The sequence below is a fragment of the Labrys sp. LIt4 genome, from assembly GCF_017813775.1.
Lineage (GTDB): Bacteria > Pseudomonadota > Alphaproteobacteria > Rhizobiales > Labraceae > Labrys > Labrys okinawensis_A.
In genome coordinates this window covers 227,933-454,395 of sequence record NZ_JAGIPY010000005.1, presented here as the reverse complement: position 1 = coordinate 454,395, position 226,463 = coordinate 227,933, and the positions used below count along the sequence as shown (strand labels likewise).

Annotated in this window: 216 protein-coding genes and 1 pseudogene (2 of these 217 running past the window's edge); 121 read left to right on the top strand and 96 right to left on the bottom strand. The window is 64.8% G+C overall.

Annotation, left to right across the window (positions count from 1 at the left end):
* Positions 1-387 carry the 3' portion of a VWA domain-containing protein gene (locus J8I29_RS12835; RefSeq protein ID WP_209431922.1) on the top strand. It extends 1,314 nt beyond the left edge of the window, so only the last 387 of its 1,701 coding nucleotides appear in the window; the start codon falls outside the window, past its left edge; the stop codon is at positions 385-387.
* Positions 388-425: 38 nt separating this feature from the next.
* On the opposite strand, the gene J8I29_RS12830 is transcribed toward J8I29_RS12835, so the two are convergent.
* Both J8I29_RS12830 and J8I29_RS12825 read right to left on the bottom strand, forming a co-directional pair.
* Positions 426-695, bottom strand: a complete 270-nt coding sequence (locus tag J8I29_RS12830) for a hypothetical protein (protein ID WP_209431921.1) — start codon at positions 693-695, stop codon at positions 426-428.
* Positions 696-882: 187 nt separating this feature from the next.
* The gene (locus J8I29_RS12825; RefSeq protein WP_105862300.1) at positions 883-1,218 is read right to left on the bottom strand and encodes a GIY-YIG nuclease family protein; all 336 of its coding nucleotides are present in this window, start codon (positions 1,216-1,218) and stop codon (positions 883-885) included.
* 181 nt (positions 1,219-1,399) lie between these two features.
* Here J8I29_RS12825 and J8I29_RS12820 point away from each other — a divergent pair, with 181 nt between their 5' ends.
* Positions 1,400-1,825, top strand: a complete 426-nt coding sequence (locus J8I29_RS12820) for a DUF1330 domain-containing protein (RefSeq protein WP_209431920.1) — start codon at positions 1,400-1,402, stop codon at positions 1,823-1,825.
* Here the strand turns inward: J8I29_RS12820 and J8I29_RS12815 are convergent.
* Together J8I29_RS12815 and J8I29_RS12810 are read right to left on the bottom strand one after the other, a co-directional pair.
* Complete coding sequence (locus J8I29_RS12815) at positions 1,800-2,735, bottom strand: alpha/beta hydrolase (RefSeq protein ID WP_209431919.1); 936 nt, start codon at positions 2,733-2,735, stop codon at positions 1,800-1,802. The two genes, J8I29_RS12820 and J8I29_RS12815, sit on opposite strands and share 26 nt — an antisense overlap.
* 31 nt (positions 2,736-2,766) lie before the next feature.
* Positions 2,767-3,024, bottom strand: a complete 258-nt coding sequence (locus J8I29_RS12810) for a hypothetical protein (protein ID WP_105862303.1) — start codon at positions 3,022-3,024, stop codon at positions 2,767-2,769.
* A gap of 217 nt (positions 3,025-3,241) precedes the next feature.
* Between J8I29_RS12810 and J8I29_RS12805 the strand changes: the two genes are divergently transcribed.
* Together J8I29_RS12805 and J8I29_RS12800 are read left to right on the top strand one after the other, a co-directional pair.
* The gene (locus J8I29_RS12805; protein ID WP_209431918.1) at positions 3,242-4,828 is read left to right on the top strand and encodes a gamma-glutamyltransferase; all 1,587 of its coding nucleotides are present in this window, start codon (positions 3,242-3,244) and stop codon (positions 4,826-4,828) included.
* 21 nt (positions 4,829-4,849) lie between these two features.
* A complete protein-coding gene (locus tag J8I29_RS12800; RefSeq protein WP_209431917.1) occupies positions 4,850-5,569 on the top strand; it encodes a DUF1045 domain-containing protein in 720 nt (239 codons plus the stop codon).
* Between the two features lie 112 nt (positions 5,570-5,681).
* On the opposite strand, the gene J8I29_RS12795 is transcribed toward J8I29_RS12800, so the two are convergent.
* A complete protein-coding gene (locus tag J8I29_RS12795) occupies positions 5,682-6,056 on the bottom strand; it encodes a helix-turn-helix domain-containing protein (RefSeq protein ID WP_105862305.1) in 375 nt (124 codons plus the stop codon).
* A 103-nt stretch (positions 6,057-6,159) separates the two neighbouring features.
* Between J8I29_RS12795 and J8I29_RS12790 the strand changes: the two genes are divergently transcribed.
* The 6 genes from J8I29_RS12790 to ribB all read left to right on the top strand — a co-directional run bounded on the left by J8I29_RS12790 (position 6,160) and on the right by ribB (position 11,392).
* The gene (locus J8I29_RS12790; RefSeq protein WP_209431916.1) at positions 6,160-7,173 is read left to right on the top strand and encodes a zinc-binding alcohol dehydrogenase family protein; all 1,014 of its coding nucleotides are present in this window, start codon (positions 6,160-6,162) and stop codon (positions 7,171-7,173) included.
* Between the two features lie 283 nt (positions 7,174-7,456).
* Positions 7,457-8,104, top strand: coding sequence for a DUF1007 family protein (locus J8I29_RS12785; RefSeq protein WP_209431915.1), 648 nt, complete (start codon positions 7,457-7,459; stop codon positions 8,102-8,104).
* Complete coding sequence (locus J8I29_RS12780; RefSeq protein ID WP_105862308.1) at positions 8,101-9,081, top strand: nickel/cobalt transporter; 981 nt, start codon at positions 8,101-8,103, stop codon at positions 9,079-9,081. Before J8I29_RS12785 ends, J8I29_RS12780 begins: the two co-directional genes overlap by 4 nt.
* Before the next feature lie 144 nt (positions 9,082-9,225).
* Complete coding sequence (locus J8I29_RS12775; protein ID WP_209431914.1) at positions 9,226-9,672, top strand: sigma factor-like helix-turn-helix DNA-binding protein; 447 nt, start codon at positions 9,226-9,228, stop codon at positions 9,670-9,672.
* A complete protein-coding gene (locus tag J8I29_RS12770) occupies positions 9,669-10,019 on the top strand; it encodes a hypothetical protein (protein ID WP_209431913.1) in 351 nt (116 codons plus the stop codon). The genes J8I29_RS12775 and J8I29_RS12770 overlap by 4 nt, the downstream gene beginning before the upstream one ends.
* Before the next feature lie 77 nt (positions 10,020-10,096).
* On the top strand, positions 10,097-11,392 hold the full coding sequence (gene ribB, locus J8I29_RS12765) for a 3,4-dihydroxy-2-butanone-4-phosphate synthase (RefSeq protein ID WP_105862311.1): 1,296 nt from the start codon (positions 10,097-10,099) through the stop codon (positions 11,390-11,392).
* On the opposite strand, the gene J8I29_RS12760 is transcribed toward ribB, so the two are convergent.
* Positions 11,338-12,315 carry a LysR family transcriptional regulator gene (locus J8I29_RS12760; protein ID WP_209431912.1) on the bottom strand — a complete coding sequence of 326 codons (978 nt, stop codon included), beginning with the start codon at positions 12,313-12,315 and terminating at the stop codon, positions 11,338-11,340. The two genes, ribB and J8I29_RS12760, sit on opposite strands and share 55 nt — an antisense overlap.
* A gap of 119 nt (positions 12,316-12,434) precedes the next feature.
* On the opposite strand from J8I29_RS12760, the gene J8I29_RS12755 reads away from it, so the two are divergent.
* The 3 genes from J8I29_RS12755 to J8I29_RS12745 are packed head-to-tail and all read left to right on the top strand — an operon-like array spanning position 12,435 to position 15,780.
* Positions 12,435-13,136, top strand: coding sequence for a hypothetical protein (locus J8I29_RS12755; protein ID WP_209431911.1), 702 nt, complete (start codon positions 12,435-12,437; stop codon positions 13,134-13,136).
* Entirely contained in the window at positions 13,133-13,588 is a 456-nt protein-coding gene (locus J8I29_RS12750; RefSeq protein WP_209431910.1) for a (2Fe-2S)-binding protein, read from the top strand. The genes J8I29_RS12755 and J8I29_RS12750 overlap by 4 nt, the downstream gene beginning before the upstream one ends.
* A gap of 11 nt (positions 13,589-13,599) precedes the next feature.
* Positions 13,600-15,780: a xanthine dehydrogenase family protein molybdopterin-binding subunit gene (locus J8I29_RS12745; RefSeq protein WP_209431909.1), complete on the top strand. Its 2,181-nt coding sequence runs from the start codon at positions 13,600-13,602 to the stop codon at positions 15,778-15,780.
* Between the two features lie 53 nt (positions 15,781-15,833).
* Here J8I29_RS12745 and J8I29_RS12740 read toward each other — a convergent pair whose 3' ends face one another.
* The gene (locus J8I29_RS12740) at positions 15,834-16,307 is read right to left on the bottom strand and encodes an Lrp/AsnC family transcriptional regulator (protein ID WP_105862314.1); all 474 of its coding nucleotides are present in this window, start codon (positions 16,305-16,307) and stop codon (positions 15,834-15,836) included.
* 160 nt (positions 16,308-16,467) lie between these two features.
* Between J8I29_RS12740 and ald the strand changes: the two genes are divergently transcribed.
* Complete coding sequence (ald, locus tag J8I29_RS12735; RefSeq protein ID WP_209431908.1) at positions 16,468-17,586, top strand: alanine dehydrogenase; 1,119 nt, start codon at positions 16,468-16,470, stop codon at positions 17,584-17,586.
* 157 nt (positions 17,587-17,743) lie between these two features.
* On the opposite strand, the gene J8I29_RS12730 is transcribed toward ald, so the two are convergent.
* Both J8I29_RS12730 and J8I29_RS12725 read right to left on the bottom strand, forming a co-directional pair.
* A complete protein-coding gene (locus tag J8I29_RS12730; RefSeq protein ID WP_209431907.1) occupies positions 17,744-18,796 on the bottom strand; it encodes a sulfotransferase domain-containing protein in 1,053 nt (350 codons plus the stop codon).
* 582 nt (positions 18,797-19,378) lie between these two features.
* Entirely contained in the window at positions 19,379-20,353 is a 975-nt protein-coding gene (locus tag J8I29_RS12725) for an L-threonylcarbamoyladenylate synthase (protein ID WP_209431906.1), read from the bottom strand.
* Positions 20,354-20,460: 107 nt separating this feature from the next.
* Between J8I29_RS12725 and J8I29_RS12720 the strand changes: the two genes are divergently transcribed.
* The 3 genes from J8I29_RS12720 (at position 20,461) to J8I29_RS12710 (ending at position 24,201) form a co-directional block, all read left to right on the top strand.
* Positions 20,461-22,227 carry an acyl-CoA dehydrogenase gene (locus tag J8I29_RS12720; RefSeq protein WP_209431905.1) on the top strand — a complete coding sequence of 589 codons (1,767 nt, stop codon included), beginning with the start codon at positions 20,461-20,463 and terminating at the stop codon, positions 22,225-22,227.
* A gap of 13 nt (positions 22,228-22,240) precedes the next feature.
* Positions 22,241-23,104: an NAD(P)-dependent oxidoreductase gene (locus tag J8I29_RS12715; protein ID WP_105862318.1), complete on the top strand. Its 864-nt coding sequence runs from the start codon at positions 22,241-22,243 to the stop codon at positions 23,102-23,104.
* Between the two features lie 161 nt (positions 23,105-23,265).
* The gene (locus J8I29_RS12710) at positions 23,266-24,201 is read left to right on the top strand and encodes a histone deacetylase family protein (RefSeq protein WP_105862319.1); all 936 of its coding nucleotides are present in this window, start codon (positions 23,266-23,268) and stop codon (positions 24,199-24,201) included.
* A 45-nt stretch (positions 24,202-24,246) separates the two neighbouring features.
* On the opposite strand, the gene J8I29_RS12705 is transcribed toward J8I29_RS12710, so the two are convergent.
* The 5 genes from J8I29_RS12705 to J8I29_RS12685 all read right to left on the bottom strand — a co-directional run bounded on the left by J8I29_RS12705 (position 24,247) and on the right by J8I29_RS12685 (position 28,150).
* Positions 24,247-25,776 carry an amino acid adenylation domain-containing protein gene (locus tag J8I29_RS12705; protein ID WP_209431904.1) on the bottom strand — a complete coding sequence of 510 codons (1,530 nt, stop codon included), beginning with the start codon at positions 25,774-25,776 and terminating at the stop codon, positions 24,247-24,249.
* 340 nt (positions 25,777-26,116) lie between these two features.
* Positions 26,117-26,755, bottom strand: coding sequence for a hypothetical protein (locus J8I29_RS12700; RefSeq protein ID WP_105862322.1), 639 nt, complete (start codon positions 26,753-26,755; stop codon positions 26,117-26,119).
* Positions 26,756-26,895: 140 nt separating this feature from the next.
* On the bottom strand, positions 26,896-27,156 hold the full coding sequence (locus J8I29_RS12695; protein ID WP_068284643.1) for a hypothetical protein: 261 nt from the start codon (positions 27,154-27,156) through the stop codon (positions 26,896-26,898).
* An 86-nt stretch (positions 27,157-27,242) separates the two neighbouring features.
* The gene (locus J8I29_RS12690) at positions 27,243-27,668 is read right to left on the bottom strand and encodes a TIGR02301 family protein (protein WP_209431903.1); all 426 of its coding nucleotides are present in this window, start codon (positions 27,666-27,668) and stop codon (positions 27,243-27,245) included.
* Positions 27,665-28,150, bottom strand: a complete 486-nt coding sequence (locus J8I29_RS12685; RefSeq protein WP_245196907.1) for an NUDIX hydrolase — start codon at positions 28,148-28,150, stop codon at positions 27,665-27,667. The genes J8I29_RS12690 and J8I29_RS12685 overlap by 4 nt, the downstream gene beginning before the upstream one ends.
* Here J8I29_RS12685 and J8I29_RS12680 point away from each other — a divergent pair.
* Together J8I29_RS12680 and J8I29_RS12675 are read left to right on the top strand one after the other, a co-directional pair.
* Positions 28,149-28,778, top strand: coding sequence for an SOS response-associated peptidase (locus J8I29_RS12680; RefSeq protein ID WP_209431902.1), 630 nt, complete (start codon positions 28,149-28,151; stop codon positions 28,776-28,778). The genes J8I29_RS12685 and J8I29_RS12680 overlap by 2 nt on opposite strands.
* 284 nt (positions 28,779-29,062) lie before the next feature.
* Positions 29,063-29,287: a hypothetical protein gene (locus tag J8I29_RS12675; protein ID WP_209431901.1), complete on the top strand. Its 225-nt coding sequence runs from the start codon at positions 29,063-29,065 to the stop codon at positions 29,285-29,287.
* Between the two features lie 11 nt (positions 29,288-29,298).
* On the opposite strand, the gene J8I29_RS12670 is transcribed toward J8I29_RS12675, so the two are convergent.
* The 8 genes from J8I29_RS12670 to J8I29_RS12635 form a co-directional block, all read right to left on the bottom strand.
* Complete coding sequence (locus J8I29_RS12670) at positions 29,299-30,330, bottom strand: D-alanyl-D-alanine carboxypeptidase family protein (RefSeq protein ID WP_209431900.1); 1,032 nt, start codon at positions 30,328-30,330, stop codon at positions 29,299-29,301.
* Between the two features lie 147 nt (positions 30,331-30,477).
* Positions 30,478-31,203 (bottom strand): 3-keto-5-aminohexanoate cleavage protein, encoded by a 726-nt coding sequence (locus J8I29_RS12665; RefSeq protein ID WP_209431899.1) that lies wholly within the window; start codon positions 31,201-31,203, stop codon positions 30,478-30,480.
* Between the two features lie 261 nt (positions 31,204-31,464).
* Positions 31,465-32,883: an FAD-binding oxidoreductase gene (locus tag J8I29_RS12660; RefSeq protein ID WP_209431898.1), complete on the bottom strand. Its 1,419-nt coding sequence runs from the start codon at positions 32,881-32,883 to the stop codon at positions 31,465-31,467.
* Between the two features lie 214 nt (positions 32,884-33,097).
* A complete protein-coding gene (locus J8I29_RS12655; RefSeq protein WP_245196904.1) occupies positions 33,098-33,616 on the bottom strand; it encodes a gluconokinase in 519 nt (172 codons plus the stop codon).
* Between the two features lie 108 nt (positions 33,617-33,724).
* Complete coding sequence (locus tag J8I29_RS12650; RefSeq protein WP_209431897.1) at positions 33,725-34,951, bottom strand: class I SAM-dependent RNA methyltransferase; 1,227 nt, start codon at positions 34,949-34,951, stop codon at positions 33,725-33,727.
* A gap of 73 nt (positions 34,952-35,024) precedes the next feature.
* Positions 35,025-35,774: a TlyA family RNA methyltransferase gene (locus tag J8I29_RS12645; RefSeq protein WP_209431896.1), complete on the bottom strand. Its 750-nt coding sequence runs from the start codon at positions 35,772-35,774 to the stop codon at positions 35,025-35,027.
* Positions 35,774-37,693: a 1-deoxy-D-xylulose-5-phosphate synthase gene (gene dxs / locus J8I29_RS12640; protein ID WP_209431895.1), complete on the bottom strand. Its 1,920-nt coding sequence runs from the start codon at positions 37,691-37,693 to the stop codon at positions 35,774-35,776. Before dxs ends, J8I29_RS12645 begins: the two co-directional genes overlap by 1 nt.
* A gap of 134 nt (positions 37,694-37,827) precedes the next feature.
* Positions 37,828-38,076: an exodeoxyribonuclease VII small subunit gene (locus J8I29_RS12635; protein ID WP_105862331.1), complete on the bottom strand. Its 249-nt coding sequence runs from the start codon at positions 38,074-38,076 to the stop codon at positions 37,828-37,830.
* Positions 38,077-38,313: 237 nt separating this feature from the next.
* Here J8I29_RS12635 and J8I29_RS12630 point away from each other — a divergent pair, with 237 nt between their 5' ends.
* Positions 38,314-39,852, top strand: a complete 1,539-nt coding sequence (locus J8I29_RS12630) for a rhomboid family intramembrane serine protease (RefSeq protein WP_209431894.1) — start codon at positions 38,314-38,316, stop codon at positions 39,850-39,852.
* 24 nt (positions 39,853-39,876) lie between these two features.
* On the opposite strand, the gene J8I29_RS12625 is transcribed toward J8I29_RS12630, so the two are convergent.
* Positions 39,877-41,202, bottom strand: a complete 1,326-nt coding sequence (locus tag J8I29_RS12625) for a dihydroorotase (RefSeq protein WP_209431893.1) — start codon at positions 41,200-41,202, stop codon at positions 39,877-39,879.
* A gap of 289 nt (positions 41,203-41,491) precedes the next feature.
* Between J8I29_RS12625 and J8I29_RS12620 the strand changes: the two genes are divergently transcribed.
* Entirely contained in the window at positions 41,492-42,337 is an 846-nt protein-coding gene (locus tag J8I29_RS12620) for a folate-binding protein YgfZ (RefSeq protein ID WP_209431892.1), read from the top strand.
* A 335-nt stretch (positions 42,338-42,672) separates the two neighbouring features.
* Positions 42,673-43,263 carry a hypothetical protein gene (locus J8I29_RS12615; RefSeq protein ID WP_105862335.1) on the top strand — a complete coding sequence of 197 codons (591 nt, stop codon included), beginning with the start codon at positions 42,673-42,675 and terminating at the stop codon, positions 43,261-43,263.
* Here the strand turns inward: J8I29_RS12615 and J8I29_RS12610 are convergent.
* The gene (locus J8I29_RS12610; RefSeq protein WP_105862591.1) at positions 43,245-44,255 is read right to left on the bottom strand and encodes an LLM class flavin-dependent oxidoreductase; all 1,011 of its coding nucleotides are present in this window, start codon (positions 44,253-44,255) and stop codon (positions 43,245-43,247) included. The two genes, J8I29_RS12615 and J8I29_RS12610, sit on opposite strands and share 19 nt — an antisense overlap.
* Positions 44,256-44,403: 148 nt before the next feature.
* On the opposite strand from J8I29_RS12610, the gene J8I29_RS12605 reads away from it, so the two are divergent.
* Genes J8I29_RS12605 through J8I29_RS12595 form a run of 3 tightly spaced genes read left to right on the top strand, consistent with a single transcriptional unit; the run spans position 44,404 to position 46,147 of the window.
* Positions 44,404-45,021 carry a DNA-3-methyladenine glycosylase I gene (locus J8I29_RS12605; protein ID WP_105862336.1) on the top strand — a complete coding sequence of 206 codons (618 nt, stop codon included), beginning with the start codon at positions 44,404-44,406 and terminating at the stop codon, positions 45,019-45,021.
* A 2-nt stretch (positions 45,022-45,023) separates the two neighbouring features.
* Positions 45,024-45,632 carry an HD family hydrolase gene (locus tag J8I29_RS12600; protein ID WP_209431891.1) on the top strand — a complete coding sequence of 203 codons (609 nt, stop codon included), beginning with the start codon at positions 45,024-45,026 and terminating at the stop codon, positions 45,630-45,632.
* A gap of 5 nt (positions 45,633-45,637) precedes the next feature.
* Complete coding sequence (locus tag J8I29_RS12595) at positions 45,638-46,147, top strand: protein tyrosine phosphatase (RefSeq protein ID WP_105862338.1); 510 nt, start codon at positions 45,638-45,640, stop codon at positions 46,145-46,147.
* Positions 46,148-46,333: 186 nt separating this feature from the next.
* Here the strand turns inward: J8I29_RS12595 and J8I29_RS12590 are convergent, their stop codons facing one another.
* The 3 genes from J8I29_RS12590 to J8I29_RS12580 form a co-directional block, all read right to left on the bottom strand.
* A complete protein-coding gene (locus J8I29_RS12590; RefSeq protein WP_209431890.1) occupies positions 46,334-46,870 on the bottom strand; it encodes a hypothetical protein in 537 nt (178 codons plus the stop codon).
* A gap of 6 nt (positions 46,871-46,876) precedes the next feature.
* Positions 46,877-49,663: a DUF2339 domain-containing protein gene (locus tag J8I29_RS12585; protein ID WP_209431889.1), complete on the bottom strand. Its 2,787-nt coding sequence runs from the start codon at positions 49,661-49,663 to the stop codon at positions 46,877-46,879.
* Between the two features lie 271 nt (positions 49,664-49,934).
* Positions 49,935-50,909, bottom strand: a complete 975-nt coding sequence (locus tag J8I29_RS12580; protein ID WP_348536011.1) for a LysR family transcriptional regulator — start codon at positions 50,907-50,909, stop codon at positions 49,935-49,937.
* Between the two features lie 55 nt (positions 50,910-50,964).
* Between J8I29_RS12580 and J8I29_RS12575 the strand changes: the two genes are divergently transcribed.
* The 3 genes from J8I29_RS12575 (at position 50,965) to J8I29_RS12565 (ending at position 53,928) form a co-directional block, all read left to right on the top strand.
* Complete coding sequence (locus J8I29_RS12575; RefSeq protein WP_209431888.1) at positions 50,965-51,762, top strand: glucose 1-dehydrogenase; 798 nt, start codon at positions 50,965-50,967, stop codon at positions 51,760-51,762.
* 167 nt (positions 51,763-51,929) lie between these two features.
* Positions 51,930-52,901 (top strand): aldo/keto reductase, encoded by a 972-nt coding sequence (locus J8I29_RS12570; protein ID WP_209431887.1) that lies wholly within the window; start codon positions 51,930-51,932, stop codon positions 52,899-52,901.
* Between the two features lie 163 nt (positions 52,902-53,064).
* A complete protein-coding gene (locus J8I29_RS12565) occupies positions 53,065-53,928 on the top strand; it encodes an alpha/beta hydrolase (RefSeq protein ID WP_209431886.1) in 864 nt (287 codons plus the stop codon).
* A 116-nt stretch (positions 53,929-54,044) separates the two neighbouring features.
* On the opposite strand, the gene J8I29_RS12560 is transcribed toward J8I29_RS12565, so the two are convergent.
* Positions 54,045-55,430, bottom strand: coding sequence for a cell wall hydrolase (locus J8I29_RS12560; RefSeq protein ID WP_209431885.1), 1,386 nt, complete (start codon positions 55,428-55,430; stop codon positions 54,045-54,047).
* Positions 55,431-55,463: 33 nt separating this feature from the next.
* On the opposite strand from J8I29_RS12560, the gene J8I29_RS12555 reads away from it, so the two are divergent.
* The 3 genes from J8I29_RS12555 to J8I29_RS12545 all read left to right on the top strand — a co-directional run bounded on the left by J8I29_RS12555 (position 55,464) and on the right by J8I29_RS12545 (position 57,643).
* Entirely contained in the window at positions 55,464-55,625 is a 162-nt protein-coding gene (locus J8I29_RS12555) for a hypothetical protein (RefSeq protein WP_209431884.1), read from the top strand.
* A gap of 67 nt (positions 55,626-55,692) precedes the next feature.
* Positions 55,693-56,529, top strand: a complete 837-nt coding sequence (locus J8I29_RS12550) for a uracil-DNA glycosylase (protein ID WP_105862592.1) — start codon at positions 55,693-55,695, stop codon at positions 56,527-56,529.
* A gap of 217 nt (positions 56,530-56,746) precedes the next feature.
* Positions 56,747-57,643, top strand: coding sequence for a neutral zinc metallopeptidase (locus J8I29_RS12545; RefSeq protein WP_105862346.1), 897 nt, complete (start codon positions 56,747-56,749; stop codon positions 57,641-57,643).
* Between the two features lie 246 nt (positions 57,644-57,889).
* On the opposite strand, the gene J8I29_RS12540 is transcribed toward J8I29_RS12545, so the two are convergent.
* Both J8I29_RS12540 and J8I29_RS12535 read right to left on the bottom strand, forming a co-directional pair.
* Complete coding sequence (locus J8I29_RS12540; RefSeq protein ID WP_209431883.1) at positions 57,890-59,146, bottom strand: Gfo/Idh/MocA family oxidoreductase; 1,257 nt, start codon at positions 59,144-59,146, stop codon at positions 57,890-57,892.
* 70 nt (positions 59,147-59,216) lie between these two features.
* Complete coding sequence (locus tag J8I29_RS12535; protein WP_105862347.1) at positions 59,217-59,957, bottom strand: GntR family transcriptional regulator; 741 nt, start codon at positions 59,955-59,957, stop codon at positions 59,217-59,219.
* Positions 59,958-60,075: 118 nt separating this feature from the next.
* On the opposite strand from J8I29_RS12535, the gene uxaC reads away from it, so the two are divergent.
* The 7 genes from uxaC to J8I29_RS12500 all read left to right on the top strand — a co-directional run bounded on the left by uxaC (position 60,076) and on the right by J8I29_RS12500 (position 68,077).
* Positions 60,076-61,476 (top strand): glucuronate isomerase, encoded by a 1,401-nt coding sequence (gene uxaC, locus J8I29_RS12530; RefSeq protein WP_209431882.1) that lies wholly within the window; start codon positions 60,076-60,078, stop codon positions 61,474-61,476.
* A 128-nt stretch (positions 61,477-61,604) separates the two neighbouring features.
* A complete protein-coding gene (locus J8I29_RS12525; protein WP_245196902.1) occupies positions 61,605-62,888 on the top strand; it encodes an ABC transporter substrate-binding protein in 1,284 nt (427 codons plus the stop codon).
* A 5-nt stretch (positions 62,889-62,893) separates the two neighbouring features.
* The gene (locus J8I29_RS12520) at positions 62,894-63,826 is read left to right on the top strand and encodes a sugar ABC transporter permease (RefSeq protein WP_245196900.1); all 933 of its coding nucleotides are present in this window, start codon (positions 62,894-62,896) and stop codon (positions 63,824-63,826) included.
* Positions 63,816-64,685: a carbohydrate ABC transporter permease gene (locus J8I29_RS12515; protein ID WP_105862350.1), complete on the top strand. Its 870-nt coding sequence runs from the start codon at positions 63,816-63,818 to the stop codon at positions 64,683-64,685. Before J8I29_RS12520 ends, J8I29_RS12515 begins: the two co-directional genes overlap by 11 nt.
* Before the next feature lie 117 nt (positions 64,686-64,802).
* Positions 64,803-65,813, top strand: coding sequence for a Gfo/Idh/MocA family oxidoreductase (locus J8I29_RS12510; protein ID WP_209431880.1), 1,011 nt, complete (start codon positions 64,803-64,805; stop codon positions 65,811-65,813).
* Positions 65,813-66,889, top strand: a complete 1,077-nt coding sequence (locus J8I29_RS12505) for a Gfo/Idh/MocA family oxidoreductase (RefSeq protein WP_209431879.1) — start codon at positions 65,813-65,815, stop codon at positions 66,887-66,889. The genes J8I29_RS12510 and J8I29_RS12505 overlap by 1 nt, the downstream gene beginning before the upstream one ends.
* Before the next feature lie 108 nt (positions 66,890-66,997).
* On the top strand, positions 66,998-68,077 hold the full coding sequence (locus J8I29_RS12500; RefSeq protein ID WP_209431878.1) for an ABC transporter ATP-binding protein: 1,080 nt from the start codon (positions 66,998-67,000) through the stop codon (positions 68,075-68,077).
* 99 nt (positions 68,078-68,176) lie between these two features.
* Here J8I29_RS12500 and J8I29_RS12495 read toward each other — a convergent pair whose 3' ends face one another.
* Positions 68,177-68,692: a glycosyltransferase gene (locus tag J8I29_RS12495; RefSeq protein ID WP_209431877.1), complete on the bottom strand. Its 516-nt coding sequence runs from the start codon at positions 68,690-68,692 to the stop codon at positions 68,177-68,179.
* Positions 68,693-68,874: 182 nt separating this feature from the next.
* On the opposite strand from J8I29_RS12495, the gene J8I29_RS12490 reads away from it, so the two are divergent.
* Positions 68,875-69,999 carry a PA0069 family radical SAM protein gene (locus J8I29_RS12490; RefSeq protein WP_105862355.1) on the top strand — a complete coding sequence of 375 codons (1,125 nt, stop codon included), beginning with the start codon at positions 68,875-68,877 and terminating at the stop codon, positions 69,997-69,999.
* 61 nt (positions 70,000-70,060) lie between these two features.
* Here J8I29_RS12490 and J8I29_RS12485 read toward each other — a convergent pair whose 3' ends face one another.
* On the bottom strand, positions 70,061-70,501 hold the full coding sequence (locus tag J8I29_RS12485; protein WP_146126900.1) for a hypothetical protein: 441 nt from the start codon (positions 70,499-70,501) through the stop codon (positions 70,061-70,063).
* A 197-nt stretch (positions 70,502-70,698) separates the two neighbouring features.
* On the opposite strand from J8I29_RS12485, the gene J8I29_RS12480 reads away from it, so the two are divergent.
* Positions 70,699-71,271 carry a ribonuclease HII gene (locus tag J8I29_RS12480; RefSeq protein WP_209431876.1) on the top strand — a complete coding sequence of 191 codons (573 nt, stop codon included), beginning with the start codon at positions 70,699-70,701 and terminating at the stop codon, positions 71,269-71,271.
* Between the two features lie 159 nt (positions 71,272-71,430).
* On the opposite strand, the gene J8I29_RS12475 is transcribed toward J8I29_RS12480, so the two are convergent.
* From J8I29_RS12475 to J8I29_RS12455, 5 genes are all read right to left on the bottom strand, one after another.
* A complete protein-coding gene (locus J8I29_RS12475) occupies positions 71,431-71,877 on the bottom strand; it encodes an RbsD/FucU family protein (RefSeq protein WP_209431875.1) in 447 nt (148 codons plus the stop codon).
* A gap of 9 nt (positions 71,878-71,886) precedes the next feature.
* Complete coding sequence (locus J8I29_RS12470; protein ID WP_105862359.1) at positions 71,887-72,924, bottom strand: ABC transporter permease; 1,038 nt, start codon at positions 72,922-72,924, stop codon at positions 71,887-71,889.
* The gene (locus J8I29_RS12465) at positions 72,924-73,880 is read right to left on the bottom strand and encodes an ABC transporter permease (protein ID WP_105862360.1); all 957 of its coding nucleotides are present in this window, start codon (positions 73,878-73,880) and stop codon (positions 72,924-72,926) included. The genes J8I29_RS12470 and J8I29_RS12465 overlap by 1 nt, the downstream gene beginning before the upstream one ends.
* Complete coding sequence (locus J8I29_RS12460; protein WP_245196899.1) at positions 73,873-75,444, bottom strand: sugar ABC transporter ATP-binding protein; 1,572 nt, start codon at positions 75,442-75,444, stop codon at positions 73,873-73,875. The genes J8I29_RS12465 and J8I29_RS12460 overlap by 8 nt, the downstream gene beginning before the upstream one ends.
* A 237-nt stretch (positions 75,445-75,681) precedes the next feature.
* Complete coding sequence (locus tag J8I29_RS12455; RefSeq protein ID WP_105862362.1) at positions 75,682-76,662, bottom strand: ABC transporter substrate-binding protein; 981 nt, start codon at positions 76,660-76,662, stop codon at positions 75,682-75,684.
* Between the two features lie 307 nt (positions 76,663-76,969).
* Here J8I29_RS12455 and J8I29_RS12450 point away from each other — a divergent pair, with 307 nt between their 5' ends.
* Positions 76,970-78,103 (top strand): site-specific DNA-methyltransferase, encoded by a 1,134-nt coding sequence (locus J8I29_RS12450; protein ID WP_245196945.1) that lies wholly within the window; start codon positions 76,970-76,972, stop codon positions 78,101-78,103.
* Positions 78,104-78,140: 37 nt separating this feature from the next.
* On the opposite strand, the gene J8I29_RS12445 is transcribed toward J8I29_RS12450, so the two are convergent.
* The 5 genes from J8I29_RS12445 to J8I29_RS12425 all read right to left on the bottom strand — a co-directional run bounded on the left by J8I29_RS12445 (position 78,141) and on the right by J8I29_RS12425 (position 83,835).
* Positions 78,141-79,571 (bottom strand): amidase, encoded by a 1,431-nt coding sequence (locus J8I29_RS12445; RefSeq protein WP_209431873.1) that lies wholly within the window; start codon positions 79,569-79,571, stop codon positions 78,141-78,143.
* Positions 79,572-79,739: 168 nt separating this feature from the next.
* Positions 79,740-80,825, bottom strand: coding sequence for a Gfo/Idh/MocA family oxidoreductase (locus J8I29_RS12440; RefSeq protein WP_209431872.1), 1,086 nt, complete (start codon positions 80,823-80,825; stop codon positions 79,740-79,742).
* Between the two features lie 56 nt (positions 80,826-80,881).
* A complete protein-coding gene (locus J8I29_RS12435; protein ID WP_209431952.1) occupies positions 80,882-82,024 on the bottom strand; it encodes an ABC transporter substrate-binding protein in 1,143 nt (380 codons plus the stop codon).
* Positions 82,025-82,145: 121 nt separating this feature from the next.
* Entirely contained in the window at positions 82,146-83,012 is an 867-nt protein-coding gene (locus J8I29_RS12430) for an ABC transporter permease (RefSeq protein ID WP_209431951.1), read from the bottom strand.
* Positions 83,013-83,016: 4 nt separating this feature from the next.
* Positions 83,017-83,835, bottom strand: a complete 819-nt coding sequence (locus tag J8I29_RS12425) for an ABC transporter ATP-binding protein (RefSeq protein WP_209431871.1) — start codon at positions 83,833-83,835, stop codon at positions 83,017-83,019.
* A gap of 241 nt (positions 83,836-84,076) precedes the next feature.
* Here J8I29_RS12425 and J8I29_RS12420 point away from each other — a divergent pair, with 241 nt between their 5' ends.
* The gene (locus tag J8I29_RS12420) at positions 84,077-85,027 is read left to right on the top strand and encodes a MurR/RpiR family transcriptional regulator (RefSeq protein WP_209431870.1); all 951 of its coding nucleotides are present in this window, start codon (positions 84,077-84,079) and stop codon (positions 85,025-85,027) included.
* A gap of 353 nt (positions 85,028-85,380) precedes the next feature.
* Here J8I29_RS12420 and J8I29_RS12415 read toward each other — a convergent pair whose 3' ends face one another.
* From J8I29_RS12415 to J8I29_RS12405, 3 genes are all read right to left on the bottom strand, one after another.
* Positions 85,381-86,763 (bottom strand): FAD-containing oxidoreductase, encoded by a 1,383-nt coding sequence (locus J8I29_RS12415; protein ID WP_209431869.1) that lies wholly within the window; start codon positions 86,761-86,763, stop codon positions 85,381-85,383.
* The gene (locus J8I29_RS12410) at positions 86,760-87,221 is read right to left on the bottom strand and encodes a DUF4126 family protein (RefSeq protein WP_209431868.1); all 462 of its coding nucleotides are present in this window, start codon (positions 87,219-87,221) and stop codon (positions 86,760-86,762) included. Before J8I29_RS12410 ends, J8I29_RS12415 begins: the two co-directional genes overlap by 4 nt.
* A 132-nt stretch (positions 87,222-87,353) precedes the next feature.
* Complete coding sequence (locus J8I29_RS12405; protein WP_209431867.1) at positions 87,354-88,196, bottom strand: MurR/RpiR family transcriptional regulator; 843 nt, start codon at positions 88,194-88,196, stop codon at positions 87,354-87,356.
* A 200-nt stretch (positions 88,197-88,396) separates the two neighbouring features.
* Between J8I29_RS12405 and J8I29_RS12400 the strand changes: the two genes are divergently transcribed.
* Entirely contained in the window at positions 88,397-89,851 is a 1,455-nt protein-coding gene (locus J8I29_RS12400; RefSeq protein WP_209431866.1) for an MFS transporter, read from the top strand.
* Positions 89,852-89,853: 2 nt separating this feature from the next.
* Positions 89,854-90,531, top strand: a complete 678-nt coding sequence (locus J8I29_RS12395; RefSeq protein ID WP_209431865.1) for an aspartate/glutamate racemase family protein — start codon at positions 89,854-89,856, stop codon at positions 90,529-90,531.
* A 52-nt stretch (positions 90,532-90,583) separates the two neighbouring features.
* On the opposite strand, the gene mutY is transcribed toward J8I29_RS12395, so the two are convergent.
* Positions 90,584-91,663 (bottom strand): A/G-specific adenine glycosylase, encoded by a 1,080-nt coding sequence (mutY, locus tag J8I29_RS12390; protein ID WP_209431864.1) that lies wholly within the window; start codon positions 91,661-91,663, stop codon positions 90,584-90,586.
* 24 nt (positions 91,664-91,687) lie between these two features.
* Between mutY and J8I29_RS12385 the strand changes: the two genes are divergently transcribed.
* From J8I29_RS12385 to J8I29_RS12335, 11 genes are all read left to right on the top strand, one after another.
* Positions 91,688-92,275 carry a DciA family protein gene (locus tag J8I29_RS12385; RefSeq protein ID WP_209431863.1) on the top strand — a complete coding sequence of 196 codons (588 nt, stop codon included), beginning with the start codon at positions 91,688-91,690 and terminating at the stop codon, positions 92,273-92,275.
* A gap of 98 nt (positions 92,276-92,373) precedes the next feature.
* Positions 92,374-93,036 carry a DsbA family protein gene (locus tag J8I29_RS12380; protein ID WP_105862374.1) on the top strand — a complete coding sequence of 221 codons (663 nt, stop codon included), beginning with the start codon at positions 92,374-92,376 and terminating at the stop codon, positions 93,034-93,036.
* Positions 93,037-93,072: 36 nt separating this feature from the next.
* Entirely contained in the window at positions 93,073-96,531 is a 3,459-nt protein-coding gene (gene smc / locus J8I29_RS12375) for a chromosome segregation protein SMC (protein WP_209431862.1), read from the top strand.
* A 401-nt stretch (positions 96,532-96,932) separates the two neighbouring features.
* The gene (locus J8I29_RS12370) at positions 96,933-97,247 is read left to right on the top strand and encodes a metalloregulator ArsR/SmtB family transcription factor (protein ID WP_209431861.1); all 315 of its coding nucleotides are present in this window, start codon (positions 96,933-96,935) and stop codon (positions 97,245-97,247) included.
* Positions 97,244-97,663, top strand: coding sequence for an SRPBCC domain-containing protein (locus tag J8I29_RS12365; protein ID WP_209431860.1), 420 nt, complete (start codon positions 97,244-97,246; stop codon positions 97,661-97,663). The genes J8I29_RS12370 and J8I29_RS12365 overlap by 4 nt, the downstream gene beginning before the upstream one ends.
* Before the next feature lie 10 nt (positions 97,664-97,673).
* Positions 97,674-98,270, top strand: coding sequence for an ATP-dependent Clp protease proteolytic subunit (locus J8I29_RS12360; RefSeq protein WP_209431859.1), 597 nt, complete (start codon positions 97,674-97,676; stop codon positions 98,268-98,270).
* A 390-nt stretch (positions 98,271-98,660) separates the two neighbouring features.
* Positions 98,661-99,029 carry an AtpZ/AtpI family protein gene (locus J8I29_RS30420; RefSeq protein ID WP_209431858.1) on the top strand — a complete coding sequence of 123 codons (369 nt, stop codon included), beginning with the start codon at positions 98,661-98,663 and terminating at the stop codon, positions 99,027-99,029.
* Positions 99,030-99,066: 37 nt separating this feature from the next.
* On the top strand, positions 99,067-99,807 hold the full coding sequence (locus tag J8I29_RS12350; protein ID WP_181161162.1) for a F0F1 ATP synthase subunit A: 741 nt from the start codon (positions 99,067-99,069) through the stop codon (positions 99,805-99,807).
* Positions 99,808-99,850: 43 nt separating this feature from the next.
* Entirely contained in the window at positions 99,851-100,078 is a 228-nt protein-coding gene (locus J8I29_RS12345; protein ID WP_068291855.1) for a F0F1 ATP synthase subunit C, read from the top strand.
* 264 nt (positions 100,079-100,342) lie between these two features.
* The gene (locus J8I29_RS12340; protein ID WP_105862380.1) at positions 100,343-100,888 is read left to right on the top strand and encodes a F0F1 ATP synthase subunit B; all 546 of its coding nucleotides are present in this window, start codon (positions 100,343-100,345) and stop codon (positions 100,886-100,888) included.
* Between the two features lie 31 nt (positions 100,889-100,919).
* Positions 100,920-101,420, top strand: a complete 501-nt coding sequence (locus J8I29_RS12335) for an ATP F0F1 synthase subunit B (protein WP_105862598.1) — start codon at positions 100,920-100,922, stop codon at positions 101,418-101,420.
* A gap of 234 nt (positions 101,421-101,654) precedes the next feature.
* Here the strand turns inward: J8I29_RS12335 and J8I29_RS12330 are convergent.
* From J8I29_RS12330 to J8I29_RS12315, 4 genes and pseudogenes are all read right to left on the bottom strand, one after another.
* Positions 101,655-101,840 (bottom strand): annotated as a pseudogene (locus J8I29_RS12330) (YfbK domain-containing protein); the annotation flags it as partial.
* Positions 101,841-101,935: 95 nt separating this feature from the next.
* Positions 101,936-103,234, bottom strand: coding sequence for an aminotransferase class III-fold pyridoxal phosphate-dependent enzyme (locus J8I29_RS12325; protein WP_209431856.1), 1,299 nt, complete (start codon positions 103,232-103,234; stop codon positions 101,936-101,938).
* The gene (locus tag J8I29_RS12320; RefSeq protein WP_209431855.1) at positions 103,231-104,298 is read right to left on the bottom strand and encodes a phosphotransferase; all 1,068 of its coding nucleotides are present in this window, start codon (positions 104,296-104,298) and stop codon (positions 103,231-103,233) included. Before J8I29_RS12320 ends, J8I29_RS12325 begins: the two co-directional genes overlap by 4 nt.
* A 97-nt stretch (positions 104,299-104,395) precedes the next feature.
* Positions 104,396-104,941, bottom strand: a complete 546-nt coding sequence (locus J8I29_RS12315; protein ID WP_209431854.1) for a cupin domain-containing protein — start codon at positions 104,939-104,941, stop codon at positions 104,396-104,398.
* Positions 104,942-105,130: 189 nt separating this feature from the next.
* Here J8I29_RS12315 and hisD point away from each other — a divergent pair, with 189 nt between their 5' ends.
* From hisD to J8I29_RS12285, 6 genes are all read left to right on the top strand, one after another.
* Positions 105,131-106,432, top strand: a complete 1,302-nt coding sequence (hisD, locus tag J8I29_RS12310; protein ID WP_209431853.1) for a histidinol dehydrogenase — start codon at positions 105,131-105,133, stop codon at positions 106,430-106,432.
* 167 nt (positions 106,433-106,599) lie between these two features.
* Entirely contained in the window at positions 106,600-107,649 is a 1,050-nt protein-coding gene (locus J8I29_RS12305) for an ABC transporter substrate-binding protein (RefSeq protein WP_105862386.1), read from the top strand.
* Positions 107,650-107,839: 190 nt separating this feature from the next.
* Positions 107,840-108,904: an ABC transporter ATP-binding protein gene (locus tag J8I29_RS12300; RefSeq protein ID WP_209431852.1), complete on the top strand. Its 1,065-nt coding sequence runs from the start codon at positions 107,840-107,842 to the stop codon at positions 108,902-108,904.
* Positions 108,901-110,076, top strand: a complete 1,176-nt coding sequence (locus J8I29_RS12295) for an ABC transporter permease (protein WP_209431851.1) — start codon at positions 108,901-108,903, stop codon at positions 110,074-110,076. The genes J8I29_RS12300 and J8I29_RS12295 overlap by 4 nt, the downstream gene beginning before the upstream one ends.
* Positions 110,073-110,900, top strand: a complete 828-nt coding sequence (locus J8I29_RS12290; protein ID WP_105862389.1) for an ABC transporter permease — start codon at positions 110,073-110,075, stop codon at positions 110,898-110,900. The genes J8I29_RS12295 and J8I29_RS12290 overlap by 4 nt, the downstream gene beginning before the upstream one ends.
* A gap of 128 nt (positions 110,901-111,028) precedes the next feature.
* On the top strand, positions 111,029-111,475 hold the full coding sequence (locus J8I29_RS12285; protein WP_209431850.1) for an NUDIX hydrolase: 447 nt from the start codon (positions 111,029-111,031) through the stop codon (positions 111,473-111,475).
* Positions 111,476-111,642: 167 nt separating this feature from the next.
* On the opposite strand, the gene J8I29_RS12280 is transcribed toward J8I29_RS12285, so the two are convergent.
* Positions 111,643-112,545, bottom strand: a complete 903-nt coding sequence (locus J8I29_RS12280; protein WP_209431849.1) for a LysR family transcriptional regulator — start codon at positions 112,543-112,545, stop codon at positions 111,643-111,645.
* A 175-nt stretch (positions 112,546-112,720) separates the two neighbouring features.
* Here J8I29_RS12280 and J8I29_RS12275 point away from each other — a divergent pair, with 175 nt between their 5' ends.
* Positions 112,721-114,139, top strand: coding sequence for an MFS transporter (locus J8I29_RS12275; RefSeq protein ID WP_245196897.1), 1,419 nt, complete (start codon positions 112,721-112,723; stop codon positions 114,137-114,139).
* Between the two features lie 95 nt (positions 114,140-114,234).
* Here J8I29_RS12275 and J8I29_RS12270 read toward each other — a convergent pair whose 3' ends face one another.
* Positions 114,235-114,648 (bottom strand): VOC family protein, encoded by a 414-nt coding sequence (locus tag J8I29_RS12270; protein WP_209431847.1) that lies wholly within the window; start codon positions 114,646-114,648, stop codon positions 114,235-114,237.
* A 106-nt stretch (positions 114,649-114,754) separates the two neighbouring features.
* On the opposite strand from J8I29_RS12270, the gene J8I29_RS12265 reads away from it, so the two are divergent.
* On the top strand, positions 114,755-115,237 hold the full coding sequence (locus J8I29_RS12265) for a MarR family transcriptional regulator (protein ID WP_105862394.1): 483 nt from the start codon (positions 114,755-114,757) through the stop codon (positions 115,235-115,237).
* 1 nt (position 115,238) lies between these two features.
* On the opposite strand, the gene J8I29_RS12260 is transcribed toward J8I29_RS12265, so the two are convergent.
* Together J8I29_RS12260 and J8I29_RS12255 are read right to left on the bottom strand one after the other, a co-directional pair.
* Positions 115,239-115,817, bottom strand: a complete 579-nt coding sequence (locus J8I29_RS12260; RefSeq protein ID WP_105862395.1) for a DUF1993 domain-containing protein — start codon at positions 115,815-115,817, stop codon at positions 115,239-115,241.
* Between the two features lie 87 nt (positions 115,818-115,904).
* Entirely contained in the window at positions 115,905-116,921 is a 1,017-nt protein-coding gene (locus J8I29_RS12255) for a polyprenyl synthetase family protein (RefSeq protein ID WP_181161147.1), read from the bottom strand.
* 114 nt (positions 116,922-117,035) lie between these two features.
* On the opposite strand from J8I29_RS12255, the gene J8I29_RS12250 reads away from it, so the two are divergent.
* Complete coding sequence (locus J8I29_RS12250; protein ID WP_209431846.1) at positions 117,036-117,260, top strand: DUF2007 domain-containing protein; 225 nt, start codon at positions 117,036-117,038, stop codon at positions 117,258-117,260.
* Entirely contained in the window at positions 117,257-118,039 is a 783-nt protein-coding gene (locus tag J8I29_RS12245; protein ID WP_209431845.1) for a methyltransferase, read from the top strand. Before J8I29_RS12250 ends, J8I29_RS12245 begins: the two co-directional genes overlap by 4 nt.
* Here the strand turns inward: J8I29_RS12245 and J8I29_RS12240 are convergent.
* On the bottom strand, positions 118,036-118,830 hold the full coding sequence (locus J8I29_RS12240; RefSeq protein WP_245196896.1) for a helix-turn-helix transcriptional regulator: 795 nt from the start codon (positions 118,828-118,830) through the stop codon (positions 118,036-118,038). The two genes, J8I29_RS12245 and J8I29_RS12240, sit on opposite strands and share 4 nt — an antisense overlap.
* 181 nt (positions 118,831-119,011) lie before the next feature.
* Between J8I29_RS12240 and J8I29_RS12235 the strand changes: the two genes are divergently transcribed.
* The 7 genes from J8I29_RS12235 to J8I29_RS12205 all read left to right on the top strand — a co-directional run bounded on the left by J8I29_RS12235 (position 119,012) and on the right by J8I29_RS12205 (position 126,665).
* Positions 119,012-120,100: an ABC transporter ATP-binding protein gene (locus tag J8I29_RS12235; RefSeq protein WP_209431843.1), complete on the top strand. Its 1,089-nt coding sequence runs from the start codon at positions 119,012-119,014 to the stop codon at positions 120,098-120,100.
* A gap of 48 nt (positions 120,101-120,148) precedes the next feature.
* Entirely contained in the window at positions 120,149-121,312 is a 1,164-nt protein-coding gene (locus tag J8I29_RS12230) for an extracellular solute-binding protein (RefSeq protein ID WP_209431842.1), read from the top strand.
* Positions 121,313-121,482: 170 nt separating this feature from the next.
* Positions 121,483-122,379, top strand: coding sequence for an ABC transporter permease (locus J8I29_RS12225; RefSeq protein ID WP_209431841.1), 897 nt, complete (start codon positions 121,483-121,485; stop codon positions 122,377-122,379).
* Complete coding sequence (locus J8I29_RS12220) at positions 122,379-123,182, top strand: ABC transporter permease (RefSeq protein ID WP_209431840.1); 804 nt, start codon at positions 122,379-122,381, stop codon at positions 123,180-123,182. Before J8I29_RS12225 ends, J8I29_RS12220 begins: the two co-directional genes overlap by 1 nt.
* Before the next feature lie 20 nt (positions 123,183-123,202).
* Positions 123,203-123,964, top strand: a complete 762-nt coding sequence (locus J8I29_RS12215) for an SDR family oxidoreductase (RefSeq protein WP_209431839.1) — start codon at positions 123,203-123,205, stop codon at positions 123,962-123,964.
* Between the two features lie 381 nt (positions 123,965-124,345).
* On the top strand, positions 124,346-125,617 hold the full coding sequence (locus J8I29_RS12210) for a dicarboxylate/amino acid:cation symporter (protein ID WP_348536010.1): 1,272 nt from the start codon (positions 124,346-124,348) through the stop codon (positions 125,615-125,617).
* A gap of 103 nt (positions 125,618-125,720) precedes the next feature.
* A complete protein-coding gene (locus J8I29_RS12205; RefSeq protein ID WP_245196895.1) occupies positions 125,721-126,665 on the top strand; it encodes an amino acid ABC transporter substrate-binding protein in 945 nt (314 codons plus the stop codon).
* Between the two features lie 78 nt (positions 126,666-126,743).
* Here the strand turns inward: J8I29_RS12205 and J8I29_RS12200 are convergent, their stop codons facing one another.
* Positions 126,744-127,058 (bottom strand): hypothetical protein, encoded by a 315-nt coding sequence (locus J8I29_RS12200; protein ID WP_209431836.1) that lies wholly within the window; start codon positions 127,056-127,058, stop codon positions 126,744-126,746.
* A gap of 334 nt (positions 127,059-127,392) precedes the next feature.
* On the opposite strand from J8I29_RS12200, the gene J8I29_RS12195 reads away from it, so the two are divergent.
* Positions 127,393-128,259 (top strand): S49 family peptidase, encoded by an 867-nt coding sequence (locus J8I29_RS12195; protein ID WP_348536009.1) that lies wholly within the window; start codon positions 127,393-127,395, stop codon positions 128,257-128,259.
* Between the two features lie 30 nt (positions 128,260-128,289).
* Entirely contained in the window at positions 128,290-128,463 is a 174-nt protein-coding gene (locus J8I29_RS12190) for a hypothetical protein (protein ID WP_156771628.1), read from the top strand.
* Between the two features lie 101 nt (positions 128,464-128,564).
* On the opposite strand, the gene J8I29_RS12185 is transcribed toward J8I29_RS12190, so the two are convergent.
* The gene (locus J8I29_RS12185; protein ID WP_209431834.1) at positions 128,565-128,996 is read right to left on the bottom strand and encodes a hypothetical protein; all 432 of its coding nucleotides are present in this window, start codon (positions 128,994-128,996) and stop codon (positions 128,565-128,567) included.
* 344 nt (positions 128,997-129,340) lie between these two features.
* Here J8I29_RS12185 and J8I29_RS12180 point away from each other — a divergent pair, with 344 nt between their 5' ends.
* From J8I29_RS12180 to J8I29_RS12165, 4 genes are all read left to right on the top strand, one after another.
* A complete protein-coding gene (locus tag J8I29_RS12180; RefSeq protein WP_209431950.1) occupies positions 129,341-130,240 on the top strand; it encodes a glycine--tRNA ligase subunit alpha in 900 nt (299 codons plus the stop codon).
* A 234-nt stretch (positions 130,241-130,474) separates the two neighbouring features.
* Complete coding sequence (locus J8I29_RS12175; RefSeq protein WP_209431833.1) at positions 130,475-130,948, top strand: DUF559 domain-containing protein; 474 nt, start codon at positions 130,475-130,477, stop codon at positions 130,946-130,948.
* Between the two features lie 5 nt (positions 130,949-130,953).
* Positions 130,954-133,059 (top strand): glycine--tRNA ligase subunit beta, encoded by a 2,106-nt coding sequence (gene glyS / locus J8I29_RS12170; RefSeq protein WP_209431832.1) that lies wholly within the window; start codon positions 130,954-130,956, stop codon positions 133,057-133,059.
* Positions 133,060-133,371: 312 nt separating this feature from the next.
* The gene (locus tag J8I29_RS12165; RefSeq protein WP_209431831.1) at positions 133,372-134,289 is read left to right on the top strand and encodes a LysR family transcriptional regulator; all 918 of its coding nucleotides are present in this window, start codon (positions 133,372-133,374) and stop codon (positions 134,287-134,289) included.
* 42 nt (positions 134,290-134,331) lie between these two features.
* Here J8I29_RS12165 and J8I29_RS12160 read toward each other — a convergent pair whose 3' ends face one another.
* Positions 134,332-135,489 carry an MFS transporter gene (locus tag J8I29_RS12160; RefSeq protein WP_209431830.1) on the bottom strand — a complete coding sequence of 386 codons (1,158 nt, stop codon included), beginning with the start codon at positions 135,487-135,489 and terminating at the stop codon, positions 134,332-134,334.
* A 380-nt stretch (positions 135,490-135,869) separates the two neighbouring features.
* Entirely contained in the window at positions 135,870-136,856 is a 987-nt protein-coding gene (locus J8I29_RS12155; protein ID WP_209431829.1) for an MDR family oxidoreductase, read from the bottom strand.
* Between the two features lie 370 nt (positions 136,857-137,226).
* Between J8I29_RS12155 and ppdK the strand changes: the two genes are divergently transcribed.
* Positions 137,227-139,893: a pyruvate, phosphate dikinase gene (ppdK, locus tag J8I29_RS12150; protein ID WP_209431828.1), complete on the top strand. Its 2,667-nt coding sequence runs from the start codon at positions 137,227-137,229 to the stop codon at positions 139,891-139,893.
* Positions 139,894-140,013: 120 nt separating this feature from the next.
* Here the strand turns inward: ppdK and J8I29_RS12145 are convergent, their stop codons facing one another.
* Positions 140,014-141,174 carry a S8 family serine peptidase gene (locus tag J8I29_RS12145; RefSeq protein ID WP_245196894.1) on the bottom strand — a complete coding sequence of 387 codons (1,161 nt, stop codon included), beginning with the start codon at positions 141,172-141,174 and terminating at the stop codon, positions 140,014-140,016.
* A 186-nt stretch (positions 141,175-141,360) separates the two neighbouring features.
* Here J8I29_RS12145 and J8I29_RS12140 point away from each other — a divergent pair, with 186 nt between their 5' ends.
* Genes J8I29_RS12140 through J8I29_RS12130 form a run of 3 tightly spaced genes read left to right on the top strand, consistent with a single transcriptional unit; the run spans position 141,361 to position 143,552 of the window.
* Positions 141,361-141,963, top strand: coding sequence for a LemA family protein (locus tag J8I29_RS12140; RefSeq protein ID WP_209431827.1), 603 nt, complete (start codon positions 141,361-141,363; stop codon positions 141,961-141,963).
* A 13-nt stretch (positions 141,964-141,976) separates the two neighbouring features.
* Complete coding sequence (locus J8I29_RS12135; protein WP_209431826.1) at positions 141,977-142,852, top strand: TPM domain-containing protein; 876 nt, start codon at positions 141,977-141,979, stop codon at positions 142,850-142,852.
* A 1-nt stretch (position 142,853) separates the two neighbouring features.
* Positions 142,854-143,552 carry a TPM domain-containing protein gene (locus J8I29_RS12130; RefSeq protein ID WP_209431825.1) on the top strand — a complete coding sequence of 233 codons (699 nt, stop codon included), beginning with the start codon at positions 142,854-142,856 and terminating at the stop codon, positions 143,550-143,552.
* Positions 143,553-143,704: 152 nt separating this feature from the next.
* On the opposite strand, the gene J8I29_RS12125 is transcribed toward J8I29_RS12130, so the two are convergent.
* From J8I29_RS12125 to J8I29_RS12110, 4 genes are all read right to left on the bottom strand, one after another.
* Positions 143,705-144,856, bottom strand: a complete 1,152-nt coding sequence (locus tag J8I29_RS12125) for a Gfo/Idh/MocA family oxidoreductase (RefSeq protein WP_209431824.1) — start codon at positions 144,854-144,856, stop codon at positions 143,705-143,707.
* Positions 144,857-144,959: 103 nt separating this feature from the next.
* On the bottom strand, positions 144,960-145,793 hold the full coding sequence (locus J8I29_RS12120) for a carbohydrate ABC transporter permease (RefSeq protein ID WP_105862420.1): 834 nt from the start codon (positions 145,791-145,793) through the stop codon (positions 144,960-144,962).
* The gene (locus J8I29_RS12115) at positions 145,793-146,671 is read right to left on the bottom strand and encodes a sugar ABC transporter permease (RefSeq protein ID WP_105862421.1); all 879 of its coding nucleotides are present in this window, start codon (positions 146,669-146,671) and stop codon (positions 145,793-145,795) included. Before J8I29_RS12115 ends, J8I29_RS12120 begins: the two co-directional genes overlap by 1 nt.
* 108 nt (positions 146,672-146,779) lie before the next feature.
* Complete coding sequence (locus J8I29_RS12110; RefSeq protein WP_245196893.1) at positions 146,780-148,102, bottom strand: extracellular solute-binding protein; 1,323 nt, start codon at positions 148,100-148,102, stop codon at positions 146,780-146,782.
* Between the two features lie 493 nt (positions 148,103-148,595).
* Between J8I29_RS12110 and J8I29_RS12105 the strand changes: the two genes are divergently transcribed.
* On the top strand, positions 148,596-149,195 hold the full coding sequence (locus tag J8I29_RS12105) for a GNAT family N-acetyltransferase (protein WP_105862423.1): 600 nt from the start codon (positions 148,596-148,598) through the stop codon (positions 149,193-149,195).
* A 244-nt stretch (positions 149,196-149,439) separates the two neighbouring features.
* The gene (gene zwf / locus J8I29_RS12100; RefSeq protein WP_209431823.1) at positions 149,440-150,816 is read left to right on the top strand and encodes a glucose-6-phosphate dehydrogenase; all 1,377 of its coding nucleotides are present in this window, start codon (positions 149,440-149,442) and stop codon (positions 150,814-150,816) included.
* Between the two features lie 165 nt (positions 150,817-150,981).
* Here the strand turns inward: zwf and J8I29_RS12095 are convergent, their stop codons facing one another.
* Together J8I29_RS12095 and putA are read right to left on the bottom strand one after the other, a co-directional pair.
* On the bottom strand, positions 150,982-151,794 hold the full coding sequence (locus tag J8I29_RS12095) for a PASTA domain-containing protein (RefSeq protein ID WP_105862425.1): 813 nt from the start codon (positions 151,792-151,794) through the stop codon (positions 150,982-150,984).
* 457 nt (positions 151,795-152,251) lie between these two features.
* Positions 152,252-155,962, bottom strand: coding sequence for a trifunctional transcriptional regulator/proline dehydrogenase/L-glutamate gamma-semialdehyde dehydrogenase (gene putA / locus J8I29_RS12090; RefSeq protein ID WP_209431822.1), 3,711 nt, complete (start codon positions 155,960-155,962; stop codon positions 152,252-152,254).
* A 163-nt stretch (positions 155,963-156,125) separates the two neighbouring features.
* Here putA and J8I29_RS12085 point away from each other — a divergent pair, with 163 nt between their 5' ends.
* Complete coding sequence (locus J8I29_RS12085) at positions 156,126-156,602, top strand: Lrp/AsnC family transcriptional regulator (RefSeq protein WP_105862426.1); 477 nt, start codon at positions 156,126-156,128, stop codon at positions 156,600-156,602.
* A gap of 118 nt (positions 156,603-156,720) precedes the next feature.
* Here J8I29_RS12085 and J8I29_RS12080 read toward each other — a convergent pair whose 3' ends face one another.
* Positions 156,721-157,332 carry a TetR/AcrR family transcriptional regulator gene (locus J8I29_RS12080; RefSeq protein ID WP_209431821.1) on the bottom strand — a complete coding sequence of 204 codons (612 nt, stop codon included), beginning with the start codon at positions 157,330-157,332 and terminating at the stop codon, positions 156,721-156,723.
* A 117-nt stretch (positions 157,333-157,449) separates the two neighbouring features.
* On the opposite strand from J8I29_RS12080, the gene J8I29_RS12075 reads away from it, so the two are divergent.
* Both J8I29_RS12075 and J8I29_RS12070 read left to right on the top strand, forming a co-directional pair.
* Positions 157,450-157,920 (top strand): Tautomerase enzyme, encoded by a 471-nt coding sequence (locus J8I29_RS12075; RefSeq protein WP_209431820.1) that lies wholly within the window; start codon positions 157,450-157,452, stop codon positions 157,918-157,920.
* A gap of 33 nt (positions 157,921-157,953) precedes the next feature.
* Positions 157,954-158,355, top strand: coding sequence for a VOC family protein (locus tag J8I29_RS12070; RefSeq protein ID WP_209431819.1), 402 nt, complete (start codon positions 157,954-157,956; stop codon positions 158,353-158,355).
* Between the two features lie 51 nt (positions 158,356-158,406).
* On the opposite strand, the gene J8I29_RS12065 is transcribed toward J8I29_RS12070, so the two are convergent.
* The gene (locus J8I29_RS12065) at positions 158,407-159,330 is read right to left on the bottom strand and encodes a LysR family transcriptional regulator (protein ID WP_209431818.1); all 924 of its coding nucleotides are present in this window, start codon (positions 159,328-159,330) and stop codon (positions 158,407-158,409) included.
* Positions 159,331-159,458: 128 nt separating this feature from the next.
* Between J8I29_RS12065 and J8I29_RS12060 the strand changes: the two genes are divergently transcribed.
* Positions 159,459-160,901, top strand: coding sequence for an MFS transporter (locus J8I29_RS12060; protein ID WP_209431817.1), 1,443 nt, complete (start codon positions 159,459-159,461; stop codon positions 160,899-160,901).
* Between the two features lie 40 nt (positions 160,902-160,941).
* Here J8I29_RS12060 and J8I29_RS12055 read toward each other — a convergent pair whose 3' ends face one another.
* A complete protein-coding gene (locus tag J8I29_RS12055) occupies positions 160,942-161,919 on the bottom strand; it encodes a GlxA family transcriptional regulator (RefSeq protein WP_348536008.1) in 978 nt (325 codons plus the stop codon).
* Positions 161,920-162,229: 310 nt separating this feature from the next.
* Between J8I29_RS12055 and J8I29_RS12050 the strand changes: the two genes are divergently transcribed.
* Positions 162,230-164,224 carry a M1 family metallopeptidase gene (locus tag J8I29_RS12050; protein WP_209431815.1) on the top strand — a complete coding sequence of 665 codons (1,995 nt, stop codon included), beginning with the start codon at positions 162,230-162,232 and terminating at the stop codon, positions 164,222-164,224.
* 119 nt (positions 164,225-164,343) lie between these two features.
* On the opposite strand, the gene J8I29_RS12045 is transcribed toward J8I29_RS12050, so the two are convergent.
* A complete protein-coding gene (locus J8I29_RS12045) occupies positions 164,344-165,507 on the bottom strand; it encodes a winged helix DNA-binding domain-containing protein (protein WP_209431814.1) in 1,164 nt (387 codons plus the stop codon).
* Positions 165,508-165,654: 147 nt separating this feature from the next.
* Positions 165,655-166,674, bottom strand: a complete 1,020-nt coding sequence (locus J8I29_RS12040) for a zinc-dependent alcohol dehydrogenase family protein (RefSeq protein ID WP_105862432.1) — start codon at positions 166,672-166,674, stop codon at positions 165,655-165,657.
* 394 nt (positions 166,675-167,068) lie between these two features.
* Between J8I29_RS12040 and J8I29_RS12035 the strand changes: the two genes are divergently transcribed.
* From J8I29_RS12035 to J8I29_RS12025, 3 genes are read left to right on the top strand one after another with little or no spacing between them, the layout of a single operon-like run.
* The gene (locus tag J8I29_RS12035) at positions 167,069-170,275 is read left to right on the top strand and encodes an AAA family ATPase (RefSeq protein WP_209431813.1); all 3,207 of its coding nucleotides are present in this window, start codon (positions 167,069-167,071) and stop codon (positions 170,273-170,275) included.
* Positions 170,276-170,305: 30 nt separating this feature from the next.
* A complete protein-coding gene (gene xseA, locus J8I29_RS12030; protein WP_209431812.1) occupies positions 170,306-171,883 on the top strand; it encodes an exodeoxyribonuclease VII large subunit in 1,578 nt (525 codons plus the stop codon).
* 55 nt (positions 171,884-171,938) lie between these two features.
* Positions 171,939-172,160, top strand: coding sequence for a DUF2093 domain-containing protein (locus J8I29_RS12025; RefSeq protein WP_105862435.1), 222 nt, complete (start codon positions 171,939-171,941; stop codon positions 172,158-172,160).
* Positions 172,161-172,311: 151 nt separating this feature from the next.
* Here J8I29_RS12025 and lpxK read toward each other — a convergent pair whose 3' ends face one another.
* From lpxK to J8I29_RS11995, 6 genes are all read right to left on the bottom strand, one after another.
* Positions 172,312-173,334, bottom strand: a complete 1,023-nt coding sequence (gene lpxK, locus J8I29_RS12020) for a tetraacyldisaccharide 4'-kinase (RefSeq protein WP_245196892.1) — start codon at positions 173,332-173,334, stop codon at positions 172,312-172,314.
* Positions 173,331-174,611, bottom strand: a complete 1,281-nt coding sequence (locus J8I29_RS12015) for a 3-deoxy-D-manno-octulosonic acid transferase (protein ID WP_209431811.1) — start codon at positions 174,609-174,611, stop codon at positions 173,331-173,333. Before J8I29_RS12015 ends, lpxK begins: the two co-directional genes overlap by 4 nt.
* Positions 174,608-175,312 (bottom strand): lysophospholipid acyltransferase family protein, encoded by a 705-nt coding sequence (locus tag J8I29_RS12010; RefSeq protein WP_105862437.1) that lies wholly within the window; start codon positions 175,310-175,312, stop codon positions 174,608-174,610. The genes J8I29_RS12015 and J8I29_RS12010 overlap by 4 nt, the downstream gene beginning before the upstream one ends.
* Before the next feature lie 6 nt (positions 175,313-175,318).
* A complete protein-coding gene (locus tag J8I29_RS12005; protein ID WP_209431810.1) occupies positions 175,319-175,564 on the bottom strand; it encodes a DUF4170 domain-containing protein in 246 nt (81 codons plus the stop codon).
* A gap of 118 nt (positions 175,565-175,682) precedes the next feature.
* A complete protein-coding gene (locus tag J8I29_RS12000) occupies positions 175,683-176,474 on the bottom strand; it encodes a 3'(2'),5'-bisphosphate nucleotidase CysQ (RefSeq protein ID WP_209431809.1) in 792 nt (263 codons plus the stop codon).
* A 104-nt stretch (positions 176,475-176,578) separates the two neighbouring features.
* The gene (locus J8I29_RS11995) at positions 176,579-177,097 is read right to left on the bottom strand and encodes a GNAT family N-acetyltransferase (protein WP_209431808.1); all 519 of its coding nucleotides are present in this window, start codon (positions 177,095-177,097) and stop codon (positions 176,579-176,581) included.
* Between the two features lie 246 nt (positions 177,098-177,343).
* Between J8I29_RS11995 and J8I29_RS11990 the strand changes: the two genes are divergently transcribed.
* Together J8I29_RS11990 and J8I29_RS11985 are read left to right on the top strand one after the other, a co-directional pair.
* Positions 177,344-177,709 carry a nuclear transport factor 2 family protein gene (locus tag J8I29_RS11990; RefSeq protein WP_209431807.1) on the top strand — a complete coding sequence of 122 codons (366 nt, stop codon included), beginning with the start codon at positions 177,344-177,346 and terminating at the stop codon, positions 177,707-177,709.
* On the top strand, positions 177,706-178,548 hold the full coding sequence (locus J8I29_RS11985) for a helix-turn-helix transcriptional regulator (protein ID WP_209431806.1): 843 nt from the start codon (positions 177,706-177,708) through the stop codon (positions 178,546-178,548). Before J8I29_RS11990 ends, J8I29_RS11985 begins: the two co-directional genes overlap by 4 nt.
* Positions 178,549-178,933: 385 nt before the next feature.
* On the opposite strand, the gene J8I29_RS11980 is transcribed toward J8I29_RS11985, so the two are convergent.
* The 9 genes from J8I29_RS11980 to J8I29_RS11940 are packed head-to-tail and all read right to left on the bottom strand — an operon-like array spanning position 178,934 to position 186,760.
* Positions 178,934-179,269, bottom strand: coding sequence for an antibiotic biosynthesis monooxygenase (locus J8I29_RS11980; protein ID WP_105862441.1), 336 nt, complete (start codon positions 179,267-179,269; stop codon positions 178,934-178,936).
* A gap of 21 nt (positions 179,270-179,290) precedes the next feature.
* Positions 179,291-180,271, bottom strand: a complete 981-nt coding sequence (locus J8I29_RS11975; RefSeq protein ID WP_209431805.1) for an energy transducer TonB — start codon at positions 180,269-180,271, stop codon at positions 179,291-179,293.
* The gene (locus tag J8I29_RS11970; RefSeq protein ID WP_209431804.1) at positions 180,268-180,729 is read right to left on the bottom strand and encodes an ExbD/TolR family protein; all 462 of its coding nucleotides are present in this window, start codon (positions 180,727-180,729) and stop codon (positions 180,268-180,270) included. Before J8I29_RS11970 ends, J8I29_RS11975 begins: the two co-directional genes overlap by 4 nt.
* The gene (locus J8I29_RS11965) at positions 180,726-181,394 is read right to left on the bottom strand and encodes a MotA/TolQ/ExbB proton channel family protein (protein WP_245196891.1); all 669 of its coding nucleotides are present in this window, start codon (positions 181,392-181,394) and stop codon (positions 180,726-180,728) included. Before J8I29_RS11965 ends, J8I29_RS11970 begins: the two co-directional genes overlap by 4 nt.
* Before the next feature lie 44 nt (positions 181,395-181,438).
* Positions 181,439-181,867, bottom strand: coding sequence for a hypothetical protein (locus J8I29_RS11960; protein ID WP_209431803.1), 429 nt, complete (start codon positions 181,865-181,867; stop codon positions 181,439-181,441).
* Complete coding sequence (locus J8I29_RS11955; protein WP_209431802.1) at positions 181,864-182,694, bottom strand: ATP-binding cassette domain-containing protein; 831 nt, start codon at positions 182,692-182,694, stop codon at positions 181,864-181,866. The genes J8I29_RS11960 and J8I29_RS11955 overlap by 4 nt, the downstream gene beginning before the upstream one ends.
* Positions 182,691-183,746, bottom strand: a complete 1,056-nt coding sequence (locus J8I29_RS11950) for an iron ABC transporter permease (protein WP_209431801.1) — start codon at positions 183,744-183,746, stop codon at positions 182,691-182,693. The genes J8I29_RS11955 and J8I29_RS11950 overlap by 4 nt, the downstream gene beginning before the upstream one ends.
* A gap of 4 nt (positions 183,747-183,750) precedes the next feature.
* Positions 183,751-184,623: an ABC transporter substrate-binding protein gene (locus tag J8I29_RS11945; RefSeq protein WP_209431800.1), complete on the bottom strand. Its 873-nt coding sequence runs from the start codon at positions 184,621-184,623 to the stop codon at positions 183,751-183,753.
* 10 nt (positions 184,624-184,633) lie between these two features.
* A complete protein-coding gene (locus J8I29_RS11940; RefSeq protein WP_245196890.1) occupies positions 184,634-186,760 on the bottom strand; it encodes a TonB-dependent hemoglobin/transferrin/lactoferrin family receptor in 2,127 nt (708 codons plus the stop codon).
* A gap of 297 nt (positions 186,761-187,057) precedes the next feature.
* On the opposite strand from J8I29_RS11940, the gene J8I29_RS11935 reads away from it, so the two are divergent.
* Both J8I29_RS11935 and J8I29_RS11930 read left to right on the top strand, forming a co-directional pair.
* Positions 187,058-187,885 (top strand): ChuX/HutX family heme-like substrate-binding protein, encoded by an 828-nt coding sequence (locus J8I29_RS11935; protein ID WP_209431799.1) that lies wholly within the window; start codon positions 187,058-187,060, stop codon positions 187,883-187,885.
* The gene (locus J8I29_RS11930; RefSeq protein WP_105862449.1) at positions 187,882-188,253 is read left to right on the top strand and encodes a VOC family protein; all 372 of its coding nucleotides are present in this window, start codon (positions 187,882-187,884) and stop codon (positions 188,251-188,253) included. The genes J8I29_RS11935 and J8I29_RS11930 overlap by 4 nt, the downstream gene beginning before the upstream one ends.
* Before the next feature lie 67 nt (positions 188,254-188,320).
* On the opposite strand, the gene J8I29_RS11925 is transcribed toward J8I29_RS11930, so the two are convergent.
* Complete coding sequence (locus J8I29_RS11925) at positions 188,321-189,310, bottom strand: zinc-dependent alcohol dehydrogenase family protein (protein ID WP_209431798.1); 990 nt, start codon at positions 189,308-189,310, stop codon at positions 188,321-188,323.
* Positions 189,311-189,413: 103 nt separating this feature from the next.
* Here J8I29_RS11925 and J8I29_RS11920 point away from each other — a divergent pair, with 103 nt between their 5' ends.
* Entirely contained in the window at positions 189,414-190,313 is a 900-nt protein-coding gene (locus J8I29_RS11920; RefSeq protein ID WP_209431797.1) for a LysR family transcriptional regulator, read from the top strand.
* A gap of 5 nt (positions 190,314-190,318) precedes the next feature.
* Here the strand turns inward: J8I29_RS11920 and ubiA are convergent, their stop codons facing one another.
* Positions 190,319-191,281 carry a 4-hydroxybenzoate octaprenyltransferase gene (gene ubiA, locus J8I29_RS11915; RefSeq protein ID WP_209431796.1) on the bottom strand — a complete coding sequence of 321 codons (963 nt, stop codon included), beginning with the start codon at positions 191,279-191,281 and terminating at the stop codon, positions 190,319-190,321.
* A 15-nt stretch (positions 191,282-191,296) separates the two neighbouring features.
* The gene (locus J8I29_RS11910; protein ID WP_105862453.1) at positions 191,297-191,761 is read right to left on the bottom strand and encodes a hypothetical protein; all 465 of its coding nucleotides are present in this window, start codon (positions 191,759-191,761) and stop codon (positions 191,297-191,299) included.
* 222 nt (positions 191,762-191,983) lie between these two features.
* On the opposite strand from J8I29_RS11910, the gene J8I29_RS11905 reads away from it, so the two are divergent.
* Together J8I29_RS11905 and J8I29_RS11900 are read left to right on the top strand one after the other, a co-directional pair.
* Positions 191,984-192,721, top strand: a complete 738-nt coding sequence (locus J8I29_RS11905) for a 16S rRNA (uracil(1498)-N(3))-methyltransferase (protein ID WP_209431795.1) — start codon at positions 191,984-191,986, stop codon at positions 192,719-192,721.
* Between the two features lie 237 nt (positions 192,722-192,958).
* Positions 192,959-194,329 (top strand): glutamate--cysteine ligase, encoded by a 1,371-nt coding sequence (locus J8I29_RS11900; protein ID WP_209431794.1) that lies wholly within the window; start codon positions 192,959-192,961, stop codon positions 194,327-194,329.
* A 223-nt stretch (positions 194,330-194,552) separates the two neighbouring features.
* On the opposite strand, the gene J8I29_RS11895 is transcribed toward J8I29_RS11900, so the two are convergent.
* Positions 194,553-196,229: an aromatic amino acid ammonia-lyase gene (locus J8I29_RS11895; protein WP_348536007.1), complete on the bottom strand. Its 1,677-nt coding sequence runs from the start codon at positions 196,227-196,229 to the stop codon at positions 194,553-194,555.
* 419 nt (positions 196,230-196,648) lie between these two features.
* Here J8I29_RS11895 and J8I29_RS11890 point away from each other — a divergent pair, with 419 nt between their 5' ends.
* The 7 genes from J8I29_RS11890 to J8I29_RS11860 all read left to right on the top strand — a co-directional run bounded on the left by J8I29_RS11890 (position 196,649) and on the right by J8I29_RS11860 (position 205,371).
* Complete coding sequence (locus tag J8I29_RS11890; RefSeq protein WP_209431792.1) at positions 196,649-197,572, top strand: DMT family transporter; 924 nt, start codon at positions 196,649-196,651, stop codon at positions 197,570-197,572.
* A gap of 127 nt (positions 197,573-197,699) precedes the next feature.
* Entirely contained in the window at positions 197,700-198,917 is a 1,218-nt protein-coding gene (locus J8I29_RS11885; RefSeq protein WP_209431791.1) for an ROK family transcriptional regulator, read from the top strand.
* A 254-nt stretch (positions 198,918-199,171) separates the two neighbouring features.
* A complete protein-coding gene (locus J8I29_RS11880; protein ID WP_209431790.1) occupies positions 199,172-201,004 on the top strand; it encodes a peroxidase family protein in 1,833 nt (610 codons plus the stop codon).
* A gap of 1 nt (position 201,005) precedes the next feature.
* Positions 201,006-201,905: a hypothetical protein gene (locus J8I29_RS11875; protein ID WP_209431789.1), complete on the top strand. Its 900-nt coding sequence runs from the start codon at positions 201,006-201,008 to the stop codon at positions 201,903-201,905.
* Positions 201,902-203,338: an NADH:flavin oxidoreductase gene (locus tag J8I29_RS11870; RefSeq protein ID WP_105862461.1), complete on the top strand. Its 1,437-nt coding sequence runs from the start codon at positions 201,902-201,904 to the stop codon at positions 203,336-203,338. Before J8I29_RS11875 ends, J8I29_RS11870 begins: the two co-directional genes overlap by 4 nt.
* 44 nt (positions 203,339-203,382) lie before the next feature.
* Entirely contained in the window at positions 203,383-204,930 is a 1,548-nt protein-coding gene (locus tag J8I29_RS11865; RefSeq protein WP_209431788.1) for a c-type cytochrome, read from the top strand.
* A gap of 15 nt (positions 204,931-204,945) precedes the next feature.
* Complete coding sequence (locus tag J8I29_RS11860; RefSeq protein ID WP_209431787.1) at positions 204,946-205,371, top strand: hypothetical protein; 426 nt, start codon at positions 204,946-204,948, stop codon at positions 205,369-205,371.
* A 46-nt stretch (positions 205,372-205,417) separates the two neighbouring features.
* Here the strand turns inward: J8I29_RS11860 and J8I29_RS11855 are convergent, their stop codons facing one another.
* Both J8I29_RS11855 and J8I29_RS11850 read right to left on the bottom strand, forming a co-directional pair.
* The gene (locus J8I29_RS11855) at positions 205,418-205,747 is read right to left on the bottom strand and encodes a cupin domain-containing protein (protein WP_209431786.1); all 330 of its coding nucleotides are present in this window, start codon (positions 205,745-205,747) and stop codon (positions 205,418-205,420) included.
* A gap of 1 nt (position 205,748) precedes the next feature.
* A complete protein-coding gene (locus J8I29_RS11850) occupies positions 205,749-206,627 on the bottom strand; it encodes a LysR substrate-binding domain-containing protein (RefSeq protein WP_105862465.1) in 879 nt (292 codons plus the stop codon).
* A gap of 247 nt (positions 206,628-206,874) precedes the next feature.
* Here J8I29_RS11850 and J8I29_RS11845 point away from each other — a divergent pair, with 247 nt between their 5' ends.
* Positions 206,875-207,183 (top strand): DUF1127 domain-containing protein, encoded by a 309-nt coding sequence (locus tag J8I29_RS11845; protein WP_181161153.1) that lies wholly within the window; start codon positions 206,875-206,877, stop codon positions 207,181-207,183.
* 112 nt (positions 207,184-207,295) lie between these two features.
* On the opposite strand, the gene J8I29_RS11840 is transcribed toward J8I29_RS11845, so the two are convergent.
* Positions 207,296-207,985: a DUF937 domain-containing protein gene (locus J8I29_RS11840; RefSeq protein WP_209431785.1), complete on the bottom strand. Its 690-nt coding sequence runs from the start codon at positions 207,983-207,985 to the stop codon at positions 207,296-207,298.
* Positions 207,986-208,016: 31 nt separating this feature from the next.
* The gene (locus tag J8I29_RS11835) at positions 208,017-209,420 is read right to left on the bottom strand and encodes an MATE family efflux transporter (protein WP_209431784.1); all 1,404 of its coding nucleotides are present in this window, start codon (positions 209,418-209,420) and stop codon (positions 208,017-208,019) included.
* A gap of 197 nt (positions 209,421-209,617) precedes the next feature.
* Between J8I29_RS11835 and J8I29_RS11830 the strand changes: the two genes are divergently transcribed.
* The gene (locus tag J8I29_RS11830) at positions 209,618-211,270 is read left to right on the top strand and encodes an acyl-CoA dehydrogenase family protein (RefSeq protein WP_209431783.1); all 1,653 of its coding nucleotides are present in this window, start codon (positions 209,618-209,620) and stop codon (positions 211,268-211,270) included.
* A gap of 196 nt (positions 211,271-211,466) precedes the next feature.
* On the opposite strand, the gene J8I29_RS11825 is transcribed toward J8I29_RS11830, so the two are convergent.
* Positions 211,467-212,009: an invasion associated locus B family protein gene (locus J8I29_RS11825; RefSeq protein WP_209431947.1), complete on the bottom strand. Its 543-nt coding sequence runs from the start codon at positions 212,007-212,009 to the stop codon at positions 211,467-211,469.
* Between the two features lie 366 nt (positions 212,010-212,375).
* Here J8I29_RS11825 and coxB point away from each other — a divergent pair, with 366 nt between their 5' ends.
* The 12 genes from coxB to J8I29_RS11765 all read left to right on the top strand — a co-directional run bounded on the left by coxB (position 212,376) and on the right by J8I29_RS11765 (position 222,925).
* Positions 212,376-213,242: a cytochrome c oxidase subunit II gene (gene coxB, locus J8I29_RS11820; protein WP_245196889.1), complete on the top strand. Its 867-nt coding sequence runs from the start codon at positions 212,376-212,378 to the stop codon at positions 213,240-213,242.
* A 33-nt stretch (positions 213,243-213,275) separates the two neighbouring features.
* Positions 213,276-214,907: a cytochrome c oxidase subunit I gene (gene ctaD, locus J8I29_RS11815; protein ID WP_105862471.1), complete on the top strand. Its 1,632-nt coding sequence runs from the start codon at positions 213,276-213,278 to the stop codon at positions 214,905-214,907.
* A 183-nt stretch (positions 214,908-215,090) separates the two neighbouring features.
* Positions 215,091-216,008 (top strand): heme o synthase, encoded by a 918-nt coding sequence (gene cyoE, locus J8I29_RS11810; RefSeq protein ID WP_209431946.1) that lies wholly within the window; start codon positions 215,091-215,093, stop codon positions 216,006-216,008.
* Positions 216,005-216,250: a hypothetical protein gene (locus J8I29_RS11805; RefSeq protein ID WP_245196888.1), complete on the top strand. Its 246-nt coding sequence runs from the start codon at positions 216,005-216,007 to the stop codon at positions 216,248-216,250. Before cyoE ends, J8I29_RS11805 begins: the two co-directional genes overlap by 4 nt.
* A gap of 1 nt (position 216,251) precedes the next feature.
* Positions 216,252-216,872, top strand: coding sequence for a cytochrome c oxidase assembly protein (locus tag J8I29_RS11800; RefSeq protein WP_209431782.1), 621 nt, complete (start codon positions 216,252-216,254; stop codon positions 216,870-216,872).
* A 31-nt stretch (positions 216,873-216,903) separates the two neighbouring features.
* A complete protein-coding gene (locus J8I29_RS11795; protein ID WP_105862473.1) occupies positions 216,904-217,740 on the top strand; it encodes a cytochrome c oxidase subunit 3 in 837 nt (278 codons plus the stop codon).
* Between the two features lie 64 nt (positions 217,741-217,804).
* Complete coding sequence (locus J8I29_RS11790) at positions 217,805-218,182, top strand: DUF983 domain-containing protein (protein WP_105862474.1); 378 nt, start codon at positions 217,805-217,807, stop codon at positions 218,180-218,182.
* Complete coding sequence (locus J8I29_RS11785; RefSeq protein ID WP_209431781.1) at positions 218,179-218,934, top strand: SURF1 family protein; 756 nt, start codon at positions 218,179-218,181, stop codon at positions 218,932-218,934. The genes J8I29_RS11790 and J8I29_RS11785 overlap by 4 nt, the downstream gene beginning before the upstream one ends.
* 280 nt (positions 218,935-219,214) lie before the next feature.
* The gene (gene thrC / locus J8I29_RS11780) at positions 219,215-220,627 is read left to right on the top strand and encodes a threonine synthase (RefSeq protein WP_209431780.1); all 1,413 of its coding nucleotides are present in this window, start codon (positions 219,215-219,217) and stop codon (positions 220,625-220,627) included.
* On the top strand, positions 220,624-221,883 hold the full coding sequence (locus J8I29_RS11775) for a pitrilysin family protein (protein WP_105862477.1): 1,260 nt from the start codon (positions 220,624-220,626) through the stop codon (positions 221,881-221,883). Before thrC ends, J8I29_RS11775 begins: the two co-directional genes overlap by 4 nt.
* 7 nt (positions 221,884-221,890) lie before the next feature.
* Positions 221,891-222,478: a GNAT family protein gene (locus J8I29_RS11770; protein ID WP_105862478.1), complete on the top strand. Its 588-nt coding sequence runs from the start codon at positions 221,891-221,893 to the stop codon at positions 222,476-222,478.
* Positions 222,479-222,532: 54 nt separating this feature from the next.
* Positions 222,533-222,925, top strand: coding sequence for a cupin domain-containing protein (locus tag J8I29_RS11765; RefSeq protein ID WP_105862479.1), 393 nt, complete (start codon positions 222,533-222,535; stop codon positions 222,923-222,925).
* Between the two features lie 75 nt (positions 222,926-223,000).
* Here J8I29_RS11765 and galU read toward each other — a convergent pair whose 3' ends face one another.
* Positions 223,001-223,876: a UTP--glucose-1-phosphate uridylyltransferase GalU gene (gene galU / locus J8I29_RS11760; RefSeq protein WP_209431779.1), complete on the bottom strand. Its 876-nt coding sequence runs from the start codon at positions 223,874-223,876 to the stop codon at positions 223,001-223,003.
* Between the two features lie 424 nt (positions 223,877-224,300).
* Between galU and J8I29_RS11755 the strand changes: the two genes are divergently transcribed.
* Positions 224,301-226,463, top strand: partial view of an EAL domain-containing protein gene (locus tag J8I29_RS11755; protein ID WP_105862608.1) — the 5' portion only. Its footprint extends 684 nt past the window's final position; 2,163 of the gene's 2,847 nt are visible here — the first part of the coding sequence; the start codon lies at positions 224,301-224,303; the stop codon falls past the right edge of the window.

The following is a 226,463-nucleotide window of genomic DNA, read 5'->3' as shown; positions in this document are numbered from 1 at the left end:
TCATTCCTGGCCGATGCCTATGACGGCGAGCCGGTCTTCGATATTGCAGCCGGCACGTACCGCGTTCATGTCCATATCGACGGTGTAGACCGGGTATTCCCGCTGGAGATCAAGGCCGGCGAAACGGTGACGGCTTCCTTCCCCCTCGATGCGGGCCTTGCCGCCCTCGACGCACCGGGCGCGGATTCGGTGCGCATCACCAGCCCCGAAACCGATATTTATGGAGAGGCGAAGGAAATCACCCGGCTCTACACCCTGCCGGCGCACTACGTCCTGCCTGCCGGCAAATACAAGATCAGTGCCTGGAAGGGCGATGTCAGCATCGTCCAGGACGTCGAGATCAGGGCAGGCATTCGCAATGAGGTGAAGCTGGCCCTGCCACAATGATCCCGGCTTCGTCGGCGCAGTCGGTGAACGCGCTTATGTCAGGGGAACACCAGATATCGTCTCCTCGCGCCGCTGCGGGTATCGGCCACCAGGAGTTCGATGGTGTCGACCTCGCCCTCGTGCCGTAGGCCGGCCACCACCGTGGTGACGGTCAAGTCCGGCCAGGCTCGCCGCACCGCCAGTCGAATCGCCTGCTCGACATCCAGCTCCATCCGTGTCGGATCGGGCATGCTCCAATCCTCGAAGACGAGCCCGAGCGTTCGCGCCAGCGTGATGCGAAGCTGATCGTCGCTTGGAAGATCGGACATGCGAAGAGCCCCCCGTAACCACGACGCACATCATGCGCTGGTCCGGCCGCAAATGAGAAGCATCACATCGCTCGAGATTGACCAGCCGGATTGAGGCGCCTTCAGCGTCGCAGAAACGCTTTGGCATTGCGACGCTATGTCAGGGTGAAGACGCTGGGAAAGCGCGTCTTTCTTTCGGAGGGCGATATCAAATCGGCTTTGCCGCCAGGGCCGCGACCCAGTGATCGAGCCGCTCCTTCAGGACCCGTTCGCGCACGAAGGCGACCTCCTCATCCTCAAGTTCCTCCACGATCTCGAGCCTGAAGGCGTGCTCTCCATGTTTCTTCCAGGCAGTCTGCAAGGCCTGATTCAGGCTGACGCCCTGGCCCAGGGTGAACCAGAGCCTGTTGCGGATCTTGGAGAGGTCCGGCGCCCGGCCGACCCAGCAGTCTCCTGTCTCGGCGCAGCGGACAGCGTAGATGCCGGCTGCGATCTTGCGCTTCTTGTAGGCGTCGACGACCGCCTTGCGCTCTTCACGTTTCATGGGCGGCCTCCTTCGTCCGAGCCGGAATGGCATTGAATTTCGGCGGACAGCCTTAAACCAGATCCGCACACTCTGCAATATTACCCGGGTATATTGACTTCAAAAATTTCTCCCGGATATAAACCCGGGAGTTTCACCCGGCCTGTCCAGGGCTGGACCTTCCCGAATACCGAGGAAAATCATGCAGCCTTTTCTCTCTCCCTCGCAGGAGGCTGGACGGGCCTTCGTAATGCGCGGCCTTTCCGGACCCGTCACCATGCTCAACCTGCTGCGTTTTCGTGAGGTCGCCGACTATTCGGCATCGCCGGATCTCGCCCCTGCCGCGGAAATCAGCGGCGAGGAAGCCTTTCGACGCTATATCGTCCACACGCTGCCCTTTCTGGCGCGAAGCGGCGGGGAACTGCTGTTCCTCGGCACTGGCGGGGCTTTCCTGATCGGGCCCGAAACGGAACGCTGGGACCAGGTCATGCTGGTCCGGCAGGCCACGGTACAGAGCTTCCTCGCCTTTGCCGACGACGGGGACTATCTCGCCGGGCTCGGGCACCGCACCGCCGCCCTGGCTGATTCCCGTTTGCTGCCGCTCACGCAGTTGCCGATTCCGGCCTGAAGCGCGCATTCAACAACTCGCCGATCTGCCTTCGCGCGCGTTCGGCCTCCGGCAGCGGCAACAGCATCCAGGCATGCACCATGCCGGCCTGCTCGAGGAGTTCGACGGGCTGCCCGGCCGCCTTCAAGCGCTGCTCCAGCCTGTGGGCCTCGGGATTGAGGAGATCGGCGGTGCTGGTCATGATGGCGATCGGCGCCAGCCCCCGCATCTCGCCATAGAGCGGACTGACCGCGGGATCGTTTAAGGGCAGGTCGCCGGCATAGAGGCGTGCGGCCGCGCGAGCCGCCTCGGGCGTTATCACGGGATCATGCGGCCTATGCGCCAGTGTCGCCGGGTCGTCCATGGTGAGGTCGAGCCAGGGCGAAAGCAGAACGAGCTGGCCAGGCTGAGGCTGGCCGGCCGCGACCAGGGCCTGGGCCAGCGCGAGCGCCAGCCCGCCTCCGGCCGAATCGCCCATCACCACCACACGCTCCGGCGCAACCCGGGCGCACAGATCGGTGTAATGCGCCAGCACGCTCGCCAGCACTTTCCGATGACCGTTTTCGGGAGCCAGCGGATAGAAAGGCACCGTGACGCTGCAGCCGGTGCGCCGAATCAGATTTTCGAGAAAGCGCCAATGCAGGAAGCTGATCGCAAACGAATAGGCGCCGCCATGCAGATAGAGCAGGTGAAAGGGCGCCTTCCCGCCATCGCGGGCTCCGAGATGAAACACGCGGTCACCATGCGCAATGTCCTGCCGGATCTCACACAGATTGCGCAAGCGGGCGGAGGGCAATGCAGGGCCGGTACGGCGGCTCAGGCGGATCAACGCCTGCAGAACCGGCGGCCTAGCCCAATCCTTCACCCTGAGCAGGCGAAACAGACCATGGAGCGAGCGTGAGGCGAAACTGGGCTCGGCGGCCGCGGGCATCCCACCGGACGGCGCCTCGAGAGTTTTCGCCTTAGGACCTGGCGCCTTCACGCTTGAAAATCGGCTCAACCCGGCTGGCCTGCCGCAGGAAGACGAAAATGGCATAAAAGGCCACGAGGCCGAACACGCATTGCAGGACGACTTCAACCGTGGGCCCGAGCTGGAAAAAGCCAGCCAGCGCCCAACCGGAAGCCCAGGCCGCACCGAGCAACTCGGTGCCGATCAGAATGGCGGCCGAGCAAACGGTGATCAGGCTGGGCCAATTGATGGACTTGTCAGAGCTGGGCAAAGGCGGCTCCCTGGCGGCTTCCGTGAACGTCGTCCCATGCCTCTATACCATCGCGTCGCGCTTTGCTACGCCCCTTCTGGAAAGAAGCGCGCTGGAGCGAATTGGCACTCTTGCGCTAACGCTTTGTTTCCGTGCGCCTTTGCGATTCCGGCAGATCGCAGGGTGTGTGAGATGACAAATCGTCCATGTAAGTCTTCGCCTGGAAAGCCCCTGCCCCATGGAAACCCCCGTTTTCGGTCATGCCGCCGTCGCCACGCCCCATCATCCGGCCAGCGAAGCCGGCCAGCGCATCCTGATCCAGGGCGGCAACGCCATCGAGGCGATGATCGCCATGGCAGCCACCATCGCCGTCACCTACCCGCATATGAACGGGATCGGCGGCGATGGCTTCTGGCTGGTGGCCGACAAAAGCCGCCGCGTCCGGGCGATCCAGGCCTGCGGCCCCGCCGGCAGCCGGGCCACCCTCTCGGCCTTGCGCGATCTCGGCCATGACGAAGTGCCGTCTCGCGGCGTCCTTTCCGGCCTTACCGTTCCCGGCGCGATCGCCGGCTGGCAGATCGCCGCCGACATGGCCAGAGCCTTCGGCGGCCGGCTGCCCCTGGCCCTGCTGCTGGAAGACGCCATCCGCCATGCCCGAGAAGGCATTCCCGTGTCGGCTTCGCAGGCTCGCGTCGAGCCGGCCGAAATCGACGAACTCAAGACCGTGCCGGGATTCGCCGCCCACTTCATGCCGTCCGGCGAGGCCCCCAAGGCTGGAGACCGCCTCGTCCAGCCGGCCCTTGCGGGACTGTTGGAACAACTCACCCATGCCGGGCTCGACGATTTCTATCGTGGCGACGCGGCCCGTGAAATCGCGGCCGATCTCGACCGCGCCGGTGCCCTCGTCACCCGGGAAGACCTCCGGCGCTATGAAGCAAGGCTGCGCGAACCGTTGAGCCTTGCCCTGCAGGGTGTCACGCTCCATAGCCTGCCGCCCCCGACGCAAGGTCTTTCCACGCTGATCATCCTTGGCCTCGCCGAGCGCCTCGGCCTCGAGCGGGCGGGTAGCTTCGACCACCTCCATGGCCTAGTCGAGGCTGCCAAACGGGCATCGGCCATCACTGATCGCGAGATCGCCGACCCGGCCGTGATGAGCGCCGATCCCGCCGGCTTTCTCTCCTCCGGCTTCCTCGGCCACGAAGCCGCGGCGATCTCGATGACGCGTGCCGCCGCCTTCCCGCTGCCAGGCGCCAAGGGGGACACCGTCTGGATGGGCGCGATCGACAGGGAAGGCCTCGCCGTCAGTTATATCCAGTCGCTCTATTGGGATTACGGCTCAGGCCTGGTCCTGCCGAAGACCGGCTTGCTGATGCAGAACCGCGGCGTGGCCTTTTCGCTGGACGTGCGCTCGCCCCGCGCTTTGGCGCCCGGGCGCCTGCCCTTCCACACCCTTGCGCCGGCCATGGCGCTGTTTTCCGATGGGCGGACAATGCCGTTCGGTACCATGGGCGGCGATGCCCAGCCGCAGATCCTGGCACAGATATTCTCGCGCTATCGCCTGGGCGAAAGCCTCGCGGCCGCCGTCGACGCCCCGCGTTTCACGCTCGCTCGCGACAGGGGAACCGGAAAATCCGCATTGCAATTGGAAGATCGTTTCGACGAGAGCCTTCTCAATGCGCTCGACCGCGCCGGTCATGCCATCGACATCGGCGCGGCCTATGCGGATAGCTTCGGCCATGCCGGAGCACTCGTCCGCCATAGCAGGGACGGGCGCATCGAGGCCGTGCACGACCCGCGCGCCGACGGCGGCGCCCTGGGGCTTTAGAATTGTCATGGACGCTTGAGAATGGCCACACGTTACGCGATCTATTATGTGCCCTCTGCCGATTCGGCGCTCTGGCGCTTCGGCAGCGAAGTCCTGGGTTACGACGCCTTCACCGGCCAGGACGTGCCGCAATGGCATCCGCCCGGCATTGCGGCGGCGGACTGGCACGCGATGACCGCCGACCCTCGGCTCTATGGCTTTCATGCCACCTTGAAGGCGCCCTTCCGCGCTGCCGAAGGGTGGGGCGAGGCGGCCCTCGCCTCGGACTTCCTCGCCTTCGCAAAGGGCCACAGGCCGGTCGATCTCGGCGCCTGGGTCATCCAGCCGATCCCCTCCTCGCGCAGCGGCCGTGCCTTTCTCGCCATCGTCCCGGCAGAACCGCCGGCTGAATTGGCCGCCCTGGAAGGCAGCATCGTCAGTCATTTCGACAGGCTGCGCGCGCCGCTCACGCCCGCCGAGATCGCCCGCCGCAATCCCGAGCGCCTGAGCGAACGCCAGCGCACCTATCTTCACGCCCACGGTTATCCCTATGTGCGCGAGGAATTCCGCTTCCACATGACACTGTCGGGCGCCATCGAGAACGCCGCAGCCATCGGCGAGCGCCTGGACCGGCGAGCGAAGGAGCTCGAGGTCGCCCCCCGCCTGCACATCGACCGTCTCGGCCTGTTCCGCCAGGACGATGGCGGGCGTTTCCGCGTCATCGACGTCGCCCTGCTCCAGGGCGTTTTCCAGAAAAGTTGATAGACTTTTCGATTAAGAAAACGCGTCAAAACAAGGAATTAGAGAGCAAAGTGCGATTCGGAGAAATCGCACTTTGCTCCAGGGCTGACGACGCCGGCTTTTTCCGCCATGGTCAGGCCGCGTCCGCCCTTTCGGCGGCATGCGGCTTGCCGTACAGCCCGATATGGGCATCGCCCCAGGCCTTCAGCGCCAGCAGGACCGGCTCCATGCTGCGGCCGAGCGGCGAGAGGCTGTATTCCACCTTGGGCGGCACCTGCGCATAGACCTTGCGCTCGATCAGCGCATCCTCCTCCAATTCCCTGAGTTGATTGGTCAGCATGCGCGGCGTGACATTGGCGATATGGCGGCGGATCTCGCTGAAGCGCAGCGTGCCCGAAAGCAGATGGAACAGGATGATCGACTTCCACTTGCCGTCGATCAGGCCGATGGCAGCCTCGACCGAACAGCCCGGCGCGCAATCGAACCGGGAATGGCGTGCTTTGGCCATGATAGTATCCTTTTTGACACTATAGGCTTTCTTTGTGCCTATTGACGATATCCGATCATAAGCACAGGTTCCGCCCACAGCAATCAGCGACGAGGAGCGAACCATGAAAGCGATCGGATACAGGACGGCCGGCGCCATCGATAGCGCGAAGGCGCTGGAGGATATCGAGCTGCCCCGTCCCAAGGCAACCGGCCGCGACATTCTGGTCGAGGTCGCGGCGATCTCCGTCAACCCGGTCGACACCAAGGTGCGCCGCAGGGCTTCGCCGGAGGCGGGCGAGTGGAAGATCCTGGGCTGGGACGCGGTCGGCCGGGTGGCCGAGATCGGCGAAGCGGTAACCACCTTCAAGCCCGGCGACGAGGTGTTCTATGCCGGCTCGATCACCCGGCCCGGCGCCAACAGCCAGTTCCATCTGGTCGATGAGCGCATCGTGGGCCATAAACCGAAAAGCCTGTCGAATGCCGAGGCCGCCGCCCTGCCGCTGACGGCCATCACGGCCTGGGAGATGCTGTTCGACCGGCTCGACATCCGTCGTGCCGTGCCCGGAGCGGCCAATGCCATCTTGATCGTCGGCGGCGCCGGCGGGGTTGGCTCGATCGCCATCCAGCTCGTCCGCGCGCTGACCGACGTGACGGTCATCGCCACTGCGTCGCGCCCGGAGACGCAGGACTGGGTGCGTGAGCTGGGCGCGCATCATGTCGTCGACCATGGCAAGCTGATCGCCGAACAGGTCGCCGCCCTTGGCATCGGTGCGCCTGCCTTCGTCTTTTCCACCACCGAGACCCAGCGCCACCTCGACGAGATCGTCGAGTTGATCGCGCCGCAGGGCCGGTTCGGGCTGATCGACGACCCCGAGGCACTGAGCATCATGGGCTTCAAGCGCAAGGCGGTCTCGATCCATTGGGAGTTGATGTTCACCCGAGCCATCTTCGAGACGCCCGACATGGGCGAGCAGGGCAAACTGCTCGACGAGGTCGGGGAACTGATCGATGCAGGCAAGATCCGCACGACGCTCAGCCAAGTGCTCCGCCCGATCAATGCCGAGAATTTGAAACAGGCCCATGCCTTGATCGAAAGCGGGCGCGCCAAAGGCAAGATCGTGCTGGAGGGCTTCTGAGATATGCAGCCGGCCTGCTGGGCGTCGCATTAAAGGTTCCGAAGCTGGAAGCTGTTATGAAACGCATGCGCTTCAGGGCCAAAGGCGATGGCGTTTTTTTGCGATTGGAGGGAATCACCCGCCAATCGCAAAGCCGCGTCGAACCAAAAAGCCGGAGTAAAGAGTGTCCACGCTTGAACGCGCTTTGCTCCGGAGAGCGCCATCCTTCCGCCCCACTCGGCGGGTTACAACCCTCCAGGTGGTGAATCGCTCTTGTTCCCGCCCGCTGCAATCCGGATCGTTCATGCGCTCGCTTCTTCTCGCCGCCGTGCTGCTCGGCTGCCTCATCGGACCCGCTGCGGCCCATCCGCATGTCTTCGTCAATTCGGCCAGCGAGATCGTTTACGACGACAAGGGGCGCGTAACCGGCGTCAAGCAGCATTGGACCTTCGACGAAGCCTTCTCGTCCTATGCCACGCAGGGACTTCAGCAGAGTGCGGATGGCAGCTACAGCCGCCAGGCCCTTGCCCCGCTGGCGCAGACCAATGTCGAGAACCTCAAGGATTTCGGCTATTTCACCTTCGCCAAGCTCGGCGGCAAGGAGCTTTTGTTCAAGGATCCGGTCGACCCCTATCTCGATTTCACCAACGGCGTCCTGACCCTGCATTTCTTCCTGCCGCTGTCCTCCCCGCAGACGCAGGGGCAGAAGGCCCTGGCGATCCAGATCTACGACCCGACCTATTACGTCGCTTTCACCCTTGATGACGAGACCCCCGCCAAGCTCGACGGCTCCCCGCAGGGTTGCGCACTCAACGTCATCAGGCCCAAGCCTCCGAGCGAGGAGCAAAAGGCCGCCGCCCTGCAGCTCGACGAGGCCTATTTCAGCGCGCTGGACCAGAACAAGGATTTCGGCGCCAAATTCGCCAACAACATCCAGGTGAACTGCCCGTGACAACGGGTACAGGCCGCATTTCCAGGCGGATCGCGCATGCGGCGCCGGCCGTGCTGGTTCTGCTGCTGCTCGCCGCCGGCGAGGCCCTCGCGCAGAAGAGCACGCCCTTCGGCATCAGCCGGCCGGAGCAATCGATCACCGGCCCCGCCAGTCCCTTCCTCGCCTGGATCCTCAGCGAAACCGCCCGCTATTATCAGCTGCTCGTCGACGCCCTGAAGGAATCCAAGCAGAACGGCACCGCCAGCCTCGGGCTGATCGCCCTCAGTTTCGGCTATGGCGTCTTCCATGCCGCCGGTCCCGGCCACGGCAAGGCGGTGATTTCCTCCTATCTGTTCGCCAATGACGAGGCGGTGAAACGCGGCATCGCGCTCTCCGGCGCCTTTGCACTGGTGCAGGCGCTGTCCGCCATCGCCATGGTGTCGGTGCTGGCCGCCATTCTCAACGTCACCGCCCAGACCATGGATGCCTCCACCCTGATGCTGGAGCGCCTCTCCAATTTCATGGTGATGGCCGTGGGCGCCTGGCTGTTCTGGCGCAAGGGCCGCGCCCTCTGGGGGCTGATCGCCGCCCGCTTCGGCCTGCCCGGCGCCAGCATCCATGTCCATGACGCCAATTGCGGCCATCTCGCCTTGCCGACCGACAGCGAGACTGCCAAGCGCAACAATATGCGGGCTATCCTTGCCGCCGGCCTCAGGCCCTGCACGGGCGCCATCATCGTGCTGGTGTTCGCCTGGCGGCAGGGAATCTACGGCTCCGGCATCATCGCGACCTTCGCCATGGGCCTCGGCACCGCCCTCACCATCGCCGTCATCGCCACCGTCGCGGTGCTGGCCAAGAGCCTCGCCGTCCGCCTTGCCGCCCCGCAAAGCTTTGCCGCCGCCATCACGGTGCGCACGCTCGAAATGGGCCTTGCCTTCATGGTCTTCGCGCTCGGCCTCATCCTGCTTGCCGGCGTGATAAATTTACCCTCCGCATAGGCCCTGCCATCGCCAAAATGCTTGGCCGTAAAAAAGCCGCGCAGTATGATAGTGCAAGGTGTGCCGAAAGGTGCGCCCAGCGCGACTTTCCGGCTCAATCCGCAGGAAGAAGCGGCCAGCCGGGGGCGGCCGGAGGATCGACCGATGGGCCAGCAGATAGAAGCCGTCGTCCAGCGCCTGAGGCGCTTCGCCCGGGCGCTCAGCCAGGATTCCGACGGAGCGGATGCGCTGGTCCTCGAGATCCTGTCGGCGCATGAAGGCAAGCGTCTCGATTATACCCGCCTGCTTACGGCCCTGATCGCCCGCCGCCGCGACCTCGATGACCGTGAAAATCAGCTCAAGACACAAAGGCCGCCGACCAAGGCCGGCTGTTCCGGCCATCCCGACATCCTGCGTGCCTTCGAGCGCCTGCCCCTGGGCGATCGCGAAGTCCTGGCCCTGATCATTATCGAAGGGCTGGACTACGAAACCGCCGCGGCCGTGCTCGCTGTACGCGAAGAAGCCTTCATCGCCCGTCTCACCCGGGCTCGCGAGGCCTTTTCGCGCCAGGTGGACGGACAGCGCCACGCCGTGCTGCGGATCGTGAAATGACCGAACCCACCCGTATTCCGGATCGGATCTTCAATGCCCTGGTCGATGGCCGGCTCTCCGCGCGGGTGGAGCGGGAAACGCGCGAGGCGCTGGAGACCGATCCCCAGGGCAGCGAGCGTGCCGCGACCTGGCAGCGCCAGAGCGAGGCTCTGCATGCGGCTCTCGCTCCCATCGCGCGCGAACCCCTGCCGCTTTCGATGATGCTGAAGCTCCGCCACGACAAGCCGGTCGCATGGCATCGTGACAGCACGCTTTGGACCTATATCGGCGTTTTCGCCGCCGGAATCGCTGTCGGCCTGGCTCTCGACCTCGCTATGCCGACCTTGCGTGCTCTGATCGGCATTTGATTTTGATATTTCAGTAATACTGAAAATCGTATAACATTTCAGTTGAAATTAAAAACCTTCATGCCTAAGTTGGCGGCATGAAACTCGACGCCTGGCTCAAGCAGACCGCCACCCCCCGCAGCGCCTTCGCCAAGACGGTTGGGCTGTCGCCTGCGAGCATCACCGCCCTGTGCAACGACGAGACGGCGTGGATTTCCCGCGAAACCGCCGGACGCATTGCCGAAGCAACCGGCGGCAGCGTCACTCCCAATGATTTTCTGGGCCTCGCCCCGGTTCGAGACCATCTCAAGGAGACTGTCGTGTCCCATCAGAAGATTCAGGCCGCCATCGAGGCCTTTGCCCGCGGCGAGATCGTGGTGGTGGTCGACGACGACGACCGCGAGAACGAAGGCGACCTGATCATCGCCGCGAGCCACCTCACCACCGAGAAGATGGCCTTCATCATCCGCCATTGCTGCGGCATCGTCTGTGCGCCCCTGACGCTGGAGGAGGCCAAGCGCCTGCGGCTCGATCCCATGGTGTCGCAGAACGACGCTCCGCTCGGCACGGCCTTCACCGTCACCGTCGACGTCAAGCATGGCCTGACCACCGGCATCTCGGCCGAGCAGCGCGCCAACACGGTGCGGGCGCTCGCCAATCCCAATATGGGCGCCACGGACTTCGTGCGCCCCGGCCACATCTTCCCGCTCATCTCCAAGGAAGGCGGCGTGCTGATGCGTTCCGGCCATACCGAGGCGGCGACGGACCTGTGCAAGCTCGCCGGCCTGCCCCAGGTCGCGGCGATCTGCGAACTCGCCAATGATGACGGCACCGTCAAGCGCGGCCCCGAAGTCATGGCCTTCGCTGAGACCCACGGCCTGCATGTGGTTTCGATCGCCGATCTCATCGCCTTCCGCCAGGCCCGCGAAAAGCTGGTCGAGCGCGTGGCGACCTTCACCGTGGAGAGCGAGATCGGGCCGCTCACCGCCTATGCCTACACCACGCCCTATGACGAGGTGCAGCAACTCGCCTTCGTCTATGGCAAGATCGGCGACGGCGAGAACGTGCCGACCCGTCTGCATCGCGCCGATGTGGTGACGGATGTGTTCGGCGGCGCCAAGACGCTCGGCACCTCCCTCGCCAAGTTCAAGGAAGCAGGCCGGGGCGTGATCGTCTATCTGCGCGACGGCACCGCGGGCGTCCCCATGGTGACGCACGGCTCGGACCACGGTTCGGAGGCCGTACGCAACGAACAGTGGCGCGAAGTCGGGCTCGGTGCCCAGATCCTGCGCGACCTCGACGTCTCTTCGATCAAACTGCTCTCGACCAAGCCGCGCACCTATATCGGCCTCAGCGGCTTCGGCATCGAGATCAAGGGCACGGAGACGGTGTGATCCGGCGGCGAGCCGCTTTGCATCGCGGCTCGATCGCGCGTCCGATATTGCTCCTCCAGCCATTCGATGAAAACCCGCAGGCGTGGTGACAGCGGACGCGCCTGCGGATAGAGCACGTGCACGGGAATCGGCAGCGGCGGAAATTCGCTGAGGATTTCCACCAGCGTCCCGTTCGCGAGTTCGGAACGCACGCGATAAAATGGGATCTGGACGATACCCAGGCCCGCGCACCCCATGGCGAAATTGGTCTCCGGGCCCGCCACCGTAATGTCGATCGGCAGGTTCACCTCCCGAACCTTGCCCGAGACGGTGAAGGTGAAGGCCGCACTGGCAGGCTGATCGGGCGCCAAGAGCCCAACCCGGCGGTGACCGTTTGCCAGATCCTCGGGTGTGCGAGGGGTGCCGAACCGCGCGAGATAGTCGGGACTGGCGAAGGTACCCCGCCTCAGCTCAGCGAGCTTGCGGCGGACGAGCGATGTGTCGGTCAAGGCCCCGGCCCTCACGATGCAGTCGATTCCCTCCCGCACCAGGTCGAGCGGCTGGTGGATCTCGCTCAGATGCAGGCGGATGCCGGGATAGCGCCGGATGAAGTCCGGCAGGCCAGGCACGAGAAAATAACGGGCCTGCGGACCATGCACGTCCGCCCGCAACTGCCCTGCCGGCTTTGCTCCCTTGAAGCCGGCCTCGCTGTCCTCCAAGTCGGCGATCAGGCTGATGCAGCGCTGGCAATAGATTTCTCCTTCCAGCGTAGGCCGTACCACCCGCGTGGTTCTTTCGAGCAGTTGCACGCCCAATCTTCGTTCCAGCTGCTTGACGGCATCCGTCACCGTCGAACGCGGCAATCCGAGACGCTCGGCCGCTGTGGTGAAACTGCGCCCTTCAGCAACACGGACGAAGATTCTCATCGCGTCGAAATGGTCCATCCTATTGTTCGCTCTTCTCGGACATTGTTGACGATAAATGCATGATTATCCGCCGAACTGAAGATGTCATTCTCCTCCTCGCAGTTCGACCGCAGTGCGGGCGTTCGGAGAGGAGCCTCATGGCAGAAAATCGGCCTTCGCGATCGACCACAATCCCTGGATTTAGGGCCAGGCTGGCAGCGGCCATCTCGAAGCCCCTCAGCAAGCCGATCGCGCGGGCCGGTGGCCTTTCCTCGCTGGCGGCCGTCGCCATCCTGGCGGCGGCACCTTTATTTCCCGCCGGACCGGTGCTTCGCGCCGAAACCACCGCCGACTTGGAAAGCAAGGCGGTGGTGGCCTGGGGGCAGATCGCGGCGGTGCTCGAACATCCGCGCTGCCTCAATTGCCATCAGGCCACCGTGCCGCTGCAGGGCGACAGCCGGCGCGTGCATGTGCCGCTGGTGGTGCGCGGCCCGGACAATCATGGGGTCGGGGCCATGCGCTGCGGCAATTGCCACAATGCCATGAGCAACAACGAGACTTCCGGCACGCCCGGCGCCGGTCACGCCGGCCTGTGGCAGCTCGCGCCGATCTCCATGCTGTGGCAGGGCCTATCCAGCCGCGAGCTTTGCGAAATGCTCAAGGACAAAACACGCAACGGCAATCGCGACGGTGCGGCCCTGATCGAGCACATGGAGCATGAACCGCTGGTGCAATGGGGCTGGCATCCCGGCGGCACGCGCCAGCCGGTCCCGATGGCGCATGACGATTTTGTCGCTGCCATGAAGATCTGGGTGCAGGGCGGCATGGCCTGCCCGAAACAAGGAGACATTCCCGGATGATCGCACTGAACGTCAACGGCAAAACCGTCGAGATCGATGCCAGCCCGGAAATGCCCCTGCTCTGGGCTCTGCGTGACTTGCTCAATCTCACGGGCACCAAGTTCGGCTGTGGTCGCGCCATGTGCGGCGCCTGCACGGTGCATATCGACGGCGAGGCGGCACGGTCCTGCTCTATCATGGTCGGAACCGTCGGAGACGGCCGGATCGTCACCATCGAAGCGGTGGATGGTCCGGTCGCCAAGGCGGTGATCGAGGCCTGGCAGAAGCTCGACGTGGTGCAGTGCGGCTATTGCCAGTCCGGCCAGATCATGTCGGCCATCACGCTGCTCTCGGCCAATGCGACGCCGAGCGACGAGGACATCGATCTCGGCATGGAAGGCAATATCTGCCGGTGCGGCACCTATATGCGCATCAAGGCAGCCATCCACGAAGCCGCCAAGACGTTGAAGTGAGGAGACGCGCCATGACCGTTACCGTCTCCGTCGCCTCCCTCTCCCGCCGTTCCCTGGTGAAGGGCGCCGCCGCCGGTGCCGGCCTGTTCGTCATCGGCGCCTTCCTGCCCTTCACCAGGGCGCGGGCCGCCGAAACTGACGGCCCGGCACCTGGCATTTTCGACCCCAATGTCTTTCTGAAGATCGCCCCCGACAATACGGTGACGGTGCTCTGCAAGCATTTCGAGATGGGACAGGGCGTGACCACCGGCCTTACCACGCTGGTTGCCGAGGAGCTCGATGCCGACTGGGCCCAGATGCGCTTCGCCTTCGCCCCGGCCAATGCGGCGCTCTACAACAATCTGCTGTTCGGTCCCGTCCAGGCGACGGGCGGCACCACCTCCATGATGGAAGCCTGGACTCAGATGCGCCAGGTCGGCGCTGCTGCACGCCAGATGTTTCTTGCCGCGGCAGCAAGTCGATGGAAGGTCGCTCCGGCGGAAATCAGGCTCGAAAAAGGCGTGCTGCGCCATGGCGAAGCAAGCGCCACCTTCGGCGAACTCGCTGCCCTCGCCATGACCATGCCGGTGCCGAAGGAGGTCGAACTCAAGGCCCCCGGGGACTGGAAACTGATCGGCTCGCGCCTGCCGCGGCTCGACACGCCGGCCAAGACGACCGGCCAGGCAAACTTCGCCCTCGACACCCGCCGGCCTGGCATGCTTACCGTCGCCGTCAGGCATGCCGATCGTTTCGGTGCCTCGGTAAGCTCCTTCGATGCTTCGAAGGCCCTGAAAGTGCCGGGTGTGATCGAGGTCAGACAACTGCCGAGCGGTGTCGCCGTCTATGCCACCAACAGTTGGGCAGCGATGGAAGGCCGCAAGGCGCTCGAAATAGGCTGGGACAACACCAAGGCTGACCTGCGCTCCACGGATGAACTCTTTGACGATTACCGCAAGAGCATGGCCAGGCCGGGCCTGACGGCTGTCGAACGCGGGTCCGCGGCGAACACCCTCAGGCAGGCGGCCAGGACGCTGGAAGCGGAATTCACCTTTCCCTATCTCGCACACGCCCCCATGGAACCCCTGAACTGCACCATGGAATTGCGCCCGGACGGGGCGGAGATCTGGTCCGGCTGTCAGCTCCAGACCATCGATCAGGTGGTCGCAGCGCAGATTCTCGGCTTCAAGCCTGAACAGGTGACGATCAACACCCTGCTGGGCGGCGGCAGCTTCGGACGGCGCGGCAACCCGGCGGCCGATTGGACGCGTGAGCTCGCCCATGCAGCCAAGGCCATCAATGGCCGGGCTCCCGTGCATCTGATCTGGACACGCGAAGACGATATCAAGGGCGGCTTCTATCGGCCGATGGTGCTGCACAGGATCCGTGTCGGCCTGACCGCAGGCGGTGCGATCTGGGGCTGGGAGCACCACCTTGCCAGCAAACCCATTTTCACCGGCACCCCCTTCGAGGCGACCAGCGTCAACAAGGAAGGGCTCGATATCACCAGCGTCGAGGGCGTGGCCGATACGCCCTACGCCATTCCGGACTTCCACGTCGTGCAGCACAACGTGGATTCGCCCGCACCCGTGCTTTGGTGGCGCTCCATCGGCCATACGCACACCGCCTTCGTCATGGAGACGGTGATCGACGAGTTGGCAACGATCGCCGGCATCGATCCCGTCGCGTTCCGTCTCGATCTGCTCAAGGACGACGCGCGCAATGTCGCCGTGGTGAAGCTGGCTGCCGAGCAGGCCGACTGGGGCAAGGCTATGCCGAAGGGCAAGGGGCGCGGCATCGCCTTTCACAAATCCTTCGGCACCCGCGTGGCGATGGTGGCCGAGGTCACAGTCGAGGACCAGGCGGTGAAGGTCGAGCGCATGGTGGCGGCCATTGATGTCGGTATCGCCGTCAATCCTGACGTACTCACCGCTCAGATCGAGGGCGCCATCGGCTTCGCGCTGTCCATGGTCTTGCGCAACCGCATCACCTTGAAGGACGGCATGGTCGAGCAAAGCAATTTCGACGATTACGAACCCACACGCATGCGCGAAATGCCGCGTGTGGAGGTGCATATCGTCAAGTCGACGCAAGCGCCCACCGGCATCGGCGAGCCAGGTCTGCCGCCGGTCGCTCCGGCGATCGGCAACGCCGTGGCCGCGGCGATCGGCCGGCATCTGCGCGGTCTGCCGCTCGATCTCTCGCAAACGACGTGAGAAGACAACCCCCGAGGGAGCGATCGGGATATGCGAGTGAGACCCGCTTCTTCTCACACCGGCAGCGCGGTCGTCTTCTTGACGCTTCGTAGCGCAAGCGTCGACTGCACGCGCACCACGCCGGGAAGCTGGGTCAGGATTTCGGTGTGGATGCGCTCGAAATCGGCAGCATCAGCATAGGCCACACGGACCATATAGTCGGCTGCGCCGGCCAGGAGGCAGCATTCCGTCACCTCGGGATGACGCTGGATCGCCGCCTCGAAGGCATCGAGCGCACCGCGTCCCTGCTGGTCCAGCGTGACGAGCACGAAGGCCACGCCCGGCAACCCGGCTTCCTTTTCATCCAGCAGCATGACGTAGCGCGAGATCAGTCCACGTTCTTCCAGAAGCTTGACCCTTCTCAAGCAGGCGGAGGGCGAGAGATTGACCTTTTCGGCGAGGTCGACATTGGTCAGGCGGCCGTCGGCCTGCAGCAGCCGGAGAATGGCGCGATCGCGACTGTCGAGCGATATCGAGGATTTTGGCATAAATAGCGATCAAGGCATCATTCCATCGCATACTATGCGACAGAACGCCCCAAACACCAGAGTTTTCCGCGAGAAATTGCGCGATTTCCGCGCCAACATGCCTTTCTAGCCTAAAGCCCGACGACAAGGGCCGGCCTCATCACCAGACAAGGCAAAAACAATGCTGATCGGCGTTCCCAAGGAAATCAAGGACAATGAATTTCGCGTCGGCCTGATCCCTTCTTCCGTTGCGGAATTGGTGCATCACGGCCACAAGGTCTGGGTCGAGACCAATGCTGGCGTCGGCGCCGGATTGTCGGATGCCGATTATGCCGGCGCCGGTGCCGAAATCGTCGACAACCCCGACATCCTGTTCGCCAAGGCGGACATGATCGTGAAAGTCAAGGAACCGCTGGCGGTCGAACGCAAGAAGCTACGCCACGGCCAGATCCTGTTCACCTATCTGCATCTGGCGCCCGATGCGGACCAGACGCATGACCTCGTCGCCTCCGGTGCCGTCTGCATCGCCTATGAGACCGTGACCTCCGCCACCGGCGCCCTGCCCCTGCTGACGCCGATGTCGGAAGTCGCCGGACGCCTGGCACCGCAGGTCGGCGCCCACAGCCTGGAAAAGGCCCAGGGCGGCCGCGGCATCCTGCTCGGCGGCGTTCCCGGCGTTCCCGCGGCAGAGGTCGTCATTCTCGGCGGCGGCGTTTCGGGCACGCATGCGGCGACCATCGCCGTGGGTATGGGTGCGAAGGTCACCGTGGTCGACCGCTCGGCCGAAGCTCTCAAGCGGCTGGCTGCCCAGTTCGGCACGTCGATCTCCACCGTGTTCTCGACCCGCTCGGCCATCGAGGAACTGGTGAAGCGCGCCGATCTCCTGATCGGCACCGTGCTGGTCCCCGGCGCCGCAGCTCCCAAGCTGGTCAGCAGCGACATGGTGCGCAGCATGAAGCCGGGCGCCGTGATCGTCGACGTGGCCATCGACCAGGGCGGCTGCATCGAGACCTCGAAGGCGACCACCCACTCAAACCCGACCTATGTAGTGGATGGCGTGGTGCATTACTGCGTCGCCAACATGCCGGGCGCGGTGGCGCGCACCTCGACGTTCGCGCTCAACAATGTCACCCTCCCCTTCGCGGTGGCGCTGGCCGACAAGGGCTGGAAGCAGGCCCTGCGCGACGATCCTCATCTGCGCAACGGCCTCAATGTGGTGGATGGCAAGATCACCTGCCGCCCGGTGGCGGAGGCGCATAATCTGGCTTATGTCAGTACGGAAAGTGTTCTCCAGGCCTGACCAGGCATCGACTGGAGGCATCGAGAGCGTTTTTCAGAAAAGTTGACAAACTTTCGACGAAGAACAAGCCGAAACAAACGGTTGGAGAGCAAGTGCGATTTTGAGAAATCGCGCTTGCTCTTGACGATGCCTCCGGCGAGGCCTTTGCCGGGCTGGGTCAGTGTGCCGAAGCCGAGGTCGCCGCGTCGACCTTCTTAAACGGTACCGGTACCGGCTTGATCTTGGTCGAGGTCAACAATCTGGCGGCGGCGAAAACCAGGATGGCCGGCACGATGAGATCATCGGTGCGTCCGCCGCTCAGCGAATTCGGGATGAGATTGTACAGGAAAGCGTAGTAGAGGCCAGCAAAGGCCAGCAGCCCCATGGCAATCAGAGGGTTGCGCCTCTTGCCGAGCAGCCTCGCCTTTCGCCTGAAATAACGTCTTGTCCGCATCGCGAGAGATGGGCGGGCCAATGGTTTGCTGGTCGAAAGAGGCGGCGGCGCTGCAACGACCTCTTCGGTTCCGGCGGCCAGGATACGCGCTGCCTGCGCCTTCATCATCTGCACGTACCGGTCATCCTGAATCTCGGGATAAGCGGCCAGCATGTCCATGATCATCCTGACCGTCTCCGGCTTGAGATTCATGCCGCGGCCAGCCTTGCCGACATTGATGCGGCTGCCCTGGGACCTTGCGGCCTCCAGACCAGCGGCTATTTGCGCAGCATTCGCGGGAATGCCGGCAAATGCCAACATCTCGCTTATCGCCTTGTTCTGATCGACGACGAAATCCTCATACATGAAGATCCGGGCAGCCTTCGAACTGCGCCAGCCCATATAGAAATTGATGTACCAGGGGATCGCCAGCATGGCGATCATATGTTCGAGCTCGGCCTCGTCGCGGTTCAAATGCTGCTTGTCGAGGTAGAAGAAGGGATTGACCGGGCTCTCGCGATGCACGTGGTCCCGGATGCTGACCACGACATCGAAGAGACTGCGGATCAAGACGATGATGGAGACGTCATAGTCACTGCACAGTTCCTCGGTCCAGGTACTGTGCTTGATATGGTGCTGAGCGATGTAATCAAGCCCAGCGTTTTGTGCCAGGCGTATCTCGCACAGTTCCTGCTCGCGGCGTCCATAGCTTGGAATCAAATTGACTGAATTAAGTTTCACCGCGTTTGCTATGGCACTGGTTATGAATGTCGAAGCCGACTTCGGCATGCAGGCCACAAGAACATGGTGCGACATCGCGTCTCCCTCGCTCGAACAATCGTTCCCGATGGTCGGGTATTGTCCTGCTACTCGCCTTCCCCCCAAGCGCTACCCAGCGTCACCTGACGGAAACACACTTTCCCGGATGGTTCAACCTGCGGTTTATTCTCAGTTATTCCACGGGGCCTCGGCCCCCGTCGGATAGGCGCCAGGACAACGCCGCCTCTCGTCTGAAGTTCCAAGCTCGGCAAATTATCCGTCAGTCCCGCTTGCTTGCGGGCGCCCAAGACTGCTTCACGGCACTCATCATTTTGGAATGACTACAAAAATTGAGCTGGATGGATCGCACCGGGGCCGCAGACCCGAAGGTCGAAGCAGGATCAAGGACGCGCGGTATTCCCCAGCCGTCCCCAACCCCGCCAGCCGGGTCGCGCGCTTATCCGATCAACAGAAATTTTCTCCGGGGACTGCGATTTACGACGCGACCTTCGGGAAGCAGAACCGCAAGGGCCAGAACGGGCGAAAACCTTGGCAAGGAATCGTCGGCGCGATGCTTCGGCCGGCGTCGCCGCCCGGTCTGTTCAGAGTGAGCCGCCTGCCCTATCGCTCGGCGGCAGCGCGGGCAAGCCTGTCGCGTATGGCCTCGCCCAAGCCCTCGCCGGGGATGGGAGCGACGGCGATCGCATGGATGTCGGCCCGGTCGAGCAGACGCAGCATGCCGAAAAGATTGGCGGCGGCTTCGGTGAGGTCGCCATTGGGGCTGAGATTGGCGGCGACGCGCGGCTGCCCGCCCCCGCCACCCGGCCCAAAGCCGAGCCAAGCCTCGTCGGGGCCGGCCTCCTCGGCATCGAGCCTGACATGGGCTCGAGGCGCATAGTGGGAGGCCAGCATGCCGGGGGCGACCGGCTCATCACCTGCGCCCTCGGGTCCCTCGGCGAGGGCAAGGCCGAGCACATCCTCGATCATGTCCCGCGACAGCCCGCCAGGCCGCAGCATCGCCACGCGATCGCCGAGGCAGGAGAGGATAGTCGATTCGACGCCGACCTGGGTGGCGCCTCCATCCACGATGGCATCGATGCGGCCGTCGAGATCGGCGGCGACATGGGCCGCCGTCGTGGCGCTGACATGGCCGGAGCGATTGGCCGAGGGTGCGGCGACCGGCCGGCCGACCGCCTCGAGAACGGCATGGGCGACGGGGTGATCGGGCACGCGCAGGGCCACGCTGTCGAGCCCGGCGGTGGCGATCTCGCTGACCGTGCAGGTCGGCGCCTTCGGCACCACCAAAGTCAGCGGCCCCGGCCAGAAGGCCCTGGCGAGGCGTTCTGCCGCCGGCGAGAAGACACCCTGGCCGCGGGCCAGTTCGAAAGAAGCCAGATGCGCAATCAAGGGATTGAAGCGTGGCCGCCCCTTGGCCTCGTAGATGCCGGCAACCGCCCGGCCATTGGTGGCATCGGCACCCAGGCCATAGACCGTCTCGGTGGGAAAGGAGACCAGTCCGCCCTCCGCGAGGATGCGTCCCGCCGTCGCCAGGGAGGATGGATCAGACCCGAGATGCAAAGTGTTTCGATGTGTCATCCGGGTGCGCCATCCGCTCTTTTGTTGATCGATGCGTGATGCGCCATTGCCCGCAGCGGCGCATTCCGTCAAGGTCGAAGGCGCGCAATGGAGTTCAAGAACCAACAATGACCTATCAAGCGCCTGTCTCCGACATTGCCTTCTCGCTTCGTCACGTCGCCGATATGGACGCGTTACAGAGCGAAGGACTGTTCCCTGACGCAACGCCGGATCTTGTCGACACCATCCTGGAGGAAGCCGGCCATTTCGCGACCGACCGCATTGCCCCGCTCAATCGCGAGGGCGACCGGATCGGCGCCCGGCTCGAACAGCAGGGCGTGGTGACCGCTCCGGGCTGGCGGGAGGTCTATGCCGATTGGAGCGGCGGCGGCTGGAACGGCCTGGCGGGACCTGTCGACTTCGGCGGGCAAGGCCTGCCCCTGCTGCTCAACGCAGCCTGCCTTGAAATGTGGAACTCGGCCTCCATGGCCTTCGGCATCGGCCCCGTGCTCACCATGGGCGCCGTCGAGGCGCTCGCCGCCCATGCCACGCCGGAATTGCGCGAAACCTATCTTGCCAAACTGGTCAGCGGCGAGTGGACCGGCACGATGAACCTGACGGAGCCGCAGGCCGGCTCCGACCTCGCCGCCTTGCGCAGCAGGGCCGAACGGCGCGACGACGGCAGCTACCGCATCTTCGGGCAAAAGATCTTCATCACCTATGGTGATCATGACCTGACGCCCAACATCGTACATCTGGTGCTTGCCCGCCTCCCCGATGCGCCCGCAGGCACGCGCGGCATTTCGCTGTTCCTGGTGCCGAAATATCTGCCCGATGCCGAGGGTAATCCGGGCCGGCGCAACGATGCCTTCTGCTCCGGCATCGAGCACAAGCTCGGCATCCACGGCTCACCCACTTGCGTCATGGTGTTCGGGGACGAAGGTGGTGCCATCGGCTACCTCGTCGGCGAGGAGCACAAGGGCCTGGCCTGCATGTTCACCATGATGAACAATGCCCGCCTTGCCGTCGGCCTGCAGGGCGTTGCCATCGCCGAACGGGCCTACCAGCAGGCCCTCGCCTATGCGCGTGAGCGCCGCCAGGGCAGGAGTCCGCTCTGGCAGAATGGCGGCATGAGCCCGATCATCGAACACCCCGACATCCGGCGCATGCTGCTGGAAATGCGGGCGAAAATCGTGGCGGCCCGCGGCATCTCCTATCTTCTCGCCGCGGCGATCGACCGTTCCCATCACGAAACCGATGTCGACAGGCGTAGACAAGCTGCCAACCGCGCGGCTTTGCTCACCCCGGTGGCCAAGGCCTTCTCCACCGATATCGGCAACGAAGTCGCCTCGCTCGGCGTCCAGGTCCATGGCGGTATGGGCTATATCGAGGAGACCGGCGCCGCCCAGCATTTCCGCGATGCCCGCATCGCCGCGATCTATGAAGGCACCAACGGCATTCAGGCGATCGACCTCGTCACACGCAAGCTGCCGCTCGAAGGGGGCGATGTTATCGGCGGCTTCATCGCCGAGTTGCGGGCAACCGTCGCAACCGTCGCGGCCAGCGAACGCTTCGCCTCGCTCGCGCCTACTTTGGGACGCTCCGTCGATGCCCTGGAACGGGCCACGGCCTATATGCTGGCGCCTCGCGAGCGGCCCGAGGACGTCCTGACCGGCGCCACGCCCTATCTGCGCGTCTTCGCCATCGCCGCGGGCGGCGCCGTGGTGGCGAAGGAAGCGCTGGCGGCCGCAGCCATCGATCCGCACGAGCCCGCCAACCGGCTGCGCATCGACACGGCGCATTTCTACGCCACGCAGATTTCGCCGCAGGCCGAAGGGCTCGCGGAAAGTGCGGTTAGCGGCTACGTTGCCGCCGGACTCGAAACCGTTCTCTGACAGGATCCCCTGAATGTCGCTTGCCAACAAAACCCTGTTCATCACTGGCGCCTCGCGTGGCATCGGGCTCGCCATCGCGCTGAGGGCAGCCAGGGATGGCGCCAACATCGCCATTGCGGCCAAGACGGAGACCCCCCATCCAAAGCTGGAGGGCACCATCTACACGGCTGCCGATGCGATCGAGAAGGCGGGTGGCAAGGCGCTGCCGCTGGTGGTCGACGTACGCGACGAGGACAGCGTCAAGGAGGCTTTCGCCAAGACCGCGGCGCAGTTCGGCGGCGTTGACATCGTGGTCAACAATGCCTCGGCCATCCAGATGACCAAGACGGCGGACACCGAGATGAAGCGCTTCGATCTGATGCATCAGATCAATGCGCGCGGCACCTTCCTGGTCTCGAAGACGGCGCTGCCCTATCTCGAAAAGGCGCCGCAGCCGCATATCCTGATGCTGTCGCCGCCGCTCGACATGAAGGAGAAGTGGTTCGCTCCCCACACGGCCTATTCCATGGCGAAGTTCGGCATGAGCCTGGTGGTCCTCGGCCTTGCCGGCGAGACGCGCGGGCGCATCGGCGTGAACGCCTTGTGGCCCCGGACCACCATCGCCACCGCTGCGATCAAGAACATTCTCGGCGGCGAGGCCCTGATGCGTCGTTCGCGCAAGCCGGACATCCTGGCAGATGCCGCCTATCGCATCTTCAACAAGCCGGTCAGTTTCTCCGGCAACTTCCTGATCGACGACACCTTCCTTCATGGCGAGGGCGTCACCGATTTCGAAGCCTATCGCGCGGTCCCAGGCGAAACCCTGGCGCCTGACTTTTTCGTGCCTGACGATTCCGTGCCGCCTCCCGGCGTGGTGATCGGCGAGTCCATGCACTGAAGCATCTTGCGCTTCGGGGGGATTGCGCCCAATCGCAAGATGCTCGAGGACCGAAGAATGGACGTCGGTCTTCGGTACGCATGATGCAACTGCAAAGACTGGCAGCACCGGTCCGAGGTCGGAATCGGGTCCGGCGTTGTCCGTCATAAGGAGAATCCGGCATGACGACGCTGTTGGTGACGCATCCGTCCTATGCCCGGCACGAGACACCGCGGGGACATCCCGAGCGAGTCGACCGTATCCTGGCGGTGGAAGCGGTGCTCGCCACTTCCTTGTTCGACGCGCTGGAGCGTATCCAGGCGCCGGAGGCCTCGATCGAGATGATCGAGGCCTGCCACCCGCGCACCTATATCGAGACCTTGCAGCGCCTGAGCCCGCATGATGACGAGGGATTGGCACAGCTCGACGGCGATACCACGATGTCATCGGGCAGTCTCGAGGCGGCTTTGCGTGGCGCCGGCGGCGCCACGCTGGCCGTGGACCATGTCATGACCGGCAAGGCCAAGAACGCCTTCAGTGCCTCCCGCCCGCCCGGGCACCATGCCGAGCCGCAACGGGCAATGGGATTTTGCCTCTTCAACAACGTCGCCATCGCGGCCCGCCATGCCCAGAAGGCTCATGGCGCCGAACGCGTGGCGATCGTGGATTTCGACGTGCATCACGGCAACGGCACCCAGGCGATCTTCTGGAAAGATCCCAGCGTGCTCTATGCCTCCACCCACCAGATGCCGCTCTATCCCGGCACCGGTGCCGCCAGTGAGACCGGCGAGGCCGGCACCATCGTCAATGCCCCGCTCAGGCCCGGCGAGGGCGGCAGCGAGTTCCGCGAGGCCATGCAGAAAGTGATCCTGCCGCGCCTGCAGGACTTCGCGCCCGATCTGATCCTGATCTCGGCCGGCTTCGACGCCCATAAGCGCGATCCGCTCGGCGGCCTCAATTTCGTCGAGGAGGATTATGCCTGGGCAACCTCGGTGTTGATCGACCTTGCGGCCAGGACGGCGGGCGGACGTATCGTCTCCGTGCTCGAAGGCGGCTACGACCTCACCGCCCTCGCCCGCTCCAGCGCCGTGCATGTCGCCACCTTGATGCAGGCGTAGTGCAAGCGCGGGGCGCCTCAGCCGCCATAAACCCGACCGGCTTGATCAGGGAGCGAGTTCCAATAATCCCCTGCGATTGATCTTGCCGTTGGGCAGCAAAGGCAATTCTTGCAGAATGCAAAACTGGCTCGGAATGGCATATTCGGGGAGTTTCTCCAAAAGCAGAGCCCGGAGGTTCATATCTTGCTGCGAAAGCGACGATGGCCCGACCAGATAGGCAACCAGATATTTCGATGTCCATGACGGATTCTGCACGATCACGGCGGCGTCCTGCACCTGGGGCAGGTTTCGTAGCACCGTCTCGACTTCCTCCAACTCGATACGCTTTCCGCCGATCTTCACCTGGCGATCAATGCGCCCGACAAAGTCAAGGCTGCCATCGGCGCGCTCGCGCACGAGATCGCCAGTGAGGTAAAGACGGTCGTTCCCATCGGCGCTGAAGGGATTGGGCACGAATTTCTGCGCGGTCAGTTCCGGCCGATTGAGATAGCCCAGGGCGAGGCCGTCACCGGCCGCGCATAATTGCCCGGTTTGTCCCTTCACGACACGGCGCATCTCGTCATCAAGTACATAGACCCTGGTTTGGGCGATGGGATAGCCGATCGGCAGTGCCCCCAGCACGGACTGATCGGGCGGAACTCGATAGCAGCAGGTAAAAGTCGTATTCTCGGTCGGACCATAGCCATTGATGAGCTGGCACGATGGCAATGCCAATCTTGCTTTGTCGACATGAGCCGGCGAGAGAATGTCGCCGCCCGCCAGCAATTGCCGCAGTGGCTTGAGCCCCTCCAACTCGCACTCCACCATCAGATGGAACAGACCAGCGGTGAGCCACAGGGTCGTAACGCCGTTCACCCTTATGGCATCGCTGATTTCGGATAAGGTGGGATGATCGTTTTCGGCGAAGGCAAGCACGCCCCCATTGAGGAGCGCTCCCCAGATCTCGAAGGTCGAGGCATCGAACGCCAGGGGAGCCAGCTGGAGTATCGCCTCGCTGTCATCGAGATTGGCGTAGTTATTGCCCCTTACCAGCCGGACCACGGCCCGATGCGGGACGACGACGCCTTTTGGCCTCCCCGTGGAACCCGACGTGAACATCACATAGGCTGCATCCAACGGTCCGACATCGATATGGGGCAGAAGCGCGACCTCCGTACCCCCCTCATCCCCGATGTGCAGCACGGGGCCATCCCAGCCGAGGCGCCGTAATGTTTCCCCACCTGCGTCACCGGAAACCACGATGGCAGCCGGGCGGCAATCGGCCACGGCCACCGACAGGTGTTCGGGCGGGTAGGCTGGGTCGAGCGGCGCAAAAGCCGCCCCGGTCTTCAAGATTGCGATCAGCGCCTCGATCGCTGCAGGTGAGCGTTCGACGAAGGTGATGACGATATCCCCGCGCTTGACTCCGAGCCCTATAAGCCGCCTTGCGATTGCATCGGAGCGCTCTTCCACTTGAGCGTAGGTGATCTTCCGATCACCCTTGCGCAAGGCAACCGACCCCGGGTGCATCGCGGCTTGTTCCGAAAAAAGGCCGTGGATGCTAGCCTGTCTCGGATAGCTCTGCAGATCAACCATGCCATCTTCTCCTCTCGGGACGGGCGGAGATGAATTCTTGCGCAGGCCTTTCAAGCTCGAAACGTAACACCCGTCGGAACGCGACGCGTTTTAATTTGCCGTAATGTGAACCGCGCCGGAGATGCAGGAGGCTTCTGAAAGGCAAGGAAGGGCGAATATCGCGACGCATGAGCCCCGCGCGCGTTGCACGGACGCCCTGCCCCTGGGGACAGGAGGTAAAGTCGTGTCGCACATATCCAGATGCAGCACTGACAGAGCATCGTGCCGAAACGACGACATCGGTTTTGATTAAAATGATGCGGCAGCAAGGCTTACAGGGAGAGTCCCTGTTGAGCGCCCTTCAATCGCCATCCTCGAAGAACTGCCACTTGCCCTGCGGGCTGATGCCGAGGCGATAGAAGGAATAGACGCCCTTGTCCTGCATGTCCTGGAAATCGCCGGCGGTAATCAGGCGGAACAGCTCGACCATCTGCGGGCCGGTCAGCTTGTTCAGGGGATAACGCGCGAAATAGGGCCAGACATAGGCCTCCTGCGGCGTGCCGGCATCCACATGGACATAGCCCGCCTCGAGCACGTCCTCCATGATGGCGAGAATCTCCCGGCCCTTCGGATCGCCGGCCAGCAGCTTCAGCGTCGCAATAGGATCGTCGCTCTCGCCGCCGGGCAGATCGGGATTGCCGCCATTGGCGGCAAAGATCGGGCGCAGTGATTCCAGTTCGCCCGTCTTGATCGCCGCTAGCAGTTTCTGCCTCAGTTCCCTCACCGGCGCCGGCAAGTCGGCGTCGCCATAAAAGACCTGGGGCGTGGCCTGAGCGCCCGCGCTGTCGTCGTTTGCGGGCGTGGTGACCGTCACGGTGGGCGTCTGGGTGCTGACGGGCGGTGACGAGCCGGGCGCATTCTTGTTCGTGTCGTTGGCCGCTTGCGACGGCAAGGCGCCGAGCAGGGTGGCAGCGAGAACGGCAAGGGTCATCAGGCGCATGGGCGGCATCAATCCGGGATCAGGCGAATCACGGCATTCGCTTGGCACCAGCCTAGCACTACAGTTGCCCTTCCCGAAAGAAGGCAGGCGGGAGGCGGCGTGTCGGGCCGCGGTCGACGCGCCAAGCCGCCCATCACATTCTATTGATGGGTTCCCTTCACCGTGAACTCGCCATTGCGCACCCGCTCCGGCAGGCGCTCGGCAAAGCGGGCGACGGGCTCCTCGCCATAGGTCGCGACCAACTCCTTGAAGGCGGCAAAGAGAGCCGCATTGGCCACGCAATCGCCGTCGATGCCATCGAGAATGGCTTCCTCCCAGGCCTGCAGCAGATAGTCGAGCGCTGCCCGCCGGGCATCGTCTGCGGCGAATTGCTGTTTCAGATGGGTAACGCGATCATACATGACAAAATCCTGCCGCGGCGATGGCTGCGGGCGCACCGGACCATAGCACGCTGGTGTCCCAGGAATAGACACTTCCAAATTAATCGTTAACGGCCGTAACGCGCTTCCAGTGCCTTGATGATGGTAGCGCTCTCGTCGAGATAGAGGCGGATCACCGTGCCTGCGGCCTCGTTGCAGCTGCGGTAGCTCTCGCTGAAACTGCGATAGCCCCGGTTGAAGGCACCGGCGAAGCGAGCCTTGGCGGCCTCGTCGAATCCCTGCGCCTCGGCCAGCGCATTCATCTTGTCACGCCAGGCCGGTGCATCCGCAAAGCCGCACAGGCCGCGCAGATAGTGCAAGGCGCCCATCAGTTCGGCGAGCCGCAGCAATTGCGGTTCATAGGGCGCGATCTGGGGCGCCGCCGGCACCGGCGGCGGCTGCGTGGGCCTGGGGGGCGGCGTCTGCGCGAAGGCCGCAGCCATAGCCGTTGCGAACGCCAGCAAGGCGGCAGGCAGGATCCGGCGGCCGCTCACAGCATCCTCCTGGCGGCGGCAACGATGTCGGCCAGCCCGTCAGTCAGTGGCAGGTCGTCGAGAGTCGAGGGATCGGCCCAGCGAAAGCTCAAGGTTTCCTCGCTGAGCCGCGGTTCGCCCTGCGCCGAACGTCCCACGAAGACCGCCACCACGAAATGGCGCTGCACGGCCCCCACTCCATCACGGGCGATCACCTCGTGATGCCGCACGAAACCGGTAATCTCAATCTCCAGCCCCGTCTCCTCACGGACTTCCCGCCTTACCGCTGCTTCCAGGGTTTCACCCAGTTCCACCACACCACCCGGCAGCGAGAACAGGCCCTGACCCGGCGCTCGCGCCCGCTCGCCCAGCAATACCTTGCCGTGGCGGAAGAGAGCGATGCTGGCTGCGAGAATCGGTCGGGGGGGATAGGATCGCGGTGCTTCCGTCATGGTGACACTATTGGCGGCGACATCCTGCCTCGCAACCCCTTTCAAGGTCATGACCGGCCGTTTTGCGCTCACCCATTCGCCACGAGAGGTGCGGGACTGGTTCGGCTATGTCGAGGAGCCGGATTTCCCGCCGCGCGCCAATATCGCGCCGAGCCAGCCCATCGCCGTGGTGCATGCCGACTTCTCGGCGCGGCATTTCACCTTGATGCGGTGGGGCTTCATTCCGGCCTTCATCAAGGATACGGCCGGCTATCCGCTGTTGATCAACATCCGCTCCGAGACGGTGCAGGAGAAGCCCTCCTTCCGCAACGCCTTTGCGCGGCGACGCTGCCTGGTACCGGCGGACGGCTTCTACCAATGGCAGAAGCAGGGACGCACGAAGCGGCCTTATCTGCTGCGTCGGCCCGGCGGCGGTCTCATGGCCCTGGCGGCGATCTGGGAGACCTGGTCGGGCTATGACGGCAGCGAAATCGATACGGTCGGCCTTCTCACCACCGATGCCAGCGGTACGCTGGCGGCACTCGGCGACCGCAGCCCGGTGCTGATCGAAGCCGGCGCCGTGGCCCTCTGGCTCGACCCGCTGACAAAGCCCGGCGAAGCAGCCGCCCTGCTGCGGCCGCCGGCCGCCGATAGGCTCGAACTGGCGCCGGATGCACCGGATCTGGGCCGCGGCCTCTGACAATCCAGCACTACTGCCGGAACTCTGGTTTCAAGGTGCCTTTCATTACGAGCGAGCAGCGGAATTACGACTGCAATATCAGCCCCTTCGCGCGGATTCTGGATAGCCGGGTCGAGCGCGGCTATGAAAAACCGGAGCGTTTCCTCCTCAAGTGAACTCCATTGGCGGCCCTCCCCCTTGCGATGCCGGAGGCGGAAACGGCGCGTGTTCAAATTCTTAGCGAAATCTTGTGAGACAGGACGGCTTCCTGTTCGACGAGATTCGATCCCGAAGGAAAGACGATGATGAAGTTCCTATCCGCCACTCTCGCGCTTGCAGCCGCGGCGACCCTGGCCGGGTGCAGTGCCGGTGTCAGCGTCGGCAGCGCAACCTATAGCGCCGATGAGCGAGGATCGACCTATTGCTCACGCAGTGTCGGCGCCAGCATCGAGGCTCCGGACGCAAGCGGCAGCGGTGTGCATCGTCAGCGCGGCTGCGTGACCCGTCCAGCTGTCTACGATGAGGACTGAACCTCGCCGGGTCATCCACGCTTCGGCTTGGCGGTGGCCGAGGTTTTTTCGGGCTTGGGAGGCCTGGGAGTCAGCCAGGTCGTGATTTGGTGTACCTTCTTGGCAGCCTCAGCCTGCGAGAGATAGCTTGTCTGCCCAGGCAGGCCCATCGGATACGCCGCATCGCGCATGCGCTCATAGTCCCGCGTTTGCTCGCCGCATTGCTTGGCCCGCATGTCGGGTGGGCTGCGCTTGGTGTCGTTGGCAAGGGCGGAGAGCGTTTTGTCACCGGGTGAAAGCTCGCCGGCAAACGCCTGGGTAAAATACATCGCCGCCCGTTCGTTGCGTTCGCGCTCGGTCGTCGCGCCCATCACGACCACCATGACCTGCTTACCGCCTCTCTCGGCAAGGGCGACCACATTGTTGCCCGACGCGCAGAGATAGCCCGTCTTCAAGCCTCGAACGCCGTCGAAACGGGTCAGCAAGGCGTTGTGGGATTCCACGGTCTTGCCGTCGATGACGACAGCCGACGTTTCGAAAAAGCGGCGATATTCAGGAAACTGCCTGGTAATGGCGATGCCGAGTAGCGCCATGTCGCGCGCCGTCGACTTCTGCCGGCGATCGAACAAGCCGTTCGGGTTGACGAACCGGCTGCCCGTCATCCCCAACCGCCTGGCGGCATCGTTCATCGCCTTGACGAACGCCTCTTCCGAACCTGCAACCGTCTCGGCAACGGCCATGGCGACATCGTTGGTGGAGCCCGAAATGACGGCGAAGAGAGCGTCCTCAAGCGTCATGGTGCTGCCGGCATGCAGGCCCGAGTCGAGGAACTTCTGCTTCGCTGCATGCTCGGAAAGGACCACCGGCGTCTCCAGCGAAACACGCCCGGCGCGAATGGCCTCGAAGGTGACGAAGGCCGTCATCAACTTGGTCGTCGACGCCGGAAACCAGGGACGACCTGCCTCCTCGGCATAGAGCACCTGCTGGTCTGCGACATCGACGACGAGAATGGGCGTCGCATCCGACGCGCGCGCAGGGCCGTGAAGCGCCAAAATGAGCGCCACGCATCCGAGACTCTTCCAAAACATCCTGTTCATATCCCTTTCGGTCGCCGAAGCGGCCCAATCAATGAAGCGTTTCTATGACGCTCGCTTCTCGCCCCTGTACAAGATTCACGGCGCATCGCCCGGCGCCGGAGCGAACAGCCCCGATCAGCCGCTCCCCCGCGCGGCACGCGCCACCGCGGTGCGCAGCAATTCGGCATTGTCGGCAGCCCTGGTCCCGTCCGGCAGATCGGCGCCGTCCTCCAGGCCGATGCGGCGGTCGAGACCCAGGCGCACGGCTTCGTCATGCATCGGCCATTGGGTCAGATCGCTGCCGTGCAACTGGACCGGCAGGCGGAGACCGGCATGGCGCAAGACAGCGAGGATCTCGTGGGCGACATGCAGACCGGCCGCTGTTTCCTGTTCCTCGATCTCGACGAGCGCGCGCAGGCATCGTTCGGCGGAAGGCAGCGCCACCAGGCGCAAGGCGTCGGCGACCGTAGCCAGCCCCGCTTCGATGCCGATGCGGCGCTGGATCATTAGCGCCATGATCTCCGGCGCATCCTCTTCGCTGAGATTGACCGAAACATAGTCCGGCAGGATCCGCCATTCGCGCATCGGCGCCTGCCGCGCCCGCCCGACCGGCGGAATGGTCCACAGGGTTGAAATGCCGATCGGCACGCCCGGCACGCTTGCGCGGATCGCTTGCAGCGCCGCGGCAACATCGGCCGGCTCCAGGCTCTGCTCGCCGGTTTGTCCACGAGGATGGACATGCAGTTCCTCGGCTCCGGCCTCGACGGCCGCCTTGGCATCGCGCGCCAGTTCGGCCGGTGTACAGGGCAGCGCCGGGTGGAAATCGCGGCTCCTGCTGCCGTTCAGGCAAGCTTGCAGCATCGTCCTCTCCCTGATCACATTCCTTTGCGACTCCCGCGCCTGCGGCGTCAACGCCCCTGTGTCCGCGTGACTGCCGTCCCGATGGTCGCGGCGCCGGTGGCGATCACGCCAAAGGAACGCACGCCAACCATATGCGCGCCACAATAAAGCGTTTTCCGGAAAAAGGGGTAGACCTTTCCATAAAGAAAACGCGTCAGAACAACGAGTTAGAGAGCAAGGCGCCCTCCTGCCCCGTGTGATCGGGTGGATCGCCTAAACAGGTCAGAGCACCTTGCCGGGATTCATGATGCCCTTGGGATCGAACGTCGCCTTGATCGCGCGCATCATTTCCAGCTCCACCGGATCCTTGACCCCCGGCAGCAGCTTGCGCTTGGCCTGACCGATGCCGTGCTCGGCCGAGATGGAACCGTGGAACTCGGCGACGATGGCGTGGACGATCTCGTTGGTCTTTTCCCACTTGTCCAGAAAGGCCTGCTTGTCGCCGCCCACGGGCTGGGAAACATTGAAGTGGATATTGCCGTCGCCGAGATGGCCGAAGGGCAAGGGACGCGCACCGGGAATGAAGGCCTCCACGGCGGCGATGGCCTTGTCGAGGAAAGCCGGTACGAGCCGGATCGGCACCGAGACGTCGTGCTTGATCGAACCGCCTTCGAAACGTTGGCTCTCCGACAGCAATTCGCGCAGGCGCCAGAAATCGGCGGCCTGTTCGAGCGAGGCGGCGATCACGGCATCGCGGGCATAGCCCTGCTCATAGGCCGTCATCAGCATGGCTTCTAACGCCTCGTTCACGCCGCCCTCGGCGGAGTTCGACACTTCCAGCAGCACATACCAGGGATAGCTGCCGTCGATGGGGTCGCGGGCGTCGGCAACATGGCGGATGACGAAATCGATGCCAATGCGCGGCATCAGCTCGAAGGCCGTCACGGTACCGCCGCCGTTCTCGCGGGCGACGTTGAGGAGCGCTAGCGCCGCCGCCGGACTGTCGACGCCGATGAAGGCCGTACCGACGGAGCGCGGCTTGGGAAACAGCTTCAGCACCGCCGCGGTGACGATGCCGAGCGTGCCCTCCGCCCCGATGAAGAGGTTCTTCAGGTCGTAGCCGGTGTTGTCCTTGCGCAGATGGCGCATGCCATGCCAGATCCGTCCGCCCGGCAGCACGACCTCCAGGCCCATCACCAGGTCGCGCGTATTGCCATAGGCAATCACGCCGGTGCCGCCGGCATTGGTGCCGATATTGCCGCCGATGGTACAGCTTCCCTCCGACGGCAAGGTGAGTGGGAAGAAGCGCCCCGCCGCCTCGGCCGCCTCCTGCACGCGTTGCAGGGTCACGCCCGCCTCGACGTCGATGGTGTTGCTGTCGGGATCGACGGCGCGGACCTTGTCGAGGCGCTTGAGCGACACCAGCAGCTCATTGCCTTCCGCATGCGGAACCTGGCCGCCGACCAGGCCGGTATTGCCGCCCTGCGGCACGATCGGCGTGCCCGTTTCGTTGGCGAGCTCGAGGATCGCCGCCACCTCCTCCACCGTGCCGGGCAGCAGCACCAGCGGCGTCTTGCCATGATAGCGGTCGCGCCATTCCTTCAGAAAGGGCTGCTGGGCATCCGCATCGGCAATGGCATAGCGCTCGCCGACAAGGGCGGCGAAGCGGGCAAGGAGTTCGGGAGAAAGCGGAGCGGACATGAAGGCGATCCTGGCTACGGCGTTTTACGGTCGGTAGACGCGGCTTGAAACGCAAAGACGCGCCAACATGAAGAGGCAGAGCAAGGCACGGTCACACTTGAACCCGCTTTGTGCGAGAGCAAAGCGCGTTTATGTATAATCGCTGCTTTGCTCTAACTCGTTGTTTCAGCGCGTCTTTGCGATTCTTGGTGATCCCAAGAGATCGCAAAACGCTTTAGCGGGCAAGCTGGTGGAGCGCGTCGGCGACGATCGCATCGGGCTCCGCATCGATTGAAACGGTAATCGGCGCTTCGTCCGGCCCCGGCGGCTCGAGCGTGGCGAACTGGCTGGCGAGCAGGCTCGGCGGCATGAAATGGTCCTTGCGCTTGGCCAACCGGGCCGCGATCACATCGGCACTGCCTTCGAGAAAGACGAAGCGGACATCCGCATGCCCGTCGCGCAGGGCGTCCCGATAGCCGCGCTTGAGCGCCGAGCAGGCGACGACGCCGTGTTGCCCCGCCCCTCTCAACTCGTCGATCCAGGCGGCGATGGCCGCGAGCCAAGGCCACCGGTCCTCGTCCGTCAGCGGAATGCCCGCATGCATCTTGGCGACATTGGCCGGCGGATGGAAGGAGTCGCCGTCACGGAACGCCCAGCCGAGCCTGAGCCCGAGCCGCTCGCCAATGCTGCTCTTTCCGGCGCCGGAAACACCCATGACGATGAGAGCGGTGGGAAGGGGCGGCACTGAAGTCATGGCATTTCCTAGAGCAGAATGCAGTCTGGGTGAGGTGGTTCTCTGGATCAACGCGCCGATACCAGGAGCATTTTGCGGTTCCTGGCGATTCCGTCCAATTGCAAAACGCTATCTTCGCTCGAACACGCCGACCAGTTCGACATGGCCCGAGTGGCGAAACTGGTCGACCGGCGTCACCTTGGCAAGCCGGTAGCCGCCGGCAATCAAAAGCGCGGCATCGCGGGCAAAGGTCGTCGGATTGCAGGAGACCCCGACGATACGGCGCAGTCTGGCGGCGGCAAGGCGCTTGGCCTGCGCTTCCGCGCCGGCGCGCGGCGGATCGAAGACCACGGCGTCGAAAGGCTTGAGTTCGTCGGCCAGCAAGGGGCGGTGAAAGAGATCGCGTGCTGTGGCGCTGACAGGCTTCAGCCCCGGGGCCCGGCGGGCGGCGCGGTCGAGCGCCGAGATCGCCGGCTTGTCTGAATCGAAGGCCTGCACATGCATGGCATCCGCCAGCGCCAGGGCAAAGGTGCCGCAGCCGGAAAAGAGATCGGCGATGCGCTTGGCGCCTGACAGGCCCTCGCGCACCAGGCTCGTGAGAGCGATATCCGCCTCGGCCGTCGCCTGCAGGAACGCGCCGGGCGGCGGTGAAACCTCCACCGTTCCGAACCGCACCACCGGCGCCCGGCGTTCGATCACCACGTCGCCATGGTTGGAAAGCCGGGCCAGGTCGAACTGCTGGGCGAGGTCGCCGAGCCTCAGCCGCATCTTGTCGTCGATGCGTCCGGCGCCGCGGATGTCGCAGTCGAGGCCGGTGATCGTGGCGGTCAGCACCAGATCGAGCGGCTTGCCGAGACCGCGCAAGTGCTTCTCCAGCGCACGCGCTGCCTCGAGGCTGCGGTTCAGTTCCGGCACCAGGATCGGACAGGAGTCGAGTTCGACGATCGCATGCGAACGTGCCTCGGCGAAGCCGAGCTTGCCCTTGCGGGCATGCAGGGTTGCCCGGCGCCGGCCGCGGCCATGGGCATCGACGAGCGGCTCGACCGGCGCCTCGATGCCGGCCTGCCTCAGCGCCTCGACCACCAGGCCCCGCTTCCAGGCCTGATATGCCTCAAACGACCAATGCTGGATGGCGCAGCCGCCGCAATGCGTGAAATGGGGGCAGAAAGGTTCGACGCGATCCGGGCTCGGTTCCTGCAGGGCGATCAGCCGCCCCCGCTCCCCGGCCACCTCCGCCAAGATCGTCTCGCCCGGCAAGGCATAGGGCACGAAGACCGGGCCCGGTGCGACGCCATCGCCGCGATGCCCCAGCCTTTCGATCTTGAGTTCCAGCGATGTCTCAACGTGCTGATTCACGATCTCAACTTCATCAAGCGATGCCTGAAAGAGATGAATCAAAATCTCAAACCAGACACGCAAGTCCCCTGATTCAATCTGTGAGCTCGGCTAAACTAACCCTTTGGGCAGACAGCAGAAACTCCTTGTTGCCATCCCCGCCCTCGATGGGAGACGGCACGATCCCGCGCACCTTCCAGCCAAGCGACGAGACGAGGCCAGCGATGCGCTCGCAGACCTCGGCATGCACGGCCTCGTCCTTGACAACTCCGCCTTTGCCGACCCGTTCGCGACCCGCCTCGAACTGCGGCTTGACCAGAACCGCGAGATCCGCGCCCGGCGCGGCCAGTGCGAGTGCAGCCGGCAGCACCAGCGCCAGCGAGATGAAGCTGACATCGGCGACAACGAGGTCGACGGGGTCGGGCACGAGGTCGCGATCGAGCTTGCGCGCATCCTGCCCTTCCAGAGAGATCAGCCTGTCATTCCCGCGCAGGCTGGCATGCAGCTGATCATGACCGACATCGACGGCATAGACCCGTGCCGCGCCCCGCCGCAGCAGCACGTCGCTGAAGCCGCCGGTTGAGGCGCCGATGTCGAGCGCCACGCGCCCCTCCACCGGCACTGGAAATGTATCGAGCGCATGTTCGAGCTTGAGCCCGCCGCGCGACACGAAAGGAAAGGCCGCCTGCGCCTCGATCACCGCCTCTGCTTCCAGGCTTTCCGACGCCTTGCGCACCGGCTTGCCATTGGCAGTCACGAGGCCGGCGGCGATAGCGGCCTGCGCCTTGGCGCGGCTGTCGAAGTGACCGTGCTCGACCAGCAGCACGTCCGCGCGCTTGCGCATCAGGCCCGCTTGGCGCCGGTTACGACATCGCGCCCGAGCACCGACAGCACCTTGGTGACGATACCGGCAGCATCGAGCCCGGCCTGCGCATACATCGCCTCCGGCTTGTCCTGGTCGAGGAAGACATCGGGCAGGACCAGGGAGCGGAATTTCAGGCCGCTGTCGAAGGCGCCGGCTTCGGCCAGGCACTGGGCCACGAAGCTGCCGAAGCCCCCCACGGAACCTTCCTCGATGGTCAGCAGCACCTCGTGCTCGCGGGCGAGCTTCAGCACTAGCTCCTCGTCGAGCGGCTTGGCAAAGCGCGCATCGGCCACGGTGGCGGAAAGGCCGAGCGCCGCCAGGTCCTCAGCGGCCTTCAGGCACTCGGCCAGGCGCGTGCCGAAGGAGAGTAGCGCGATGTTGCTGCCTTCGCGCAGGACACGGCCCTTGCCGATCGGCAAGGGCACGCCGACTTCGGGCATCTCGACACCGACGCCTTCGCCGCGCGGGTAGCGGAAGGCGATAGGGCCGCCCTCATAGGCGGCCGCGGTTGCGACCATATGAACGAGTTCCGCCTCGTCGGCGGCCGCCATCACCACCATGTTGGGCAGGCAGCCGAGAAAGGCGACGTCGAAGGAACCGGCATGGGTCGCACCATCGGCCCCGACCAGGCCAGCACGATCGATCGGGAAGCGCACGGGCAGGTTCTGGATCGCCACGTCGTGGACGACCTGGTCATAGCCGCGCTGCAGGAAGGTGGAATAGATCGCGCAGAACGGCTTGTAGCCTTCGCTGGCCAGGCCTGCCGCGAAGGTGACAGCATGCTGCTCGGCGATGCCGACATCGTAAAGCCGCTGCGGGAAGGCCTGCTCGAACAGATCCAGCCCGGTGCCGGACGGCATGGCCGCCGTGATCGCCACCACCTTGTCGTCCTTGCCGGCTTCCTTGATCAGGCTTTCGGCGAAGATGCGGGTATAGGAGGGCGCATTGGCCTTGGCCTTCACCTGCGCGCCGGTGATGACGTCGAACTTCACCACGCCGTGATATTTGTCGGGCGAGTTCTCGGCCGGCTCGTAGCCCTTGCCCTTCTGGGTGACGACATGGATCAGCACGGGACCGTCGGCCTGGTCCCTGACATTCTTGAGCACCGGCAGGAGATGGTCGAGATTATGCCCGTCGATCGGGCCGATATAATAGAAGCCGAGCTCCTCGAAGAGCGTGCCGCCGGTCCAGAAGCCACGGGCATATTCCTCGGTGCGCCTGGCCTTGTCGTAGAAGAAGCGCGGCAGTTTCTTGGCCAGCATCTTGCCGAAATCGCGCAAATTCTTGTAGGTGCCACCCGAAACCAGCCGGGCCAGATAGGCCGACATCGCCCCCACGGGCGGGGCGATCGACATGTCGTTGTCGTTGAGGATGACGATCAGGCGCGAACCCAGAGCCCCGGCATTGTTCATCGCCTCATAGGCCATGCCGGCCGACATCGAGCCGTCGCCGATCACGCAGATGACATTGTTGTCGCGGCCGTCGAGATCACGCGCCGCCGCCATGCCGAGGCCAGCCGAGATCGAGGTCGAGGAATGCGCGGCGCCGAAGGGATCGTATTCGCTCTCGCTGCGCTTGGTAAAGCCGCTGAGCCCGTTCACCTGGCGCAGCGTGCGGATGCGATCGCGCCGCCCGGTGAGAATCTTGTGCGGATAGGCCTGGTGGCCGACATCCCAGATCAGGCGGTCGCGCGGCGTGTCGAACACCGCGTGAATGGCGACCGTCAGCTCCACCACGCCGAGACCGGCGCCGAGATGGCCGCCCGTCACCGAAACGGCATCGATGGTCTCCCTGCGCAGCTCGTCCGCCACCTGCTGGAGCTTGTCTTCGGGAAGGCGGCGCAGATCGGCCGGCAGATGGATGGTGTCGAGCAGCGGGGTTGCTGAAGTGTTTGCCAAAGTGTTCACCCGGGGAGACTAGAGCAAAGCGCGCATAAGGGGAAACATCATTTTGCTCTAACTCTTTGTTTCGACGCGTCTTTGCGATGACGGCCTTCTGGTGGAGTGCTGGGCGCCTTGGAGACCGTCGAATATCAGGCTTCAGGCAGAGGCTCGAGCCCGGCGGGCTTGCCCTCGGCATCGAGCCGGATCTTGTCGACCTTGGCCTCCGCGACCTTCAGAAGCTTGTCGCAATGGGCCTTGAGCAGTTCGCCACGCCCGAACAGCGTGATCGATTCCTCCAGCGGCACATTGCCTCCCTCGAGGCTGCGCACGATTTGCTCGAGTTCGGCAAGTGCCTTCTCGAAACTGAGCGTTGCGATGTCGGACGGCTTGTCGGCCATTATCAACCTGTCAATCCACGATTTCCCCCTCTATAGCCCCTAACGTCGCCGCATTGAAAGAAAAAGCCATGCAGACCGCATGACCCAACCGTGCATAAGGCGGGGAGAGCGCCGGGGCGGGTCGTCGGTTACGGCTTCAACCCAAAGCGCCCCTCGACCGGAGGCGGTGAGGTCAAAAACATAACTGACGGCGCGCCCCAGGTTGCGGCTCAGCCCCGCTTCCGGCAAAAGCGGCGCATGGATTTGCAGACCTTCCTCGCGCTCTCCGCCGGTTCCCTGTCAGCCGTGGCCATTGCCCAGGTGTTCGTAACCCGAGCCTACCGCTTTCCAGGCATCGCGATCTATCTGGCGGGGCACGCAATCGTGATCGCCATCGCCGTCGCCGGCTACCGGTTTCTGCCTGACTATTACGGTTTCCTGGCGGCCCTCGCCTTGCTGGCAATCATCGCGCCGGGGCCGCTGCTGAACCGGGCCAATCGCGAATTGCTGGCCGGCCGCAACGAACGCGCCGCCCTGCTCGCCCGCCTGGCCAGCCTCGTCCAGCCCACCTCCCAAAGTCGCTTCACGGCCAAGCTGTTCAAGGCTCTTTCCGAATCGACGCGCGAGGAACGGATCGACGCTCTCGAAGCGCTGCGCCAGACCGGCAAGCCGGATCAGGAAGTGATCCTCGACCTGCAATTGCTGCGGCAGCGCCAGGACTGGCAGGGCATCGTCGACTATCTCGCCCGCAACCCCGTGCCGGCAGGTGCAGATGCGGTCGCCTTTCCGATTCGAGCCCTTGGGGAGACCGGGCAGCTGGAGGCCATGGTGGCGACGGCTGCGCGCTATCGCGGCCTGCTGGGTACTGGACAATTGTCGACCCTGATGCTTCTCGCCTTCTGCGGACGCGTCCAGGCCACGGATTCGATGCTGGCCTCTTTCCATGCCATGCCGGTCTCCGTGAAGGCCTTCTGGCAGGCGACCGCCCTCCAGGCGGCGGCACGCGGCGAACTCGCCGAGCCGCTGCTGCGAGGCTTCGCATCCGCCGCCCTGACACCCGCCCAGCACGAGGCGATCGTCGCTCGCCTGGACAAGCCGGCGAGCCTGGCGGAGGGCCAACTCTCGCCGCAGGCGACGGCCTTCCTCGACGATTTGGAGGCGCATGTCCGTCGCAACGCGCCCCTTCGACGTACCGGCTGGCGCGCCGCTCCGGTGACCTATCTGCTGATCCTGGCCAATTGCGCCGTCTTCGGCGTGGAACTGTGGAATGGCGACACCACCGATGCCGAAAACCTGTTCCGGCTCGGGGGGTTATGGCCCGATGCGGTGGTTCGGGATCATGAATGGTGGCGTCTGCTCAGCGCCATGTTCCTGCATGCCGGCCCCGAACATCTGATCAGCAACATGATCGGGCTCCTCCTGCTCGGGCGCATGGTCGAGGCTACGGTCGGAAGCCTGCGCATGGGCCTCGTCTATCTGATCGGCGGCCTGGTCTCCATGGCCGGGGTGCTCGCCCTCACCGAGGCGGGCCTGACCCAGCCCGATGTCCTGGTCGGGGCTTCCGGCGCCATCTTCGCCCTCATCGGGGCCATCGCCCTGCGGCGCCTGTCCGACTTCCTGGCGACACGCCATATCGCCGACCGGCATAATCTCAGCCTGATCGTCATCGTGCTGCTGATCCAGGCGGCGATCGACCTTTCGCTGCCTCAGATCAGTTTCACCGCGCACGGCATCGGCTTCGTCGCCGGCATTGCCCTGGCCTGGATCTTCGGCACGGCGCACGCCAGCAGACGGTGATGTCCGCGCTTCAGTTCGGTCGTGTCAGGCCGTCCAGAAGCGTGCGGCTTCGCCGCGCGAATGTTCGTCTAGCGTGCCTTCCCACATTACCCGCGCTCCGCGTACGATGGTGCCGACCGGCCAGCCGGTGACCTCGACGCCGTCATAGGGCGTCCAGCCGCATTTGGAGGCGATCCAACCATTGCGGATGGTTTCCTTGCGCTTGAGATCGACGATGGTGAGGTCGGCATCGTAACCCACCGCGATACGGCCCTTGCCGGCCATGCCGAAGATCCGGCAGGGGCCGTGGCTGGTCAGGTCGACGAAACGTTCCAGCGACAGCCGGCCCTGGTTCACATGGTCGAGCATCACCGGCACCAGGGTCTGCACACCGGTCATGCCGGAGGGCGAATCGGGATAGGGCTTGGCCTTTTCCTCCAGCGTATGGGGCGCATGGTCCGAGCCGAGCACGTCGACGATGCCCTGGCGGATGCCCTGCCAGATACCCTCGCGATGGCCGGCGTCGCGCACCGGCGGGTTCATCTGCACCAGCGTGCCCAGCTTCTCATAGGCCTCGGGCCCGGCCAGGGTGAGATGGTGGGGCGTCGCCTCGCAGGTCACCAGGCGCTTATGCGCGCCGAGGAAGGGAATCTCGTCCGCTGTCGAGATATGCAGGACATGGATGGGCGCGCCCGTCTCTTCGGCGATGGCGACGAGGCGCCGCGTGCAATTGAGGGCTGCCTCGACATCGCGCCAGACCGGATGGGAAGATGCATCCCCCTTCGCGCGCAGGTCGCGCCGCTCACGCAGACGATATTCATCCTCCGAATGGAAGGCGGCGCGCCGCCGCGTGCGCTTAAGGATCTCGCGCACGCCCTCGTCGTCCTCGACCAGCAGCGAGCCGGTGGAAGAGCCCATGAACACCTTGATGCCGGCTGCGCCCGGCAGGCGCTCGAGCTCCGCCACATGGGGAGCATTCTCGCGAGTGCCGCCAACCCAGAAGGCGAAGTCGCAATGCATGCGATGCGTGCCACGGCGCACCTTGTCGGCCAGGGCTTCGGGCGTAATGGTGAGCGGATCGGTGTTGGGCATCTCGAACACGGTGGTGACGCCGCCCATCACCGCCGCCCGCGAGCCCGATTCGAGGTCTTCCTTATGCGTCGGCCCCGGTTCGCGGAAATGCACCTGGCTGTCGATCACACCCGGCAGGATGGTGAGACCGGTGCAATCGATCATCTCGCCTGCGCTGGCTTGCGACAAGTCCCCGAGCACCGCGATGCGTCCATCCTTGACCCCGATATCGCCGCGGTGCCGGCCGTCCTGGTTGACGATCTCGCCATTGCGGAAGATGCGGTCGAAGGTCTGGGGCATGGCGCTCTCCTCGATGACAGCTGTAGCCTCGGAGGAAGGCCGGGACGCCGGACGCCCCTTCCCCCCGCAGGAGCGGGACGAGGGGGCGCAAGCGTTGAGGGGTCTCGTCGCCCTCGCCGTCTCGCCCAATCCTCATGCTGGCGCATATGGATGATGCCGCCCCTCTCAGCGAACGGGAAGGCGATGCCGTCTTATCCTGTCCTCCGAACCGTGTCGACAATCCGCCGCCTCTTCACGCCGCGCACGAGGATTGCCATATAGGGGATGCTGAAAACGGGACTGCCCTGCCATGATCCACCTGCCCGACCGCGCCGTGCTCCGCCTCAGCGGAGAGGATGCGCGATCCTGGTTCGCCAATCTCGTCACCTGCGACATCGCCCATCTCGAACCCGGCCAAGGACGATGGGGGGCGTTGCTGACACCGCAGGGCAAGATCCTGTTCGATTTCCTGGCGACGATCGGCGAGGACGGGCTCTATCTCGATACGGATGCCGCGCTGGCGGCGGACTTCGCCAAACGGCTCAATTTCTATCGGCTGCGTGCCAAGGTGACGGTCGAGACGCTGTCGCCGGCCTGGGCCGTCTACGCTGCCCTGCCCCCTGAAAGCGTCGACATCGAGGGTGCTCTCGCCTTCCCGGATCCCCGGCGCTCCGAGCTCGGGCTTCGCATTCTCGCGCCGGCCGCCGCCATGTCAGACGACAGGGCCGCGGCCTATCACGCTCACCGCATCGAGCTCGGCGTTCCCGAAGGCGGCAAGGATTTTCGCTTCGGCGACGCCTTCCCGCACGAGGTACTGATGGACATGCTCGCCGGCGTCGACTTCAAGAAGGGCTGCTTCGTCGGCCAGGAAGTCGTCAGCCGCATGCAGCATCGCGGCACGGCGCGCAGCCGCATCGTGCCGGTCGCCGGCACGACCGCCCTGCCGGCTGCCGGCACCGAGATCCGCATCGGCGACCGGCCGGCGGGCACGCTCGGTTCCACGGCCGGCATGAGGGGGTTGGCCCTGCTTCGGCTCGACCGGGTGGAAGAAGGGCTGGCCGCCGGCGAAAGCCTGACGGCCGAGGGCCTTGCCCTGGCGGTCGACAAGCCATCATGGTGGGCCGGGCCGAGCGAGGCGCACAAGGCGACGGCCTGAGGCTCCCGCCTCGTCGCGTGCGAGAGTACATTCCCGCCTTGAGTGCAGGGGCGCTCCGGCGACGTGCCAGCAGAGCTCGCTCGCGGATACCCGTCCCAGAGAAAACTCGGCCGGCTCTCACGCAGTTGACCAGAAAGGGTGCCGCACGGCACCGTATCCGCCCGCCGTGAAGCGGTCTTCCCCAACACCCTGTCCTGTCTGTCTTGCTCCCGTGGTGATTCCGGGCAATTCTGGGGAAGTAGTTTCATACCCGCCCGCGCGCGGGACTCTTCGCGAGTATGCCGGCATCGTGGCTGCAATGGCATGCCGCCGCCTCTCAAGCGCGAGGATGCTCCGTGAACCAGTCCCACGCCTTCGATCCCACCGTCCTCAGCCATGTCCGCACGGTGATCAGCATCATCGTCGGCCTCAGCATGGGCCGCCTGCTCACCGGCCTTGCCCGCTTCGTCCAGCATCCGCGCCAGCACAAGATCTACGGCGTCCACCTGGTGTGGACCTTCTTCATGCTGATTCAGATCATCTCGTTCTGGTGGTGGGAATTCCACCTGGTCAACGTGCAGTGGAGCTTCCCGCTTTATGGCTTCGTCGCCTTCTATGCGAGCGTATTCTTCTTCATGTGTACGATGCTCTTTCCGGACACCATGTACGAATACAAGGGCTTCGAGGACTATTTCATGTCTCGCCGGAAATGGTTTTTCGGCATCCTGATCGGCACCTTCTTCCTCGACATCATCGACACTTTCATCAAGGGAAGAGATTATACCGCAGCGCTCGGCCCTGAATACTGGGTACGCTTCGCCCTCTACACTACCGGCTGTGCCGCCGCGATCCTGATATCCAACCAGCGTTTTCAGCTCGCCTTCGCCATCCTGGCGCTGCTCGGTGAAATCGCCTGGGCGCTCGGCCTCTACGACACGCTGACCTGAGCCGGCGCGGCAATCAGCTGCTCAGCGAGGATTTCGTAGGAGCGCTTGGTCTTCTCATGGTCGAAGATCATGTTGGTGGCGATGATCTCGTCGGCACCGGTGCGGGCGACGAATGCCTCGATGCCCGCCTTGACGGTCGCCGGGGAGCCGACCACCGAGACATGGTTCATGTGCTGCAGCGTCGCGCGACCGACGGCATCGAGAGTCTCCTCGTAATTCTCGACCGGCGGCTGGATCAGGCCCGGCCGCCCCGTACGCAGGCTGACGAAGGCCTGAAGCCGCGAGCTCTGGAGGAAGTGGGCCTCCTCGTCGGTGTCGGCGGCGACCACGTTCATGCCCAGCATGACATAGGGCTTGTCGAGATATTCGGAGGGCTCGAAGCGGCCGCGATAGATGGCGATCGCTCCTTCGAGATCGGCCGCCGCGAAATGCGAAGCGAACGCAAAAGGCAGGCCCAGCATGGCGGCCAGCTGTGCCCCGAACAGACTGGAACCGAGGATCCACACCGGCACCTCCAGCCCTGCCCCCGGCACGGCCTGCACACGCTGGTCAGGGCTGGCCGGCTTGAAATAGTTCATCAATTCGATGACGTCGCGCGGAAAGGCATCAATCTCGGCGTTGAGATTGCGGCGCAATGCCTGCGCGGTGATCTGGTCGGTGCCGGGCGCCCTGCCCACCCCGAGATCGATGCGCCCGGGATGCAGGGCCGCCAGCGTGCCGAAGGCCTCGGCCACCATCAAGGGTGCATGGTTGGGCAGCATGATGCCGCCGGCCCCCAGGCGGATGGTGGAGGTGCCGGAGGCGACATGGGCGAGCGCCACCGCGGTGGCGGCGCTGGCGATCCCCGGCATGTTGTGATGCTCGGCCAGCCACAGCCTGTTATAGCCGAGCCGCTCGACATGCCGGGCAAGGTCCAGCGAATTATGGAGGGCCTGCCCGGCATTGCTGCCGACGGCGATGGGCGAAAGGTCGAGGACTGAAATCGGGATCATGAAAAGGGCACGGCAAAATTCGATGACGATCGAATTAATATAGGTGGCTTTGCCGCCCTGGCAAGGAAGGGTGCAGGCCGCCGCCTCTACGATCACGAAATGTTCTTCCCTCTTCCCGAGTCGGCTTTCGCCATGGCAAGAAGGCGGCATGGAACGCACAGTCATTCTGCACGCCGACGGCAAGCAACGCTGTCCCTGGCCGGGGCTCGATCCCTTCTATGTCGCCTATCACGACGAAGAATGGGGAGTGCCGGAATATGACAGCCGGGCGCTGTTCGAAAAGCTCATCCTCGACGGCTTCCAGGCCGGCCTGTCCTGGATCACCATTTTGCGCAAGCGCGAGCGCTTCCGCGAGGTGTTCGATGGCTTCGAGCCCGCCAGGATCGTACAGTACGGACCCGAAAAGGTGGCGGCCTTGATGGCCGATCCCGGCATCGTGCGCAATCGCGCCAAGGTGGAGGGTACCATCATCGCGGCTCGGCTCTGGCTGGAAATCGAGGAAAAGCAGGGCTTCTCGCACTATCTGTGGGACTTCCTCGACGGCCGCCCCCTGCAGAACACCTTGCGCACCACGGCCGACGTCCAGGCTGAGACGCCGCTGTCTCAGAAGATTTCCAAGGATCTCAAGGCGCGCGGCTTCAAGTTCGTGGGTCCCACCATCGTCTACGCCTTCATGCAGGCGGTCGGCATGGTCAACGACCATCTCGTCGACTGTTTCCGCTATGCCGAATGCGCCGAGCTCGGCAAGGCGGGACATCCGGGCTGACAATGGCACGCGCAGGCAAAGCCACTCCCCACCGGGCCTGGCAGCGCATGCTGTCGGGGCGACGGCTCGATTTGCTCGACCCCTCCCCGCTCGACATCGAGATCGAGGATATCGCCCATGGGCTGGCCCGGGTGGCGCGCTGGAACGGCCAGACCAGCGGCGACGCCATCTTCTCGGTGGCCCAGCACAGCGTGCTCGTGCTCGACGTGCTCGATGCGATGGAGCCCGCCCAGCCCGACGCCGTGCGATTGATGGTGCTGCTGCACGATGCGCCCGAATATGTGATCGGCGACATGATCTCGCCGTTCAAGGCGGTGATCGGCGAGAGCTACAGACATGTGGAGGCCCGCCTGCTCGGTGCCATCCATCTGCGCTTCGGCCTGCCGGCCGTTCCCCCTCCGGCGATCAAGGCGCTGACCAAGAAGGCCGATACGGTAGCCGCCTTTCTCGAGGCAACCCAGCTTGCCGGCTTCGGCATCGAGGAATCCTGCCGGATCTTCGGCGATCCCCGCCCTTTGCCCCGGCCGATGGACCAGGCCAGGCTGGTGCCTTTGCCGGCGGCGGAAGCGCAGCGGGCCTTCCTCGATCGTTTTTCCCAGATCTTCCGGTAATCGCCATGCAAATCAATGTCTGTTCGCTCTCCCGCCTCGAAGCCACTGTCGCAGCCACCGGCGCCCGCCAGATCCTGACCCTGATCAATGCCGGCACCAAGGTGATCAGGCCGGTCACGGTGGAGGAAAACCGTCACCTGTTCCTGAGCATGAACGACATCGTCGAACTGGCGGAAGAAGGCCAGATCCTGCCGGGCGAGGATCACCTCTCCCAGCTTCTCGCCTTCGCCAGAGCCTGGGACCAGGCGACGCCGCTGGTGGTACATTGCTATGCCGGCGTCAGCCGCTCGACCGCCGCGGCCTTCACGGTGGCTTGCGCTCTCAACCCCACATTGGATGAACACGAACTCGCCCAGACCATTCGCAGGCTGTCACCGACCGCCACCCCCAACCGCCGCATCGTGGCTCTGGCCGACATGCGCCTGGGCAGAAACGGCCGCATGCTCGCCGCCATCGACGCCATCGGACGCGGCGAGGACTGCTTCGAGGGGGTGCCTTTCGCCTTGCAATTATAGGGCGTGCCGTCACGAAAGCGCCGCCCGGCGATACGGCAAAAAAGAAGCCCGGCATGGAGCCAGGCCAAGGGAAGGTCAAACATCGCATCGCTGTCGGGGAACGGACAGCTCGATGGCCGCGACCATGGCGCAGGTCCATGACGGGCCGATGACGCCGTTTCACGCGGCAGTCCGTGCCGCGAGCAATCAGCTGTCGGCTCGCCAGCTTGCCGGATCCGCGTAGGGCGAACCACCCACAGCGGCATAGAGCTCGCGGTTGCGCCGCCAGTCGGGGTGATAGTTGCGCAGCATGAAGATGCGGAAACGTTCGGCGGCCGAGGCTCGGGCCTCGGGCGTGACATAGCCGGCATCCTCGGCGGCCAGTGCTTCCAGAGCGCCGAGATCATGGTCGGGGGTGCGCAGGCGCAGCACGGAGAACTCGCCGCTGACATCGCTTTCATAGGCGAACGCCCAATCCACGCCCGCGCCCTGCAGCCGCCCGACGGCCGAAACAAAGGCAGGATCGGCGGCCCAGGCCGCCCGCCTTGCCTCATGGGCGGCCTCGAGCCGAGCGACCTCCTCGGGCGGCGGATTACCCTGCGTTCGATCGAGCCAGATATCGTCAACCAGACTGCCGTGGTTTTGGTACTGTAGGGCAAACCTGTTCACGGCGAGGTTCAGCAGGACGATTTCCGGCCTGAGACGCTGCAGGACACTGTCGGGACAGGGCGCGATTTCATTCATTCGCGGCTACGGCTTCAATTCCTGCTCCGACCCGGGTTTGGGTCCGAACAACAGGCGCTGATAGACGAGGCCGATGCCGATCAAGGCAACACCGAGCCCCATGAAGGACAAGGCGCGCCAGATGCCTTCCAGCTCCGACATGTCGAACAGGAAGGCTTTGGCGACCGCCAGCATGATCACGATGGCCGAGCCCAAGCGGATGGCCCGCACCTTCGCGCCGATGCCGAGGCCGAGCAGCACCAGGCCATAGAGCAGCCAGGCGATGGTATAGCCCCAGTTCTCGGCGGAGGAGACCGAGACGAAATCAGGCACGCCGTCGGCAAAGATCTTGCGCACCTCCAGCGTGACATAGGTGAAGCCGAGCACGAAGGCACAGATCCCGCATAGCAGCGCGAAGGGTGCGTTCTCCATCCCCGGGTTCTTCGGTTCATCCTTGCCGGCGCCGCGGCCATACCAGTGCCAGAACAGCGCCGCCGCTCCTGCCAGCAGCGCTGGCAGGGCATAGCCGGGCAGCAAGGTGTTGAAGAGGGCGCCGCCGCCGATCATCTCGCCGCTGACCACGGGATTGGCGGTGATCATTGGCCCCGAGACCGTCAGGGAAAGCGCGATGATGACGCTGATCGGTGCCGCTGCCCGGTAGACCGGGCTGGTGGTCGCCCCGGAGCGATAGACCAGCGCCATAGAGGCCGCAAAGGCAAGCGCGGTATAGAGTCCGGCCTCGGCGAGGGACATGCCGGGATGAGCGGCTTCCTCCGCTCCACGCAGGCCGAGGCGGATGGCGAAGACCACCGCCACGCAGGCGAGCAGGATGGCACCAAAATCGAGGATGGCGGCTGGCATGTCGGCCTTGCGCCGGCGCAGGAGGATGCCGCCATAATAGAACGCCGCCGCCGGTATGGCATAGCGCAGCAGGATATCCTGCCAATCCGGGAAGCGCTCGAGGCCGGCGTCGGCCAGGGTCCAGGCTCCGCCCATGCGCGCCAGCACCAGCAGGACGAAGCCGGCGGCACACCAGCGCAGGGCAGGCAGCGGCCGCAGGGTGGAGACCCAGGCCGCACCGAGCGCCGACAGGCCGAACGCCAGTGTGAGCGGGGAATCGGCGATCAGGAAGGTGAGCGTCAGCGCTATCGCCGAGGCGCTGGCCACGGCATGGAGGGAGGAGCCGGCTCCAGGTGTCCCGTCCTGCTCCGTCTGCGTCTCCAGCCGCAGGAAACGCTCGGTCGTCGCGGCAAAGAGCACCGCAAGACCGGCCGCCACGGCCCCGAAGGGCAGGCTGGCGCGCAAGCTCTCGATGCGCAGATAGGCGATGGCCAGCGCGAAGATCGGGGTTGCCGTCCCCGCCAGCGCCAGGGCCAGGGCCGGCCGTTGCGGCCTGGGATGGCGCATCAGGCTGATCGTGGTGGCCAGCAGCAGCACGGCAGCCGGAACGATCGCGATCTCGATATAGGCCTGGAGGGCATCCGGCATCAGGAAAGGCAGATAGAGGTGGCCCGGCACCACCACCAGCGGCTCGGCTGCGAGCTGCCCGTCGATCGGCCAGATCCACAGGCAGGTGAGCCCGGCGAGGCCGGCAATCACGGCTGCCGGGGCAAGCGCGTCGAAGGCGAGCGCCGCCGCCAGCGCCAGTGCCATCACGATCAGCAAGGTGGCAAGCGAGGCATGCCCGAACACGTCGGCGCCGGCGAAGGAGACGGCCAGGATCGCGAGGCCGGCGACCGCGCCCAGGCCGACGGGATCGAAGCTCTGATAGGCCTTGCCGTGATGAGGCTCGTAGATCAGCACCGCGCCGATCAGGGCCGACAAAGCGAGGATGTAGAACACCATGGCGCCGGTGTCCTCGCCCATGATGCTGCCCAGGACGAAGCCATAGCAGAAGGCGGCGAGACCGGCTGCGATGGCGAGCCAGCGCCAGAGCCGAATGCGGGCCAACATGAAGGCGGCTGCGGTCACCACCACGACATAGAGGGCGAGAGCCCAGGGGTTGGGCTGGTTCGAGGAGACCAGCAAGGGAGCGCCATAGGCGCCGACAAGGCCCAGCCCGGCGAGCCAGGGACCATGCAGCGCCGCCGCATACATGGTGGCGATGCCGACCAGGCCGAGCAGCACGAAGGCCTGGGCCGGGCTGAGGAATTCATAGAGCGCATAGGCGGCATAGACGGTCGCAAACAGGGCGACCGTGCCCGCGGCCGTGACCACGCCGGGAATATAGACGGCCTGCCCTGCGGCGGGCGCCACGGGACGGCGCCTCAGATATTCGCCACCCCCAATCAGGGCCAGGGAGAAGACGAGCCCCGCCAGGATGCGCGCGCCGGGGCCGAGAAGCTCCTCCTCGACGGCATACCGCACCAGGAAGGCACCGCCGAGCGCCAGCGCCAGCCCGCCGACCCAGACAGCCCAGCGCGTTCCGAGCTTCTCCTCCAGGCTGACCTTCGGCTTAGGGGGCGCCGAGCGGCGCGCAGCCTGCGCGGAAGCGGCCGCCACCGGCTCCGGCCGTGCCTGCGGCGGTGGCGGCTCGACGGCCGGCGGCGTCTCGGCAGGCACGGCAGCGGGAACCGGAGCAACCGCTTCCCGCACGGGCTCGGCGGCCTTTCTCTCCTCCGCCGGCGCTGCCGGCGTAGCGGCCCTGGCGGCATCGACCGGCACCGGGCGTTGGCCCGCCAGATGGCGAACCCTTTCCTCCAGGTCCTGCACCCTGCGCCTGAGGCCGAGCGTCATTACGAAGGCGACGATCGCCAGCACCGGAAAGGCGAGCACCAGGAGGCCGATGAAGAGGAAGGCACTTTCTTCGGACATGCTCACCCATGACTGGTCATTGCAGCGCAGGCGTCGCGCGATTCTTGGTTCAACGTCTTTGCGAAACTGGCCGAACAAATCGCAAAATACGGCAGGCGACAAGTGCGGGCGATCGGCCCGGCAATTGAAGCTGCACAACACCCGCATCGGCGAAACAAAATCACCCTGTCCACAATCGCAACTATGGTGTCAGCCATATGCGCGAATCCGGATCCTGGATATCCCGCCGGTTACAGGTGCTGAACGCAAGACTGTCGTTTCCTCCCAGCCATCAACCGGACGAAACCCGCAGAAAATCAACGAGCACGCGCAGCGCAGCCGGCATCTGGCGACGTCCGGGATAGTAGAGGAAGAATCCCGGATAGGGCAGACACCAAGCCTCCAATACCCGTAGAAGACGACCTGAATCCAAATGCTCCTGTATGTGCTGTTCAATGCAATAGGCAACTCCGACGCCATCCAGCGCCGCGGATATCATCAGGTCGGGATCGCCAAGAATGAGCGGCCCATCCACCGCCACATTGAACGCCCGCCCGTCCTGATCGAATTCCCAGCGATAAAGCCCCCCTTGAGTAGTCTGGCGATATCCGATGCACCGATGGCGATGCAGGTCCCGCGGGGTCTCCGGCGGCGGAAAACGATCAAAATAATCGGGCGAGGCTACGACCGCCGTGCGCAGATCGGAAGTAACACGCACCGCGATCATATCGCGCTCAAGGCTTTCCCCGAGCCTGATACCAGCGTCATATTCTTGGCGAATAATGTCGACAAAGCCGTTCTCAGCCTCGATCTCCAACACGACGTCGGGATAAAGATCGCTGAACGCACGGAACTTCGGAGCGAGCACGCGAACAGCAACAGCCCGCGGCACGCTGATACGAACGGTTCCTGCTGGATGGTCACGAAACGCATTGAGCGTCTCGATCGCAGTTTCGATACTGGCGAAGGCTGGTGCGACCTGTCGCAGCAGCGCGTGTCCGGCAGCGGTCAGAGATACCGTCCGGGTGGTTCGGTTGATCAGCCGCACGCCAAGCCTTTGTTCCAGCGAGCGTAGAGAGTGAGAGAGCGTCGACGGCGTCAAGTTCAGTCGCACGGCAGCCCGGCGGAAACCGCCTTCCTCCGCGATGGCCACAAAGGCCGTTAACTCGCCAATTTCCCCTGCTCGCATGATTGATGAATCATGCCCATCAACTCGTGCAAAACAAGATGGATAATTTCGAACAATGAGGTCGGGTAGGATTTCCATATCGCGTTCGTGACGTAGCCGCGAACTGGGCATCCTTCTTCCATGAGACCTCAAAATGCCGGAAATTACTCAAGAGCCCTCTCCTGAAACCCGCCGTCTTCAAGGACGCGTGGCCATTGTTACCGGCGCCGGAAGCGGTATCGGCCGAGCCGCCGCGCTGGCCTTTGCTCGCGAGGGCGCCAATGTCGTGGTGGCGGGCCGCCGCGTGAGGGAAATCGAGGAAACGGCCGGCGCACTGGAGGCGGAAGGCGTAAAAGCTCTGGCTATACCCACCGATGTTTCACGAAGCGGCGATATCGAGGCATTGATCGCAAATACGGTTCGACATTTTGGACGCCTCGACTGCGCCTTCAACAATGCCGGGATAGAAGGCGTCTTCGCGCCGATCACCGACCTGTCGGAAGAGGATTTCGACCAGGTGATCGCCACCAATCTGAAGGGCGTCTGGCTGGCGGTAAAGCACCAGGTCGCCGCCATGTTGCAGCAAGGCACGGGCGGCGCGATCGTCAACACCTCGTCTTGGCTGGCCAAAGGCGCGCTCCCCGGCTCCTCGGTCTACTCGGCGAGCAAGGGCGCACTCGACGCGATGATCCAGGCAGTTGCCCTCGAGGTGGCGGAGCGGAACATTCGAATCAACAATGTGAATCCGGGGATCATCGATACTCCGATGCTGCGCCGTTTCGTGAATGATGAAACCGCCAAGCCCTGGATCGATTTCACGCCCGCCAAGCGTCTTGGCCGGCCGGCTGACATTGGCGATGTAGCGATGTGGCTTTGCACCGACGAGGCGCGCTTCGTGACAGGGCAATCGCTGTTGGTCGACGGCGGCTACACGATTGCCGGTATGCGCTGACGGGCCGCTTCGATCAGGCCCCGTTTTGCAGACGCAGCCATGATCCGGGTTGCCAGCCTCACGCTGCAAGCTGTTTCGCCTGGACTGTGATGCCCGGTGCCCGCGTGATCTGGCTCCGCGCCGTTTCCAATCCTTCGTGTAGCTGACGGATGCCAAAAGGAAAACGCATGGAGTACATTCGACTTGGCCGCAGTGGCCTCAAAGTCTCCCGCTTATGTCTCGGCTGCATGACCTATGGCGATCCAACGTGGAGACCGTGGGTTTTGCGGGAAGACGAAGCGCGCCCCTTCATACGGGATGGGCTGGAAGCCGGAATCAATTTCTTCGACACTGCCAATATCTACTCGGCCGGGGAAAGCGAGCGTATTCTCGGCCGAGCCATCAAGGATTTCGGCCGCCGTGACGATGCGGTGATCGCAACGAAAGCCTATTTTCCCACGGGAGGTGGCGCAAATGATCGCGGCCTGTCTCGCAAACATATTCTGGCCAGCATCGACGCCTCTCTCCAGCGTTTGAACACGGATTTCATCGATATCTTCGTCATTCACCGCTTCGATCCGCATACCCCGATCGAAGAAACGGCGGAAGCGCTGGATACGGCGGTGCGCGTCGGCAAGATCCGCTATCTCGGCGCGTCGTCGATGCATGCCTGGCAATTCATGAAGTTCCTGGCGTTTCAGCGGTACAACCGGCTGGCCTCCTTCATAACCATGCAGAGCCAATACAATCTGATGACCCGCGAGGATGAGCAGGAGCTGATCCCGCTCTGTCAGGAGGAGGGAATTGGCTTGACGCCATGGTCGCCGCTTGGTCGCGGCCTTCTGGCGGGATCACATCGGGCAGAGACATTACGGGCCGGAACCGACGAGCAAGTCACGCAATGGTACGACGGACGCAAGGAAGTCGACGAGACCATCGCCGCGGTGGAGAAGGTAGCAGACACCCGCGGCCTTCCGCCTGCACGGATCGCTCTGGCATGGGTTCTTTCCAGACACGGCATAACCGCGCCGATCCTAGGCCTGTCAAAGCCTCATCACCTTTCCGATGCGCTGGGCGCTCTTCAACTTGTCCTTTCCGGTGACGAAGTCGGTTTGCTTGAAGCGCCCCTCAACGCCCGAAAGATACCGGCGCGATGGTAGGCATCCGATAGCCGAAATCGGCCGGGCAGGCTTCTGTCATACACGCGTCGAGTTTACAGCTATTCTCGGTTCCGGACCGGCTCAAGGGCGTCCCCCACCACGGGCGCCCATCATATATGTCGGGGATGGCAACTGTTCCATCGAGAGAATTGGAAGGCAAACCATGGAGCACCTGACCCTCGAAGCGAGCGGAACCCACTTCCATGTCGTGCGCACCGGCCGAGGGCCGGCGCTCCTATTGCTGCATGGATGGCCGGAATTCTGGTTGGCCTGGGAGCCTGTGATGCACAGACTCGCCGACCGCTACACACTTGTCGCACCCGACCTGCGTGGTTTCGGCGACAGCGGCAAACCCAGCGGTCCATTCGGTCCCGACGGACACGCCGGTGACATGCTGGCCTTGATCGACCTGCTCGGCATAGATCGGATTGGCGTCATTGGGCACGATGTCGGCGGCGCTGTCATGCAGTCGCTTGCCCGCCTTGCGCCGGCGCGGCTCGCAGGCCTCTTTTTCTTCGACTTCGTCTACCCCGGCATCGGGCCGCGCATGGCCGCGCCCGATCGGCTAAATGAAATTTGGTATCAATCTTTCAACCAGATGGAAATGGCGCCGGAACTCATCGGAGCAACGCGCGAGAGCTGTCGAGCCTATATCGGCCATTTCCTGCGCCACTGGGCGAATCGCAAAGACGCGCATGACGACGTGCTGGATGTCTACGTCGACAATTTCCTAAAGCCCGGCAACCTCAAAGGCGGCTTCGCCCACTATAGAGCTTCCCATGCCGGCCGCATTGCCATGATGAAGGGTGAGGCGCCGCCGCTTCCCCCTATATCGATACCGACATGCGTGCGCTGGGCAGAGCATGACCCATTATTTCCCTATGCCTGGACTGATCGACTGAAGGATACTTTTCTCGATCTCGATCTCGCTCCGTTTCCCGGCGTGGGCCATTTTCCGCATCGCGAGGACCCGGACCGCGCGGCACAGGAGATCGATGCGTTCTTCTCACGCTTGCAAGGGCGCTAAGGCAGTTCGGCAGGCGGTCTTGCGCCTTCGTCAGTGAATCGCGGATTCGGCATCCGCTCCTGCCGGGACGAGAAGCCGATAAGCCCGATCGCTTTCGTATTCTTGAACTCCCGCTGTTAGGCCCACCATTTGACGCGGTAGAAGATATGCTTGCCGATCTTGTCCTTCTCCCGCATGTCGCGCACCCAGCGCGGGCGGACATAATTGGCGTGATAATGCGTGGCGTTGCCGACTTCGGGGATCCAGTCCTTGGCGTTCATCACCCGCTCGGCGATGACCAGAGCCTGTTCCCAGGGTTCCTTCTCGGTGACCTTGTCGGCGACGAGATCGCAGGCGAAGGAGAACTGGCAGCCGCCATAGCGCTTGTTGCTGGCGCCCTGATAGACCACGTCGCAGACATTCTTGGGATAGAAGGGTGAACGCAGGCGGTTGATGATGACCTGGGCGACGGCCACCTGCCCTTCCCGGCTCTCGCCGCGGGCCTCGAAATAGATCGCCGTCGCCAGGCACGTCTGTGCCTTGGTGAATGCCGCCGGCGGCAGGTCGAGCGGGCGGGCCTTGCCGTCGTCCAGCCCGGGCAGGCCGGCGATGCGCGATTTCTTCTGCGCATCGGTCAATCCCTCGTCGCTGCCGATTTCAGGCAGGGTCTGGGCGTCGTCCGGCGTCATCACCGGCTGTACGTTCGCCAGCGCCACCACCGGCTGGAGAGCGCCCGGCTCGGCCATGGCGAGCTCGACCGGCAGCGCCTCGTCGGCACGGGTGGTGCTGCTGGTCAGGCTGGCAAGGTCGGGGCGGCTCGCCGCCGGCGACATGCCGCCGGTCGGGGCCAGCGAATGATCGAGAGGGACGGCGCCGTCATGTCCGCCGAGTTCGGCGTCGGCGACCGAGAGCCTCTCGGCGAGCTTGGTGACGACGATGGCGCTGAGCCGGGACGGCTGGAATTGCTGCAGCCCCTCGGCGGTTTCGGGCGGCTGGAGCTTGCGCGACAGGCGCGCCATCGGCCTGGCGCCGACTTTGGGCATCAGCACATGCGGGTCGCCGGGCACCATATAGGCGACGTTCTCTCCGACACCCCGGTCCGGCCGCCTATCCCCCTTGGCGGTCCGGATGACCTCGGGCCAACTCGTCATGCCCTTCTTGGTGGCATCCCGGATCGGCGCGCTGGGCGGGCCGACATCGTCGGGAAGCGGCATGAAATCGTTTTGGCTCGGCGTCAGGGTCAGGCTGGCTGGCATGGCGCGCAGCGTGAAGCCATCGCCGAAGGCCGCCCGCGGCGCCGAACCGATATCGGCCAGGCTGAGCTGCGGCATCGCGAACAGACCGGCCCGCATCACCGAGACACGCCGCGCACCCAGCACACCCACGCCGCCCTGCAGGGCACCATGCATGCTGGCGGCAACGGCGGGGCTCGCCTGCACGGCGGTCGAGCGGCGATACATCATCGTGCTGGTGGCGCCAGCGCAGAGCAAAAGGGCGATGATGACGGGCCGGCGCAGCAGCATGGACGAGGCTCACAGGTTCAACCAACACGGCCTATGCAGGTTCTCCATGATCGCGCCCGTGGCGTGATCATGGAGAACCTGCAAGATTTCAAACCTCTGCCGACAATCTCGATACTGACCGTCGTGGGCAGTATCGAGATTGTCGGCCTGGCCGATGAGCTCATTGATGATGCATTAACCTTGATGGGGAGTTAACAGAGGCCGCCAGCCTGTTCCAACCGTGGAAGCTTTGCTCTATCCTTTCGCCATGATGTCCGCGTCCATGCCTCCCGAACAGATCGTCGCGCTGCTGCAGTGGTATGCCGATATGGGCGTGGACGTGGCGATCGCAGACGAGCCGCTCGACCGTTTTGCCGAGAGCGCACAGGCCCCCCTTGCCTCCCCTCCCATGCGTTCCGTGCCGGAAGCCGATGCGGCGCGCAGGGCTCCCGCTGCCGCCGCACAGCCCCGCATGGCCTCCCCGGCGCCGACCATGCTGACCACTTCGCCGGACGCGGTGGAACTGGCGGCCCGCGAACAGGCGCGCAGTGCCCGCACGCTGGACGAATTGCGGGACCTGCTCGAGCGCTTCGACGGCTGCGCCCTCAAGGCCACGGCCAATCGCCTGGTCTTTGCCGACGGCGCGCCCGATGCCAAGGTGATGTTCGTGGGCGAAGCCCCCGGGCGCGACGAGGACATTCAAGGCAGGCCTTTCGTCGGCCGCTCGGGACAATTGCTCGACCGCATGCTCACGGCCATCGGGCTCGACCGCACCAAGGCCTATATCGCCAATGTGGTGCCCTGGCGTCCGCCCGGCAATCGTGATCCGACCCCGCAGGAGACCACAATCTGCCGTCCCTTCATCGAACGCCAGATCGAGTTGGTGGCCCCAAAGGTCCTGGTCTGCCTCGGCGCCCGCAGCGCGCAGGCATTGCTCGGCGTCACCGACGGTATCCTGAAACTGCGCGGGCGTTGGCTGGACTATGATCTTGCCGGCCAGCGCATCCGGGCGATCGCCACGCTGCACCCGGCCTATCTCTTGCGCCAGCCGGTGCAGAAACGCCTGGCCTGGCGCGATTTCCGCGCCATCCGCACGGCAATCGAGCAAGACATGTCCTGAATCCGCGCGCCGATGCAGCCTCTCACCTTCGAAGATGAAGCGAGCGCCGTCGGACCCCATTTCGGGAAAACTATATTTCCCTACGTAAGCACCGGCTAGAACCCCTGTAACGGACTTTGCGAAGACATATTTATTGGGTATGGCTTGCACAGTACAAATCACCATGCCGGCCGGACATCGGCGAAAGGCTGGCATCCGGGGAGCAGGAGACAGGGCGATGAAACTCGACGATATGCGCGCCTCCGACAATGTCGACGATCGTCGCGGCGAAGGCGGCGGTTTCGGCGGCGGTGGCGGCGGTTTTCCGGGGGGACGGGGCGGCGGCATCGGCCTGGGCGGCCTGGTCATCGTGGCCGCGCTCTATTTCCTCGTCGGCCCCGAAGCCGCCTTCAACGCCCTGCAGGGTCTGAGCGGCGGCGAGCCGCAGGTCCAGGAACAACAGCAGCCGCGCCCCTCCAGCCAGACGGGCGGCGCCACCGACGCTTCGGGAACCTTCGTGCGCAAGATCCTGGGCTCGACCGAGGATACCTGGACCAAACTGTTCCAGGAGCAGGTTCGGGGCAAAAGCTACCAGCCGACCGAGCTGGTGCTGTTCAGCGGGGTGACGCGCTCGGCCTGCGGCACGGCCCAGTCGGCCATGGGACCCTTCTACTGTCCGAACGACAAGAAGGTCTATCTCGACACCGCCTTCTTCGACGAGATGCGCAACCGCTTCAATGCCTGTCCGGCCGGCCAGGGCGCCTGCGCCTTCGCACAGGCCTATGTGATCGCGCATGAGGTCGGTCATCATGTGCAGGACGAGCTCGGCCTTCTGCGCGAGGGCGGCGCTGGCGCCGGCGGCGCCTCGGTGCGTCAGGAACTGCAGGCCGATTGCCTGGCCGGCGTCTGGGCCAATCGCACGCAGCAGGATTTCAAGTTCATCGAGCAGGGTGACATCGAGGGCGCGCTGCAGACGGCGCAGGCCATCGGCGACGACATGCTGCAGAAGAAGATGCAGGGCTATGTCGTGCCCGACAGCTTCACCCATGGCACGGCAGCCCAGCGCCAGCGCTGGTTCGTCACCGGCCTGAAGAGCGGTCAGATCCGTTCCTGCGACACCTCCGGCAATATCTGAGGGGGAATATTTCTCTCGCTTATCGTTAAGGTCGCGCAGCCCCTCACCTTACCTCTCCCCGTAAGGACGGGGCGAGGAGGCGCAAGCGTTGCGATTGTTCCTTGGACCTTTCATCTCGCCCCACTGTTGGGCGAGATGAGAGGTTTTCGGCATAACTCGACGTCAAAGTCCCCTCGCCCCGTCCTTACGGGGAGAGGTAAGGTGAGGGGCAGCACCACCCTGCGTAAACTCATTCGATGTCGGGCGTCAGGCCGGCAGGCCCCCGAGTTCGGCCAGCCTGACCGGACGGCCCGACTTCATGCTGGCAACGGCCGCCGCCCCGCACAGCATCGACATCGCGCCGGCCAGCGCGCCGGCACGCTGGCCGAGCGGATCGGTCATGCCGGGGCGCAGCAGCATGTCGCGCAAGCGGTCGTCGCCGCCGAAATGCCCGCCCCCGGCATGCGGCACGCGAATGCGCTCGACACCGCCGAAATTGCGCATCAGCAGGATCTCGTCATGGTCAGGCGTCTCGAAGGCCTGACGCTCATATTGGCGAACCTCGATGCGTCCCTTGGTGCCGTTGAACGCCAGATGGTAGCCCTCGATCGGCATGAAGGTGTTGAGGGAATAGGAAACGATCACCTCGTTCTCGAAGCGCAGCATCGCGGTCATGGTGTCGGCGATGTCGATGTCCTCGCGATAGACGCAGGCGTCGCGGACATAGCCGTCCTCGGCTGACGGGTCCTCATAGAGCATGGTCAGCCAGGGGTCCTTGCTCATGTCGAAATAGAAATCGCAATCCCGGGCATGGCTGCAGGTCTGGCAGCGCTCGCCGCGGAATGGCCCGTTGCGACCGTAATTGCGCTGGGTACCGAAGGCCGAAACCTCGCGCGGCACAGATTCCAGATACCAGTTGAGCAGATCGAAATGATGGGTGGCCTTGTGCACGAACAGGCTGCCCGAATGGGCCTCCTTGGCGTGCCAGCGGCGGAAATAGTCGGCGCCATGCTGGGTGTCGAGATACCAATGGAAGTCGACAGAGGTCACGGTGCCCACCGCTTCCTCGCGCAGCAGCTGCTTGATGCGGGCGGCCGTGGGTGCGAAGCGATAGTTGAAGGTCACGTCGACCGGCCGGCCGGTGCGCGCCTCGGCTTCGAGGATGCGGCGGCATTTTTCCGGCGTGGTGGTCATCGGCTTTTCGGTGATCACCCTGCAGCCCGCCTCCAGCGCCTTGACGATGATCTCGTCGTGGGTGTCATCGCGGCTGCAAACGATGACGATCTCAGGCTTTACGCTCGCCAGCATCTCGTCGACATCGGTGTAGACGGGCGCATTGGTACCGATCGCGGTGCGCGCGGCCGTGGCCCGCATCTCGTTGACGTCGCAGATCGCCACGAATTCGGCCCGGTCCCGCCAGCCTTGCAGCAGTTCCTTGCCCCACATGCCCGCACCGCGATGGCCGGTGCCGACCAGGGCCACCCGATGCCTCTCTGGCCCCTCCTCATGTCTCGTCGCTTGCATCGTCATAGCGTTTCCTCATGCGGTTCTTGCTGTCGATGGCGCCCGGGAACGGGATCTTCCTCCAGGGTGCTCAGACGAAATAATCGGGATATTGCACCCGCAGCCGGTCGATGTCGGGAACCACGGCGCTCAGATGCGCCTTCATGGCCTTGCTGGCCACCGCGACATCGCGGCGGGCGATGGCATCGCGGATGAAGCTGTGCTCGGCGATGACCTGATGCATGCGGCCCGCCACCGGCAGGGTCAGTCGCCGTGCCCGATCCATCTGGACCTTGATCTGGCGCAGCAGGCGCGGAATGCTGGGATAGCCGGCAATCTGGGCGATGGCCTGGTGGAAGCCTTCGTCGGCCTCGTGAAAGGCATCCTTGTCGCCGAGATCGGCAAGCAGGCGCTGGCGCGCCAGGATGGCGTCGATCGTGGCGATGTCGGCCTCCGTGGCGATCTCGATCAGGCGCCGCACCGCGGTATCCTCCAGGGACTGACGGATCACCACCGCCTCGGGAATGGCAGCCACAGGCACACGCGAGACGAAGGTTCCCGATTGCGGGAAGATGTCGACCAGGCCGTCCTCGGCCAGGCGGATCAGGGCCTCGCGCACCGGCGTCTTGCTTACGCCGAAACGCTGGGTCAGCGCCTTTTCCTGCAAAGGCGTGCCGGGCACCAGGCGCATGCCGAGGATCGCCTCACGCAAATCATCATAGATCAAGGTCGCGGTGGTGACGCGCGGCCGCCTCGGGCGAACGCCGGACTGCGCCGCCTTGCCTCGCGCCGTCAGGATCTCCAGCGAATGGCTCGTGTCCTGGCTCTCCATGGCCCCGGCCTGATGCGACCTCTCGCGGCATCGCGATGATCAGATTTTGACACACTAGTATCTTAGTGTTAAAGCCAGCGTCAAGAGGAGACGCCAACCAGAACAGGGCCGAGCCCGCATGGCACTTCATCCAGACAGGCTTTTGCCGATCGAACCCGACGCCAGGACCATCGCCCGGCGTCTCTACGGGCAGGTGGCCGGCCTGCCGATCCTCTCCCCGCACGGCCATACCGATCCACACTGGTACGCCGAGGATGCGCCCTTCCCGGACCCCGCTACGCTGTTTGTCAAGCCGGACCACTACATCACCCGCATGCTCTATTCGCAGGGCGTGCGGCTGGAGGCGCTTGGCATTTCCAGCAGGGACGGGACGGCTGTCGAAACCGACGGCCGCAAGATCTGGCGTTTGTTCGCGCAGCATTGGTATCTGTTCCGGGGCACGCCGAGCCGTTTGTGGTTCGAGCATTCACTGGAAAGCGGCTTCGGTATCACCGAGCGTCTTGCACCGGACAATGCCGACCGTCTCTATGACGAGATCGCCGCCGCGCTCGAGCGCCCCGAATTCCGCCCCCGCGCGCTTTATGACCGCTTCAACATCGAGGCGATCTCCACCACGGACAGCGCCACCGACGCCTTGGACGCCCATCAAGCCATCCGTGCGTCCGGGTGGAAGGGCCGCGTCCTGCCGGCCTATCGTCCCGATGCGGTCGTCGATGCCGACAGGGCCGATTTTCGTACGGAGGTCCGCCGCCTCCTCGATCTCACCGGGCAGCCAGCCACCTGGGACGGCTATCTGACGGCCCATCGCGAACGCCGCGCCTTTTTCAAGTCGCTGGGGGCGACCTCGACGGATCATGGCCACCCCACTGCCCGCACGGCCGATCTCGACCGCCCGAAGGCGCAGGCCCTGTTCGCCCGCCTGCTGGCCGGCCCCGCCGCGCCGGAGGATGCCGAGCTGTTTCGAGCCCAAATGCTGACCGAGATGGCGCGGATGAGCCTGGAGGACGGGCTCACCATGCAGATCCACCCGGGCTCCTACCGCAACCACAACCCGGCGCTGTTCACCCGTTTCGGGCCGGATGTCGGCGCCGATATTCCGAGGCAAACCAGCTATGTCGAGGCACTGAAGCCCCTGCTCGACGCCGTCGGCAACGAACCGGATCTCACCATCGTGCTGTTCACCTTGGACGAGACGGCCTTCAGCCGCGAACTCGCGCCCCTCGCCGGGCATTATCCGGTGCTCAGGCTGGGGCCGCCCTGGTGGTTCCTCGACAGTCCGGAAGGCATGCGACGCTTCCGCGAACTCGCGACGGAGACGGCCGGTTTCTACAACACGGTCGGCTTCAACGACGATACCAGGGCCTATCTCTCGATCCCGGCGCGGCACGATATGGCCCGCCGCGTCGACTGTGCCTGCCTTGCCCGCCTGGTGGCCGACCACCGCCTCGACGAGGAGGAGGCGGCCGAGACCGCCGTCGACCTCGCCTACAATCTCGCCAAGCGCGCCTACAAGCTCTGACCTCGCCTGTCGTGGCGACACGCAATATCACGTTACGTCATATCGATATCGAAACGCACGAGTACAAAGGCAAGAACGCAGAAAAACCGGCCTTCGAGCAACCATGCGGACCGGAAAAGGGGGAAGCCATGAGTGCCCATCTCGTCAGTCGTCGTGCCATGCTGGGAGCCGGTTGCGGGTTTGCCGCTTCCGTCATGCTGGGAAGCCCGGCCCGGGCGCAGGACAAGCAGCTCAGGGTGTTCTGGTGGGGCTCGCAGGAACGGGCCGACCGCACCAACAAGGCGGTGGACGCCTTCCGGGCTGCCAATGCCGGTATCGACACCAAGACCGAATTCACCGGCTGGAGCGACTACTGGCCGCGTCTGGCCACCCGTGTCGCGGGGCGCAATGCGCCCGACCTGGTGCAGATGGACTACCGCTACATGTTCGAATATGCCCGCCGCGGCGCCATCGTGCCGCTCGACCAATATCTGGGCAAGCTTCTCGACATCGCCGATTTCGGCAAGACCAATCTGGGATCCTGCAGCGTCGATGGCAAGCTCTACGGCATCAATCTCGGGGTCAATTCCTCCGCCATGGCCTATGACGCGGCCGCCTGGCAGGAGACCGGGGTGGAGCCACCGAAATTCGGGACGAGCTGGGAGGAATTCGCGAGCAAATGCGAGGCCTTCGGCAAAGCCAACAAGCGCAAGAAATTCTATGCGTCCATCGACGCCAGCGGCCTGGAGCCCGCTTTCGAGCTCTGGCTGCGGCAGCGCGGCAAGGCCCTTTACGACGACAAGGGTGCGCTCGCCTTCGATGCCAAGGACGCCGCCGACTGGTTCAAGCTTTGGGGCGTCATGCGCGATTCCGGCGGTTGTGTCACCGCCGACATCCAGGCCCTCGACAAGCTGACGCTGGAGACCTCGCCGCTGGCACTCGGCTATGCCGCTGCCAGCTTCCTGCATTCCAACCAGTTCATCGGCGCACAGCAGCTCAGCAAGGCCAAGCTGTCGATCACGGCCTATCCCGTTATGACCGGCGGCAAACCCGGCCACTATCTCAAACCCTCGCAGATGTGGTCGGTCTCATCCGACGCCAAGGCGCCGGAGCTTGCCGTCAAGCTTGCCAACTTCACCGTGCATGATCCGGCCGGCGTCAAGATCCTCGGCGTGGAACGCGGCGTGCCCGCCTCGCCCGCCATGCGCGATCTCGCGGCCGCCTCGCTCGACGACGTCAGCAAGCAGATGGTCGATTATGTCGGCAAGCTCGATCCCTATGTCGGGCCGCTGCCGCCGTCTCCGCCCAAGGGAGCCGGCGAGATCTCCTTCGTACTGCAGCGCATCAGCCAGGAGGTTGCCTTCGGGTCGACACCGGAACAAGGGGGCGAACAGTTCGTGACGGAAGCCGAGTCGATCCTGAAACGGGGATGACCGTCATGGCCTCGACGACTCTGGCCCAACCCCGCGAAATCACCGAAAGCCGCCTGCGTCAGGCTTTGCGCCGGAATCTCGCCGGCTATCTGTTCCTGGCGCCCTGGCTGATTGGCTTTCTCGGCCTGACCCTGGGGCCGGCCCTGGCCTCGCTCTATCTGTCCTTTACCGATTACGATCTCCTGCAGAGCCCGCAATTCGTCGGCACCGCCAATTATGTGCGCATCGCGACGGCCGATCCGAAATTCGCCGCGGCGATGAAGGTAACCTTCACCTATGTGCTGCTGTCGGTGCCGCTCAAGCTGATCTTCGCCCTCGCCTTGGCCATGGCTTTCAATCGCGGCATAAGGGGCCTTCCGCTCTATCGCGCCATCTTCTATCTGCCCTCGCTGCTCGGCGCTTCCGTGGCGATCGCCGTGCTCTGGCGCCAGCTCTTCGCGGCCGACGGCCTCGTCAATTCGCTGCTTGCGCTGGTTGGCATCGACGGGCCGAGCTGGATCTCCAATCCGCGCTATTCGCTCTATACGCTGGTGGCGCTCTCGGTATGGCAGTTCGGCTCGCCCATGATCATCTTTCTGGCGGGGCTGCGCCAGATTCCGCAGGACATGTACGAGGCCGCGAGCCTCGACGGCGCCTCCAAGGCCCGGCAGTTCCTCAAGATCACCCTGCCGCTGCTCACCCCGGTGGTGTTCTTCAATTTCGTCATCCAGACCATCGAGGCCTTCAAGGCCTTCACGCCCGCCTTCATCATCTCCGAAGGCAATGGCGGTCCGATCAACTCGACCCTCTTCTATACGCTCTATCTCTACCAGGAGGCCTTCGGCTTCTTCCGCATGGGCTATGCCTCGGCGCTGGCCTGGATCCTGGTGCTGATCATCGCTTTCTTCACCGCCTTCTCCTTCCTCACCGCGCGCTATTGGGTGCATTATGACGACTGATGCCGCCGCCGTGCACGCGCCGGAGCGCTCGGTCCTGCGTTCCGCCCTGACCCATGCCGGCCTGATCGCCGCTTCCTTCGCGATGCTCTATCCGCTGCTCTGGATGCTGGCGGGCTCGGTCCGGCCGGCCGACGACATCTTCGGCGGCCAGACCTCGCTGATCCCCTCCCAGGTCTCGATCCGCGCCTATGAAACCGGCTGGTTCGGCCTGCAGGTGAGCTTCGGCACCTTCTTCCTCAACTCGCTCGCCATTTCCGTACTGGCGACGATCGGCAACGTCATGGCGGCCTCGCTGACGGCCTACGCCTTCGCGCGGCTGCAATTCTTCGGCAGGAACTTCTGGTTCGCGCTGATGCTGGGCACGCTGATGCTACCCTATCACGTCACCCTCATTCCCCAATATGTGCTGTTCCTCAACATCGGCTGGGTCAACACCTGGCTGCCGCTGGTCGTACCCAAATTCCTCGCGGTGGACGCCTTCTTCATCTTCCTGATGGTGCAGTTCTTCCGCAGCCTGCCGCGTGAACTCGACGAGGCGGCGATGATGGACGGCTGCAGCGCCTGGCGCATCTATTGGAAGATCGTGCTGCCGCTTTCCGTCCCCGTGCTCGCCACCGCCGCGATCTTCTCCTTCATCTGGACCTGGGAGGACTTCTTCGGCCCGCTGATCTATCTGGGCGACATCCACACCTACACCGTCCAACTCGGCTTGAGATCCCTGGTCGATGCCGGCGGCACCTCCGATTGGGGTGCCTTGTTCGCCATGTCGGTGCTCTCGCTGATCCCGATCTTCCTGGTCTTCCTGTTCTTCCAGCGCCTTCTGATCGAAGGCATCGCCACCACAGGCATGAAACGCTGACATCCGAAGCAAATGCGTTCAGGCCCAAACCTTCATTGACTTAACACACTGGGAACAGAAGCATTTTTCGATTCCGGTGATTTAATCTGACAGTAAAACGCCGAGCGGACAATCGATATGAGACCTTTGAAATTTGCCGTCATCGGCATCAATCACGACCATATCCACGGCCAGATCGGCGCGCTCAGGCGTGCCGGCGCGGTCTGCACCGGTTTTCACGCCGCCGAGGACGATCTCGCAGGCGCCTTTGCCGATACCTATCCGGAAATCCCGCGCGTCACCGAAGCGGACAGGCTCTATGAGGATCCCGCGATCGACGTCATCGTCAGCGCCGCCATTCCGGGCGATCGCGCCAACATCGCCGTCAAAGCCATGCGCCACGGCAAGGATGTGCTGCTGGACAAGCCGGGCATGACCAGCCTCGACCAGCTCGAGAGCGTGCGCCTGGTGCAAGCCGAGACCGGGCGCATCCTCTCCATCCTCTATTCGGAGCATTTCGAGGTGCCCGCCACCGTGAAGGCGGGCGAACTCGTCGCGGCCGGCGCGATCGGCGACATCGTCACCATGACCGGGCTCGGCCCGCATCGCCTTCGCAAGCCGCAGCGGCCGGGCTGGTTCTTCGAACGCGAGCGCTATGGCGGCATCCTCGTCGATATCGGCGCCCACCAGTTCGAGCAGTTCCTGTTCTTCACCGGCGCCGAGGATGCCGACATCCTTTCCGCCTCCGTCGGCAATCGCGCCAATGCCGACAGTCCGGGCCTGCAGGATGTCGGCGATGTCCATCTGCGCACGCCGGAAGGCGTCACCGGCTATATCCGCGTCGACTGGTTCACGCCGGACGGGCTCCCGGTTTGGGGCGATGGGCGGCTCTTCATCACCGGCACGCAAGGCACGATCGAGCTGCGAAAATATATCGATGTCGCCGGTCGTCCAGGTGGAGACCATCTCTTCCTGACCGACCGCAACGGCATGCAGCATATCGATTGTTCTTCGGTCGAACTTCCCTTCGGCAGGCAGTTCATCGCCGATGTCTTCGAGCGGACCGAGACGGCCATGCCGCAGGCCCGGTGCTTCAAGGCGATGGAACTCGCTCTCAAGGCCCAGCAACGCGCCGAGGAGATAGCGTGATGGGCGACATCAAATCCGTCGCCGTGGTCGGGCTGAACATCGGCCGCTCCCATATCGCCGAAGCCTATGCGCCGCGCCCGGAACGCTGGCGTCTCGCCGCCGTGTGCGACCGCAATCAGGAGCGCCTCGATGCGGTCGCCGACGAATTCTCGGCCGAGAGCCGCACCCTTCATTTCGACGATCTCCTCGCCCGCGACGATATCGACGTGATCGACATCGCCACCCCGCCCGCCACCCATTTCGAGCTGGTCAGCCGGGCCCTGGCGGCGGGCAAGCATGTCGTCTGCGAAAAACCGCTGGTTGGCTCGCTGCACGAGGCAGACCTCCTGGCCAATGCGCAGGCCCAGAGCGGCCAGATGCTGATGCCGATCTTCCAGTACCGTTTCGGCGAAGGAGTGCAGAAGGCCAGGCGCATCATCGAGGCGGGACTGGCCGGCAAGCCCTATCTCGGCACCGTCGAAACCCATTGGAAGCGCACGCCCGACTATTATGCCGTCTATTGGCGCGGCAAATGGGAGAGCGAGCTAGGCGGCGTGCTGATGACCCATGCCATCCACCAGCACGACATGATGACCTATCTGATGGGCCCGGTACGACGGCTGTTTGCGCGGGCGACGACGCGGGTCAACGCCATCGAGGTGGAGGATTGCGTCACCGCCTCCTGGGAAATGGCCAACGGCGCACTGGTGGCCGCCAGCGCCACCCTTGGTTCGCAGAACGAGATCAGCCGCCTGCGCCTCTGCTTCGAGAACGTCACCTTCGAGAGCGGCGGCGAGGCCTATTCGCCGGGCGACGAGCCCTGGACGATCCTGCCGGCCAACCAGGCCGTGGCCGCCGATATCAGGGACCTCGTCGCCGACCTGCCGCCGGTCGGCCGCCGCTTCCTTGGGCAGATGGATGCCTTTCACGAAGCCCTGCACGGCCGCGGGCCAGTGCCGGTCACAATCGATGACGCCCGCCGGGCGCTGGAACTGGCGACCGCCTTCTACCATTCGGCACAGACCGGCAGCGACGTCAGCCTGCCGATCGGCCCGGATCATCCGAAATATCGGGGCTGGCGGCCGGATCGGGCGTGAGGAAGCACATGATGAACAAGGCGTCATCCCCGGCCGAGCGCAGCGAGGGGAAAGGGATGACGGGTCCTTCCATTCAACCAGGCGCAGATGGCTCCTAAGGAGGACGACATGGCGGCGAGCATCAGGCTCGACAAGGTGGTGAAGCGCTACGGCTCCCTCGACGTCATTCACGGCGTGGATCTCGCCATTGAGCCGGGCGAGTTCACCGTGTTCGTCGGCCCGTCGGGCTGCGGCAAGTCGACTTTGCTGCGCATGATCGCCGGGCTCGAGCCGATTTCAGCCGGCGACCTCACCATCGACGGCGAGCGCATGAACAATGTCCCCGCTTCGCGCCGGGGCATCGCCATGGTGTTCCAGTCCTACGCCCTCTACCCTCACATGACGGTATACAAGAACCTGGCCTTCGGCTTGGAAACCGCCGGCTACAAACGTGCCGAGATCGAAAAGCGGGTGCGCCACGCCGCCAGAATCCTCAAGATCGAGGATTATCTGCAGCGCCGGCCCAAGGCCCTGTCCGGCGGCCAGCGCCAACGCGTCGCCATCGGCCGGGCGATCGTGCGCGAACCGCGTATCTTCCTGTTCGACGAACCGCTCTCCAATCTCGACGCGGAACTGCGCGTCCAGATGCGCGTCGAGATCGCCAAGCTCCACCAGGACCTCGGCAACACCATGATCTATGTGACCCACGACCAGGTCGAGGCGATGACCATGGCCGACAAGATCGTGGTGCTGCGCGACGGCGTGGTGATGCAGGTCGGCGCGCCGCTCGATCTCTACAATGCCCCGGCCAACCAGTTCGTGGCGGGTTTCATCGGCTCGCCCAAGATGAACTTCCTCTCGGGTCGCCTGGCCGGAACCGGCGACGCCATCGAGGTCGCCGGGCAATCCCTTCGCCTCGGCGCACCGCTGCCGGGCGCCAATGCGACGGCGCCGGTCACCTTCGGTGTCCGCCCGGAGCATATCCTGGTCGGCGGCGAGGCCGGCGAGGCGCTTGGCGAGGTCAAGGTCCATCTGGTGGAGCATCTCGGCGGAGAAACCGTGCTCTACGCAACCACCACAGGTGGAGAGAACCTGACCATTTCGGCGCCAGGCCAGTTGCGGGTCCGTCATGGCGAAACCGTTCCGCTGCGCGCCGACCCTTCCCTCTGCCATGTCTTCGACAGCGAGGGCGCTTCGCTGCGGCGATAAGTTCCCCGGGATCACCGGCTTCCAGCCGGCTCGCGGAACCGGCGCGCGTACCGAAAGGAAGAGCCGGCTGGAAGCCGGCGATTCCCAGGAGCGTCTGCCTCACCCCGCCGTCCCTACTCCACCCGTAAAGGCGCGGGCGCGCAATGCGTGGCTTCCCAAACGCCCGCCTTCCAACAGTGCCCTGCGCGGTGCCAGCATGGCCTGCCTCCGTCTGCGGCCGCGCGACAGTTTGAGCACGATCTCGCGGAGCCTTGCCCGCCAGCCGTAATCGTCGACCGCGCCGCGAAACAGCATCGCGACCGGCCGTCCGCCCGCTCTTTGCAATCGCTGCATCATGACGCCGGCCTCGCGGAACCAATCGCTTTCCAGGCGGACGCCTGGCGCCATCACCAGCACCCAGTCGCTGCGGGCAGCCTCCAGACCGGCTCTGGCGTCGCCCTCGACAATGACACAGCCGACCGCATCGGCGACCAGCCGCGTGCCCTCCGACGGCCCGGCTTCCGCTACCACCACCACCTCGCGCACGAAACCATCCGCCGCCGCCGGAACAAGGGCAGCCAGCGTTTCCGCCAGCGCCATTTCCTGGCCGTTCGCGGCAATGACGACACTGATCATGGCAAGTCTGGTCCGGCTGGAACTTCACCTTTTTCAAGCGTCCGCATATCACGCACCACCGCCCGCCGTGAGGGGTGCAAATGGGCGATCCTGCTCAAATGATTGGCATTTTCGTTATGCTTGCTCAAATGTTCTCTTTTTGTTCTAATGAGAACAGAGAAATGTGATTCGCGGAGGCGGCCATGGGCGTGCCGATAAGCAAGGTCTCTCTTACCGATGCGGTGCCGGTGGGCACGACCGTGGTCGACATCGAGCGGCGGCGGGGACGCGGTGCCGGCTCCAATGCCAGCGGGCGCTTCGAGGGGCTCTCACGCTTCATCGAGGATGACGGCTGGAACTCGATCGAGGAACTGCCGACCCTGCGCACCGAAATCCAGGAGGAGCAGGCCCGCAAGATCATCACCTTCAACGACTCGCCGGACATCTCCTTCGACCGCTCGATCAACCCCTATCGTGGTTGCGAGCATGGCTGCGTCTATTGCTTCGCCCGGCCGACCCACGCGCATATGGGCCTTTCACCGGGGCTCGACTTCGAGACCAAGCTGTTCGCCAAGCCGAATGCCGCTTCCCTGCTCGAAAAGGAATTGTCGGCGAAAAATTACCAGCCGCGAACCATCGCAATGGGCACCAACACTGACCCCTACCAGCCCATCGAGCGCCAGCGCGGCATCACCCGGTCCATTCTGGAGGTCCTGGACAGAACCAGCCATCCGGTCGGTATCGTCACCAAATCGGGCCTGATCACGCGCGACATCGATATTCTCGCACGCCTTGCCCGGCGCGGCCTCGTCAAGGTCGCCTTGTCGGTGACCACCCTCGATGCCAAGCTGTCGCGCTCGCTGGAACCGCGCGCGGCAACGCCGTCCCTGCGCCTGAAGGCCATGCGGCAACTGGCCGATGCAGGCATTCCCGTGACGGTGATGGTGGCGCCGATCATCCCGAAGATCAACGACGCCGAGATCGAGCGCATCCTCGAGGCGGCCCATGCGGCGGGCGCGCGCGAGGCGGGTTACGTCATGCTGCGCCTGCCCCTGGAGATTTCCGGGCTGATGCGCGATTGGCTCAACGAGCATCGCCCCGACGCCATGAACCACGTCTTCTCGCTGATGCGGTCGAGCCGCGACGGCAAGGACTATGATTCACGCTGGGGCCTGCGCATGTCGGGAACCGGGCCCTATGCCTGGATGATCGGCCGGCGCTTCGAACTGGCCGCCGCGCGGCTCGGCATCAACGCCAGGCGGCTGAAGCTGCGCACCGACCTCTTCACCCGCCCGGTGCGGGTGGGCGAACAATTGGCGCTGTTCTGATCGGGGCAAATATTCCGTTCGTCGCCAAGTTGACCCCTGCCATTCCGAGACCCGCCGGCAATCACCCCTTGCTGCCGCTGAACCAGGACGTACGCTGCGGCTTTGCCGGAGCGGAGGAAGGCTCGCTCACGGCCGGCCCGGGCAATTCGCTTACCGGTGTCAGGGTCGCCGAAGCCCAGAAGGAATTGCCGGCCAAAGCGTGCTCGGCAAGCTTGCGATAGGTGGCCAGGCGGCGGTCGATCCGCTCGCCAATGTCATAGGCGGCGAGTTCCTGGGGCGTCGGGTCACGCCCGACCTCCTTCTTGAACGCCACCAGCCAGTCGCGCTTGTTCTGCATGGAAAGGGAGAAGGCCAGGAGCCCGACGACATCTTCCTCGTCATGCACCAGGCGATCGAACACATTGTCGGAAGGCAGGCCGGCCTTGACCGGCGCCGGGGCCGGCGTCACGTCGCTCTGAGGTTGACGGTCCTGAGAAGGTGCAGCTGCATCGATATCGGTCACGTTCTTTTGCATTCCACCCTGCCCTGCAACAAACGCTATCTGCCTGAACGCCATCTGCCATTGTCGGCAACATGCTGTGAATATCGCGGCTCAACTTGACACGGCAGAGGCACAAAGCAAGTCACGATTTGTATCGGCACGGCTTCGGCACAGCCTCCGCGCTGGACCTGCCGGCGGGAATCTTCTAACGCCAGTTCATGACAAAACTTCTTCTCGCTGGCGTCGACGAGGCTGGCCGGGGACCGCTGGCAGGCCCGGTCTCGGCTGCCGCCGTCATCCTCGATCCCGACAGAGTGCCCGTCGGTCTGGCCGATTCCAAGGTCATCACGTCAGCGCGGCGGGAGGAGCTCTATCAGGAGATCATGGCGTCGGCGCTTTCCGTATCGGTCGCCTTTTCGAGCCCGGCCCTGATCGACCGGCTCAACATCCGCGGCGCGACGCTCGACGCCATGCGGCGGGCGGTCAGGGGGCTGTCCCTGCGCCCCTCGTCGGTGGAAATCGACGGCAAGGACGTGCCCCACGGCCTGCAGCTACCGGCTCGGGCGATCATCGACGGCGATGCCCTGGTGCCCGCCATCTCCGCTGCCTCGATCATAGCCAAAGTCACCCGCGACCGCCTGATGATCAAGCTCGCGACCACCTACCCGCTCTATGGTTTCGAACGCCATATGGGCTACGGCACGGCCGAGCATACCGCCGCCATCGACACGCATGGGCCCTGCCCGCATCACCGACTGACTTTCGGCAGGCTCAAAGCTTATCGGGCTTGAAGAGGAGGGACAGCGCGTCCCCCCTCATCCCCCTGCCGGTACCTTCTCCCGCAAGGGGAGAAGGGATTTCATCGGGCTCGCTTTTGCCACTACGGCCGCTTCAACATCGCGCGGCCTATCCCACAAAGGCCCCTTCTCAGGGGATGAGGGGTGCAACACCTACGGCGCGATCACGCCCTTGCGGAAGATGAAACAGCCATAGAAGCGGCGTTCGCCGGTGGCGATCACGCAATAGGCCTTCTTGGCGTGTTCGTAGAATTCCATGCGCTCGATCGAGGTCATCGGCCAGGACTTGCCTTCCGCCTTGTCGATGGCCGCCTGCACTTCCTGCTGCACCACCGGGATCTCGTCGGGCGAGCCGACGATCTCCATGCGGCGGGCGGAATCGTCGACGAACGTATCGAGCGGCACGACCGACAGCACGGCCTCGACCGCACGCGCAGCCGTCACGCCATCGATACGCAGGAGATCACCCAGCACCGTCTCGCGGGCAACCGAATCGGCCGGGAAATTGGTGTCGCAGATCACCAGCGTGTCGCCGTGGCCCATGGCCCGGAGGGCATAGAGCACGTCGGCATTCAACAGTGGATCGATATTCTTGAGCATGGTGCTTTCCTATTTTGTGATCTGCGCAGGCTTGGTCTGCATCAGCTTGGCCTGCAGGATGACGACGATCAGCAGGAAGGCGCCGCGCACCACCGACTGCCAGTAGGCCGAGAGCGAGATCCAGCCCATGCCGTTCTCGAAATTGAGGATGGTGTAAATCAGGCCCAGCAGCAAGGCGCCGGCCAGCGTGCCGCCGATGGAGCCCTTGCCCCCCGTCAGCAGCGTGCCGCCCACCACCACCGAGGCGATGGCGATGAGCTCCCAGCCAATGCCCTCGATCGGCTGCCCGGCGCCGAATTGCGAGGCCAGGATCACGCCCGCCATGCCAGCCGTCACACCGGAGATCACATAGACCGCGAAGATGGTGCGATTGACCGGCAATCCCATCAGCCGGGAAGCTTCGGTGCCGCCGCCGACCGCCAGCACATGGCGCCCGAAGGAAGTGGAGTTCAGAGTGACCCCACCGACGATATAGGCGACCAGGGCGATCCAGGCCGGCGTCGGGAAACTGAGGATGAAGCCGAGAATGGTCGCGGCGATGCCGGCATTTTCGGCATCCACCCATTCGGGCCTCATGAAGCTGAGGAGATCGCCTTGCCCGAGCACGGTGAACGCGGTGTCGTAGGAGGCGGACACCGATTGGTTATTGGCGAGCAGCAGGGCCGTGCCCTGGGCCGCCAACATGGTGGCCAGCGTGGCGATGAAGGGCAGGATCTTCAGGCGGGTGATGATCAGTGCATTGATGATGCCGACGATCGCGCCGGCCGCAAGCCCGCCAGCCGCGCCGGCGAGGAGGCCATAGGAGCTGAGATAGGCGGAGACCACGCTCGCCAGCGCGGCGGTGGTGCCGACCGACAAATCGATACCGCCGGTCATGATCACGAAGCACATGCCGAGGGCCACCAGCGCGAACATCGAATTGTAGCGCAGCACGGTCTGGATATTGTAGGTGCCGAGGAAGCCCTCATAGCGCCAGGCTCCGAAGGCCGCGAGCAGCACGAGGGCGAGCAGCACGCCGAGGGTGGGAGAAAACCGAACCTTGCCCATCACGCCGTCCCCTGCCGCTGGAGCCAGACGGCGAGCACGATCAGCACCGCCTTGGCAATGAGGGCCGCCGCATCCGGCACGCCGTTGGCAAGCAGGGTATAGCGCACCAGCTGAATGATCAGGGCGCCGAACAGGGTGCCGACGATGGTGGCCCGGCCGCCCGACAGCAGCGTGCCGCCCACGGCCACCGCCGCAATGGCATCGAGTTCCTTGCCCATGCCGATCAGATTGGCATCGGCCGCCGAGTTCATGGCGATCTCGATGAGACCCGCGATACCGGCGCACAGGCCGCAGACGAAATAGACCAGCACCTTGACGCGAGCCACCGGCACGCCGGCGAGCCGGGCCGCCGCCTCATTGCCGCCGACCGCCAGCACCTGGCGGCCGAACACGGTGCCCTTGAGCACATAGGCAGCCGCGATCACCAGGACCGCCATGATCCAGACCTGGAACGGCAATCCCAGCACCTTGCCGAGCGCGATCGCCTGGAATTCCGGAACCTTGAAGACCTGCAGGTCGCCATTGGTGGAGACCTGGGCCAGTCCCCTGCCGGCGATGAACAGGATGAGCGTCGCGATGATCGGCTGGATATTGTAGCGCGTGATCAGCCAGCCGTTGAAGAGACCGAACAGGCCCGCAATCATCACCGGAATGACGATTCCGAAGGCGATCGCGACGTAGAGGCTGGGAAAATCCACGAATTTTCCGGTGAAGATCATCGGCGAAAGCGCGCCGGCGATCGCCATCAGCGAGCCGACCGACAGGTCGATGCCGCCGGTTGCGATCACCAGTGTCATGCCGATGCCCACGATCACGATGGTGCAGACCTGCGTGAGGTTGAGCAGCAGGGTCTGGGTGGTGGCAAAATTGGGGGTGACGGCGAAATTGAAGCCGATCAGAAGCAGCAGCGCGATGATGACACCGTAGCGCTGCAGGAACGCAGGAACATCACGCATGGCCGGGTCTTCCGTGGTCTGGCGTTCCCGCCTCTTCAGCAGCGGGGCTCGCGCCGTGGGCCATGGCGGCCATGATACTGTCCTCGTTGATATCGGGGGGGCGCAGTTCCGCCACGCTCAGCCCGTCGCGCAGCACGAAAACGCGGGTCGCCGCCTCGATGATTTCCTCCAGCTCGGAAGAAATTACCAGGACGCCGAGTCCATCGGCGGAAAAGCGCCGGATCAGGTTGAGAATCTCCGCCTTGGCCCCGACATCGATGCCGCGCGTGGGCTCATCCAGAATGAGAAGCTTGGGATTCATGCACAGCCAGCGGGCGAGCAGGACTTTCTGCTGGTTGCCGCCCGACAATTCGCGGATCTTCTGGTCAGGGCTCGAACATTTGATGCCGATTTCCTTGATGAAGCGCTCGACGATCCGCCTCTGCTCGGCGAGGTCGAAGCGGCCGGAGCGCGAGAGAGCCGGCATCAGCGCAAGAGTGAGATTGTCGGCAACCGACATGTCGGGAATGATGCCTTCGATCTTGCGGTCCTCGGAGCAGAAACCCATGCCGGCCTTGATCGCCTCGGCGGGTGAACGGAAATCCGTGTTGGCGCCTCCGAAGGCAATCTCGCCCTTGGCCCGTCGGTCGGCGGCAAAGATGGCACGAGCCGTCTCGGTCCGGCCCGAACCCAGCAGTCCGGCCAATCCGACGATCTCGCCCTTGTCGATCGAAAGCGTTGCATCGGTGACCCGCCGGCCGACTGCAAGCGAGCGCACATCGAGCAACTTCTCCCGGCGTGAGGGCGCTTCGTCGCGCTCAGCGGCGGTTGGGCCTGCCATCACCTCGGCCAGAGCCTTGCCGAGCATGGTGGTGACCAGGGTGAGCTTGGGCATTTCCCGCATAGCCGAAACCGCGACAGTGCGCCCGTCGCGCATGATGGTTACCCGGTCGCAGACCGCATAGAGCTCATCGAGCTTGTGGGTGACGAACAGCACCGAGACCCCATCGCCTTTCAGCTGCCGGATGGTACGCAGCAGCACCGCCACCTCGGCCTCGTCGAGGGAGGATGTGGGCTCGTCCATGATCACCAGCCGGGCCTTGAAGGACACCGCACGGGCGATCGCCACCATCTGCTGGATGGCAGTGGGGAATCCCCCCAAGGGCTGGGTGACGTCGATATTGACGTCGAAACGGGCAAGGAGCTCGCGCGCACCGGCATTCATCGCCTTCCAGTCGATGAACAGGCCTCCGCGCTTGGGCTCGCGCCCCAGATAGATGTTCTCGGCAACCGAACGATAGCCGATCAGGTTGAGCTCCTGGAAGATGGTGCTCACCCCCTGGCGCTGAGCCTGTTGCGGGGAGCCTGCCTGCCAGGGCTCGCCACCAAAGGTGATGGTGCCGCCATCATGCGAATGGGCGCCATTCAGGATCTTGATCATGGTAGACTTGCCGGCCCCGTTCTGGCCGACCAAGGCCATGACCTCGGCCGGCGCAATGTCGAGGGTCGCACCATGCAGGACTTTGACACCACCAAAGCTCTTGGTGATGCCATCCATGGAAAGAAGCGGGGACGATACTGCCATTCAGTCTCTGGCTCAAAATGGCGGCAACCCGCCTCTGTCATTGGTAAGAAATCGCCGCATAGACTCGACCTTTGTCATGCCCAGGCTTGACCCGGGCATCCAGGTTCTCCGTGGCCAACGAGAAACCGGATTGCCGATCGAGATTCAGTACGGATCACTGAGGGGCGAAATGCTTCGCTTCGTCATAGCCGGGCTTGCCCCGGCTATGACGAAAGTCAGCGCTCCACGACCGCCCGATCAATAGGATTCCGGCATATAGGCGGCGATGTTGTCCTTGTTGAACAGCCGGTCAGTATTGACGAGGCGCGGCGCCACGGTTTCACCGGCGGCATATTTGACGATGGCGTCGAAGGCTGCCGGGCCGAATTTCGGATTGCATTCGACCAGGACGAGGATCTTGCCATCCGAGACGGCCTGGGCCGCGTCACGCGTGCCGTCGATCGACGCGAGGATCAGGTCCTTGCCCGGCACCTTGCCGGCAGCCTCCATGGCGGCAATGGCTCCCATGGTCATCTCGTCATTATGCGAGTAGAGGGCCGTGGCGTCGGGATGGGCCTGATAGAGCGTCTCGAAGACCTGGCGTCCCTTGTCGCGAGCGAAGTCGCCGGACTGGGAGGCGATGATCTTCATGTCGGGAAAGGCCTTGATCGCCTTCTCGAAACCGGTCTTGCGGTCATTGGCCGGAGAAGAGCCGACCGTGCCCTGCAGTTCGATGATCTTGGCCTTGCCATTGACTGCCTTGGCCAGATATTCGCCGGCCATCTCGCCTTCCTTGATGAAGTCCGAGCCGATGAAGGCGACATAGTCCTTGCCGCCCTTGGCGAGATTCGCATCGACGCCGCGATCGATCAGGAAGAGCGGGATGCCCGCTTTCTTGGCTTCCATCACCGCCGGCACCAGCGGCTTCTCCTCGCGAGGCGACAGCAGGATGACGTCGACCTTCTGGGCAATCATCGAGCGCACATCGGCGACCTGCTTGGCGGCCGAGCCGGCGGCGTCGGTATAGACGAGCTGCCAGCCCCGCTTCTGAGCCTCTTCCTTCATGCTGGCGGTCTGTGCCAGGCGCCACGGATTGTTGCTCTCCGTTTGCGCAAAGCCGACCTTGTAGGTGTCCTTCTTCTTCAGCTTGGGCAGGTCGGCATAGGCCGGCACCAGCCCGAGGCCGGTGAACGCAGCACTGCCGGCAGCGATCTGCAGCAAGGAACGACGCGTGATCATTTTTCTCTCCCGTTTGGGCCCTTGTTACGACGGGCCCCGCACCGATGGCAGTGACGTTTCCGTGCCATGGTCGGCGGCTAGAATGGTCGGACAATTTGAACCGCGTCAAGTCATCAATTTGAGCAGAACGCCGACAGACACAGCAAGCTCGGCCACGCCGCAGGCGTCCCGTTCCGGCACGGAATTTTTATCGCGGCGGCAACGCGGAATTTACCAAACCGGCCCAGGATTCGACCTGTCCTTAGTAAGCGTTGCGTATGAGTACCCCATGAGTATCTCGCGTACCGGAGCCGCCCAAGCGCTTCGGATGAGCCCTGGGTTGAAGCGTGTAGAATCGCGTTCGTCGATCGTGACGGACGCGGTTCTACCGCTCGATACCATCATCGAAGGCGATTGTATTGCCGCGTTGCAGCGCTTGCCAGCCGCCAGCGTGGATCTCGTCTTTGCCGATCCGCCCTATAACCTTCAGTTGGGCGGCGATCTTCAGCGGCCCGACAATTCCATGGTCGATGCCGTCGATGACGACTGGGACAAGTTCGCTTCCCTGCGCGACTACGACGATTTCACCCGGGCCTGGCTCGCCGCCGTTAAGCGGGTGATGAAGCCGGACGCCACGCTGTGGGTGATCGGCTCCTATCACAACATCTTCCGGGTCGGCGCCAGCCTGCAGGATCTCGATTTCTGGATCCTCAACGACATCGTCTGGCGAAAATCCAACCCGATGCCGAATTTCCGCGGCAAGCGCTTCACCAATGCGCATGAGACCCTGATCTGGGCCTCCCGTGACCAGCGCTCGCGCTACACCTTCAATTATGAGGCGCTGAAGGCCGGCAACGAGGATGTGCAGATGCGCTCCGACTGGCTGATCCCGCTCTGCACCGGCGCCGAACGGCTCAAGGACGACGAAGGCCGCAAGGCCCATCCGACCCAGAAGCCCGAAGCCTTGCTGGCGCGCATCCTGCTCGCCGCCTCCAAGCCCGGCGATGTCGTGCTCGATCCCTTTTTCGGCTCGGGCACCAGCGGCGCCGTCGCCAAGAAGCTCGGTCGCCACTTCGTCGGCATCGAGCGTGACCAGGCCTATATCGCCCATGCCCGCGAACGCATCGCCCTCGCCGCTCCCGTCGACGACGCCGCCATGCTGGCGCCGGCGGAAAAGCGTGCCGAGCCGCGCATCCCCTTCGCGAGCGTGATCGAACGCCAGCTGCTGCAGCCCGGCGCGATCCTCACCGATGCCAATGGCCGCCACCAGGCCCGCGTGCGGGTCGACGGCTCGATCATGCTGGGCGACATCGTCGGCTCGATCCACAAGATCGGCGCCCTCGCCCAGGGCCTGCCGGCCTGCAATGGCTGGACCTATTGGCACTATGACGATGGCGGCAAGCCGGCGCTGATCGACGAACTGCGCGCCATCCTGCGCAAGGAACTCGCGGCGGCGGGGTGAGCTTCCTTCTCCCCCTTGCGGGAGAAGAAAAACGCGCTCACGCACTGATGGCTGGGCGTCTGTCCTTCCAGGGCATGGCCTGCTCGAGCTGGGTCGAGACCGCCAGCACGCTCGCTTCGTCGCCATAGCGCCCGACCAGCTGCACGCCGATCGGAATATTGTCCGGCGTCGAGCCGAGCGGCAGCGAGATCGCCGGCAGGCCGGAAAGATTGAACGGGAAGGCGAAGACCGCATCCGTCCATTTGGCGTTATATTGGTCGAGATCGGTCATCGACATGTCGTAATAGCCCATCGGGCGTGGCAGCTGCGTCAGGGTCGGCGTGATGAAGATGTCGTAGGGCGCAAGGTCCTCGGCAACGGTGCGGCTGAGTTCGCGCAACTTCCAGACATCGCGGGCATGCTCGACACCGCTGATCGAACGGCCGCGCTCGATTACCGCCCAGGTGACGGGCTCGACATCCTCCCGGGTGACGGGGCGCCCGATCACGCCGGCCAAGCCGTCGAACATCGCCGCCGTCTCGACCGGAGACATATGCGTATAGGTCTTCCAGGCATCATTGGCGTCGAAGGCCATGTCGTGCTCCTCGACGGCATGGCCGAGGCTTTCCAGCGTCTTCGCGGTGGCCAGCACCGCCGCCTTCACCTGGGGATGGATCGGCGTGCCGTTGGCAGGCGTCACGGTGAAGCCGATGCGTAGCCGCGCAGGCGCGCGTCTCGACAGCTCCAGCCAGCCTTCCGGCGGGGTCGGCGGCGTATAGGGATCGCCGGGCAAGGCGCCGGCGACGGCATCGAGATAGGCGGCGGTATCGCGCACGCTGCGCGAATGACAGAGGAAATAAGCGCCGCCATACCAGAAGTCCCCCGCCGGAGCGAGGGTGACCCGGCCGCGCGAGGGCTTGAGGCCGACGATGCCACAGCAGGAGGCAGGTACGCGGATGGAGCCGGCGCCATCGCTCGCCTCGCCGATCGGGACCATGCGCGAGGCGACAGCCGCCGCTGTGCCGCCGCTCGAACCGCCGGCGGTAATGCCTTCCTTCCACGGATTGATGGTGGCGCCGTAGAGCTTGGGCTCGGTCGAGATCGACCAGCCATTCTCCGGCGCGTTCGATTTGCCGAGCAGCACCAGGCCGGCTGCCTTGATGCGGCTCACCGAAACCGAATCGCTGTCGGCCACCAGGTCCTTCAGATAGCGCGACGAATTGGTGAGCGGTGCGCCCTTCCAGGAACTGGCGAGTTCCTTGGCGAGGAAGGGAACGCCGGCGAAGGGAGCCTTGCGATCGACCTTGGCCGCAGCCTCCCGGCCCATGTCGTAGAGCCGGTGGACGACGGCGTTGAGCTTGGGATTGAGCTGCTCGATCACGCCGATGGCGGTTTCCGTCACCTCCGCGGGCGAGACCTCGCCTTTCTGCACGAGTTCCGCCACCGCGAGCGCGTCGGATTCGACATAGGTTTCCAGCAATGTCGCCATGATGAATGTTCCTTGGTGATGAAAATGCACAAACATCGAAGTCGCAATTTGATCGCCCGACCTCGATTTCGTCATTGCGAGCGTAGCGAAGCAATCTAGGATCCGAGAATTAAAGAGGCTGGATTGCTTCGCTGTGCTCGCAATGACGGTCAGAAAGCATCGAGAGGCTCAGCTCAACTCGATCGCCCGCTGCTCCCGGATGCTCTGCTCGGCCGCCAGCACGATGCGCAGGCTGTTCACCGCCGCCGCCATGGATTCGGAGAGATCGAGGTCTTCGCGGATCGCCTTGAGGAAATAGGCCTGCTCGCGGTCGCACAATTCCTGGTGCCCCGGCTCGTCTTCCATGCTGAAGATCTCGTCCGGCTTGGCGAAATTCTTGTCGGCGTCGACCTTGGCGTAATGGATCTTGATGGCATCGGTCTTGGTATGGCGGTCGATGTCCGCGGAATCGGACAGTTCGTCCCCCTGCTTGGCGCTCTCTGTCTGCCCTGCCACGATGGAAACGGCCCCTTCCGGCCCGATGACGTCCTTCACGAAATAGGCGATCTCGCTCATCATCGGCCCCCAGCCCGCCTCGTACCAGCCGACCGAACCATCGTCGAAGGTGACGTGCAGGTGGCCGTAATTCTGCTGGGCCGCCTCCTGCCAGAGCTTGGCGCCGATGCCGTGCACGCGCAGCGGCCTGGCGCCGGTGAGCTGGCACATCACATCGACATAATGCACGCCGCAATCGACGATCGGGATCAGCGAATCGATCAGGTTCTTGTGCCAGTGCCAGGCTGGGCCGCTGCTCTGCTGGTTGAGGTTGAGGCGCATCACCAGGGGCTTGCCCAAGGTGCGGCCCATCTCGATGAACTTCACCCAGGAGGGGTGCACGCGCAGGATATAGCCGAGCACCAGCTTGCGATTTTTCGCAACTGCGGCTGCGACAACCTTCTCGGCATCCTCGATCGTGGTGGCGATCGGCTTTTCCATGAAGACATGGCAGCCGGCCTCGATCGCCTTCAGCGCGTATTCGGCATGGGTGTTCGGCCAGGAATTGATCGAGACGGCATCGGGCCTGGTTTGCTTCAGGGCCGCCTCGTAATCCTCGAACAGCGGATAGCCGGCGAGTTCGTCCGGCACGGGCTTCGATTTGATCGAGCGGCTCATGATGCCCACGATCTCGAAACCTTCATTGCGATGATAGGCGCTGGCATGGGAGGCCCCCATATTGCCGAGCCCCACCACGAGAATCCTGACCTTGCCGGACATGCCCTCTTCCTCAATGCCAATGTTGCGCGCTCAACTCAACGACGGGTCATCCTGCCTCACAGGGCCCCGCTAAACAGATTCGCCTTGATCTTCTCGACATCGAGCTTGGCAAAGCCGTCCGAAAGCTTGGCGCCGTCCGCGTCGGCCTTGACCTTGGCCTTGTCGAAATCATTGGCCGGCTTGATGAGGTCGTTGGTGAGCACGTCCTCCGCCTTCACCGGCGCGGTGATCTGGCCGATCTTGTGGATCTGGTCGAAGAAGGCCTGCCAGCTCGCCATGTCGTGCCAGCCCCAGCCGCCGCGCTTGTCCATGTCGCCGCGGAAGACATTGATCTGCTGCAGGATCGAGGTGGTGCCGAGTTCCGGGCCGAGATTGCTGGCGAGCGTCGGGAATTGCTCGAACACCGCCTCCACGGCCGCCCGCGGATTCTGGTAGCCGAACTCCAGGCCCATGGCCCAGCCGCGCAGATATTTCTCGAGGAAGGCCTTGCGGTCAGGATCCTCGAGATCGGCGCTGCGCACCACGAAAGTGTTGGCCGGGAATTTCGAATGCTGGACGCCGAGCCAGTAGTCGAAGCTGAGCCCTTTGGCGATCCATTCCGCCCGGAGCCCTTCCCAGGACAAGGCCGCATCGCCCTGCCCGCCGGCCAGCGCCGTGCCCCAGGTCGGCCAGCCGGCCTCGACATATTTCACCTTCTTGACGTCGACGCCCTGCGCGGCGAGCAGCGGATCGGTGATCGCCTGCCAGGCGGCCGAGCCGAGCAGGATGGTCTTGCCTTCCAGTGTCTTGAGATCCTTGGTGCCCTCGCCCTTGCGGAAGGCGAAGCTGAACGTGTCGCGTGCTCCCATGTGGAACACGGATTTGAGCTTCATGCCGTTCTGGATGGCGAAGGAAAATACGCCGGGCGACGGGAAACCCATATCGGCCTGACCGACATCGACGAACTTCACCGTCGCCGTACCATCCGAGGGCCCCGGCTGCATGTCGGTGGCGAGATCGCCGAAATAGCCGGCCTTCTTCGCCGCCCAATAGGGGTAGTCGTCCAGCACCTCCAGCGTGCCGCGCGGCGAGATCCAGGTGAATTTCTCGTAGGTCGCGGCCCGGGCCGGCGCCAGCAGGCCGGCGGCGCCAAGCGCCGTCGCCGTCACCAGGCCGCCGGCACTCACCTGCAGGAAATAGCGCCGGTTGATGCCCGGCATTGTCGATGCAATCTCATTGTTCGTCACGAGCTTCCTCCAGGTTGGATCCTGCCTGTTTCCGGCAGTTCGAATGGCGTGTGGTCTTTTCGTTCTAACGCTTTGCTATGATTGGCTTTCCTGCTCAGGCTTCCCAGCTCGCCCATTTCTTGCCGATCAGGAAGAACAGCACATAGATGAGGATGCCGAGGATGGAGAGCACCAGCACCACAGCGAAGAATTGCGGCATCTGGATCATCGAGGAATAGGTCGTCAGTCGGTTGCCGAGTCCGAAACCGCCGCCGACCATCTCGGCGCCGACCGCCGTCAGCAGGCCGAAGATGGCGCCGATCATCAGCCCGACCAGGATCATCGGCAGCGCCATCGGCGCCCGGATCTTCCAGAAGATCTGCAGCGTCGAGGCGCCATAGGAACGGGCGAGCGCGATCTTGGCATTGTCGACCCGCCGGAAGCCCGTGGCGGCGTTGATCATCACCATCGGGCCGGCGGCCAGCGCCACCGCGATGATCCTCGGCGTATAGCCGAAGCCGAAGCGAAGGATGAGCAGCGGCACCAAGGCCAGCATCGGCGTGGTGACCAGCAGCAGGATATAGGGCGCAATGATCTTTTCGGCGAAGGGAAACTGGGTGATCAGGGCGGCGAGGACCAGGCCGATGCAGGCGCCGATGGCAAAGCCGCCACCCAGTTCCACCAGCGTGTAGCCGAGATGCGGCAGGATCAGCGGAAATTCGGTGAACAGCGCGGTAGCGATCGCGCTCGGCGGCGGCATGATGTAGAGCGGCACCTTGAACAGCCGGAGCGCCAGTTCGGCGCCACCGATCAGGATCACGGCGACCGCGACGATCGCGGCGACCTCGAAGCCGGACTTGATGCCCGGTCCCGAGGAAAAGGCCGACAGATTGGTGAGGCTGACATCCTGGCCGTCGCCGGAACTTGCCTTGGAGAAGGACTTGGCCTTGGAGAATTGGGGAACGGCGTCACTCACGGCGATGTCCTCAGCTTCCAGCCACGGCGCTTCGAAGAGGCGCCTGTTTCTGGCCGGTGCGGCCACCGACGATGTCGAGCTTGATGGCGTTCTGCAGGTCGAAGACTTCCTTGGTGGCCATGATTTCGAGGGAACGCGGGCGCGCGAACGGCACCCGATATTCCCTCGCCACCCGCCCGGGCCTGGCGCTCATCACGATCACCCGGTCCGACAGGAAGATGGCCTCCTCGATGCTGTGGGTGATGAAGACGATGGTTGTCGGCCGATCGAGCCAGATCTCCTCCACCAGCCGGTTCATCTCCTCGCGCGTGAAGCTGTCGAGCGCGCCGAAGGGCTCGTCCATCAGCAAAACCGAGGGCTTGAGCGACAGCGCGCGCACGATGGAGGCCCGCTGCTGCATGCCGCCGGAAAGCTCGCGCGGGAACTTGCCGCCAAAGCCGGCGAGGCCGACGCGCTGCAGGAGATGGTCGATCCAGGCCCGGTCGGGACGGGTGCTCTTGATTTCGAAGGGAAAGGCGATGTTGGCGTCGAGATTGCGCCAGGGCAGCAGGTTGGCTTCCTGAAAGACGAGGCCGATATCCGGATGCGGCCCGGTGATGACCTTGCCGTCCAGCCGGATCTCGCCGCCGGAAAGGCGATGAAGGCCCGACATCGACCACAGCAAGGTGGTCTTGCCGCAGCCCGAAGGCCCGACGATGGAGACGATCTGATTGGCCTGAATGTCGATGCTGCAACGGTCCAGTGCAACGAGATCGCCCGAAGCGGTGCGATAGACCTTGCTTGCCTCCCGCACGGCAAGCTTCGGGTGTAATGCCGGCCCCGTTTTCATTCCATCCCTCGGAGAATGCGCCGTGGCCCTCGAAGGCCATCTCATCGCAGCGGGCACTGTGTAACTATCCTACCTGGGTGTCAAGCTATGGTCGGACCATTACAGGGCCAGCAGGGCCAAACACTTCCTATCTATCGGAATTGTCTTGTGTTATTCCAACATGAAGGTTGTGTTACTTTCCTACATGGACCGTGCTGCCCCGTGGCCGCGCGCGATTTCGAATCCCAGGGAGAAACGCGGGATGAGCCAGGACAGAAAGCGAGCGTCCCGGCGCGGCAAGACGAGCGAGCCGGTCAATGCCGCCGCCGAGCGCGTAAGCCATATCCCCGACATCATTTCCCTGGTGAAGGACAATTATCGCGATTTGCGCCCAGCCGAGCGGCGTGTCGCCGATGTGGTGCTCGAGGATGTCGAGGCCGCTGTTGCCGCCTCCAATGCGGAGCTCGCCAGGCGGGCCGGGGTGAGCGAACCGACGGTCACGCGATTCTGCCGTGCCGTCGGCTGCGAAGGCGTCAGGGATTTCAAGCTGCGCCTCGCCCAGAGCCTGGTGGTCGGCGCGCTCTATCTCGGCAAATCGGGCGCCCATGCCGATAACGGCCTGCCATTCTGGAACGCCGTGTTCGGAGAGGCCCACCGCGCCATCGAAGCGACCGAACGCCAGCTCGACCCGGCCGAACTGCAGAAGGCGGCCGACCTGATCGCCGGCGGCCGCCAGATCGCGGTCTTCGGCCTCGGCGGCAGCGCTTCCGCCCTGGCGCAGGAGACGCAATATCGCCTCTTCCGCTATGGCATCGCGGTATCAGCCCATTGCGATCCTTATGTGATGCGCATGACCGCCTCGACCTTGAAGCCGAAGGACGTGGTGATCGCGATCTCGGCGACCGGCCGCACGCGCGAGGTGGTGGAGGCCGTCGAGATCGCCCGCCAATACCGGGCCACCGCCATCTGCGTCACCGCCCCTGACACCGACCTTGCCCGCGCCTGCGACGTCAAGCTGACGGTGGCCGTGCCCGAATATGCCGACACGCTCAAGCCCACGGCCCTGCGCTTTGCCTTCCTCGCCCTGATCGACCTGATGGCGACGGCCGCCGGCTACAAGCTCGGCAGCTCGGCCCGCGAAACGCTGCGCCGCGTCAAATACAATGTGCAGATCCGGCGGGCGGGTAGGGAGATGGAGCCGCTAGGGGATTGATACCAGAGGTACTGATGCTTGACCGATCAAGCAGCGTCATTGCGAGCGCAGCGAAGCAATCCACGAGCCATGGCCACCGCGTCGACAAGCCTGGATTGCTTCGCTGCGCTCGCAATGACGCGCGAGTCAAACGTCGCAGTCATTGGTATGAGGCGTGAACCTTGCGGAACACCAGAGCATCGCGCCGAAAAGTAGGTACCGGCTTTCGGCAAAAAAGATGCGACAACAAGGAATTACAGCATCGAGCCTGATTCAGAAATCAGGTTCGATGCTGTAGGTTCATGCATCTTCACCAAGCCAGATCGAGCACAAGGATCCCTCCCCGGTTTCGGGGAAGGGTTCCCCTGCGCCCGCTACACCAGCGGCTGCATCTCGCCGATCATGGTCGGCACCAATTCCGAGACCGTCGGATGGATATGCACGGCGCGCTGGATGGTGGCGTAGGGCGCCTTGGCATACATGCCGTCGAGCAGGCCATGCACGACCTCGTCACCGCCGACACCGAGGATGGCGGCGCCGAGAATGGCGTGGCTGTCGGCATCGACGATCACCTTCATGAAGCCCTGCGTCTCGCCCTTCTCGACCGCCCGGCCGACCCGTGTCATCGGCCGCCGGCCGATCAGGGCCTTGCGTCCGGAGCGGCGCACCTCCTCCTCGGTCATGCCGATGCGCCCGAGCGGCGGATCGATGTAAAGGGCATAGGCCGTAATGCGGTCGCTGACCCGGCGCGGATCGGCGTCGAACAGATTGGCGGCGACGATCTCGTAGTCATTGTAGGAGGTATGGGTGAAGGCGCCCTTGCCGTTGCAATCGCCGAGCGCCCAGATGCCCTCGACATTGCTGCGCAGTTGATCGTCGACGGTGACATAGCCGCGGGCATCGACATGCACGCCTGCCTTGTCCAGGCCGAGATCGTCGGTGTTGGGCACCCGGCCGACGGCGATCAGCACATGCGACCCCGATATCCGCGCGGGGCTTTGCCCCTCCCCCGCCACGATGACGGCAACGCCGCGGTCCTCGCGGGCAAAGGAGAGGTTCGTCGCTCCGAGGCGGATATCGATGCCTTCCTTGGTCAGGATGTCGCGGATTGCGTCGGAAATATCGGCATCCTCGCGGGAGGCCAGCCGGATCCCGCGCTCGATCACCGTGACCTCAGAGCCGAAGCGGCGATACATCTGCGCGAATTCGAGCGCGATATAGCTGCCGCCGATCACGATGAGATGCTCGGGCAGTGTATCGAGCTCCACGATCGAGGTGTTGGTGAGGTAGTCGATATCGGAAAGCCCGGGCATGTCGGGCACCAGGGCACGGCCGCCGACATTGAGGAAGATCTTCGGCGCACTCAGGCGCTCGCCATCGACCTCGATCTCATGGGGGCCGGCGAAGCGGGCATGGCCTCGGATCAGCCGGCAGCCCGGCATGCCGCCGAGCCAATCCTCCAACCCGGTGCGCGCATTCATGGTCACCGCCTGCTTGCGGGCCCAGACCTTCTTCATGTCGACGCCGATGTCGCTGCCCAGTACCACGCCATAATCGTCGGCCCGGCGCGCGAGATGGGCGGCATAAGCGCTGGCCACCAGGGTCTTGGTCGGCATGCAGCCGGTGTTGACGCAGGTTCCGCCGACATGCTTGCGCTCGATCACGGCGACACGCTGCCCCGCCGCACTGAAGCGGCCGGCCAAAGAAGGCCCGGCCTGGCCGGCGCCGATGATGATGGCGTCGAAGCTGCTGCTCATAGCAGCCCCTTGACGATGAGGAGTGCCCCGAGAACGGCCACCGCATCCTCGATCAGGGCCGCCGGCAGATCCCGCCCGAAGGCGAGCGCCAGCCGCCGGCGCACCTCATGGCCGCCCAGCGTGCCGACGATGGCACCGGCCACGCCGCCGATCAGCCCGACCAGCCAGGATCCGCCGGCAAATCCGATCGCCGCGCCGCTGAAGGCGCCGCTGACGAGGCGGGCGCCGAACTGCATCGGCACCTTGCGGCTGGGGGTCGAGGGCAATTGATCGCCGACGAATTCCAGCAAAGCCAATATGGTGAAGACATAGGGTGTGATGGGATGGCCGAGGAAAGCCAGCGGCGTACCGTCCAGCGGCAGCCAGCCAAGATAGGCCGCCCAGCTCACGGCGGCAGGAGCGGTGAAGGTGCGCAGCCCCGCGACCACGCCGATCAGAAAAGCGCCGAGCAACGACATGCAGCCCCCTCTGCCGATGACGCCCCATGCTGGAGGTAGGATGGTGGAAAGGCAAGAGTCATTCGCCGGAGGGCGCAGCCTTCTCGGCAACGGGTTCCGATGTCGCTCGCAAAGCCGGCCGTCCGGGAGCCGCTACAGTTCCTCGAGTGCGTCGCCAAAAGTCTCAATGTCGCGCAGGCGCCTTCGCCCGGCGGCACCGGCTTTCTCGATGGCGCGGGTGGTGATGAGATGGCAGAGCGCCATCACCGACGTGTGGTTGAACAGGGGGCCGGGCGCCAAGGTCTGGCAATGGAAATGCCATTGCGCGGAGGAGCGCAGAGGCGCGCCTTCATCGGTGATGTAGAGCAGTTTGGCGCCCCGCCTTTCGATGGCTGCCAGGATGTCGTCCAGCTTGGCGATGCGGCGTCGCAAGGCGAAAACCACCACCATGTCGTCTGCGGCGATGCTCGCCAGATATTCGCCGAGCGTCTGGCCTGAACCGGGAATGGCAATGATATTGTCGATGACCTGCAGCATCTGCCATTGCAGATAAGCGGCAAACGGCTGGCTGGAGCGAAAGCCCACGACCCAGGTCCTGCGCGCGCCGAGCATGGCATCCACCACAGCATCGATCTGGGCTTCGCGGATCGACAGAAAGGTCTGCTCCAGATTGGCGATGGCCTGGCCGACGTGGCTGGAAAGCGACTGGCCGGCAGCAGGGTCCGCCGCACTGGAAAGAAACAGCCGCGACCCGGTCTGCCTTTCCTGGCGGACATGGCGGCGCGATTCCTCGTAGGTCTCATAGCCCAGGCGGCGCACGAAGCGCGTCACGGTGGCATTGGAGACATGGGCCAGGGCCGCCAGTTCCGATGCCGAGTAGCTCGCCAATTCGCCGGGAAAATCACATACGAATTCCCCGAGCCGCCGTTCGGCCGGGGGAAGCTCCTCGAGGACGTCCCGCACGCGGGTCAGGAATGATCTCTCGCTGGACTGCATCGCCTAGATAGCTGAAATCTCGTTTTCAGGACGCTTCGAGCAGTAAGAGATTTTGACCGTCTGTACAATCAAATCATCCCGGATGCTCGCAAATCGCCACCCATAAGCAAGAAACGAAAATATCAATTGCAAAAATATTTTCTTTGATCTTAACTATGAAAAAATAATTTCACAAACATCATCCAGAGGATTTAATCGCCATGGCAGGGGAACAGATGATCCCGTCCGGCGCATCGTCGCCGGTACAAAAGCAGATGGAACAGGCGCTGGGGACCATCGGCGTCACCACGGCCCACAAGCAGATTCTCGCGCTCATCCTGATCGGATGTCTCTTCGACGCCTTCGAGCAGAACACCATCGGGCTGATCGCGCCGATGTTGAAGGCGCAATGGGGGCTGACCGGCGCCGATATCGGTTTCCTGAACACCATCACCTTCGCGAGCGCGGCCGCCGGCCGCCTTCTCTCCGGCATCCTCGGCGACCGCTACGGCCGCCGCGTCATGCTGACCATCAATCTGCTGCTGTTCACGCTCGGGTCGGCGCTCTGTGCGCTTGCGCCGAGCTTCGGCGTGCTTTGCATGGCGCGCGCCATCGTCGGCTTCGGCGTCGGCGGCGAGATCTCCACGGCCGTCACCATGCTCGCCGAATTCTGCTCGCCGAAATTCCGCGGCACGGCGGCAGGCCTCGTCAATGTCGGCGCCGGCGGCTTCGGGAATTTTCTCGCCCCCGCCTTCGGGCTCCTGGTCTTCACCCTGTTCGCGGGCGAGGATGCCTGGCGCTGGCTCTTCGGCGTACTGGCGATCCCGGCCTTCCTAGTGGTGTTCTTCCGCCGCTACGTACCGGAAACACCGCGCTTCCTGGCCTCGCAGGGCAGGATCGACGAAGCCAACAAGGTGCTATCCATCCTGGCCTCGGGCTCGCTGCGCCCCAAGGATCTGCGGGTCAGGGCCTATCTGTCGAACCCCGAGGACGACGCTGTCCAGCCCGCGAAAAGCAGCTGGAGAGAGCTCTTCCAGGCCCCCTATCTCGGCCGCACTATTCCCGTGGCGATCGCGATCCTGATGAGCTATGGCGCGCAGCTTTCCGTGCTCACCCTCATGCCGATGATCTTCATGTCGATGGGCCATACGCTCTCCGGCAGCCTGCTCTATTCGATGATCATCCAGAGCGGCAGCGTGCTGGGGGCGATCACCGCCTCGATGTTCGGCTATTATTTCCCGCGCAAGAGGGTCCTGAGCATCGGCTCCGTCTGTGCCTGCGCGGCAGCCCTGGCCATCGTCTGCCTGGGGAACAGCCTCTATCTGGTGCTGTTCTTCGGCGCCCTCTTCCAGTTCTTCGTGCTGCTGCTCAACACCTCGATCTGGATCTATGCACCGGAACTCTATCCGACCCGCATTCGCGGCTTCGGCGTGGCGCTGATCCTGGCGAGCGGCTCGGCCGCGGGCTCCATCGTGCCGACCTTGGCCGGCTTCCTGTTCGACAGTCTCGGCATGCTCGGCGTTTTCGGCCTCGCCGCCTCGATGTATGCGGTCTTCGCCTTCTGCATCCAGCTCGGGCCCGAGACCTATGGCCGATCCATGGAAGACCTCACCCAGCCGGCCGAATCCGACCCTCCGACCATCGATTTTACCAAAACTGCCAGAGAACAGGCCTGACAATGCAAGCATCGTCCCCCCATGTCCTATTGATCAATCCCAACAGTTCGGAAGCGACCACGGGGATGATGCTGGCCATTGCCCGTCGCAAGGCAGATGGGCGCCTTCGGCTGGAAGCCGCTACCGCAACCCGCAGCCCTTCGATGATCGTCAACGAAATCCAGCTTGCCGCCTCCGCAAGCCAGGTCATCGAGATCGGCCGCGCACAGGACGCGGGCTGCATCGGCATTATCGTCAGCGCCTATGGCGATCCGGGTGTCGTCCACCTGCAGGAAAGCCTGCAGGTGCCGGTCATGGGCATCTGCGAGGCATCCATGATCGATGCCTCGCAAGGTGGACGGAAATTCGGCGTCGCCACCGTCACGCCGGATCTCGCCGAGGCCATCGCGGCGCGTGCCGCGAGCCTTGGGCTACCGCACCTCTATACGGGCATACGCTGCACGCCGGGCGATCCGGTCAAGCTTGCCGATGATGCCGAACGTCTGCGCAGCGAGCTGGCAGCCGCGGTGAGGCTTTGCATCCAGGACGGCGCGGAGGCGGTGATCATCGGCGGTGGGCCGCTGGGCGAGGCGGCGGAATATCTGCGCACGCAGTTCGACATCCCCATCATCGCGCCCATCGGCTCGGCGGTGGACCTGATGATCGCTGCACTCGAAAACAGCAACAAACATCGGAACTGAGCGCCGCCCACGACAAGGAAGACGCGCGAACGGCCTCCCGCTCCTGTCTCTCTTAACTCCCCCGCGCCAGCGCCACGATCTTGCGCATCACGGTGGGAAGGGCCTCGCCGTCGAGGTCGCCAAGGCGCACCCAGCGGCAATCCGGCGGGGCCTTGGTGCTCAGCAGGGCATCGGCGGCATAGACGCTGACGGCAAGCTCGAAATGGGTGAAGCCATGGCTCACCTCGCCCGGGAGCTTGCGCCATTTCGCCTTGAGCGGCGCGTGGTTGACGGCAGCGCTTGAATCGAAATCCTCGCTCCACACGCTGGACGGAATCTCGGTCATGCCGCCGAGCAGCCCCTTGTCGGGGCGTTTGCGCACCAGCACCCAGCCATCCGGCCTGACGATCCAGAAGGCGGCGCCCCGTCGCAAAGGGCGCTTGGCCTTGGGCGCCTTGCGCGGAAATGTCTCCTGCGTGCCTTCGCGGCGAGCCCGGCAGAAGGGCAGATAGGGGCACAGGCCGCAAGCCGGGCGTTTCGGGGTGCAGATCGTCGCCCCGAGATCCATCATCGCCTGCGCGAAATCGCCGGGCCTGTCGGCCGGGGTCATGCCGTCGACGATTTCGGCGATCCGAGGCTTGGCCTGCGGGAGGGGGGTCTCCAGCGCTTCGAGCCGGGTCACCACCCGCTCGACATTGCCGTCGACCACGGCCGCTCGCCGGTCGAAGGCGATCGCGGCCACCGCCGCTGCCGTGTAGGCCCCGATTCCCGGCAGCTGCCTGAGGCCCTCGACCGTGTCGGGAAAGCGCCCGCCCAGTCTCTCGCTGACGAAGCGGGCGCAGGCGTGGAGATTGCGGGCGCGCGAATAATAGCCGAGACCCGCCCAGGCCTTGAGGATATCCTCCTCGTCGCTTTCAGCCATGGCGTCGACCGTGGGCCAGCGTGCCAGAAAGGCCTGGAAATAGGGGCCGACGGTCTTCACCGTGGTCTGCTGCAGCATGATCTCGGAGAGCCAGACGCGATAGGGATCCGGCTTCTCGCCGGGCAGCGCCCGCCAGGGCAGCCGCCTGCGGTGCCTGTCGTACCAGACGAGCAGGGCTTCGGCGTGCGGGCCTTCTGGAGACTTGACCTCGGGAGCGACACTATTAAGCATGGCTCCTCATTCCACAGATCGGCCATGATCAACAAGCCCAAGTCTCAATATCCGGCACCTTCGCAGCAGCCGTCTTCCCAGCAGCAGGTGTCCGTCAAGCGAAGGTCGGCCCGCCCCTTCGCCGATCTCGTCGGGCCGGCCCTGGCCGACGCCCTCAAGGCGCGCGGCTTCGCCACGGCTGATATCATAGGGCACTGGCCGGACATCGTCGGGACCCGCCTGTCGGCCCATTCCCTGCCCGTGAAGATCCAATGGCCGCCCCGCCCCAAGGGCGAAGCCTCCGATGCTGCCCCTGCCGCCGCAACCCTGATCCTGCGGGTGGAGAGCGCCTTCGCGCTCGAGGTCGAAATGTCGGCCGGCCAGATCATCGAGCGCATCAACGCGGTCTTCGGCTGGCGCTGTGTCGGAAAACTTCGCCTCAAGCAGGGGCCGGTGGACCATCCGGCGCCGCGGGAGAGGCCGAGGATTCCCGCCTTGCCTCCGGAGGCGTCCCGCCAATTGGCCAATGATCTCAGCGGCATCGAGAACCCCGCCTTGCGCGAAGCGCTGGAACGGCTGGGGCGGCAGGTTCGCGGCGCGCCCCGCCGCACCAAGCCGGTCACACCTACGTGAAGGCGGCCGGTCAGCCTGTTGCCATAATTGCAAGGCTCAAGTACCGCACACATAGAGTGCGCCCCAATATGCGCAATGATAAAGGACATGAGTCGCCGATGAGCCCGATGCTTTCCCGCCGCACCCTGATCGCAGCCCTTGCGGCGAGTCCGGCGCTTGCGGCCCTGCCCGCCCTCGCGGCCGACGACAAGGTCAGCCTGCTCGAACTGGCCGTGCCCGGCCCCATCCCCGACATCGCCCTCGGCAAGCCGGATGCGCCGGTCAAGGTCTATGAATATGCCTCGATGACCTGCCCCCATTGCGCGCGCTTTGCCAAGGACGTGTTTCCGGCGATCAAGGAAAAATACATCGACACGGGCAAGGTGCTGTGGACGATGCGCGAGTTCCCGCTCGATCCGCGTGCCACCGCCGCCTTCATGCTGGCGCGCTGCATCGCCAAGGATGCGCCGCCGGAGAAATATTACACCATGCTCGACGTCCTGTTCTCGCAGCAGGAGAGCTGGGCATTCGTCAGCGACGCCAAGCAGGTGCTTCCGGCCCTGTTCGGCATCGCCAAGCAGTCCGGTTTTACACAGGAACAGTTCCAGGCCTGCTTGAAAGACCAGACGCTCTATGCTGGCGTAAATGCCGTGAAGGAGCGTGGTTCTTCGGCTTTCGGTATCGACGGCACGCCGACCTTCTTCATCAACGGTATCAGGAAGGGCGGCGAGATCACGATCGACGAGTTCTCCAAGACCGTCGATCCGTTCCTCAAATCCTGAATGCAGTTCCGGCCCCGCCGGACTGCGGGGTGATGGATGAAACTAACCAAGCTCAGGCTTCTCGGCTTCAAGTCGTTTGTCGAACCCACGGATTTCCTGATCGAACCCGGTTTGACCGGCGTGGTCGGGCCGAACGGCTGCGGCAAGTCGAACCTGGTCGAGGCCCTGCGCTGGGTGATGGGCGAGAGCAGCCACAAGAACCTGCGCGCCGCCGAGATGGACGATGTCATCTTCGGCGGCTCGGGGAACCGGCCGCCGCGCAACATGGCCGAGGTGATGCTGACGGTCGAGAACAAGGACCGTACCGCTCCGGCCGCCTTCAACGACGCCGACATCCTGGAAATCTCCCGCCGCATCGAACGTGACCGCGGCTCCAACTACCGCATCAACGGCCGCGAAGTGCGCGCCCGCGACGTGCAGCTCATCTTCGCCGACGCCTCCACCGGCGCGCGCTCGCCCGCCATGGTGCGCCAGGGCCAGATCGCCGAACTGATCGCCGCCAAGCCGCAATCGCGCCGGCGCATCCTCGAGGAAGCGGCCGGCATCTCCGGCCTGCACACGCGCCGTCATGAGGCGGAGCTGCGGCTGAAGGCGGCCGAAAGCAATCTGGAGCGGCTCGAGGACGTGCTGACCCAGATCGAATCCCAGCTCGACAGCCTGAAGCGCCAGTCCCGCCAGGCCTTCCGCTATCGTGGCCTTTCCAATGAGATCCGGCAGGCCGAGGCCCTGCTCTTCCACATCGCCTTCGAGGAGGCGGGGCGGCTGGTGATCGAGGCGGAAAAACGTCTCGATCTCGACACCCGCACCGTGGCCGAACGCACGCGGGCTCAGGCCGAGGCGGCACGCCTGGCCGCCATCGCCGCCCATGAGATGCCGCCCTTGCGCGAAGCCGAGCATGCGGCTGGCACCGCCCTGCATCGCCTGGTGCTGGCACGCGAGCAATTGGACCAGGAGGAAAGGCGCGCCGGCGAGCGGCGCATCGAGCTCGACCACCGTATCAAGCAGGCCGGCGCCGACATCGCCCGCGAAAAGTCGATGATATCAGATGCCGGCACGATGCTGCAGCGCCTGACGGGCGAGGAGGCCGCCCTGAAGGCCGAGCAGGACGGCGCACAGGAACGCGCGGCCGAGGCCGCCGGCTTGCTGCGGGAAGCCGAAGCGGCCTTGGCCGAGCAGGAGAAGGCGATGGGCGAGGCCCAGGGGGCCCTGGCCGAACTCCAGGCGTCGCGCGCCCAGGCCGAGCGCAGCGAGCGCGAAGCCGCCGAGCGGGTGGTTCGCCTGGAACGCCAGCTAGCCGAGATCCAGCGCGAGAGCGAAGCCCTGCGCGCCGGATCGAACGCCGCTGCCATCGCCGAGACGCTGCAGGGTGAACTCGCCGCGCTGCAGGAGCGGCGCAGCCTGGCCGAACAGGCCGCCATGGAGGCCGAGGCTGCCCACGCCGAGGCGCGCGACGCGGAAGCCGCCACGCGAGCCCCGCTCCAGGAGGCCGAACGCATGGCCAATCGCCTGGAAACCGAGGCGCGGACCCTGGCCAAGCTGGTATTGACGCCGGCCGGCGCCAAATATCCCCCGATCGCCGACGTCCTTCAGGTCGCCAAGGGCTATGAGGTCGCGCTCGGTGCCGCCCTCGGCGAGGATATCGACGCGCCCACCGACCTCGACGCGCCGGCCCATTGGTCGGGCGCCGCCGTCGCGGACGGCGATCCGCTTCTGCCCGCCGGGGTGGAACCGCTGGCCGATTTCGTCCAGGCGCCCGAGAATCTGGCGCGCCGCCTGGCCCAGATCGGCATCGTGGATAGGGCGGACGGCCCCCGCCTCAAGCCCCTGCTCGCCCCCGGCCAGAGGCTGGTGAGCCGCGAGGGCGATCTTTGGCGCTGGGACGGATTCGTGGCCGCCGCCGAGGCCCCCTCGCCCGCCGCCCGGCGCCTGGCCGAGCGCAACCGCTTGGCCGAGCTCGAAGAACAGGCCCAGGCGGCCCGGGACGCCGTCGCTCCCCGTCGCCGCGAGGCGGAGATGGCGCAGGCCGCCTTGCGCCAGGCCGCGGAGCGTGAGCGCACCACGCGCGATGCCTGGCGCAGCTTTAGCCGCGAGGCCGACCAGTTGCGCGAGCGGGCCGTCGCGGCCGAGCGCCAGGCAGCCCAGCTCGCCAGCCGGCTGTCTGCCCTGGAAGAAGCCGGCAACCGCCTCGGTAGCGATCTCGCCGAGGCGCGCGAGGCCCGCGAGCGGACAAGGCAGGCTCTGTCGACGTTGCCCGACGGGAGTGCCCTCAATGCCCGCCTGCAGGAATTGCGCCAGGCCGTGGCGGAAGGCCGCGCCGAGGTGGCGGAGACGCGCGCCCAGGCCCAGACGCTGGCGCGCGAGGACGAATTGCGCGCAAGGCGCCTTGCCGCCATCGACCAGGAAAGCCAGTCCTGGAGAGACCGCCAGGAGAACGGCGCGGCCCAGATCGAGACATTGACCAGCCGCCTGACGGAACTGGAAATCGAGCGGGCGGAATATGACGATGCCCCGGTCGTCTTCGCGGCACGGCGACGGGGCCTGATCGCGGAAACCGAGATGGCGGAAGAGGCCCGCAAGATCGCCGCCGATCGCCTGGCAGAGGCCGAGACCCGCCTGGCCCAGACCGATCGCCAGGGCCGTGAAGCGCTGGTCGCCTTGAGCCAGGCTCGCGAGGAGCAGGTGCGCTCGGAGGAAAAGCTCGACGCCCTGCGCGCGCGCCGGTCCCAGATCGTCGCCGAGATCGAGGAGGCCCTGAACGTCGCGCCGACGGGCCTCCTGAAGCTCGCCAATCTCGCGGTCGACGCGCCGATCCCCGACCGGCGTGCGGTCGAGCGTACGCTCGAGGACGCCAAGCGCGAGCGCGAGCGCCTCGGCGCGGTCAATCTCAGGGCCGAGGACGAGCAGAAGGACGTGCAGACCCAGCTCGATGGCCTCGTCAGCGAGCGGGACGATCTGGTCGAGGCGATCAAGCGCCTGCGCCAGGCGATCGCCGGGCTCAACCGCGAGGGACGCGAAAGGCTGCTCGCCGCCTTCGACGTGGTCAACGGCCACTTCCAGCGCCTGTTCCAGACCTTGTTCGGCGGCGGCACGGCCGAGCTGCAACTCACCGAGTCGGACGACCCCCTCGAAGCCGGCCTCGAAATGTTGGCCCGGCCGCCGGGCAAGAAGCCGCAGACGCTGTCATTGCTTTCAGGCGGTGAGCAGGCCCTGACCGCGATGGCGCTGATCTTTGCGGTGTTCCTCACCAATCCGGCGCCGATCTGCGTGCTCGACGAAGTCGACGCGCCGCTTGATGACGCCAATGTCGAGCGCTTCTGCGATCTCCTCGATGCGATGATTCGCGAGACCGAGACGCGTTTCGTCACCATCACCCACAACCCGATCACCATGTCGCGCCAGAACCGCCTGTTCGGCGTCACCATGGCAGAACGCGGCGTCAGCCAGCTGGTCTCGGTCAATCTGAGCGAAGCCGAGAAGTTCCTGGAAGCGGTGTAATCCTGGTGTGCCGGTCTTCACTCTACTGTGTCACAAGATGAGGCGGCCTTTCTTTACCCTCCCCTCGATGGGGAGGGTCGGCCTGAAAGGCCGGGGTGGGGTGACGAGACGTTGGCTTCGATGACCAAAACAGTGAATTCTTGCGAAGAAGCCACCCCACCCCGACGCTTCGCGTCGACCCTCCCCATCGAGGGGAGGGTATGGTCGAGCTTCGTGACGCAGTAGTATTCAGACCGGCATGGAAATGCGACCCGTGTCCCCCCTCCGTTCCATCGAGAGATGGAGCGGGACCGGCACAACTTTCTACCCAAATATCGTACTGCCATGCCGGTCTGAGACCGGCACACCGAACCCACAATCTTCCCTTGCCGAATCCATAAGCAAGTGCTTATGTGTTCTGCATGACGCAGACAGACCTCTTTCGCGCCCTCGCCGATCCCACCCGCCGCGCCGTGTTCGAACGGCTGGCGGGCGGGGAGATGAGCGTTTCACAGATCAAGGCCGGCTTCGACGTTTCCCAGCCGGCGATCTCGCAGCATCTCGCGATCCTGCGCGAAGCCGGCCTGGTGGCCGAGCGGCGCGAAGGCCGCCTGGTGCATTACCGCGCTGCGCCCCAGGCGCTGGCGCCGCTGGCCGAATGGGTCGACCGCTATGCCAGCTTCTGGCCCGCGCGCATCGACAGACTCAAGGCCGTGCTGAAGGAGATGGACCAATGACGATCCTGAGCGATGCGACCACGGGGCCGGAGGACAAGACGGCGCCCGACGACCTCCACTTCGAGAGCGTGCTGGAAGCTCCGCCCGCCAAGGTCTGGCGTGCCCTTACCATTCCCGACTATGTCGCCGCCTGGTTGACGCCGACCGAGAACGGCACCGACGCCGCCCGTTCGTCGCGGCGGGATCTCAAGGAGCCCGAGTTGGTCGATTGTCGCCTGCTCGCCGCCGAGGCCCCGCAAATGCTGCGCTATGCCTGGAGCGAGAAGATGCAGGAGCGCGTGCTCGACAGCGTCGTCACCTTCGAGCTCGCGCCGCATGGCGAAGGTTCAACGCTGCTGCGCATCACCCAGGGCAGCTTCGTCCTGCGGCCCGTCGCCGCCAATCTCAACCAGCCGCCCCTGTTGCTGGCGGCCTGAGGATCCTGCAATGAACGCCCTCATTCCCATGGTGGTGGAACAGTCCACCCGCGGCGAACGCTCCTTCGACATCTTCTCGCGCCTCCTGCGCGAGCGCATCATCTTCATCAACGGGCCCGTCGATGACAGCGTCTCCGCCCTGGTCTGCGCGCAGCTCCTGTTCCTGGAGGCGGAGAACTCCAGGAAGGAGATCTCGCTCTACATCAACTCCCCCGGCGGATCGGTGACCAGCGGCTTCGCCATTTACGACACCATGCAGTTCATCAAGAGCCCGGTCTCGACGCTGTGCATGGGGTCGGCCTTCTCCCTCGGCTCCTTCATCCTGATGGCCGGCACGGCCGGCCGCCGCTTTGCCCTACCCAACGCCTCGATCATGGTGCACCAGCCTTCCGGCGGCTATCAGGGCCAGGCCAGCGACATGCTCATCCACGCCAACAACATCATCAAATCGAGAGCCCGCCTCAACGGGCTGTATGCCCAGCATTGCGGCCGAACTGTTGCGGAGGTCGAGGCGGCCATGGACCGCGACAATTTCATGTCCGCGGAGGAAGCCCAGGCCTGGGGCCTCGTGGACCATGTCGCGCCGGCGCGCCTTGAGGCAGCATGAGCGCCTGATTCTCGTGCCGGTTTGCGCACCGCCGCCCGTCTGGCGGCGGTGCGGAGCTTCAAGACGGGCTTGCATAGGCCGACACGGCCGAATGTGACGTCGCAACCATGGCTTGTCCGGGAGCAAAGCGCGTTTAGGCGTAACCGCTTCTTTGCTCTCATTCTTTGGTCCGACGTGTCCTTGCGATTCTTGCCGATTCCGACAAATCGCCAAACGCTTTGGCAGAAAAGCCGGCAGCCAATGGCTATTCTCCCCATTTTTTATTTGTTCTCAAAGACTTGGCATAATTTCGCCTCGCCTTGACACCGCAAGGGGGCGTGGGTATGGTCCCGCCGTTTTCAAGGGGGGCGTCCGGCTCTGTTTTGGCCGGCCAGGGAGCATGTTGCCGCAATGGCGAGCGACGAAGCGGACCAGGCCGGAAAATCCGGCAAAGACGAATCCCGCGATCGTGAATTGAACGAACGCTTGCGCCGTCTCGACGAGCGCCTCGGCTCCATCAAGGCCGGGGAAGCAGCCGAAGCGGCCAAGGCGCGTAAGCAGGAGGGCGATCCTTCTGCGATCGGCAAGGCCATGCGCCTCTCGTCCGAGTTCGTCGGCGGCATCGTCGCCGGTGGCTTGCTGGGATGGGTCGTGGATCGGTTTGCCGGTACTTCGCCGTGGGGGCTCATCATCTTTTTGATGCTCGGCTTCGCGGCAGGTGTCCGGAACTTGTTGCGCGCCTCGAATATGTTGGGCAAAACGCCCGACAAACAGGAATGAACCGGCGCCTTGCGCCACAATTGAAGACAGGGCCTCGCTGGCGATGCATAGTCCGATTACGCAGTTCGAGATCAAGCCGCTCTTCCATATCGGCAGCATCGCGTTCACCAATTCGGCTCTCTTCATGTTCCTGGCGGTGATCCTCATCGCGCTGGTGATGATCGCGACGACCTCCTCCCGCGCCACCGTGCCGGGCCGCTGGCAGTCCCTCGCCGAGACCTTCTACGAATTCGTGGCCGGCACCGTGCGTTCTTCGGCCGGGAACGAGGGCATGCGCTTCATGCCGCTGGTGTTCTCGCTCTTCATGTTCGTGCTGTTCTGCAACGTGCTCGGCCTGATCCCCGGCTTCTTCACCGTCACCAGCCACATCATCGTCACCTTCGCGCTGGCCGCCTTGGTGATCACCACGGTGATCCTCTACGGCTTCTACAAGAACGGCGCCCACTTCCTGAAGCTGTTCGTGCCCTCCGGTGTGCCGGCCGTGCTGCTGCCGCTGCTGGTGGCGATCGAGATCATCTCCTTCGTCTCGCGCCCGATCAGCCTCTCCGTCCGTCTGTTCGCCAACATGCTGGCCGGCCACATCGCCCTGAAGATCTTCGCCGGCTTCATCGTCATGCTCGCCAGTGCCGGCGTGGCGACGGCGATCCTCTCGCCCCTGCCCCTGCTTCTCGTGATCGCCCTGGTGGCGCTCGAAGTGCTGGTTGCCGTGCTGCAAGCCTATGTCTTCGCCACGCTGACCTGCATCTACCTCAATGACGCCCTTCACCCCGGCCATTGATCCCGTCTAAATCCAACAAAACCTACACCAACAGGAGTTCTCCATGGATCCCGTCGCAGCTAAGTATATCGGCGCTGGTCTCGCTTGCATCGGCATGGCCGGCGCTGGTATCGGCCTCGGCAACCTGTTCGGCCAGTTCCTCTCGGGCGCCCTGCGCAACCCGTCGGCTGCGGACGGCCAGCGCGGTACGCTGCTCCTCGGCTTCGCTCTGACCGAAGCTCTCGGCATCTTCTCGCTGCTCGTCGCTCTGCTGCTCCTGTTCGCAGTCTGATCCGCGCCAGCCGCACCAACGAGGACGGCTTTCGCGATCAGAATTCGCGAGGCCGTTCATCGTTTCAGTGGCTAAAGCGTTTTGCGATCTGGCGGCTACGCCAAGAACCGCAAAGACGCATCGGACCCAGGTGCTGGAGCAAACAGGCGTTTCCGTTCAAACGCGCTTTGCTCTAGGAATGGCAGCAATTCCATCTGTTTGTGGCTCTATCTGTTTGTAGCTTGGCCTGCAAAGACATGAGTGCACATCCGTTGAAGGTGTTTCATGGCTGAAAGTCACGCAGGAACCGAGGTTCCCGGCGATGCACATGGGGCCAAGGGCGCATTTCCGCCCTTCGACAGCTCGTCCTTTGCCTCACAGCTCGTGTGGCTGGTCATCGCTTTCGGGCTTCTCTACATCCTGATGTCGAAGATCGCGCTGCCGCGCATCGCCGGCATCCTCTCCGAGCGGTCGGCTAAGATCGCCGCGGACCTTGCGGCTGCCCAGAAGGCCAAGGCGGACAGTGACGAGGCCGTGGCCTCCTATCAGACCGCGCTGATCAAGGCCCGCGCCAAGGCGCAGAGCATCGCGGCCGAGACCCGTGCTGCCGTGACCGCCGAAACGGACACCACCCGCAAGTCGCTCGAAGCCGATCTCTCGGCCAAGCTGGCGGCAGCGGAGGCCAAGATCCTGGCGACCAAGCAGGCTGCCCTCGGCAACGTCAACGGCATCGCCGTCGACGCCACCACCGCCATCGTCGAGCAGTTGCTCGGCAAGGCGCCCGAGCCGCAGACGGTGCAGTCCGCCGTCGACGCCGCCATGGCCAAGTAAGGAGGCGGGCGTGATCGAATATTTCGCCGAGATGATCCATGAACTCTTCAACCCTGCCGGGCCGGAGTTCTACATCCTCATCGCCACGCTGATCTTCCTGGCCATTGCCTGGAAGCTCGGCGCCTTCGGGCAGATCGGCAAGGGCCTCGACGCCCGCGGCAACGCCGTGCGCGCCGAACTCGAACAGGCTCGCTCCCTGCGCGAGGAAGCCCAGAAGCTGCTGGCCGACTATCAGAAGAAGCAGAAGGAAGCGGAAGCCGAGGCTGCTGCGATGATCGAGGCTGCCAAGGCCGAGGCCGAGCGCTTCAAGGCCGAGCAGATCGCCAAGATCGAGGACTTCGTCGCCCGCCGCACCCGCTTGGCCGATCAGAAGATCGCCCAGGCCGAAACCTCTGCTGTGGCCGAGGTCAAGGCCGCTGCCGCGGATGCCGCCGTCAAGGCTGCCACCACGATCCTTGCCGACCAGCCCGCTGCCAGCGCCAGCAACCTGATGTCGGCCGCCCTCAACGAAGTGCGCGCCAAGCTCAACTGAGCGACATCGACCACATCCCGAAAAGCCGCCCGCCGAAAGGCTGGCGGCTTTTTCTTTTGCGAGGCGAAGGTAGAGTCGATTCTCCTTCTCCCCTTGCGGGAGAAGGTACCCCGAAGGGGCGGATGAGGGGTTTTGCCACGCATACCGAGTATGGGGCGTCCACCCCTCATCCGGCTGCCGCCACCTTCTCCCGCAAGGGGAGAAGGGACTTTATCTTGATGGGCGGTGATCACATCATTGCTGCTGCGGCAGGCCCTTCGCCGTCTTGGCTGCCCGAACCAGATTGACGAATTCGGCGCGGTAGCCATAGGGGTCGTCGCCCTTGGCACCGGCTGCGAGCGCGATGATATCGTCCAGCTTCAACGTGCCGGCATATTTGCTGCCGCGCAGCCATTCGCCGAAACCGGCCACGGCGACAGAGAAGCGCGCATTTCATCGCAGAACGAGACGCGACTGCCCGCGTAGCGATCATAGCTCGCCTCCGGTCGCGCCGGTGCCTCCTGACGATACAATCCCTACAGGCTCGCCAGCGTCGCCTTCAATCTCTCGATCAGCAGGGCCGCGTTGTCATGGGAGAACACCATCGGCGGGCGGATCTTCAGGCTGTGGCCCTCCCGGCCGGTGGCGCTGATCAGCACCTGGCGCTCGCGCAGGCCGTTGACGATGGCGGCGGCCGCCGCGGCATCGGGAGCGCCCTTGGCGTCGACGATGTCGGCCCCGATGAACAGGCCCGCCCCGCGCACTTCGCCGATGCGGCCATCGTGCGCAGCGAGATCCTCCAGTCCGCTCTTAAGCGCGGCGCCGACGTCACGGGCACTCGCGATCAAGCTTTCATTCTCGATGACGTCGAGCACGGCCATGCCCACCGCGCAGGAGACCGGATTGCCGCCGAAGGTATTGAAATAGCGCACTTCGCGGCCAAAGGCTTCCAGATGCTCGGGCCGTGCCGCCATGGCCGCCATCGGATGGCCATCGCCCATCGGCTTGCCCATGGTGACGAGATCGGGAACCAGGCCATGCCGGGCAAAGCCCCACATGCCGGCGCCGGTCCGACCGAAGCCGGGCTGGACCTCGTCGGCGATGAAGAGGCCGCCGGCGGCCCGGATGGCCTTCACGGCCGGGCGCAGGAAGCCCGGCGGATCTACGAAGACGCCGTCGCTAGAAAAGATGGTGTCGACCAGCAGCGCCGAGGGCCGGATGCCATGCGCCGCCATATCGGCAATGGCGGCCTTGACCCCATGCGCGAACCCCTCGCCGCTGGTGTCGGCGGAGGTGGGTGCGGGCACCACCCGCACCGTTTCGCCGATCGGGGCGCCCGCGCCGAGCGAGGGCGACATGTGGGCGAGCACGTCGGTCACGCCGTGATAGGCATTCTCGGTGACGATGACGCCCGTGCCGCCTGTCGCCGCCTTGGCCACCCGCAAGGCGAGGTCATTGGCCTCGCTGCCGGTGCAGGTGAACATGATGTTGGCGATCTCGGCCGGCATGGTCGCGACCAGCCGCTCGGCATAGTCGAGAATGCCGTCGGTGACGTAGCGCGTGTGGGTGTTGAGCGTCCCGGCCTGGCGCGCCAGCGCCGCCACCACATGCGGGTGGCAATGGCCGACGCTGGCGACATTGTTATAGGCGTCGAGATAGGCCGTGCCGTCGGGCCCGTAGAGCCAGACACCCTCGCCCCTGACCACATGAACGGGATGGGCATAGAACAGGCGATAGGCGGGACCGAGCACGCGCCGGCGGCGCTCGATCAGGGCCGCTTCCTCGGCGGCGAATCCGGCCATATTGCTGGGATCGAAGGCATTGACCATCGTCATGAGGGGCGATCCTTGCTCAGATAAAGGTGGAATTCGTCCGCCGCCTGATCAGGCGAGAGCGAGCGCGCCGCCGCCAGGCCCGCCCAGGCCCGGCCGGCATTGCGCATGATGTAGTCGCGATTGTCCGGCTCCAGCGTGCAGCGCCAGGCCGTGATGATGGCCGTCAGCGTCATGCGCCCCTGGATGAGATCGAACAGGCAGGCGATCTCCTTGTCCTGGAGCGGCAAGACGCTGTTGTAGCCGGCGACGAATTGCTTGACCGGCTCCAGGAACGTGTCCCCTGCCCCGACATGATAGGAGGCGGACACGCCGACTTCGTTGACGAGGGGCGCCCGCACCATGTCGCCGAAATCGATGATGCCGGCGAGCTGGTCCAGTGCTCCATCGCTTCCCGGGCCGACCAATATGTTCGAGGGATTGAAGTCGTTGTGGATGACCTGCGTCCGGAGCCCGGCCGTGAGAGGCAGGGTGCGGGCCTCGAGCCGGTCCAGCACGGCAGTGACGAGGGCACGACGCTCCTCGTCCTCGACATGGACGACCAGCGGCCGCAGACTGGGCGCGTGGGTGAGGTCCCACAAAAGGTCGGCCGGGCTGCCGGCATGCTCAAAGCCGTCCAAGGCAAGGTCGAGGCGGGCGAGGCCGGCACCGAGATTACGGCGAAGCGCCGGGCCGCGTTCGAGCTTGGCCAGCGGTGTGCCCGGCAGATAGGTCAGCACGCGCACCAGGCGCGGCGGCTGCCCTCCCTCTTCCAGCCGGAAATAGGCTTGGCCGGCCTGCGTGCAGACCACCCGCGGCACCGGCAGATCGGCATCATGCCGGGCGATATGCAGCAGGGCCTGCGTCTGGAAATCGGTCACCGCCACGTCTTCGGCCGGGTTGACGATCTTCAGGAGAAACTCGCCCCCGCTGCGCGCCAGGAGGCGGAAATTGCTGTCGCGCTCGCCGATCAGGGGGAAGGCTTCGACGTCGAGGGCATAGTGATCGCGGATGAGGGCCTCGGCACGCACCTTGGAAACAGGCGGGGCCGGCGTGGAGAGAACGGTCGATGTCTGTGGAGGCGCCATGGCACCCTCCGTCTCCCATCCCTCAGGCGGCAACGCAACCCCTGGATGCGGAGAGAGCCCAAGTAATGGTCGGTAAATCGACCAGGGTGCATCTCGTCTAATAGGTCGGCGGTGTGATCGCGCTGACGATCTCGCTGCGCCCGTCCGAGATGTTGCGGAAACGGTGCGGCAGCCGGCTATCGAAATAATAGCCGTCGCCCGGCCCCAGTACCTCGACCCTGCCGTCGACGGTGATCTCGATGGCCCCGCTCAGCACCATGCCGCCTTCCTGCGCCGAATGGGCATAGGCCTCGCCTGAATCGGCACCGGGCGCGTAGGCCTCATGCAGCAGCAGCATGGATTTGTTGGGATAATCCAGGCCGATGACGCGATGGGAAATCGCGTCCGGCTGTCCGATCTCGGTCAGGTCGGCCGCCCGGTAAAAGGGGCTTTGCGGCAGTGCGGATTTGAGGTCGATGAAAAAGCCCGGCAGCGTCGTGCCGAGCGCATCGAGAACGGCCCGCAGCGTGTCGAGCGAGGGGCTGATCAGGTCCCGCTCGATCAGCGATACCGAGGAATGCGACACGCCCGAGCGCAGGGCGACCTCCCTGACGCTGAGCTTGCGCCGGTGGCGCAATTCGCGCAGCTTGTCTCCGATCTTCATCGTCCCCCTCCGGCCTTCCCAGCATTGGCGCGGTGAATATATTGAACAAGCCCGTCGGGGGCAATTGCGCCGGGCGCTGACGGTGGCAAGTCTTGCGCACCTCGCTTCCCAGAGCATTTTCCCAGGAAGTCGGTCGACTTCTCGATTGAGAAAATGCGTCGAAACAAAGAATTAGAGAAAAGGCCAGCAATGCTCGACGCCGCCATCCAAGCCCGCATCATCCCTATCAAGGCACCGGGGCGCAGCGCCCTGACCGACAATGCTCCCGTGGAAGCCACCGTGAAGCAGGTGATCGACGAGGTGCGCAAGCGTGGCGACGCAGCGCTGCGCGACTATTCGCGCGAGTTCGACAAGGTCGATGTCGAACGCTTCGAAGTGACCGCCGCCGAGCGCCAGGCCGCCGTGGATGCGCTCGACCCGCAGACCCGCGCCGATACCGAATTCGCCATCGAGCGGGTGCGCGCCTTTGCGCAGGCCCAGCGCGCCACGCTCCAGCCTTTGGAGATCGAGGCCCTGCCGGGGCTGCATCTCGGCCATCGCATCATCCCGATCGCCCGTGTCGGCGCCTATGTGCCCGGCGGGCGCTATCCGCTGCTGTCGGCGCCGGTGATGACCATCGTGCCCGCCAAGGTCGCCGGCTGCGACGAGGTGATCGCCTGCCTGCCGCCGGGCGCCCACCAGGCCATGATCGCCGGCTGCCATCTCTCCGGCGCCGATCGCATCTTCCGGATCGGCGGGGCCCAGGCCATCGCGGCCATGGCCTATGGTACCGAGAGCATCCCGGCCGTCGACAAGATCTTCGGGCCCGGCAATGCCTTCGTCAACGAGGCCAAGCGCCAGGTCTTCGGCCTGGTCGGCATCGACCAGCTCGCCGGCCCTAGCGAGATCTTCGTGGTGGCCGACGAGACGGGAGACGCGGTCACCATCGCCGTCGACCTGCTGGCCCAGGCCGAACACGACGTGCGCACCCGCGTTGGCCTGATCACCACCGACAGGGCTCTCGCCGAAGCGACCCTGGCCGAAGTCGAGCGCCAGCTTGCCAACCTGCCCACCGCCGACGTCGCCGGCCCCGCCTGGCGCGACTACGGCGAGATCGTGCTGTGCGAGGACGAAGCGGCCATGCTGGCCTATTCGGATTTCATCGCCGCCGAGCACCTGCAGGTCCATACGCGCGACGCCCATGCCACAGCGGCCAGGCTGCGCAATTACGGCTCGCTGTTCATCGGCGTCTCGGCCAGCGTGGTCTATTCGGACAAGTGCTGCGGCACCAACCACACCTTGCCGACCATGGCCGCGGGGCGCTACACAGGAGGCCTGTGGGTCGGATCCTACCTCAAGACCTGCACCCATCAGTGGCTGGACGAGCGCGGCGTCGCCGCAGTCGCCCCGCCGGCCATCCGGCAGAGCGCCAGCGAGGGGCTGGAGGGCCATCGCCGGGCGGCAGCCTTGCGCCTCGCTCCCAAGCAATTGCTTGCGGAGATCGGCGTCTAATTTTTTCACCGGACGCGGGCGCTGCCATTGCCATCGGCGGCCTCGCGGGTTCCGATGAGAGCATTCCATGCGGCGGCGAGCCGCGTGCAACAGACGAAGCGGGCCCTTTCCTTAGGAAAGCGACACCGCGACGCACACCAGAGACCGAACCAGTGGGGAAGACCGCAATGCGCTTTAGACACCTTCTTCTTGCCTCCGGCATCGCCTTGGGCACCGCTCTTGCCGGCGGCGCGGGCGCTTCGGCGCGCGACCTGACCGTCGTATCCTGGGGCGGGAACTACCAGGACGCCCAGCGCAAGATCTATTTCAAGCCCTTCTCCGAGAAGACCGGCAAGCCGGTGCTCGACGAGGCCTGGGACGGCGGCATCGGCGTGCTGCAGGCCAAGGTCAAGGCCGGCACGCCCAATTGGGACGCCGTCCAGGTCGAAGCCGAGGAACTGGCGATCGGCTGCGCCGACGGCATCTACGAGACGCTCGACTGGAACAAGCTCGGCGGCAAGGACAAGTTCATCGACAGCGCCGTCAGCGATTGCGGAGTGGGCGCCATCGTCTGGTCGACCCAGCTCGCCTATGACGGCGACAAGCTGAAGGAAGCGCCGAAATCCTGGGCCGATTTCTGGGACACCAAGAAGTTCCCGGGCAAGCGCGCCCTGCGCCGCGGCCCCAAATACGCTCTTGAATTCGCGCTGATGGCCGATGGCGTGGCGCCCAAGGACGTCTATACGGTGCTGCGCACGCCCGAGGGCGTCGACCGCGCCTTCAAGAAGCTCGGCGAGATCAAGAGCGACATGGTCTGGTGGGAATCAGGCGCCCAGCCGCTCCAGCTCCTGAAGTCGGGCCAGGTGGTGATGACCTCGGCCTATAATGGCCGCATCACCGGCATCAACAAGACCGAGGGCACGCATTTCAAGGGCGTGTGGCCGGGCTCGATCTACGCGGTCGACAGCTGGGTGATCCTCAAGGGCAGCCCGAACAAGGATGCGGCGATGGACTTCATCGCCTTCGCCAGCCTGCCGGAGAACCAGTCCAAGCTGCCGCAGGACATCGCCTACGGCCTGCCCAACAAGGCAGCCGCCGCGGCAGTGCCCGCCGATCTCGCCGTCGACCTGCCGACCTCGCCGGCCAACATGACGGATTCGGTCTCCATCGACACCGAATTCTGGAACGACAACATCGAGGACCTGACCAAGCGTTTCAACGCCTGGCTGGGGCAGTAGAGAATACGAAGGTTTGGTCATTCCGGCGCGTTGCGGCATGGAATGCTGCAACGCTGACCCGGAATCGCGTTGAATTCAGCCCTATTGTGCTTGCGGTCCTACATCTGCATCGCATCACTTCATGCCGCAATGCGTGCGATGACACGCATCCCCCCGGGCCCAGCATCCCCCAAGGAGCTTTTCGGATCCGATGGACTCGTTCATTCACTTCGACGGTGTCAGCAAATCCTTCGGCACGATGAAGGTCGTCGACGATCTTGACTTCCATGTCGGACGAGGCGAGTTCGTCAGCCTGCTCGGCCCCTCCGGGTCCGGCAAAACCACCCTCCTGATGATGTTGGCCGGCTTCGAGGCGCCTACCAGCGGCGCCCTGCTCGTCGACGGCACGCGGGTGGAGAACCTGCCTTCCTATAAGCGCAACATGGGCGTGGTCTTCCAGAACTACGCCCTGTTCCCGCACATGACCATTGCCGAGAACGTCGCCTTCCCGCTCAAGATGCGCGGCGTCGGCCGGGCCAGGCGGGACGCCAGGGTCGCCAAGGCCCTCGATCTCGTCCGCCTCGGCCATCTCAAGGACCGCAAGCCCTCCCAGCTCTCCGGCGGCCAGCAGCAGCGCATCGCCCTCTCGCGCGCCCTCGTCTACGAGCCCAAGGTGGTGCTGATGGACGAACCGCTCAGCGCGCTCGACAAGCAGCTGCGCGAGCATATGCAGCTCGAGATCCGCGAGCTCCACCGCAAGCTCGGCCTCACCGTCATCTTCGTCACCCATGATCAGGGCGAGGCCCTGACCATGTCCGACCGGGTCGCCGTGCTCAATCTCGGCAAGATCGAGCAACTCGACACACCATCCGGCCTGTACGACCGCCCGCGCACGCGTTTCGTTGCCGAGTTCATCGGCGAGACCAATCTGCTGGACGGCACCCTGAAATCCTGTTCGGACGGCCTCGCCACCGTCGAGTTGGCTCTGGGGCCGACCGTCTCCTGCCGCACCGAGCTCTCGCCCCGGCCGAACGCGCCGGTTCTGGTCTCCGTGCGGCCCGAAAGACTGCATCTGAGCGACGCGCCGGCCCTGGCCAACACGCTGCCGGTCCGTATCGAGGACGACGTCTATCACGGCGATCACGTCCGCCTGCATCTCAGGAGCGGCGAACGCCGGCTGGTGGCCAAGGCCGACAGGCGCGAGGCCAGCCGCCCCATCGGCTCTGACGCCCATGTCGGCTTCGCCCCCGACGACTGCACGCTGGTCCTGCCATGACGGCTGCCGCGCGGCTCAAGGCCGCTCTCCTGGTGCTGCCCCTCATCGCCTTTCTCGGCATCTTCTTTCTGTGGCCGCTCGGCATGATGATCGTCACCTCCGTGCAGGGCGGCACCGTGCGCCACGCCTTCCCGCTCACTGCCGAGGCGATCGCCGGCTGGAAGGGCGACGGCCTGCCGCCGGCCGAGGTCCAGGCTGCACTTGCCAAGGATCTGCGCACGACGATCCCGCAGGAGCAGTTCGGCGATGCCGTCCGCGCCCTCAACAGCCAGCAGGCGGGCTTCCGTACCCTGCTGCCCAAGACGGCGACGGCCGTGCGCAACGCGCCGGAGAACAGCCCGCCGCCCCTCGCGGGCATCGATCCACGCTGGAACCAGCCCGCCTTCTGGCTGGCGCTGAAGCGCTCGATGCCGGCCTATACCGACGCCAACCTGCTGGCAGCGGTCGACCTCAAGCGCGCCGATGATGGCAGCGTCGCCAATGTGCCGCCCGATATGGCGGTAAACCGCATGATCATGCTGCGCACCTTCGTGATCGCCCTGCAGGTCACGCTGCTCTGCGTCGCCATCGGCCTGCCCTTCGCCATGCTGGCGGCCAGCGTCACCGGCTGGAAGCGCAATCTCTTGCTGCTCGCCGTGCTGCTGCCGCTCTGGACCTCGCTGCTGGTGCGCACCGCCGCCTGGATGATCCTCCTTCAGGAGAACGGCCTGATCAACCAGACGCTGAAGGCCCTCGGCCTGATCGATGCCTCGCTGCCACTGATCTACAACCGCACCGGCATCCTCATCGCCATGACACATGTGCTGCTGCCCTTCATGGTGCTGCCGATCTATGCCAGCCTCGTCGCCATCCCGCGCAATCTGATGCCGGCGGCAGCCTCGCTCGGCGCCCCGCCGCTGCGGGCCATGCGCCACGTCCTGCTACCGCTGGCCATGCCGGGCGTGCTCTCGGGCTCGCTGCTCGTCTTCATGGTGGCGCTCGGCTACTACATCACCCCGGCTTTGGTCGGCGGCCCGAACGAGCAGATGATCTCCTCGGTGATCGCCTTCTATGCCACCGGCACCGCCAATTGGGGCATGGCCGGGGCACTGGGCGTCTTCCTCCTGGTGCCGACCACGGTGCTTTATTTCGTCTATGGACGACTCTCGCGCACGCCGATGGTGCAGACATGACTGGATTGGGCAAGAGCTCCTTCAACGCCCTGCGCCTTGCCTTCGGCGCACTGGTGGTGGCGTTCCTGGTCATCCCGCTGGCGGCGATCCTGCCGCTGGCCTTCACCGACAGCGTGTTCTTGACATACCCGATGACGGGGCCCTCGACCCGCTGGTTCGACACCCTCGCCACCAGCGAGGCCTGGCAGCGCTCGATCGTCAACTCCATGATCGTGGGCACCGGCGCGACGGTGCTGTCCACCGTGGTCGGCACGCTCGCCGCCCTCGGCCTCCGGCGCAACCTCGTGCCGTTCTCCGGCGTGCTGCGCTCGATCTTCCTGCTTCCTATGGTGGTGCCGGCGGTGGTACTCGGCGTCGGCATGCAGATTCTCTATGCAAGGCTCGGCCTCGCCTCCTCCTATGCCGGCGTGATCATCGCCCATGCCGTCTTGTGCGTGCCCTTCGTGCTGGTCAATGTGTCCGGCTCGCTCGCCAGCATCGATCCCGCCCTGGAGCGGGCGGCGGCCAGCCTCGGGGCTTCGCCCGGCACCGTCTTCCGCGCCGTGACCTTCCCGCTCGCTCTGCCCGGTATCCTCACCGGCGCGGCCTTCGCCTTCGCTACCTCGCTCGACGAGGTGGTGATCACCCTCTTCGTCGCCGGGCCCAACCAGACCACGCTGGCACGGCAGATGTTTTCTTCCTTGCGCGAGAACATCAGCCCGGCCATCGCCGCGGCCGCCTTCCTGATCATCCTGATCACGCTGATCCTGGCCCTGGCTGTGAAGGGAGCCGCGATCCTTGCTTTGCTCGGCAAGCGCAAGCAGGTGCTGCCGGCGGAGGAGTGATACCTGTTCGGCACGTCATGAGGCCCCAGCACGTGCGCCATGTCACGGCGACATAGCGGCGCCTGAGCAAAGATATCGGCAAGTCAGCGCGTAGGAGCCTTTGCTCCACCGAAAAGCGTGAGAGTACCATGCCGAGTACCGCCATCGACATCCTGCCCAATCCGACGCGCCGCCAGGTCGCTGCCCTGCCGCTTCGCGAAAAGGACGGCCGTATCGAGGTCTGCCTGGTGACCACCCGCACCACCCATCGCTGGACGGTGCCGAAGGGGTGGCCGATCAAGGGGCGCAAGGATCATGTCGCCGCGCGCATCGAGGCCGAGCAGGAAGCAGGGCTGACCGGCAAGCCGCGCAAGAAGGCGCTCGGCTCCTTCGTCTACTGGAAACGCCTGACCGATCGCTTCGAACGGATCAAGGTCAATGTCTATCCCCTGCGCGTCACCGGCACGCTGCCGGCCTGGAAGGAACAGGCCGAGCGCCGCGTGCAATGGATGGGCCTCGGCGATGCCTCCATCATCGTGGACGACCCCGGCCTCGCCAAACTGCTGTCCGGCCTGAAGCCTGCCATGGCGCCATAGGGTCGGCCTCGCCGTATAGAGAAGGCCCCTTCCCGGGACCGCCAGCATGTTGCTGGCTCTTTCCGCCCGTACCGGCCGCCCCTCCAGCAGGCAGCAACATGCTGGCGGTCCCAGGAAGAAGTACGGTCCGCGCGAGGCGGCAGGTATAAGTACCGTTGTGAGCAGACCTAACCGGCAAGCTGCTCGATGCAGACCTTGCGGACACAGTCCCTCAGCCAGCGATGGGCCGGATCGGCGTCGAGGCGTGGGTGCCAGAGCAGCGAGATCGTGATCTCCGGCAAGGCGAATGGCAGTGGGAAGCAGAACATCCCAGCACGCAGCCGGCCGGTGGAACGCTCCGGCACGGTGGCGACCAGGTCGGTCGCACGGGCCAGGGCCAGGGCTTCGGAAAAACCGCTGACGATGGTCTCGATGTTCGGCTTGAGCCCGAGTGCCTCGAGCCGGCCATCGTCAGGCCCCTTATAGAGGGCCCGGCGGGAGATCAGGACGTGACTTGCCTGCGCATAGCGGGCCGGCGTGATCGGTGCCCCGCTCAGGGGATGTCCCATCCTGACCACGCCGACGAACCGATCGCGGAACAGCGCCTGCGCACGCACTTCCGGCCCCGTCGAGTCACCGATGACGCCCGTCTCCAGATCCACGCTGCCATCGCGCAAAGGCGTGCTCTCCTTGTCGATTTTCGGCACGAAGCGGAGCGTGACCCCCGGCGCCTGTTCGCGGATATGAGCTATGAGATCGGCTCCGAAATTCTCGACGAAACCCTCCCTGTTGCGAAGGGTGAAGGTTCTCGTGAGCTTTTTCAGATCGAGCGCTTCCGCAGGACGAAGAACGCTTTCGACCGCCTGGACGAGCGGGCCGACCCGTTCGCGCAGTTCCAGCGCCCGCGGCGTCGGCACGAGGCCGCGGCCGGCCCGCACGAGCAGGGGATCGCCGGTCGTCTCGCGCAAACGGGCGAGGGTGCGGCTCATCGCCGAAGGGCTGAGCCGCAGGCGGCGGGCAGCCCCGGCGACACTGCCTTCGGTCAGCAGGACGTCTAGGGTGATGAGGAGATTGAAATCGGGCAGCGACATAGGCCCGATCATAGCACCCACCCGCACTCCTGGCATGCCGTCTCATGCACGAATGAAGTGCAAATGATGCGTGTTCCGCCATGCCGGGCGCAGGCTTATCCTCCAGCGGTTCCTCCCTTCAGAACCGCGGAAGATCCAATTCATGCCGAAATCAGCCACGAGAGACGATGCAAGGATGCACGAACGGCCCGCTCCCATGTTCCACGGCGCGCTGGTCGGCCTTTGTCTGTGTATCCTGCTGTCGTCGCTCGGCACCAGCATCGCCAATGTCGCCCTGCCTTCCCTGGCCTCGGTTTTCTCGGCTTCATTCGAACAGGTGCAGTGGATCGTTCTGGCCTATCTGCTGGCAATGACCACTTTGGTCGTCAGCGCCGGGCGCCTGGGAGACATCATCGGCCGGCGCAGGCTGCTGCTGGCCGGGCTCTTCCTGTTCACGGCCGCCTCGGCCTGCTGCGCGATGGCACCGACATTCGCGCTGCTGGTGGCCGCACGCGCCGTCCAGGGCCTCGGTGCCGCCGTCATGGCGGCACTCGGCATGGCGATGGTCGGCGAAGCCGTTTCCAAGGAGAGGACAGGTAGCGCCATGGGGCTGCTCGGCACGATGTCGGCGGTTGGCACCGCCTTGGGGCCATCGCTCGGCGGCTTCTTGATTTCCGCCCTCGGCTGGCGGAGCATCTTCCTGGTCAACATTCCCCTGAGCGTGCTCGCCTTTTGTCTTGCCGGCCGCTTTCTTCCTGCTGACGGCGACAAATCCCAGCATGTGCGCAGCCGCTTCGACAGCCTCGGCACGTTGCTGCTGGCCGCAACGCTCGCCTCCTACGCCCTGGCGATGACCACAGGGCGCAGCGCTTCCGGCTGGATCGGCACCGGCCTTATGTTGGCAACCGTCATCGGAGGCGGGCTCTTCCTGCTGGTGGAGGCGCGCGTCAGGTCGCCTCTGATCCAGTTGGCGGCCTTCCGCAGCGAGGGACTGAGTGTCAATCTGGCCACCAGCGCCCTCGTCGCCACGGTGATGATGACGACCTTCGTCGTCGGGCCGTTCTATCTCGCCCGCGCCCTCGCGCTCGACGAGGCGGTGATCGGCGTGGTGATGGCGGTGGGACCCGTCATTTCCATCGCGAGCGGTGTCTTTGCCGGCCGTATCGTCGATCGTCTGGGCGCCCCGCGCCTGATCCTCGTCGGCCTCGCCGAGATGGCGCTCGGGGCCATCGTCCTGTCCGCCGCAGGCCCGGCATTCGGCGTCGCGGGCTATCTAGCCGGCATCGCCGTGCTGACCCCGGGCTATCAGCTCTTCCAGGCCGCCAACAACACCGCCGTGATGGCGAGCATTCCGGCGGACCGGCGGGGCGTGACGTCAGGCCTCATCACCCTGTCGCGCAATCTCGGACTGATAACCGGGGCCTCGGCCATGGGCGCCGTCTTCCACCTCGCCGCGGGAACGGGCGATATCGCCAAGGCCGCTGCGCAAGCCGTCTCCTTCGGCATGGAGGCAACTTTCGGGACCGCGGCGCTCCTGATGGTGGCCGCGATCATTCTCGCCGCCGGAACGCGCGTTGCGGCGGGCCGTGCCGGGCAAGCCCAGGACTCGCACTGAGTTGCCAATGCACGGTTCGCCGAATGGAGAAAAGCTCCGGGTTGTCATAGCCGGGCTCGACCCGGCTCGACGATGTGGAAACCACTGCGCTGGCCTCAGCCCTGGGGCCCCATCGCAGCGGGATCCATCCACACGATCTCCCAGACATTGCCGTCGGGATCCTCGACGCTGCGGCTCACCATGAAGCCGTGATCCTGCGCCGGGTTGGGATCGGCCTTGCCGCCCGCTTGCGTGGTGCGGGCGAGCGTGGCGTCCACCGCGTCGCGGGTGTCGACATTGAGGGCGATCAGCGCCTGGCTCCATTGGCGCGCATCACCGATCGGGCGCTGGGTGAACTGGCCGTAGCGCTCATGGGTGAGCAGCATCACTACGATCGCATCGGAGAGCATTATCGATGTGGTCTGCTCGTCGGAAAATTGCGGGTTCACCTCGCCGCCCAGGGCGACATAGAATGCGGTGGCGGCGGCGAGATCGCGCACCGGCAGGTTCAAGAAAATCATCCTGGCCATCATTTCCTCCTTCACCGAATGGGCGAGTTGTCCTATTGTCTCGCTACCATGTTAGTAAATAGAAAGTATCTTAATGTCAAGATACTTTCTATCGAGAGACTTGCCGATGGACCGCGCCGATACCGCCGTCGAACAATGGGCTCGCGAACGACCCGACCTCCCCTCCTTGCCGATGGCGGTGTTCGGCCGCCTGTCCGATGCGTCCGAACGGGTGCTGCGCGACCATATGAACCCGCTCTTCGCCGCAGCGGGCCTGCAGCCCGGCGAATTCGACGTCCTGGCCACGTTACGGCGTTCGGGCGAACCCTATATGCTTTCGCCGACCCGACTCTATGAAGCGGCGATGATCTCCTCGGGCGGCATGACCAATCGCCTCGACAGGCTGGAACGCGCCGGGCTGGTCGAGAGGCGCCCCGATCCGAATGATCGTCGCGGCAAGCTGATCGCCCTCACCGAGGCCGGCAAGGCGGTGATCGACGAGACCATCGCGCGCCACGTGGCCAATGAGGAGCGGCTGTTGTCGGTGCTGACGCGGACGGAGCAGGAGACCCTCAATGGCCTGCTCCGAAAGCTGATCACCGCACTTTGATTCAACCGGGCAGCCGCTGCATCAGCGGCTGTAACTGCGGCTGCGCTTCCGCCACCAGATTGACGCCGGCTTCATACTGATGAAAGCCGTCGAAATCGCCCTTGCCGATCGGGCAGCCGGCGAGGCGCAAGATCGAATAGGCCATGCCGAGGTGAAAGAAGAAGTTCGGCAAGGCATATTGGGTGACGAAGTCGACGGCCCTGGCCTCGAACACGGCCTGGCCGGCCTTTTCCCGCACCAGCCTGGCTTCCCCGCCGGCAAAATCGCGTCGCGAAACGCTCCTGAGCCGGGCGATGGTGCTTCCCAGGAGCAGGCGGATGTCTTCGATCGAATCGATCGGGCCGTCATCCAGCATGATCGGCTGCTGCAGCACCGGATTGATGGCGCGGATGGAAAAGCCCAGGGCGATCCGAACCTGCCACTTCAACGGGAACATGTTCGGCTGCAAAGCGAGGTTGAGAACCTCCGCCTGCTCCGTGCCCTGGTGCTGCAGATGCTCGGCCGTCTTGTCCAGGATCGCATCGAGATTGCTGAGATAGCGTAGGAAAACCGGTACGGAAACGTCGAAAAGGTCAGCCATGGGCTTGCTTCCCCGGACGGCCTCGGGCCGCCCACATGGATATGCCTGCAGAATTCCACATCCGGCCGAGGAGGACCGGCCGACGCTTCAGTGAGCGCGGCCGATACAGAACTCCACCACGTCCGCCAGCGCCGACTTCATCGGGCTGTCGGCGAACAGCGCCAGGGCGTCCTTGGCCATGGCGCCATAGTGACGCGCGCGCTCGATGGTGTCTTCCAGCGTCTTGTGGCGGCGCATCAGGCCGATGGCATGCTCGAGATCGGCCTCCTCGATCTCGCCGCGCTCCAGCGTGCGGCGCCAGAAGTCGCGCTCGGCCTCGTTGCCGCGCCGGAAGGCCAGCACCACCGGCAGGGTGATCTTGCCCTCGCGGAAATCGTCGCCGACATTCTTGCCGAGCTTGGCGTCAGAACCGCCGTAATCCAGCGCATCGTCGACGAGCTGGAAGGCAATGCCGAGATTCATGCCGAAAGAACGGCAGGCGGCCTGTTCATCCTTGGGCCGCTCGGCCAGGACCGGGCCGACTTCGCAGGCAGCCGCGAAGAGTTCGGCCGTCTTGCCGCGAATCACCGCCAGATATTCGTCCTCCGTGGTCGCCGTATTCTTGGCCGCGGCGAGCTGGGCCACTTCGCCCTCGGCGATGACGGTTGCGGCGGTCGAGAGAATGTCGAGCGCCTTGAGCGAGCCGACTTCCACCATCATTTTGAAAGCCTGGCCGAGCAGAAAATCGCCGACCAGCACGCTCGCTTCATTGCCCCACAGCATGCGGGCGGCCGGCTTGCCGCGCCGCATGTCGCTCTCGTCGACGACGTCGTCGTGCAAAAGCGTGGCCGTGTGCATGAATTCCACGGAGGCCGCGAGCTTCACATGGCCATCGCCCCGGTAGCGTGCGAGCTGCGCGGTCGCCAATGTCAGGATCGGGCGCAGGCGCTTGCCTCCGGAGGAGATCAGATGGTTGGCGACTTCCGGGATCATCGTCACCTCCGACCCCGTCCGCGACAGGATGGTGGTGTTGACTCGCGCCATATCCGCCTTGGTCAGGTCGACGATCGGCTGAAGCGAGCCTTGCGACCCGGATTTGTCCTCGAATGCGACAACGACGCCCAATACATGCACTCCGTTTTGCCGGCACCATAGAAATGCGCGGCTCCGCATACAAGCTCGCTGTTGTCGCGCCAACAAGCTCGTTGCAATTGTCGCGATAATCGCAACGATTGCTGTATGGAAGAAATCGTTCGTACCAATGATCCCGTGCTGATCTCCTATATCGAGGCCTTGCTGACCGAGGCGGGCGTGGTCCATCTCGTGCTCGACACGCATATGAGCGTGCTGGAAGGCTCGCTCGGCATGATCCAGCGCCGCATCCTCGTCGACGCCGACCAGAGCGTGCTGGCGCGCCGGCGTCTGACCGAAGCGGGTCTCGGCAAGGAGCTGCGAACGCCGTGACCAAGACCGAGCCCGGGACCGGGACAACGCTCTCGGCCTTTCTCGGCGGCCGGCTGCAGCTCGCCCAACCGGGCCGGGGCCATCGGGTCGGAACCGACGCCGCCTTGCTTTCTGCCTGCCTCTCGCCGGCCGCCGACGAGGTGGTCTACGACCTCGGGGCGGGAATCGGCGCCGCCGGCCTCGGCCTTGCCATCCGTTGCCCTCGGTGCCGCGTCGCCTTGGTGGAGATCGACCCGGCCATCGCGGCTCTAGCGGCCGAGAATGCAGCACGCAACGGCCTTGTCGAGCGCGTGGCCACGCTCGAGGCCGACGTCACCCGGCGTCCTGCCAGGGGTCAATCCCTGGTTCCCGGCACGGCAGACCACGTCATCATGAATCCACCCTTCCACCTTCCTGGCACGATTCGCCCGGCACCCGATGCCTATCGCGCCGGCGCGCATGTGCATGGCCAGGCCGACGAGGAAGCCTGGATCCTGTGCGCCCTCGCCCTCCTGCGCGCCAGGGGCAGCCTCGCCCTCATCCACCGGCCCGACGCCCTGCCCAGGCTGCTGGCAAGCCTCGACCGCCGCTTCGGCGACATCCGGGTCAAGCCCGTGCAGCCTCGGGCCGGCACGCCGGCAGTCCGCCTTCTCATCCGCACCGTCAAGGGATCGCGCGCGCCCTTCCTCCTGCTGCCGCCGCTGGTCCTGCATACCGAGGACGGCGGCTTCACAGCCGAAGCGGATGCCCTGCATCGCGGCGAAGCGACGATCGACTGGCAGGACCCGCCTCGAGCCTAGCCCGTTTCGTTCAGGAGCGAGAGGAAGCGGGCGAACAGGCCGGCCTGGGAATGGATGCCGAGCTTGTGGTGGATGTTGCGGCGATGCACCTTCACCGTGCCCGTCGAGATATGCAGCAGGCGGCTGATCGAATCCGACGAGTGCCCCTGCAGCACCAGATTGACGATTTCACCTTCCCGCGCCGTCAGCGACTGGCTGGCCCAGAGCCGGGCCCGGTCGAGATCGCTGCCCGGCAGCGGCAACGTCGTCACCCGGCTGCCGGCCTCACCGAACTCCGGCAGGTCGCGCCAATGCTGCGCGCAGAGCGCGAGCACGATCGGGGTCAGGTCGCGCAGTCCGCGCACCTCCGCGGTGCCGAACGGCCCCGAGGCGGCCAGGCGCATCAGCGACCATACCACCGAGGTCTGTTCGGGGAGCTGAACGAAGAAGCCGACCTCCTCGGCCAGGCCCGTCTGACTGTAATAGGAGCGAAAATACTCGCTGGTGTAGAACCGATCGGGCGCCAGCTCACGCATGCGCCGGAAGCCTTCGCATCCCCCGATCGCGGCGCGATGGAAGGGGTCGAGCAGGTAGGCGCCATCCTGGTAGAGAGCCACGAAGACATGGCTCTCGGCGGGCGAGAAGGTCTCGTACAGCATCGGCGGCCGAGCCGAGCCGCGATAGGCGAACACCACACTGTGGTCGAACCGCGCATGCAGCCCGAGCCAAGCCAGCAAGGCGCGCTCGAAGTCACCCGAACCGCTGCGCCCCGCCGCCTTTATCGCGTCTGCCAGCGCCGTAGATGCCGCCAAATTATGCCTGGAGCTGCCGATTTCTACCCCCTGTGCTGAACAAACATGCAGCATATACCCCCTGTTGGGTATATACGATAGGAAATCGGCTCTGCTAGCTTTCCTTTCGCATAAGGGCCGAAAAGCAAGAACAACCGGCCGGAACGATAAGGCCCGGCATCGACCGAGGGGACCAGCGCGGATGAACGATACGACCTCGCCCGACATCGAGTTTCGCGCCGTTGCCAAGCGCTATGGCGAGGTCACTGCGGTGCATGGCATCGACCTCGCCATTCCCAGCGGCGCTTTCGTCGCATTGCTCGGGCCCTCGGGCTGCGGCAAGACCACCTGCCTGCGCATGATCGGCGGTTTCGAACAGCCGAGCAGCGGCCAGGTGATGATCCGTGGCCAGGACATGGCGGGCACGCCGCCCTATCGCCGCCCGGTCAACATGGTCTTCCAGCAATATGCCCTGTTTCCGCATCTGAGCGTCGGCGACAACATTGCCTATGGCCTGCGCCAGGCCCGGCCCCGCCTGCCAGGCTCGGAGATCGCCCGGCGCGTCGACGAGGCGCTCGCCATGGTGCGCCTCTCAGGCTATGGCCGCCGGCGCATCCACGAGCTCTCCGGCGGCCAGCAGCAGCGCGTCGCGCTGGCCCGCGCGCTGGTCAACAAGCCCGCCGTGCTGCTGCTCGACGAACCGCTCGCCGCTCTCGACAAGAAGCTGCGCACCGAGATGCAGCTCGAGCTGCAGAACCTGCAGAGGTCCCTCGGCATCACCTTCGTGCTCGTCACCCATGACCAGGAAGAGGCGCTCTCGATGAGCGATCTCGTCTGCGTGATGAACAAGGGCCATATCGTCCAGACCGGGGCACCCAGCCAGATCTATGACGATCCGGCCGACCTCTTCGTCGCCGATTTCGTCGGAAAGTCCAATTTCCTCGACGGCAAGGTCACCGAGGTCGACGGAAAGGCGGCCAGCATCGTGCTGGCCGACGGCACCACGCTCCAGGCCCGCAGCCATGCCCCGCTTCGGCCCGGCCAAGCCGCGCGCGTCAGCATCCGCCCTGAAGCCATGCGCCTGGAAGCCGGCGACGGACCGAGGCTGCGCGGCACCGTGCACAACCGCATCTTTCTCGGTTCGACGGCCGAATATGCCATCGACGTCAGGGACGTCGGCACAATCCTGGTCGCCGCCGACCACCTGGCGCAGGGCCCGGGCCTCAAGGGACTTGGCGACAGCGTCTCGATCGGCTTCGCACCGGGAGCCCCACTCGCCTTCGCCGCCTGAACGATCCGAAAAACCGCGTAAAGCGGCACCACCAGAGGGAAATGAGCCATGTCGAAATCCTATCGCGACGGCCTGCCGATCTCGGCTCAGGGCTTTGTCGACCAGCTGCTGCGCTACCGGAGGGGCTCGATCAGCCGCCGCCATTTCCTGGGCGCGACAGGCCTGGGCCTGGCGATGGCCGTCCTCGGCCGCGAGAACGGCGTCCTGCCCGGGCCCGCTCATGCCGCCGGCGACCTCGGCGACAAGATGTCGATCGCCACCTGGCCCAATTATCACGACCCGCAGACCTTCGTGAATTTCACCAAGGCGACGGGCGTCGCCGTCGAGGTCAACGTCTTCGGTTCGAACGAGGAGATGCTGGCCAAGCTGCAGGCCGGCGCGACTGGCTGGAGCCTGTTCGTGCCGACCAACTACACCATTTCCACCTATAAGAAGCTCGGGCTCATCGACGCCATCGATCTTGCCAAGCTGCCGGCCTATAGCGCCCCCACCGAGGATGCCCGCTTCACGGCCGAGGGCACCGTCGACGGCACGGTCTATGCCGTGCCGAAGAATTGGGGCACCACCGGCTTTGCGGTCAACACCCAGAAGCTCACCAAGCCGCTGGCGAGCTGGAAGGATTTCTGGGACATCGCCATGGCCGAGGGCTCCAACCGCGCCATGGTGCATGACTACCAGCTCACCACCATCGGCAACGCCCTGAAATATTTCGGCTATTCCTTCAATTCATTGAAGCAGGACGAGCTTGCCAAGGCCGAGGAATTGCTGATCAAGGTCAAGCCGCATCTGTACGCGGTGTCCTCGGACTACCAGCCGCCGATGCGCGCCAACGACGCCTGGCTGACCATGTGCTGGACCAATGACGGCGCCCAGCTCCACCGCGATTTGCCGCATATCAGCTACATCCTCGGCAAGGAGGGCGGCGAGATCTGGACCGATTTCTACGCCATTCCCAAGGACGCGCCCAACAAGCCCGCCGGCTATGCCCTGCTCAACTATCTGATGACGCCGGAAAATGCCGTGAAAGAGCACATCGCCAATGGCGCGCCCTCGACGGATTCCAGGGTCAATGCCCTGCTGCCGAAGGAGTTTCTCTCCAATCCCATCCTCTATCCGGCCGCCGACCTGCTGACGCCGCTCGAATTCGGGGCTGCGGCGACGCTGACCGATCCCAACCGGGCCGAGCTGATGGCCCGCTTCAAATCGGCCTGAGCGGCCCCTCGTGAGGGCTGGAGACCAGCAGCTCTGTCATTCCCGGCCGAGCGTAGCGAGGGGAAGGGAATCCAGGGGCCAACACGGCGCCCCTGGCCCTGGATTCCCTTCCCGCCACCTGCGGCGGCGCCGGGAATGACGGCATTCCCACGCTGAGCACATTTGCACCAATGCAGTCCCGTCCTTCCGTCGGAATCTTACCCGTGGCTTCCTCCCGCGCCCGCCGCACTCTCGTGACGACCCTGCTGCTCGCCCCGGCGAGCGCCTGGCTCGTGGTCTTCCTGGTGCTGCCCTTCATCGCCGTGCTCGTCTTCAGCGTCGGCGAGCGGGCGCCGGAGGGCGGCTATCAGGCCGCCCTCTCCTGGGCCCAATATGCCAATCTCGGGGCGCGCTCGACCGCCTTCTGGAACACCTTGATCCTGGCGCCGGCCGGCGCCTTCGCCTGCCTGCTGGTCGCCTATCCCGTCGCCTATTACCTCGCCGTCAAGGCGCCGCCGCGCTGGCGCCTGATCCTGCTGGCGCTGGTGGTCATCCCGTTCTGGACCAGCCTGCTGATGCGCTCCTATGCCTGGATGTACATCCTCGGCTCGCGGGGCATCCCGGCCTTGCTCGACCTCGTCGGCATTGCCGATATCAGGCTGCTCAACACGCCGGGCTCGGTGCTGGTCGGCATCGTCTATGGCTATCTGCCGCTGATGATCCTGCCGATCTATGTCAGCCTGGAACGGCTCGACCGCCGCCTGCTCGAAGCCTCGGCCGACCTCGGCGCCACGCCGGCCTCCACCTTCTTCGGCGTCACCCTGCCCCTGTCCCTGCCCGGCGTGATGACGGGCTTCAGCCTCGTGATGATCCTGCTGCTCGGCGAATATCTGATCCCGTCCTTGCTCGGCGGCGGCAAGGTCTTCTTCATCGGCAATGCCCTGGTTGACCTCTTCCTGCAATCGCGCAACTGGCCGTTCGGCTCGGCCATCGCGGTGACATTGGTTGTCGCCTCGGTCGTGGTGCTCTTGATCGCTAACCGCATCACGGCGCGCGTCTCCGGCGCCCGGCAGGTGGACCTGATCTGATGAGAGCCTTCGTCGCCGCCGTCTTCGCCTTCCTCTATCTGCCGATCGGGCTGCTCGTCCTGTTCTCCTTCAACGCCGGCCGCAACGCCAGCGAGATCGTCGGCTTCTCGACGAAATGGTATGCCGCCGCCCTCGCCAATCCGTTCCTGATGGAGGCCTTGCGCAACAGCCTGGTGGTCGCCTCCAGCAGCGCCGCCCTCGCCGCGGTGTTCGGCACTGCCGCCGCCCTCGGCCTTGCGCGCGTCGGCGCCCGTACGCGCCTCGTCTTCGATGCCCTGTTCGGCGCCGCCATCGTGGTGCCCGGCGTGGTCATCGGCATCGCGACGCTGGTGGCGCTGGTGCAGGTCTTCGCCTTCGCCAACCCGGTGCTCGGCGCGATCTGGCCCGGCGACACCCCGCCCAGGCTGGGCCTGGGCTATGGCTCGATCATCGCCGCGCACGGCCTGTTCTCGATGGCCTTGGTCACCATGATCGTGCGGGCCCGGCTCGGCAGCCTGAGCAGGGACCTGGTCGAGGCTTCGAGCGACCTCTACGCCACGCCCTTCACCACCTTCCGCTCCATCGTGCTGCCGCAGATCCTCCCGGCCATCCTGGCGGGCTTCCTGCTCTCCTTCACCTTCTCCTTCGACGATTTCATCGTCGCCTTCTTCGTGGCCGGCGCCCAGACCACCCTGCCGATCTATGTATTCGCCTCGATTCGCCGCGGCGTCACCCCGGAGATCAACGCCATCGCCACGCTGGTGCTGGTGGCTTCGGTGCTGATGGTGCTCGCCGCCCAGTTCCTGCTGCGCAAGCGCCGATAGAAAGTCGCGAGTAACCGACCATGATTCTCAAAAACCGCATCGCCATCGTTACCGGTTCCGGCTCCGGCATCGGCCGGGCGGGCGCGCTCGCAATGGCGCGCGAGGGTGCCGTGGTCGTCATCGCCGACCGCGACGCCGACGCCAGCGAGGCGACCGCCGGCCTGATCCGGGCGGAGGGCGGGCGCGCCGAAGCGGTCGCCACCGACGTGGCCGACGATGCCGCCGTGGAGCGGCTGATCCACGGTACGCTCGCGCGCCACGGCCGCCTCGACATCCTGCACAACCATGCCGGCATCCAGGTCGGCGGCCCGCTCACCGATGTCAGCCTCGAGGGGCTCGACGCCTCCTGGCGCGTCAATGTGCGCGCTCATTTCCATGCGGCACGCCTGGCCATGCCTGCGATGATCGCGGCCGGCGGCGGCGTCATCCTCAACACCGCCTCCAACTCCGGCGTGTTCTACGACCGGGAGATGATCGCCTATGCCACGTCCAAGCATGCAGTGGTGGCGATGACGCGCCAGATGGCGCTCGACTATGCCCGGCACAAGGTGCGGGTGAATGCCCTCTGCCCGGGCTGGGTCGACACGCCCTTCAACAAGCCCTTCATCGGCCAGATGGGCGGCCGCGCCGCCATCGAGGCCTATGTGCGCGAGAAGATCCCGATGGGCCGCTGGGCCTCGGCGGAAGAGATCGCCGAAGCCATCCTCTTCCTGGTCTCGGACCGCTCCTCCTTCATGACCGGCCAGGCCCTGGTCGTCGACGGCGGCGAAAGCATCGGCTGAGCCACCGGCATTTCGCGCCACCACCCGCTCGCGCTCGCCCCCCGGGGTTCCGGGCGGCTTCGACGCGCCTTGCGGGCCATCGCCATTCGCGCGGTATCATGGTCGCACCCGTTGACCAAACGAACCCCTGCCGTTTTTCAAGCGAAACGGCCCGTCAATATTCATCAAAACAACAGCGGTCGTCATCTACGAAAGCGCTTTGAAAAGGCTTGACTCGCGCCGCCGGCTGGAGTGCAACTATGTCAATAACATGACAAATCTGTTGCAAATTTCTGGCAGACGCTCTTCTCGGCACCGTTTGTCTGATGATTTGCTCAGGGGGAATCTCGCTTATCTGCATCTCGTCGGATGCAACCGTTAGGTCAAATGAGGGGGGTCGGCTTGAATAAGAACTTCATCTACGTGATGACGGGCCTGGTACTGGGCATCGCCATCGGCATCGCTTGCTTCTATTCCTTTCCTGACAAGAAGACGGCAGCGACCATCGCCGAGTACATGTCGCTGGTAAGCACGATCTTCCTGAAATTGATCAAGATGATCATCGGCCCGCTGGTGCTGTCCACCCTGATCGTCGGCATCGGCCATATGGGTGATGCGGCGACGCTGGGACGGGTCGGCGCCAAGACCATGGCCTGGTTCGTCTCCGCCTCGATCGTGTCGCTGCTGCTCGGCCTGGTGATGGCCAATCTGGTCCAGCCCGGGCACGGCATCGTCATCGCCGATCAGAGCGGCAACACCGCCAACATCCAGACGGCCTCGTTCAGCTTCAAGAATTTCATCGAGCATCTGGTTCCCACCTCGATCTTCAAGGCCATGGCCGAGGGTGAGATCCTGCAGATCGTGGTGTTCTCGCTGTTTGCGGGCGTCGCCTGCATGGCGCTGGGCGAGCGTGGCAAGCCCCTCGTCCACCTGGCTGACGACGTCGCCCATATGATGCTGACCATCACCGGCTATGTGATGACGCTGGCGCCCCTGGCCGTCTGCGCCGCCGTGGCCTCCGTCATCACCACCTCCGGCCCGGGCGTGCTCCTGAACTTCGTCAAGTTCCTCGGCGGCTTCTATCTGACGCTGCTGATCCTGTGGGCGATCCTGATCGCCATCGGCTATTTCCTGCTCGGCGCCCGCATGGGCAATCTGATCCGGCGCATGCGCGAACCCTTCCTGCTCGCCTTTTCGACCGCGAGTTCGGAAGCCGCCTATCCCAAGATCCTCGACCAGCTCGAGAGGTTCGGCGTCCCCAAGCGCATCGCCAGTTTCGTGCTGCCGCTCGGCTATTCCTTCAACCTCGACGGCACCATGGCCTATACGACCTTCGCGACGCTCTTCGTCGCCCAGGCCTATGGCATGGAATTGTCGCTTGGCACCCAGCTCGCCATCGCCGGGACGCTGATGCTGACCTCCAAGGGCGTGGCCGGCGTGCCGAAAGCCTCGCTGGTGGTCATCCTGGCAACGTTGCATCAGTTCAACATCCCGGATGCCGGTCTCTACCTGATCATCGGCATCGACCAGTTCCTCGACATGGGCCGCAGCGCCACCAATGTGATCGGCAATTCGCTGGCAGCCTCGGCGGTCGCCAAGTTCGAGGGCGGCCTCGGCCCTGAAAAGGACGATATCAACGCTCCCGAGGGAGCGCCCGCGGCGGCGCCCGCCTGAGACATCGGCGGCGGCACGGCTCGTGCCGCCGCCGGCCTTCGTCGAGCATTTTCGCATGGCGGCGCCACCCCCCTGCACCGTCCGGATTTTTCAGGAGAGAGTCTTGCATAAGCTCGTCGCGCTGGCGGCCATCGTCATTCTGGCGGCAACCGCCCCCGCCAAGGCCGAGGACATGATCGGGCAGGATCTGACGGCAGCGCCGAAGCAGGAGTATTTTCCGCTGGAACTCTCCGGCACGCTGCTGAAGGCGAACCAGGCCGGTGCCGTCACCATCGGCTATCGCGATGCCTCCTTCCCCTTCTCCTACAAGCGCCCCGAACAGGCCGAACCGCAGGGTTACGCCATCGAATTGTGCAAGGGCGTGGTCGAGGAAATCTCGCGCGAACTGCACGGCAAGCCGGTGCGCATCGACTACAAGCTCGTCACCTCCGATACCCGCATCGCGGCGGTGACGGCGGGCGAAGTCGACCTCGAATGCGGCTCGACCACCGCCAACCGTGAGCGCGAGAAGCAGGTTTCCTTCTCGCCGGTCACTTATGTCGCGGGCACCAAATTGCTGGTCAAGCGTGGCTCCGGCATCCGCTCCTACAAGGACCTGCAGGGCAAGACCCTGGTGGTGACGGCCGGCACCACCAATGAAGCGGCGTTGAAGCAGCTCAACGACAAATATCACCTGGGCATGATCATCGCCTCCGCCCCCGACCACCAGCAATCCTACGACATGCTGACAGCGGGCAAGGCCGATGCCTTCGCCACCGACGACGTGCTGCTTTACGGCTTCATCGCCCGCAACCATGCCCAGAAGACCCTGGCCGTGGTCGGCGATTTCATCACCTATGACGCCTATGGCATCATGTTCCGCAAGGACGATCCGTTGATGACCGAAGCCGTCAAGCGCGCCTTCGCCGCCATGGCCGAGCAGGGCAAGCTGGTGCGGACCTATCGCCGGTGGTTCCTGCAGGCCACGCCCGGCGGCGACAATCTCAACCTGCCGATATCCCTGCAGTTGACAGAGGCCTGGCGGGCACTCGGCATCGATGCCTTCTGATCAACCCGGCCCACCGAAAGAAACACCCCCGAACTCGGTTCGGGGGTGGCGATCATCGGGCCATGGTGACGATGGTCATCAGCGCCAGCACACGCGGCGGTTCACCCAGCGCCAACCGTAATAGGTGTGGACGCGCACACGCTGCCAGCGGCAGTAACGTGCCGGACGCGGACGCCAGTGCGGACGGTAATAATGCGGGCGGCCATAATGCGGGCGGCCGCGGTGATAGACCTTCTGCGCGGCATTCGATGCCGGAGCCGATTGTTCGATGGCCTGGATCACACCGGCATTGGCTGCGGGATGGACCACGGCGGCCTGGGCCGACTGCGCGGTCAGTGCAGCGCCCCCCATGCCGAAGGCCAGAGCGGCAACCAGAGCGAGTTTGCGAAACATTCGTTCCTCCTGCGATTCAGATCGGCGAAAGCGCGACCCAGCCCCGATGGGCCAGCTTACTATGTTACTAACCGCCGGAACCGGAAAGGTTCCGGGGAGCGGCGACTATCATTCGCCCCTTCCGCCGTCACTATCCCATCATCGGCTGAACGCCACTTGATCGACCCGTTCATCCTGCATTCAGCCGCCCGGCAACCTATCGTACCGCCGGGATTTCATGCCTATATGCGGCAAAGGCCGTTCATCACCTTCTCGTGAGGACTGCCGTCCCTGCTGCACAGGAAGAGGCGAAGCCGCGTTGACCACATCTGACATCCCGCAATCGGACAATCCAGTGAAGCGAAGTCTCGGGCGGATCCGGCAGTTGCTGCCCGAGAAATGGCGTCACCCGGCACCCCTGGTCGCCGTGCTCCCGCTTTCGGGCACCATCGGCACCGGCTCGCGCTTTTCGAGCAGCCTGAACATGACCAAGCTCGACAAGCAGATCGAAAGCGCCTTCGCGCTGAAAGGCGCCAAGGCCGTCGCCCTGGTGATCAATTCGCCCGGCGGCTCGCCGGCGCAGTCGCATCTGATCATGCGGCGCATCCGTGCCCTCGCCGCCGAAAAGAAGCTGCCGGTTTTCGCCTTCGTCGAGGATGTCGCCGCGTCCGGCGGCTACATGATCGCCTGCGCCGCCGACGAGATCATCGCCGACCCCGCCTCGATCCTGGGCTCGATCGGCGTCGTCTCTGCCTCCTTCGGTTTCGACAAGCTGATCGAGAAGATCGGGGTGGAACGCCGGGTCTATACCGCCGGGCGCTCCAAGACGCTGCTCGACCCCTTCCGCCCCGAAAAGCCGGAGGATGTCGAGCGCCTCGCCGCCCTGCAGCGCGAAATCCACGACATGTTCATCGCCTTGGTCAAAGAGCGGCGTGCCGGCAAGCTCAAGGGTGAGGAGGAATTGTTGTTCTCGGGCGAATTCTGGCTGGCGCCCCGGGCGATCGAGCTCGGCCTTGCAGATGCCGTCGGCGACGTCAGGTCCACCATGCGCGAGCGTTTCGGCGAGAAAGTGCGCTTCAAGACCATCGTCGAACCGCGCGGCCTGCTCGGCCGGCGCCTGGGCCTCGGGGCCCGTTTGTCGGCGGCCGAAAGCGAGCAGATGACCGAAGGCGTTCTTGCCGCACTCGAAGGGCGTGCAATTCGAGCCCGTTTCGGTTTATAGTTACGACATGATGAATGAAGAGGGCCTGCCATGCATCCTGTCGTTCTAGCCGTCGCCAGCCTTGTCGGGACCGTGGTTCTCGCGCGTCTGGTCAAGCGCGAATGGGAGCGAGTGAACAACGAGCTCTACAAGCCTCAGCCCGTTCGGCAGGAAGCCATCAATCTGCGGCGCGATCCGCGCAGCGGCGTCTATCGCCCCGAATAGGCTTGAAGCGGCCGCCCCGGTCGCCGGGCCTTCAGCAGATCCGCCAAATGCAAAGAAGCAGGTTCTCGCGAACCTGCTTCTCTTTTTTGGCGGGGCGTGGATCAGTTGAAGCTGCGGATGATCCGGCAATGCTTGCGCATCGGCGCGCTGCGATCCTCGATCACGGAGCCGTCATCCAGCACGACCTGGCGCCAGACATTGGTGCAGCGCTGCTGATCGACGAATTTGAGCTGGACGGGCACCGGGGCCGGGCGGGGCCGCGGCGGATTGCAGGCATGGGTGCGGCAAGGCGGCGGGTTGGTGATGATCACGCGGGCCTCGTCGGACATGCCGCCACCGCCGCCGCCCCCACCGCCACCGCCCGGATTGGACGGGCCGGAGCCGCGGTTGCCGCCGCCACCACCGCCGTTACCGCCGCTGCTGGCGGAACCCGGGCCGGTGCTCGCGGCGAAGGAGGTGGAGATGGAGCCGGCCAGCGAGCCCATGATCAGGGCTGCGACGAGACCGGTACGAAGAAGGGATTGCCTGGACATAGTTTACTCTCCTGAGCTTTGGTTTGGACGGGATCGGTTGTGGTGTCCCGTTGCATCCCTTGTCTCATGAGAGCTTGCCGGCATCTGTGCGGACAGGCACAAGCTCGCGCGGCGCACAAACAGGTTTCCCCAGTGTCGATCTTGCTCTAAGGGTCGGGCGCTAGTCTGTACCGGGGGAAACAGGTTCTCCGGCACGGATCAGCCGGAAATAGTGCGGATTGCTTGAACCGTAATTTTTCCGAACTCCTTGTTTTGATGTGTTTTCCCAATCGGCGAAGCCCGCCGGTTCTATGGGAAAACGCGCTAGTTCGAGAACCGTCATGGCCGACGCCACCCCCGACCATATGCGCCCTGAACGCTCCTTCCAGGGCCTGATCCTGACCCTTCAGCGCTATTGGGCCGATCGCGGCTGTGTCGTGCTGCAGCCCTACGACATGGAAGTGGGCGCCGGTACCTTCCACCCCGCCACGACCTTGCGCTCGCTCGGCCCCAAGGCCTGGAATGCCGCCTATGTGCAGCCTTCGCGTCGGCCCAAGGACGGGCGCTATGGCGAGAACCCCAACCGTCTGCAGCATTATTACCAGTTCCAGGTCATCCTGAAGCCTTCGCCGCCGGAACTGCAGGACCTTTATCTCGGCTCGCTGGCCGCCATCGGGCTCGATCCCCTGGTCCATGACGTCCGCTTCGTCGAGGACGACTGGGAGAGCCCCACGCTCGGCGCCTGGGGCCTGGGCTGGGAGTGCTGGTGCGACGGCATGGAGGTCTCGCAGTTCACCTATTTCCAGCAGGTCGCCGGCCAGGAATGCAATCCCGTCTCCGGTGAACTGACCTATGGCCTCGAACGCCTGGCCATGTATGTCCAGGGCGTCGAGAACGTCTACGACCTCAACTATAACGGCCGGGAAGGCGCCGAGAAGGTGACCTATGGCGATGTCTTCCTGCAGGCCGAGCAGGAATATTCACGCCATAATTTCGAGCATGCCGACATCGAGATGCTCAAGCAGCATTTCGCCGATGCCGAAAGGGAGTGCAAGGCCCTGCTGGCCGCCGGCGACAAGGGCAACCGGCATCTGCTCGCCCTGCCCGCCTATGACCAGTGCATCAAGGCGAGCCACCGCTTCAATCTGCTCGACGCGCGCGGGGCCATCTCGGTGACCGAGCGCCAGAGCTACATCCTGCGCGTGCGCGAACTCGCCAAGGCCTGCGGCGAGGCCTGGGTCAGGACCGAGGCGGGCGGGGCCTAGCGCGGTCGTGCAGCGCCTCGCCCTACCCTCCCCTCGATGGGGAGGGTCGGCCCGAAGGGCCGGGGTGGGGTGGGGTGGGGTGGGGTGGGTCACACCACGCTATCAATGACGGACTGGAAAAGGCAGGCAGAGCAAGCGCATGGCGAGTTCCATCACCCCACCCCGACGCCTTGCGTCGACCCTCCCCATCGAGGGGAGGGTAGGGTCGCGGTGTCCTCTGGACTGGTACTTCCCATGAAGGCACGTTCGCTCGACCGCTTTCGGCTTGCCAATGCCAGACGCCTGCGTGAGCAGGCCACTGATCCCGAACGGATCCTCTGGCATCATCTGGAACGGATACCGATCTACGGCACCCATTTCCGCCGACAGGCTCCGATCGACCGCTATGTCGTTGACTTCGCCAGCCACAAGGCTGGCCTGATTATCGAACTCGACGGAGAACAGCACGGCTTCGACCAAAACCGCCCGCACGACACCCGCCGCACTGCCTTTTTGGAAAGCCAAGGTTATCGTGTCATTCGCTTCTGGAACCACGAGCTGCGTTCAAATCTGGAAGGCGTGCTCGACACTATCTACGCGACGCTTTACGGAGACCTGAACACAGCTCCGACCCGCTTCGAGCGCAGGCGCCTGCACGGAATGGAGCAAGGTCCGTTGGTCTCCGCGCAACTCCCAATTCCGCCTTTTGACGAACACGAAGAACGTTAACTCCCATGCCCGACCTCCTGCTCGAACTCTTCTCCGAGGAAATCCCCGCCCGCATGCAGGCCAAGGCGGCCGACGACCTCAAGAAAATGGTGACGGATGCGCTCGTCGAGCGTGGCGTTGTCTATGAGGGCGCCTCGGCCTATGCCACGCCGCGTCGTCTGGCCCTGACGGTACACGGCCTGCCGATCCGCCAGCCCGACACGCGCGAGGAGCGCAAGGGCCCCCGTGTCGGCGCCCCCGACGGCGCGATCCAGGGCTTCCTGAAGGCGGCCGGCCTCGCCTCGCTCGATCAGGCGCGCATCGAAAGCGACCCGAAGAAGGGCGAGTTCTACGTCGCGGTGGTGGAAAAGGCCGGACGGGCCGTGCCCGACCTCATCGCCGAGATCGTGCCCGAGGTCATCCGCACTTTCCCCTGGCCCAAATCCATGCGCTGGGGGTCGGGAAGCCTGCGCTGGGTGCGCCCGCTGCATTCGATCCTCTGCACCTTCGGTCCCGAGACCGAGGACCCGGAGGTGGTGCGCTTCGAGATCGAGGGCGTCGCCGTCGGCGATACCACCAAGGGCCATCGCTTCCTGGCGCCCGGTACCATCCAGGTGAGGCGCTTCGAGGATTATGTCGCCAAGCTGGAAGCGGCCAAGGTGGTGCTCGATCCGGCCCGCCGGCGCGACATCATCCTCACCGATGCCCGCAACCTCGCTTTCGCCCAAGGGCTGGAACTGGTCGAGGACGATGCCGTGCTGCACGAGGCCGCCGGCCTGGTGGAATGGCCGGTGGTGCTGATGGGCTCCTTCGAGGAAAGCTTCCTCTCGGTGCCGGACGAAGCGATCCAGGCTACCATCCGCGCCAACCAGAAGTGCTTCGTGGTGCGCGATCCCAAGACCGGGCGCCTTGCCAACCGCTTCATCCTGATCGCCAATATCGAGGCGAGCGATGGCGGAGCGGCCATCGTCGCCGGCAATGAGCGCGTCATCCGCGCCCGTCTGTCCGATGCCAAGTTCTTCTGGGAAACCGACCAGAAGCCCCTGCCCGGCTACGAAGATGAAGGCAAACCGCTCGACCAGCGTCTCGCCAAGATCGTCGCTTCGAACGTGGTGTTCCACGAGAAGCTCGGCACGCAGGGCCAGCGCATCGAACGCATCGCCTCTCTCGCCAGGGCGCTGGCCCCCGCCGTGGGTGCCGACCCGGCCAAGGCCGAGCGGGCGGCCAGGCTCGCCAAGGCTGACCTCGCCACCGAAATGGTCGGCGAATTCCCCGAATTGCAGGGGCTGATGGGCCGCTATTACGCCACGGCCCAGGGTGAGGACGCCGCCATCGCCGCCGCGCTGGAGGATCATTACCGGCCCAAGGGTGCCGGCGATGGCGCGCCGACCGATCCTGTCGCGGTCGCCGTGGCGCTCGCCGACAAGCTCGACACGCTGATCGGCTTCTGGACCATCGACGAGAAGCCGACCGGCAGCAAGGATCCCTATGCCCTTCGACGGGCCGCTCTCGGCGTCATCCGCCTGGTACTCGACAACAGGCTGCGCCTTCCCCTGCTGGCTGTCATCGCCAAGGCTCCCTTTGCCAAGAGCAACGACATCGCCGACGACCTCCTCGCCTTCTTCGCCGACCGCCTGAAGGTGCAGCTGCGCGAACAGGGCGCCCGGCACGATCTTGTCGACGCCGTCTTCGGCCTTGGCGGGCAGGACGATCTCCTGCTCATCGTCCGCCGCGTCGAGGCGCTCGGCCGCTTCCTCGGCAGCGAGGACGGCAAGGCCCTGCTGGCCGGGGCCAAGCGCGCCGCCAATATCCTGCGCATCGAGGAGAAGAAGGACGGCGCCGGGGCCTATGCCGGCGGCGCAGACGCCTCTCTTCTCACCGAGCCGGAGGAGAAGGGCCTGCAGGCGGCTCTGCAGACGGCGAGGCAGGCAGCCACCAGCGCCATCGACTCCGAGGATTATGAAGGCGCCATGACGGCCCTCGCGCAACTGCGCCGGCCCGTCGACGCCTTCTTCGACAAGATCCTCGTCAATGCCGAGGATGCCGCCCTGCGCCTCAACCGCTTGAAGCTGCTCGAGGAGATCCGGACGGCGACCCGCAGCGTGGCCGATTTCTCGCGCATCGAGGGCTGAAATCACGCTGCCCCTCGCCTCGATCCTCTCTGCCCGCGGCCAGAGGATAGAACCGAGGGGCAATGCGCCCTGACTGGCAAAGCCCGGAAAAACATTTGTTTAGGTCCAGGGCGGATTGTCATCCACAAGACGATCTTGCGCCGTTGCTCGTCGGTGCTATAGCGTCTTGCGATTAGACGGAGCCACCAAGAATCGCAAAGACGCGTCAGAACAATGAGTTAGAGCAAATAAGCGTTCACGCTTGAACGCGCTTTGCTCTGGGAATAGAGAGCCTTTATCGGATCCGCGTTTCTTGCCGCCAGGGACGCCTGCATGACCGTTTCTGACTCCGCTCTACAGCGTCCATCTCCCAATTGGGATGATTACCGTTATGTTCGCGCCGTCGCGGAGACCAAATCCCTCGCTGGCGCGGCAACGGCGCTCGGGGTCAACCATTCTACCGTGTTCCGCCGCATCAATGCCGTCGAGGACATGCTCGGCGCCCGCCTGTTCGAGCGCGGGCGCAGCGGCTATGCCCTCACTGCGGCGGGGGAAGAGATGGTGGCGCTCGCCGGCCGCATGGCCGAGGACATCAGCGGCTTCGAGCGCCGTGTGGCGGGACGGGACGTCAAACCCTCCGGGGAACTGCGCGTCACCACCAATGACAGCATCATGGCCCACCTGGCGATGCCGGTCTTCACCAGCTTCCTGACCAGCTTTCCCGACATTCGCCTCGACGTCGTGGTCTCCAACCTGCCGCTGAACCTGTCCAAGCGGGACGCCGACATCGCGATCCGTGCCACATCGGCGCCCCCCGATACGCTGGTGGGGCGGCGGGTCTGCACCATTGCCTGGGCCATCTACGGCCCGGAGCGCCTGAAAGGGGCCGAACTCACGGATCTCTTCGCCGAGCGCTGGATCGCCACCGGCGAAGGGCTCTCCAACATCCCGCCGGCGCGTTGGGTGGAACGCGAAGTGCCGAACGAGCGCATCGTGTTGCGCCTCAACACCATTCTCGGCGTCGCCGAGGCCCTGCGGGCCGGCTTCGGCGTCGGCCTGCTGCCCTGCTATATCGGCGATACCCTGCCGCTGCCGCGCCTGTCCGAACCGCTACCGGGCGTCGGCGCCGGCCTGTGGCTCCTGACCCATCCCGATCTCAAGCACTCGGCCAAGGTCCGCGTCTTCATGGACCATGGCTGGGACGCGCTGACGAAGCTGCGGCCCCTGCTGGAGGGAACCGGCGAAGCCTGAGCACCTGCTCCGCCAATCGGGCATCGCACTTTTCGTTTCCCGCTACACCACCATCCCGGTCCGCCTGCCCGCTCCCCGATAGGCCAGCGCCGCTGCCGCCAGGGCCAAGGCGGCCAGGCCCGCGCCGATGCCCGGCAGATAGACGATCGGCACCCGCTCCACCGCGACGCCGCCCAGGGCCGTGCCGAGGCCGACCCCGATATGCATGGCCGACAGATTGAGGCTCACCCCCGCCTCCGCGGTATCGGGCCCCGTCGCGATCAGGAAACTCTGCACCACCGGCGAGATCATCCAGCTCAGGCAGGCCCAGACCATCATCACCGGAAAGAACGCCAGGCTCGTGCCGGCTGCGAACGGGATCAGCAAGAGCGCCGCGAGATAGCCTGCCGGAACCAGCACGATCGCCCGGCGCGGCGTGACCTTGTCGGCAGCGAGGCCGCCGAGATAGCCGCCCGAGACGCCGGCGACGCCGAAGGCGACGAAGCCCAGTACGATTCCAGCGCCGGTGACGCCGAGGACGTCGGCAATATAAGGCGAAAGATAGCCGAACAGGACGAAGTGGCCTGATATCATCAGGATGGAAACGAGCTGGGCACTCGCCAATGGAGTGGAGCGCAGATGGGTCCCGTAATCAGGCGAGCCCTGCCGGCTGGCGCCGATGTCGGGCAGCTTCAGGCGGCAGACGATCAGGACGCCGGCAGCCAGGGCGGCAAGCGCCAGGAACACGCTGCGCCAGCCTGCAAGCGAGCTGACCAGCATGCCGATCGGCACGCCGAGCACCAGTGAGCCGCTGACCCCCATGAAGATCATGCCAATCGCCCGGCCTTTCATGCGCTCGTCGACGAGTTCGGTGGCGAGCATGGTCGCCAGCAATGCGATGGTGGCGCTCGCCGCCGCCATGCCGATGCGGGCGGCAAACAAAACGCCATAGCCGGGGCTGGCGGCGGCGAGGAGGTTGCAGAGGAGGAAGGCGGCAAGAGCGGCCGTGAAGGCGCCCTTACGCTCGAAGCGCGCAGTCAGCAGCAGAGCGAGCGGCGCCGCCAGCGCAAAGGTGATCGAAAAGATCGCCGTGAGCTGGCCGGCCAGGCCGATGGAGACGCCGAGTCCGCCGGCGATGTCAGGCAGGATGCCGATGACGATGTTCTCGGCGGTGCCGGTGACGAAGGTGGCGAGTGCGAGGAGCAGGACGCGGCGATCCATCTGGTCTTCCCGATCATGAGACCTCGCGTTCGCGATCGGGATGGTGCCGACGATCCGCCTCGCGAGGACAAGGATGTCGGGTTTCGAGGCAGCGCTTCGGTTATCCCTCCGGGGCTCCGGATAGCATGAAGCGGGCGATTTTGGAACGGCGCCGGCGAATCCCGGGGCTCAGAACTCAGGTTGACGAGTGCCGTTAATACCCTCCCCTGGAGGGGGGGGGTAAAGAAAGGCCACCTCGCTTTACGACGCAGTAGTGCTCAAACCGACACATGCCCCGCCCTTGACCCAGGCACCGGCGCCGGCCGAAGCTGGATTGCCGGGTCAAGCCCGGCAATGGCACAAGGCCGGCAAGCTCTGCCGTATCGGGTTTTGGCCGCCCCTCAGCCGATTTCCACCACGACCCGCCCCCTCACCTTGCCCTCCAGGATGCTGGCGGCGGTTTCGCGGACCTCGTCGAAGGGGATCGAGCTCGTCATGGCATCGAGCTTGTCGCGGTCGAGCTCGTTGGCAAGGCGCCGCCAGGCCTCCTGGCGGACGACCTGGGGGCATTGCACCGAATCGATGCCGAGCAATGAGACCCCCCGCAGGATGAATGGCATCACGCTGGACGGCAGGTCCGATCCACCCGCCAGGCCGCAGGCGGCGACGGCGCCGCCATATTTGATCTGCGACAATACATTGGCGAGAGTGAGCGAACCGACCGTATCGACGGCGCCGGCAAAGCGCTCCTTGCCGAGAGGGCGCACGGGGCCGGTGAGTTCGGCCCGATCGATCACCTCGGAGGCGCCCAGATTCTTGAGATAATCGCCTTCTTCCGGGCGCCCTGTCGAGGCGATCACCGTGTAGCCGGCCCGCGCCAGCAAGGCGACGGCCGTGGAGCCCACGCCGCCGGCGGCACCGGTCACCAGCACCGGCCCGCGGGCGGGCGTGATGGCATGGGCCTCGAGCGCCATCAGGCTCAGCATCGCGGTATAGCCGGCGGTGCCGATCGCCATCGCCTGCGCATGCGTCATGCCATAGGGCACCCGCACCAGCCATTCGCCCTTGACGCGGGCCCGCTCGGCATAGCCGCCGAGATGGGTCTCGCCCACGCCCCAGCCATTGAGGATGACATGGTCGCCCGGATCCCAGTCCTTCGAGGAGGAGGCGATCACCTCGCCGGCGAAATCGACGCCCGGAATCATCGGAAAACGGCGCACCACCGGCCCCTTGCCGGTTATGGCAAGGCCGTCCTTGTAGTTGACGGTCGAGTGGGTGACCCGGACCGTGACGTCGCCATCCATGAGATCGCGCTCGTCGAACTCGGCGAAGTTGCAGGCATAGCCGGTATCCGGCTTGGTGACGACGAGAGCCTTGAAAGTCGACATGCACGCTCCTGCAATTGCTGTCTGGTGTCCAGATCGTGTCTTGGCGTTTTCGAGGCCCGAGCCGGTTATGGCAAGCGGAAAAATGGCCGCATGGTCGGCGATCCGTCACGCCGATCCGGCCTGCGATCCCTGGACAAAGCCATATCGAGCGTTCGGTCCAATTAATCCGACATATAAGGCCCTGGACACGTCGGTTCTTCAGACAAAAGCAGGGTCAGACGCAATTATTACACTCTGACACATTTTGTTATCCGGCCAACCTATCGATTTAGACGTTTGAAGAATTGAATTTATCGGCCGGCTGTGGAAAGGCTCTGCGCCAAATACGTGCCGGCGTAATCGGCCAATCCGAAATCACTGAGGAAGTGCAATGACGAAGTGGGTGTATGGGTTCGGCGACGGCAAGGCCGAAGGCGAACAGGGCATGAAAAACCTGCTGGGCGGCAAGGGCGCCAACCTGGCGGAGATGTCGAATCTGGGCCTTCCGGTGCCGCCCGGCTTCACCATCACCACGGAAGTCTGCACCTATTACTATGCCAACGAGCGGACCTATCCGCCGGAGCTCAAGGGCCAGGTCGAAGCGGCGCTGGCCGAGATCGGCCGCATCACCGGCAAGGCCTTCGGCGATGCCAGGAACCCGCTGCTGGTCTCGGTGCGCTCGGGCGCCCGCGCCTCGATGCCGGGCATGATGGACACGGTGCTCAATCTCGGCCTCAATGACACCACGGTCGCCGCGGTGGCGGCAGCCTCCAACAACGAGCGCTTTGCCTGGGATTCCTACCGGCGTTTCATCACCATGTTCTCCGATGTGGTGCTCGGCGTCGACCACGGCCATTTCGAGGAGATCCTCGACACCTACAAGGAGCGCAAGGGCTATGTGCTCGACACCGATCTCCAGGCCGGCGACTGGAAGACGCTGGTCGGCCAATACAAGGCCCTGGTGCTCGAGGAGCTCGGCAAGCCCTTCCCCGAAGACCCGCAGGAGCAGCTCTGGGGCGCTGTCGGCGCCGTGTTCGCTTCGTGGATGAATGCGCGCGCCATCACCTATCGCTCGCTGCACAACATTCCCGCCGAATGGGGCACGGCCGTCAATGTGCAGGCGATGGTATTCGGCAATCGCGGCGATACCTCGGCCACCGGCGTCGCCTTCACCCGCAATCCCTCCACCGGCGAGCATGCGCTCTATGGGGAGTTCCTGATCAACGCCCAGGGCGAGGACGTGGTGGCCGGCATCCGCACGCCGCAGCCGATCTCCAAGGCGGCCGCCCAGGCCGGCGCCTCGAACAAGCCCTCGATGGAGGAGGCGATGCCCGCCGCCTTCGCCGAATTCGTCGGCATCACCAAAGTGCTCGAGAAGCACTACCGCGACATGCAGGACATCGAGTTCACGGTCGAAGACAACAAGCTGTGGATGCTGCAGACGCGCTCGGGCAAGCGCACCGCCAAGGCCTCGCTGCGCATCGCGGTCGAAATGGCCAAGGAAGGCCTGATCAGCGAGGAAGAGGCCGTCGGCCGCGTCGATCCGGCGGCGCTCGACCAGCTCCTCCACCCCACCATCGATCCCAAGGCCGAGCGCATCGAGATCGCACGCGGCCTGCCGGCTTCCCCCGGTGCGGCCTCCGGCGAGATCGTCTTCACCTCCGAGGAGGCCGAAGCCGGCAAGGCGGCCGGCAAGACCGTCATCCTGGTGCGCCAGGAAACCAGCCCCGAGGACATCAAGGGCATGCTGGCGGCTTCCGGCATCCTCACCCGCCTGGGCGGCATGACCTCGCACGCCGCCGTGGTGGCGCGCGGCTGGGGCAAGCCCTGTGTCTCCGGCGCGGGCAGCATCCGCGTCGATGGTGCCAGCGGCACACTGATGGCCGGCGGCAAGACCTACAAGAAAGGCGACGTCATCACCATCGACGGCTCGACCGGGCAGGTGCTGGCCGGCAAGATCGCCATGGTGCAGCCCGAGCTTTCCGGCGAGTTCGCCGAGCTGATGGCCTGGGCCGACGGCGTCAGGCGCATGAAGGTGCGCACCAATGCCGAGACCCCGGCCGATGCCCGCCAGGCCCGCCAGTTCGGGGCCGAAGGTATCGGCCTGTGCCGCACCGAGCACATGTTCTTCGACGAAGGCCGCATCGTCGCCATGCGCGAAATGATTCTGGCCGACGACGAGAAGGGCCGGCGCGCAGCGCTCGCCAAGCTCCTGCCGATGCAGCGCGAGGATTTCCGCCAGCTCTTCGAGATCATGTCGGGCCTGCCGGTCACCATCCGTCTGCTTGACCCGCCGCTGCATGAGTTCCTGCCGCATTCGGAGGAGGAAATCGCCGAAGTCGCGGCGGCGATGGGGGCCTCGGCCGCCAAGCTGAAGTCGCGGGCCCAGGAGTTGCACGAGTTCAACCCGATGCTCGGTTTCCGCGGCTGCCGGCTGGCGATCGCCTTTCCGGAGATCGCCGAGATGCAGGCGCGCGCCATCTTCGAAGCGGCCGTCGAGGCGGCCGCTTCCACCGGCCAGCCGGTAACGCCGGAAATCATGGTGCCGCTGGTGGCGACGAGGACCGAGCTCGACCTCGTCAAGGCCCGCATCGATGCCATGGCGCAGGCAGTGGAAAAGGAAAAGGGCGTCAAGCTGGTCTACCAGGTCGGCACCATGATCGAGCTGCCGCGCGCCGCCATCCGTGCCGGCGAGATCGCCGAGAGTGCCGAATTCTTCTCCTTCGGCACCAACGACTTGACGCAGACCACCATCGGCATCTCGCGCGACGACGCGGCCTCCTTCCTCGGCACCTATGTGCAGAAGGGCATCTTCGCCACCGATCCCTTCGTCTCGATCGACCAGGAAGGCGTCGGCGCGCTGGTGGAGATCGGCGTCGAGCGCGGCCGCAAGCAGCGCGCCAATCTCAAGCTCGGCATTTGCGGCGAGCATGGCGGCGATCCGGCTTCGATCGCCTTCTGCGAGCGCAGCGGGCTCGACTATGTCTCCTGCTCGCCCTTCCGCGTGCCGATCGCCAGGCTGGCGGCCGCCCAAGCAGCCCTGGAGGCCAAGAAGTAAGGCCTGGACCTTCCTCGGAATTCACCGAGGCGTCTTCGAGTTTGCAAGACCTTTGTCATTGCCGGGTTTGACCCCGGCAATCCAGGTCGAGCCCGGCGATGACAATCGGCTTCGGACATCTCATTCCGGGGCCGTGACCATGCCCTGACCGATATCGACCTCTGGAACATCCGGGGCGAACACGTTCCGGCGGGCGCTGGCGAGAATGCGGGCGCCGACGCTGGCGGCGCTGCCGTTGATGCCTTTGTGCTCCAGCGCCTGCCACCACAAGGCAGCCACGCCCGAGACATGCGGGCAGGCCATGCTGGTGCCACTGATGGTATGAAGGCCGCCACCGGGCCAGGCCGAGGTGATGTCGACGCCGGGCGCCGCCACTGCCGCCAGCATGTTGGAAAAGGACGCCACCCTGTATGTGTCGGCGTCCCGTCCCACCGCCGCCACCGCGATCACGCCGTCGGCTGCCGCCGGCAGGGAAGCGGCGATGCGATACGGCGTCACCGCCGCTCGTTTGCTCTCATTGCCCGCCGCCGCCACCACCAGCGGCGAAGTGCCGAGGGCGCCATGGGCCTTGAGCATTGCCATGATGGTGTCGAGCATGCGCAGATTGCTGCGATAGCCCACCAGGGCCATCGAGGTGGCCGGTTCGATATCCCAGCCCTCCGAGGTCAGGCGTTTCACCAGACCGGGGAAATCGAAGCCCAGCGACATGGAGACGATATCGGCCTTCTCTGTCAGCGCCCATTGCAGGGCTTCGAAAATCATGCCGGAATCGCCCTTGCCGTCATTGCCGAGCACCTTGCCGATCAAGGCCTTGCCGACACCGCGCGCAATGCCGATACGCTGGCCGCCGACGTCCCGGCCGAAAATGGTGCCGGCGCAGTGCGTGCCATGGCCCTTGACGTCGCCATTGCCGCTGCCGGTGAAGTCCCTCTCGACCAGTGTTACGCCGGCAAAAGCCGGATGGGCGACATCGATGCCGGTGTCGAGCACGGCAACCGTGACCCCGGCGCCGGTAAAGGGACTGGCATCGGCGCCGACGGCCGCGATGCCCCAGCTGGCGCCAGCCTCGGCTACCGCCGGTGCGGGGCTGTCGAGAGGCTCGATCAGCGCCGTCGGCATGTTCTCGGCATAGGAGATGTCCGGATCAGCCTCCAACTCGCGCAGGGCATGGTCCGGCAGGGTCTCGACCGTGATTTCCGGCGGCTTGGGCTGGAGCCGCTCTAGCCCCATCCGACCGGGCTGGTCCGCCTTGGGCCGACGCAGAATGACATAGGATCGCATGACTTCCTCCTGCCTTGTCGCCGTACCGAACGTTCCGGTTCTCTCATGCGACAATCGGCGTTATCGCGCCGTGACAACGACCGACGGGGCTGTGGGCTGTTCCGCGGGATGCTTTGCCCCCGCCGGCGGCGTCGATATAAGGACATGATGGCTGGCTGATCGCCGGCACGACAAAGGGGGCCTTGCATGTCGGGATTGGCACGAATTCTCGCGATCCTTGCCGTTATCGTAGTGGTGGTCGGGCTGGTGGTCAGCGGCGGCATCAACACCATTCCCACCGACGAGGAGAAGGCCAAGGCCGCCTGGAGCGAGGTCCAGAACCAGTATCAGCGCCGCGCCGATCTGGTGCCGAACCTGGTCGAGACCGTGAAGGGCTATGCCAAGCAGGAAGAAAAGGTGCTGACCGAAGTGGTCGAGGCCCGCGCCAAGGCGACCAGCGTGAAGATCGACGCCAGCACGATCACCGATCCCGAGAAGTTCAAGCAATTCCAGGAAGCGCAGCAGGGCCTGTCCGGTGCTCTCGGCCGCCTGATCGCCCTGCGGGAAGCCTATCCTGACCTGAAATCGAACCAGAACTTCCTGTCGCTGCAATCGCAGCTCGAAGGCACCGAAAACCGCATCGCCGTGGCGCGCAAGGACTATATCGAGGCGGTCCGGGTCTTCAACACCGACCTTCGCACCTTCCCGCAGAGCATCTACAAGGCGATCTTCTACAGCGGGACCAAGCCGATGGAGACCTTCAGCGCCGCGCCGGAGAACCAGGCCGCCCCGAAGGTCAACTTCAACTGAGGCTTCGCGAGGCATGAGCAAGCAGGTGTTCTTCGGTGTGCCGGTCTTCTCGGCTCCATCGAGAGATGGAGCGGGACCGGCACGGGCCGCAGAGAATGCCGGTCTGAAGATCGGCAGAACATTTTGCACTGCGCTCGCCTTGCTGCTTTTCTTCCTCGTTCCCGCCTTCGCCCTGAACTTTCCCACCCTGACGGACCGCGTGGTCGATCAGGCGGGCATCATTCCAGCCGGCGAGCGCGCCAGCCTCGACCAGTCCCTGAAGGCTCTGGAGGACAAGTCGAGCGACCAGCTCGTCGTCGTCACCCTCAAGAGCCTGGAAGGCCTGGAGATCGCCGATTACGGCTATCAGCTCGGCCGTCACTGGGGCATCGGCCAGGGCAAGCTCAACAATGGCGTGCTGCTCATCGTCGCCCCCAACGAACGCAAGGTGCGCATCGAGGTCGGCTATGGGCTCGAAGGCACGCTGACCGACGCGCTCTCCAGCGTGGTGATCCAGCAGGCGATCCTACCCAAGTTCAAGGCCGGCGACATGCCAGCCGGCATCAAGGCCGGCGTCGCCGCCATCGAGGATGTGCTGCTCAACAATGAGAGCGAATGGAAGCAGCGGGCAAAGGATGGCGCCCGCAGCGACGAAGGCTTCGATCCTCAGACCGTCTTCGTGATCTTCTTCATCCTGTTCTTCATCTTCGTGATTGCCTCGGGCTGGATCGATTCCTCGCGCGGCGGCCCCCGCGGGCCGGGTGCCCGGCGGCGGGGCTCCGGCCCTGTCTTCATCCCGACCTCGTCGGGTTGGGGCGGCGGCTCGGGCTGGGGCGGAGGATCATCCGGCGGCGGTTTTTCCGGCGGAGGCGGCTCCTTCGGCGGCGGCGGTTCGAGCGGGAGCTGGTGAGATGACCCGTGTATTGACGCAGGACGATCATCGCCGCATCGCGGCGGCCATCACCGCGGCGGAAGCGGGCACGTCCGGCGAGATCTACTGCGTCGTCAGCCATGCCGTGGCGAGCTATCGCTGGATCCCGGTAACCCTGGGCGCAGTGGCCGTGCTGCTCACTCCGGTGCTGATCGGCCTGCTGGCGCCGGATCTGCTGCACGCCTCGCTGTTCGGCGAGCCGTGGAGCAGCGGCAATTTCAGCCAGGCCGACATGGCGTCCGCCCTCAGAAAGGGGCTGCTCACCCTCAGCCTGATCCAGATCGCCGTCTTCGTGGTGGTGACCGCCCTGAGCTGGCCACAGCGCATGCGGCTCTGGTTTGCCCCGCCGCCCATGCGCCGCCACAAGGTGACGCTTGCGGCCCGCAGCCAGTTCCTGGCCCAGGGATTGCAGCAGACCGCCGACCGCACCGGCCTCCTCCTTTTTATCGCCATGGCCGAGCGGCAGGCTGTGCTGATCGCCGACGAAGGCATCAACGCCAAAGTCGAGCAGCAGGTCTGGGACGATACCATCGATGGCCTCACCAAGGCCGCCGCCGCCGGGCGCCTCGCCGAGGGCCTGGTTGCCGCCATCGGCCAATGCGGGGGCCTGCTGGCCCAGCATTTTCCGCCTGAGAGCCAGCCGCGGAACCAACTGCCGAACCGTGTGGTCGAGCTGTAGGGCTCATACCAACAGCATTGATGCTTGACAGATCAAGCACCGTCATTGCGAGCGTAGCGAAGCAATCCAGGGGCCGTGAGCTTTGTGCCTTCAAGCCCCGGATTGCTTCGCTGCGCTCGCAACGACGGATCAGCTTTAGGCCTGTCCTGATATCATTCGCCCGTCAGCGCCTCGTCGAAGCGGCGCCAGCTGTCGGTGAGGTCGAGCACGGCGCGGCTGGCGCGGGCTTCGTCCATCTTGATGGCGGTCAGGCCAGCCGCAAGCGCGTCCACCACCGAGACCGGCAGCGGCGCGCCGTCGATCAGGTGCTTGCCGATATCGGCGGCCATCTGCTCGTCGGCGCCGTAATGGGCGGAGAGCTCCGTCGTCTCATAGCTCTTGTCGATCAGCTTCTGCGAGGTGCGCGCATCATGCACCCGGAAGTAATTGCGCACGAAATCCCCTTCGGCCATGCCTTTGGAGCCGATCACGCAGAAGCGCCGGAATTCGTCGGGCACGTTGATATTGGTGTGGAAATTGAGGGCGACGCCATTCTCGAATTCGACGATCGCCACCTGGAAATCGATGATGTCTGCATCGGAATCGAACACCTTGTCCGTGCTCAGCCAACCGCTCGGCTTGCGGTGATAGACCTCCATGTCGTTGACACCCTCGGCGCTGGGCGCATTGCCCGGCAGGAAGGTACGGCGGCCGCCGAAGCTTGCGACCCGCACCGGGCGCGAGCCGACCAGACCCTGATAGAGGTCGATGTCGTGGCAGCATTTTTCCAGCATGAAGCCGCCGGAATAATGCTGATAGCGCCGCCAGTCACGCATGAAGAAGGCCCCGTGATAGGGCGCCAGATGCTCGGAGGCCTCGATCGAGACGATGTCGCCCAGCACGCCCTCGTCGCGCATGCGCGTGAGGTCGCGATAGAGCGAGGCATAGCGCAGCACCAGGCCGACCATCACGCTGTCGGTGCCGTGGGTGCGAAGGAGTTCGAGCAGCTTGAAGGTGTCTTCCTGCGAGGTCACCACGGGCTTTTCGGCGAAGACCTTGACGCCATGCTCGAGCCCCGCCCGGATATGGTCCAGATGCATCGCATTCGGCGAGCCGACCATCAGGAGATCGAGCGTGTCGGCGGCGAGCAAGGCATCAGGGCTGTCATGGGCGCGGCCCGCTGCGATGCCATGCTCCTTCATATAGCCCAGGCCTGCCGGCGCGGGATCGACATAGCCGACCACGGTGAAGCCCGGCACCATCAGACTGAAGATGCGGGCAAGATAGCCCATGCGATAGCCGAGCCCGATGATGCCGACCTTCATTCCGCCTACTCCGTGACTGTTCGGACAATTCCTACAGGCCTTCCGCGAACGATTGAACACATCCTTGGTGGCAGGGAGCGTTCGCCCACAGCCTGGAGGCGTTTCATTTCACAGCTCCCGCCGTAAGGCCCTGGATGAAATTGCGCTGGAAGATCAGATAGACCACGATGATCGGAGCCACGATGATCACCGCTCCCGCCGTCAGGGTCGGGATGTCGACGATATAGCGTCCCTGGAAGAACAGCATGCCGATCGGCAGCGTGCGCACTTCGTCGTTGTTAACCAGGATCAGCGGGATCAGGAATTCGTTCCAGGTCCAGATGAACAGGAAGAGCGCGAGCGTCGACATCGCCGGCTTCATCAAGGGCAGGATGACGTGGCGCAGCACCTGCAGCCGCGTGGCGCCGTCGATCACGGCGGCATCGACGAGTTCGGTCGGCAATTGCCGCATGGCACTCGCCATGAACAGGGTGGCGAAGGGGATCGACATGCCGATCTGCGGCAGGATAAGCGCCCAATAAGTGTTGAGCAGACCGAGCCAGCGGAACTCGTGGAACAGCGGAATGATGAAAGCCTCCGTCGGCACCATCATGCCCAGCGTCAGCATCGCAAAGAGCATGCGCTTGAGCGGCAGCGTGAGAAAGGCGAAGGCAAAGCCCGAAAGGATGCCGAGCACGATGGAAATGCCGACCACCGGCACCACCACCAGGATGGAATTGAGGAAATAAGTGTCGAAATGCCCGTCCACCCAGGCCCGGGCGAAATTTTCGAAATGCGGCTGCTGCGGCAGCGCGAAGGCGCCGGCCAGAACGTCCTTCTGGCTCTTGAGCGAGGTCAGCACCAGGAGCGCGAAGGGCGCGACGGTCAGCAGGGCAAACAGCCACAACAGGGCCCGAAGCGGCAGCAAGGCAGACGCGGTACGCGAGGAGGCCGCCATCAGTGCTCCCTCTCCCGTTCCGGCATGAAACGGTGGATCGCCCCGTTCACGATGAAAATCAGGATCGCGCCGATCACCGCAACCGCCGAGGCATAGCCGTAGCGCCCGAGATCGAAGCCGAGCTGATACATGTAGAGATTGGGCACCAGGGTCGCGTTGGCGGGGGCGCCCCGCGTCATGGTGAAAACGAGGTCGAAATTCTTGATCGAGAATATGATGGTCAAGAGCAGCACGATGCGCACTTCCGGCAGCAGCGAGGGCACGCTGATATGGCGGAAGGACTGCAGGGGCGTAGCGCCGTCGACCTTGGCGGCGTCGTAGAGCGAGGGCTCGATGCGCTGCAGGCCGGACATGAAGATGGCCATGCAGAAACCGGCATAATACCAGGTGGCGACGAGGCCGACGGCTGGCAGGGCGAAGGTGAAGCTGCCGAGCCAGGGCAGAGCGAGCGATTTCAGGCCGATCGCCTTCAGGGCCTGGTTCAACGGCCCGAAGGCGGGATTGTAGAGCCAGCGCCAGATGATGCCGAGCACGGCGGTGGGCATCACATAGGGCATGAAATAGAGGGTGCGCAGGACAAGCTGCTCGCGCGAATGGATCGAGGTGACGATGGCCGCCATCGCCAGGCCGAGCAGCAGCGGCAGCGCCACATAGAAGATCAGCAGAACCAGATTGTTCTTGAGCGCGACATAGAACACCGGATCGGAGAACAGCGCGGCATAGTTCTCCAGGCCGACGAAGCGCGGCGCGCTGATGCCGTCCCAGGCCGTGAATCCAAGCACGATGGAACTGAGGATCGGCACCAGCACGAAGGCGCCATAGATCAGAAGCGACGGCAATATGTAGAGAAGGTTGCGATATTTGGAGGCGTCGAGCATAGGCGCGGCTGGCCTTCCTGAGGCGTTGATCAAAGAGGGCGCGGCTTCCTTCTCCCCTGCGGGAGAAGGAGTGTCGCGCTTCTCCGGGGACCGATCCGGGGATCGTCCCTATTTCTTCAGGCTTGCCATATAGCCCTGATAATCCTTGTCGACGGCAGCGACGAAGGCCTCCGGCGTCTCTTCCTTGGCGATCACCCGGGTCAGGCCATCGGTCAGGGTCTTCAGCATGGTGGGGCTGGCCCAATCGGGATAGTGGCCGAGGGCATTGGCGGCATTGACCGTATTCCATACCTTGATGGTCTCGCCGAGCAAGGCGGGGATCTGCACCTTGTCGGGCTTTTCGAGGGCTGCCACCGGCAGGTAGCCCGCCGCCGCCCAGGCTGCCGCGGCATCGTCGGACAGAAGGTAGTTGATATAGTCGGCGGCCAGGTCCTGCGTCGCCTTGTCCTTGGCGAGCGCCGTGATGGTCCAGGCCAGCTCGACCCCGCCGACCACGAGCGGATCCTTCACGCTGGCCGCGGGCGGCAGCGCCATGAAGTGGATGTCGGGATTGGCCTGCATGTCGCCGAGCCGCCAGGTGCCGCTGATCAGAAAAGCACCCTGGCCGCCCACGAAGAGCTGCACGGCATCGTCATCCGCGATGCCCTGGAAACCGTCATTGAAGGCTCCGCCATTGGCCCAATCCTGAACCTGCTTGGCGGCAGCGACATTGCCGGGCGTGTTCCAGCTGCCGCCCCGGCCATAGACGAGATCGTCGAGGCTCTTGCGGTCGGCGGCGCCGATCATGGCCTGCGACAGGGAGGCAAACATGTGCAGGGCCATGTCACCCTTGGTCGTGCCGAGGGTGAAGGGCGTGACGCCCTTGGCCTTCAGCGTCTCCACATCCTTGGCCAGTTCATCCAGCGTGGCCGGCGGCTTGTCGATGCCGGCTTCCTTCAGCACCTTGGCGTTGTAGTAAAGGCCGACCAGTTCGCCGAGGGCCGAAATGCCATAGGTCGGCCCCGTGCCGAATTCGCCCTTGTCGGACCAGCGGTCGCGGGCGAGCACGCCGTCGGACTGCTTCTTGTCCCAGCCATATTTGCTGATATAGGCGTCGAGGGGCAGCAGCAGCTTCTCTTTGACCAGGGCTCCCATCTGTTGCGCGCCCTGATTGGCCTTGGTGACAGCCGGCCCTCCGCCGGAGGAGAGCGTCAGCTTGAGCGTCAGCCCCAGATCCTCGAAGGTGCGTGCCGTCCGGGCGATCTTCACGCCGGGATGGGCCGCCTCGAACTTGGCATTGATCTCCGAAATCACTTTGGCCTGGGACGGCAGGGCCTGATCGTCCCAGACGGTCAGCGTCTGCGCCCCGGCGCTCTCGGGGGCAGTTCCCCACCACAGGGCGGCGAGTGCCAGGGAAGGCAGGAGCCGACACAATACGAATCTGGTTCTCAAATACGACGTCCCCGTCCGCAACATCGGCAATTCCTCCCTGCGTTGCGTTTGCACCGGATACTCGCCGCCGCGGAGAAGAGCAGAAGCGGCAGCGTCTCTCTCATCGTCGGCGCTACCATCATGGGGAAGCGTCCCCTTGGCAAGCTGCATTTGTAATACCAGTCCGCATTGGGCCTCACTCGCGGAATGACACCGGACCGGAGGGTCGATCTCCAGATCGGCCCTCCGGGAAACACTGCACTTTGCGGCACGAACGATGCCGACCGGAGGCCGGCACTCCGCATCGCCGGCGCCTTCTTTGGCGAAATGCGACTGCAATGCTATAGCGTTTTGCGATTAGACGGCGTCACCAAGAATCGCAAAGACGCGTTGAAACAAAGAGATAGAGCAAAAAGCGTTCACGCTTGAACGCTTTTTGCTCTAGGTAAGGCCGGGTGGGGAGGATCCGACCCTGGACCATTCCATCCCTCGAAGTCAGCACGGGAGCGCAGCCTTGGCCGAGAATCCTGTCATCCGTCCCGCCACCGAGGCCGACCGCCCTGCCCTCTACGAAATCTGCCTGCGCACGGCCGACAATGGTTCCGACGCCAGCCATCTCTATTCCGAGCCGCGCCTGCCCGGCTTCATCTGGGCGGCGCCCTATCAGGCCATCGCCCCCGACTTCGCCTTCGTGCTCGATGCCGGCGGCGGAGCCGTGGGCTATGTCGTCGCCGCCCCCGACACCGCTGCCTTCGCCGCCAGGCTCGAACGCGAATGGTGGCCCGATGTCCGCCGGCTCGTCGCCGGCCTCGCGCCGCGCACGGCCAGTGATGAAAGGGTTCTGGCCTTGATTCGCCAGCCGGAGACGAAGGATCCGGCCATGCTCGCCGGCTATCCGGCGCACCTCCACATCAATCTGCTACCGCCGTTCCAAAGCAGCGGCTGGGGCCGTCGCCTGGTCGAAACCGAACTCGCGGCGCTGCGTGCCGGGGGCGTGCCGGGCTTGCACCTCGGCGTCAGTGCCGGCAACACCAAGGTGCTCGGCTTCTACGAAAAGCTGGGTTTCCGCGAGATCGCGCGGCCTGCGAGCATCTATATGGGTATGCGGCTGTAGCGGCGTCGGCGCGCACGGGTCCGTCCCCGCCGGTCCCTTCGAATGCCGGGCTGACGCAACGTCTTTCCGGCTTCCCATGCGGCTCCTTCCGTTTTACCAACGGGGAGGCGTTTTGCGATTTGGCAGAATCGCCATGAATCGCGAAGACGCATCGAACCAAAGAGTGAGAGCAAACGAGCGTTGCCTTCTAAACGCGCTTTGCTCCTGGACGCCGCTCGGTGGCAGTTCAATTCGGGAAGACATCATGCCGGCACCGCATTCCGACGCTTTCGTTCTCTTCGGCGCCACGGGTGATCTCGCCTTCAAGCAGATCTTTCCGGCCCTTTACGCCATGGTCCGCCGCAACGTGCTGACCGTTCCGGTCATCGGCGTCGCCTTCGATCCCTGGGATGTGGAGAAGCTGCGCACCCGGGCCCGCGAGAGCACGGTGAAAGCCTATGGCGATGCCTTCGACGAGAGCGTATTCGCCCGGTTTTCCGATCTTCTCGGTTATGTCAGCGGCGATTATCGCAGCCCAGAGACCTTCGCCAAGCTGAAGGCGGCCCTCGGCCAGGCGAACCGCCCCCTGCATTATCTGGCCATCCCGCCGAGCCTGTTCGAAACGGTGGCTCAGGGCCTGCAGCAATCGGGTTGCGCCGCCAATGCCAGGCTGATGGTGGAAAAGCCTTTCGGGCATGACGAGGCCTCCGCCAAGGAGCTCAACGCCGTGCTGCATCGCTTCTTCGACGAGAGCGCCATCTTCCGCATCGATCATTATGTCGGCAAGGAAGCCATCCAGAACCTGCTCTATTTCCGCTTCGCCAATGCCTTCCTCGAACCGATCTGGAATCGCAATTTCATCGAGAGCATTCAGATCACCATGGCCGAGAATTTCGGCGTGCAGGGCCGCGGCAAGTTCTATGACGAGGTCGGCACGATCAGGGACGTGATCCAGAACCATCTCGTCAACGTCCTGATCCTGCTCGCGATGGAGCCGCCGGCCGGCCGGCTCGAGGACGATCTGATCGAGGAAAAGGTCAAGATCTTCAAGGCGATCCGCACGCTGACACCGCAGGACGTGGTGCGCGGCCAGTTCGTCGGCTATCATGACGAGCCCGGCGTGGCGCCGAACTCCACCGTGGAGACCTTCGCCGCCGTTAGGATGTTCGTCGATTCCTGGCGCTGGGCGGACGTGCCGTTCTATATCCGCGCCGGCAAGAACCTGCCCGTGCGCTGCACCGAAGTGGTGGTCCGGTTCCGCAAGCCGCCGCACGACGTGTTCGCCGAACGGCTGCAGGGACCTGCCAACGAACTAAGGTTCCGCATCAATCCGCAGATCACAATCGGCCTCGGCTCGCGCATCAAGGCGCCTGGCGAGAACCTTGTCGGCGAGCCGGTCGAGCTCGTGGCCGTCGACGACGGCACCGGCGACCTCGCCCCCTATGAGCGCCTGATCGGCGACGCCATGGAAGGCGACAACGCCCTGTTCACCCGGCAGGACGCCGCCGAAATCGCCTGGCGTATCTTCGATCCGGTCATCGGCAATGTCGTGCCCGTCACTCCCTATCAGCCCGGCAGCTGGGGACCACCGACCATGGCCGGCTTCGAGCCGCCTTTCGGCTGGGTCGACCCGACGGTGTGAGGGGCCGCCCATGAAGGGCGACACTGAGCTTTGTCATGCCCGGGCTTGACCCGGGCATCCATTGCAGTGCCAGGCGCGATGGCGAGAAAAGACCGGGATTGCCGGGTCAAGCCCGGCAATGACAACGGTCGCGCGAGTTCAAGCCCGCTTGCGCCAGCCGAAGGCTCAGTTGCACTTCACGGCGTAGTCCGTCACCGAGGGGTAGTCGTTGTCGCCGGCCGTGGTGACCGAGAGGGTGCCCGCCTCGCTGCGATAATTGTAGCTGCAATAACCAAGGCCGGTGCCCGAGCAGGCCTCCGCCTCGACCACGCCGAGCTTGACCAGATCGGCGACACGGCTGTCCGCACGATCCTGTTCGCTCGACGGCACGGGCACCCAGCCATTCGCCCGCAGCGCGGCGCGCGCCTTGTCGATCGACATGTTGTTGATGTTCGGCACTTTGGCGCGGCCACCGCAGACGCTGTCATTGGCCGCTACCGGGTTGAACTCGAACTTGTAGTCGTCGATCGAGCGGATGTCGCCGAGCGGCGTGGCGAGATAATCGCCGTCGAGAACCCGGACGCCACCTCCTTCGAGTGCCTCGAGGCGGCCCAGCGTCGCCTTGGCCCCCTTTTCGGCATAGAGCAAAGCAACGAGCTTGCTGCCGTCGAAAACACCGACATTGCCGTCATTGACAAGACAGGTACCGCTGGTGCCCGGCTCGAACCCGCCGGCGAAGCTGACGGCGCGCAGGGCGGTCCCCAGCTTGGCCTCGCCTGTCACGGCCCAGCCGCGATCAGCCACGAGGCGGCCGGCCTCGGAGGTCGGCTTGACGGTCAGATGGCTGCACTCGTCCGCTCCTTCCACCGGCCCGGGGGCACGCGGCAAGGTCGTCAGAAGGCGGAACACCACGCCCTTGACCTCGCTGCTGGTGGAGGGCGGCTCGTCCCCCATTCCCATCGCCGCGGCCAGAGCCGGAGCCGCCGAGGCACCCAGCATCAAGACACCTGCCAAAGATGCAGCAAGGAAAGTACGCCCTCTCCCGGTGATCGCTACAGCCCGCCGTCCATCCGTCATCATGGTCTCCACTGCAGCCGATTCACGGGATCGGCGCAGGCGCCAAGATATCGGCACGCGGCGACAAGACAATCGCTGCGATGCGCAGTTTCAAGCTCTGCTGGGGATAGAGGTTTCGCAGGGAACAGGGCCTACATCGCGACCGTATCGAGGAAGGCACGAGTTTCCTCTCCCACGAAGCTGGGGGAGGTGTCGCGACGAAGTCGTGACGGAGGGGGTGCGGCGGGTAGAGCGACACGCTTACGCGGACTTGCACGACGGTGGTACCATTTCATCATGCTTGATGCCCTGCCCGCTGCACCCCCTCCGGCCTTGCTTCGCAAGGCCACCTCCCCCAACTTCGTGGGGGAGGAAAAACGCGCCTCGTTTGGCTTGGCCCTTACCCGATGGTCATCAGGCTGGCATTGCCGCCGGCGGCCGTGGTGTTGATGGAGGTGGAAACTTCTTCCAGGAGCCAGTTGAGGCAGTAGGCGTCCGCCTTCGCCGCCAGCTCCTGAGAGGAGGCTGCCTGGACCAGAACGAGCGGGCCCGGCAGGGCGGCGATGGCCTTGCTCGCCTCCTGGATCTGCTCCGGACTTCCCTCGACCAGGGCTCCGGCGAACGGCCCGGACGTCTTCCAGTCCTTGCTCCAGCTCACCCGCGCCGCCACGTTGGCCGGGAGATTCTTGAGCACGGACTGCAGCCCGCAGGCCATGTCGATCACCACGCTGTTGCCGGTGGCGAGCGCCGCGGTGAGCTGCCGATGCAGGCCGATCTCGGTCTGCGGCACCAAGAGGATGCTGCCGCGCGGATGCAGGGCGTAAAGGTTGCGCTCGCCGACGGGCCCGGTCAGCTCGATCTCCAGGCCCAGGGCCGAGTCGCCACCGATCTCCCGCGCATCCTGGGCCAGATTGTTCATGCCCCGCTGCCCCAGCCATTTGGCAAAGTCGGTCAGGGCGGGATCGGTATGGACCGTGCTGTGCCGCGGGGGAATCGGCGGGATATCGACCAGGCGCCCGAGATAGAGAGGGCCGCCCGCCTTGGGGCCGGTGCCCGACAGGCCGCGTCCGCCGAAGGGCTGCACCCCGACGACGGCGCCGATCGTGTTGCGGTTGATATAGACATTGCCGACCCTCACCAGGCTGGTGACATGGGCGATGGTCTCGTCGAGGCGGGTGTGCAGGCCGAAGGTCAGGCCATAGCCGGTGGCATTGATTTGATCGATGAGGCGCTCGAGATCGTCCCGCTTGTAACGCACCACATGCAGCACCGGCCCGAAAACCTCGCGCTCGAGATCGGCCAGTTCGTTGATCTCGATGATGGTCGGCGCCACGAAGGTACCGCGCAGGGTGTCCTGGCCGAGCGCCAGCTGCTCGACCTTGCGGCCGCGGGCGCGCATCGCCTCGACATGGGCCTCGATGGTCGCCTTGGCCTCGGCGGTGATGACCGGACCGATATCGATCTTCAAACTGTCGGTCGAACCGATGCGCAGCTCCTTCAGCGCGCCCTTGAGCATGGTAAGGGTACGGTCGGCGACATCCTCCTGCAGGCAGAGCACGCGCAGGGCCGAACAGCGCTGTCCGGCGCTGTCGAAGGCGGAGGCGATCACGTCCGCCACCACCTGTTCGGCCAAGGCCGAGGAATCGACGATCATGGCGTTCTGGCCGCCGGTCTCGGCGATCAGCGGGATCGGCTTGCCATGGGAACCAAGGCGCGTGGCAAGCTGGGTCTGGATCAGGCGTGCCACCTCGGTCGAGCCGGTGAACATCACACCCGCGGTCTCAGGCGCGGCGACCAGCGCCGCGCCGACCCGGCCGTCTCCCGGCAGGAGCTGCAGGGCATCGGCGGGCACGCCGGCCTCATGCAGAATGCGCACGGCCTGGGCCGCGATCAGCGGCGTTTCTTCCGCCGGCTTGGCCAGCACGGCATTGCCCGCCACCAAAGCGGCGGCAACCTGGCCGGAGAAGATCGCCAGCGGGAAGTTCCACGGGCTGATGCAGACGACCGGCCCCAGCGGCCTGTGGGCGACGCCGAGCGTGCGGCGGGCCTGGTCGGCATAATAGCGCAGGAAATCGATGGCCTCGCGCACCTCGGCAATGGCGTTCGGCATGGACTTGCCCGCCTCGCGCATGATCAGGCCGAGCAGCACCGGCATCTCGCTCTGCATGATGTCGGCGGCCCGCCCCAGTGAGGTTGCCCGTTCGGCGGGCGACCAGCGGGACCAGCCCTGCATCGCCTTCTGCGCATTCGCCATCGCCGTCGTGACATCGGCCTCGGTAGCCTCGGTCACCCGCCCGACGACATCGTCGTGGTTTCCCGGATTGAGCACGGGCCGGCTCTCCCCGCCGCTCTTGGCGCCGGCGAGCTGCGGCACGGAGGTCCAGGCCCGGCCGGCGCTCTCCTTGAGGATCATGCCGATCTCGGCCAGCGTCGTTTCGTTGGAGAGATCGAGCCCGGCGGAATTGGCGCGCTCGTCATAGAGGTCTGCCGGCAGGGAAATCTGGTCGTGCCGCGCACCGACCACCGCCATCGACCGCACCATTTCGACGGGATCGGCGATCAGTTCGTCGACCGAGACATTGCTGTCGCCGATGCGGTTGACGAAGGAGGAGTTCGCGCCGTTTTCCAAGAGACGACGCACCAGATAGGCAAGCAGCGTCTCATGCGTGCCGACGGGCGCATAAATGCGGGCCGGCCGGCGCAGTTTATGCGCCCCGACCACCTCGTCATAGAGCGGCTCGCCCATGCCGTGCAGGCACTGGAACTCATATTGGCCGGTTTTGAAATCGGGGCCCGCCAGATGATAGATGGTGGCGAGCGACTGGGCGTTGTGCGTGGCAAATTGCGGGAAGACGGCGTCGGTGGCCTCGAGCAGCTTGCGTGCACAGGCGATATAGGAAACGTCCGTGTGCACTTTGCGGGTGAAGACGGGAAAGTCGGCGAGGCCGTCGACCTGCGCCCGCTTGATCTCGGCATCCCAATAGGCGCCCTTGACCAGGCGCACCATCACGCGGTGCCCGGTGCGGCGCGCCAGATCGATGATGAAGTCGAGCACGAAAGGGCAGCGCTTGCCATAGGCCTGCACCACGAAGCCGATGCCGTCCCAGCCCTTGAGATCGGGGTCCTCGCACAGGCTCTCCAGGAGATCGAGCGAGAGTTCGAGCCGGTCGGCCTCCTCGGCGTCGATGTTGAGGCCGATGTCGTACTGCTTGGCGATCGCGGCCAGCGCCTTCACTCTGGGCAGCAATTCCGCCATCACGCGCTCGGCCTGGGCGCGGACATAGCGCGGATGCAGTGCCGAGAGCTTGATGGAAATGCCAGGCCCTTCATAGATGCCGCGGCCGGCCGAGGCACGGCCGATGGCATGGATGGCGGTCTCGTAGTCCTTGTAATAACGCTCGGCATCGGCGGCCGTCGTGGCTGCCTCGCCCAGCATGTCGTAGGAATAGCGAAAACCCCTCTCCTCCAGCGGGCGGGCGCGCTTGAGGGCTTCGGCGATGGTCTCGCCGGTGACGAACTGCTCTCCCATCATGCGCATCGCCATGTCGACGCCGCGGCGGATCACCGGCTCGCCGCAGCGGGCGATCAACCGCGTCAGCGCCGCCGACAGGCCGCGGTCGTTCACCGTATTCGACAATTTGCCGGTGACGACCAGGCCCCAGGTCGCGGCGTTGACGAAGAGCGAACGGCCGCCGCCGACATGGGAGCGCCAGTCGCCATCGGCGATCTTGTCGCGGATCAGGGCGTCTCGCGTAGCCATGTCGGGGATGCGCAGCAGGGCCTCGGCCAGGCACATCAGCGCCACGCCTTCCTGGCTGGAGAGCGAATACTCATGCACCAGCGCCTCGACCCCACCGCCCCGGCGCTTGGCGCGCAGGGCCTCGATCAGCTTGCGCGCCGTGGCGCTGATCGCTTCCCTGGCACCCGCCGGCATGTCGGCCTGTTCCAGCAGTGCCGCCACGCACTCTTCCTCGGAGCGCCGATAGGCCGCCGTGATCGCCTGACGCAGCGGTGTCTGCGGCCGGATCGGCGGCGCAAAATTGGCAAAGGGCGTGGCGGCTGTCGGGGGATTCTGCAAGGAAGCTTGGCTGAATGCGGCAGATGTCGTCATGGCGGTCTCGCTCTTGAAAACGTCAGGTGCCATTGGCCCGGATTGGCGATGATACCTCGCGTCGCAGCGATCACATAGCACGCCCGGCATTTGCGTTTTTGCCAAGATCATGGGCATTTATAGGCGATATCACTTTTGTTTGAGCCTTACTCAGGATTTTTGAATGGCAAAAGCGACTGAAACAGGAAATCTGGATAGCTATGATCGCAAGATCATCGACGCGCTGGTCGAAAACGGCCGCATCTCCATCACCGAACTGTCTGAAAAGATTGGGCTTTCCAAGACACCGTGCCATCAGCGCCTGAAGCGCCTGATCGACGAGGGCTATATCCGCGGCTTCCGCGCCATCCTCGATTCCGGCAAGATGGGGCTCGACCATATCGCTTATACCGAGGTGAAACTTTCGGACACGCGCGAAGCCGCGCTCAAGGCCTTCAACGCAGCGGTGTTCAAGATCCCGGAAGTCGAGGAATGCCACATGATCGCAAGCTCCTACGACTATCTCCTCAAGGTGCGCACCGCCAATATCCGCCGCTATCGCCAGGTGCTGGGCGAGCGCATCTCAAGCCTGCCCCATGTCGCCAACACGTCCACCTTCGTGGTGATGGAATCGGTCAAGGACACCGACCTGGTGCCGTAGGTAGTGGTGGAGGCGGGTCTTCGGATCCGCCTAGAAACACCATTCTAGCCGGAGAGCTTCTGCCGGATCTCAAGACCCACCCTCCCCCGCTCACGCCCCTTCACATGGGACAGCGCCTTCACGATCCGGGCACGGTGTCCGGGCCCTCCAGGGCCAGCGCCGCGCCCGTGACGATGGCCGCGATCTGCTCGGAGAGGCCCGGATCGGAAACGGCGCGCGCCAGCGTGACGCCGCCGCTGAGCATGGCCAGCAGCAAGATTGCCCGTTCCTCCGCGCCCGCCGGATTTTTGGCACCTGACGGGCGTTTGGACAGGCCACCGGCAACCTCTTCGATCAGTCGGCGCAACTCGACCGTATAGGCACCGCGCGTCTCCTCATCCGCGCGCATGACGTCTGGCGAGAGGCTCGGCAGGGCACAACTCTCGCCCAGGCCGCAGGTGCGCTTGTAGCCGAGATAATAGCTGACGAAGCTCTTCAGCCAAGCTTTCGGCTGTTGCGCCTTCAAAGCGGCGATGCCTTCCCGCAGTTCTTCCAGTCCCGTCAGCACGGCCGTACGAAATGCCTCGCTTTTGGATTTGAAATGTCCGTAGAAGGCGCCGTTGGTGACGCCGGCCGCCTTGGTCAGCGCGTCGATGCCTGCGCCGCCATAGCCTTCCTTACGAAAAATCTGTCCTGCCGCCGCGATCACCCGCTCCCGGGTTTCCCGCTTGTGCTCGGCGTTGTACCGCATGATGTCACCTATTGAGAGCAACCACTCTTTATCCTTGCATAGAAAGTGATCGCTATGTATCCATAGAGAGCAATCGATATATATGATGTCAGCCACTGTTCGAACAGGGAGCTACCGATGCCGATCACACTCACCATATCAGACGGCCTGCTGTCGCCGCAGGCCCAGGCAGAGGCCTTTGCCGGATTGACGAGTGCCCTTCTCGAAGTCTCCGGCCTCACCGGCAACAGCTTCATGACGGCCAATATCGTAGGCACGATCAACGTGCTTGCGAGGGAACACGTGCTCGCAGCGGGACAATCCGCGCCGGCCGCCTTCATCGAACTCAAGCTGCCCGAGATCGCCCTGACTGCCCCCGAGGCGAAAAGAGCCTTCATCGAAAAGGCAACGGACATCCTGGAACATGCAGGCGAGGGCCGGCTGAAGCGCGAACACATCTGGATCAACATCGTCTACGCGCCCGAATGGGCGTGGGGCATCGCCGGCCGCAGTTTCAGCAATAACGACCTGATCGATGCCATTCAGGCTGCTCCTCCTGCGGGGCAGCGGCCGACGGCTCCCTCGCCGGGCAACCAGCCAAACCGCTGATCTCGTAGCTTCGACACCTCGGCGGGATGAACCATGCAGCTTGCCAATTACCTGTTCTTCACCAGCCATTGCGAAGAAGCACTGGCCTTCTACGCCCAATGCGGATTGGGCCGGGCCTCGATTCTGCTGCGCCATGGCGAGCGCGGCATTCCCCTGGCGGACGAGGCGATGCGGGGAAAGGTGATGCACGCCCGCTTCGAGGGCCCCGGGATCCTGTTCTTTGCCTCGGACAATCACGACGCGGAACCGATGCGCGGCTCCGCCCATATGCTGGTCACGCGGGACCGCCGCACGACCGCCAGGCTCTTTGCCAGCCTGGCCGATGGCGGCACCGTGACGACACCGCTCGCGGTACAGCCCTGGGGAAGCTTTTACGGCAAGCTGACCGACCGCTTCGGCGTGCAATGGATGCTCGATTGCGCGGATCATGGCTAACAGCGTGCGTAATCCACGGCCTGCTGGCGCGCGTTGGAGGCGGACCGCGGATTAGGCCTGCCACGCCTCAGCGGACTGAAACGCATTGGCGCGGGAAACGAGATTCTCGACCATGAAGTCGACGAAAGCCCGGACCTTGGGTGAAAGCTGGCGGTTGGACGGCCAGACCAGCGACAGCGAGCCGAAAGGCCGCATGAAGGAGGTGAGGACCGGCTTCAACGTGCCCTCGCGTAGGTAGGGTCCGGCGACATAGACGGGCAGATGTGACAGCCCCAGCCCATCCTTCGCTGCCCGCAGCCCGGCGTCCGTATTGTTGAAGACGAGACTCTTGGGCAGCAGCAGCCGCTCATAGGGCTTCTGAAAGGCCCAAGGCGCGATGCGGCCGCTGGATGGATATTTGAAGTGGATGCAGGTATGCCCGGAAAGTTCCGCCGGCGTCGTCGGCAGGTCGCGACGTGCCAGATAATCGGGGCTTGCACAGACAACGAAATGCTGCTGGCCGAGAAAATGGGCGATCAGGCCAGTATCGGCCAATTCTCCGCTGCGCACCACCACATCGATGCCTTCGGCGACCAGATCGACGACCTTGTCCTCGAAGTCGACATCCAGTTCGATCCGCGGAAACGCCTCGGTGAAGGCGGGCAGAAGCGGCATGAAAAGGTGGTGCCCCACGATGTGGGGCAGGCTGACGCGCAGGCGTCCCGCCGGCTGCTCACAACTTCGCAGCACCGTAGCTTCGGCGTCTCCGAGATCATCGAGGATGCGCTTGCAGCGCTCGTAGAAAACTTCGCCTTCTTCCGTCAGACTCATGGTGCGCGTGGTGCGATTGAACAGCCGGACGCCTAGCCGGGCTTCGAGGCGGGCCACGGCCTTGCCGATCGCGGAGGGAGATCCGCCCGTGATGCGGGCGGCCGCGACGTAGCTCTGCTGCTCGGCGGCGTGCACGAAGGCCGTGATACCAGTGAAGCTCTCCATGGCTCTCAGATTAGAGACATTTTGTCCTTTATATACCGACAGCGACGGTGATTGTTCAATATTGAAGACAAAATAGTATCCGTTCCGCAACGAAGGCGCCGTGTCCCTTCGGCTGGAAAGGAAGCATCGTGACCTCACTTCCCATTGAAACGAAGAAGGCGAGATCCTGGTCTTCGCTTGCGGTGCTGCTGGTCGGCAATTTCGTCACGATCCTCGATCTGTTCATCGTCAATGTCGGCCTTCCCGACATCCAGCGTGAGCTCCACACCTCCAATGCCGGCTTGCAACTCGTCATCGTCGCCTATGAGGTTCCCTATGGTGCGCTGCTGCTCAACGCGGCCCGCCTGGGCGATCTTTACGGACGACGGTTGTTGTTCCTGACGGGAATGGCGGTCTTCGCAATCGGTTCGCTGGCATGCGCCCTGGCGCCCTCGTCGTGGACCCTCATCGGAGCACGGGCAGTCCAGGGTGGTGGTGCCGCCCTGCTGATGCCGCAGGTCTACACGTCGCTGCGGCTTCTGTTCGAAGGTGAGGAGCGGCGGCGAGCTTTGGCTGTCATGGGCGCGGTGCAGGGGGTTGCAGGCGCCGCCTCGCAGATCGTCGGCGGGTATCTGATCGCACTCAACATCGGCGGCCTGGGGTGGCGCCTGATCTTCCTCGTCAACCTGCCGGTCGCCCTCTATGCCCTCATCGCAGGATGGTGGCTGATCATCGAGACGCGATCGCCCCTGCCCGCGAAACTCGACATGGGAGGCGCGGCCATGGGCGCGTCCGCGCTCACTCTGATCCTGCTGCCGCTCACCATGGGGCGGGACAATGACTGGCCGTGGTGGATGATCGCAAGCATGATCCTGTCCGTCCCGGCCTTTGTGTGCTTCGCCTGCCACGAAAACCGGCTGACTCGGCGCGGCGACGTTCCGATCATCGCCATGTCGCTCTTCGGCAAGGAGAGCTTCAACCTGGGAATCCTCGCGACGTTCCTGTTCTTCTCGGCCGTCGGCTCGTTGTCCCTGTCGCTGACGATCCTGCTGCAACTCGGCCTCGGCCTGACTCCCCTGGAAGCCGGCATGCTCTTTCTTCCTTCCACCGCCGCCTTCTTCACCGGCTCACTTCTTTCGGCTCCACTGGCGCGGAAATGGGGGCGGTGGGCGCCGCTCGCCGGCATGCTCGTCTTCGCAGTCGGTCTGGCAATCGCGATGATGGTCGGCCTCGAAGGCGGCGGGCAGTTGAAGGCATTGAGCCTTTCGCTGGTCCTCAACGGACTCGGCCAGGGCATCGTCATGCCCCTCCTGCTCGACATGATCCTGAGCACGGTGCCCAATGACGAAGCCGGCATGGCTTCCGGCGCCTTCAGTACCATGCAGATCGTGGGGGCAGCCTTCGGGGTGACGATCGTTGGCGTCATCCTGTTCGGCATGCTGGGCCGAACAGAGGCCTCGACGTCCATTCTCGCGACGCCGGGAGCTTATGGCACGGCCTTCGCCGTCGCGACGGCCTATAATTTCGTCGCCATCGTCCTCGGCCTCGCGCTGCTCAACCGGCTGCACAGCGCAAAGCGACGGATCGCCTAGGGGGGACCCGCAGGTGCCCTTGGCCACGAGCGTCTCGACGTCAGGCCTGCGCCATCCCTTTCTGCCGCTCCTTGCGGAACTCGCTCGGCGTCGCCTCGAAGCGCTGGCGGAAGCGGCGGCTGAAATGGGCCGAATCCGAGAAGCCGCACTCGATGGCGATCTTAGCGAAGGACTTGTTGGAGGTCTCGACCATATGGCGGGCGAGCGACAGCCGCATCTCCATGAAGGCGGCGCGCGGCGAGGTATCGAGCGCGTTCTCGAAATGGCGTTCGAGCCGGCGCTTGGTGATCCCGAGGTGCCGGGCGATCTGGCCGACGGACAGCGGCGCATCCAGGCTTTGCTGCACCAGCAGCAGCGCCTTCCTGACCAAGGGGTCGGAGGTGTTGAAATCGAGCGTCGGGCTCGGCTGCGGCGCCTCGCCGACCTCCGCTCCATTGATCATCATGATGTGCAGGCTCTTGGTCGCGGCCGCCTTGCCGAGATGCCGCTCGACCAGAAAGGCCGCCAGATGGGCCGCGCTGGCGCCGCCCGGACAGGTGAGGCGGTCGCGATCGACGATGAAGATCTGGTCGGAGACCGGCTGGAGACCGTCGAACTGCTCCAGGAAATCGGTGTGGTGGAACCAGCTCACGCAGCAGCGATAGCCCTCCATCAAGCCGGCATGGTGCAGGATGAAGGCACCGGTGCACACCCCCACGAGTGGCACCTTCGCCGCGGCGGCCTGCTGGAGATAGCGCGAATAGGCCGGGCTGAGCTTGGGAACCTCGTCGATCAAGCCGCCCACCACCACGATATAGTCGAACTTGCCGGGATCCCCCAGCCTCTCACTGGGCGCCACCACCACGCCGCTGCTGGAGGCGATTGGGCTCATGGTGTCGGACAACACGCTCCATTCGAAGCGGATCGGCCGGCTGCGGTCGCCTTCATCAGCCGCCAGGCGCAGCACGTCGACGAAATTGGCAAAGGCGTTCAGGGTGAAATGCCGCGCCAGGATGAAGCCGACGGACAGCCGTGGCACTGGCCTAACGGACCGGGCCGGCTTCCTTGTTCCCGCTTCGCTCACGCCTGTGGCTCCCCTCGCCGGACGTCGCACATGTAACATCCGACCGACGCATTCATTCTATTCTTGCCGGCGAGGGCTAGCAAGATGCCGGGATCGGGCCGTTTTTCTGCGGATCGGGCAATTCTGTTGCGCCCGTCATACAAGTCATGGCGACGACGGCCTTCATGCTCTAAGAAGAGGATGGGGATATCCGATTTGGGATGGAGGGGACAGTCCATCGACAGCAGGTATTTCCATGAATATGGTAGAAGCATACCAAAGATTCTTGCGCTATAGACCGCGTTCCGCGCGTCTTTTTCCGATCGTATTCCTCGGCCTGGCCACCACGCCGGCCCTGGGACAGTATCAGCCTCGGGAAACCTTTGCCCCGCGTCCGCTGACGCAGGCCGTCAACGCCTATCGCTCGGCCAATGGCCTGCCCGGCCCGCAATATTGGCAGAACAAGGCCGATTATCAGATTCATGCGACGCTCCAGCCCGACCAGCCCGCCATCAGCGGCGACGAGGTCATCACCTATACCAACAACAGCCCCGACCGGTTGAGCGAGCTCTGGCTGCAGCTGGACCAGAACATCTACAAGGCCGACAGCCGCAGCAGCTACGCCAACGGCAAGCCACGCGAGGGCACCACGGACGGCTTCGTGCTGGACAGCGTCGAGATCGGCGGCGGCAAGGCTGCGCCGGTTTCCTTTACCGTCAGCGACACCCGCATGCGCATCGCCCTGCCTAGGCCGCTGGCCGCCAAGGGCGGGCAGATCAAGCTCCATATCCGCTATCACTTCGCCATTCCGGGCGAATGGGGCGGGCGCATGGGCTGGGGCAAGGCCAAGGCCGGCCCAGTCTACGAGATCGCCCAATGGTATCCCCGCATGGCCGTCTATGACGATATCCGCGGCTGGGACACGCTGCCTTATCTCGCCCAGGAATTTTATCTCGACTATGGCGATTTCGATTATTGGGTGACGGCACCGAGCGCCATGCTGGTCGCGGGCTCGGGCGAGCTCGTAAACCCGCAGGAAGTGCTGACATCGGAGCAGCAAGGCCGGCTCAAGAAGGCCCGCGCCAGCGACAAGACCGTGACCATCCGCAGCGTCCCGGAGATCGACGATCCCAGGTCACGCCCCAAGAAAGACGGCACGCTGACCTGGCATTACCGCATGAAGGACAGCCGCGACGTGGTTTTCGCGGCCTCCGCCGCCTTTGCCTGGGATGCAGCGCGCATCAACCTGCCGGCCGGCAAGTCGGCGCTCGCCATGTCCTTCTACCCGGCCGAGAGCCAGGGCAGCGAGCGCTGGGGCCGCTCGACCGAATATCTCAAGGACGCCGTCGAGCGCTTTTCGGCCCGCTGGTATCCCTATCCCTGGCCGGTCGCGGTCAACATCGCCGGCCCCGACGATCTTGCCGGCATGGAATATCCCGGCCTGCTCTTCGACGGCATCGGCGACAAGACCAAGGACCTGTTCTGGATCACCGCCCATGAGATCGGCCATACCTGGTTTCCGATGGTCGTCGGCTTCGACGAGCGCCGCGACGCCTGGATGGACGAGGGCTTCAACACCTTCATCGACGTCTATGAATCGGACGATTTCAACCACGGCGAATATGCGCCGAAACGCGATGTCGAATATGCGCCGGGCGGGGGTAATCCGGTCGACGAAATCATCGAGGTCTTGAAGGACCGCGAGGCGCCCCCGATCCTCTCGCGCGCCGACACGGTGATCGAGAAATACCGCCATCCGGTGACCTATTTCAAATCGGCGCTCGGCCTCGTCCTGCTGCGCGAACAGATCCTGGGGCCGGAACGCTTCGATGCGGCCTTCCGCCAGTTCACCGCCGCCTGGGCCTTCAAACATCCCAAGCCGGATGATTTCTTCCGGGCGATGGAAAGCAGCGCCGGCGAGGACCTGTCCTGGTGGTGGCGCGGCTGGTATGACCACAACTGGACGCTCGACCTCGCCATCGACAAGATCGGCCCCGTGACCGACGACAAGGACAAGGACAACAAGGCCAAGGCGCCGAAGGGCACGGCGATCACCATCGGCAGCCACGACAAGCTGGTCATGCCGGTGACGTTGCGGGTCGACTTCGCCGACGGCGGCCATCGCGACTATCGCCTGCCCGCCGAAAGCTGGATCAGGCAGCCCGCGACCACCGTCATCGTCGAGCCGGGCAAGACGGTGGTGCAGGCCACCCTCGATCCCGACCACAAGATCCCCGACCGGAACCGCGACAACGATAAGCTGCGCCCCGGCGCCAAATAGCGCACCGGTCTGCCGTGCCCGTGAAAGGGCACGGCGATTTGATCTGGCGAGAGGCCATAGAACCTGCTCGTTTCAAGCAATCGTGGACGTTGCCTTTCGGCGCCGATATCGTCCCGACTTCACTCCGCCAGTTGGAAGGCCTCGAACCGCCCCAGCGCTTCCTCGATCGCCGGCTTGTGGGAAGCGGCATCGCCCTCGCCGACCCAGTTCCATTGCTGGATCAGCATTTTGCCGGCGGCACGGTCCGTCTTGAGATCGATGGCCGCCACGATTTCCTCGCCCACCAGCACCGGCAGGGCGAAATAGCCGAAAACCCGTTTTTCCTTCGGTACATAGGCTTCGAAGCGGTGATCATAGTCGAAGAAGAGCTTCAGCCGCTTGCGCTGGATCACCAGGGGGTCGAAGGGCGAGAGGATATGCACGAGCTCGGCCGGCGGCGCCTCGGCGGCACTGTCGAGCGTGGCGGGGCTGGCCCAATGCTCGGTCTTGCCCGCGCCTTCGACCTCGACGGCGACGAGCTCCTTGCGCCGCACCCGGCTTTCGAGGCGCTCGCGCACCGCGCCCTTGCGGCCGGCATCGAGATGGCAGATCGAATCGAGGCTGACGAGGCCCTGCGCACGCAGCGCCCGGTCGATGATGTAGTCGAGCCGCTGGCGCTCGGTCGCCGGCTTGGGCTTGAGGTCCCGCTGCTCGGTCCAGCCGAAATGGCGCTCCATCAGCTCATAGGTCTTCACCATGCCTACCCGGGCGCTGATGGTCAAAACGCCGGTATAGAAGGCGAGCTGCAGCGCCTTCTTGGAAGGCTTGCGGCTGGCCCAGGGATGGGTCTTCTCCACCAGCACGTCGTCGTCGATGTCGCGGATGGTGAGAGGCCCGCTTTTGCGGATCAGGGTCAGGACCTTGCGCAGATCCGATTTTGCCACGCTCTCGAACCAGCCATTGGGCTTGTCGAGATAGGCCTTCATATCGGGCAGGAAGTAGCGCAGGTCCTGCGTGGGAATATAGGACAGCGCATGCGTCCAGTATTCGAATACGGATTTGTCGGCGCTCTGCGCCTGGACGAGGTGGTCGCGGCGGTAATCGGGGATGCGCGTCCACAAGATGTGGTGATGGCTGCGCTCGATCACATTGATGGTGTCGATCTGCACATAGCCAAGATGCGCTGTCGCCGCAGGGGTGGCTTGGGGGCCATCGCCGAAAGGGGCGAGACTGTCGAGGCGCTGAGCCCGGAGCCAGATGCGCCGGGCCTGCGTCTTGTCGATGAAAGGCGGTTTACGGGGCATGGAAGCTTCATTTCAAAGCGGAGCGGCTGGGACCGCGAACGTCCCCGTCCGCTCTTCCCAGCCTTCATGCCCAGCAAGATAAGTTTTCCCGGCCGAGTCGCCAGCCCGGCCCGCCATTTTGTTCACGGAACGTTTCGTCCAGCAGACTCAGGGCACGTAGAGGATCTTGACCTCCCCCGGCCCTGCGGGCCTCGCGATGATGGCGGGCACCTCCGCCAGCTTGACCTCGCGCGAGATCAGTGCGTCGAGATCGAGCGCGCCGCTGGCCACCAGCTCGGCCGCCCGTCGATGCGTGAACGGATTGATGAAGGAGCCGAACACCTTCAACTCGCGGAACAGGATATCGAAGGGCTCGACCGCCACCTTCTCCCCCTGCGCCATGACGCCGAGGATCACCACCGTGCCGCCAGGCCGGGCGAGCTGGAAGGACTGCTCCACCGTCTCAGCCACGCCGGCGCACTCGATCACCACGTCGGCGCCGCCGGGCAGCAGGCCGTCGGGACCAGTGACATTGGCGATGAAGTCGCCCTGGGTGGGATCGATGCTGGCGGTCGCTCCCACACGCTCCGCCAGTTCGCGTTTCACGGCCTGGCGGGTGGAAAGCACCACGCGCGCCGCACCGGCGAGCCTGGCCAGTTGCACCGTGATCAGCCCGATCACACCGCCGCCGAGCACGATCACCGACGAACCAGCCTGGATGTCGGCGATGTCGATGCCGTGCAGGCAGCAGGCGATCGGCTCGCAGAAGGCGCCATGGCTGGCCTTCAGGGACAGCGGCAACTCATGGGCCTGCTGCTGCGGCACGATCACATATTCGGCCAGGCCCCCGTCGCGGTGGATGCCGATGGCGGTGAGATTGCGGCACAGATTGATCCGCCCGTTCTGGCAGTGCACGCAGCGCCCGCACACGATGTTGGGATCGCCCGTCACCCGCATGCCAGGACGAAAGCCCTGCACATCTGGGCCGAGCTCCTCGACGATGCCGCAGAATTCGTGGCCCAGGGTCACCGGCGGCTTGGAAGGAAACTCGCCCTTGAGAAGATGGCGGTCCGTGCCGCAAATGCCGGAGGCCTCTACCCGCACCAGGAGATCGCCCGGACCGGGCTTGGGCCTGTCCACGTCCTTCAGAAAAAGCTCACCCACTGCATCGAGCCGCACCGCCTTCATCGTTTCCTCCTGCAACTTTATAATCTGCGGCCATGCTCCTAGCCCCGGCGCGGCTTGGCAAGACTGGAAGGGCAGATGAGACGAAATTAATCCGACAATATGCCCATGTGGACCAGCCTGCATTTTTGCGGCGGCCCCTTGCCAAATGAGGCAGGGTGCCGTCCCACTTGGATCCGATATTTCGAGAAGCGGGTCTTTCATGTCCGACATTCTGTTGAACGCCGTTGCCGGGGCCCTGGCAGGTGCTGCTACGACATTTGCCATTCTGCGGCTGCGAACGAAAGCCTCAACCGATACCCAGCAAACCCTTGCCACTCGCGAAGCCCCTCCTCCGCAATCTCAGCAATTGCCGGAACAGGAACCGCCCGCGTCCTCCGAGAGCATTCCCGCCGCCATGGCGCGAATCAATCAGAGTTTGGGGCCTCTTGCCGAAGAGGTGAGCCATCCGCGCGAGCTGGTCGATCTGCCCAGCTTTCAGGATGCGCTGGCACAGCTGCAGCGCCCCGACGCAACATTGGAGAGCGTGCAGAATTACGCCCTGGGCGAGAACTGGCCATTCGCCTGTGCCGCCTTCCTGGCGCTCTGTGAGCGGCCGGATCGGCACGTTCTTTCCGAGGCAGTGCTCCGGCACCTGCCCCATACCCGCCCCTATGTGCTGCCCTACGCGCTGCGTTTTCTCACATCTCTGGAACCGCGACCGGCAACCGGCCTTTCCCTGCTCGCCGCGCCGTATTGGTGGCAGCAGAATCCCGTCCTGCCCGGTTTCTTCGAGACCTATTTCGACCGCAGCGCCGAATTGGGCGATACGCCGAGTTTCGGCGCCGGGCTTTCCCTGAACGCCGAGATCGACGCTGCGCCGATCGAGGCCTTCCTGGAAAAGGTCCATCATCCCTTCGCCGCACAATTGCTCGCCGCGCTGAAAACCTGGCAGGCAACGCGCATAGATCGCAAATTCCTCAAGAGCGTCGGTACGCTTTGGGATGACGAGGAGGAAGATAGCCTGCTCGTCTCCCCCGCGGCCTGGCGAAACAGTCTTTCGGCCGCCGAAGCGGCGGTCCGGTCAGCCAAGCCGCGCTCCGTGCTGGTAAGCGGCAAGCCGCGCATCGGGAAGAGCTCGTTCCTGCGTTTGCTCGGCATCCGGCTGCGCGGTGAAGGCTGGACCGTCTTCGCCGCCACCGGCAACGAGCTGATGGCCGATCAGATGTATATCGGCCAACTCGAGGGGCGTGTTCGTCTGCTCGTCAATGCCCTGCATTCCCGCCGAAAGATCATCTGGTTCGCGGGCGACCTCTGGCAACTGGCCGGCAGCGGCATCCATCAGGGCCAGACCGCCAGCATTCTCGATCAGATCATGCCGGCCGTGGTTTCCGGCGATCTCATTTTGATGGGCGAATGCAGCCAGGCGGCAGCGACGCGCCTGTTCCAATCCCGTCCATCCCTGCGCTCGGTGATCGAGGCCGTGCCATTGGATGCCATGAACGAAAATGAGACCAGGGAACTGGCTGCCGAATTTGGCCATCGGATCACCGCGGCAACCGACATTGCGGTCGCTCCACTGGCGGTGTCCGCTGCCATGGAACTTGCCCAACATTATCTGGGAAGCGGCCAATTGCCGGGCGCTGTGCTGGAACTGATCAAGCGCGCCGCAGTCCATTGCCAGCATGCGGGCGAGCCTGAAGTAACCGCCCAAAGCGTCGTCACGACGCTCTCGCAGATCTCCGGCCTGCCGCAAGTCATCCTCGACACCACGCAGAAAGTGGACCTGGCGGATGTCACGCGATTTTTCGCCGGTCGCGTCATCGGCCAGGACGAAGCCGTGAAAGCCGTCATCGACCGCATCGCCATGCTCAAGGCCGGATTGACGGATCCCGGCCGCCCGATCGGCGTCTTTCTTTTCGCCGGCCCGACCGGAACCGGCAAGACCGAACTGGCCAAAACGCTGGCATCCTATCTGTTCGGTTCCCCCGACCGCATGACCCGGCTGGACATGAGCGAGTTCCAGACAGCCGAATCCACCAGCAAGATTCTCGGTCAGCGAGGTGAAACGGGTTCCGACGCCTTGATCGACCGCGTTCGCAAGCAGCCCTTCTCGGTCATTCTGCTCGACGAGTTCGAAAAGGCCCATCCCAATTGCTGGGATTTGTTTCTGCAGATCTTTGACGACGGCCGCCTCAGCGACGCCGACGGAAGGGAGGCCGACTTCCGCCATTGCTTCATCATCCTCACCTCAAATCTGGGGGCCACCGCTCATCGCGGCAGCGGTATCGGTTTCAGGGCACAGTCGGGCGTTTACGGAGAGGATCAGGTTCTCACCACCGTCGGCCAGACCTTCCGGCCCGAATTCGTCAATCGCCTGGACAAGATCATCGTATTCCGGCCGCTTTCGCGCGACCTGATGCGCAGTATCCTGCACAAGGAACTCGCCCTGGTGCAGGAACGGCGAGGCCTGAAGGAACGCAACTGGGCAGTGGAGTGGGAAGCCAGCGCAATCGAGTTTCTGCTCGATCACGGCTTCACGCCGACGATGGGCGCAAGACCGCTCAAACGCGCCATAGACCAGCACCTGCTCGCCCCGCTGGCAGCCACGCTGGTCGAACATCGTTTTCCCGAAGGCGACCAGTTTCTGTTCGTACGCTCCAGCGGCACGGCAATCGAAGTCGAGTTCGTCGATCCCGATGCCGATCCGGCGCAAGCGGGCGTTCCGGAAGCACCGGCCAGCGCTGCGCTTTCCCTACCCGCCATTCTGCTCTATCCGAGCGGCTCGCCCGCGGAGAGCGGCTATCTCGACGCGGCCTGGCAGCAAATCCAGGGCACTCTGAGGGATAGCGCCTGGACCATGCTCGAAGAGGAGTTGCGTGCGGTGATGGCAGATCCTCAGATCTGGTCACGCGCCGACCGCTTCGAGATCTTCACCCGCCTCGAACTCATGGATCGGGTGAAGGAGGCGGCTCGAACCGCCGAGCGCCTCAGCCAGCGCTTCAAGGCCGTTGCGAACCGTACGAGCCGTTCTTCCCGGGAACTGGCATCGCGGCTCGCCCTGCAACTTCACAATCTCCGCGAGGGGATCGAGGACGTTTCGGCTCGAAGCCCGGTGGATGTTCTGCTGCGCGCGGTTCCAACCCTCGATAATGACGCAAACAATCCACATGCCGAGGCCTGGCGCACGAGACTATGGGCAATGTACCGCAACTGGGCGGACAAGCGCCGAATGCAATGGCGCGAATTCCCGTCCCCTGACGGCAAACGGCTCCCGATCTTGCATGTTACCGGATTTGGCGCCTTCCGAACCCTGTTGCAGGAAAATGGGCTGCATGTCCTGGAGGATACAGGCAAGGAAGGCACCGTCCGCTCGGTTGTCCGCATCAGCATTGTCCCGGGCCCAACTTCGGAACTGCCGAGCGGCAAGGAGTATGGCACAGCTGCCGCCCTGCTCGATGCCAACGCCGGCGACCCGGTGATCGTGCGGCGCTATCGCGACGGTCCGGCGCCCCTGGTCCGCGATGTCCGGGGCTGGCGCAGCGGCCGGCTCGACAAGGTTCTCGGCGGTGACTTCGATCTGCTGGGGGCGTCGGCTCCCGCGGAGCGGCAAGATCGGGCGTGAGGATTGCCACTGGTGCTATAGAATGCCGCCATGTCCGACATATCTCCTGATTCTCAGCCCTCCAACGCCCCTGAATGGTCCGTCTCCGAGCTCTCCGGCGCGCTCAAGCGCACGGTGGAGGACGCCTTCGGCTATGTGCGCGTCCGGGGCGAGATCTCGGGCTATCGCGGCCCGGTGGTCTCGGGGCACGCCTATTTCGCTCTCAAGGACGAGGGCGCCAAGATCGATGCGGTGATCTGGAAGGGCAATTTCGCCCGGCTGCGCCAGCGGCCTGAGGAGGGCCTGGAGGTGATCGCCCATGGCCGGCTGACCACCTTCCCCGGCAAGTCCTCTTACCAGATCATCATCGACCGGCTTGAGCCGGCCGGCCTCGGCGCACTGATGGCGCTGCTGGAGGAGCGCCGCCGCAAACTCGCGGCCGAGGGCCTGTTTGACGAGGGCCGCAAGCGCTCGCTGCCCTTCCTGCCGCGGGTGATCGGCGTGGTCACCTCGCCCACCGGCGCCGTGATCCGCGATATCCTGCATCGCATCACGGACCGCTTTCCGCGCCGGGTCGTCGTCTGGCCGGTACGGGTGCAGGGCGAGACGTCGGCCGCCGAGATCGCCAATGCCATCGCCGGCTTCGACGCTCTGCCGGCGGGCGGTACCATTCCGCGCCCGGACGTGCTGATCGTCGCGCGCGGCGGCGGCAGCCTGGAGGATCTGTGGTCGTTCAACGAGGAAATCGTGGTGCGCGCCGCGGCGGCATGCTCGATCCCGCTGATCTCGGCCGTGGGGCACGAGACCGACTGGACGCTGATCGACCATGTCGCCGACCGCCGAGCCCCGACGCCGACCGGCGCCGCCGAGATGGCGGTGCCGGTCAGGGCCGACCTCTTCGCCAACCTGCACGATCTCGGTGCCCGCCTCACCGGCCATGCCCTGCGCATGATCGAGCGCCGGCGCCAGGACCTGCGCAATCTCGGCCGGGCCCTGCCCAGCGGCGAGGTCCTGCTCGCGACGCCGCGCCAAAAACTCGACCTTGCCGCCGGCCGCCTGGTGCATGCCCTCACCCTCAACACCCGCCGCCATCATCAGCGCTACGACGCCCTCACCCGCCGGCTGCTGACCCAGAGCCCCGCCAACCGGCTCGACCGCAGCCGCGACCGCTTCCATGCGGTCGCCGAGCGCCTCGAAGCCTCGGCGCGCATCGCCCTTGCCCGCAAGCGCGAGGCCTTCGCCGGCCGCGCCGCGCAGCTCACGCCACTGCTGCTGTCCCGCCGCAGCGAGGCTGGGCGCGAGCGCCTGCAAACTCTCGCCGGCCGCCTGCTGCAGGCCGCCGCCACGCGCACATCGGCCCAGCGCGAAAGGCTCGATCGTTTCGCCGTGCTCTTGGAAGCCTATTCCTACCAGGGCGTGCTGCAGCGCGGTTTTGCCCTGGTGCGCGACGAGCAAGGCCGCCCCATCCGCAATGTCGCGGCAGCCCAGGCGGCCGCGAGCCTTGACCTGCAATTCGCCGATGGCCATTTCACGGTTGGCAAGGGTATAGCGGCGCCGACCCCAAGCCCGGCGAAAGCCAAGCCGAAAGCCGGACAGGCAGGCCCGCAGCCGAGCCTGTTCGACGATTAGAAACGGCTCTGTTATAGTTTCGAGAAATTCTGCAAACACATAGGCCAGCGCCTCCATGAACCGTCACGAAAGCCGCATGACTTTGCCCGGCGAAGCACAGGTCCAGTACCTCGATTCCGATTTCCGCATTCTCAAGCCGGGCAATTATGTGCGTTGCGCCGTGACGGGCACGCATATCCCGATCGACGAATTGCGTTATTGGAACGTCGACCGCCAGGAAGCCTATGCCAGCCGGGAAGCCGTGCTGGAGCGGCTGAAGGGGCTTGGGGAGATCTGATAAAGCACGCGCAGGAAGCACCGCGGCTGGGACCGCGGACGCCCCGTCCGCTTTTGGAAACGCGCCGCCTGTCGGAAAGGAAGATGCGGACGTGGCCGCCACATTGAACGAAATTCAATGTGGCTGTCGTCCGCGGTCCCAGCCGCAGCGCTCACCCCGCCAGGCGGAAGCGGTTCACCAGGAAATCATGCATCGCGCCCTCGTCGTCGAAGGAAAGCCGGATCGGCACCGTCTGGCTGATCGAGGCAAGGCCGATGCGCGCCGGCCCTCCCGTGAGGCGGGTCATGTCCTTGGTGGTGGTCACGGGTAGGAGCTTGGCCGCCTGCGCCCGCGCCGCTATCCGAGCCGCCTCCTCCTCGCTGAAGGCATGGTGGTCGGCGAAGACCTCCGTCGCGGCGATGATGGCCCCCATATCCGCCAGGGTCTTGAAGAATTTCTCTGGACGGCCGATGCCGGCGAAGGCCAGCACCCGCTTGCCGCGCAGCGACGGGGCCTGCGGATCGAGGCCGATACGGGCCCGGAAGACGGCAATGCTCGAGCCGCGGGCGAAATCGTAGACCGCGGTGCCGGCATCGCCCGGCCCGATCACCACCACCGCCGAGGCAAAGCCGATCTGGTCATGGATATCGGCTCGCAACGGGCCGGCGGGAAAGGCAAGGCCGTTGCCGATGCCCGTCTCGCCGTCGACGGCGATGATCGAGCAATCCTTGTCGAGGGAGGGATTCTGGAAGCCGTCATCCATGATGATGATGCTGGCACCCTGCTCGATTGCAAGGGCCGCCCCGGCAGGCCGGTCGACGGACTTCACCGTCAGAGCCTTGCGGGCCAGCAGCAGGGCCTCGTCGCCCACCTTGTCGGCGGCGTCATCGGGTTTCACCACCAGCGGGCCCTTTTCGCTGCCGCCATAGCCGCGGGTGAGGAAGGCCGGGCGCTGGCCCGCCGCGATCAGGATATCGGCGACCGCCAGCGCCAACGGTGTCTTGCCGGCGCCGCCTAGCGTGAAATTGCCGATGCAGACCACGGGAACGCCGGCCCGGCTGCCCGGCTGGCGCATGCGCGCGGCGACCTTGCCGCCATAGAGACGGGCCAACGGCGCGAGCAGGCGGGCCAGCCAGCCACGCGGCCGGTACCAGAAGGCCGGCGCCTTCAAGCTGATGCGCGGCTTGAGGCTCATGGCCGCCTCGCCCCGAGCGGCAGCAGGGCAGTGAGCGTGCGCTCCAGCGCTCCGGTCAGCGTCGCGATCGCCCTGGCACCCCCCTCGGCGAGACGATCGACTTCCGCGGGTTCGTCCAGCAGCCGCGCGACGGCATCGGACAACTCGGCCGCGCCATGCACCACTACGGCGCCGCCCATACCGTCGAGCGCGCCATAGGCCTCGACGAAGTTCTGGACTTCCGGCCCGTGCAGCACGGCCGCGCCGAGCTTGACCGGCTCGATCGGGTTCTGCCCCCCCTTGCCGAGCAGCGACTTGCCCATGAAGACGATGCGGGCAAGGCGATAGAACACGCCCATTTCGCCGACCGTGTCGGCAACATAGACGTCGTGCCGTGCTTCCAGGGCGATGCCCCGCGAGCGAAGGGCGACGCTCAGTCCCCTTTCCCGCAAGGCAGCAGCGATCGCCTCGCCGCGCTCGGGATGGCGCGGCACGATCAGCGTCAGCAGGCCGGCAAAACGTTCCTTCTGCGCGGCATGCACCTCGCCGGCGAGCGCCTCCTCGCCCTCATGCGTCACCGCCGCAAGCCAGAGCGGGCGGCCTGCCACCGCCTGCCGCAAGCCTTCCAGCACGCCCGGATCGGCAGGCGGCAGCGGCGCGTCGAATTTCAGATTGCCGGTGACGACGACGCGCGGCGCCCCGAGGCTGGCGAAGCGCCGGCCGTCATCCTCGCTCTGCGCGGCGATGAGGTCGAAGCGCCCCAGCAGGGCCGCGCTGGTGCGCGGCACGCGGCACCAGCGCGCGAAGGAACGCGGCGACATCCGCCCATTGACGAGGGCCAGAGGGATACCGGCCGCCTTGATCTCAGCGATCATCACCGGCCAGAGTTCCGATTCCAGGAAACAGACGAGATCGGGCCGCCAGTGATCGAGAAAACGCCCGACATAGGAGGGAATGTCGAGTGGCACGAACTGATGGATCGCCCCGGCCGGCAAGCGCTCGGCCATCAGGGCCGCCGAGGTGACGGTGCCGGTCGTCATCAGGATGCGATAGCCTTCGCCGGCCAGGCGCGTCGCCAGCGGAAGCAGCGTGATGGCCTCCCCGACACTGGCGCCGTGCAGCCAGGCCAGGCGCCCCTCGGGCCGAGGCCGGCCGGCAATGCCGAGGCGCTCGGGCCGGCGCGAAGCGTCCTCCTTGCCGCGGCGCTGGCGCTTGTCCAGCAGCAGGCCGGCGAACGGGCGAAAGCAGCTCGTCGCCAGCCGGTAGGCCTTGAGGCTGAGGGGAAGCGCTACGCTCACGTGCCCGCCTTCACGAAGGTCCGCCCGACCATGGCATAGGCGGTGCGATGCGCCGCATCGAGGGCACTCTCCACCTCCAGGCGCTTTGCCTCCATCAGCGTCTTGTCGGCGTCCTCCGGCACATGCACGAGATCGCCGACCACGAAGGCGCCGCGCGAAAACGGCAGGTTGATCACGGCCTTGTCCCAGGTGGAGAGCTGGATCATGTTGGACGTCGCCACCGCGACCGGCACGATCGGCCGTCCCGACAGCCGCGCCAGCGTAACGATGCCGAGCCCGGCCACGCCGCCGGTGCGCGGCACATCCGCCGTCACCCCCACAGACTGGCCGCCCTTCAGCGTTGCCACCAGCTCGCGCAGGGCCGCCGGGCCCCCCTTGTGGTGCTGGCGCTGGGGCCTGCCGCCCGAGCCGCGCACCAGGCCGAGCCCCAGACGCGTCACCGCAACCGCATTGATCTCGCCATCGCCGTGGCGCGAGATCAGGATGCGGAACTCATGCCCCTCGCGGCGCATGAAGGGCACCAGGAAATGCTGCCCGTGCCACATCGCCACGATATAGGGATATTGATCGCGAATAGGCGCGTAGAGATCGGCCGGGCTGTCGGCAAAGCGGCTGGTGCCGTGCACGAGCTTCAGCCACGCGGCGAGGCCTTCGCCGATGGCCTTCTGCACGAAGCGGGATCGGCCGATATTCTTGATCATGCAGGATTACGAGCGTTTCGTCGTGTCGGTCGTCGGATCGAGCAGACGGTGCAGATGCACGATGAAATAGCGCATCTGGGCGTTGTCGACGCTGGCCTGGGCCTTGGCCTTCCAGGCGGCCTGGGCGCTGGCATAATTGGGGTAGATGCCGACGATGTCGAGACCCTGAAGATCCTTGAATTCCACGCCTTCGATCGAGTTCAGCTCGCCGCCGAAGACCAGATGCAGCAATTGTTTCTGAGGTTCGCTCATCCCATACTCCTATAGCGTTTTCCAGAAAAGCCGACAGGCCTTTCGATCAAGAAAGCGCGCTAAAAACAAAGACTTAGAGAAAAAGACGATTCGGAAGAAAAGTCATTTTGCTCTAAAATCAGTTCATGCCCTCGAACAGGGCAACCAGATCGCCCTGGCGTTCGCGCCCGGCCATCACCAGCGGCCGATGCACGGGGTCGGGGCGGTTATAGACGATCTCCGTGCCGGCCACGGTGGTGAGGCGCCCGCCGGCTTCGTCGAGAATGATGTCGGCGGCCGCGATGTCCCAATCGTGCGAGGACCCCGAAGCGAAAGCGCCGTCGACGCTGCCTTCCGCCACCATGGCGATGCGCAAGGCCAAAGAGGACATCGACGAGGCCCGCGCCACCCGCGGCAAGCTACGTTGCGCCAGATCGAACATCGGCTTGGGTCCGGCAAGGGTGCGGGTGGCAGCGAGGGGTCCCTGGCTGGCCGTCAGCGCGACGCCGTTCTTGAAGGCGCCCAGGCCGCGCGCCCCGGTGTAGAGATCGCCATTGCTGGGACGCAAGAGCACGCCTGCCAGCGGGCGCCCAGCCTCGACCAGCGCAGCCGAGATCACCCATTCGCCATTGCCGGCGATGAAACCCCGCGTGCCGTCGATGGGATCGACCACCCAGACCTGCTGCTTGTCCAGGCGCTCGGCCGTATCGGCAGCCTCTTCGGACAGCCAGCCGATCGCGCTGGAAACATGGCGCAGCCGCTTGGCCAGGTGGGCATCGATGGCCAGATCTGCCTCGGTAACGGGCGACTTGTCGGCCTTGTCGAAGACCCGGGCTCCTTCGCGCGCAAAGCCGAGCCCGATCTCGCCCGCTTCCCTCACAGCCTCGATCAGCAGAGACAACGCCTCGCCCGCACTCAACCCACGGGCCATGCGCCCTGCCCCATCCTTCTCGATCATGGCTCGGATTTAGGCGAGCAGGCCAGCGCGTGCAAGCGAGAACCATGGGTTCGGAGCAGTTGGCCTGGCAAGCCGCCTTACCTGCTTCGCCGGGGCACGTGATAAATCACGGCGGTATATTTCCTGTCGCGCCGCTCCGCCTTCGGGATTCCGCCCAGGCCTTCGGCAATCCGGCGGCTCGCCAGATTCGCCTCTGCGACCGGATATTCGAAATAGCGCACGGCCGGATCCTCGGACGCCCAGTCGGCAAGCGCCCCGACGGCCTCACGGCCATAGCCTCGCCCATGTTCGTCTTCCCGGATCCAGATGCCGAGCTCGGGCGTCCTGCTCCCGGCCCGATGCAGCCCCGCCAGGCCGAGAAACAGTCCGTCCCGCCGGCGGATGACGAAAATATAGTCGCTGCCGACCTCGGCGAGGGTGCCCCAGCTGCGCCAGACCGAGGCAAAGGCCTCGCGCGACGGCAGCGGTTCCCAGGCCATGTATCGCGTCAGGCTCGGCGTGATGCAGGCGAAGATCTCATCGGCGTCATCGGCTTCGAAGGGCCTGAGCAGGAGACGTTCGCTGGCAAGGCCGGCGGGCGGCGGGTCGAGGGGCACATTGTTCTCCGCTCACGAAATGACGGCCTGCCGATGGGCGGGAACCATGACTGACGATATACCCAGGCTGGCCTCAATTTGAGGTCTTCCGGCGATGCGGGCAATCGACAACGGCGATAATGTGCCTTTGGAAAGATTCGTCCAAGAAGGCCGCCGTGATTACCTCCCGCGTAATTGAGACGCCGCCTTCCCCCGGCCATGCTGAGCGGGCCTGAAGCGATCAGGTTTGCCAAGAGGACCCTGTCGATGACCGAACCCGCCACCATTGCCCGCATCTATATCGCCACCTGGAACGAGACCGATCCGGCCCGCCGGCGCGCCCTGCTGGACGCCTCCTGGACGAATGACGCCCTCTATGTCGATCCCTTGATGCGCGGCCAGGGCCATGACGAGATCGATGGCCTGATCGCCGCCGTGCAGCAGCGCTTCCCCGATTTTCGCTTCTCCCTGATCGGCGAGGCGGACGGCCATGGCGACCATGTCCGTTTCTCCTGGCAGTTCGGCCCGGCCGGCGCGGACGGGCCGATCAAGGGCACCGATTTCGCCCGGCTCGACCAGGGGCGTCTGCATCAGGTCAGCGGTTTCTTCGACCAGGTTCCGGCGGCGGCATGAGCGTCCGCAGCAATGCCCAGACCGTCCGTCGCCCGGGCGCCTCGCCACAGGCGAGGGCCGCCCGGGGGATCGGCGACCATCTGCGCGCCTGGCGCCAGCATCGCCGCATGAGCCAGCTCGATTTCGCGCTGGAGGCGGAAATCTCGCAGCGCCATCTCAGTTTCATGGAAAGCGGCCGCTCCAAGCCGAGCCGCGAAATGGTGCTGCATCTGGCCGAGAGGCTGGAAGTGCCGCTGCGCGAGCGCAATGCCCTGCTGCTCGCGGCCGGCTATGCGCCCATCTATCAGGAGCGCGGGCTGGACGATCCGGCCCTCGCCCCGGCCCGCGAGGCGATCGACCTCGTGATCGGGGGACACGAGCCCTATCCCGCCCTCGCCGTCGACCGCCACTGGACGCTGGTCGCCGCCAACAAGGCGGTCGCACCCTTGCTGGTCGGGGTTGCCGACAAGAGCCTGCTGGAGCCGCCGGTCAATGTGTTGCGCCTCGGCCTGCATCCCGGCGGCCTTGCGCCCCATACCGCCAATCTGCCCGAATGGCGCGACCACCTGCTCGAACGCCTGCGCCAACAGATCGCCGTCAGCGGCGACGAGGTCCTGGCCCGGCTCCTGGAAGAGCTTTCCGCCTATCCGGCGCCGGCCTCGCGCCCCAAGCCCCGCGCCGACCTCGGCGGCATCGTCGTGCCTTTCGAGCTCAGGACACCGCAGGGCCTGATGTCCTTCTTCTCGACCACCACCGTGTTCGGCACGCCGGTCGACATCACCCTGTCGGAACTGGCGCTGGAATGTTTCTACCCCGCCAATGCCGAGACGGCGGAGATTCTCAAGCGGGCAGCGTTGTGAGAGGGAGCGTGCGAGATCGGAGGGTCGATCTCCCGATCAACCATTTTGGAAACGCTGAGGGTGAGAGAGGGCGAAGACGGTCGATCGGGAGATCGACCCGCCAATCCCGCGTCCGCCCCGGAAGGTAAGTATCTATTCGCAGGGACACCTGTTCCAGACATCTCTGTCTTTGCATAGAAAACGGGCGGGTCCCCGCCCTCGCCCACCCGGAAGCTGGAGGTCGCCTTCTCCCGGGAGAACGAGGCCGAAACCCGCCCGTCATTCCCCTCGCTGAGGGGAACGCGTGATGACGAGAGCAAAGCGCGTTTAGACGCTTGCTTGCTCTCATTCTTTGGTTCGAGGCATCTTTGCGATTCTTGGCGTGACCACCAAATCGCAAAACGCTTTAGGCTGCCTTGCTCTCAGCCGGCGCATCCAATGTCTGCAGGACTTCGAAGCCTTCGAAGACGGGATGGCCGAGCGTCAGCGCCGGGCCCTTGCCGGCATTGCGATGCGACAGGCGGAAGGCCTCCGACTGGGTCCAGGCCTCGAAATCGGCCTTGGAGCGCCAGACCACATGCGAGGAATACAGCACATGGTCCTCCCGCTCCGGACCGCGCAGCAGGTGGAACGAGACGAAGCCGGGCAGCTTGTCGATATGCACTTCGCGATCGCGCCAGACGGTCTCGAAATCCGCGGTGGATTCCTTCTTCACCTGGAAGCGATTCATGGCGATGAACATGGGACTTTCCTTTCGTTGAACTTACTTGGCTCGTGTGTAGTTGATCGGCAGAATCGTGTTGAAGCGCCCGCCAGGCGGCGGCGGCGGCGATAGGCTGCGAATGACTGCGACAGCAGCAGCGTCCAGGTCCGGTTCCCCGGTACTCTTCACGAGCCGAACGTTTCCAATCGTGCCCTGGCCGGTCACGACGAAGCCAACCTTGGCTTCACCGGTAGCCCCCCGCGCCTGGGCACTTGCAGGATAGCGCTTTCGGGCACGCGCCTGCGCGACCAGGATCGCGCCATAGGCCTGCTTGGTTGCCCCGCTTGTCGCGGCATTGCTGCTGGCACCGATATCCGAGATGGCTCCCTCGCCTCCCCGTTGGATCTTCGCCTTCGTCGTCTTATCGTCCAGCTTGGCCAATGTCTTTTGATTGGGCTGCGGTTTGACCACTGGTTCCGATTTCTTGCGAACATCCTTTACCGGCTTGAGCTTTTCGGCCTTCAGAGGCTTCGGCTTTTCTGGCTCAGGCCGGAGGGGAGCGATCTTGGCGGGCTCCGTCGCAGGAACAATGACGGGCGCACGGGTAACGACATCCGGACTGGTCGTCGTGACGATTTCCGGGGCGAGTGTTGCCAATTGCTGCGGCATAGGCACAGTGGGCGTGTCGACCGGATCCTGCGAGGGGGTCTGTTCCGGCGGAACGACATCGGGTTGAGGCGGGGGAGCCACCATCTCAGCCATCACGGCATCCGGCGGCACAATCTCGGCCGTATCTTCGGGAGCCGTCTCGCCTTGTTCGTTGAGCGTTGTGACTTCCTTGGCGATCTCGGCGCTGTCATTGTTGACCATGTCATTCGAAGGCGCCGGCATCAGCGATGCTTCCATCGGGCGGTCCAGGCGCGTCTCAACCCCGTCATGCGGCACCATCACCCAGGCACCGGCGAAGGCCGTCAGATGCAGGAGCGCCGCTCCCGCGATCATCGCGATGCGCCAGTCCCTGAAGATGCCCGTCGCCGTCATGGCTTGGACGTCGGTTTGGGCGCCGCATTGTCGGCCTTGCCGATGAAGGCAAGCTGGCTGACGCCGTTGCGGCTGAGAGCGGCCATCAGATCCAGCACCTTCTCATAGGGCACGCTGGCATCGGCGCGGATATGGGCCATCACCTTGGGATCGGCGGCGAGACGGGCACGGATATCGGTGTCGAAAGCCTCACCGCTGCGGGCTTCCTGCCCGATATAGAGGGAGCCGTCCGCCTTGATCGAAACCACCAGCGGCTCCTTGGTCGGCGACATCGCCGCCACGCCACTCGCCTTGGGCAGGTCGACCTTGACGCCAGCTGCCAGCATGGGCGCCGTCACCATGAAGACGATGAGCAGCACCAGCATGACGTCGACGAACGGGGTGACGTTGATGTCGGAGACAGCCTTGGGCGCCCAGGACGCCTCGCTGCCTTCGGGTTCCTGGAGGGAGAAGCTCATTCTGCCGCCTCCCTGAAATCGGCGGCCTTGACCGGCGTGCCGCGACGCGACGCCATCACTTCGGCTTCATGGCGCAGGATGTGCTCGAACAGGCGGCCGAGGCCGGCCATGCCCTGGGACAGGCGGTTATAGGCGATGAGGGCCGGGATCGCCGCAACCAGGCCGAGCGCCGTGGTGAACAGAGCCTCGGCAATGCCCGGCGCCACGGTGGCCAGCGAGGTATCGTTGGCACCGGCGATGGCAGAGAAGGAGTTCATCACGCCCCAGACCGTGCCGAACAGGCCGATGAAGGGCGTCACTGCAGCGATGGTGGCAAGGATCGACAGGCCAGCATCGCTGGCACCGACCAGGCCGCCGGCGGCCTCGCGCATCGCCCGCTCGATGCGCGCCCGATATTCGCCGCCGGTCTCGCCGGGTACCGAGAGCGCCGCCGATTGCTGCCCCTGAACCAGCAGCGCCGCGTTCACGGCAGGCGCAGCGGCAAGGCCCCGGCTGGTGGCGGCCCGCAGCAGCCGGCGGAGCCTGGCCTGGCGTCGCACCGTCTCGAAGCCCAGCCCCCAGGACAGCACCGAGGACAATACGAGAATCAGCATGACGGCCTTCACCACCGGATCGGCGTTGAGCAGCATATTCGCGAAGGAAAAATGCGTGGCGGTTTCGGTCATGGCGCTCTCACTTTACTCGCTGGGACACGGACGGGCGGGCATTCTCACTTGAAGAATTTGGGGCCCGCCTTCGAACTGACGCTGACTGCCTCGAGGCAGGAAGGAGCCCCTGCCTTGCCATTGGCGAACTGGCAGGTCGGCACGTCGTTGAGCAGGATGCTGCCGATGCCCTCGCAGGCGAGCCCGGCGACATCGAAGGCCTTCACAATGGTCTTGCTGGCCGGAATCGGGGCGAGATCGACGGCCAGACGCTTGGCGACCACCCCGTCCGCACCGAACATCACCAGATCGGCGCGCAGGCTCTGCACCGCTTCCGTCCGCCCGTTCACCAGCACCATGGTCAGCCGGCAATTGCCGTTCTGGGTCTCGAGCTTGTTGAGGTCGATCGACACATCGGCGGCCAGGGCCGGCAGGGGCGCCAGAACAGGCGCCAATACGGCGAGAACGGCGGCGAAGCGGGACAATTTCATCATGCGGCTTGGTCCTGTGGAACGGCGTGCACGATGCGGGGGCCGCCATCCGGGATGGCGGTACCCACGCGCACCTTGAAGACACGCTCGATGAGGGAAGGGGTAAGGGTTTCGGCCATGACGCCCTGCGCCGCTATGCGGCCGCGATCGAGCACCAGCGCATCGTCGCCATAGATCGAAGCCAGCGTCAGATCATGCAGGGTGACCACCACGGTCGCGCCCTGTTTCGCCAGTTGCCGGGCCTGGCCGAGCAGGCGGTGCTGGTGTTCGGGGTCGAGGCTGGAGACCGGTTCGTCCAGGATGACGAGATGCGGCTCGCCCGCCATGCTGCGGTCGAAGATCTGTGCCGCGGCCTTGGCGAAGGCCACGCGCTGGCGTTCGCCGCCGGAGAGCATGGTGACGGGACGGCGGGCCAGGGATGCGAGATCGGCACCGGCAAGCGCCGCCGCAATTGCCGCCTTGTCCCGCGCGGCGCGCGGCGTGCCGGCATGGCAGAGCCGGCCGAGGGCCACGATATCCTCGACGCTATAGGCAAAGGGACAATCGAAATGCTGCGCCATATAGGCGCGCTGGGCCGCCATCGCTGCCGGGCGCAGACCGGTGAGCGGAGCCCCGCCGAACTCGATCCCGCCTTGGGCCGTCTTGATGGCGCCGCTGATGGCGGCGAGCAAGGTCGTCTTGCCGGCGCCGTTCGGCCCCATCACGATGAGAACGCGGCCGGCTTGGGCCGCGAACGAGACCTCGTGCAGCACCGGGCGGCCGTTGCGCTCGACCGTGAGGCCGCGGACCTGAAGATTGCCGGTTTGGAGATTGCCGACCTCAAGGCTCATGCGCGCTGGGCCTTCTTCAGAATGGCGATGAAGATCGGCCCGCCGATCAGACTGGTGACGAGGCCGATCGGCAGCTCGGCCGGCGTGATCGCGACGCGGGCCACCGTATCGGCCAGCACCACCAGGGCAGCGCCCAGCAGGGCCGAGGCCGGCAGCACGAAACGGTAGCGCTGCCCGCCCAGCAGGCGCACGCAATGGGGCGCGATCAGGCCGACGAAGCCGATCAGGCCGGTGAAGGCGACGGCCGCGCCGATCGCCAGGGCCGTCGCCGCGATCACCATGCGCTTGAGATGGACGGTGTCGACGCCGGAAAGAAAGGCTTCGCTTTCGCCGAGCGTGAAGGCGTCGAGCCCGCGGGCCTGCCGGGCCATCAGCACCGCCGCAATCCCGAGCGCCGCGCCCGCCGCCAGCACGGCGACCCAGTTCGCGCCCGAGAGCGACCCCATCATCCAGAACTGGATCGAGCGGAGCTGGGTGTCGTCGGCGATGGTGATGAACAGGCCGATCACGGCCATGGCCAGGGCGTTGATGCCGATGCCGGCCAGCAGGAGATTGGCGATGCTGACATGGCCATCACGGTCGCGCGCAATGCGGTAGGTGATCACCGTGGTCAGGCCGCAGGCTGCCGCTGCCGCGACCGGCAACGCATAGCTGCCGAGACCGCCGGTGCCGCCGACATGTTCCAGCAAGACGATGCCGGCGACCACAGCGAGGATGCCGCCGGACGCCGCCCCCGTTAGGCCGGGATCGGCCAGGGGATTGCGGAAAAGGGCCTGCATGCCGGCACCGGACATGGCCAGCCCCGCCCCGACCAGCGCACCCAGCAGCACGCGCGGCAGGCGGATATTGACCAGGATGCCCGAATAGAGGTCCCAGCTTCCGGTCGCCGTTGAGAACCAGGTCGAGACCGGAATGCGCACGCCGCCGAAGCTGAGGCCCATCGCCAGGGCGGCTGCGAGCAGCAGCGCCAGGCCGGCCTGCACCAAGGCCTCCCGCCGGCGCGGCGAAAGAGCTTGGGAAAGGCCTCGCGGTGTGGCTTGCACCAGACTCATCGCCCTACCCCGAGAACCGGTCCGGATGCAGGCGCCGCGCCAGCGACTGGATCTGCGTGGCCGCCGACGGCCCGAAACTGAACAGTGTGGAAAGGTCAGTCTCGACCAGCCGGTCGGGCCGGCCCGCAAAGGCCGAGCTCAACCCCAATTGCTCAAGAAAGACCGCCGCGCCGCCGGTGTTGGAGACGACCGCGCTGTCGGCCAGGATGAAATCCGGCGGCGTGGCGGCGAGCACCTCGCGCGACACAGGCTTGAACAAGGGGAAGTCGCCGAAGGCATTGGCGCCGCCGGCCAGGGCATAGGTGGCATCGACCAGTCCCATCTTGCCGCCTGCCATCGGCGTGCCCCCGTCGATGGAACGGATGAAGCCGATCCTGGGGTGGCTGGTGATGCCGTCGAGGCGCCTGGCGACATCGACCATGGTGCCGCTCACCGTGCCGGCCAGCGCTTCGGCCTCCTTCTCGCGCCCGAGCAGGGCGCCGACATGCTTGATCTTGGCGGCCATGCCCTCCCCGTTCAGGGGGAAGGAGACGATCTCGATACGCAGCCCCGTACTGCGCAACTGCTCGACTGCGGTCGGCGGTCCGAGATCGCGATTGGCGATCAGGATGTCCGGCTTGAGGGAAAGGATGCCTTCCACAGAGATCTGCCTGAGATAGCCGATGGACGCCAGTTTGGTCACCTCGGGCGGCGCCTTGGAGGTGGTGTCGACGCCCTGGATGACCGAGGCGCCGGCCAGCCTTGCCACGATCTCGGTGACATCCGCGCCGGCACAGACCACACGCTGGACGCCTTCGGCGCGCGCCACGGTCGGCAGGGCCAGCAAGGCGAGTGCGCCGACCAGGACACCACGGCGATTGAGTTCGGACGTTCCCATCATCGCCTCCTCACTTGCCCGCGAGCTTGACGGTGAGCGCGAACTTCGCCGCCAGACCCGTGGAATAGTCGGAATTGAGGAACGCCTTGTAGCGGCGGTCGAAGATGTTATCGACCGCCAAGCTGGCGCTGACATTGTCGCTGTATCTGTAGCTGGCGAAGACGTCGACTAGGCCGTAGCCACCGCTCGGCTCGGTCACCTTGCGGGACGTCGCACCGACCAGGGTGACGCGCGAACCGATGGTCAGACGGTCATCCAGGAAGCGCAGGCCCACGGTGCCGCTGATCTTGTTCGGTGCTACCGAGTTCAGTGGCTGGTCGGTGACCCGATTCTTGCCGTTGGTATGCGATCCGGCGACCGATACGAAGCCGCCGCCCCAGTCATAGGCCGCCTCGAGCTCGACACCCATCAGGCGAGCCTTGGCGATGTTCTGATATTGCTGCGTGGGGAAGCAGATCTGCGGATTCGGGTTGGGAACGTTGCAGAGGAAAGGTGGAATACCTGGAAAGCCCGGCACATAGGGCGCCCCGGCGACGATGTCGATATAATCGTCGACATTGTTGACGAAGCCGTTCAGCTTGGCGCGGAAGGTATCGCCATCCCGGAAGACATTGTCATACTTGGTGTTCACGCCGATCTCGAAGGTGTGGCCGACTTCCGGCCGCAGGTTCGGGTTGGGCTTGATCGGGAAGGACGGGATGGGATGGATGCCGTCCATGAGCGTTTCGCTGATCGAAGGCGAACGATAGCCTTCGGCGTAGGTGCCGTAGAGTTCCATGCCCTTGATCGGCGTTACGCCGATGGTGATCTTGGGCGACAGATGACTGCCGTCGGACTCGTATTTGCCGCCTTCCAGCTGGTAGTGATCGTAGCGCAGGCCTCCAACCACTCGGAGCCAGTCGCCGTAGCGAACCTCGTCCTGGACATAGGCGCCGAGAAGACGTCTCGTGCCCGATGGGGTGAAGGCTGTAACGAAGCCACCGGCGCCGTCCCGTGTCTCGACGCGGTCGAAGGCGGCATCGACGCCATAGGTCAGGGCGTGGTCGAAGGACCCCGTCGAGAAGCGCGACGTATTGTAGATGTCGAAGCCGAACGTCCCGACCTTGTCGGAAAGCTTGTCGCCCGGCTGCACGCCTAGGCTGGCATAGGTCCCGGGAACGATGATCGTCTTTTCATTCTCGGTTTCCGAGTAATAGACCTTGGCGTTGAAATTGATCAGCGGATTATCGGGGCTCTCGAATTTGTAGCCGGCCGTGAAGGTCGAGGTGACCACGTCGTTGCGCCAGCGTGAATTGCCGCGGCTGGTATTGTTGTTGTCGAAATCGAACTTCTGGCTCATCGCACTCAGGCTGACGGTCTGGCCGTCGCCCGGATGATAGTTGAACTTGAGAAGGCCGCCGAAATTGTTCTTGCCGGTATAGGTGACGCGATCATTGTTGCCGTCGCGATAATCGCCGGCACCGCGATAGATGAACTGGCCGTAAATGTCGGCGACCGTGCCGAAGCGCATGCCGGCCGAGGTCGAGGTGAAGGCGCCGAGGCCATTGGAGGATACGCCGACTTTCTGCTCCACGCCCCAGTTCTGGTCGGGGGTGAGGATGGAGTCGATCCCGCGGGTGGTGAAGGAGGCCACGCCGCCAATGGCGCCCGAACCATAGAGATTGGAGATCGGGCCGCGCACGATGTCGATATTGTTGATGAACTCAGGCTCGAGATAGAAGCTGCCCTGCGCATTGTGGCCGGTGATCTGATAGTCCTGCCGTGCGCCGTCGACCAGGACGTTGACGCGCCCGAAATCCTGCAGGCCGCGAATATTGATCGACTGCATCGGATCGTTCGAGCTCACCTGGGTGGCGACGCCCGGCACCGTCTTCAGCAGGTCTGAAACCGAAGCAGGCTGGGCCCGGTCGATCTCCGCCTGGGTGATCTGGCTGACGCCGCCCAGCGTGTCGATCAGCTTCTCCGAGGTCTTGGTCGCGGTCACCGTCACCGTATCGAGCACCACCGGCTCGTCGGCCGCGGCAGCCTGGCCCGCCGGTGCCTGCTGGGCGCGCGCCAGCGTCACGCTTCCCGCCAGCAAGGCAAGAGCAGCTACCGTCGCAAGGCTGCGACTGCGCATGTAATTCGACCTGACCATCTCGGCTCCGCAACGTATAATTATTCAAAACTGCGCTGCAGATAATTTATCTTGTAGAAGCAGACGCCGTTTCATACAATTTTGAGCGATTTGCGGCAGCAAACAGGACGTGTCAAGGAATTAATGCTTGATTTTATTAGCATAATTTGCGCAGTTTTTCTTTATTCTAAACTGCATAATTCCTTTTGATGCCTAGTTTTGAACTTTTCTATTTTGCGCGGATCAGAACCGAAGGAAAGAAGGGAAATGAGCGAGTTAAAACAACGGTGGCAAGCTCTCCGGGAAAGTCAGTCCGGATTGCGCATTCGCGATGCCGCGGCGCAATTGGGGGTTTCGGAAGCTGCCCTGCTGGAGACCCGGATCGGCGATGGCGTGAAGCGCCTGTCTGTCCGGATCGACGCGCTCTGCGCTGCCCTGCCACATCTGGGTACCGTGATGTCGCTCATCCGCAATGAGTCGGCCGTACACGAGAAAGATGTGGCCTTCCCAACCGCAACCAGCTCCGATGGCGAGATTCGTTTCAACGGCCCGGGATTTGACCTTACCTTGATACCATCATCGGTCGCGCACGCTTTCTATGTGGAGGATGCCAACCCCAAGGGGCCGTTGCGCAGCATCCAGTTGTTCGATGCAGCGGGCGGTGCGCTCTGGAAGATCTATGCGCGCGACAAGGCCGATCATGCCGCTTTCGAGCGGCTGCTGGCCGACCTTGCCTGGCCGGAGGACGTGCAGCCCATTTCCTTCTCGCGTCCTGCCGCAACAGCGGCGGATCCCGCTCCGGCCGGCGCCCCGGTAGGTCTTCAAGCTCTGCTGGAAGCCGCGGCTGCCGAGGCCATTCCGGTCAGGCTGGAAGTCGCCAATCACGGCGTCAGGCAGAGCCATTGCGGGCCGCTGGTGCGGATCGTCAGGATGGGACCCTGGCTCAACGTGCTCGATCCCGGCTTCGACTGGCACCTCAACGAAAAGCCTCTGTCGGGCGGCAGCATCGAGCCCGGCGACAGGCCGAGCCTGGTTCTGCACCTCGCCTCGGGCGGCGAGGCCGCGCGGCTGCAGGCCGATACCGGCGCGACGGCGGATCAGCTGGCGGCCTGGCGTGGCATCCTGCAGAAGGTGGTGACCTCATGAACCAGGCCGTGACTGCGCGCCTCACCGGCGCCATCCCCACCCTCGCCTCGCTCAGCTTCGAGGAGACCACGCAGTTCTACCAGAGGCTCGGCTTCGAAGTGTTGCACAGCGACATTTCCTTCCTGCTCCTGCATCGCGACGGCGTGCGCGTCAGCTTCTGGCTGACGGGCAACCGCCGGGTACCGCAGGCCACCAGCTGCTGGCTGGAAGTCACCGGCATCGCAGCGCTCTACGAGCATTTCAACGCGCTCAACATCGTGCACCGCAAGGGGCACCTCGAGGCCAAGCCCTGGGGAACCCGCGAATTTTCGATCACGGATTGCCACGGCAACCTGATCCGCTTCGCCGAGCAATTGCAGGAACACTGAGCCTCCGACAGGCGGCATCCCCGGTTCCGGTTCGGACCACGCTCCGAACGGAGCCGGGGCACATTGCTTACACCGTCACCACGACCTTGCCGAACTGCTGGTTGCTCTCCAGGAAGCGGTGGGCCTCGACGATATCGTCGAAGGCAAAGGTCCGGGCGATCGCGGGACGGAGCGCGCCTATTCGTACCCCGTCGAGAATGAATGTCTTGGCGGCGTCGAGGCGGGCTGGGTTGCCCGTGATCTCGTGAACGAGATAGCCGCGCAGCGTCAGGCTCTTGCTCAATACGGTGAACAGCGGAAAAGGGGTCGGCTCGCTGCTGAGGCCGCCATATTCGATCAGTAGGCCGCCACGGGCCATGGCGGCCATGAGCGGTACGAAGAGCGGGCCGCCGATCGCGTCGAACACCACGCGCACCGCCTTCGGGCCCGCGATCGCCCTCAGGCGTGTTTCGACATCCTCCTCCTCGGCAGCAATGACATCACCGGCGCCATGGTCCCGCAGGGCCTGTCGCTTGGCGGAGCGCCGGGTGATCGCGATCGGCCGGGCGCCGAGATGATTGGCGATCTGGATCGCCGCCAGTCCCACGCTGCTCGAGGCAGCCGTGATCGCGACGAAATCCCCCGGCTGGATCCCGGCAATGTCGATCAGCGCACCATAGGCCGTGAGATATGGCATCCAGAGCGCCGCGGCATCGGCCCAGCCGAGCGACGGCGGGTGCTTGACGACAAGTTCAGCGGGAAAGGTCGCCAACTCGCCATAGGCAGGCCAGCGCGCCATCGATTGGGGCGGGATGATGCTGACGGCATCGCCAAGCGAGAAGCCACCGACGCCGGCGCCGATGCTTTCGACTACGCCCGCAGCCTCCAGGCCGAGCCCCGAGGGCAGGCTCGGCGTCTCGATATAGTTGCCCTGGCGCAGCAAGGCCTCCGCGCGGTTCAGCCCCAGTGCCTTGACCTGGATGCGGATCTCGCCCCGGCCCGGCAGCGGAAGCTCTGCTTCCTCGATGTGCAGCACTTCCGGGCCGCCATGGCGATGGAAACGAACGATTCGGGACATCGACATAACTCCTAATCAATTGAACTGAATGAGTTATGCATCGGCGATTTTTCGCGATAAATGACAGTTCTGGCAGTGCAGAAGAAACCATTGGTTCGGAATTATGGATCGCCTCGCGAGCATGGCCGTCTTCGTCAGGGCCGTCGATCTCGGCTCCTTCGCGGCGGCAGCCGCCGCCCTCGATTTGTCGGCGCCGATGGTGGGCAAGCATGTCCGCTTCCTGGAAGAGCGCCTGGGCGGCCGCCTGCTCAACCGGACCACTCGCCGCCAGAGCCTGACGGAATTCGGTCGGGCCTATTATGAGCGATGCCGTATCGTGCTCGCCGAAGCCGAGGCCGCGGACGCCCTCGCGGCGGACCAATTATCCGAGCCGCGGGGCAGGCTGCGCATCGCCATGCCCGCTTTGTTCGGGCGCCACTGCATCATGCCGGTCCTGATCGAGCTTGCGCGGCAGCATCCCGCCCTCGAATTCGATCTCTCGCTCGGCGATCCCATCATCGATCTTGCCGAGAACGGCTGCGACCTGGCGATCCGCACCGGCCCCCTCGACGACAGGGCCGGCATCATCGCGCGGCGCATCGCGCGCCAGCGCATGATCCTGTGCGCCGCCCCAAGCTACCTGGCCGATCAAGGCACGCCGGCACAGCTCGACGACCTCGCCGGACACCCCTGCATCATCTATCGCCGCTCGGGCCGGATTCGCCCCTGGCTTTTCCCCGCCGCGCAAGGACAGACGCGGGAGTTCATGCCGAATGGACGCTTACGGCTGGACGATCTCGCCGCCATCGCCGACACGGCGGCGGCCGGCATGGGGCTGGCCTGGCTCCCCTCCTGGCTGGTCCGCGAACAGCTCCAGGCCGGCGCCCTAGTCAAGCTCCTGCCGGATCAGCCGGACTATCTCTATGATGCCTACGCGTTATGGCTTGAAACGCCGCATCTGCCGCTGAAGGTGCGCGTGACGGTCGATGCCCTGGCAGCAGCCCTGCCGGCGATGATGGCCTGACGACTTCAGAGCCAGCGCCAGAGGCAATCCGCCATCAGCCCCGCAAACAGAATGGCGCCGGCATCGCGGTTGGAGCGGAAGAGGACCAGACACAGGGCGCCGTCGCGATGATCGAAGCGCACGACCTGCTGGGCGAGGTGGAAAGCAAAGCCGGCAAGGCCGAGATAGGAGAGGAGGCCGGCACCGTTGGCAGCCAGGGCGAGCCCGATCAGGAGGACAGCACCGGCGTAGAAGGCACCGACCGCGCCGCGCGCCTTGTCGCCGAACAGCAGCGCCGTCGAGCGTACGCCGACGATCGCATCGTCTTCCTTGTCCTGGCAGGCATAGATGGTGTCATAGGCGATCACCCACAGCACCGATCCGGCAAACAGCAGCAGGGCCGGCAGGGCCAGCCCAGCGGCAGCGCCCGCCCAGCCCATCAATGCGCCCCAGGAAAAGGCAAGGCCGAGAACGGCTTGCGGCCAGGAAGTGATCCGCTTCATGAAGGGGTAGATGGCCACCACCGCCAGCGAGGAAATGCCCAGCAGCACGGCGAAACGATTGAACTGCAGCAGGATGACGAGGCCAGCCAGGGCCTGGGCCGCCAGCCAGACCGTGGCGGCAAGGGCGGTGACCTGTCCCGACGGGATCGGCCGCGAGCGCGTGCGCTCGACCTTGTCGTCAATGTCCCTGTCCACGAGATCGTTGAGCGTGCAGCCGGCGCCACGCATGATGAAGGCGCCGCTGAGGAACAAGGCCAGATGCCAGAGCGTCTGGCCGACGGCGCCATGATGGAGGGCAGCCAGGGCCGCCGACCACCAGCAGGGCCACATCAGGAGCCAGCCGCCGATCGGACGGTCGGCGCGAGAAAGGCGCAGAAAAGGCCGCCAGGCGGACGGCGCGTGGCGGTCGACCCAGTTGCCGGAAGGCGCGTCGGCCACCTTGTTCGCCAGCCCGGTCGGACCAGCCTCGGTGGATAGCAGCCCCATGCCGGCGATCTCCCCTTACTGCAGGCGCAGATTGACGGGCGGCTTGGGCGCAGCGGGCCCGCCGCCGCCACGACCCGGCTGCGGTGCAACCTGCTGGCGCGGCGGATGCGAGCAGATCTTGGCCTTGGTCTTCTGGGTCTGGGTCAGGTCGGCCGTGATCTGCTTGATGTTCTCGTCCGTGATCGAGCAGAATTCCTTGTTGGACTGCATGTAGTCCAACATCTTCTTGTCATTCTCGATATAGGAAGAGAGGCTACCGCAGAACTCGTTGAATGTCTTCTTGGCCTGCTCGAAGGTCTTGGGCCGCCCGCGCTTGTTGATCGCCTGCAAATTGGTCGCGATCTTCGTCCGGCGATCGATCATCGGCTGCAGGTCCTTGTTGCAGAACTGATTGCCGATCGGAGCCGACTCCTGCGCTGCGACCGGCGCTGCGGCCAGCAAGGTGCCGGCGACGAGGGAAATCGAAACGAGACGCAACATGAGGACATCCGCAAGATTGGTGGTGACACTCTCGATACAGAGGAACTATTGATCTCGCAAGTTCGGGGCGGCTTGATGGCGTATCCGCCCCCTGTTTTTGCGGTGTGTTTTGTAATTCGAACGTGACGGCAGCAACCGCAATGACGCTTCGAAACAAAGAATTGCAGCAAATGAGCGTTCATGCCCGGACGCGCTTTGCTCTCGAGAAAAAAGACCCGGTACATGGCCGCCTATGATTTTCTTTCCGTCCGGCTTTTCGTCGATGCGCCGCTCGGCGAAGGACAGAGCGTTGCGCTCGACAAGACGCAGCAGAACTATTTGGGCAATGTCCTGCGCCTGAAGTCGGGCGCCCGCATCCTGGTCTTCAACGGTACGGATGGCGAGTTCGCTGCCGCCGTCACGCATGAAGGCAAGCGCATCGGCCTGGAGGTCGAGGAGCAGACCCGGGCCCAGACCCCGATGCCGACGCTGCGCTGGCTGTTCGCGCCTCTCAAGCATGCAAGGCTCGACTATATGGTGCAGAAGGCGGTGGAGATGGGCGTCGGCACCATCGAGCCGGTGATCACCCGCCGCACCCAGGTTTCCCGGGTCAATCTCGAGCGCATGCGGGCAAACGCCATCGAGGCGGCCGAGCAATGCGGCGTGATTTCCGTGCCTGAGATCAGGGCGGAGCAGAACCTGATGCGCCTTGCCGAGCACTGGGATCCCGATGTGCATCTGATCTTTTGCGACGAGAGCGCCGCGATCGCCAGCCCGCTCGAGGCGCTCGCCGCCGTCCCCAAGGGCTCCCTCGCCGTGCTGATCGGTCCGGAAGGCGGCTTCGACGATACCGAGCGCAGCGCGATCGGCCGGATAGCCTCCCACACCCGCCTTTCGCTCGGCCCCCGCATCCTGCGGGCCGACACGGCGGCCGTGGCGGCACTCGCCCTCGTGCAGGCCGCCCGCGGAGACTGGCGCTGAGGGTGCGAGGCGCCTTCACGGATATTTGACCCGCAGCATAGGTGCGGCATCGGTGTGCGGATCTCCAGATCGGCACCCTCTTTCGACAAACGTCTTGCGCCTAAAATGCCGATCTGGAGATCCACGCACCTTGTTTGGCGCCCGCTCACACTTTTGACGCGATCTTGTGTCGGCGCCTGATTGTTTTCCCGGATGGCACTGTCTATGGTCCGGGCCGTTTTGTAAGGTTCTGCCCGCATGGCCCGCGACGTAATCGATTCAACCCCCATTGGCTCGCGCGACGAACTCGTCGCCTGGATCGAAAAGGGCGTCAAACCACCGTCCCAATTCCGCATCGGCACCGAGCACGAGAAGTTCCCCTTCCGGGCGGTCACGCATCAGCCGGTTCCCTATGAAGGTCCCAACGGCATCCGGGCGCTGCTCGAGGGCATGCAGGCCATGCTCGGCTGGGAACCCATCATGGAAGGCGAGCATATTATCGGCATGCTCGACATCACCGGCGGCGGCGCCATCTCGCTGGAACCCGGCGGCCAGTTCGAACTCTCCGGCGCGCCCCTGAACTCGATCCACCAGACCTGTTCGGAGATCCACGCCCATCTCGCCCAGGTGCGCGAGATCGGCGCCCCGCTCGGCATCCGCTTCCTGGGCCTCGGCATGTCGCCGGTATGGACGAGGGAACAGACACCACGCATGCCCAAGCGCCGCTATGAGATCATGACGAACTACATGCCCAAAGTCGGCGTGATGGGTCTCGACATGATGTACCGGACCTCGACGGTGCAGGTGAATCTCGACTTCTCCTCCGAAGCCGACATGGTGAAGAAACTGCGCGTCTCGCTCGCCTTGCAGCCGATCGCCACCGCCATCTTCGCCAATTCGCCCTTCCTGCACGGCCGGCCCAACGGCTTCCTGTCGCTGCGCTCGGAAGTCTGGCGCCACACCGACCTCGACCGCACCGGCATGCTGCCCTTCGCCTTCGAGGACGGCATGGGCTTCGAGCGCTATGTCGACTACGCCCTTGACGTACCGCTCTATTTCGTCAAGCGCGGTGACGTCTATCACGACGTGGCCGGCGCTTCTTTCCGCGATCTCCTGGCAGGCACCCTACCCCAATTGCCGGGCGAGCGCGCCACCATGTCGGATTGGGCCAACCATCTCGGCACGCTGTTCCCGGAAGTGCGGCTGAAGCGCTATCTGGAAATGCGCGGCGCCGATGCCGGGCCGACCGGTAAGCTCGCCGCGCTCTCGGCCTTCTGGGTCGGCCTGCTTTATTCGAGCGAGACGCTGGATGCGGCCTGGGACCTGGTGAAGGATTGGAACGAGGCGGAACGCCAGGCCTTGCGCGACAGCGTCAGCCGCCAGGCTCTGAAAACGCCCTTCCGCAACGAGACCGTCCGCGACATCGCCCTCAGGGCTCTCGCCATCGCACGTCGCGGCCTCAAGATCCGCAACATCGAGGATTGGGAAGGCCGCAACGAGGAGCATTTCCTCGACGGTCTGGACGACGTCGTCGAGAGCGGCCTCACCGCGGCCGACGAGATGCTGGCCCGCTATCACGGCGAATGGGACGGCAAGATCGATCCGATCTTCGACGAGAAGGCATACTGAGCCAGCCGGCGAAGGACCCGTTCGGGCAAAATGCCGCCCTTCACAGGGGACTACGCTTCGTAGCGCTACGAAATGATAGCAGGTCGGGTGATTGGACCTGCATGCAAACTGGGGTGCTGTCAGTCCCGGCACCGCCGAAGGCGGTCGGACGGGAATGACAGGTCAGACTCCGTGCGATCTGATACAACGGGTACTGCCCGGAGCAGCACCCGTCGTCAGTCGGCTATTGCAGCCCCGCCTTCGGCAGTGGCCGGCCCTCCGGAGGCGTCGGGCCGCCGGCATAGAATTTCGATGCCGGGTTGGCCTGCAGGAAATCGTAGACCACCATGCCAATCGGCCGTTTGGGGCGCTCCTGCACGGGCTGCTGCCACGGCACGACCTGACGCAGCGCCGCCAGCGCTTCGGAAGGCGCTTTGCCGAAATTGCGGGAAGGGTTCTGGATCTTGCGGATTTCCATCCAGTAGCTCGCGGTCAGCAAGTCATGCGCGAGCAGTTCGAAGGAGAGGTCGACAGCCTTGCGGGCGCGTTCGGTCTTGATCCTGGTCTGCGCCTGGAGGTCCTCGACCGTCGCGACGATGGCCTGGCCTGCCGGCGCGACGGGCGTGCCCATCTCGGCCAGTTCCTGCCACAGATCGGTTGGCAGGTAGCCGCCGAATGTCGGCGCGTTCTTGCGCATTTCGGCATTGAGGACATCGGCCGGCTTGACCACGGTGAAGAAGGGGTTCTTGAACCGTTCGATCCGTTGGGCGATCACCACGCCCATATTCGTCAGGGCGATGGTGAACGCCTCGACCTGATTGGCAAGCGGATAGGGATCCCAGTTGGCGTTGGAGAAGATGTAACCCGATTTGCCGCCGCTGAGCTTCCCGCCCTTGACGTGGTACTTCATGAATTGCGGCGTGCTCAACTCCCAGGAGCTTTCGGGCGTGAGCCCCGGCATGGTGGCCGGATTGTGATCCGATGAATTGATGGAAAGACTGACGGAATCCCTGAGGTCCGCCCAGGCCTGCCAGGCCGACCCTTGTCGCTGGCTCGAAGCCCGCATGCTTTCCGGATCCTGAATGATGCGCGCGGCATCGTCGTCGAAAAGATAGCTGCCCTTGATCATCTCCATGATGCGGGCGGCATTCCAGGTGAGCCAGTCATAGGGACGCATCGACTGGACCGGGGCGGAAATCGGCGTCACGCTGGAGTTCATGCCCAGCAGGTCCATCGCGTAGGTGAGATCGGCCCACTCCAGCAACCTCCGGGAGTCCTCCAGCAGCAGAACCGCCTGCGCCTGCGCATAGGCATTGGTGCTGATCAAAGCCGCCTCGTCTGCGGCAAAAGGTTCGAGAGGCTTGATACCGGCCTGGGCGAGAGCCTGGGAGGCGGGCATCCTGACGCCGCGGTAATAGGCGTCCCCTTCCCCGACCATCGCGGCCCCGATATTGCCGAGGGTGTTCAGATCGCCCTCGCCCAGGGTGCCGCGCGACTGCACGACGGGTGTGACGCGCTTGTTCAGCATGTCGATGAGGATCTGCGTCAAAGGCGGACTGGCCGCTTCGTACGACATCGTGTTGGCACGAATGGCCATGATCGCCCGCACCAAGGCCTCTTCCCGGATCTCCGGCCCATAGCCGCCCCTGACGCCGTTCTTGAAGCGCGCGAGCTGCTGGTCCTTCAGGAGCCTTGAGTTCTCCGGCGTGGTGGGATCGCCCGAGAAGATCACCGTCTCCCGCTGATCCCCGGCGCCGCGATTGAACCAGTAGATGGTGACGTTCTCGGCAGCGCCCTGCAGCAGAAGACCATAGGCATCGGCCGAACGCCGACGTGCTTCGGGGCTGAGCTCGACCTTGGCACCGTTGCGGGCGATCTCGACAACCTGCTGGTAGGTGAGATCGCGTCCCGTCAGCGTCACGGTCCGTTCGGCCTGGGTTTCATTGATCGGCTGGTATTTGGCGCTCTCTTCAAACGCTATCGCCTGCGGCGCCAAAGAAAACAGGAAAGTGAAAGCTACGACAGTCAGAAATATGCGGATTTGATACGTATCACGCCTCGACATACACATTTCTCCTATCAGTTAACGAAAAATCCCATTCGATACTTCACTGATTAGAAATAAATATTCATATAAGTAAAAAATTCTTACTGAACTTTGTCAATCACGCGAGGCTAAAATTCATCTGGTACAGGCTCCACCGCCGGATGGCGGTTTCTTCCGAGCCGATGATTGAGGACCGGGGACGAACGTCGCACCCGCAACCATCAACCGGCGCGATGATTTCCATTCGTGAGCTTGATTGGACCGATCCGCCAAATCCCCCGATAATCGAGCGCATGACCAGCACGACCTTGAAGGCAGGACCGAGCGACGCGGCGCCGCTCGGAGCTATCGATCTCGGCCTCTATGCCGGGGTCGTTTTCGTTTGGGGAACCTCCTGGATCGCCCTGCACCTGCAGCTCGGCGTCGTCGCGCCGGAAGTGTCGCTGCTGTGGCGCTTCCTGCTGGCCGCGGTGATGATGCTGGGCTGGGCCGTGCTGTCCGGCGCCCCAATGTCCTTTGCCTGGAAGGACCATCTCCGCTTCGCCGGGCTCGGCCTGCTGCTCTTCTCCACCAATTTCCTGTGCTTCTACTATGGCGGGCTGTCGACGCCCTCCGGCCTGCTCGCCGTGGTCTTTTCGTTGGCCTCGGTGTTCAACATCGTGCTGAGCGCCCTGATTTTCGGGCAGAAACCCAGCCTGCGCTCGATCGCCGCCGCCCTGATGGGTTTTGCCGGAGTCGGCCTGATGTTCGCGCCGCAGCTGGCCGGCGATCATCTTTCGGGCGCAGCCCTCACCGGTCTCGTCCTGTGCGTGGCCGGGACCCTCAGCTTCTGCTTCGGCAACATGCTGACCCTCAGCCTCAAGAAACGCGCCATTTCCCTGACCTCCGCCACCGCCTGGGGCATGGTCTACGGCACGCTTTTCCTGTTCGTCTTCAGCCTCGCACGCGGACAGGCCTTCATCATCGAGCCCAGCCTGCCCTATCTCGGCGCGCTGCTCTGGTCGGCCCTGCTCTCCTCGGTCGCCGCCTTTGCCGCCTATCTCACCTTGCTGTCGCGCATCGGCGCCAGCCGGGCCGGTTATTCCACCGTGCTGTTCCCGGTGGTCGCCCTCGCCATTTCGACGATCTTCGAGGGTTATGTCTGGAGCGCACTGGCCATAACCGGCCTCGCGGTCGTGCTCGCCGGCAACCTGCTGATGCTGACCGGGCGGCGCTAGCCAGACATTCAACGGAAATTGGAGAGCCGCCTTTCTTTTCACAGAATGTTCCAGCGCTGGCTTATGACTGATTCTGGTCATAAGCTTGCCGGCCGCGGGAAATAGGGCCGGCAGCGAAGGAGCCACGGTGAAGGACAGCACGAGGTCGGGACAGGAAACGGGCTCGGCGGCCGGAGCCGGTGCGATCCTCTGGCTGATCGCCTCAGGAAAGGCGCGCTCGCGTTCCGCCCTGATCGAAGCCTCGGGCCTGTCGCGCTCCACCGTGACCGAGCGCCTGGCCGCCCTGTTCGCCGCCGGGCTGATCGAGGAAGCGCCGGATGCGATGCCGAGCGGTGGCCGCCCCGCGCGCCTGATCCGGCTGAACACGGCCTTCGGCGTGACGCTCTGCGCCGATATCGGCGAGAGCCATGTACGCCTGGCCATCACCGATCTCGAGCCGCGAATCCTTGCGGAAGCGGTGGGAAGCGTCGACATCCGCCGCGGTCCGGTGCCGGTCCTCGGCTGGATCGTCGAGCAGTTCCGGGCGCTGCTCGCCGGGATCGGGCGCGACAGCGGCGACGTGCTGGGGATCGGTCTCGGCCTGCCGGCGCCGGTCGACCATGAGGGGGGCCGTGTCGTCGGGCCCTCCGTCATGACCGGCTGGGACGATTTCGACATCAGGAGCTGGATGCGCCGGCATTTCGATGCGCCGGTCGCGGTGGAGAACGACGTCAATCTGATGACTTTGGCGGAATATCGGCGTTTCTGGCCCAATGTCGGCCAGTTCCTCTATATCAAGGCGGGAACCGGTATCGGCAGCGGCATCATCACCGATGGCCGTCTCTATCGCGGCGCCCAGGGCGCGGCCGGCGACATCGGCCATATCCAACTCACCCACGCTCCCGCCCCGCTCTGCCGATGCGGCAAGCTCGGCTGCGTCGAGGCACGCGCCGCCGGCTGGGCCATCGCCCGCGACCTGCGGGGCCATGGCATCGAGGCCTCGGCCGCCCGGGACATCATCGCACTGACCCAGGCGGGCGAACCGGAAGCCGTGCGCCTGGTGCGGGAAGCCGGGCGTGTACTCGGCGAAGTGACCTCCGACGTGGTCAGCGTGCTCAATCCCAGCGTGATCGTGATCGGCGGGACCCTCGCCTTGGCCGGCGAGGACCTGATGTCGGGCATCCGAGAGCTGGTCTATCAGCGCTCGCTGCCGCTGGCCACGCGCAATCTCACCATCGCGCCGGCCCAGTCCGATCTGCCCACCGGGCTGCTGCTCGGAGCCGCTTTGCTCGTGATCGAAATGCAGACGCGCCCGGAAACGATCGAGAGCACCATTCTGCGGCACCAGCGGCCGCGCGCTGCCTGAACCCGGCGACCACTTGCGCAAGACGCGACGGCCTGCCCTTACGTCAATGTAAATTCCCGAAAAATCAGACAAAGCAAAGCAGACGCTCCGGCAGCCTCCGCGTCGAGGTATAATATTCCACGATGATTTCAATCCCGAAGAATTCATTGCGTTAAATACCGTGACAATACCGTGATTCAGGCCTGACCCGCCGGGAATTCCAAGTCGACAAACCTGCGCCTCCTGCCCATCATTGCTGACAAAGGGGGGATGCGATGACTGGAATTGCCGATCGTTTGCTGATCCTGCTGGCGCGCGTGACGAGCCGCTTTGGCGTCTGGTACCGCTGGCCCTTCCCTGTGAGCGTTGCCATCATGCTCGGCAGCAGGGGAATATTGAGGCAGAACAACCTCTTCGATACCGAGACCGCACCGGCACGCCCCGAACCCGCCAATGGCTTCGACATTCTCGGGTTCCGCACCGCCGACGGCAGCTACAACGATCTGGCCCAGCCCTGGATGGGGCGGGCCAAGACGCGCTTCGGCCGCAACGTCGCGCTGGACAAGACCTATGGCGAGGTGGCGCCGACCCTGTACGAGCCCAATCCGCGGCTGGTCAGTTCCAGGCTGCTGGCGCGACAGGCCTTCGTGCCCGTGCCGCATCTGAATGTGCTCGCGGCGGCCTGGATCCAGTTCATGGTGCATGACTGGCTGAGCCACGGCACCAATCTGAAGGAAAATCCCCATCGCTTCGACGTTCCGGACGGAGACGACTGGCCGACGAAGACGATGGAAGTGCTGCGCACCCCGGCCGACGTGACGCAGGCGGATCGGGCGGGGCGGCCGGCCGCCTACACCAACACCGAAAGCCATTGGTGGGACGCCTCGCAGATCTATGGCTCCAGCCTCGCATTGCAGACCCGCATCCGCAGCGATCCTGCCACCGGCACGATCCGCGCCGACGGCAAGATCTATCTCGACGAACATGGTCATCTGCCGGTCGATACCGAGGCCAAACAGGCGGGATCGGAACTGGCCGGCGTCAACGGCAATTGGTGGATCGGCCTCTCCGTACTGCATACGCTGTTCGCCCGCGAGCACAACGCCATCGTCGACCGTCTGCGCATCGACCATCCCGACAAGCCCGGCGAATGGCTGTTCCAGAAGGCACGCCTCGTCAATGCCGCCCTGCTCGCCAAGATCCACACGGCGGAGTGGACCCCGGCCCTGATGAACTCCCCATCCGGCCGTTTTGCCATGCGGGGCAACTATTTCGGGCTGCTCGGCGAGACCTTCAAGAACAGCTTCGGCCGGATCGGCGACGGCGAGATTCTCTCGGGCATTCCCGGCTCCCCCAGGAATCATCACGGGGCGCCCTATGCGATGACGGAGGAATTCGCCGCCTGCTACCGCCTGCATTCGCTGATGCCGGACAATTTTTCCTTCCGCCGTCACGAAGACGACGGCGCCCTGTTCGAGCGCGGCCTCACCGAGGTGTTCGCGGGCAAGACCCGCACCGTCTATCAAGAGGCCGGCTTTCTCAACGTCGTCTATTCGCTTGGCACGTCCCATCCCGGCGCCCTGGTGCTGCACAATTTTCCCAACACGCTGAGAAGGCTCGACAAGAGAGCGGAGGAGAACGTCTTCGTCGACCTCGCCGCTATCGACATTCTGCGTGACCGCGAGCGCGGCGTGCCGCGTTACTGCGAGTTCCGGCGCCAGATCGGCGCCCCGGTACCGCGCAATTTCGAGGAACTCACCAATGATGCGGCCTGGCGCGCGGAGCTTGCCGAGGTTTATGGCACGGTCGAGCAGGTCGACCTTCTGGTCGGCACGCTGGCCGAGAGCAATGCCCGCAATGGCTCGCCGCCCGGCTTCGGCTTTTCGGACACGGCCTTCCGCATCTTCATCCTGATGGCCTCGCGCCGCCTCAAGAGCGACCGCTTCTTCACCGAGGATTTCCGCCCCGAGGTCTATACGCCGGCCGGTTTCCGCTGGGTCCAGGAAAACTCGTTCCTCACCGTGCTGCAACGTCATACCCCGGCGCTCGCGCCGGCCTTCGCCGCCACGCGCAACGTCTTCTTCCCCTGGACCAAGGCGAGCAGGTGAGATGGCCCGCCGCATCCGCATCCCCTTGCTGATCGATCTCCTCGAAGTCGAGGACGCCGCAGCCATCGCCGCGATCGACCGCGATCCCCGTCTCGACCGCGCCTATGGCAGGGCAGGACCCTTGTTCAACCGACTGCTGTCCGGCCGGCTGACCCGGATATTTGCCGTCGACGGCATCCCGTTTCCCACCATGCGGGCGCGCCACGACGAAGAACGCCGGGCGGTCCAGGCCGCCCTCGCCGCGAGGTTGCACGAAGCGGTCCTGCCCGAGCTGTCCGGCAAGCATCCGCTGGTCGCCTATGTCAGGGGCACCGGCCCGCGCGAACGGGTCGGGCCGGCGCTGCAGGCCCTGATCGCCCGCCAATTCGATCCGGCCTTCACGCCGCAGCAGGCGGAGGCCCAACGCCTGTGGGACGCGGCCGTCCGCTTCGACGCCGCCGCCCGCACCGCCAATCCGCTGCACTGGCTGCAGCAGGCGCTGTTCGGCACGCTGCATGCCGACAGGAACATCCTGGCCGGAGCGGTCGGGCGCGATCCGGTCGCCATCCATGCGGTCGGCATCGCCGTGCACAATCTGGTGGCCAGCCTCGACCGGCTGCGCGCCCATCACGATGACCCAGGCCGCCGCTTCGCCCTCGATGGCACGGCGGCGGCGATCGCCTCGCTGACCGCGCCGGACTCGGTGCTGCGCCAGGCCAAGGGCATCGCCGATATCCCCGGCGGCTCGCTGGAACCCGGCGCTCTGGTGAGATTCAAGCTCGCTTATGCCGCCGGGCGCACGCTCGATCCCGCCACCGCCTTCCAATCCGCCTCCTGGAGCGCCTGCCCGGCCTCCGGCTTCGTGTTCCGGCTGCTCGCAGCGATCTGGACGGCGGCCCGTACCGAGGACGAGGCGCCATGAGACCAGCTGAGTCAACCGGCGAGGATCCGATCTTCACGCCGCTGCATTTTCGCAGCCTCACGGTGAAGAACCGCATCTTCCGCTCCAGCATCTCAGGACGCTGGGACAATGAGGACGGCTCACCCACCCAGACCCGTCTCAACTGGGAGAACAAATTCGCGGCGGGCGGCGTCGGCGCCATCATCACCTCCTTCGTGCCGGTGGCGATCGAGGGGCGGATCGCGGCTAACTATGCCACCAACCATCGCGATGCCTTCATTCCGCTCTGGGCCCGCATTGCCGAGGCCGTCCACGTTCATGATTGCCGCTTCATCATGCAGCTCAGCCATTCCGGCCGGCAGATGGACGTGCCCGGCGTCACCAACCAGCATCGTCCGGTGGCCAGCCCCACCAATGCGCGCGAGACCCTGCACGGTTTTCCGACCCAGGCGATGACGCCGGGCGAGATCGGCATCCTGGTCGAGAAATTCGGCCGCGCCGCCTGGCGGGCACGCGAGGCAGGGTGCGACGGCGTCGAGCTGCACGCGGCCAACGGCTACCTCTTCACCCAGTTCCTTTCCTCCGGCATCAACGACCGCACCGACCATTATGGCGGCTCCCTGCCCAATCGGGCGCGCTTCCTCCTGGAGGTGATCCGCTCGATCCGCAGTCATGTCGGCCGGGATTTCCACCTGCAGGTCAAGCTTTCGGCGGTCGATCGCAACAACGTCATTCCCTGGGAGAAGAAGGGCAACACCATCGGCGAGACCATCGAAGTGGCCCGCTACTGCCAGGCGGCGGGAGTCGATGCCATCCATGTCTCCACCGGTTCGCTCTTCCCCCATCCGCTCAACCCGCCGGGCGACCTCTCGCTCGAGACGCTCGCGGTCGTCTATGACGCCATGATCGCCTCCGGCCTCTACGGCCTGCGCAATTTCCTGCTGTTCCGCTATCCGGCCCTGCGCCCGATCTTCCGCTGGCTGTGGTTCCGCATGAAGAAGGGCCATGGCATCGAGGGCATCAGCCTGGAGGAGGCCCGCCAGTTCAGGCAGGCCCTCGACATCCCCGTGCTAGTCACCGGCGGCTTCCAGACCGCCTCGGTAGTCAGGCAGGCCCTCACCTCCGGCCAGTGCGACGGCGTGGCGATCGCCCGCTCCCTGATCGCCAACAACGATCTGCCGCGGCAATGGCAGGCCGGGCACGATCGCCCGGCCAATCCCTGCACCTATTGCAACAAATGTCTGGTCAACGCGGCCAAGAATCCGCTGGGCTGCTACGAGGAGCAGCGCTTCCAGGACCGCGACGCCATGCTGGCCGCCCTCTACTCGATCTATGCGACCAAGCCCGATCTGGTCATTCCCGGCGCGGGTTTATCCGATTCGAGCCCGGTTTCCGCGTCGGCCAGCACCATCAGAGCCGCGAGAAAACGCAAAACCTCTCACCCCGTTTCTTGAGCCGATCGGAGACCGCCGCTCGAACACATCCGAGGAAATGCACGATGCCGGACTCCTATTTCGTCACCGAAGTCGAGCGCCAATTGGCGCAACGCCGCCGGAAATGGCAGCCGGTGCGGCTCGTGCTCATTGCTGCGCTGGTGGCAGTGGTCTATCTCGCCTTGACGGCCGTCATCCTCTTCACCCGCAACGACGCACCCCGCTATGGCGAGGTGATCGAGCATTTCAAATATGGCTCGATCGGCTCGGAGACGGAAAGCGGCATTCCCTACCGGGTCTGGCAGGCCCTGCCCAGGCTGTTTCCGGATGCGTTCGAACGGCGCGACGACTACACCGCCTTCGGCTTTCTCTATGAAAAGGACAGCCTGGGGCGGCAGCGGGACCTGCCGATCGGGGTCTCGCGCCGGACGGTGCGCGGCGTCGACATGGTCTGGCTCAACTGCGCCGTCTGCCACACCGGCACCTACCGCCTGAGCCCGGACGGGGCCCGCATCATCGTGCCGGCGATGCCATCCAACAATCTGCAGTTCGAACGCTTCGTGCGTTTCATCCTGTCGACTGCCGGCGACGAACGCATGGCGCCGGACACGCTGCTTCCCGAGGCCGAAGCCGCCGGCCATCGCTTCGGCCTCGTCGAGAAGACCGCCTGGCGCTATCTCGTGCTGCCCACGCTGCGAGAGGGCCTGATCGCGCGGCACGCAAGGCTCGAATCGCTGCTGGCCCGCCAGCCCGACTGGGGACCAGGCCGGGTCGACACCTTCAATCCCTACAAGGTGGTGCAGATGAAGATCCCCGCCTCGACGCTGACGACCGCCGAGGCGATCGGCGCCGCCGATTTTCCCGCCGTCTTCGAGCAGGGACCCCGCGAGGGCATGCATCTGCATTGGGACGGCAACAACACCTCGCTGGCCGAACGCAATCTTTCGGCGGCGCTCGGCGCGGGCGTCACCCCCGAGACGGTCGACCATGCCGCCATCAAGCGCGTTGCCGACTGGCTGCTCACCCTTAAGCCGCCAGCCTCTCCCAACCGGCCGGATGCCGACGCCGTCGCGCGGGGGCGCTCCATCTATGAGGACAGCTGCAGTTCCTGCCATGGCGAGCAGGACGCGGCGGGCTACCAATTCCGGGGCGAGGCGATCGGCAAGGTCGATCCCATCGAGCGCCTCGGCACCGACAGGGCACGCCTCGACAGCTACACGCCGGCCTTCCGGCAAAGGCAGCTCACCGAATTGTTCGCCGGCACGCCCTATGCCTTCAGGTCCTTCGAAAAGACCGATGGCTACGCCAATCTGCCGCTCGACGGCCTGTGGCTGCGCGGGCCCTATCTGCACAATGGCGCCGTTCCCACGCTGAAGGATCTGCTGGCACCAGCCGCCCAGCGTCCCTCCGCCTATCTGCGCGGCAGCGACGTGATCGATGCCGTCAATGGCGGCTTCGTCTCGCCGCCCTGCGACCCCAAGGGCCCACCGCCGGCGGCCGGCTTCTGCTTCGACACCACGCAGGCCGGCAATGGCAAGGACGGTCATCTCTACGGCACCGATCTGCCGGCGTCGGCCAAATCGGACCTGCTTGCCTATCTGCTCACCTTCTGACCGGAGACCCCAGCCATGACCGATCAGGCTCTCACCCTCGGATGGACCATGGCGCAAGCCGCCAGGGCCTTGCGCAGCTACCGGCTCGTGCTCGGCTTCAACATGGCCGTGCATGTGCTGATCGGGCTCGCCTGCATCGTCTGCCCCGGCTGGGTTTCGCAGATGGCGGGTCTGCCGGAAGCCGTTCCGGTGGGTTGGGAGCGCGGCTGGGGCGCCACGCTGCTGCTCGTCACCGCCTTGTATGTTCCCGGCTGGTTCAGACCATTGCTCGCCCGGACGCCCAATCTCATCGGCATCGGCGGCCGCCTGTGGATGGCGTTGATCTGGCTCTTCTGTGGCGGCGGCTTCCTATGGTTCGCGCTGTTCGACGGCTTTTTCGCCGTGGTGCTCGCCTTGCTCTACCGGCGTCTGCTGACCGCCCAGTTGATGACGCATCCCTGACGGTCAGCCGGCACCCGCTGACGAGCGCGGTTTGAACGCACCGAAATCAGGCGGGTTCGCCGCCCTTCGGACCCCAGAAAATCACCCAGGTCTCAAAGTCCTCGCTGAAACTCTCGAAGCGATGCTCGAGGCCGGCTTCGACGAAGATCACGTCTCCCGGCGCGAACGGCCGCAATTCCCCGGCCTTCGAGAAGGTGCCGCTGCCGGCAATCACGATATAGAGCTCGTCCTGGGCATGCGGCATCTGAAGATCACGGCCGACAGGCTTGTAGAGCTCCACCGTCATCGAGCCATGCGCCATGCCCGTGAAGAAAGGCTTGCCGTCAGCGCCGAGATTGTCACGAAAATAGGAAAGGGACTTGAGCCAGTCCGTCATCCTATTCCGCCGCTTCGTTCTGGGCGAGATTGTCCAGGCTCTGGATGATCAGGCTTGCGAGCGCATCGGTGAGCGAGGTCTGCTCACGCCAGTTGCGCACCAGGCCGATCTTGCAGGAGGGCAATGGCGGGAAGCCGTCGGTTGGACCGAGGACGCGCATGCCGGGCCTCAGCGCGCTTTCCGGCAGCACCGAGACCGCAAGGCCTGCAAGGACCATGGCGCCGACCGCGGTGGAGTTCCAGCTCGAATAGAGCACGCGATAGCCGCGATTGATCGTTTCCAGCTTTTCCTGCGCCGCCTGCCGCCAGCCGCAGCTCGGGCGGCCGAGCGCAAGCGGGAGCGGTGTTTCCGTGTGGACCTGGTGCCGGCTCGAAGTCACCCAAAGCAGGCGTTCATGCCGCACGAATTCGGCCGTTCCCTTGTGCTCGACATGGGTGATGATGGCGAGGTCGAGATCATTGGCGTTGATGCGTTCGATCAGCATCGGCGTCGGCTCGCAGACGATGGTCACCTCGACCCGGGGATTGGCCTGCGAGAAACGCGCCATGATCTCCGGCAGATAGCGGTCTGCGTAATCGTCGGGAATGCCGATGCGCACGCGCCCGGTGAGCTCGTTCTGGGAGAAGGCACAGACCGCATCCATGTTGAGCTTGACGATGCGCCTCGCATAGTCGAGCAGCTTGTCGCCGTCTTCCGTCAATCTGGAGGCTCGCCCGTCCCGCTCGAAGATCGGCTTGCCGATGCGCTCCTCCAGCCTTTTCATCTGCATTGAAACGGCCGATTGCGTCTTGAAGACGATGTCGGCGGCGCGAGTGAAGCTGCCCGTTTCGGCGATGGCGATGAAGGTCCTGAGCTGATCGATATCCAGCAGCACGGCCATGGGCCCCTCCCTCGAGCAAGTATGTTTTAGCGAGAACGCCGTTTCCTACTCCGCCGGCTCGGCCTCATGAGGGGCGTGCCTCGATCCGCCATCGAGGAGTACGATAACAATCGCTTATGCTGAACATTAGAAACATTCGTTGGATTGATCAATACCGATGTTTCATAGTGTTACCGTTCAGTATTGGTGATGAATGGAGCGTTCCATCCGGGAGCGCAGCATCACCGGCCGCCCGATGGAGAATCCGATGAACAGCGTTGTCGTAAACAGCCAGTCTTCCTCTTTCGTCTCGAGCTTCGTCGAGACGGTGCGCGCTGTGTTCGGCAAGGTAGCCGGTCTCGCCGTCGCGCTTCACAATCGCCGGGAAATCAACCAGTTGGCCACTGCAGATGCGGCGATGTTGCGCGATCTCGGCCTGACGCCGACCGATGTCGAAGGCGCCCTGTCGCAGCCGCTCTGGCGCGATCCGTCGGCCCAGCTCGTCGCGGCGCAGATGGATTGGCGCAGCTCGGCCAAGGCCGCCAAGCATGACAATTTCGTCGGTCTGCACGCCTGATGCCTGACCGGCACGACTTCTGGCCGCTTCCCCTGCGGCAGAACGCCCCGGAAGCGTGACTTCCGCACCTCAGCCCGCTTCGTCTGAAGCGGGCTTTTTCATGCCGGCTTCATTATTTCTTGCCGAACCAGGTTTCGAGCAGCGACTGCATCGCATCGGCCTGTGCCTTCTGGAGCTGGCTGCCCGCCTCGAGCATCTGATCCATCATCGCTTCGGCGTCGCTCTTGGGAGCAGGGGCCGGCATCGGCGCGAGAAACGGCGCCCACAGCGCCGCCAGAGCGCTGTTGTCGAACCAGGGTGCCGGCTTGGCCGGCGGAGGCTGGAAGGCCCGCATCATGGCATCGAACATCTCGCTCAATGGATGGCTGGGCGCCGGCGGCACGGCTGCCCGCGCCAGGCCGCTGACCAAGATGGACGCCACGGACGGCAGCATGGCGGCGATCACCGGGGCGGCGACGCCGCTCTGTAATGCGGCGAGCTGGGAAAGCGCCTTCGTCATCTCGGGCGTACCGAAAAGGGCTGCCATCACGCGCTGGCCCTGCTGTGTCGCCTGCTGGGTGAAAGCCAGCGCCGCGTCCTGGAAGCTATCGACTTGCGGCACACCCGACAGGCCGAAGAAATCCGGCGGTTCGGCGGCAGTCTTCGCTTTCTCCACCTGCCGTTTCAGGCCGAGCGAGAAAGCCGGCATCAGCGCCTCGGCTGCCGCCATGGCCTGCTTCTGGCTGAGCTCGAAATGGCGGGCCAGATTGTCGATCGCCTGCCCGTTCTGCGCGGTGTTCAATAGATCGAATAGTGTGTTCATGCCGCTTCCCATGCCACCGCCATTGTGGCTCTCAGCCCTGTCCGGGGACCTTCAGCCACCGCAGTGAACGATAGGCCCACCATACACCAAACACGCCGAAGATCACCGCGCCAAGTCCCTGCCCGGCCAAAGCCCCCTCCGCTCCCCAATATTTTGCGCCAATGATGGCAAAGGGAATGGTACCGAGCGTCGCCTTGCCCCAGTTGGACAGGGTCGCAGCGATCGGAAAGCCGAGATTGTTGAAGGAAGCATTGGCAACGAAGAGCAGCCCGTGGAAGACCCACGACCCTGCCGCGAACAGGCAGAAAAAGGTGATGAGCTGGGCAGCCTGCGGATCGACGATGTTGAACAGGCGGATCACCAGCTGGTGCGCGGCGGCCAGCACCGCCCACACGATCAGCGCATAGATCGTCGTGAAAGTGAAGGCATCGGTCAGGGTGCGGCGCACCCGATCGAGCCGGCCGGCGCCGTAATTCTGACCGAGAATCGGTCCCACCACACCCGAGAGCGAGAAGATCCCCCCGAAACAGAACGCGATCAGACGTCCCATCACGGCATTGCCCGCCACGGCACCATCGCCGAACGGAGCCAGCACGGCCGTCATGTAGCCATTCGCCACGGGGGTGGCGAGATTGGCGAGCATGGCCGGGCCCGCGATCGCCATGATCGGCCTGGTGTCGGCGAGCGCTTCGCGCAGCGACAACCGGCCCACCAGATCGTGCACGCGGGAGGCGCCGTACCAGCCGACCCAGACGGTAACCAGCCGCGAGATCACGATGACGATCGCCGCTCCCTCGACACCAAGGCCGAGCCAGAGAATGAAGATGGGATCGAGGATCGCCGCGGCGATGGCCCCCGACAGCGTGACATACATCGAGCGCCTGGCGTCCCCGACCGCACGAAGCACGCCGGAGAGCGCCATGCCGCTGCCCATGAGAAGGCCGCTCGGCACACTGATCTGCAGGAAGATGGTGGCCAGATCCAGCGTGCGGCCGGTGGCGCCCAGCTGTGTGAGCAGCCAGGGAATCAGCGGAAGGGCAACAGCCGCCACCAGGGTGTTGATCAGGATCATCCACACCAGGATGGACGCCCCGTAGCGCCGAGCCAACGCGCGATTATGGGCCCCCAATGCACGCGAGCACAGAGCGCCGGCCGAGATCATCACGCCGATGCAGATCGAGGTCGCCAGAAACAGCACCGCCGCGCCATAGCCGACCGCCGCCGTCGCCGCGGTGTCGCCGAGATGGGCGATGTACCACAGGTTGATGAGGTCGACGGCGAACACCGACATCAGCCCGATCGAGCCCGTCGTGGTCATCACCACGACGTGGCGCATGATCGAGCCGGTCACGAACTTTGGCGTCGGCGACAGAGGTGCCGGCTGCGCCGACGCCTCGGCGGGCGTGGCGTCGTCATCGGCTTGAGGATGGCGCATTTTCAGTCCAATTCCCGGGGAGCACAGACCTCCCTGCGGCCTTCGAAGGCCGGACGATCCGTACACCCCATTGCCCAGCATGGGCGAAGGGCACCGATATAGGCCGATATCATCAAGCGGAAAACCCCTGCCCTTCCTCCCCCCTCGCCAGAGATGCTCCCACGCGATAGTTTGGCCGGCAGTCAGGAAGCCCAGCCATGATTGCGCAAGAGCCGATCGCCGACCTGCCGACCCATCAGGTGACCAATCAGGTCCCGCCTTTGCTCGACTACAACCTGTTCGACAGCGATCCAGGCCTGCAGGCAGCGCTCGCCCGCGAGGGCGCCGGCTGGGCCCGGGACGCCGCGAGCGCCTTCGGGGCCTCGATCGGCAGCGCCGAGACGATCGCGCTCGGCGAGGCCGCCGGCCGGCATACGCCGGAGCTGCACAGTTTCGACCGTTTCGGCCAGCGCATCGATCATGTCGAATTCCATCCCGCCTATCATGCCCTGATGGCCCGCGGCCTGGAGGCTGGCATCCATTCCCTGCCCGCTTCCGGGCGGGCCGGCGGCTTCGTCGCCCATGCTGTCCTGGAGTATATGCTGACCCAGATCGAGCCCGGCGTGTGCTGTCCGATCACCATGACCGGCGCGAGCCTGGCCGTGCTGCGCCAGGCACCCGCCCTCTTCGGGCAATGGGGCCCGCTCATCCGGGCCGATGCCTATGACGGCTCGGCCCGCCCGGCAGCCGAGAAGGCGGCGGCGACCATCGGCATGGCGATGACCGAAAAACAGGGCGGCTCCGATGTCCGCGCCAACACCACCCTCGCCAGACCGCTCGGCGAAGATCTTTACGAACTCACCGGACACAAATGGTTCTGTTCGGCCCCGATGTCGGACGGCTTCCTCACCTTGGCCCAGGCCCCCGGCGGGCTCGCCTGTTTCTTCGTGCCGCGCTGGCGGCCGGACGGCACCCGCAATCCCATCTTCATCCAGCGCCTCAAGGACAAGCTCGGCAATCGCTCCAATGCCTCGGCCGAGATCGAATATGCCGGCGCTCTGGCCTGGCGTATCGGCGAGGAGGGCCGCGGCGTCGCGACCATCATGGCCATGGTCAACCAGACCCGGCTCGACGCCGCCCTGGTCTGCGCCGGCATGATGCGCCAATGCGCGGTGCAGGCCGTGCACCACGCCGCCCACCGCCACGCTTTCGGCAGGCTCCTGATCGAACAGCCCCTGATGCAGCCGGTCCTCGCCGACCTGGTCATCGAGGCGGAAGCGGCCACCATGCTGGTGATGCGCGTGGCCCGCGCCTTCGACGGCAAGACGCCGGAGGAGACCGCCTTCGCGCGCATCGGTGCGGCCATCGCCAAGTTCTGGGTGACCAAGCGCCTCCCCAATCACAGCTATGAGGCGCTGGAATGTCTCGGCGGCAACGGCTTCGTGGAAGAGGGGCCGCTGGCCCGTTTCTATCGCGAGGCTCCCGTCAATGCGATCTGGGAGGGCTCCGGCAACGTCAACGCACTCGACGTGCTGCGCGCGCTCGGCAAGGAGCCCGCGGCCGTCGCGGCGCTGCGCGGTGAATTAAAGGCAGCGCAGGGGCTGGATCGGCGCTACGACGCCTTCGTCGCCGCCATCGAGAAAGCGATGCAAGCCGGCGGCATGCAGGAGGCGCTGGCCCGCCGCCTGGTGGAAGATCTCGCTTTGGCGCTGGAAGCCTCGCTCCTGCTCCGCCACGGCCCTGCGCCAATGGCGGAAGCTTTCGTGGCCGGACGCCTCGATGGCGGAATGCGCGGCTGCTACGGCGCCCTCCCGGCCGGCCTGAGCCTGCAGCCGATTCTGGATCGGGCGAGAGTGGAACCTTCCCTGTAGCATCGAGTGCCGGCTGCGCCAGTATTCTCGAAACTTGGTAAACGCCGCCAATGGCGTAGAGCGGAGCAGCCGGCTGGGACCGTGAACGCCTCGACCGCCCCAGTGGAAACGGATGCTCGCCGGAAAGGCAGAGGTAGACGGGATGTCCGCGGTCCCAGCCTCAGCTGCAACAATCGAAGGCCGATGCCTTCCGACTTCATTTCAGCTTGTCGAAACCTTCGCCAAAGCCCTTCAGGGTCAGGGGAATGCCGATGCCCTCTTCCGGCGTCTGGAAGATGATGAAGGTGGCTTCCTTGCCGGTACGCAGCATGCCGATCTGGGAATCGTCGAGCACCACGTCGGCCAGGCAGCCCGTCGGCAGGCAGCGCACGAAGGCGGCGCGGCCGACATCCTTGCCGTCGATCTTGAGGCCGAGGCCGGACGGCAGCAGCACACCGAGCGGCGCGATCACCCGCAGCAGGCGGCTCTTCTGATCGGCCGTGCGCAGCACCAGCACCGACAGGGCCACATTGGGGCGATCGGACGCAGTGACGGCCTGCACCAGCGCGCATTGTTCCTGCTGGGCTCCCGGCGGGGTATCGCAGCGCACCTGCCAGTTGTCGTGGGTCGAGCGCAGCACGCCGAGCTGATCGGTCTGCTGTGCGGCGGCAGGACCGCCCAGCACGGCAGCCGCCAGCAGGCCCGCAAGGGAAAGGCCGGCAACCCGTCGCAGCGGGGTCGCAAGCGCATGTTTCAGCATGTGTGCCAACAAGGTACATCCTCGCCGAATCAGGGCCCGCGGGCCCGGTTTGGATTTCTGTCGCGACGGGTAGCAGACAGGCCCTGACTGTCAAGCATGGCGCCGCGACGGCGTCCGGCCCAAGTTGACGGCACATCATGGCGCTTTCGCGCCCAATTGCCGCACAAACCGTGGACGTCGAACCATTGCGATGCGCTGTGGATTGTGGTTTTTGAGTGACCGTGTGCTTTACATGAGTTCCAATCCGTGAAATCTGCGCGCCAGAGAGTTTTGCGCGATTGGCGCTCCCGACCGGTAACGAGCCAGGTGGCGTATCACGTGCCGTATGGGCTGCGTCGTGTCGGCGGGGAATTGGAGAGAAGGCGGATGGCTTTCCAGGCTAGGAAGAAAATGGGCGGGGTGGCACTGTCATCGCTGCTGTGGGGCCTCATCATCGGCACGGCCAGCGCCGAAGAGGCCGCCAAGGGCGGCCTCGGCGAGCCGCAGCCCTGGCAGATGGGCCTGCAGGAACCCGCCACGCCGGTGATGGAATATATCAACTGGTTCCATACCTATGTGATGTGGTTCATCGTCCCCATCACCCTCTTCGTGATGGTCCTGCTGCTCTATGTGATCATCCGCTTCAACAAGAAGGCCAACCCGGTCCCCTCCAAGGTCACACACAACACCATCCTGGAGGTGGCGTGGACGGTGCTGCCGATCCTGGTGCTGGTCTGCATCGCCCTGCCTTCGTTCAAGCTCCTCTATATGGAGGAAGTGATTCCGAAGGCCGACCTGACCATCAAGGCGACGGGCAGCCAGTGGTACTGGGATTACGAATATCCCGACAATGGCGACATCTCCTTCTCGTCCACCATGGTGCGCGACCTGCCCATGAGCGATCCGCTGCGCCTGCTCAAGGTGGACAACGAGGTGGTCGTGCCCGTGAACAAGACGGTGGTAGTGCAGGTCACCTCCAACGACGTGATTCACTCCTTCTCGGTGAACTCCTTCGGCATCAAGATCGACGCCATTCCCGGCCGCCTGAACCAGACCTGGTTCAAGGCCACCCGCGAAGGCATGTATTATGGCCAGTGCTCGCGCCTTTGCGGCCGCGACCATGCCTTCATGCCGATCGCCTTCCGCGTGGTGAGCGACGAGGAGTTCCAGAAGTGGGTGGCCAGCAAGAAGACTGCAATGAACGGCGCCGCCCCGGACAAGGTCGCAGCCGCGACCTCCGTCGTAGTAAAGTAACGGCCTGACGGCTCGACTAAAGGATTGAATGTGATGGCCACTGCCCACAACGCATCGGCGCATGACGATCATGCCCATGACGCGCATGATCATCCGACCGGCTGGCGCCGTTATGTCTATTCGACCAACCACAAGGACATCGGCACGCTCTACCTGATCTTCGCGCTGGTCGCGGGTATCATTGGCGGCCTCCTGTCGGTGGCGATGCGCGCGGAACTGATGTTCCCGGGCCAGCAATTCTTCACCAACCCCTACACGTTCAATGCGTTCGTGACCGCCCACGGCCTGATCATGATCTTCTTCATGGTCATGCCCGCGATGATCGGCGGTTTCGGCAACTGGTTCGTACCGCTGATGATCGGCGCGCCGGACATGGCCTTCCCGCGCATGAACAACATCTCGTTCTGGCTGCTGATCCCGGCCTTCGGCCTCCTGATCATCTCGATGTTCGTGCCCGGCGGCCCCGGCGCCGACGACCTCGGCGTCGGTACGGGCTGGACGGCCTATCCGCCGATGTCCTCGATCAAGGGCACGCCCGGACCGGCGATGGATTTCGCCATCCTGTCGCTGCATCTGGCCGGTGCGTCCTCCATCCTGGGCGCCATCAACTTCATCACCACCATCTTCAACATGCGCGCGCCCGGCATGACGCTGCACAAGATGCCGCTGTTCGCCTGGGGCGTGCTGGTCACCGCCTTCCTGCTGCTGCTGTCGCTGCCCGTCCTCGCTGGCGCCATCACCATGCTGCTGACGGACCGTAACTTCGGCACCGCCTTCTTCGATCCGGCCAATGGCGGCGACCCGATCCTGTGGATGCATCTGTTCTGGTTCTTCGGTCATCCCGAAGTCTACATCATGATCCTCCCCGGCTTCGGCATCGTCAGCCACATCATCTCGACCTTCTCGCGCAAGCCCATCTTCGGCTATCTCGGCATGGCCTATGCCATGGTCGCCATCGGCGTCGTCGGCTTCGTCGTGTGGGCCCACCACATGTACACCGTCGGCCTCGACGTCGACACGCAGGCCTATTTCGTGTTCGCCACCATGGTGATCGCGGTGCCGACCGGCGTGAAGATCTTCTCCTGGATCGCCACGATGTGGGGCGGCTCCATCGACTTCAAGGCGCCCATGGTGTGGGCGACGGGCTTCATCTTCCTGTTCACCGTCGGCGGCGTCACCGGCGTGATGCTGGCCAATGCCGGCGTCGACCGCTCGCTGCACAACACCTATTACGTGGTGGCGCATTTCCACTACGTGCTGTCGTTGGGCGCGGTCTTCTCCATCTTCGCGGGCTGGTACTACTGGTTCCCGAAAATGTTCGGCTATGTCATCCCCGACTGGATGGGCCAGGTGCATTTCTGGATCGCCTTCGTCGGCGCCAACATGCTGTTCATGCCGCAGCACTTCCTGGGCCTTGCCGGCATGCCCCGCCACCTCGTCGACTACAACCCGGCCTTCGCCGGCTGGAACCTGGTCTCCTCGCTCGGCGCCTTCATCTTCTTCGGCGGCGTGATCTGGTTCCTGGCCATCAACTTCTACGCGGTGTTCGTCCGCAAGGAGCAGGCGGCCGCCAATCCCTGGGGCGAAGGCGCCACCACCCTGGAATGGACGCTGTCCTCGCCGCCGCCCTTCCACCAGTTCGAGACGCTGCCCCGCATCCGCTGAGCCCCTCGAACGCCTGAGCTTTCGGGAGGGCGGCCGCTTCGACGGCCGCCCTCCTGCCTCCACAACTCCCGCGGTTTCCTGCTCGAGCCTTCCCGCGAGGAAGTCTCCAGCAAGCAACCAGCCCCAAAGGCAGCCGGCCGAGGCCGGTACGACGAGAAGGAACGTTCATTGACCGATATCGGCATGCCCATCCAAGGCGAGGCTGACGATGCTGTCCCCGTGATCAGCATCGCGTCGGTTGGCGACTTCCTGGCCCTGCTCAAGCCGCGTGTGATGTCGCTGGTGGTCTTCACCGCCCTCACCGGCATGATCGTGGCTCCCGGCCAGATCCATCCTGTCATCGGCCTTGCCGCCCTGATCGCCATCGCGGTCGGCGCGGGTGCCTCCGGCGCCCTCAACATGTGGTACGACGCCGACATCGACGCCGTGATGTCGCGCACGCGCAACCGCCCGGTTCCGGCCGGCCGCGTCAGCCCGGGCGAAGCGCTCGCCTTCGGCATCATCCTGTCCGGCCTGTCGGTGCTGGCGCTCGGCGTCTTCACCAATTTCCTCGCCGCGGGCCTGCTCGCCTTCACCATCTTCTTCTACGTCGTGATCTACACCATGTGGCTCAAGCGCTGGACGGTGCAGAACATCGTCATCGGCGGCGCGGCGGGCGCCCTGCCCCCGGTCGTCGCCTATGCCGCGGTGACCGGCACGGTGACGGTGGAAAGCCTCGTCCTCTTCGCCCTGATCTTCATGTGGACCCCGCCCCATTTCTGGGCCCTGGCGCTGTTCAAGTCGGGCGACTACGAAAAGGCCGGCGTGCCGATGCTGCCCGTGGTGGCGGGAGACCACGAGACCCGGCGCCAAATCCTGATCTACACGGTGCTGCTGGCCCCGATCGGCATGCTGCCCTGGCTGCTCGGCTATGCCCATTGGAGCTATGGCGTGGTCGCGGGCCTCGGCGGGCTCGGCATGCTCGGCCTCGCCGTCGACATCTGGCGCAAGCCCGGCGACATGGGACCGGCCAAGCGCATGTTCGGCTACTCGATCCTCTATCTGTTCGTGCTGTTCGCCTGCCTGCTCGGCGAGGCGCTGGTGATGAGGATCCTGGCATGATGGCACATCATCTGTGGTTCATCGGTCCGGCCCTGATCATCCTGCTGCTGATCATCCTGTTCCGCCCCCTCGCCTATCAGCGTCCGCCTCGCGACAGCTGGGTCGCCCGGCTGGCGCCCGACCAGGCACGCAAGCTGCATTGGCGCTCCATCGCGATCGCCGCCGCCCTGATCGCCTTCGTGCTGCTCGTCTATGCCGTGAGCTTCGTCAAGGGCCCCGGCGTTCTCGACAAGGGGTTCTAGAATGGCCGGAACGCCCGACAAGTCCTCCCCTGCGCGCCCCAAGGTCGGCAATGGTGTGATCGCGGTGTCCTGCATCGCGTTCGTGGCATCGATGGTGGGTGCGGCCTATGCCGCCGTGCCGCTCTATACGCTGTTCTGCCAGGTCACCGGCTTTGCGGGTACCACGCGCGTCGCCGAGGCGGCCCCGGGCCAGATCCTCGACCGCAGCTTCGAAGTGCGTTTCGATTCGAACATCAACCCGGCCCTGCCCTGGAAGTTCGAGCCCGAACAGCGTTCGGTGACGGTCAAGGCCGGCGAGGTGAAGACGGTCTATTACAAGATCACCAACCTCTCCTCGGAAACCACCTATGCCGCGGCCGCCTACAATGTGACGCCGCAGGAAACCGGTGCGTATTTCTCGAAGATCCAGTGCTTCTGCTTCACCAACCAGAAGCTGGGACCGGGCGAGAGCCAGGAATTGCCGGTGGTCTTCTTCGTCGATCCCGCGATCGACAAGGTCGACTATCTTGCCGGCGTGCGCACGATCACGCTTTCCTACACCTACTATCCGGCCAAGCCTCCCGCGACACCGCTCGCGGCGGCCGAACCGAAAACCGACACGTCGAGCAAACCGCAGTTATAAGTTCCCGGGCGACCGGCATCTGGAGAAAGCCATGGCTCAGACCAAGAACCATGATTACCACCTCGTCAACCCGAGCCCGTGGCCGTTCGTCGGCTCGATGGCGGCTTTCGTTCTGGCCATCGGCCTGATCACCTGGATGCACAAATATTCCTACGGCCCCCTGGTGTTCGGCGTCGGCCTGATCGGCGTGCTCTACACCATGCTGATGTGGTGGTGGGACGTCATCAAGGAAGCCTCCGAGGGCGACCACACCCCGGTGGTGCAGCTCCATCACCGCTACGGCATGATGCTGTTCATCGCGTCGGAAGTGATGTTCTTCGTCGCCTGGTTCTGGGCCTATTTCGACGTCGCCCTCTTCCCCGGCGAGTCGGCGGAGGTCGCCCGCACCGCGCTGACGGGCGGCGTCTGGCCGCCCAAGGGCATCGAGACCCTCGATCCCTGGCATCTGCCCCTCCTGAACACGCTGATCCTGCTCACCTCCGGCACCACGGTGACCTGGGCCCATCACGCCTTGCTCGAAGGCGATCAGAAGGGCCTGAGGAACGGCCTGATCCTGACGGTGGTTCTCGGCGTGATCTTCACGCTGTGCCAGGCCTATGAATATGCCCACGCGCCGTTCTCCTTCTCGGGCCACATCTACGGTTCGACCTTCTTCATGGCCACGGGCTTCCACGGCTTCCACGTGATCGTCGGCACCATCTTCCTGGCGGTCTGCCTGCTGCGCGCCAATCTGGGCCAGTTCACCCAGCGCCATCACCTCGGCTTCGAATTCGCCGCCTGGTACTGGCACTTCGTCGACGTGGTCTGGCTGTTCCTGTTCGCCTGCATCTACATCTGGGGCTATGGTCCCGGCGGCGTGCACGGCTGAGCCGCCTTCATACGATCAACGAGGCGGCCGGGGTTACCCGGCCGTTTCCTTTTGGGGCCTCGCGATGCCGCAAGATCACCAATACCCGCCGCTTTCACCCTTCCAGACCGGCTCGCGCGGCAAATGCCCCCGTTGCGGCCAGGGCAAGCTCTTCGACGGCTTCATCAGCCTCAAGCCGAAATGCAGCGCTTGCGGCCTGGACTACAGCTTTGCCGATTCGGGCGATGGGCCGGCCGTCCTGGTGATTCTGGTCGCTGGCTTCATCCTGCTGGGCGCGGCCGTCTATGTCGAATTCACCTTCTCACCCCCGGTCTGGGTGCACGTCATTCTCTGGCTGCCGCTTTCCCTCGCTGTTTGTCTGGGATTGCTGCGCTGGATGAAGGGCGTCCTCGTCGCCCTGCAATACACCAACAAGGCGGCCGAGGGCCGGCTGGAAGAATGACGGGGTCCGCACTCTCCTCGCGTCCGCGCTCGCTCCTGGCGCTGACGATCTCGATGCTGGTGATGGGCGCCTTCCTGGTCGGTCTCGGCATCTGGCAGCTCGAACGTCTGCAGTGGAAGCTCGGCCTGCTCAAGGAGATTGCCGACCGCACCACGGCGGCTCCGGTCGCTCCGCCCCCCGAGGCCGATTGGCCGCACCTGACGCGGGACGGTCTCGAATACCGGCATTGGCAGGTCTCGGGAACCTTCGACCACGCCAAGGAGATCCGCTCCTTCACCAATCTGCCCGATGCCAAAGGGCGGTTTCGCGGCGTGGGCTATTGGGTGCTGACGCCGCTCATCCGTCCCGATGGTTCCACCATCCTGGTCAATCGCGGCTTCGTGCCCGAGAGCGCCAAGGATCCCGCCAGCCGCCAAGCCGGGCAGATCGCGGGCCCCGTCACCGTCTCCGGCCTCGCCCGCTGGACTGAGGACCGCAATCTCTTCACGCCAGCGGACGATCCCCTCGCCGGCAACTGGTTCACGCGCGACATCGCCGGCATTGCCAAGGCCGAGGGGTTAACGCGGGTCGCACCCTTCTTCATCGATGCCGATGCCAGCGCCCCCGGCGGCCTGCCCCAGGGCGGAGAGACCATTCTCACCTTCCCCAATAACCATCTGCAATATGCGCTGACCTGGTTCGGTCTCGCCCTCGGCCTTGTCGGGGTCTACATCGCCTTCGTCCTGCGCTACCGGCGGAGTTCAAAAAGCTAGGCCGCGTCGCCAAGTATGGTCTAGCGGGCTGGAATGTCGTCTTGCGAGCGCAGCGAAACAATCCAGTCTTTCCGCCCTGATGAAATCAGGATTGCTTCGCTGCGCCCGCAATGACGATGAAATAGGCCGGTGATCGGGGCCAGGAGCGGCGCATTCAAGCCAGCAGGCGGCGATACGCGCCTTGCCCGCCGGCCCCGGGCGGATTACAGGATGAAGACTTGTGTCCAGGACGGCGCGCGGCCGGCATCGGCGGCGCTTCCGGCACCGAAAGGATAGAACCGTGCACTATGTCTCCACGCGGGGCGAAGCCCCCGTTCTCGGCTTTTGCGATGCCCTGCTCGCCGGTCTTGCCCGCGACGGCGGGCTCTATGTGCCGCAGCATTGGCCGGTTCTGTCCCACGCCCAGATCGCCGCCTTTGCGGGCAAGCCCTATTGGCAAGTGGCCGAGGCGGTGATCTCGCCCTTCGTCGGCGGTGAGATCGAGCCGGCGGCCCTGCGCCGGATGATCCAGGAAGCCTATGGCAGCTTCGGCCATCCGGCCGTCGTGCCGCTGGTGCAGATCGGCGACAATCTGTTCGTGCAGGAACTGTTCCACGGCCCCACCCTCGCCTTCAAGGACGTGGCGATGCAGTTGCTCGCCCGGCTGATGGATCATGCCCTGAAGGCCCGCAACAAGCGCGCCACCATCGTCGGCGCCACCTCGGGCGACACCGGCAGCGCCGCCATCGAGGCTTTCCGCGGCCTCGAACAGGTCGACATCGTCATCCTCTATCCGCATGGCCGCGTCTCCGAGGTACAGCGCCGGCAAATGACCACGGTCAATGCCGCCAATGTCCATGCGGTTGCGCTGGAGGGCAATTTCGACGATTGCCAGGCGCAGTTGAAGGCGATGTTCAACCATCTTGAATTCCGCGACGAGATCGGCCTGTCGGGTGTCAATTCCATCAACTGGGCCCGCATCGTGGCCCAGATCGTCTATTATTTCACCGCCGCGGTGGCCCTGGGCGCACCGCATCGCAAAGTGTCCTTCTCGGTGCCCACGGGCAATTTCGGCGACATTTTCGCCGGCTACGTCGCCAAACGCATGGGCCTGCCGATCGAGCGGCTCCTGATCGCCACCAATGTCAACGACATCCTGGCGCGCACCATCGCGACCGGCGTCTACGAGGCGCGCGGCGTGACGGAGACCTCCTCTCCCTCGATGGATATCCAGGTCTCCTCCAATTTCGAACGGCTGCTCTTCGACGCCTATCGCCGCGATGCCGGCCAGGTGCGCCGCCTGATGGGCAACCTTGCCCAGTCCGGAGCCTTCGAGATCGACGAAGGCGCCTATGACGCCATCTGTGCGGAGTTCGACGCCGAGCGCGCCGACGAGAAGGAGGTCGGCAAGACGATCGGGATGGTCTGGCGCAATGCCGGCTATCTTCTGGATCCGCACACGGCCGTCGGCGTGATGGCGGCGTGGAAAGCCGAACCCGATCGCCACGTGCCGATGGTCGTGCTCGGCACCGCCCATCCAGCCAAGTTCCCAACCGCCGTCAAGGATGCCTCCGGCGTCGAACCCAAGCTGCCGGATGCTCTTGCCGATCTCTATGAGCGGCCCGAGCGCTTTACCGTCCTGCCCAATGACCTTGGAGTGCTGGAGGCCTTCGTCCGCAAGCATTCCCGCGCGGCACAGGGTGCCGCCGCATGAGCGTCGAAGTGACCCACCTCCCCTCGGGCCTGACCGTCGTCACCGACGCGATGAGCCATCTCGAGACCGCTTCGCTCGGTGTCTTCGCCGGCGCCGGCGCCCGCTCGGAAGGCGAGAAGGAGCATGGCCTCGCCCATCTCCTCGAGCATATGGCATTCAAGGGCACGCGAACCCGTGACGCCAAGCGCATCGCCGAGGAGATCGAAAGCGCAGGCGGTGAACTCAATGCCGCGACATCGGGCGAGCAGACCGCCTACTACGCCCGTGTGCTGAAGGAAGATGTCGGCCTCGGCTTCGACATCCTGGCCGATATCCTCACCCAATCCGTCTTCGATTCCGACGAGCTGGCGCGGGAGAAGAACGTCATCCTGCAGGAGATCAGCGCCGTCGAGGATACGCCGGACGACCTGGTCTTCGACATGTTCAACCAGGCCGCATTTCCGCACCAGCCCCTCGGCCGCCCCATCCTCGGCACGCCCGAGACGGTGATGTCGTTCGACCGCCAGGCGATCCAGGCCTATCTCGACACCCATTACCGGGCCGGCCGCATGGTGGTCGCCGCAGCAGGGGCCGTCGATCATGATCGCGTCGTCGAGGAGGCGGGCCGCCTGTTCGCCCACCTGCCCGAGGGCAGCGGCCCGGAGCCCGCTTCGGCGATCTATCGCGGCGGCGAGGACGTGATGGAAACCGATCACGAGCAGGCCAATGTGCTGATCGGCTTTGGCGGCCGTTCCTACAAGGATGACCTGAGCCCGGCTCTCGGCATCTTCACCAATCTGGTCGGCGGCGGCATGTCCTCGCGCCTGTTCCAGGAGGTGCGCGAGAAAAGAGGCCTGTGTTATCAGGTCTATGCCTTTCAGTGGGGTTATGCGGATACCGGCATTTTCGGTATATCGGCCGGCGCCGGCGCCGAAGACCTCGAAGATCTCGTGCCGGTGATCCTGGATACCGTGGCTGCCGCTGCCTCGGCTCCGACCGAAGCCGAAATCGCCCGTGCCAAGGCGCAGATGAAGGCAGGCCTTCTGATGGCGCTCGAATCCTCGGCCATGCGCGCCGAGCAGATGGCGCGCCACATGCTGATCTGGGGCCGGCCCCTGCCGCCGGCGGAATTGATCGCCAAGATCGACGCGGTCACCGCCGACGACGTCCGCAAGGCCGGCGAGGCCGTGCTGGCCTCGCCGCCGACCCTGGCGGCGCTCGGCCCTGTCAGGACATTGCCCCGCCTCGACAAGATCCGCAGCCATCTGGCGGCATGAGGCGTGCATGTCCTTCCTGCGGCCCTTCTCCTTCGCCGACGTCATACCGCCGGTCCGTGGCGAGAAGGTCGAGTTGCGGGCCCCGGAAATGCGCGATTTCGAGGCCTGGGCCGCCTTGCGGGGCGCAAGCCGGGAATTCCTGCGCCCGTGGGAGCCGACCTGGCCGCCCAACGACCTGACCCGCCCAGCCTTTCGGGCGCGGATCAAGCGCTATGGCCAGGATGCGAGGGCGGACGCCGCCTACCCCTTCTTCATCTTCCGCTCCGATGACGGCGCGCTGGTCGGCGGCCTCACGCTCGGCCAGATCCGCCGCGGCGTGGCGCAGACCGGCTCGCTCGGCTATTGGATGGGCCAGGCTCATGCCGGCCAGGGCCTGATGAGCGACGCCGTGCGCGCATTGCTGCCCTATGCCTTCGGCACGCTGCGCCTGCGCCGGGTGGAAGCCGCCTGCCTGCCGGAGAACGGCCCCTCGATCCGTCTCCTGGAGCGCGTTGGCTTCATCCGCGAGGGCTATGCCCGCTCCTATCTGTGCATCGCCGGCGCCTGGCGCGACCATCTGCTCTACGCCATCCTGTCGAGCGACGAGATCCGCTGAGGCCTTCCGGGGACCGGATCGCAACTTCACGGCCATCACCACGCGGAGGGCATCATGACCGGCGCATCGCAGACCGTCATCACCCGGGCGGAAGAGCGGCCGCGGGAGGCCTGGGACGATCCTGCCAAGGGGAGCGTGGCCTGGCACACGCTGTTCAGCGCGGACATCACGCCCACGGACAGCCTCAGCGCGGGGATCGCCATCCTGCCGCCCGGCGGCACCAACCCACCGCACCGCCACGCCGAAGCGGAGCTCTATTTCATCCTGGAAGGCAACGGCGTGCTCACGGTCGACGGCCTGGAGAGCCCCGTCGGCAAGGGAGCGGCGATCTTCATTCCCGGCCAGGCCTGGCACTCGCTGCGCAACGAAGGCGATGCCGAGCTCCGACTGTTCTATGTCTTCCCGACAGGCCGCTTTTCAGACGTGATCTACGAATTTTCCGATTGAGGCCGGACATCGCGACACGAAGTCCGCACCCAGAAAAATGGCCCGGTTTCCCGGGCCATTTCATTCAGAACCTCATCAGCCCAACAGGGCCTTCAGCTCGGCCCTCAGCTCGTCGCCAAGGCCCTCGCGCTCGAGCGCATAGGCGATATTGGCGGTGAGGAAGCCGATCTTCATGCCGGTGTCGTAGATGCGGCCCTTGAAGATCGAACCGTAGAATTTCTGACCCTGGGCGAGCTTGAGCATGGAATCGGTAAGCTGGATCTCGCCGCCCGCGCCGCGCTCCTGCTTTTCCAGGAGATCGAAGATCTCGGGCTGCAGGATGTAGCGGCCGGAGACCGCCAGGTTGGAAGGCGCGGTGCCCTTCTTGGGCTTTTCCACCATCTGGGTGATCTCGAAAGCATTGCCGCCGACGCTCTCGCCCTTGCCGACGATGCCATATTGATGCGTCTGGTCCTCCGGCGCCTCGAACACGGCGATGTGGTTGCCGCCGACCTTGTCATAGGCCTCCACCATCTCCGCCAGGCATCCCTTGCCCTTGCCGTGATGCAGCATGTCGGGCAGCAGCAGCGCGAAAGGCTCGCGCCCGACGATCTCGCGCGCGCACCAGACGGCATGGCCGAGGCCGAGCGGGGCCTGCTGGCGCGTGAAGCTGGTCTGCCCGGCGGCCGGCAGGGCGCGCTGCAGTTCCTCATAGGCCTCCATCTTGCCGCGCTCCTTGAGCGTGGCGTCGAGTTCGAAGGCGATGTCGAAATGATCCTCGATCACTCCCTTGTTGCGGCCGGTCACGAAAATGAAGTGCTCGATGCCGGCTTCGCGGGCTTCATCCACCACATGCTGGATGACGGGTTTGTCCACCACGGTGAGCATCTCCTTGGGCACCGACTTCGTGGCAGGCAGAAAACGCGTGCCGAGGCCGGCGACGGGAAATACAGCTTTGCGAATGCGCGTCATTGGAAACCTTTGATACGTGCCCTTGGGGAAGGTTGGTTGTTTTTATTGCCCCCTCGGATGAAGGAACGGTTTATAAGACCCTACTCAGACTCGGGCCTTGCAGCAATCTCGCCCTTGCCTGCCTCAAGCGTCAAAAATGAGGTGGATCCGAAATCACCAACAACTTCCCACCGATTTCTGCCCGCCGGAGCGATGGGAGGCAAGAGGCCAGCCTCCATCATCCCCTCTGATTCCGCCAACAGGAATCCGATCGGCGCAGCTTGCCCAATTTCGCATTGCTGGCTACTGCTTCTCGACACAATTGAGTGGCAGGTGGGCAGGCCCTTCGAAGTGAGATGAACCAGGGTGAGGCGCGAGGGGCGCCGGGCGCCTGGCTGGAGATCGTATGTTGCAGTTCATTCGCGTCGTCGCAGCCTCTGTAGTCATGATGCTCGTCATGGCGATGGTCGGCGGCGTTGCGCATGCCCTGGAACCGGTGGACGTCAACGGCGAGGTCGATGCCATCGATCTGCTGCCCGCCGTCGAAAGCTATTCCAGCCAGGGTGACCGCATCCAGATCCAGACCGCTCCCGGCGCCGACGGCATCGTGCGCCGTATCGAGGTGCGCTCGAAACAGCCGGGCGCCAATCCGCATTGGATCGTGTTCGCCCTCGCCAACACCACGGACGAGCAGATCGACCGCATCGTGGTGGCGCCGCATTTCCGCCTGGTCGGCTCGGGCCTGGTCTGGCCGGATCTCGGCGCCTCGCGCATCGCGGAAATCACGCCCAGCCAGGGTTTCCAGCCCGAACGGCAGGAGGATGACGACGCCGATGTCTTCCGCGTGACGCTCGATCCGGGCTCGCGCGTGACCTTCGTGGCCGAATTGCGCACCTCCAAGCTGCCCCAGCTCTTCCTGTGGGACCCCGACGCCTACAAGGACAAGGTCAACTCGCTCACCCTCTACAAGGGCATCGTGCTCGGCATCGCCGGCCTGCTCGCCCTGTTCCTAACCATCGCCTTCGTGGTGAAGGGCACCGCGATGTTTCCCGCGGCCGCAGCGCTGGCCTGGGCGGTGCTGGCCTATCTGGCCATCGATTTCGGTTTCCTGCACAAATTCCTCGCCATTCCGCCGGATGGAGACAGGGTGTGGCGCGCGGGTGCCGAGGCGGTCTTCTCGGCCACGCTCCTCGTTTTCCTGTTCGCCTATCTCAATCTCAACCGCTGGCATGTGCGCTACTCCGTGGTCTCGGCGCTCTGGCTCACCGCCCTCGCCGCCCTCGTCGGCCTGGCGGTGATCAACGCCCCCGTCGCCGCCGGCGTCGCCCGCATCTCCATCGCCACCCTGGCCGTCGTCGGCCTCCTGATCATCCTGCTGCTGGCCTTCTACGGCTATGACCGGGCCGTGATGCTGATACCCACCTGGACGCTGCTGCTCGGCTGGGTGGCGGCGGCGGGATTGACCATCATGGGCCATCTCACCAACGACCTGGTGCAGCCGGCCCTCACCGGCGGCCTGGTGCTGGTGGTGATGCTGATCGGCTTCACGGTGATGCAGCATGCCTTTGCCGGCAGCGCCTTCGCGCCCGGCCTGATGACCGATACCGAACGCAAGGCCCTCGCCCTCACCGGCTCGGGCGATGTGGTCTGGGACTGGGACGTGCCGGCCGATCGCATCTATGTCAGCCCGGAGGCGGACCAGTTGCTCGGCGTCGCCCCGGGTGCGCTCGACGGGCCTGCCGCCGACTGGCTTGAACTCGTGCATATCTTCGACCGCGACCGCTTCCGCACCGCACTCGACGCGGTGATCGACCAGCGCCGCGGCCGGGTCAGCCTGGATTTCCGCATCCGGGCCGCCGACGGCCACTATATGTGGCTCAACCTCAAGGCCCGGCCCGTGGTCGGTTCCGACGGCGAGGTGGTGCGCTGCGTGGGCACCGTCTCCGATGTCACCGAGCAGAAGACGGCCGAGGAGCGCCTGCTGCACGATGCCGTCAGGGACAATCTGACCGGCCTGCCCAACCGCGAGCTCTTCACCGACCGGCTGGAAGCGGCATTGATCCAGGCCAAGCAGGACGGCACCACCAAGCCGACCGTGCTGATCCTCGACCTCGACCGCTACAAGCAGGTCAACGATGCCGTCGGCCATTCCGTCGGTGATTCGATCCTGCTGACGGTGTCACGCCGTCTTTCGCGCCTCATGAAGCCCCGCGACAGTGTCTGCCGCATCTTCGGCGATCAGTTCGGCGTGCTTCTGCTGTCGGAACCCGATCCGGAGCGGATATCGGCCTTCGCCGAGTCGATTCGCCGCTCGCTGCGCGCGCCCATCGCCGTGGCCGACCGCGAGATCTTCCTCACCGCCTCGATCGGCGTGGCGATGTATGATCCCCAGGCTCCGGTCAAGGCGGACGAACTGATCAAGGACGCCGAGATCGCCATGTACAACGCCAAGAAGATCGGCGGCGATCGCATCGAGATCTTCCGGGCGGCCATGCGGGTCGAGCGGCCGGATCGTTCCTCCCTGGAAGCCGATCTGAGACGGGCGATCGAACGCGACGAGCTCAAGGTCTTGTTCCAGCCGGTGGTGCGCCTGCAGGATCGCACCATT

Bases quoted from the DNA above. Each gene is read 5' to 3' on its own strand.
- J8I29_RS12830 (WP_209431921.1), bottom strand. From the start codon at position 695: ATGTCCGATCTTCCAAGCGACGATCAGCTTCGCATCACGCTGGCGCGA.
- J8I29_RS12825 (WP_105862300.1), bottom strand. From the start codon at position 1,218: ATGAAACGTGAAGAGCGCAAGGCGGTCGTCGACGCCTACAAGAAGCGC.
- J8I29_RS12820 (WP_209431920.1), top strand. From the start codon at position 1,400: ATGCAGCCTTTTCTCTCTCCCTCGCAGGAGGCTGGACGGGCCTTCGTA.
- J8I29_RS12815 (WP_209431919.1), bottom strand. From the start codon at position 2,735: ATGCCCGCGGCCGCCGAGCCCAGTTTCGCCTCACGCTCGCTCCATGGT.
- J8I29_RS12805 (WP_209431918.1), top strand. From the start codon at position 3,242: ATGGAAACCCCCGTTTTCGGTCATGCCGCCGTCGCCACGCCCCATCAT.
- J8I29_RS12800 (WP_209431917.1), top strand. From the start codon at position 4,850: ATGGCCACACGTTACGCGATCTATTATGTGCCCTCTGCCGATTCGGCG.
- J8I29_RS12795 (WP_105862305.1), bottom strand. From the start codon at position 6,056: ATGGCCAAAGCACGCCATTCCCGGTTCGATTGCGCGCCGGGCTGTTCG.
- J8I29_RS12790 (WP_209431916.1), top strand. From the start codon at position 6,160: ATGAAAGCGATCGGATACAGGACGGCCGGCGCCATCGATAGCGCGAAG.
- J8I29_RS12785 (WP_209431915.1), top strand. From the start codon at position 7,457: ATGCGCTCGCTTCTTCTCGCCGCCGTGCTGCTCGGCTGCCTCATCGGA.
- J8I29_RS12775 (WP_209431914.1), top strand. From the start codon at position 9,226: ATGGGCCAGCAGATAGAAGCCGTCGTCCAGCGCCTGAGGCGCTTCGCC.
- J8I29_RS12770 (WP_209431913.1), top strand. From the start codon at position 9,669: ATGACCGAACCCACCCGTATTCCGGATCGGATCTTCAATGCCCTGGTC.
- ribB (WP_105862311.1), top strand. From the start codon at position 10,097: ATGAAACTCGACGCCTGGCTCAAGCAGACCGCCACCCCCCGCAGCGCC.
- J8I29_RS12760 (WP_209431912.1), bottom strand. From the start codon at position 12,315: ATGGACCATTTCGACGCGATGAGAATCTTCGTCCGTGTTGCTGAAGGG.
- J8I29_RS12755 (WP_209431911.1), top strand. From the start codon at position 12,435: ATGGCAGAAAATCGGCCTTCGCGATCGACCACAATCCCTGGATTTAGG.
- J8I29_RS12750 (WP_209431910.1), top strand. From the start codon at position 13,133: ATGATCGCACTGAACGTCAACGGCAAAACCGTCGAGATCGATGCCAGC.
- J8I29_RS12745 (WP_209431909.1), top strand. From the start codon at position 13,600: ATGACCGTTACCGTCTCCGTCGCCTCCCTCTCCCGCCGTTCCCTGGTG.
- J8I29_RS12740 (WP_105862314.1), bottom strand. From the start codon at position 16,307: ATGCCAAAATCCTCGATATCGCTCGACAGTCGCGATCGCGCCATTCTC.
- ald (WP_209431908.1), top strand. From the start codon at position 16,468: ATGCTGATCGGCGTTCCCAAGGAAATCAAGGACAATGAATTTCGCGTC.
- J8I29_RS12725 (WP_209431906.1), bottom strand. From the start codon at position 20,353: ATGACACATCGAAACACTTTGCATCTCGGGTCTGATCCATCCTCCCTG.
- J8I29_RS12720 (WP_209431905.1), top strand. From the start codon at position 20,461: ATGACCTATCAAGCGCCTGTCTCCGACATTGCCTTCTCGCTTCGTCAC.
- J8I29_RS12715 (WP_105862318.1), top strand. From the start codon at position 22,241: ATGTCGCTTGCCAACAAAACCCTGTTCATCACTGGCGCCTCGCGTGGC.
- J8I29_RS12710 (WP_105862319.1), top strand. From the start codon at position 23,266: ATGACGACGCTGTTGGTGACGCATCCGTCCTATGCCCGGCACGAGACA.
- J8I29_RS12705 (WP_209431904.1), bottom strand. From the start codon at position 25,776: ATGGTTGATCTGCAGAGCTATCCGAGACAGGCTAGCATCCACGGCCTT.
- J8I29_RS12700 (WP_105862322.1), bottom strand. From the start codon at position 26,755: ATGCGCCTGATGACCCTTGCCGTTCTCGCTGCCACCCTGCTCGGCGCC.
- J8I29_RS12695 (WP_068284643.1), bottom strand. From the start codon at position 27,156: ATGTATGATCGCGTTACCCATCTGAAACAGCAATTCGCCGCAGACGAT.
- J8I29_RS12680 (WP_209431902.1), top strand. From the start codon at position 28,149: ATGACCGGCCGTTTTGCGCTCACCCATTCGCCACGAGAGGTGCGGGAC.
- J8I29_RS12685 (WP_245196907.1), bottom strand. From the start codon at position 28,150: ATGACCTTGAAAGGGGTTGCGAGGCAGGATGTCGCCGCCAATAGTGTC.
- J8I29_RS12675 (WP_209431901.1), top strand. From the start codon at position 29,063: ATGAAGTTCCTATCCGCCACTCTCGCGCTTGCAGCCGCGGCGACCCTG.
- J8I29_RS12665 (WP_209431899.1), bottom strand. From the start codon at position 31,203: ATGCTGCAAGCTTGCCTGAACGGCAGCAGGAGCCGCGATTTCCACCCG.
- J8I29_RS12660 (WP_209431898.1), bottom strand. From the start codon at position 32,883: ATGTCCGCTCCGCTTTCTCCCGAACTCCTTGCCCGCTTCGCCGCCCTT.
- J8I29_RS12655 (WP_245196904.1), bottom strand. From the start codon at position 33,616: ATGACTTCAGTGCCGCCCCTTCCCACCGCTCTCATCGTCATGGGTGTT.
- J8I29_RS12645 (WP_209431896.1), bottom strand. From the start codon at position 35,774: ATGCGCAAGCGCGCGGACGTGCTGCTGGTCGAGCACGGTCACTTCGAC.
- J8I29_RS12635 (WP_105862331.1), bottom strand. From the start codon at position 38,076: ATGGCCGACAAGCCGTCCGACATCGCAACGCTCAGTTTCGAGAAGGCA.
- J8I29_RS12630 (WP_209431894.1), top strand. From the start codon at position 38,314: ATGGATTTGCAGACCTTCCTCGCGCTCTCCGCCGGTTCCCTGTCAGCC.
- J8I29_RS12625 (WP_209431893.1), bottom strand. From the start codon at position 41,202: ATGCCCCAGACCTTCGACCGCATCTTCCGCAATGGCGAGATCGTCAAC.
- J8I29_RS12620 (WP_209431892.1), top strand. From the start codon at position 41,492: ATGATCCACCTGCCCGACCGCGCCGTGCTCCGCCTCAGCGGAGAGGAT.
- J8I29_RS12610 (WP_105862591.1), bottom strand. From the start codon at position 44,255: ATGATCCCGATTTCAGTCCTCGACCTTTCGCCCATCGCCGTCGGCAGC.
- J8I29_RS12605 (WP_105862336.1), top strand. From the start codon at position 44,404: ATGGAACGCACAGTCATTCTGCACGCCGACGGCAAGCAACGCTGTCCC.
- J8I29_RS12600 (WP_209431891.1), top strand. From the start codon at position 45,024: ATGGCACGCGCAGGCAAAGCCACTCCCCACCGGGCCTGGCAGCGCATG.
- J8I29_RS12595 (WP_105862338.1), top strand. From the start codon at position 45,638: ATGCAAATCAATGTCTGTTCGCTCTCCCGCCTCGAAGCCACTGTCGCA.
- J8I29_RS12590 (WP_209431890.1), bottom strand. From the start codon at position 46,870: ATGAATGAAATCGCGCCCTGTCCCGACAGTGTCCTGCAGCGTCTCAGG.
- J8I29_RS12585 (WP_209431889.1), bottom strand. From the start codon at position 49,663: ATGTCCGAAGAAAGTGCCTTCCTCTTCATCGGCCTCCTGGTGCTCGCC.
- J8I29_RS12580 (WP_348536011.1), bottom strand. From the start codon at position 50,909: ATGGAAATCCTACCCGACCTCATTGTTCGAAATTATCCATCTTGTTTT.
- J8I29_RS12575 (WP_209431888.1), top strand. From the start codon at position 50,965: ATGCCGGAAATTACTCAAGAGCCCTCTCCTGAAACCCGCCGTCTTCAA.
- J8I29_RS12570 (WP_209431887.1), top strand. From the start codon at position 51,930: ATGGAGTACATTCGACTTGGCCGCAGTGGCCTCAAAGTCTCCCGCTTA.
- J8I29_RS12565 (WP_209431886.1), top strand. From the start codon at position 53,065: ATGGAGCACCTGACCCTCGAAGCGAGCGGAACCCACTTCCATGTCGTG.
- J8I29_RS12560 (WP_209431885.1), bottom strand. From the start codon at position 55,430: ATGCTGCTGCGCCGGCCCGTCATCATCGCCCTTTTGCTCTGCGCTGGC.
- J8I29_RS12555 (WP_209431884.1), top strand. From the start codon at position 55,464: ATGCAGGTTCTCCATGATCGCGCCCGTGGCGTGATCATGGAGAACCTG.
- J8I29_RS12550 (WP_105862592.1), top strand. From the start codon at position 55,693: ATGCCTCCCGAACAGATCGTCGCGCTGCTGCAGTGGTATGCCGATATG.
- J8I29_RS12545 (WP_105862346.1), top strand. From the start codon at position 56,747: ATGAAACTCGACGATATGCGCGCCTCCGACAATGTCGACGATCGTCGC.
- J8I29_RS12540 (WP_209431883.1), bottom strand. From the start codon at position 59,146: ATGCAAGCGACGAGACATGAGGAGGGGCCAGAGAGGCATCGGGTGGCC.
- J8I29_RS12535 (WP_105862347.1), bottom strand. From the start codon at position 59,957: ATGGAGAGCCAGGACACGAGCCATTCGCTGGAGATCCTGACGGCGCGA.
- uxaC (WP_209431882.1), top strand. From the start codon at position 60,076: ATGGCACTTCATCCAGACAGGCTTTTGCCGATCGAACCCGACGCCAGG.
- J8I29_RS12525 (WP_245196902.1), top strand. From the start codon at position 61,605: ATGAGTGCCCATCTCGTCAGTCGTCGTGCCATGCTGGGAGCCGGTTGC.
- J8I29_RS12520 (WP_245196900.1), top strand. From the start codon at position 62,894: ATGGCCTCGACGACTCTGGCCCAACCCCGCGAAATCACCGAAAGCCGC.
- J8I29_RS12515 (WP_105862350.1), top strand. From the start codon at position 63,816: ATGACGACTGATGCCGCCGCCGTGCACGCGCCGGAGCGCTCGGTCCTG.
- J8I29_RS12510 (WP_209431880.1), top strand. From the start codon at position 64,803: ATGAGACCTTTGAAATTTGCCGTCATCGGCATCAATCACGACCATATC.
- J8I29_RS12505 (WP_209431879.1), top strand. From the start codon at position 65,813: ATGGGCGACATCAAATCCGTCGCCGTGGTCGGGCTGAACATCGGCCGC.
- J8I29_RS12500 (WP_209431878.1), top strand. From the start codon at position 66,998: ATGGCGGCGAGCATCAGGCTCGACAAGGTGGTGAAGCGCTACGGCTCC.
- J8I29_RS12495 (WP_209431877.1), bottom strand. From the start codon at position 68,692: ATGATCAGTGTCGTCATTGCCGCGAACGGCCAGGAAATGGCGCTGGCG.
- J8I29_RS12490 (WP_105862355.1), top strand. From the start codon at position 68,875: ATGGGCGTGCCGATAAGCAAGGTCTCTCTTACCGATGCGGTGCCGGTG.
- J8I29_RS12480 (WP_209431876.1), top strand. From the start codon at position 70,699: ATGACAAAACTTCTTCTCGCTGGCGTCGACGAGGCTGGCCGGGGACCG.
- J8I29_RS12475 (WP_209431875.1), bottom strand. From the start codon at position 71,877: ATGCTCAAGAATATCGATCCACTGTTGAATGCCGACGTGCTCTATGCC.
- J8I29_RS12470 (WP_105862359.1), bottom strand. From the start codon at position 72,924: ATGGGCAAGGTTCGGTTTTCTCCCACCCTCGGCGTGCTGCTCGCCCTC.
- J8I29_RS12465 (WP_105862360.1), bottom strand. From the start codon at position 73,880: ATGCGTGATGTTCCTGCGTTCCTGCAGCGCTACGGTGTCATCATCGCG.
- J8I29_RS12460 (WP_245196899.1), bottom strand. From the start codon at position 75,444: ATGGCAGTATCGTCCCCGCTTCTTTCCATGGATGGCATCACCAAGAGC.
- J8I29_RS12455 (WP_105862362.1), bottom strand. From the start codon at position 76,662: ATGATCACGCGTCGTTCCTTGCTGCAGATCGCTGCCGGCAGTGCTGCG.
- J8I29_RS12450 (WP_245196945.1), top strand. From the start codon at position 76,970: ATGAGCCCTGGGTTGAAGCGTGTAGAATCGCGTTCGTCGATCGTGACG.
- J8I29_RS12445 (WP_209431873.1), bottom strand. From the start codon at position 79,571: ATGGCGACATTGCTGGAAACCTATGTCGAATCCGACGCGCTCGCGGTG.
- J8I29_RS12440 (WP_209431872.1), bottom strand. From the start codon at position 80,825: ATGTCCGGCAAGGTCAGGATTCTCGTGGTGGGGCTCGGCAATATGGGG.
- J8I29_RS12435 (WP_209431952.1), bottom strand. From the start codon at position 82,024: ATGCCGGGCATCAACCGGCGCTATTTCCTGCAGGTGAGTGCCGGCGGC.
- J8I29_RS12425 (WP_209431871.1), bottom strand. From the start codon at position 83,835: ATGAAAACGGGGCCGGCATTACACCCGAAGCTTGCCGTGCGGGAGGCA.
- J8I29_RS12420 (WP_209431870.1), top strand. From the start codon at position 84,077: ATGAGCCAGGACAGAAAGCGAGCGTCCCGGCGCGGCAAGACGAGCGAG.
- J8I29_RS12415 (WP_209431869.1), bottom strand. From the start codon at position 86,763: ATGAGCAGCAGCTTCGACGCCATCATCATCGGCGCCGGCCAGGCCGGG.
- J8I29_RS12410 (WP_209431868.1), bottom strand. From the start codon at position 87,221: ATGTCGTTGCTCGGCGCTTTTCTGATCGGCGTGGTCGCGGGGCTGCGC.
- J8I29_RS12405 (WP_209431867.1), bottom strand. From the start codon at position 88,196: ATGCAGTCCAGCGAGAGATCATTCCTGACCCGCGTGCGGGACGTCCTC.
- J8I29_RS12400 (WP_209431866.1), top strand. From the start codon at position 88,397: ATGGCAGGGGAACAGATGATCCCGTCCGGCGCATCGTCGCCGGTACAA.
- J8I29_RS12395 (WP_209431865.1), top strand. From the start codon at position 89,854: ATGCAAGCATCGTCCCCCCATGTCCTATTGATCAATCCCAACAGTTCG.
- mutY (WP_209431864.1), bottom strand. From the start codon at position 91,663: ATGCTTAATAGTGTCGCTCCCGAGGTCAAGTCTCCAGAAGGCCCGCAC.
- J8I29_RS12385 (WP_209431863.1), top strand. From the start codon at position 91,688: ATGATCAACAAGCCCAAGTCTCAATATCCGGCACCTTCGCAGCAGCCG.
- J8I29_RS12380 (WP_105862374.1), top strand. From the start codon at position 92,374: ATGAGCCCGATGCTTTCCCGCCGCACCCTGATCGCAGCCCTTGCGGCG.
- smc (WP_209431862.1), top strand. From the start codon at position 93,073: ATGAAACTAACCAAGCTCAGGCTTCTCGGCTTCAAGTCGTTTGTCGAA.
- J8I29_RS12370 (WP_209431861.1), top strand. From the start codon at position 96,933: ATGACGCAGACAGACCTCTTTCGCGCCCTCGCCGATCCCACCCGCCGC.
- J8I29_RS12365 (WP_209431860.1), top strand. From the start codon at position 97,244: ATGACGATCCTGAGCGATGCGACCACGGGGCCGGAGGACAAGACGGCG.
- J8I29_RS12360 (WP_209431859.1), top strand. From the start codon at position 97,674: ATGAACGCCCTCATTCCCATGGTGGTGGAACAGTCCACCCGCGGCGAA.
- J8I29_RS30420 (WP_209431858.1), top strand. From the start codon at position 98,661: ATGGCGAGCGACGAAGCGGACCAGGCCGGAAAATCCGGCAAAGACGAA.
- J8I29_RS12345 (WP_068291855.1), top strand. From the start codon at position 99,851: ATGGATCCCGTCGCAGCTAAGTATATCGGCGCTGGTCTCGCTTGCATC.
- J8I29_RS12340 (WP_105862380.1), top strand. From the start codon at position 100,343: ATGGCTGAAAGTCACGCAGGAACCGAGGTTCCCGGCGATGCACATGGG.
- J8I29_RS12335 (WP_105862598.1), top strand. From the start codon at position 100,920: ATGATCCATGAACTCTTCAACCCTGCCGGGCCGGAGTTCTACATCCTC.
- J8I29_RS12325 (WP_209431856.1), bottom strand. From the start codon at position 103,234: ATGACGATGGTCAATGCCTTCGATCCCAGCAATATGGCCGGATTCGCC.
- J8I29_RS12320 (WP_209431855.1), bottom strand. From the start codon at position 104,298: ATGGCGCCTCCACAGACATCGACCGTTCTCTCCACGCCGGCCCCGCCT.
- J8I29_RS12315 (WP_209431854.1), bottom strand. From the start codon at position 104,941: ATGAAGATCGGAGACAAGCTGCGCGAATTGCGCCACCGGCGCAAGCTC.
- hisD (WP_209431853.1), top strand. From the start codon at position 105,131: ATGCTCGACGCCGCCATCCAAGCCCGCATCATCCCTATCAAGGCACCG.
- J8I29_RS12305 (WP_105862386.1), top strand. From the start codon at position 106,600: ATGCGCTTTAGACACCTTCTTCTTGCCTCCGGCATCGCCTTGGGCACC.
- J8I29_RS12300 (WP_209431852.1), top strand. From the start codon at position 107,840: ATGGACTCGTTCATTCACTTCGACGGTGTCAGCAAATCCTTCGGCACG.
- J8I29_RS12295 (WP_209431851.1), top strand. From the start codon at position 108,901: ATGACGGCTGCCGCGCGGCTCAAGGCCGCTCTCCTGGTGCTGCCCCTC.
- J8I29_RS12290 (WP_105862389.1), top strand. From the start codon at position 110,073: ATGACTGGATTGGGCAAGAGCTCCTTCAACGCCCTGCGCCTTGCCTTC.
- J8I29_RS12285 (WP_209431850.1), top strand. From the start codon at position 111,029: ATGCCGAGTACCGCCATCGACATCCTGCCCAATCCGACGCGCCGCCAG.
- J8I29_RS12280 (WP_209431849.1), bottom strand. From the start codon at position 112,545: ATGTCGCTGCCCGATTTCAATCTCCTCATCACCCTAGACGTCCTGCTG.
- J8I29_RS12275 (WP_245196897.1), top strand. From the start codon at position 112,721: ATGCACGAACGGCCCGCTCCCATGTTCCACGGCGCGCTGGTCGGCCTT.
- J8I29_RS12270 (WP_209431847.1), bottom strand. From the start codon at position 114,648: ATGGCCAGGATGATTTTCTTGAACCTGCCGGTGCGCGATCTCGCCGCC.
- J8I29_RS12265 (WP_105862394.1), top strand. From the start codon at position 114,755: ATGGACCGCGCCGATACCGCCGTCGAACAATGGGCTCGCGAACGACCC.
- J8I29_RS12260 (WP_105862395.1), bottom strand. From the start codon at position 115,817: ATGGCTGACCTTTTCGACGTTTCCGTACCGGTTTTCCTACGCTATCTC.
- J8I29_RS12250 (WP_209431846.1), top strand. From the start codon at position 117,036: ATGGAAGAAATCGTTCGTACCAATGATCCCGTGCTGATCTCCTATATC.
- J8I29_RS12235 (WP_209431843.1), top strand. From the start codon at position 119,012: ATGAACGATACGACCTCGCCCGACATCGAGTTTCGCGCCGTTGCCAAG.
- J8I29_RS12230 (WP_209431842.1), top strand. From the start codon at position 120,149: ATGTCGAAATCCTATCGCGACGGCCTGCCGATCTCGGCTCAGGGCTTT.
- J8I29_RS12225 (WP_209431841.1), top strand. From the start codon at position 121,483: ATGCAGTCCCGTCCTTCCGTCGGAATCTTACCCGTGGCTTCCTCCCGC.
- J8I29_RS12220 (WP_209431840.1), top strand. From the start codon at position 122,379: ATGAGAGCCTTCGTCGCCGCCGTCTTCGCCTTCCTCTATCTGCCGATC.
- J8I29_RS12215 (WP_209431839.1), top strand. From the start codon at position 123,203: ATGATTCTCAAAAACCGCATCGCCATCGTTACCGGTTCCGGCTCCGGC.
- J8I29_RS12200 (WP_209431836.1), bottom strand. From the start codon at position 127,058: ATGTTTCGCAAACTCGCTCTGGTTGCCGCTCTGGCCTTCGGCATGGGG.
- J8I29_RS12190 (WP_156771628.1), top strand. From the start codon at position 128,290: ATGCATCCTGTCGTTCTAGCCGTCGCCAGCCTTGTCGGGACCGTGGTT.
- J8I29_RS12185 (WP_209431834.1), bottom strand. From the start codon at position 128,996: ATGTCCAGGCAATCCCTTCTTCGTACCGGTCTCGTCGCAGCCCTGATC.
- J8I29_RS12180 (WP_209431950.1), top strand. From the start codon at position 129,341: ATGCGCCCTGAACGCTCCTTCCAGGGCCTGATCCTGACCCTTCAGCGC.
- J8I29_RS12175 (WP_209431833.1), top strand. From the start codon at position 130,475: ATGAAGGCACGTTCGCTCGACCGCTTTCGGCTTGCCAATGCCAGACGC.
- glyS (WP_209431832.1), top strand. From the start codon at position 130,954: ATGCCCGACCTCCTGCTCGAACTCTTCTCCGAGGAAATCCCCGCCCGC.
- J8I29_RS12165 (WP_209431831.1), top strand. From the start codon at position 133,372: ATGACCGTTTCTGACTCCGCTCTACAGCGTCCATCTCCCAATTGGGAT.
- J8I29_RS12160 (WP_209431830.1), bottom strand. From the start codon at position 135,489: ATGGATCGCCGCGTCCTGCTCCTCGCACTCGCCACCTTCGTCACCGGC.
- J8I29_RS12155 (WP_209431829.1), bottom strand. From the start codon at position 136,856: ATGTCGACTTTCAAGGCTCTCGTCGTCACCAAGCCGGATACCGGCTAT.
- ppdK (WP_209431828.1), top strand. From the start codon at position 137,227: ATGACGAAGTGGGTGTATGGGTTCGGCGACGGCAAGGCCGAAGGCGAA.
- J8I29_RS12145 (WP_245196894.1), bottom strand. From the start codon at position 141,174: ATGCGATCCTATGTCATTCTGCGTCGGCCCAAGGCGGACCAGCCCGGT.
- J8I29_RS12140 (WP_209431827.1), top strand. From the start codon at position 141,361: ATGTCGGGATTGGCACGAATTCTCGCGATCCTTGCCGTTATCGTAGTG.
- J8I29_RS12135 (WP_209431826.1), top strand. From the start codon at position 141,977: ATGAGCAAGCAGGTGTTCTTCGGTGTGCCGGTCTTCTCGGCTCCATCG.
- J8I29_RS12130 (WP_209431825.1), top strand. From the start codon at position 142,854: ATGACCCGTGTATTGACGCAGGACGATCATCGCCGCATCGCGGCGGCC.
- J8I29_RS12125 (WP_209431824.1), bottom strand. From the start codon at position 144,856: ATGAAGGTCGGCATCATCGGGCTCGGCTATCGCATGGGCTATCTTGCC.
- J8I29_RS12120 (WP_105862420.1), bottom strand. From the start codon at position 145,793: ATGGCGGCCTCCTCGCGTACCGCGTCTGCCTTGCTGCCGCTTCGGGCC.
- J8I29_RS12115 (WP_105862421.1), bottom strand. From the start codon at position 146,671: ATGCTCGACGCCTCCAAATATCGCAACCTTCTCTACATATTGCCGTCG.
- zwf (WP_209431823.1), top strand. From the start codon at position 149,440: ATGCCGGCACCGCATTCCGACGCTTTCGTTCTCTTCGGCGCCACGGGT.
- J8I29_RS12095 (WP_105862425.1), bottom strand. From the start codon at position 151,794: ATGCTGGGTGCCTCGGCGGCTCCGGCTCTGGCCGCGGCGATGGGAATG.
- putA (WP_209431822.1), bottom strand. From the start codon at position 155,962: ATGACGACATCTGCCGCATTCAGCCAAGCTTCCTTGCAGAATCCCCCG.
- J8I29_RS12085 (WP_105862426.1), top strand. From the start codon at position 156,126: ATGGCAAAAGCGACTGAAACAGGAAATCTGGATAGCTATGATCGCAAG.
- J8I29_RS12080 (WP_209431821.1), bottom strand. From the start codon at position 157,332: ATGCGGTACAACGCCGAGCACAAGCGGGAAACCCGGGAGCGGGTGATC.
- J8I29_RS12075 (WP_209431820.1), top strand. From the start codon at position 157,450: ATGCCGATCACACTCACCATATCAGACGGCCTGCTGTCGCCGCAGGCC.
- J8I29_RS12070 (WP_209431819.1), top strand. From the start codon at position 157,954: ATGCAGCTTGCCAATTACCTGTTCTTCACCAGCCATTGCGAAGAAGCA.
- J8I29_RS12065 (WP_209431818.1), bottom strand. From the start codon at position 159,330: ATGGAGAGCTTCACTGGTATCACGGCCTTCGTGCACGCCGCCGAGCAG.
- J8I29_RS12045 (WP_209431814.1), bottom strand. From the start codon at position 165,507: ATGCCCCGTAAACCGCCTTTCATCGACAAGACGCAGGCCCGGCGCATC.
- J8I29_RS12040 (WP_105862432.1), bottom strand. From the start codon at position 166,674: ATGAAGGCGGTGCGGCTCGATGCAGTGGGTGAGCTTTTTCTGAAGGAC.
- J8I29_RS12035 (WP_209431813.1), top strand. From the start codon at position 167,069: ATGGCGCGAATCAATCAGAGTTTGGGGCCTCTTGCCGAAGAGGTGAGC.
- xseA (WP_209431812.1), top strand. From the start codon at position 170,306: ATGTCCGACATATCTCCTGATTCTCAGCCCTCCAACGCCCCTGAATGG.
- J8I29_RS12025 (WP_105862435.1), top strand. From the start codon at position 171,939: ATGAACCGTCACGAAAGCCGCATGACTTTGCCCGGCGAAGCACAGGTC.
- lpxK (WP_245196892.1), bottom strand. From the start codon at position 173,334: ATGAGCCTCAAGCCGCGCATCAGCTTGAAGGCGCCGGCCTTCTGGTAC.
- J8I29_RS12010 (WP_105862437.1), bottom strand. From the start codon at position 175,312: ATGATCAAGAATATCGGCCGATCCCGCTTCGTGCAGAAGGCCATCGGC.
- J8I29_RS12005 (WP_209431810.1), bottom strand. From the start codon at position 175,564: ATGAGCGAACCTCAGAAACAATTGCTGCATCTGGTCTTCGGCGGCGAG.
- J8I29_RS12000 (WP_209431809.1), bottom strand. From the start codon at position 176,474: ATGGCCCGTGGGTTGAGTGCGGGCGAGGCGTTGTCTCTGCTGATCGAG.
- J8I29_RS11990 (WP_209431807.1), top strand. From the start codon at position 177,344: ATGACCGAACCCGCCACCATTGCCCGCATCTATATCGCCACCTGGAAC.
- J8I29_RS11985 (WP_209431806.1), top strand. From the start codon at position 177,706: ATGAGCGTCCGCAGCAATGCCCAGACCGTCCGTCGCCCGGGCGCCTCG.
- J8I29_RS11980 (WP_105862441.1), bottom strand. From the start codon at position 179,269: ATGTTCATCGCCATGAATCGCTTCCAGGTGAAGAAGGAATCCACCGCG.
- J8I29_RS11975 (WP_209431805.1), bottom strand. From the start codon at position 180,271: ATGACGGCGACGGGCATCTTCAGGGACTGGCGCATCGCGATGATCGCG.
- J8I29_RS11970 (WP_209431804.1), bottom strand. From the start codon at position 180,729: ATGAGCTTCTCCCTCCAGGAACCCGAAGGCAGCGAGGCGTCCTGGGCG.
- J8I29_RS11965 (WP_245196891.1), bottom strand. From the start codon at position 181,394: ATGACCGAAACCGCCACGCATTTTTCCTTCGCGAATATGCTGCTCAAC.
- J8I29_RS11960 (WP_209431803.1), bottom strand. From the start codon at position 181,867: ATGATGAAATTGTCCCGCTTCGCCGCCGTTCTCGCCGTATTGGCGCCT.
- J8I29_RS11955 (WP_209431802.1), bottom strand. From the start codon at position 182,694: ATGAGCCTTGAGGTCGGCAATCTCCAAACCGGCAATCTTCAGGTCCGC.
- J8I29_RS11950 (WP_209431801.1), bottom strand. From the start codon at position 183,746: ATGAGTCTGGTGCAAGCCACACCGCGAGGCCTTTCCCAAGCTCTTTCG.
- J8I29_RS11945 (WP_209431800.1), bottom strand. From the start codon at position 184,623: ATGGGAACGTCCGAACTCAATCGCCGTGGTGTCCTGGTCGGCGCACTC.
- J8I29_RS11940 (WP_245196890.1), bottom strand. From the start codon at position 186,760: ATGGTCAGGTCGAATTACATGCGCAGTCGCAGCCTTGCGACGGTAGCT.
- J8I29_RS11930 (WP_105862449.1), top strand. From the start codon at position 187,882: ATGAACCAGGCCGTGACTGCGCGCCTCACCGGCGCCATCCCCACCCTC.
- J8I29_RS11925 (WP_209431798.1), bottom strand. From the start codon at position 189,310: ATGTCCCGAATCGTTCGTTTCCATCGCCATGGCGGCCCGGAAGTGCTG.
- J8I29_RS11920 (WP_209431797.1), top strand. From the start codon at position 189,414: ATGGATCGCCTCGCGAGCATGGCCGTCTTCGTCAGGGCCGTCGATCTC.
- ubiA (WP_209431796.1), bottom strand. From the start codon at position 191,281: ATGGGGCTGCTATCCACCGAGGCTGGTCCGACCGGGCTGGCGAACAAG.
- J8I29_RS11910 (WP_105862453.1), bottom strand. From the start codon at position 191,761: ATGTTGCGTCTCGTTTCGATTTCCCTCGTCGCCGGCACCTTGCTGGCC.
- J8I29_RS11905 (WP_209431795.1), top strand. From the start codon at position 191,984: ATGGCCGCCTATGATTTTCTTTCCGTCCGGCTTTTCGTCGATGCGCCG.
- J8I29_RS11900 (WP_209431794.1), top strand. From the start codon at position 192,959: ATGGCCCGCGACGTAATCGATTCAACCCCCATTGGCTCGCGCGACGAA.
- J8I29_RS11890 (WP_209431792.1), top strand. From the start codon at position 196,649: ATGACCAGCACGACCTTGAAGGCAGGACCGAGCGACGCGGCGCCGCTC.
- J8I29_RS11880 (WP_209431790.1), top strand. From the start codon at position 199,172: ATGACTGGAATTGCCGATCGTTTGCTGATCCTGCTGGCGCGCGTGACG.
- J8I29_RS11875 (WP_209431789.1), top strand. From the start codon at position 201,006: ATGGCCCGCCGCATCCGCATCCCCTTGCTGATCGATCTCCTCGAAGTC.
- J8I29_RS11870 (WP_105862461.1), top strand. From the start codon at position 201,902: ATGAGACCAGCTGAGTCAACCGGCGAGGATCCGATCTTCACGCCGCTG.
- J8I29_RS11865 (WP_209431788.1), top strand. From the start codon at position 203,383: ATGCCGGACTCCTATTTCGTCACCGAAGTCGAGCGCCAATTGGCGCAA.
- J8I29_RS11860 (WP_209431787.1), top strand. From the start codon at position 204,946: ATGACCGATCAGGCTCTCACCCTCGGATGGACCATGGCGCAAGCCGCC.
- J8I29_RS11855 (WP_209431786.1), bottom strand. From the start codon at position 205,747: ATGACGGACTGGCTCAAGTCCCTTTCCTATTTTCGTGACAATCTCGGC.
- J8I29_RS11850 (WP_105862465.1), bottom strand. From the start codon at position 206,627: ATGGCCGTGCTGCTGGATATCGATCAGCTCAGGACCTTCATCGCCATC.
- J8I29_RS11845 (WP_181161153.1), top strand. From the start codon at position 206,875: ATGAACAGCGTTGTCGTAAACAGCCAGTCTTCCTCTTTCGTCTCGAGC.
- J8I29_RS11840 (WP_209431785.1), bottom strand. From the start codon at position 207,985: ATGAACACACTATTCGATCTATTGAACACCGCGCAGAACGGGCAGGCG.
- J8I29_RS11835 (WP_209431784.1), bottom strand. From the start codon at position 209,420: ATGCGCCATCCTCAAGCCGATGACGACGCCACGCCCGCCGAGGCGTCG.
- J8I29_RS11830 (WP_209431783.1), top strand. From the start codon at position 209,618: ATGATTGCGCAAGAGCCGATCGCCGACCTGCCGACCCATCAGGTGACC.
- J8I29_RS11825 (WP_209431947.1), bottom strand. From the start codon at position 212,009: ATGCTGAAACATGCGCTTGCGACCCCGCTGCGACGGGTTGCCGGCCTT.
- coxB (WP_245196889.1), top strand. From the start codon at position 212,376: ATGGCTTTCCAGGCTAGGAAGAAAATGGGCGGGGTGGCACTGTCATCG.
- ctaD (WP_105862471.1), top strand. From the start codon at position 213,276: ATGGCCACTGCCCACAACGCATCGGCGCATGACGATCATGCCCATGAC.
- cyoE (WP_209431946.1), top strand. From the start codon at position 215,091: ATGCCCATCCAAGGCGAGGCTGACGATGCTGTCCCCGTGATCAGCATC.
- J8I29_RS11805 (WP_245196888.1), top strand. From the start codon at position 216,005: ATGATGGCACATCATCTGTGGTTCATCGGTCCGGCCCTGATCATCCTG.
- J8I29_RS11800 (WP_209431782.1), top strand. From the start codon at position 216,252: ATGGCCGGAACGCCCGACAAGTCCTCCCCTGCGCGCCCCAAGGTCGGC.
- J8I29_RS11795 (WP_105862473.1), top strand. From the start codon at position 216,904: ATGGCTCAGACCAAGAACCATGATTACCACCTCGTCAACCCGAGCCCG.
- J8I29_RS11790 (WP_105862474.1), top strand. From the start codon at position 217,805: ATGCCGCAAGATCACCAATACCCGCCGCTTTCACCCTTCCAGACCGGC.
- J8I29_RS11785 (WP_209431781.1), top strand. From the start codon at position 218,179: ATGACGGGGTCCGCACTCTCCTCGCGTCCGCGCTCGCTCCTGGCGCTG.
- J8I29_RS11775 (WP_105862477.1), top strand. From the start codon at position 220,624: ATGAGCGTCGAAGTGACCCACCTCCCCTCGGGCCTGACCGTCGTCACC.
- J8I29_RS11770 (WP_105862478.1), top strand. From the start codon at position 221,891: ATGTCCTTCCTGCGGCCCTTCTCCTTCGCCGACGTCATACCGCCGGTC.
- J8I29_RS11765 (WP_105862479.1), top strand. From the start codon at position 222,533: ATGACCGGCGCATCGCAGACCGTCATCACCCGGGCGGAAGAGCGGCCG.
- galU (WP_209431779.1), bottom strand. From the start codon at position 223,876: ATGACGCGCATTCGCAAAGCTGTATTTCCCGTCGCCGGCCTCGGCACG.